At 64.4% G+C, this 229,398-nt stretch carries 200 protein-coding genes, 1 tRNA gene, 5 pseudogenes and 1 riboswitch (1 of these 207 running past the window's edge); of the genes and pseudogenes, 107 read left to right on the forward strand and 99 right to left on the reverse strand.

Annotated features, from left to right (window positions below; all coding sequences use genetic code 11):
* Both K408_RS0118680 and K408_RS0118685 read left to right on the forward strand, forming a co-directional pair.
* On the forward strand, window positions 1–115 hold the 3' portion of the coding sequence (locus tag K408_RS0118680) for an RT0821/Lpp0805 family surface protein (RefSeq protein WP_024340287.1). 293 nt of this gene lie to the left of the window's left edge; only the last 115 of its 408 coding nucleotides appear in the window; its start codon lies off the left edge, out of view; its stop codon occupies window positions 113–115.
* Between the two features lie 108 nt (window positions 116–223).
* On the forward strand, window positions 224–1,186 hold the full coding sequence (locus K408_RS0118685; RefSeq protein ID WP_024340286.1) for a DnaJ C-terminal domain-containing protein: 963 nt from the start codon (window positions 224–226) through the stop codon (window positions 1,184–1,186).
* 365 nt (window positions 1,187–1,551) lie between these two features.
* On the opposite strand, the gene K408_RS0118690 is transcribed toward K408_RS0118685, so the two are convergent.
* Both K408_RS0118690 and K408_RS0118695 read right to left on the reverse strand, forming a co-directional pair.
* A complete protein-coding gene (locus K408_RS0118690; RefSeq protein ID WP_024340285.1) occupies window positions 1,552–2,322 on the reverse strand; it encodes an anti-sigma factor family protein in 771 nt (256 codons plus the stop codon).
* 105 nt (window positions 2,323–2,427) lie between these two features.
* Window positions 2,428–2,916, reverse strand: coding sequence for a sigma-70 family RNA polymerase sigma factor (locus tag K408_RS0118695; RefSeq protein WP_024340284.1), 489 nt, complete (start codon window positions 2,914–2,916; stop codon window positions 2,428–2,430).
* Between the two features lie 172 nt (window positions 2,917–3,088).
* On the opposite strand from K408_RS0118695, the gene fabI reads away from it, so the two are divergent.
* From fabI to K408_RS0118715, 4 genes are all read left to right on the forward strand, one after another.
* Window positions 3,089–3,904, forward strand: coding sequence for an enoyl-ACP reductase FabI (fabI, locus tag K408_RS0118700; protein ID WP_024340283.1), 816 nt, complete (start codon window positions 3,089–3,091; stop codon window positions 3,902–3,904).
* Window positions 3,905–3,917: 13 nt separating this feature from the next.
* Window positions 3,918–4,517, forward strand: a complete 600-nt coding sequence (locus tag K408_RS0118705; protein WP_024340282.1) for a histidine phosphatase family protein — start codon at window positions 3,918–3,920, stop codon at window positions 4,515–4,517.
* A 180-nt stretch (window positions 4,518–4,697) separates the two neighbouring features.
* Window positions 4,698–5,786 (forward strand): chorismate synthase, encoded by a 1,089-nt coding sequence (aroC, locus tag K408_RS0118710; protein WP_024340281.1) that lies wholly within the window; start codon window positions 4,698–4,700, stop codon window positions 5,784–5,786.
* Between the two features lie 115 nt (window positions 5,787–5,901).
* Window positions 5,902–7,116, forward strand: a complete 1,215-nt coding sequence (locus K408_RS0118715) for an adenylate/guanylate cyclase domain-containing protein (RefSeq protein WP_024340280.1) — start codon at window positions 5,902–5,904, stop codon at window positions 7,114–7,116.
* Here the strand turns inward: K408_RS0118715 and clpS are convergent.
* The 3 genes from clpS to K408_RS0118730 form a co-directional block, all read right to left on the reverse strand.
* Entirely contained in the window at window positions 7,094–7,399 is a 306-nt protein-coding gene (gene clpS, locus K408_RS0118720) for an ATP-dependent Clp protease adapter ClpS (protein WP_024340279.1), read from the reverse strand. The two genes, K408_RS0118715 and clpS, sit on opposite strands and share 23 nt — an antisense overlap.
* Window positions 7,400–7,589: 190 nt before the next feature.
* On the reverse strand, window positions 7,590–7,973 hold the full coding sequence (gene crcB / locus K408_RS0118725; protein WP_024340278.1) for a fluoride efflux transporter CrcB: 384 nt from the start codon (window positions 7,971–7,973) through the stop codon (window positions 7,590–7,592).
* A gap of 28 nt (window positions 7,974–8,001) precedes the next feature.
* The gene (locus K408_RS0118730; RefSeq protein WP_035698254.1) at window positions 8,002–9,204 is read right to left on the reverse strand and encodes an MFS transporter; all 1,203 of its coding nucleotides are present in this window, start codon (window positions 9,202–9,204) and stop codon (window positions 8,002–8,004) included.
* Window positions 9,205–9,325: 121 nt separating this feature from the next.
* A riboswitch (Fluoride riboswitch) is annotated at window positions 9,326–9,402 on the reverse strand.
* A 288-nt stretch (window positions 9,403–9,690) separates the two neighbouring features.
* Between K408_RS0118730 and K408_RS0118735 the strand changes: the two genes are divergently transcribed.
* The 3 genes from K408_RS0118735 to K408_RS0118745 all read left to right on the forward strand — a co-directional run bounded on the left by K408_RS0118735 (window position 9,691) and on the right by K408_RS0118745 (window position 12,259).
* Window positions 9,691–10,551 carry a DUF1194 domain-containing protein gene (locus tag K408_RS0118735; protein ID WP_024340276.1) on the forward strand — a complete coding sequence of 287 codons (861 nt, stop codon included), beginning with the start codon at window positions 9,691–9,693 and terminating at the stop codon, window positions 10,549–10,551.
* A 114-nt stretch (window positions 10,552–10,665) separates the two neighbouring features.
* Window positions 10,666–11,301: a hypothetical protein gene (locus K408_RS0118740; RefSeq protein ID WP_024340275.1), complete on the forward strand. Its 636-nt coding sequence runs from the start codon at window positions 10,666–10,668 to the stop codon at window positions 11,299–11,301.
* A 355-nt stretch (window positions 11,302–11,656) separates the two neighbouring features.
* Window positions 11,657–12,259, forward strand: a complete 603-nt coding sequence (locus tag K408_RS0118745) for a hypothetical protein (protein ID WP_024340274.1) — start codon at window positions 11,657–11,659, stop codon at window positions 12,257–12,259.
* Here the strand turns inward: K408_RS0118745 and K408_RS0118750 are convergent.
* Window positions 12,256–13,344 carry an Acg family FMN-binding oxidoreductase gene (locus K408_RS0118750; protein WP_155248511.1) on the reverse strand — a complete coding sequence of 363 codons (1,089 nt, stop codon included), beginning with the start codon at window positions 13,342–13,344 and terminating at the stop codon, window positions 12,256–12,258. The genes K408_RS0118745 and K408_RS0118750 overlap by 4 nt on opposite strands.
* 298 nt (window positions 13,345–13,642) lie before the next feature.
* Here K408_RS0118750 and K408_RS0118755 point away from each other — a divergent pair, with 298 nt between their 5' ends.
* The gene (locus K408_RS0118755) at window positions 13,643–16,117 is read left to right on the forward strand and encodes an autotransporter outer membrane beta-barrel domain-containing protein (protein WP_196232380.1); all 2,475 of its coding nucleotides are present in this window, start codon (window positions 13,643–13,645) and stop codon (window positions 16,115–16,117) included.
* A 23-nt stretch (window positions 16,118–16,140) separates the two neighbouring features.
* Here the strand turns inward: K408_RS0118755 and K408_RS0118760 are convergent, their stop codons facing one another.
* From K408_RS0118760 to K408_RS0118795, 8 genes are all read right to left on the reverse strand, one after another.
* A complete protein-coding gene (locus K408_RS0118760) occupies window positions 16,141–17,388 on the reverse strand; it encodes a class I SAM-dependent RNA methyltransferase (RefSeq protein WP_024340271.1) in 1,248 nt (415 codons plus the stop codon).
* On the reverse strand, window positions 17,381–18,115 hold the full coding sequence (locus tag K408_RS0118765; RefSeq protein WP_024340270.1) for a TlyA family RNA methyltransferase: 735 nt from the start codon (window positions 18,113–18,115) through the stop codon (window positions 17,381–17,383). Before K408_RS0118765 ends, K408_RS0118760 begins: the two co-directional genes overlap by 8 nt.
* Before the next feature lie 25 nt (window positions 18,116–18,140).
* On the reverse strand, window positions 18,141–18,695 hold the full coding sequence (locus K408_RS0118770) for a nucleoside 2-deoxyribosyltransferase (RefSeq protein ID WP_024340269.1): 555 nt from the start codon (window positions 18,693–18,695) through the stop codon (window positions 18,141–18,143).
* 95 nt (window positions 18,696–18,790) lie between these two features.
* Window positions 18,791–20,719, reverse strand: a complete 1,929-nt coding sequence (gene dxs, locus K408_RS0118775; RefSeq protein WP_024340268.1) for a 1-deoxy-D-xylulose-5-phosphate synthase — start codon at window positions 20,717–20,719, stop codon at window positions 18,791–18,793.
* 599 nt (window positions 20,720–21,318) lie between these two features.
* Window positions 21,319–21,570 carry an exodeoxyribonuclease VII small subunit gene (locus K408_RS0118780; protein WP_008132970.1) on the reverse strand — a complete coding sequence of 84 codons (252 nt, stop codon included), beginning with the start codon at window positions 21,568–21,570 and terminating at the stop codon, window positions 21,319–21,321.
* A 72-nt stretch (window positions 21,571–21,642) separates the two neighbouring features.
* Complete coding sequence (locus tag K408_RS0118785) at window positions 21,643–22,572, reverse strand: histone deacetylase family protein (protein WP_024340267.1); 930 nt, start codon at window positions 22,570–22,572, stop codon at window positions 21,643–21,645.
* A 122-nt stretch (window positions 22,573–22,694) separates the two neighbouring features.
* Complete coding sequence (locus K408_RS0118790) at window positions 22,695–24,356, reverse strand: bifunctional metallophosphatase/5'-nucleotidase (RefSeq protein ID WP_024340266.1); 1,662 nt, start codon at window positions 24,354–24,356, stop codon at window positions 22,695–22,697.
* Between the two features lie 151 nt (window positions 24,357–24,507).
* Window positions 24,508–26,295, reverse strand: a complete 1,788-nt coding sequence (locus K408_RS0118795) for an acyl-CoA dehydrogenase family protein (RefSeq protein ID WP_024340265.1) — start codon at window positions 26,293–26,295, stop codon at window positions 24,508–24,510.
* 246 nt (window positions 26,296–26,541) lie between these two features.
* On the opposite strand from K408_RS0118795, the gene K408_RS0118800 reads away from it, so the two are divergent.
* The 6 genes from K408_RS0118800 (at window position 26,542) to K408_RS41120 (ending at window position 38,977) form a co-directional block, all read left to right on the forward strand.
* Window positions 26,542–26,616, forward strand: a tRNA-Gln gene (locus tag K408_RS0118800).
* 426 nt (window positions 26,617–27,042) lie between these two features.
* Entirely contained in the window at window positions 27,043–33,318 is a 6,276-nt protein-coding gene (pks2, locus tag K408_RS38185; RefSeq protein ID WP_210163710.1) for a sulfolipid-1 biosynthesis phthioceranic/hydroxyphthioceranic acid synthase, read from the forward strand.
* Complete coding sequence (locus K408_RS38190) at window positions 33,311–34,735, forward strand: condensation domain-containing protein (protein ID WP_196232381.1); 1,425 nt, start codon at window positions 33,311–33,313, stop codon at window positions 34,733–34,735. Before pks2 ends, K408_RS38190 begins: the two co-directional genes overlap by 8 nt.
* A gap of 35 nt (window positions 34,736–34,770) precedes the next feature.
* Window positions 34,771–36,114, forward strand: coding sequence for a condensation domain-containing protein (locus K408_RS0118815; protein WP_024340262.1), 1,344 nt, complete (start codon window positions 34,771–34,773; stop codon window positions 36,112–36,114).
* Window positions 36,107–37,495: a hypothetical protein gene (locus tag K408_RS0118820; protein WP_024340261.1), complete on the forward strand. Its 1,389-nt coding sequence runs from the start codon at window positions 36,107–36,109 to the stop codon at window positions 37,493–37,495. The genes K408_RS0118815 and K408_RS0118820 overlap by 8 nt, the downstream gene beginning before the upstream one ends.
* Before the next feature lie 759 nt (window positions 37,496–38,254).
* Window positions 38,255–38,977: a hypothetical protein gene (locus K408_RS41120; RefSeq protein ID WP_155248510.1), complete on the forward strand. Its 723-nt coding sequence runs from the start codon at window positions 38,255–38,257 to the stop codon at window positions 38,975–38,977.
* A 46-nt stretch (window positions 38,978–39,023) separates the two neighbouring features.
* On the opposite strand, the gene K408_RS0118830 is transcribed toward K408_RS41120, so the two are convergent.
* From K408_RS0118830 to K408_RS0118845, 4 genes are read right to left on the reverse strand one after another with little or no spacing between them, the layout of a single operon-like run.
* Entirely contained in the window at window positions 39,024–40,190 is a 1,167-nt protein-coding gene (locus K408_RS0118830) for an ABC transporter permease (RefSeq protein WP_024340260.1), read from the reverse strand.
* A 2-nt stretch (window positions 40,191–40,192) separates the two neighbouring features.
* A complete protein-coding gene (locus tag K408_RS0118835) occupies window positions 40,193–41,353 on the reverse strand; it encodes an ABC transporter permease (protein ID WP_024340259.1) in 1,161 nt (386 codons plus the stop codon).
* A gap of 9 nt (window positions 41,354–41,362) precedes the next feature.
* Window positions 41,363–42,070, reverse strand: coding sequence for an ABC transporter ATP-binding protein (locus tag K408_RS0118840; protein WP_028145931.1), 708 nt, complete (start codon window positions 42,068–42,070; stop codon window positions 41,363–41,365).
* 20 nt (window positions 42,071–42,090) lie between these two features.
* Window positions 42,091–43,338 carry an efflux RND transporter periplasmic adaptor subunit gene (locus K408_RS0118845; protein ID WP_024340257.1) on the reverse strand — a complete coding sequence of 416 codons (1,248 nt, stop codon included), beginning with the start codon at window positions 43,336–43,338 and terminating at the stop codon, window positions 42,091–42,093.
* Between the two features lie 775 nt (window positions 43,339–44,113).
* Here K408_RS0118845 and K408_RS41125 point away from each other — a divergent pair.
* Window positions 44,114–44,425 (forward strand): hypothetical protein, encoded by a 312-nt coding sequence (locus K408_RS41125; RefSeq protein WP_080654892.1) that lies wholly within the window; start codon window positions 44,114–44,116, stop codon window positions 44,423–44,425.
* A 291-nt stretch (window positions 44,426–44,716) separates the two neighbouring features.
* On the opposite strand, the gene K408_RS0118860 is transcribed toward K408_RS41125, so the two are convergent.
* Window positions 44,717–45,403, reverse strand: coding sequence for a CBS domain-containing protein (locus K408_RS0118860; RefSeq protein WP_024340256.1), 687 nt, complete (start codon window positions 45,401–45,403; stop codon window positions 44,717–44,719).
* 152 nt (window positions 45,404–45,555) lie between these two features.
* Here K408_RS0118860 and K408_RS0118865 point away from each other — a divergent pair, with 152 nt between their 5' ends.
* Entirely contained in the window at window positions 45,556–46,377 is an 822-nt protein-coding gene (locus tag K408_RS0118865) for a universal stress protein (RefSeq protein WP_024340255.1), read from the forward strand.
* A gap of 111 nt (window positions 46,378–46,488) precedes the next feature.
* Here K408_RS0118865 and ppsA read toward each other — a convergent pair whose 3' ends face one another.
* Entirely contained in the window at window positions 46,489–48,909 is a 2,421-nt protein-coding gene (gene ppsA / locus K408_RS0118870) for a phosphoenolpyruvate synthase (protein ID WP_024340254.1), read from the reverse strand.
* A 119-nt stretch (window positions 48,910–49,028) separates the two neighbouring features.
* Here ppsA and K408_RS38195 point away from each other — a divergent pair, with 119 nt between their 5' ends.
* Window positions 49,029–50,162 carry an SbmA/BacA-like family transporter gene (locus tag K408_RS38195; RefSeq protein WP_433994141.1) on the forward strand — a complete coding sequence of 378 codons (1,134 nt, stop codon included), beginning with the start codon at window positions 49,029–49,031 and terminating at the stop codon, window positions 50,160–50,162.
* Here K408_RS38195 and K408_RS0118880 read toward each other — a convergent pair.
* The 3 genes from K408_RS0118880 to K408_RS0118890 form a co-directional block, all read right to left on the reverse strand.
* Window positions 50,149–51,090, reverse strand: a complete 942-nt coding sequence (locus K408_RS0118880) for a 1-phosphofructokinase family hexose kinase (protein WP_024340252.1) — start codon at window positions 51,088–51,090, stop codon at window positions 50,149–50,151. The two genes, K408_RS38195 and K408_RS0118880, sit on opposite strands and share 14 nt — an antisense overlap.
* A 4-nt stretch (window positions 51,091–51,094) precedes the next feature.
* The gene (locus K408_RS38200; protein WP_024340251.1) at window positions 51,095–52,489 is read right to left on the reverse strand and encodes a GH1 family beta-glucosidase; all 1,395 of its coding nucleotides are present in this window, start codon (window positions 52,487–52,489) and stop codon (window positions 51,095–51,097) included.
* 161 nt (window positions 52,490–52,650) lie between these two features.
* Window positions 52,651–53,373, reverse strand: coding sequence for a c-type cytochrome (locus tag K408_RS0118890; protein WP_024340250.1), 723 nt, complete (start codon window positions 53,371–53,373; stop codon window positions 52,651–52,653).
* 117 nt (window positions 53,374–53,490) lie between these two features.
* Between K408_RS0118890 and K408_RS0118895 the strand changes: the two genes are divergently transcribed.
* Window positions 53,491–54,249, forward strand: a complete 759-nt coding sequence (locus K408_RS0118895; protein WP_024340249.1) for a CBS domain-containing protein — start codon at window positions 53,491–53,493, stop codon at window positions 54,247–54,249.
* Window positions 54,250–54,382: 133 nt separating this feature from the next.
* Here K408_RS0118895 and K408_RS0118900 read toward each other — a convergent pair whose 3' ends face one another.
* Genes K408_RS0118900 through K408_RS38205 form a run of 3 tightly spaced genes read right to left on the reverse strand, consistent with a single transcriptional unit; the run spans window position 54,383 to window position 58,427 of the window.
* The gene (locus tag K408_RS0118900) at window positions 54,383–55,939 is read right to left on the reverse strand and encodes an arylsulfatase (protein WP_024340248.1); all 1,557 of its coding nucleotides are present in this window, start codon (window positions 55,937–55,939) and stop codon (window positions 54,383–54,385) included.
* The gene (locus K408_RS0118905; protein WP_200948531.1) at window positions 55,936–56,979 is read right to left on the reverse strand and encodes a formylglycine-generating enzyme family protein; all 1,044 of its coding nucleotides are present in this window, start codon (window positions 56,977–56,979) and stop codon (window positions 55,936–55,938) included. Before K408_RS0118905 ends, K408_RS0118900 begins: the two co-directional genes overlap by 4 nt.
* 2 nt (window positions 56,980–56,981) lie before the next feature.
* A complete protein-coding gene (locus tag K408_RS38205; protein WP_162250036.1) occupies window positions 56,982–58,427 on the reverse strand; it encodes an alginate export family protein in 1,446 nt (481 codons plus the stop codon).
* A 254-nt stretch (window positions 58,428–58,681) separates the two neighbouring features.
* Here K408_RS38205 and K408_RS44315 point away from each other — a divergent pair.
* Window positions 58,682–58,786, forward strand: a pseudogene (locus K408_RS44315) (transposase); the annotation flags it as partial.
* A gap of 203 nt (window positions 58,787–58,989) precedes the next feature.
* Here K408_RS44315 and K408_RS42135 read toward each other — a convergent pair.
* The 7 genes from K408_RS42135 to groL (K408_RS0118945) all read right to left on the reverse strand — a co-directional run bounded on the left by K408_RS42135 (window position 58,990) and on the right by groL (K408_RS0118945) (window position 63,286).
* The gene (locus tag K408_RS42135; protein WP_155248507.1) at window positions 58,990–59,148 is read right to left on the reverse strand and encodes a hypothetical protein; all 159 of its coding nucleotides are present in this window, start codon (window positions 59,146–59,148) and stop codon (window positions 58,990–58,992) included.
* Window positions 59,149–59,176: 28 nt separating this feature from the next.
* Complete coding sequence (locus K408_RS0118920; RefSeq protein ID WP_024340245.1) at window positions 59,177–59,371, reverse strand: hypothetical protein; 195 nt, start codon at window positions 59,369–59,371, stop codon at window positions 59,177–59,179.
* Between the two features lie 255 nt (window positions 59,372–59,626).
* Window positions 59,627–59,806 (reverse strand): hypothetical protein, encoded by a 180-nt coding sequence (locus K408_RS0118925; RefSeq protein WP_024340244.1) that lies wholly within the window; start codon window positions 59,804–59,806, stop codon window positions 59,627–59,629.
* Window positions 59,807–59,828: 22 nt separating this feature from the next.
* Window positions 59,829–60,551: a CBS domain-containing protein gene (locus K408_RS0118930; protein ID WP_024340243.1), complete on the reverse strand. Its 723-nt coding sequence runs from the start codon at window positions 60,549–60,551 to the stop codon at window positions 59,829–59,831.
* A gap of 77 nt (window positions 60,552–60,628) precedes the next feature.
* Window positions 60,629–61,150, reverse strand: coding sequence for an Hsp20/alpha crystallin family protein (locus K408_RS0118935; RefSeq protein WP_024340242.1), 522 nt, complete (start codon window positions 61,148–61,150; stop codon window positions 60,629–60,631).
* Window positions 61,151–61,366: 216 nt separating this feature from the next.
* A complete protein-coding gene (locus K408_RS0118940) occupies window positions 61,367–61,585 on the reverse strand; it encodes a ChaB family protein (protein WP_024340241.1) in 219 nt (72 codons plus the stop codon).
* 78 nt (window positions 61,586–61,663) lie between these two features.
* The gene (groL, locus tag K408_RS0118945; RefSeq protein WP_024340240.1) at window positions 61,664–63,286 is read right to left on the reverse strand and encodes a chaperonin GroEL; all 1,623 of its coding nucleotides are present in this window, start codon (window positions 63,284–63,286) and stop codon (window positions 61,664–61,666) included.
* Window positions 63,287–63,567: 281 nt separating this feature from the next.
* On the opposite strand from groL (K408_RS0118945), the gene K408_RS0118950 reads away from it, so the two are divergent.
* The 4 genes from K408_RS0118950 (at window position 63,568) to ftsH (K408_RS38210) (ending at window position 68,743) form a co-directional block, all read left to right on the forward strand.
* Window positions 63,568–64,842, forward strand: a complete 1,275-nt coding sequence (locus K408_RS0118950; protein WP_024340239.1) for an efflux RND transporter periplasmic adaptor subunit — start codon at window positions 63,568–63,570, stop codon at window positions 64,840–64,842.
* Window positions 64,839–66,065 carry an ABC transporter permease gene (locus K408_RS0118955; RefSeq protein ID WP_024340238.1) on the forward strand — a complete coding sequence of 409 codons (1,227 nt, stop codon included), beginning with the start codon at window positions 64,839–64,841 and terminating at the stop codon, window positions 66,063–66,065. Before K408_RS0118950 ends, K408_RS0118955 begins: the two co-directional genes overlap by 4 nt.
* On the forward strand, window positions 66,058–66,744 hold the full coding sequence (locus tag K408_RS0118960) for an ABC transporter ATP-binding protein (protein ID WP_024340237.1): 687 nt from the start codon (window positions 66,058–66,060) through the stop codon (window positions 66,742–66,744). The genes K408_RS0118955 and K408_RS0118960 overlap by 8 nt, the downstream gene beginning before the upstream one ends.
* A 154-nt stretch (window positions 66,745–66,898) precedes the next feature.
* Window positions 66,899–68,743 (forward strand): ATP-dependent zinc metalloprotease FtsH, encoded by a 1,845-nt coding sequence (ftsH, locus tag K408_RS38210; RefSeq protein ID WP_024340236.1) that lies wholly within the window; start codon window positions 66,899–66,901, stop codon window positions 68,741–68,743.
* A 63-nt stretch (window positions 68,744–68,806) separates the two neighbouring features.
* Here ftsH (K408_RS38210) and K408_RS0118970 read toward each other — a convergent pair whose 3' ends face one another.
* Window positions 68,807–69,145 (reverse strand): hypothetical protein, encoded by a 339-nt coding sequence (locus K408_RS0118970; protein WP_024340235.1) that lies wholly within the window; start codon window positions 69,143–69,145, stop codon window positions 68,807–68,809.
* A gap of 344 nt (window positions 69,146–69,489) precedes the next feature.
* On the opposite strand from K408_RS0118970, the gene K408_RS0118975 reads away from it, so the two are divergent.
* Complete coding sequence (locus K408_RS0118975) at window positions 69,490–69,708, forward strand: DUF6894 family protein (RefSeq protein ID WP_024340234.1); 219 nt, start codon at window positions 69,490–69,492, stop codon at window positions 69,706–69,708.
* Between the two features lie 274 nt (window positions 69,709–69,982).
* On the opposite strand, the gene mgtA is transcribed toward K408_RS0118975, so the two are convergent.
* The 5 genes from mgtA to K408_RS0119005 form a co-directional block, all read right to left on the reverse strand.
* On the reverse strand, window positions 69,983–72,529 hold the full coding sequence (mgtA, locus tag K408_RS38215; protein WP_024340233.1) for a magnesium-translocating P-type ATPase: 2,547 nt from the start codon (window positions 72,527–72,529) through the stop codon (window positions 69,983–69,985).
* Window positions 72,530–72,730: 201 nt separating this feature from the next.
* Window positions 72,731–73,216 carry a hypothetical protein gene (locus K408_RS0118985; RefSeq protein WP_024340232.1) on the reverse strand — a complete coding sequence of 162 codons (486 nt, stop codon included), beginning with the start codon at window positions 73,214–73,216 and terminating at the stop codon, window positions 72,731–72,733.
* Between the two features lie 400 nt (window positions 73,217–73,616).
* Window positions 73,617–73,895 (reverse strand): hypothetical protein, encoded by a 279-nt coding sequence (locus K408_RS0118995; protein WP_024340230.1) that lies wholly within the window; start codon window positions 73,893–73,895, stop codon window positions 73,617–73,619.
* A gap of 365 nt (window positions 73,896–74,260) precedes the next feature.
* Window positions 74,261–74,941 (reverse strand): helix-turn-helix domain-containing protein, encoded by a 681-nt coding sequence (locus K408_RS0119000; RefSeq protein ID WP_024340229.1) that lies wholly within the window; start codon window positions 74,939–74,941, stop codon window positions 74,261–74,263.
* Between the two features lie 158 nt (window positions 74,942–75,099).
* Window positions 75,100–75,411 (reverse strand): c-type cytochrome, encoded by a 312-nt coding sequence (locus tag K408_RS0119005; protein ID WP_024340228.1) that lies wholly within the window; start codon window positions 75,409–75,411, stop codon window positions 75,100–75,102.
* A gap of 169 nt (window positions 75,412–75,580) precedes the next feature.
* Here K408_RS0119005 and K408_RS38220 point away from each other — a divergent pair, with 169 nt between their 5' ends.
* From K408_RS38220 to K408_RS38230, 8 genes are all read left to right on the forward strand, one after another.
* A complete protein-coding gene (locus K408_RS38220) occupies window positions 75,581–75,832 on the forward strand; it encodes a hypothetical protein (RefSeq protein WP_024340227.1) in 252 nt (83 codons plus the stop codon).
* A gap of 349 nt (window positions 75,833–76,181) precedes the next feature.
* The gene (locus K408_RS44115) at window positions 76,182–76,448 is read left to right on the forward strand and encodes an EF-hand domain-containing protein (RefSeq protein ID WP_349509765.1); all 267 of its coding nucleotides are present in this window, start codon (window positions 76,182–76,184) and stop codon (window positions 76,446–76,448) included.
* Between the two features lie 177 nt (window positions 76,449–76,625).
* A complete protein-coding gene (locus K408_RS0119020) occupies window positions 76,626–78,917 on the forward strand; it encodes a heavy metal translocating P-type ATPase (protein ID WP_024340225.1) in 2,292 nt (763 codons plus the stop codon).
* 136 nt (window positions 78,918–79,053) lie between these two features.
* On the forward strand, window positions 79,054–80,406 hold the full coding sequence (locus K408_RS0119025; RefSeq protein ID WP_024340224.1) for a ferredoxin reductase family protein: 1,353 nt from the start codon (window positions 79,054–79,056) through the stop codon (window positions 80,404–80,406).
* Window positions 80,407–80,667: 261 nt separating this feature from the next.
* Complete coding sequence (gene groES, locus K408_RS0119030) at window positions 80,668–80,982, forward strand: co-chaperone GroES (protein WP_024340223.1); 315 nt, start codon at window positions 80,668–80,670, stop codon at window positions 80,980–80,982.
* A 34-nt stretch (window positions 80,983–81,016) separates the two neighbouring features.
* Window positions 81,017–82,636 (forward strand): chaperonin GroEL, encoded by a 1,620-nt coding sequence (gene groL / locus K408_RS0119035; protein ID WP_024340222.1) that lies wholly within the window; start codon window positions 81,017–81,019, stop codon window positions 82,634–82,636.
* A gap of 91 nt (window positions 82,637–82,727) precedes the next feature.
* The gene (locus tag K408_RS38225) at window positions 82,728–83,063 is read left to right on the forward strand and encodes a hypothetical protein (RefSeq protein ID WP_024340221.1); all 336 of its coding nucleotides are present in this window, start codon (window positions 82,728–82,730) and stop codon (window positions 83,061–83,063) included.
* 388 nt (window positions 83,064–83,451) lie between these two features.
* A complete protein-coding gene (locus K408_RS38230) occupies window positions 83,452–83,685 on the forward strand; it encodes a hypothetical protein (protein WP_024340219.1) in 234 nt (77 codons plus the stop codon).
* A 44-nt stretch (window positions 83,686–83,729) separates the two neighbouring features.
* On the opposite strand, the gene ftsH (K408_RS0119055) is transcribed toward K408_RS38230, so the two are convergent.
* The 3 genes from ftsH (K408_RS0119055) to K408_RS0119070 form a co-directional block, all read right to left on the reverse strand.
* Window positions 83,730–85,568, reverse strand: a complete 1,839-nt coding sequence (gene ftsH, locus K408_RS0119055; protein ID WP_024340218.1) for an ATP-dependent zinc metalloprotease FtsH — start codon at window positions 85,566–85,568, stop codon at window positions 83,730–83,732.
* A gap of 234 nt (window positions 85,569–85,802) precedes the next feature.
* Window positions 85,803–86,087: a hypothetical protein gene (locus tag K408_RS0119060; RefSeq protein WP_024340217.1), complete on the reverse strand. Its 285-nt coding sequence runs from the start codon at window positions 86,085–86,087 to the stop codon at window positions 85,803–85,805.
* 273 nt (window positions 86,088–86,360) lie between these two features.
* Window positions 86,361–86,855: a MarR family winged helix-turn-helix transcriptional regulator gene (locus K408_RS0119070; protein ID WP_024340216.1), complete on the reverse strand. Its 495-nt coding sequence runs from the start codon at window positions 86,853–86,855 to the stop codon at window positions 86,361–86,363.
* Between the two features lie 120 nt (window positions 86,856–86,975).
* Here K408_RS0119070 and K408_RS0119075 point away from each other — a divergent pair, with 120 nt between their 5' ends.
* The 4 genes from K408_RS0119075 to K408_RS0119090 all read left to right on the forward strand — a co-directional run bounded on the left by K408_RS0119075 (window position 86,976) and on the right by K408_RS0119090 (window position 90,694).
* On the forward strand, window positions 86,976–87,518 hold the full coding sequence (locus K408_RS0119075) for a VOC family protein (protein WP_024340215.1): 543 nt from the start codon (window positions 86,976–86,978) through the stop codon (window positions 87,516–87,518).
* Window positions 87,519–87,545: 27 nt separating this feature from the next.
* Window positions 87,546–89,180, forward strand: a complete 1,635-nt coding sequence (locus K408_RS0119080; protein WP_029674153.1) for an FAD-dependent oxidoreductase — start codon at window positions 87,546–87,548, stop codon at window positions 89,178–89,180.
* Entirely contained in the window at window positions 89,177–89,371 is a 195-nt protein-coding gene (locus tag K408_RS0119085) for a DUF2783 domain-containing protein (protein ID WP_024340213.1), read from the forward strand. The genes K408_RS0119080 and K408_RS0119085 overlap by 4 nt, the downstream gene beginning before the upstream one ends.
* A 135-nt stretch (window positions 89,372–89,506) precedes the next feature.
* Window positions 89,507–90,694, forward strand: a complete 1,188-nt coding sequence (locus K408_RS0119090) for a CaiB/BaiF CoA transferase family protein (protein ID WP_024340212.1) — start codon at window positions 89,507–89,509, stop codon at window positions 90,692–90,694.
* A 2-nt stretch (window positions 90,695–90,696) separates the two neighbouring features.
* On the opposite strand, the gene K408_RS0119095 is transcribed toward K408_RS0119090, so the two are convergent.
* Entirely contained in the window at window positions 90,697–91,419 is a 723-nt protein-coding gene (locus K408_RS0119095) for a DUF72 domain-containing protein (RefSeq protein WP_024340211.1), read from the reverse strand.
* Window positions 91,420–91,482: 63 nt separating this feature from the next.
* Here K408_RS0119095 and K408_RS0119100 point away from each other — a divergent pair, with 63 nt between their 5' ends.
* Window positions 91,483–91,728 carry a hypothetical protein gene (locus K408_RS0119100; RefSeq protein ID WP_230646650.1) on the forward strand — a complete coding sequence of 82 codons (246 nt, stop codon included), beginning with the start codon at window positions 91,483–91,485 and terminating at the stop codon, window positions 91,726–91,728.
* A 5-nt stretch (window positions 91,729–91,733) separates the two neighbouring features.
* Here K408_RS0119100 and K408_RS0119105 read toward each other — a convergent pair whose 3' ends face one another.
* The 6 genes and pseudogenes from K408_RS0119105 to K408_RS42785 form a co-directional block, all read right to left on the reverse strand.
* Window positions 91,734–92,882, reverse strand: coding sequence for an amidohydrolase (locus K408_RS0119105; protein ID WP_024340209.1), 1,149 nt, complete (start codon window positions 92,880–92,882; stop codon window positions 91,734–91,736).
* A gap of 278 nt (window positions 92,883–93,160) precedes the next feature.
* Entirely contained in the window at window positions 93,161–94,249 is a 1,089-nt protein-coding gene (locus K408_RS0119110; RefSeq protein ID WP_024340208.1) for a mandelate racemase/muconate lactonizing enzyme family protein, read from the reverse strand.
* A 171-nt stretch (window positions 94,250–94,420) separates the two neighbouring features.
* On the reverse strand, window positions 94,421–95,626 hold the full coding sequence (locus K408_RS0119115; protein ID WP_024340207.1) for a M20/M25/M40 family metallo-hydrolase: 1,206 nt from the start codon (window positions 95,624–95,626) through the stop codon (window positions 94,421–94,423).
* Between the two features lie 34 nt (window positions 95,627–95,660).
* Window positions 95,661–96,905: pseudogene (locus K408_RS38235) on the reverse strand (MFS transporter).
* Window positions 96,906–97,296: 391 nt separating this feature from the next.
* Window positions 97,297–97,389 (reverse strand): annotated as a pseudogene (locus K408_RS43430) (IS5/IS1182 family transposase); the annotation flags it as partial.
* Between the two features lie 399 nt (window positions 97,390–97,788).
* Window positions 97,789–98,067: a hypothetical protein gene (locus K408_RS42785; protein WP_080654887.1), complete on the reverse strand. Its 279-nt coding sequence runs from the start codon at window positions 98,065–98,067 to the stop codon at window positions 97,789–97,791.
* 322 nt (window positions 98,068–98,389) lie between these two features.
* On the opposite strand from K408_RS42785, the gene K408_RS42140 reads away from it, so the two are divergent.
* Window positions 98,390–99,073: a hypothetical protein gene (locus K408_RS42140; protein WP_155248505.1), complete on the forward strand. Its 684-nt coding sequence runs from the start codon at window positions 98,390–98,392 to the stop codon at window positions 99,071–99,073.
* 722 nt (window positions 99,074–99,795) lie between these two features.
* On the opposite strand, the gene K408_RS0119130 is transcribed toward K408_RS42140, so the two are convergent.
* Window positions 99,796–100,071 carry an HGGxSTG domain-containing protein gene (locus tag K408_RS0119130; protein ID WP_024340206.1) on the reverse strand — a complete coding sequence of 92 codons (276 nt, stop codon included), beginning with the start codon at window positions 100,069–100,071 and terminating at the stop codon, window positions 99,796–99,798.
* Window positions 100,068–100,703 carry a hypothetical protein gene (locus K408_RS0119135; protein ID WP_024340205.1) on the reverse strand — a complete coding sequence of 212 codons (636 nt, stop codon included), beginning with the start codon at window positions 100,701–100,703 and terminating at the stop codon, window positions 100,068–100,070. Before K408_RS0119135 ends, K408_RS0119130 begins: the two co-directional genes overlap by 4 nt.
* Window positions 100,704–101,126: 423 nt before the next feature.
* On the opposite strand from K408_RS0119135, the gene K408_RS0119140 reads away from it, so the two are divergent.
* On the forward strand, window positions 101,127–102,110 hold the full coding sequence (locus K408_RS0119140) for a Bug family tripartite tricarboxylate transporter substrate binding protein (protein ID WP_024340204.1): 984 nt from the start codon (window positions 101,127–101,129) through the stop codon (window positions 102,108–102,110).
* Between the two features lie 11 nt (window positions 102,111–102,121).
* On the opposite strand, the gene K408_RS0119145 is transcribed toward K408_RS0119140, so the two are convergent.
* Together K408_RS0119145 and K408_RS0119150 are read right to left on the reverse strand one after the other, a co-directional pair.
* Window positions 102,122–102,580: an NUDIX hydrolase gene (locus tag K408_RS0119145; protein WP_024340203.1), complete on the reverse strand. Its 459-nt coding sequence runs from the start codon at window positions 102,578–102,580 to the stop codon at window positions 102,122–102,124.
* Window positions 102,581–102,650: 70 nt separating this feature from the next.
* Window positions 102,651–103,616 carry a lytic transglycosylase domain-containing protein gene (locus tag K408_RS0119150; RefSeq protein ID WP_024340202.1) on the reverse strand — a complete coding sequence of 322 codons (966 nt, stop codon included), beginning with the start codon at window positions 103,614–103,616 and terminating at the stop codon, window positions 102,651–102,653.
* A gap of 184 nt (window positions 103,617–103,800) precedes the next feature.
* Here K408_RS0119150 and K408_RS0119155 point away from each other — a divergent pair, with 184 nt between their 5' ends.
* A complete protein-coding gene (locus K408_RS0119155; RefSeq protein ID WP_024340201.1) occupies window positions 103,801–104,835 on the forward strand; it encodes a L,D-transpeptidase family protein in 1,035 nt (344 codons plus the stop codon).
* On the opposite strand, the gene K408_RS0119160 is transcribed toward K408_RS0119155, so the two are convergent.
* Window positions 104,832–105,107 carry a hypothetical protein gene (locus K408_RS0119160; RefSeq protein ID WP_024340200.1) on the reverse strand — a complete coding sequence of 92 codons (276 nt, stop codon included), beginning with the start codon at window positions 105,105–105,107 and terminating at the stop codon, window positions 104,832–104,834. The two genes, K408_RS0119155 and K408_RS0119160, sit on opposite strands and share 4 nt — an antisense overlap.
* Before the next feature lie 77 nt (window positions 105,108–105,184).
* Entirely contained in the window at window positions 105,185–106,042 is an 858-nt protein-coding gene (locus K408_RS0119165) for a VOC family protein (protein WP_024340199.1), read from the reverse strand.
* Between the two features lie 323 nt (window positions 106,043–106,365).
* Here K408_RS0119165 and K408_RS0119170 point away from each other — a divergent pair, with 323 nt between their 5' ends.
* The gene (locus tag K408_RS0119170; RefSeq protein ID WP_024340198.1) at window positions 106,366–107,694 is read left to right on the forward strand and encodes a PQQ-dependent sugar dehydrogenase; all 1,329 of its coding nucleotides are present in this window, start codon (window positions 106,366–106,368) and stop codon (window positions 107,692–107,694) included.
* A 63-nt stretch (window positions 107,695–107,757) separates the two neighbouring features.
* Here the strand turns inward: K408_RS0119170 and K408_RS0119175 are convergent, their stop codons facing one another.
* Window positions 107,758–108,558 (reverse strand): SDR family NAD(P)-dependent oxidoreductase, encoded by an 801-nt coding sequence (locus K408_RS0119175; protein ID WP_024340197.1) that lies wholly within the window; start codon window positions 108,556–108,558, stop codon window positions 107,758–107,760.
* Between the two features lie 235 nt (window positions 108,559–108,793).
* On the opposite strand from K408_RS0119175, the gene K408_RS0119180 reads away from it, so the two are divergent.
* From K408_RS0119180 to cyoD, 4 genes are read left to right on the forward strand one after another with little or no spacing between them, the layout of a single operon-like run.
* Window positions 108,794–109,627 (forward strand): cytochrome ubiquinol oxidase subunit II family protein, encoded by an 834-nt coding sequence (locus K408_RS0119180; protein ID WP_024340196.1) that lies wholly within the window; start codon window positions 108,794–108,796, stop codon window positions 109,625–109,627.
* Entirely contained in the window at window positions 109,617–111,617 is a 2,001-nt protein-coding gene (gene cyoB / locus K408_RS0119185) for a cytochrome o ubiquinol oxidase subunit I (protein ID WP_024340195.1), read from the forward strand. Before K408_RS0119180 ends, cyoB begins: the two co-directional genes overlap by 11 nt.
* Window positions 111,617–112,258 carry a cytochrome (ubi)quinol oxidase subunit III gene (locus K408_RS0119190; protein WP_024340194.1) on the forward strand — a complete coding sequence of 214 codons (642 nt, stop codon included), beginning with the start codon at window positions 111,617–111,619 and terminating at the stop codon, window positions 112,256–112,258. The genes cyoB and K408_RS0119190 overlap by 1 nt, the downstream gene beginning before the upstream one ends.
* A complete protein-coding gene (gene cyoD, locus K408_RS0119195) occupies window positions 112,255–112,641 on the forward strand; it encodes a cytochrome o ubiquinol oxidase subunit IV (RefSeq protein WP_024340193.1) in 387 nt (128 codons plus the stop codon). The genes K408_RS0119190 and cyoD overlap by 4 nt, the downstream gene beginning before the upstream one ends.
* A gap of 283 nt (window positions 112,642–112,924) precedes the next feature.
* On the opposite strand, the gene K408_RS0119200 is transcribed toward cyoD, so the two are convergent.
* Window positions 112,925–113,713 (reverse strand): thermonuclease family protein, encoded by a 789-nt coding sequence (locus K408_RS0119200; protein ID WP_024340192.1) that lies wholly within the window; start codon window positions 113,711–113,713, stop codon window positions 112,925–112,927.
* A gap of 201 nt (window positions 113,714–113,914) precedes the next feature.
* Between K408_RS0119200 and K408_RS0119205 the strand changes: the two genes are divergently transcribed.
* The 3 genes from K408_RS0119205 (at window position 113,915) to K408_RS0119215 (ending at window position 117,082) form a co-directional block, all read left to right on the forward strand.
* Complete coding sequence (locus K408_RS0119205) at window positions 113,915–115,513, forward strand: GMC family oxidoreductase (protein WP_024340191.1); 1,599 nt, start codon at window positions 113,915–113,917, stop codon at window positions 115,511–115,513.
* A 7-nt stretch (window positions 115,514–115,520) separates the two neighbouring features.
* Window positions 115,521–115,970 (forward strand): gluconate 2-dehydrogenase subunit 3 family protein, encoded by a 450-nt coding sequence (locus K408_RS0119210; protein WP_024340190.1) that lies wholly within the window; start codon window positions 115,521–115,523, stop codon window positions 115,968–115,970.
* 92 nt (window positions 115,971–116,062) lie between these two features.
* A complete protein-coding gene (locus K408_RS0119215; RefSeq protein WP_024340189.1) occupies window positions 116,063–117,082 on the forward strand; it encodes a S1C family serine protease in 1,020 nt (339 codons plus the stop codon).
* A gap of 135 nt (window positions 117,083–117,217) precedes the next feature.
* Here K408_RS0119215 and K408_RS0119220 read toward each other — a convergent pair whose 3' ends face one another.
* Window positions 117,218–120,694 carry an indolepyruvate ferredoxin oxidoreductase family protein gene (locus K408_RS0119220; protein WP_024340188.1) on the reverse strand — a complete coding sequence of 1,159 codons (3,477 nt, stop codon included), beginning with the start codon at window positions 120,692–120,694 and terminating at the stop codon, window positions 117,218–117,220.
* A gap of 162 nt (window positions 120,695–120,856) precedes the next feature.
* Here K408_RS0119220 and K408_RS0119225 point away from each other — a divergent pair, with 162 nt between their 5' ends.
* The 3 genes from K408_RS0119225 to K408_RS0119235 all read left to right on the forward strand — a co-directional run bounded on the left by K408_RS0119225 (window position 120,857) and on the right by K408_RS0119235 (window position 124,416).
* A complete protein-coding gene (locus tag K408_RS0119225; RefSeq protein WP_024340187.1) occupies window positions 120,857–121,810 on the forward strand; it encodes a hypothetical protein in 954 nt (317 codons plus the stop codon).
* A 228-nt stretch (window positions 121,811–122,038) separates the two neighbouring features.
* Window positions 122,039–122,752, forward strand: a complete 714-nt coding sequence (locus K408_RS0119230) for a cysteine hydrolase family protein (RefSeq protein WP_024340186.1) — start codon at window positions 122,039–122,041, stop codon at window positions 122,750–122,752.
* A complete protein-coding gene (locus tag K408_RS0119235; protein ID WP_024340185.1) occupies window positions 122,749–124,416 on the forward strand; it encodes a hypothetical protein in 1,668 nt (555 codons plus the stop codon). Before K408_RS0119230 ends, K408_RS0119235 begins: the two co-directional genes overlap by 4 nt.
* 53 nt (window positions 124,417–124,469) lie before the next feature.
* Here the strand turns inward: K408_RS0119235 and soxA are convergent.
* The 7 genes and pseudogenes from soxA to K408_RS0119270 all read right to left on the reverse strand — a co-directional run bounded on the left by soxA (window position 124,470) and on the right by K408_RS0119270 (window position 130,642).
* Window positions 124,470–125,248, reverse strand: a pseudogene (soxA, locus tag K408_RS38245) (sulfur oxidation c-type cytochrome SoxA).
* Complete coding sequence (gene soxZ / locus K408_RS0119245; protein WP_024340184.1) at window positions 125,245–125,562, reverse strand: thiosulfate oxidation carrier complex protein SoxZ; 318 nt, start codon at window positions 125,560–125,562, stop codon at window positions 125,245–125,247. The pseudogene soxA and the gene soxZ overlap by 4 nt, the downstream one beginning before the upstream one ends.
* On the reverse strand, window positions 125,562–126,029 hold the full coding sequence (locus tag K408_RS0119250) for a SoxY-related AACIE arm protein (RefSeq protein ID WP_024340183.1): 468 nt from the start codon (window positions 126,027–126,029) through the stop codon (window positions 125,562–125,564). The genes soxZ and K408_RS0119250 overlap by 1 nt, the downstream gene beginning before the upstream one ends.
* 8 nt (window positions 126,030–126,037) lie before the next feature.
* A complete protein-coding gene (gene soxX / locus K408_RS0119255; protein ID WP_024340182.1) occupies window positions 126,038–126,475 on the reverse strand; it encodes a sulfur oxidation c-type cytochrome SoxX in 438 nt (145 codons plus the stop codon).
* Window positions 126,476–126,670: 195 nt separating this feature from the next.
* Window positions 126,671–127,942 carry an NAD(P)/FAD-dependent oxidoreductase gene (locus K408_RS0119260; RefSeq protein ID WP_024340181.1) on the reverse strand — a complete coding sequence of 424 codons (1,272 nt, stop codon included), beginning with the start codon at window positions 127,940–127,942 and terminating at the stop codon, window positions 126,671–126,673.
* Between the two features lie 53 nt (window positions 127,943–127,995).
* Window positions 127,996–130,182: a xanthine dehydrogenase family protein molybdopterin-binding subunit gene (locus K408_RS0119265; protein ID WP_024340180.1), complete on the reverse strand. Its 2,187-nt coding sequence runs from the start codon at window positions 130,180–130,182 to the stop codon at window positions 127,996–127,998.
* Window positions 130,183–130,192: 10 nt separating this feature from the next.
* Window positions 130,193–130,642, reverse strand: coding sequence for a (2Fe-2S)-binding protein (locus tag K408_RS0119270; RefSeq protein ID WP_024340179.1), 450 nt, complete (start codon window positions 130,640–130,642; stop codon window positions 130,193–130,195).
* A 340-nt stretch (window positions 130,643–130,982) separates the two neighbouring features.
* On the opposite strand from K408_RS0119270, the gene K408_RS38250 reads away from it, so the two are divergent.
* Window positions 130,983–132,602, forward strand: coding sequence for a B12-binding domain-containing radical SAM protein (locus K408_RS38250; protein WP_024340178.1), 1,620 nt, complete (start codon window positions 130,983–130,985; stop codon window positions 132,600–132,602).
* Between the two features lie 253 nt (window positions 132,603–132,855).
* The gene (locus K408_RS0119280; RefSeq protein ID WP_024340177.1) at window positions 132,856–135,042 is read left to right on the forward strand and encodes a hypothetical protein; all 2,187 of its coding nucleotides are present in this window, start codon (window positions 132,856–132,858) and stop codon (window positions 135,040–135,042) included.
* 29 nt (window positions 135,043–135,071) lie between these two features.
* Here the strand turns inward: K408_RS0119280 and K408_RS0119285 are convergent, their stop codons facing one another.
* The 6 genes from K408_RS0119285 to K408_RS0119310 all read right to left on the reverse strand — a co-directional run bounded on the left by K408_RS0119285 (window position 135,072) and on the right by K408_RS0119310 (window position 142,039).
* Window positions 135,072–136,460 (reverse strand): MFS transporter, encoded by a 1,389-nt coding sequence (locus K408_RS0119285; RefSeq protein WP_024340176.1) that lies wholly within the window; start codon window positions 136,458–136,460, stop codon window positions 135,072–135,074.
* Between the two features lie 437 nt (window positions 136,461–136,897).
* On the reverse strand, window positions 136,898–137,644 hold the full coding sequence (locus K408_RS0119290) for an SDR family NAD(P)-dependent oxidoreductase (protein ID WP_024340175.1): 747 nt from the start codon (window positions 137,642–137,644) through the stop codon (window positions 136,898–136,900).
* Window positions 137,645–137,809: 165 nt separating this feature from the next.
* On the reverse strand, window positions 137,810–138,721 hold the full coding sequence (locus K408_RS0119295; RefSeq protein WP_024340174.1) for an MBL fold metallo-hydrolase: 912 nt from the start codon (window positions 138,719–138,721) through the stop codon (window positions 137,810–137,812).
* 37 nt (window positions 138,722–138,758) lie between these two features.
* On the reverse strand, window positions 138,759–139,964 hold the full coding sequence (locus K408_RS0119300) for an NAD(P)/FAD-dependent oxidoreductase (protein ID WP_024340173.1): 1,206 nt from the start codon (window positions 139,962–139,964) through the stop codon (window positions 138,759–138,761).
* A 38-nt stretch (window positions 139,965–140,002) separates the two neighbouring features.
* Window positions 140,003–140,992 (reverse strand): alpha/beta fold hydrolase, encoded by a 990-nt coding sequence (locus K408_RS0119305; protein ID WP_024340172.1) that lies wholly within the window; start codon window positions 140,990–140,992, stop codon window positions 140,003–140,005.
* 96 nt (window positions 140,993–141,088) lie between these two features.
* Window positions 141,089–142,039 carry a helix-turn-helix transcriptional regulator gene (locus K408_RS0119310; protein ID WP_028145937.1) on the reverse strand — a complete coding sequence of 317 codons (951 nt, stop codon included), beginning with the start codon at window positions 142,037–142,039 and terminating at the stop codon, window positions 141,089–141,091.
* 494 nt (window positions 142,040–142,533) lie between these two features.
* Here K408_RS0119310 and K408_RS0119320 point away from each other — a divergent pair, with 494 nt between their 5' ends.
* Window positions 142,534–143,463: a helix-turn-helix transcriptional regulator gene (locus K408_RS0119320; RefSeq protein WP_024340170.1), complete on the forward strand. Its 930-nt coding sequence runs from the start codon at window positions 142,534–142,536 to the stop codon at window positions 143,461–143,463.
* 52 nt (window positions 143,464–143,515) lie between these two features.
* On the opposite strand, the gene K408_RS0119325 is transcribed toward K408_RS0119320, so the two are convergent.
* From K408_RS0119325 to K408_RS0119335, 3 genes are all read right to left on the reverse strand, one after another.
* Entirely contained in the window at window positions 143,516–143,791 is a 276-nt protein-coding gene (locus K408_RS0119325) for a hypothetical protein (protein ID WP_024340169.1), read from the reverse strand.
* A gap of 12 nt (window positions 143,792–143,803) precedes the next feature.
* Window positions 143,804–144,235, reverse strand: a complete 432-nt coding sequence (locus K408_RS0119330) for a pyridoxamine 5'-phosphate oxidase family protein (protein WP_024340168.1) — start codon at window positions 144,233–144,235, stop codon at window positions 143,804–143,806.
* Between the two features lie 124 nt (window positions 144,236–144,359).
* Window positions 144,360–146,096, reverse strand: a complete 1,737-nt coding sequence (locus tag K408_RS0119335) for a SulP family inorganic anion transporter (protein ID WP_024340167.1) — start codon at window positions 146,094–146,096, stop codon at window positions 144,360–144,362.
* A gap of 420 nt (window positions 146,097–146,516) precedes the next feature.
* On the opposite strand from K408_RS0119335, the gene K408_RS0119340 reads away from it, so the two are divergent.
* The 7 genes and pseudogenes from K408_RS0119340 to K408_RS0119360 all read left to right on the forward strand — a co-directional run bounded on the left by K408_RS0119340 (window position 146,517) and on the right by K408_RS0119360 (window position 153,989).
* A complete protein-coding gene (locus K408_RS0119340; RefSeq protein ID WP_024340166.1) occupies window positions 146,517–147,287 on the forward strand; it encodes a methyltransferase domain-containing protein in 771 nt (256 codons plus the stop codon).
* Window positions 147,288–147,485: 198 nt separating this feature from the next.
* On the forward strand, window positions 147,486–148,487 hold the full coding sequence (locus K408_RS0119345) for a DctP family TRAP transporter solute-binding subunit (RefSeq protein WP_024340165.1): 1,002 nt from the start codon (window positions 147,486–147,488) through the stop codon (window positions 148,485–148,487).
* A 154-nt stretch (window positions 148,488–148,641) separates the two neighbouring features.
* Window positions 148,642–149,121, forward strand: a pseudogene (locus K408_RS44120) (TRAP transporter small permease); the annotation flags it as partial.
* A 216-nt stretch (window positions 149,122–149,337) separates the two neighbouring features.
* Window positions 149,338–150,618, forward strand: a complete 1,281-nt coding sequence (locus K408_RS44125; RefSeq protein WP_230646497.1) for a TRAP transporter large permease — start codon at window positions 149,338–149,340, stop codon at window positions 150,616–150,618.
* A gap of 161 nt (window positions 150,619–150,779) precedes the next feature.
* Complete coding sequence (locus tag K408_RS38255; protein ID WP_230646476.1) at window positions 150,780–151,616, forward strand: hypothetical protein; 837 nt, start codon at window positions 150,780–150,782, stop codon at window positions 151,614–151,616.
* A complete protein-coding gene (locus tag K408_RS43445; RefSeq protein WP_230646498.1) occupies window positions 151,510–151,938 on the forward strand; it encodes a GGDEF domain-containing protein in 429 nt (142 codons plus the stop codon). Before K408_RS38255 ends, K408_RS43445 begins: the two co-directional genes overlap by 107 nt.
* Before the next feature lie 122 nt (window positions 151,939–152,060).
* Window positions 152,061–153,989 carry an alkyl/aryl-sulfatase gene (locus K408_RS0119360; RefSeq protein ID WP_024340163.1) on the forward strand — a complete coding sequence of 643 codons (1,929 nt, stop codon included), beginning with the start codon at window positions 152,061–152,063 and terminating at the stop codon, window positions 153,987–153,989.
* Between the two features lie 190 nt (window positions 153,990–154,179).
* Here K408_RS0119360 and K408_RS0119365 read toward each other — a convergent pair whose 3' ends face one another.
* Window positions 154,180–155,250, reverse strand: coding sequence for a glycosyltransferase family 4 protein (locus K408_RS0119365; protein ID WP_024340162.1), 1,071 nt, complete (start codon window positions 155,248–155,250; stop codon window positions 154,180–154,182).
* Between the two features lie 278 nt (window positions 155,251–155,528).
* Here K408_RS0119365 and K408_RS0119370 point away from each other — a divergent pair, with 278 nt between their 5' ends.
* Genes K408_RS0119370 through K408_RS0119385 form a run of 4 tightly spaced genes read left to right on the forward strand, consistent with a single transcriptional unit; the run spans window position 155,529 to window position 161,408 of the window.
* Window positions 155,529–157,292, forward strand: a complete 1,764-nt coding sequence (locus K408_RS0119370; RefSeq protein WP_024340161.1) for an ABC transporter ATP-binding protein — start codon at window positions 155,529–155,531, stop codon at window positions 157,290–157,292.
* 57 nt (window positions 157,293–157,349) lie between these two features.
* Entirely contained in the window at window positions 157,350–159,554 is a 2,205-nt protein-coding gene (locus K408_RS0119375) for an amylo-alpha-1,6-glucosidase (RefSeq protein WP_024340160.1), read from the forward strand.
* Window positions 159,555–159,577: 23 nt separating this feature from the next.
* Window positions 159,578–160,099 (forward strand): PRC-barrel domain-containing protein, encoded by a 522-nt coding sequence (locus K408_RS0119380; RefSeq protein WP_024340159.1) that lies wholly within the window; start codon window positions 159,578–159,580, stop codon window positions 160,097–160,099.
* Between the two features lie 22 nt (window positions 160,100–160,121).
* A complete protein-coding gene (locus tag K408_RS0119385; RefSeq protein WP_024340158.1) occupies window positions 160,122–161,408 on the forward strand; it encodes an MFS transporter in 1,287 nt (428 codons plus the stop codon).
* Between the two features lie 63 nt (window positions 161,409–161,471).
* Here the strand turns inward: K408_RS0119385 and K408_RS0119390 are convergent, their stop codons facing one another.
* The 4 genes from K408_RS0119390 to fixL form a co-directional block, all read right to left on the reverse strand.
* A complete protein-coding gene (locus K408_RS0119390; protein ID WP_024340157.1) occupies window positions 161,472–162,170 on the reverse strand; it encodes a helix-turn-helix domain-containing protein in 699 nt (232 codons plus the stop codon).
* A 103-nt stretch (window positions 162,171–162,273) separates the two neighbouring features.
* Entirely contained in the window at window positions 162,274–162,690 is a 417-nt protein-coding gene (locus tag K408_RS0119395; RefSeq protein WP_024340156.1) for a response regulator transcription factor, read from the reverse strand.
* A gap of 43 nt (window positions 162,691–162,733) precedes the next feature.
* Window positions 162,734–163,351 carry a response regulator FixJ gene (gene fixJ, locus K408_RS0119400; RefSeq protein WP_024340155.1) on the reverse strand — a complete coding sequence of 206 codons (618 nt, stop codon included), beginning with the start codon at window positions 163,349–163,351 and terminating at the stop codon, window positions 162,734–162,736.
* Window positions 163,352–163,354: 3 nt separating this feature from the next.
* Window positions 163,355–164,872 carry a sensor protein FixL gene (gene fixL / locus K408_RS0119405; RefSeq protein ID WP_024340154.1) on the reverse strand — a complete coding sequence of 506 codons (1,518 nt, stop codon included), beginning with the start codon at window positions 164,870–164,872 and terminating at the stop codon, window positions 163,355–163,357.
* A 215-nt stretch (window positions 164,873–165,087) separates the two neighbouring features.
* On the opposite strand from fixL, the gene K408_RS0119410 reads away from it, so the two are divergent.
* The 10 genes from K408_RS0119410 (at window position 165,088) to ccoS (ending at window position 174,502) form a co-directional block, all read left to right on the forward strand.
* Window positions 165,088–165,921: a universal stress protein gene (locus K408_RS0119410; protein WP_024340153.1), complete on the forward strand. Its 834-nt coding sequence runs from the start codon at window positions 165,088–165,090 to the stop codon at window positions 165,919–165,921.
* Window positions 165,922–165,959: 38 nt separating this feature from the next.
* Window positions 165,960–166,385, forward strand: a complete 426-nt coding sequence (locus tag K408_RS0119415) for a CBS domain-containing protein (protein ID WP_024340152.1) — start codon at window positions 165,960–165,962, stop codon at window positions 166,383–166,385.
* A 204-nt stretch (window positions 166,386–166,589) separates the two neighbouring features.
* Window positions 166,590–168,239 carry a cytochrome-c oxidase, cbb3-type subunit I gene (gene ccoN, locus K408_RS0119420; protein WP_024340151.1) on the forward strand — a complete coding sequence of 550 codons (1,650 nt, stop codon included), beginning with the start codon at window positions 166,590–166,592 and terminating at the stop codon, window positions 168,237–168,239.
* A gap of 10 nt (window positions 168,240–168,249) precedes the next feature.
* Window positions 168,250–168,984, forward strand: a complete 735-nt coding sequence (gene ccoO / locus K408_RS0119425) for a cytochrome-c oxidase, cbb3-type subunit II (protein ID WP_024340150.1) — start codon at window positions 168,250–168,252, stop codon at window positions 168,982–168,984.
* Between the two features lie 13 nt (window positions 168,985–168,997).
* A complete protein-coding gene (locus K408_RS0119430) occupies window positions 168,998–169,162 on the forward strand; it encodes a cbb3-type cytochrome oxidase subunit 3 (protein ID WP_024340149.1) in 165 nt (54 codons plus the stop codon).
* Between the two features lie 6 nt (window positions 169,163–169,168).
* Window positions 169,169–170,044: a cytochrome-c oxidase, cbb3-type subunit III gene (ccoP, locus tag K408_RS0119435; RefSeq protein ID WP_024340148.1), complete on the forward strand. Its 876-nt coding sequence runs from the start codon at window positions 169,169–169,171 to the stop codon at window positions 170,042–170,044.
* Window positions 170,045–170,165: 121 nt separating this feature from the next.
* Window positions 170,166–171,632, forward strand: coding sequence for a cytochrome c oxidase accessory protein CcoG (ccoG, locus tag K408_RS0119440; protein WP_024340147.1), 1,467 nt, complete (start codon window positions 170,166–170,168; stop codon window positions 171,630–171,632).
* Window positions 171,633–171,648: 16 nt separating this feature from the next.
* On the forward strand, window positions 171,649–172,134 hold the full coding sequence (locus K408_RS0119445; RefSeq protein ID WP_024340146.1) for a FixH family protein: 486 nt from the start codon (window positions 171,649–171,651) through the stop codon (window positions 172,132–172,134).
* Window positions 172,135–172,145: 11 nt separating this feature from the next.
* The gene (locus K408_RS0119450) at window positions 172,146–174,335 is read left to right on the forward strand and encodes a cation-translocating P-type ATPase (RefSeq protein WP_024340145.1); all 2,190 of its coding nucleotides are present in this window, start codon (window positions 172,146–172,148) and stop codon (window positions 174,333–174,335) included.
* Window positions 174,335–174,502 (forward strand): cbb3-type cytochrome oxidase assembly protein CcoS, encoded by a 168-nt coding sequence (gene ccoS, locus K408_RS0119455; RefSeq protein WP_008550618.1) that lies wholly within the window; start codon window positions 174,335–174,337, stop codon window positions 174,500–174,502. Before K408_RS0119450 ends, ccoS begins: the two co-directional genes overlap by 1 nt.
* On the opposite strand, the gene K408_RS0119460 is transcribed toward ccoS, so the two are convergent.
* Both K408_RS0119460 and K408_RS0119465 read right to left on the reverse strand, forming a co-directional pair.
* Entirely contained in the window at window positions 174,499–175,701 is a 1,203-nt protein-coding gene (locus tag K408_RS0119460) for an MFS transporter (protein WP_024340144.1), read from the reverse strand. The two genes, ccoS and K408_RS0119460, sit on opposite strands and share 4 nt — an antisense overlap.
* Before the next feature lie 101 nt (window positions 175,702–175,802).
* Window positions 175,803–176,282 (reverse strand): cupin domain-containing protein, encoded by a 480-nt coding sequence (locus tag K408_RS0119465; RefSeq protein WP_024340143.1) that lies wholly within the window; start codon window positions 176,280–176,282, stop codon window positions 175,803–175,805.
* A 235-nt stretch (window positions 176,283–176,517) separates the two neighbouring features.
* On the opposite strand from K408_RS0119465, the gene K408_RS0119470 reads away from it, so the two are divergent.
* Window positions 176,518–176,802 carry a hypothetical protein gene (locus tag K408_RS0119470; protein WP_024340142.1) on the forward strand — a complete coding sequence of 95 codons (285 nt, stop codon included), beginning with the start codon at window positions 176,518–176,520 and terminating at the stop codon, window positions 176,800–176,802.
* Window positions 176,803–176,885: 83 nt separating this feature from the next.
* Window positions 176,886–177,602, forward strand: coding sequence for a peroxiredoxin-like family protein (locus tag K408_RS0119475; protein ID WP_024340141.1), 717 nt, complete (start codon window positions 176,886–176,888; stop codon window positions 177,600–177,602).
* A gap of 9 nt (window positions 177,603–177,611) precedes the next feature.
* Here K408_RS0119475 and K408_RS0119480 read toward each other — a convergent pair whose 3' ends face one another.
* A complete protein-coding gene (locus K408_RS0119480; protein WP_024340140.1) occupies window positions 177,612–178,499 on the reverse strand; it encodes a LysR family transcriptional regulator in 888 nt (295 codons plus the stop codon).
* A gap of 188 nt (window positions 178,500–178,687) precedes the next feature.
* Between K408_RS0119480 and K408_RS0119485 the strand changes: the two genes are divergently transcribed.
* The 3 genes from K408_RS0119485 (at window position 178,688) to K408_RS0119495 (ending at window position 181,755) form a co-directional block, all read left to right on the forward strand.
* Window positions 178,688–179,512 (forward strand): 3-hydroxybutyrate dehydrogenase, encoded by an 825-nt coding sequence (locus K408_RS0119485; RefSeq protein ID WP_024340139.1) that lies wholly within the window; start codon window positions 178,688–178,690, stop codon window positions 179,510–179,512.
* A gap of 70 nt (window positions 179,513–179,582) precedes the next feature.
* On the forward strand, window positions 179,583–180,731 hold the full coding sequence (locus K408_RS0119490) for a DUF3734 domain-containing protein (RefSeq protein WP_024340138.1): 1,149 nt from the start codon (window positions 179,583–179,585) through the stop codon (window positions 180,729–180,731).
* A gap of 73 nt (window positions 180,732–180,804) precedes the next feature.
* Window positions 180,805–181,755, forward strand: a complete 951-nt coding sequence (locus tag K408_RS0119495; protein WP_024340137.1) for an oxygenase MpaB family protein — start codon at window positions 180,805–180,807, stop codon at window positions 181,753–181,755.
* Between the two features lie 81 nt (window positions 181,756–181,836).
* On the opposite strand, the gene glgA is transcribed toward K408_RS0119495, so the two are convergent.
* The gene (gene glgA / locus K408_RS0119500; protein WP_024340136.1) at window positions 181,837–183,252 is read right to left on the reverse strand and encodes a glycogen synthase GlgA; all 1,416 of its coding nucleotides are present in this window, start codon (window positions 183,250–183,252) and stop codon (window positions 181,837–181,839) included.
* A gap of 182 nt (window positions 183,253–183,434) precedes the next feature.
* Here glgA and K408_RS0119505 point away from each other — a divergent pair, with 182 nt between their 5' ends.
* The 8 genes from K408_RS0119505 to K408_RS0119540 all read left to right on the forward strand — a co-directional run bounded on the left by K408_RS0119505 (window position 183,435) and on the right by K408_RS0119540 (window position 192,431).
* Window positions 183,435–184,631 (forward strand): CaiB/BaiF CoA transferase family protein, encoded by a 1,197-nt coding sequence (locus K408_RS0119505; protein WP_024340135.1) that lies wholly within the window; start codon window positions 183,435–183,437, stop codon window positions 184,629–184,631.
* Window positions 184,632–184,761: 130 nt separating this feature from the next.
* On the forward strand, window positions 184,762–186,297 hold the full coding sequence (locus K408_RS0119510; protein WP_024340134.1) for an ABC transporter substrate-binding protein: 1,536 nt from the start codon (window positions 184,762–184,764) through the stop codon (window positions 186,295–186,297).
* A gap of 7 nt (window positions 186,298–186,304) precedes the next feature.
* Window positions 186,305–187,255, forward strand: coding sequence for an ABC transporter permease (locus K408_RS0119515; protein WP_024340133.1), 951 nt, complete (start codon window positions 186,305–186,307; stop codon window positions 187,253–187,255).
* Window positions 187,242–188,111 carry an ABC transporter permease gene (locus K408_RS0119520; RefSeq protein ID WP_024340132.1) on the forward strand — a complete coding sequence of 290 codons (870 nt, stop codon included), beginning with the start codon at window positions 187,242–187,244 and terminating at the stop codon, window positions 188,109–188,111. Before K408_RS0119515 ends, K408_RS0119520 begins: the two co-directional genes overlap by 14 nt.
* A complete protein-coding gene (locus K408_RS0119525) occupies window positions 188,108–189,100 on the forward strand; it encodes an ABC transporter ATP-binding protein (RefSeq protein ID WP_024340131.1) in 993 nt (330 codons plus the stop codon). The genes K408_RS0119520 and K408_RS0119525 overlap by 4 nt, the downstream gene beginning before the upstream one ends.
* Window positions 189,097–190,068: an ABC transporter ATP-binding protein gene (locus tag K408_RS0119530; protein ID WP_024340130.1), complete on the forward strand. Its 972-nt coding sequence runs from the start codon at window positions 189,097–189,099 to the stop codon at window positions 190,066–190,068. Before K408_RS0119525 ends, K408_RS0119530 begins: the two co-directional genes overlap by 4 nt.
* An 82-nt stretch (window positions 190,069–190,150) precedes the next feature.
* Entirely contained in the window at window positions 190,151–191,218 is a 1,068-nt protein-coding gene (locus K408_RS0119535; RefSeq protein ID WP_024340129.1) for an alcohol dehydrogenase, read from the forward strand.
* A 133-nt stretch (window positions 191,219–191,351) separates the two neighbouring features.
* Window positions 191,352–192,431 carry an isocitrate/isopropylmalate dehydrogenase family protein gene (locus K408_RS0119540; RefSeq protein ID WP_024340128.1) on the forward strand — a complete coding sequence of 360 codons (1,080 nt, stop codon included), beginning with the start codon at window positions 191,352–191,354 and terminating at the stop codon, window positions 192,429–192,431.
* Window positions 192,432–192,465: 34 nt separating this feature from the next.
* Here the strand turns inward: K408_RS0119540 and K408_RS0119545 are convergent, their stop codons facing one another.
* The 4 genes from K408_RS0119545 to K408_RS0119565 form a co-directional block, all read right to left on the reverse strand.
* Window positions 192,466–192,747, reverse strand: coding sequence for a hypothetical protein (locus tag K408_RS0119545; protein WP_024340127.1), 282 nt, complete (start codon window positions 192,745–192,747; stop codon window positions 192,466–192,468).
* A gap of 104 nt (window positions 192,748–192,851) precedes the next feature.
* Window positions 192,852–193,673: an enoyl-CoA hydratase gene (locus tag K408_RS0119550; RefSeq protein ID WP_024340126.1), complete on the reverse strand. Its 822-nt coding sequence runs from the start codon at window positions 193,671–193,673 to the stop codon at window positions 192,852–192,854.
* Between the two features lie 291 nt (window positions 193,674–193,964).
* Window positions 193,965–194,336: a helix-turn-helix domain-containing protein gene (locus tag K408_RS0119560; RefSeq protein ID WP_020608151.1), complete on the reverse strand. Its 372-nt coding sequence runs from the start codon at window positions 194,334–194,336 to the stop codon at window positions 193,965–193,967.
* A 29-nt stretch (window positions 194,337–194,365) separates the two neighbouring features.
* Complete coding sequence (locus K408_RS0119565) at window positions 194,366–195,415, reverse strand: LysR family transcriptional regulator (protein ID WP_024340125.1); 1,050 nt, start codon at window positions 195,413–195,415, stop codon at window positions 194,366–194,368.
* A gap of 481 nt (window positions 195,416–195,896) precedes the next feature.
* Between K408_RS0119565 and K408_RS0119570 the strand changes: the two genes are divergently transcribed.
* Together K408_RS0119570 and K408_RS0119575 are read left to right on the forward strand one after the other, a co-directional pair.
* Window positions 195,897–196,163 (forward strand): hypothetical protein, encoded by a 267-nt coding sequence (locus tag K408_RS0119570; RefSeq protein WP_024340124.1) that lies wholly within the window; start codon window positions 195,897–195,899, stop codon window positions 196,161–196,163.
* A 205-nt stretch (window positions 196,164–196,368) separates the two neighbouring features.
* Window positions 196,369–197,100, forward strand: a complete 732-nt coding sequence (locus K408_RS0119575; RefSeq protein ID WP_029674142.1) for a cytochrome c biogenesis CcdA family protein — start codon at window positions 196,369–196,371, stop codon at window positions 197,098–197,100.
* Between the two features lie 60 nt (window positions 197,101–197,160).
* Here K408_RS0119575 and K408_RS0119580 read toward each other — a convergent pair whose 3' ends face one another.
* The 7 genes from K408_RS0119580 to K408_RS0119610 all read right to left on the reverse strand — a co-directional run bounded on the left by K408_RS0119580 (window position 197,161) and on the right by K408_RS0119610 (window position 203,518).
* Window positions 197,161–198,216, reverse strand: coding sequence for an ABC transporter substrate-binding protein (locus tag K408_RS0119580; protein ID WP_024340122.1), 1,056 nt, complete (start codon window positions 198,214–198,216; stop codon window positions 197,161–197,163).
* Between the two features lie 4 nt (window positions 198,217–198,220).
* The gene (locus tag K408_RS0119585) at window positions 198,221–198,553 is read right to left on the reverse strand and encodes a hypothetical protein (protein WP_024340121.1); all 333 of its coding nucleotides are present in this window, start codon (window positions 198,551–198,553) and stop codon (window positions 198,221–198,223) included.
* Window positions 198,550–199,308: an ABC transporter ATP-binding protein gene (locus K408_RS0119590; RefSeq protein ID WP_024340120.1), complete on the reverse strand. Its 759-nt coding sequence runs from the start codon at window positions 199,306–199,308 to the stop codon at window positions 198,550–198,552. The genes K408_RS0119585 and K408_RS0119590 overlap by 4 nt, the downstream gene beginning before the upstream one ends.
* Complete coding sequence (locus K408_RS0119595) at window positions 199,305–200,111, reverse strand: ABC transporter permease (RefSeq protein ID WP_024340119.1); 807 nt, start codon at window positions 200,109–200,111, stop codon at window positions 199,305–199,307. The genes K408_RS0119590 and K408_RS0119595 overlap by 4 nt, the downstream gene beginning before the upstream one ends.
* On the reverse strand, window positions 200,108–200,929 hold the full coding sequence (locus K408_RS0119600) for an ABC transporter permease (protein ID WP_029674140.1): 822 nt from the start codon (window positions 200,927–200,929) through the stop codon (window positions 200,108–200,110). The genes K408_RS0119595 and K408_RS0119600 overlap by 4 nt, the downstream gene beginning before the upstream one ends.
* A 139-nt stretch (window positions 200,930–201,068) precedes the next feature.
* Window positions 201,069–201,890 (reverse strand): FadR/GntR family transcriptional regulator, encoded by an 822-nt coding sequence (locus K408_RS0119605; RefSeq protein WP_024340117.1) that lies wholly within the window; start codon window positions 201,888–201,890, stop codon window positions 201,069–201,071.
* A 170-nt stretch (window positions 201,891–202,060) separates the two neighbouring features.
* Window positions 202,061–203,518: a sensor histidine kinase gene (locus K408_RS0119610; protein WP_051160682.1), complete on the reverse strand. Its 1,458-nt coding sequence runs from the start codon at window positions 203,516–203,518 to the stop codon at window positions 202,061–202,063.
* 365 nt (window positions 203,519–203,883) lie between these two features.
* Here K408_RS0119610 and K408_RS0119615 point away from each other — a divergent pair, with 365 nt between their 5' ends.
* From K408_RS0119615 to K408_RS0119625, 3 genes are all read left to right on the forward strand, one after another.
* Complete coding sequence (locus tag K408_RS0119615) at window positions 203,884–204,882, forward strand: TRAP transporter substrate-binding protein (protein WP_024340115.1); 999 nt, start codon at window positions 203,884–203,886, stop codon at window positions 204,880–204,882.
* Between the two features lie 82 nt (window positions 204,883–204,964).
* On the forward strand, window positions 204,965–205,480 hold the full coding sequence (locus tag K408_RS0119620; RefSeq protein WP_024340114.1) for a TRAP transporter small permease: 516 nt from the start codon (window positions 204,965–204,967) through the stop codon (window positions 205,478–205,480).
* On the forward strand, window positions 205,477–206,796 hold the full coding sequence (locus K408_RS0119625; RefSeq protein ID WP_024340113.1) for a TRAP transporter large permease: 1,320 nt from the start codon (window positions 205,477–205,479) through the stop codon (window positions 206,794–206,796). Before K408_RS0119620 ends, K408_RS0119625 begins: the two co-directional genes overlap by 4 nt.
* Before the next feature lie 50 nt (window positions 206,797–206,846).
* Here the strand turns inward: K408_RS0119625 and K408_RS0119630 are convergent, their stop codons facing one another.
* A complete protein-coding gene (locus K408_RS0119630) occupies window positions 206,847–208,118 on the reverse strand; it encodes a serine hydrolase domain-containing protein (protein ID WP_024340112.1) in 1,272 nt (423 codons plus the stop codon).
* Between the two features lie 160 nt (window positions 208,119–208,278).
* Here K408_RS0119630 and K408_RS0119635 point away from each other — a divergent pair, with 160 nt between their 5' ends.
* A complete protein-coding gene (locus tag K408_RS0119635; RefSeq protein ID WP_024340111.1) occupies window positions 208,279–209,196 on the forward strand; it encodes an intradiol ring-cleavage dioxygenase in 918 nt (305 codons plus the stop codon).
* A 12-nt stretch (window positions 209,197–209,208) separates the two neighbouring features.
* Here K408_RS0119635 and K408_RS0119640 read toward each other — a convergent pair whose 3' ends face one another.
* Window positions 209,209–210,945, reverse strand: coding sequence for a bifunctional protein-serine/threonine kinase/phosphatase (locus K408_RS0119640; protein ID WP_035698272.1), 1,737 nt, complete (start codon window positions 210,943–210,945; stop codon window positions 209,209–209,211).
* A gap of 60 nt (window positions 210,946–211,005) precedes the next feature.
* Window positions 211,006–211,845 (reverse strand): formate/nitrite transporter family protein, encoded by an 840-nt coding sequence (locus tag K408_RS0119645; protein ID WP_024340109.1) that lies wholly within the window; start codon window positions 211,843–211,845, stop codon window positions 211,006–211,008.
* Between the two features lie 674 nt (window positions 211,846–212,519).
* Between K408_RS0119645 and K408_RS0119655 the strand changes: the two genes are divergently transcribed.
* From K408_RS0119655 to K408_RS0119700, 9 genes are all read left to right on the forward strand, one after another.
* Window positions 212,520–213,839: a CmpA/NrtA family ABC transporter substrate-binding protein gene (locus tag K408_RS0119655; protein WP_024340108.1), complete on the forward strand. Its 1,320-nt coding sequence runs from the start codon at window positions 212,520–212,522 to the stop codon at window positions 213,837–213,839.
* A 61-nt stretch (window positions 213,840–213,900) separates the two neighbouring features.
* Entirely contained in the window at window positions 213,901–214,797 is an 897-nt protein-coding gene (ntrB, locus tag K408_RS0119660) for a nitrate ABC transporter permease (RefSeq protein ID WP_024340107.1), read from the forward strand.
* Between the two features lie 13 nt (window positions 214,798–214,810).
* Window positions 214,811–215,605, forward strand: a complete 795-nt coding sequence (locus tag K408_RS0119665; RefSeq protein WP_024340106.1) for an ABC transporter ATP-binding protein — start codon at window positions 214,811–214,813, stop codon at window positions 215,603–215,605.
* 241 nt (window positions 215,606–215,846) lie between these two features.
* Window positions 215,847–216,275: a globin family protein gene (locus K408_RS0119670; RefSeq protein WP_024340105.1), complete on the forward strand. Its 429-nt coding sequence runs from the start codon at window positions 215,847–215,849 to the stop codon at window positions 216,273–216,275.
* A 10-nt stretch (window positions 216,276–216,285) separates the two neighbouring features.
* Window positions 216,286–217,503 (forward strand): NAD(P)/FAD-dependent oxidoreductase, encoded by a 1,218-nt coding sequence (locus tag K408_RS38260; RefSeq protein WP_024340104.1) that lies wholly within the window; start codon window positions 216,286–216,288, stop codon window positions 217,501–217,503.
* 1 nt (window position 217,504) lies between these two features.
* A complete protein-coding gene (locus K408_RS0119680) occupies window positions 217,505–220,210 on the forward strand; it encodes a nitrate reductase (RefSeq protein ID WP_024340103.1) in 2,706 nt (901 codons plus the stop codon).
* 336 nt (window positions 220,211–220,546) lie between these two features.
* Window positions 220,547–221,386, forward strand: a complete 840-nt coding sequence (locus K408_RS0119690) for an aldo/keto reductase (RefSeq protein WP_024340102.1) — start codon at window positions 220,547–220,549, stop codon at window positions 221,384–221,386.
* 188 nt (window positions 221,387–221,574) lie between these two features.
* Window positions 221,575–222,516: a DMT family transporter gene (locus tag K408_RS0119695; RefSeq protein ID WP_024340101.1), complete on the forward strand. Its 942-nt coding sequence runs from the start codon at window positions 221,575–221,577 to the stop codon at window positions 222,514–222,516.
* Between the two features lie 60 nt (window positions 222,517–222,576).
* Window positions 222,577–223,656, forward strand: coding sequence for a zinc-binding dehydrogenase (locus K408_RS0119700; RefSeq protein WP_024340100.1), 1,080 nt, complete (start codon window positions 222,577–222,579; stop codon window positions 223,654–223,656).
* Between the two features lie 56 nt (window positions 223,657–223,712).
* Here K408_RS0119700 and ppk2 read toward each other — a convergent pair whose 3' ends face one another.
* Together ppk2 and K408_RS0119710 are read right to left on the reverse strand one after the other, a co-directional pair.
* On the reverse strand, window positions 223,713–224,633 hold the full coding sequence (gene ppk2 / locus K408_RS0119705; RefSeq protein ID WP_024340099.1) for a polyphosphate kinase 2: 921 nt from the start codon (window positions 224,631–224,633) through the stop codon (window positions 223,713–223,715).
* Between the two features lie 87 nt (window positions 224,634–224,720).
* The gene (locus K408_RS0119710) at window positions 224,721–225,182 is read right to left on the reverse strand and encodes an Lrp/AsnC family transcriptional regulator (protein WP_024340098.1); all 462 of its coding nucleotides are present in this window, start codon (window positions 225,180–225,182) and stop codon (window positions 224,721–224,723) included.
* A gap of 133 nt (window positions 225,183–225,315) precedes the next feature.
* Here K408_RS0119710 and K408_RS0119715 point away from each other — a divergent pair, with 133 nt between their 5' ends.
* Both K408_RS0119715 and K408_RS0119720 read left to right on the forward strand, forming a co-directional pair.
* Window positions 225,316–227,679, forward strand: coding sequence for a thiamine pyrophosphate-binding protein (locus K408_RS0119715; protein WP_024340097.1), 2,364 nt, complete (start codon window positions 225,316–225,318; stop codon window positions 227,677–227,679).
* Window positions 227,680–227,928: 249 nt separating this feature from the next.
* On the forward strand, window positions 227,929–229,359 hold the full coding sequence (locus K408_RS0119720) for an aldehyde dehydrogenase family protein (RefSeq protein ID WP_024340096.1): 1,431 nt from the start codon (window positions 227,929–227,931) through the stop codon (window positions 229,357–229,359).
* The last annotated feature ends 39 nt before the right edge of the window (window positions 229,360–229,398 follow it).

Genomic DNA, 229,398 nt, shown 5'->3' on the forward strand with positions numbered 1-229,398 from the left:
CGACTTTCTGGCAAGCTACGTCAACGGCAGTACCGAAAGTTGGCTGCAGGGAGCCGGCTGCCAAAGCGGCCGTGGCCGTTGGGAGATTCATACGCTAAAGCCGTGGCGCAGCTAGGTTCAGGACGCGCTCCTAGTTGCAAAAATGCCACTCTCTTCCCACATGATCGGCAGGTGGGGCGGGGAGCCCTTTGGACAATTCGATTTCTTGAAGGAGATGTGACGAATGCGCGACCCCTATGAGGTCTTGGGGGTGCCGCGGAGCGCCAGCGCTGCCGCGATCAAGAGCGCCTATCGCAAGCTGGCCAAGAAGCACCATCCGGACAGCAACAAGGGCGATCCCAAGGCGGCCGAGCGCTTCGCCGAGATCAACTCGGCCAACGAGATCCTCGGCGACGAGGATAAGCGCAAACAGTTTGACCGCGGCGAGATCGATGCCGACGGCAAGCCGCGCTTCCAAGGCTTTCCGGGCGGCGGAGGCCCGCGAGGCCGTGCGGGTCCGGGCGGGTTCGAAAGCTATACGTTCCGGAGCGGCGGCGCGGGCGGCCCGGGCGGTGGTGCGTTCGAGGATATCCTCAACAGCATGTTCGGCGGCGGCATGCGCGGTGCCCGGCCGGGGGCCGGCGGCGGCGCCCAGTTCGACTTCGATACCGGCGGCATTGGGCTCGATCTCGACGTGAATGTTGCCATGTCCGTCTCGCTGGAGGAGTCGGTCAAGGGTGGCGAGAAGCGCGTCCGGCTGCCGACGGGCAAGGAGCTCAACGTCAAGATTCCGGCTGGTGTCTCCGAGGGCCAGCAGATTCGGCTCCGGGGGCAGGGTGAGAGCGCACAGGGCCATCCGCCCGGCGATCTCCTGATCACCATCAACATCGCGCCGCACCCGTTCTTCAAGGTCGAAGGCGCCGACCTCCGGATCGACCTGCCGGTCACGCTCTACGAGGCGGTGCTCGGCGGCAAGGTCCGCGTGCCGACCCTCGGCAACGCCGTGGAGCTCTCGGTCCCGAAAAACACCTCTAGCGGCCGGACCTTCCGGCTGAAGGGCAAGGGCCTGCCAAAAGCTGGCGGGACCGGGGATCTCTTCGTCACTGTCAGGATTATGCTACCGGACGGGAACGACGCCGAGCTTGAAGCATTGATGGAAAAGTGGCGGGACCAACACCCCTACAATCCGCGGAGTGGGCTCGGTTAGGGCGCTATCCGAGCCGCCTCGACGCGGGGAGCATTCTCTTCCCGAAAGGATAATGCTCAGCTTGCGCCTGAAGCGCGCATCGCGCTTCGACGTGGACGCATACGACGTGTCGGCTGTCCGGCGGGACAGTCGATAAAAGGTGCGGCCTCGAGAGGGGGACCAGCGCGGTACCAAAGCCCCAATCGAGGCCGCCCGCGTCGATCGGCGGATCGAACGCCGCTCATTTTCGCGTGATCATCCGGTGCGATAATGAGACGCGTCGATGTCTTCATTCCAAATTTTCAATGACGGAATCGAGGCGCGACGTTTCCGGCCTCTTCTTGGCGATCCGATGCATTGCTTCGGCGGTGGCCCGGCCGTCCGATTTAGCTGCCGTTCTTTTCGGCCTGGTCGTAGACCGCCTGCGCGACCTTGGTCAGCCGGTCGCGATCATTGCCGCCGCTGACGACATAGCCGACGCCGCGCTCGGCCCAGAACAGCGCCCCGTCCTTGTCCGCCTTGGCGTAGCGCATCTGCGTCGCGCCGTTGTCGGTCTTGGCCGTGTAGATCGTGTACCGCTCGCCCGAGGTGCCCTCATACATCAGGAACGACGCCGGACCGTTCGGTCCCGGCAGAAGCCGGCCGCCGACGAGCTTCAGCCCGCTGGCTTCCAGGTTCGGCGCGAGTACGGTCCAGCCGCAGCGTCGGGTCAGCCAGGCCTGCAGATGGTCACGCTCGTTGCCGCCGACTTCGACGGGGTGGCGGACCTCGACGACATAGAGGCGGTGGGCGTCGAGCGCATCCGCCGTAAGACTCTGGAACGTGGAGGGTGCGTTGGCGGCACCATGCGCGACCCAACCAGCCGTGCCGCCGGCCACGAAAGCAACCAACGCCGCCGCGGCCGCGCCGTAAAGCCATTGCCGCGGGCGGCGCTCCAGCCGCTCCAGCTCCAGCCGTGCTGGTACCGGCTCGTGGGCGATGCCGTCGTAGCGAGCGTGCAGCATCTCGGCCATGGTGCGCCAGGACTGCACGCGCTCGGCCTCGTCGGGATGGGCAGCAAGCCAAGCCTCGACGTCGGGGCGGCGCTCGACCGGCAACTCGCCGTCGACATAGGCGTGCAGTTCGTCCTCGGTCACTGCGATCTTGCGGTCGTTCATATCGCTCGTCTCTGGCTCTGCGGCCCAAAAAATCGTCCGTGGTTCAACTTCGCTCGCGCCCTCGGCAGGCTGCGAGCGCACCTTGCGCAATGCATCACCCTGTCCTCATTTCACTCGCCTGAGCACCGGGCGCTCGCCCTCCAGCGAGGCTTTGACGTGGGCGCGGGCGCGGGCGAGGCGCGACATCACGGTGCCGATCGGCACCCCCTGGATATCGGCGACCTCGCGATAGCTCATGCCTTCCAGCATCACCAGGAGCAGCACAGAGCGTTGCTCCTCGACCAGCGTCGCCAGTGCCTTCTCGATGTCGCGTCCTTCTGCCTCCGTCCCGCTGGCGTCCGGGTTGTTCTCCGTCAGCGGCATGAATTGAGGCCGCCTCGCCAGTGAGCGCCGCCGGTTCTTGTTGAGGTTGGTCAGGATCGTATAGAGCCAGCTCCTGACGTCGCCTCCGAGAAACAGCCGCTCCGAACGCAACGCGCGGACCAATGTATCCTGGACCAGATCGTCGGCCGTATCCGCGTCGCGCGTCAGCGCGCGGGCATAGCGGCGCAGCGCCGGGATCATGGCTTCCACATTCTGGCGAAACGCATTCATTGCGGTCTTGACGTCCCGGTATCAGGCGCGAGCGCCTCAGTGATCATAACACCCGAATGGAACAGCTATTCCGGCGCTCGAAACAGCGTTAACGCCGCGTATTAGGACTGTACCGCAGGGGAGGGCTGGTGTACCTCCAGACCTCAACGAGAGCTCGACGGGACGTTCAAAAATGGCGCAGAATTCAGGTCTGATGCAAGGCAAGCGCGGGGTCATCCTCGGCGTCGCCAACAACCGCTCGATCGCCTGGGGCATTGCCAAGGCCTGCCACGCCGCCGGCGCCGAACTCGCTTTCACCTATCAGGGCGATGCGCTGAAGAAGCGCGTCGAGCCGCTCGCCGCCGAGATCGGCGGGCTCGTGCTCGGCCATTGCGACGTGACGGATGCCGCGACCATCGATGCCGCCTTTGCCGTGCTGAAGGAGAAGTGGGGCAAGATCGACTTCCTGGTGCACGCGATCGCCTATGGCGAGCAACTCGACGGCCGCTACGTCGACACCACGCAGGAGAATTTCTCGAAGTCGATGCTGATCTCCTGCTATTCGTTCACGGCGGTGGCGCAGCGCGCCGAGAAGCTGATGACGGACGGGGGCTCGCTCATCACGCTGAGCTATTACGGCGCTGAAAAGTGGATGCCGCATTACAACGTGATGGGTGTGGCGAAAGCGGCGCTGGAAGCCAGCGTGCGCTATCTCGCCGCCGATCTCGGCGAGAAGAACATCCGCGTCAACGCCATCTCGGCAGGGCCGATCAAGACGCTCGCCGCGTCCGGCATCGGCGATTTCCGCTATATCCTGAAGTGGAACGAATACAACGCGCCGATGCGGCGCAACGTCTCGACCGAAGACGTCGGCGGCAGCGCGCTGTATCTCCTCTCCGACCTCTCACGCGGCGTTACCGGCGAGGTGCATCACGTCGATTCCGGCTATCACGTGCTGGGCATGAAGCGCCCGGACGCGCCGGACATCTCGCTGGGCGGGAAGGACTAGCCTCGAATCTGGAATGGCCGTGCCCACGATCTACTTCCTGCGCCATGGCGAGACCGAGTGGAACGCGCTCGGGCGATTGCAGGGCACCAAGGACGTTCCGCTCAACGCGCGCGGCCGCAGTCAGGCCGTGCACGCTGCCGGTGTTCTGGCCGATTTGTTCAAGCGCGATGGCAAGGACAGTGCCGCGCTGCCCTATGTGTCGAGCCCGCTCGGACGTGCGCGTCAGACCATGGAGCTCGCGCGCGGCAAGCTTGAGCTGCCGCCTGCCGACTATTCCCTTGACGATCGCCTCCGCGAGATCGGCTACGGCAGTTGGGAAGGTTTGACGCTGGCCGAGAGCGAGGCCTCCGATCCGGACGTCTATGCGAAGCGTCTCGCCGACAAATGGACGGTCGCGCCCGCGGGTGGCGAGACCTACGCGGCGGTGCAGCTGCGCATGCTGGACTGGTACGAGTCGCTTCTGGTCGATACCGTCGCGGTGGCTCATGGCGGGACCTGCCGGGCCCTGATGGTGGCCTTGGGGCTCGAGACCCCCGCCGGCGCCGCCGAGCTCTTCATCGAGCAGGGCGCCGTGTACGTGTTCCGCGACGGGCGGCTGGAGAAGTTCAGCTAGGCCTGAGTTTTTCGCCATTCCGGGCGATGCGGAGCATCGAACCCGGAATCTCGAGATTCCGGGTTCGCCCTCCGGGCGCCCCGGAATGACGGGAACGGGGTTGAACGCCATGCCCCTCAGGGCTACGAACGTTGACAAACAACGTTTATGTAAAACGTCAACGCTAGGCGGCAGTTCGGCATGTCCTTCAACACCTTCGGCCACATGTTCCGCGTCACCACCTTCGGCGAAAGCCATGGGGTGGCGATTGGCTGCGTGGTCGACGGCTGTCCGCCCATGATCCCGCTGACCGAGGCCGACATCCAGAAGGACCTCGACCGGCGCCGGCCCGGACAGTCGCGCTTCACCACTCAGCGCCAGGAGCCGGACCAGGTGAAAATCCTGTCCGGCGTGATGGCGCATCCGGAGACCGGCGAGCAGGTGACGACAGGCACGCCGATCGGGCTTCTGATCGAGAACACCGATCAGCGCTCCAAGGACTATTCCGAAATCAAGGACAAGTTTCGTCCCGGTCATGCCGACTTCACCTATGAGGCGAAGTACGGCCTGCGCGACTATCGCGGCGGTGGCCGCTCATCCGCGCGCGAGACCGCAACGCGCGTCGCCGCTGGTGCGATCGCGCGAAAAGTGCTGCCCGACGTCAGGGTGCGCGGCGCTCTGGTGCAGATGGGCCCGTACAAGATCGACCGCGCCAAGTGGGACTGGGACGAGATCGCCAACAATCCGTTCTTCTGTCCCGACAAGGACAAGGCCGCGTTCTTCGAGACCTATCTCGACGGCATCCGCAAGAACGGCTCCTCGATCGGCGCGGTGATCGAGGTCGTCGCGGAAGGTGTACCGGCAGGTCTTGGCGCGCCGATCTACGCCAAGCTCGATTCGGATCTCGCAGCCGCGATGATGAGCATCAACGCGGTGAAGGGCGTCGAGATCGGCGCCGGCTTCGGCGCGGCCGAGCTCACCGGGGAGGAGAACGCCGACGAGATGCGCACCGGCAATGACGGCACGCGCTTCCTGTCCAACCATGCCGGCGGCGTGCTGGGCGGCATCTCCACCGGCCAGCCGGTCGTGGTGCGCTTCGCGGTGAAGCCGACCTCGTCGATCCTGCAGCCGCGTCTCACCGTCGATCGGCAGGGCGCTGATACCGAGATCTTCACCAAGGGGCGCCACGACCCCTGCGTCGGCATTCGTGCCGTTCCCGTCGGCGAGGCCATGATGGCCTGCGTGCTTGCCGATCACTTCCTGCGCGATCGCGGGCAGGTCGGACGTTGATGACCTTCCCTTCCCGTCGGGAAGAGGTGAGCGCATTTGCGGCCAAACCGTCTGTCACGGCACTAGGCGACGGCGCAGCTTGACGGCCCCGCAACTTTCGTCCCCAAATGCGGCCATGAACAGCTCCGAGCTTCGCCGCGTCTGCGATTGGCTGATCGACGGCGCGTGGTCGGCGGCGGAGCCGGCCGAGATGATCGCCGACTTCTGCGAACGTCTGGTCGCGGCCGGTCTGCCGCTGTGGCGGTTCGGCATATTCATCCGCACGCTGCATCCCGAAATCTTCGGCCGCAACTTCATCTGGCGGCGAGGTCAGGAAGTCGAGATCGGCGCTGTTGATTTCGAGATCCTGGACACGCCCGAATTCGCCCGCAGCCCGCTTCGCGTTGTGTTCGAGCAGGGCATCGAGGTGAGGGGACGCCCGAGCGATCCCGACAGCAAGCGCTTTCCGTTCCTCGATGACATGCGGGCTGAAGGTGCGACCGACTATGTCGCGGTGCCGATGCCCTTTCTCGACGGCTCCGTCCACGCAACGAGCTGGATCACGCAGCAGCCCGGCGGCTTCAGCGATGGCGACATCGCGGCGATCCGCTGGATCATAGCGCCGCTCGCGCGCGTCAGCGAGATCATCAGCCTGCGCCGCACTGCCGAGATGCTGCTCGACACCTATGTGGGCAACCGTGCCGGCGCGCGCATTCTCGGCGGCCAGATCCGCCGCGGTCACAACGACACCATGCAGGCGGCGATCTGGCTATCGGACCTGCGCGGCTTCACGGCGCTATCGGACCGGCTGCCACCAGAGACAGTGGTCACGATCCTCAACCACTATTTCGACTGCCAGGTCGCCGCAATCCGCGGCCATGGCGGCGAGGTGCTCAAATTCATGGGCGACGGCCTGCTCGCGGTGTTTCCGATCGACGAATATGTCGGCGATGCCGCTGATGTCTGCGCGGGCGTGCTTGAGGCGGCGCGCGAGTCCCGCGCCAGCGTCGAAGCGCTCGCCATCCCTGTCGGCGATGCCGTCGAGCGCTTCCGCTTTGGCGTCGCGCTCCACGTCGGCAACATCCTCTACGGCAATATCGGCGGCGGCAACCGCCTCGACTTCACCTGCATCGGCCCTGCCGTCAATCTTGCAGCAAGGCTCGAGAAGATCACGGGGCGCCTGGGGCGGACGGTCGTCGCCTCGGAAGGCTTTGCCAATGTTTGTCGGCACGATTGGCTCGAACTCGGCGAATTTCCGATCGCGGGATTTTCCAAAGCGCAGCGCGTGTACGGGCTGGCGGATGAAGCGTACGCGCAGGCGGCTGAGCCTATTCCTCCGGCTCGGTCGTGAACAGCAGCGGATAGCCCTTGGCGCGGCCGGCGTCGGTGGCTCGCGTCGCCTTGGTCTCGGCCACGTCCTTGGTGAATACCGCGACGACGCAGGCGCCAAGCTTGTGGGCGGTGATCATCACCTTGTAGGCCTGATCCTCGGTCATGCGGAATTCGGCCTTCAGCACCATGGTGACGAATTCGCGAGGCGTGTAGTCATCGTTGATCAGGATGACCTTGTGCAGCCGCGGCCGCTCGACCTTGGTCTTTGTCTTGGTTTTCGGCTTGCTGACGGTGTCGTTCATCGTATCCTGAAACCCCGGCCCTGATGAGCTCCAGCCGTTTCATCATAATGCAGGCACTCGTGCGGCTCCAAGCTGGTCGGCACGCCGCCATCATGCCGCTGCGAATGGGCAGGGATGCGGCGACCGCGCCTGCCTGCACCAGGTCAGCATTATCCTTTCGGAGAACCGCTGCACGCTGCTACATCCTACTCTAGGGAAGCGCGCGGACAAGCTGCATGGCGGCGATCAGGGCGCCTACGGACAACGCCACCGATGCAATCATGTAGGCAGCCGAGGCCAAGGTCTGACCACGCTCGATCAGATACCAAGTATCCAGCGAGAACGTCGAGAATGTCGTGTAGCCGCCGCAAATCCCCACTGTCAAAAATATCCGGACGGTCTGCGGCAGGTTCCATCTCGTCGCGAACAGCGCGGCGAAGATGCCGATCAGGAACGATCCGGTCACGTTGATGATCAGCGTGCCCCAGGGAAAGTCAGTGCCGAAAGCACGGCCTGAACCGATTGTAGCGAGATAGCGCATGACGGCTCCGAGTGCTCCGCCGGCGGCCACCGCCAAAATGAATTGGATGTTCAATGTCCCGTTCCCCGGTTTTCAGTCTGCATCATCTGTTTCTTGCCGCCAGACCGTTGCCGACCGCAAGCAGTCCCACAAGCGAAACCAGCGCAAAGCCGAGTCCTGCCAGGAACGTGCCTTGAGGACCAAAGGCATCCCAAAGAGCGCCCGCGATCACGCTGGCGGCCAGCAAGGCAAGCCCGGTGAAGAGGTTGAAATAGCCGAATGCGGTGCCGCGCAGGCTTGGTGGCGCCGCGTCGGCGACGAGGGCCGAAAGCAGTCCTTGCGTCAGCCCCATGTGCAGTCCCCACAGCACGACGCCGAGCGCGAGACCCGCAAGGCTCGGGAGCTGGGCCAGCGCAAGATCAGCGCCGGCGAGGAGGACCAGACCGAGCGCGAGCAGGCCGGTCCGGTTGATCCGATCCGAGAGGACCCCGGCCGGATAGGCTGACAGCGCATAGGCGACGTTCATCAGCACCAGCACCGCCGGCACCCACATCACGTCGAGGCCGATGCTCTGTGCGCGCAGGATCAGGAAGGCCTCACTGAAGCGCGCGAGCGTGAAGACAATCCCGACCGCGACGACGCGCCAGTACACCGCACCGAGCTGCCGCATGGCGGCGAGATTGAGCGGATTCTTCACAGGCACCCGGCTCGGATCCGGGTCAGGCTCATTCACGCCGAAGGTGATCAGTCCAAACGACAGAAAGGCCGGCAGCACCGCCACCCAGAACACGATCGTGAAATTGTCCGCCGTCCACCACATCAGCGCGATAGCAATCAGCGGCCCGAGGAAGGCCCCGATGGTGTCGAGCGATTGCCGCAGCCCGAAGCTCGCGCCGCGCAAGCCGATCGGCGCAATATCGGCGATCAGCGCATCGCGCGGCGCACCGCGAATGCCCTTGCCGACGCGGTCGATGAAGCGTGCCGCCACCAGCCATCCGACGCTGGGCGCGAGCGGAAACAGCGGCTTGGTGAAGGCGGCAAGTCCATAGCCGAATGCGGCCAGCAGCTTGCGGCGACCGAGCCAATCCGACAGCGCGCCGGAGAAGATTCTTGTGATCGAGGCGGTCGCCTCCGCAATGCCCTCGATGAAGCCGACGGTAAGCGTGGAGGTGCCGAGCACGGTGACGAGATAGAGCGGCAGCAGCGCGTGGATCATCTCGGAGGAGATGTCCATCAGCATCGAGACGAAGCCGAGCACCCAGATTCCCCTGGGCAGGGAGGTGCGCGGAGCATTCGGTGTCGTCATCGTCGCGCCTTCGCCGTGTCCTCGCCTTCGCCTGCTGGCCTTCGTCACCAGGCAACAAAAAACCCGCCATCGGCGGGTGTGTCCATGCTCCCGCCCAAGGCAGAGGCCGCAGATTGCCTCTCCTCAAGCAGGAGTCATCAGCCCACGAGGTCATCGACCGCCGGGCGGTTGTCGGGGGACTCCATCCCCATCTGTGTGAGCAACCCTAGCATGGAAATCGTGCCGGACAAGTGGGCCGGGCGCTCTGTCCCGCGACTCGTCGTGTCCGGTCGCTCGCATTCGAGCCCAAGGGCGCGAGGTGGCCTGCGGGGTTCCTGCGGCGCGACCGCGGCAAGACGACGGCAGCTTTGCGCCGAGCTCGCAAGTTTTCATCTTGAGACTTCTCGACCCGCGAACTCTTAACTCGAATGTGAAGCACAACCGATCTTCGGCCTTTGCGGCAAGGCGTTTGCATGTCACCATCGCGTCGTACGACGGGAGACTGCGATGCGTTTGCTGTTCTCGATCGGGGCTGTGCTGGTGGCCGGCATGTTTGCCGGAGGGGACGTCGCGGGCATCGCGGCACCGGGACCCAAGTTTGGAGCGCCCAGGAATCATCCGCAGCGACTCGCAGCCGACAAGGACGTGCAGGTCGACGTCGAACTGATCCTCGCGGTTGACGTGTCCTACTCCATGGACATGGACGAACTCGCGATGCAGCGCGAGGGCTATGCGCAGGCAATTCAGTCGAAGGAGTTCCTGCAGGCGCTGAAGTTGGGGCCGAACGGCCGGATCGCGGTGACCTATTTCGAGTGGGCCGCCTCCAGCGACCAGAAGATCATCATTCCCTGGCGGCTGGTCGACGGACCGGAGACGGCGGATGCAGTGGCCGCCGAGATCATGAAGACGCCGATCCGGCGCGCTTCGCGCACATCGATATCGGGCGCGATCAACTTCGCGATGCCGCTGTTTGATGAGGACCCCTATCGGGGCTTGCGCCGCGTCATCGACATTTCCGGTGACGGCCCCAACAACAATGGCGGTCCGGTCACGGTTGCGCGCGATGCCGCGCTGGAGAAGGGCATCGTCATCAACGGTCTGCCGATCATGGTCAAGGAGCCGTCCTATTCGACCATGGATATCGACAATCTCGATTTCTACTACGAGGACTGCGTCATCGGAGGGCCTGGCTCCTTCGTCATCACGATCAAGGAGCGCGACAAATTCAAGGAAGCGATCCGCACCAAGCTGCTGATGGAGGTCGCCGGCCGCACGCCGGAGCGGCCCGTCATGCGGGTTGCCGACAAGGAGCCGCGCGTCAACTGCCTGATCGGGGAGAAGATCTGGTCCGATCGGTGGGGGCGGTAAGACCACACTGACACCTTTTGCCTTACCGGCATGCAGTCGGATTTAACTGCTCGTTAACCGATGCATGCCCCTAATCGGATGATCCCCGTAACCAGCCTACCTCCGAGCGGACCAGTGTCCATCGTCACGTCGAGCACCAACCAGATCTCGCCCGCCAACGAGCGGATGTATCGCCAGAGTGCTCTGGTCGGCGACTGGAAGGGCAATTGGGTGGGCAACAACCAGCCCGTCAGCTTCAAGGTCGTGAACATCCGCGGAGCCCGGGCGCAGGTCGAGTACACCCACAACGGCCGCACCGAGCGCGGCTTCGGCGAAGTCAAGGGTACGCTTATCACCTTCGGCGGCGTCACCGTCGGCACCAAGGACGGTAAGAACATGGTGCTGCTGTTCTCGGTGGGCGGCGTTGGCAAGCAGACCGCGAATCTCGAGAAGCAGGCGCCGCCGGCGTCCGACAGCCGTCTCATGGGAAGCTGGGGCGGCTATTCCAGCGACAACGGCAAGAGCGCGAGCTTCAAGGTGCTCGCCGTCAACGGCAAGGAGGCGCAGGTCAGCGTCACCACGGACGGCGTCACCCGCCAGGGCACTGGCTACGTCTACAAGAACGTCATCATGTTCGGGCAGACACAGATCGCGACCGACGACGGACAGAACGGCAAGGTCATCTATCAGGTCGGCACCAAATCCTTCATGGTGCCAGTGACGAAATACCCGCCGGCAGATTCGTCCTCTTTAGTCGACAAGACGGCATAGCCGTTCACGGCGGTGTCCTGCGGGGCTGCGTCAGCGCCTTCAATTCTTGATCGACCTGCCGCAGGATGGTGCAGGCCTGCATGAAATCGCCGTCCCGACGAGTTGCCAGATTTGATTGGAACGCTCGATCAAACGTGGGATCGCGAGCGGACGGATGTGCGGTACCGCGCACGCTAGCACCGGAGTGCGATGGCCTGAACGCGCGGGACTTCGGCGAGAGCGGAAGTCAGCCGGCGGAGCAAGGGATCGGGGGATATCGGTGCAGGTGTCCGTAAGGCGCGATCGGCGAGGTCGCTCCGCTGGCGTTGGCGATCTTCCAGGGGTATAATCGCCAGGAGTTCCGACGGTAGCTTGAATGTTCAACTTCGCCAATCAATGTGGCCTTGCCGCTCTGCTGGCATTGCTTTGCCTGAACGGGTCATCGGCTGATGCACAGGTTGCGCCGCTGAGATATTGGATCCCAGGCGGGCCTTTCGGCCTCGGCGGAGGCGCCAGCCAGAGTTCCGATACCTACGGCAATTTTTCGAGCTTCAATACCGGCGAGGCGGGTTGGCGTACCAACTATGCCAACGGTTTCTTCGTCGGCAGCGAGCGCGGCAATCTTGGCTTGAGCGGCTTCAATCAGGCCGGTTCTGCGGGAAGCTTCAGTGCGCTGTCCTATGACAGCACGCAGTTCGGCTACAACACGAAGACGGCTGGCGGCATGCCCGTCACATTCTTCGCTGGATTCAACACGCTGAAATTCGGCAACGGCATTGGCAGCTCACTGGCGCCACTCATCTCCAGCGCCGCGCCCGGCTACGGTGGATTTGCGGGCGTCGAGTTCAACCCGACCTCCAATCTCAGCCTCTCGTTCGGCGTCGGCTATACCCAGCAGCAATCGGGACGCATGGACAGCGACATCAACTCCTCGATGTTGCCCGGCGAGTCTCCGGCGCTGGGCGGGTTGCGGCGCTAGGATTGCATCACGCGCTCCGGCGGACGCCGCAGCGATTTCGGCAGATCCGGGCCGGTTCCGAAGCGCATCACGATATCGGGACGCCGTTCGCCGAATCCGAGTGAAGCCGCAAATTGCGACCGCAACGACGCGACCTCGACCGGCTGGTTGATGAAGGCATACTTGAGTCCCAGCGCGGTCGCCTGCAGACCGAAGCGCTGACAGGCACGGCCGACCGCGATCCAATGCGATCTGTCGCTTCCGTCTGCAGCGAGCACGACGACGCCCGCAGAGCTCTCGAGCTGTTCGCGGTACTTCTTGTTTTCGCCGCTCTCGGTGAAGAAGAGATTCAGCAGCGGCCGCGCCAGCCATGAAGGCAGGGAGGGGTTGCCTGAGGCGGGCGCATACAGCCCGTCCATCGTCGCGAGCGCCTCCGCCTCGTTGAAGCGGATCCAGTGCACGAGCTCGCGCATGAAGGCCTTGTCGCGCATCTGCGCCGAATTGCCTTGGAGCACGTAATCGGTGACCCCGGCTATCGCGGCGCGTTCGGTCATCAGGATCGCCGTGACGTTCGATTCGCGACAAGCGCCCTCGAGCCGGCGCAATGTCTCCGGTGCGGCCGGCTTGCCGTCGAATGCAGCGCGCGTGCATTGTCTGATCGGAATCGCGGCGGCCAGCGTCGATGCTGCCGGCGGGGCCTCCTCGAGCGTGATCACGATGCGGTCGCCGTCGAGGGCGAGATCGGCGTGCCAGCCAAGCGTTGATGCAGCGAGGATGAGGTTTTCGGCGGCACAGCCGAGACTGACGAAGAGGTGATGATCGTCCGGATCGACGGCCGGACAGCGGCGCTTGAAGTCGGGGGCGATCGCGATGACGTTGCCGCGAATCGAGAAGGTCCACGGCTGGGTATTGTGGCTGTTGGCCGCGAGCGTGGCAAAGCGCACCAGTTCGCGATCCCTCGGCGTCGATTGCAGCGGAGCACGTAACGTTTTCGCCGCCTCGTCATAGGTGCTCGCTGCAGCGGCTGCAGAGGTGCCGGTGCCGGCCGCGGAGAGCCCAAGCGCGGCGGTGATGAATCGTCGTCGGTGCAAACTGCTGACGGTCATCCGAACATTATAGCTTGCAGATCACGTACCCGTGCGACGCTCGCAGTGCTCTGCCGGCTCTTGCTTGTGAATGATGCGCCTATTCGCCGCATGAGTGTGGCGGATCAGCCACAATCGGAACGCAGGCGCATAACCCGAGCATCCCCGCTGATTGCAGCGGTTCCCGCCGCGCCGTAGGAAGCATTGCAGCGCTCCTGATCTGAGAGCGCGTCCAATTGGCGGATGCTCAACGCTCATGGCGTCGACCACAGGTTCTGCGATCTCTCGACTTCTCTTGTCGGCTATCGCTGGCACCTGCATGGCGATCATTGCCTGCGGCCCGGCAAAGGCAGCCTGTACGCCCGCTGCGGGAAACGGCATCTCGGCGCTCTGTACCGGCGTAACGGCTGGCGGTTATGGCGGTTTCGGTTTCTCCAACCTCAACGTGACCGTTGACTATGGCGCATCGCTGTCAGGCGGAGTCGCATTCAATACCGGCAGCCTGATCAATCGCGGCACCGTGACCAGTGGGGGCCCAGCTGCGGGGCTCAACGCCGGAACGGTGGTCAACGAGGGCACGCTCGCGGGCAGCATTGGCATCGACGCCGGCACGGCGACCGTGACCAACCGCGGCAGCATTGCGGGCACTGGCATCGGAATCACGACCGCCGGCGGCAATCTGACTCTGGACAATTTCGGGACAGTCACCGGCTTCTTCGGAATCTTCGCCGACGGCGCCGCGATCTCGAATGCCGGAGTGATCAACGGGGTCGGAGATACGAGCATCGACGTGGCAGTTCGCTTATCGCTCGTCAATACGGCGACAGGGGCGATTAACGGGCACACGGCCGCCATCACTGCTCCGCTCGCGGAGATCAGCAATGCCGGATCCATCACCTCCGCGACGGCGACAGCGATCGACGTCGTGACGCTGTCCAGTCTCGTCAATTCAGGTCTCGTCAGCGGCGTTACGGCCGCTATACACGGCACGACGGCGACGATCGGCAATTCAGGCGCCATCGTGGCGAGCGCAGGTCCGGCGATCGATTTGGCTGGAAGCCTGACGCTGACCAGTTCCGGGCTTATCCGCGGCAGTTCGGACGGCATCAGGGCATCCACCGCAACCCTCGCCAATTCGGGGACGATCACCGGAAGTGCAGGCCGCGCGATCAGGCTGACCGGTGCAGGGGACATCACCAACAGCGGATCGATCTCTGGCGGCAGCTACGGCATCGAATCGTTCGGGACTGTCAGGCTATCGAACAGCGGCACGATCTTCGGCGGCTTCGCGGCACTTGCGATCAGCAATGCTGTGATCGAGAACAGTGGTTCGATCCTGTCGAATTCGGTCGCAATCGACTCCGGAAACACAAGGATCAACAATTCCGGCACGATCACGGGAGAGGTGATCGCCATCACGTCGAACCAGCTCGCGCTATACAACGGCGGCACGATCTCGGTGAAGGCCTCGGGCGCCTCAACGATCTACGCCAGCTCCGCCGACATCACCAATGCCGGCGTGATCGCGGCCGCCGACACCGCAAGTCTTGCGTTGTCGCTCGGCGCCTCGACCGACACGCTGACCTCGCTGCCGGGATCCCGCATTATCGGCCTGATCGACCTCGGGGGTGGCGCGGACAGGGTGAATTTCCGGGGCGGCAACTTCCACTACACCTTCAATTCGCTTGCAGGGGCAACCGTGAGCTCGGCGGCACCCTACGTGGTGAGCGGTTCGCAGGTCGTCACGTTCGACTCCACGCCGTTCGGGGCCACGGACCGGAATCTGCTGGCCTTCACCTCGGCGGTGTCCTCCGCGTTGCCGGATGCGGACGCTTCTCCCACCAGTGACTCACTCGTCTATGCCGCGTCGTCCGGGCCGAAGCGCGATGTTCGCGAGGCTTTCGCTGCGATCACGCCGCAAGGGCCGACGGCGGTCTATGCCGACGGCACAAGCGTTTGGGCACGCGGATTTGCTGGGGAACGTGATCAACCGGCGAGTGGGGCGCTGCTGCACAGTACCAGCCGCTTCCAGGGCGGGCTGATCGGTGGCGATTGGCAGGCCAATTCCAATCTGCGTGTGGGTGCGTTCATTGGAGGCGGCGCGATGCAGACCAGCGAGGACTTCAACCTCGCGACCACGAACGCCGACATCGTGTTCGGCGGAGCGTTCGCGCGCGGTACCTTCGGTGCGACCTTTCTCGACATGATGCTGCAGCTCGGCCACGTCGACCAGCGCGGCTCCCGCCTCATCTCCAACAACCTCGTTGCCGGCGGCATCGAGACCGCGACGGCGAGCAATTCCGGAACCTACGCCATCCCAGAACTCGCCCTTGGGCATCGCATCGGCCTGGGCCGGACCGGAGGGACGGTCTGGACGCTGACGCCTGTCGGCCGCGTGCGTTATCTCGCCGGCCGTCTTGGCGGGTTCAGCGAGAGCGGAGTAACGGCGAATGCCACCGTCGGAGGTTATACTCTGTCCGGACTGGAGGAGCGCGGCGAGTTGAAGCTCTCCGCCACCACGCGCATCGAACGGGCAGCCTGGCTGAACGGCAGTCTGCGAACTGGCGTGGTCGGCCTCCAGCGGCTGGGAGATCCGACCGTCAACTTGACCCTGCTCGGGCAGTCTCTGCCGTTCGTGCTTCCCGGCGCGAACGACGTCTGGGGTCTGTTCGGCGGCGCTGGCCTCGATGTCACGTTGGGACCGGCCAGCCTGTTCGTCGCCGGTGAATATCTCAAGCTGTCGGATTCGAGCGTCGCCTATTCCGGCCGTGGCGGATTGCGGATCGCGTTCTGACGCAGGGACGTCAGCCCGCGCGACTACCGTTCGAATTTCGCCACCAGCTCCACATGCGGTGTGTGCCGGAACTGATCGACCGGCACCACGGATTTCAGCCGATAGCCACCGTCGATCAGCAGCCGCGCATCGCGGGAGAAGGTCGCGACGTTGCAGGACACCGCGACCACGACGGGCACCTTGCTCGCGGCGAGCTTCAGCGCCTGCGCCTGGGCGCCCTGGCGCGGCGGGTCGAACACCACGGCGTCGAGGTCGCGCAGCTCCTGCGGCACCAAGGGGCGGCGGAATAGATCGCGCGGCTCCGCTTTGATCGGTTTCAACCCGGGTGTGCGCGCGGCTTTCACGAGGGCTGCGATGGCGCCAGCGTCGCTGTCATAAGCGGTTACGCGCGCCTTCTCCGCGAGCCGCAGAGCAAACGGGCCGACGCCGCAGAAGAGATCGAGAACCTCCTTGGCCTTGCCGATGCGCTCCGCCACGAGGGCTGCAAGCGTCTCTTCGCCCGCTACCGTCGCCTGCAGGAACGAGCCTGGCGGGAGCGTCACTTCCGCACGGCCCATCGTCACCGTCGGCGGCAGGCGTTGCAGCACCAGCTCGCCGTGCCGCGTCAGTCGCGCCAGCCGGTGTTGCTCGGCGACGCGCGAGAGGGTGGTGACCAGCGGCGTCGGCAGCGGGCCGGAGCCGCGCACGTCGACGTCGAGGCCGTTGGCGGTGGCGGTGACCTGAATGTCGAGCGGCTTCGTCACGGGCATCTTGGACGTCAGCGGCTCAGCCAACGCCCAGGCCGCGTCGAGCGCGCCGTCGAGGGCGGGATCGAGGATGGGGCAACGATGAATCGGGATGACGTCGTGCGAGCTCGTGGCGGAGAACCCGACCTTGAGGATGTCATGCGTGCCGAAGCGGGCGTGCAGCGTGATACGCCTGCGCCCGGCACCATGAGCATCGATCAGCGACGCGACCTCGCAATCAATGCCGGCCTGCGCCAGCGTCTCCACCACGATATTGCGTTTCCAGGCGCGATACGGCTCAGTCGCCCAATGCTGGATGGCGCAGCCGCCACAGACGCCGAAATGCGGACAGAACGGCTCGATCCGTTCAGGGCTTGCGACATCCACCGCGAGCAGCTTGCGGCGGTCGGGATGATGGCCCAAGACGTGATCGACCTCGACTGTCTCGCCGCCGAGCGTGTAGGGCACATAGATCGCTTCTCCGGCATCGAGGCAGACGCCGTCGCCGCGATGCCCGACGTGATCGATCCTGACGCGCTCAACCACGGCGGGCCCCGAGGAAGAATTCGATATTGCCGTCGCCGCCCGTGATCGGCGAGGGGAACACCTCGATGTCGGTGCAGCCGAGCGACGCGGCAAAGGCCGCGATGTCGTCGCAGATCTCCCGGTGAACGGCGGTGTCGCGGATGATGCCCTTCTTGTTGTGTTTCCGGTCGGCCTCGAATTGCGGCTTGATCAGCGCCAGCAGGTTCATGGGCGCAGCCGCCAACGACAAGGCCACCGGCAGCACCGTCTTGAGCGAGATGAAGCTGACGTCGATGACGACCACATCGGGCCGCGCCGGCAGGCGTTTGCCTTCGTAGGACCGGATGTCGGTCTCCTCCATCGACACGATCTTGGGATGATCGCGCAGCGAGGGATGCAGTTGGCTGGTGCCGACGTCGATCGCGAATACCAGGCTGGCGCCGTTCGCCAGCAGCACCTCGGTGAAGCCGCCGGTAGAGGCGCCGACGTCGAGGCAGACGTGGTCCTCGATCTCGATCGGATAGCGCTCCAGCGCACCGGCGAGCTTGACGCCACCGCGGGAGACGAAAGGGTGCGCCGGCTCGGCCTGGATCACCGCATCCTCGGCGATCGTCTCCGACGGTTTCGAAACCTGCTTGTCGTCCGCAATGACGAGGCCGGCCTCGATCGCCGCGCGCGCTCGTGCCCGGCTCTCGAACAGGCCGCGCTCGACCAGCAATATATCCGCGCGCTTGCGGGCAGGGGGCATCGGGTCACTCAAGAGGGGCTGGCGCTTATGTAGCGATCAATCGCGCGGCCGCCATCCGGACGCAAGCCTCGAAGGCGGCAAGATCGTGCCAGATGTCGACGGGCCGCGTGGACGGCGTCACCAGCGGGCAGCCATGCAGTTCCAGCGCATGGATCATCATGAGATTGTCCACGAGGCCGAAATCCTCGACGGTCAACCCCTGCGCGTCTACCAGCCGTCCATCCTCGGCGGTGACGTCCGTGAAGCGGCCGGCCCGGTCGGCATAGGCCGCGTCCTCGTTGGAATAGGCGAGGCAGAACTTACCCGTGCCCGCCATATAGCCGAGCTCGTAGACGGTGCCGGGATCGGCGCCCGGCCCACGAAACGGCGTGAGATTGGCGATGATCGCGTCGGCTGCGTCCATCATGGCGACGTTTCCGCGAAAGATCTGCCGCGATGCATCGCTCGCGGTGAGGTCGATCGCATTGTCGAGCGGATAAAGGCCGGTGAGACCATGCGCAGCGCAGATCGCGGCCTTCTGCCGGCCGATCTCGATCGCATCCGGCAGGAACACGTCGGGGCCTGCCAGATAGATGTTCATGGAAGCAATGATCGAGGCGGCATGGCGTTGTCACGATGCCAGCGGTGCCAAACCTCTCCCTATTGGAGAGGTGGAGCTCAGTGCCAGCACGACGATCAGGCCAGCTTGACCGTCTCGGTCTTCACGTCCTTGCCGAGCGCTTCGAACACCTTGGCGACGATGCCCTTGGCGTCGAGGCCGGCGCGGGCGTACATCGCGGCCGGGGTATCGTGGTCCTGGAACACGTCGGGCAGCACCATTGAGCGGAACTTGACCATGCCGGTGTCGAGCACGCCCTGATCGGTCAGGTACTGCGCGACATGCGAGCCGAAGCCGCCGATCGAGCCTTCCTCGATCGTGATCAGGATCTCGTGGTCCCGGGCGAGCTTGAGCACCAGCTCGGTGTCGAGCGGCTTCATGAAACGCGCGTCCGCAATCGAGGTGGACAGGCCGTGGGCGGCAAGCTCGTCGGCCGCCTTCTCGCATTCGGCGAGACGCGTGCCGAAGGAGAGCAGGGCGATCTTGCTGCCCTGACGGATCATGCGGCCTTTGCCGATCTCGAGCGGCACGCCGACGTCGGGCATCTCGACGCCGCGGCCCTCGCCGCGCGGATAGCGCAGCGAGCTCGGGCGATCGTCGATCGCAACCTGGGTCGCCACCATGTGCACGAGCTCGGCCTCGTCCGCCGCCGCCATGATCACCATGTTCGGCAGGCAGCCGAGATAGGCGTTGTCGAACGAGCCGGCATGGGTCGCGCCGTCGGCGCCGACGAGGCCGGCGCGGTCGATGGCGAAGCGGACGGGCAGACTCTGGATCGCGACGTCGTGCACGATTTGGTCGTAGCCGCGCTGCAGGAAGGTCGAGTAGATGGCGCAGAACGGCTTGTAGCCTTCGGTAGCAAGACCGGCGGCAAACGTCACTGCGTGCTGCTCGGCGATGCCGACGTCGAAGGTGCGGTCGGGGAAGGCCTTGTTGAAGATGTCGACGCCGGTGCCCGACGGCATCGCGGCCGTGATGGCGACGATCTTGTCGTCCTTCTGCGCTTCCTTGACGAGGCTTTGGCCGAACACGTTCTGGTACGCCGGCGCATTCGGCTTGGCCTTGGCTTGCGTGCCGGTGGCGACGTCGAACTTGACGACAGCGTGGTACTTGTCGGCGGAGGCTTCGGCCGGACCGTAGCCCTTGCCCTTCTGCGTCACGACGTGGACCAGGATCGGGCCGGTCTCCATGTCGCGGACGTTCTTCAGCACGGGCAGAAGATGGTCGAGATTGTGACCGTCGATCGGGCCCACATAATAGAAGCCGAGCTCCTCGAACAGCGTGCCGCCGTCCATCATGAAGCCGCGGGAATATTCCTCGACGCGGTTGGCGCGGTTGGCGATGATCTTGGGCAGGCGCTTGTTGATCTGCTTGGCCGCATCGCGCAGCGTGCGATAGGTCTTGCCGGAGTAGAGGCGCGACAGATAGGCGCTCATGGCGCCGACCGGCGGCGCGATCGACATGTCGTTGTCGTTGAGGATGACGATCAGGCGCGAGTTCATCGCACCGGCGTTGTTCATGGCCTCGTAAGCCATGCCCGCCGACATCGCGCCGTCACCGATCACGGCGATAACGTTGTTCTTGCCGCCGGAGAGGTCGCGCGCCACGGCCATGCCGAGGCCGGCGGAGATCGAGGTCGAGGAATGTGCCGCGCCGAACGGATCGTAGTCGCTCTCACTGCGCTTGGTGAAGCCGGACAGGCCACCGCCGGTGCGCAGCGTGCGGATGCGGTCGCGCCGGCCGGTGAGGATCTTGTGCGGATAGGCCTGGTGGCCGACGTCCCAGATCAGCCGGTCGCGCGGCGTGTCGAAGACGTAATGGATCGCGGTGGTGAGCTCGACCACGCCGAGACCGGCGCCGAAGTGACCGCCGGTCACCGAGACGGCGTCGATGGTCTCCTGCCGCAGCTCGTCGGCGACCTGGCGAATCTGCTCGACCTTGAGCTTGCGCAGGTCTTCCGGCGTCCGGATGGTGTCGAGAAGCGGCGTCTTGCTGTATGCGTTCACGGCGATTTCCAATTTGTCAGCCCCGGAAAGTCATTCCGGTGCGCGATGGGTTTGCACAATATCGGCGCAGCGCGAGTCCTCAAACCGTCGGAGCCACCTGCATGGGGCGAGGCCCCTCTTCAAGCTTAGGTAAGCTTAAGTGCGCTCCGGTTCAGTCTCTGTGATCCCTGTCACCTAGATCGGCTTCGTCCGTCCCAAGCCAATTTCATTAGCAGTTTGAAGCGCTTGCCGTCGGCAATCGGTGCCCACGCAAGGCTTGCAAAAAGCCACACTCCGCGCAGCTTTACACCAAACCTTGGGCCAAAGCCAACCCGCCGGACCGACTAGGGGTATGCAGGTGCAACCGGCGGGCCAGAGTGGTTAACCGTGGCCCCCGGTGAGACGTTCCGCTGCTGCTCGGTTCCTTGGCAGGCCCTTTCTGCCCAAAATGCGATCCTGCCAGCCTCGGCGGTCGATCGCGTACGGGAGGGCGTCCCTTCGCCGGCATGGAACCGGCACGCCAGGAATAGCGTGGATGTAGAAAGGGCTGCTGGGGCCCGGCCTGTGGGGCTCCCGCGGGGCTTACGACGCCAGAGGGGTGGGTTGGAGATCCGGCTGATCTATTGGACGTCGAGCGGCGCCGTGCCGGTGGCCTGGCCGCTGGCGTCCGTGGTGATCTTGTCGACACGCGCTTCGGCCTGCCGCAGCAATTCCTCGCAGCGCCGCTTCAGGGCCTCGCCGCGCTCGTAAATCGTAACGGATTCCTCCAGCGGCACCTTGCCGTCCTCGAGCCGCTTCACGATCGTCTCGAGTTCCTCGATCGCGCGCTCGAAGGTCAGCCTGGAGACGTCAACTTGGGTGTTTTCGGCCATATCCGTTTCCGATGCCCGATTGGTTTCCTCGGAGAGAAAACAGAGTTTTGCGGGCGTAATGTGGCGGGTGCGTCAAGCGCCCATCAGGGCGCCGACATGCGCCGTAACAGATTCTTTCAGTCCTTGCAGGTCATAGCCGCCCTCGAGGACCGAAACAACGCGGCCGCCGGCGGTCTTGTCGGCGAGATCCATCAGTTTGCGAGTCACCCACGCATAGTCTTCCGCGCGCAGGTTCAGCGAAGCCAGGGGATCGCGGTAATGCGCATCGAAGCCAGCGGAGATGATCAGAAGCTCCGGGCTGAATTTCTGGAGCTGCGGCAAGATCAGATTCTCGAACGCTGAGCGGAATTCCGGGCCGCCATCCTCGGAGGCCAGAGGCGCATTGACGATGGTGTCGTGATCGCCGCGCTCGCTCGTCGCGCCGGTGCCCGGAAACAGCGGCATCTGGTGCGTCGAGCAATACATCACGGTCGGGTCGGACCAGAAGATATCCTGCGTGCCGTTGCCGTGATGCACGTCGAAATCGACGATGGCGGCGCGCTTGATGCCGTATTTGCGCTGGGCGTGGCGCGCGGCGATGGCGACATTGTCGAAGAAGCAGAAGCCCATCGGCTTGCCGATCTCGGCGTGATGGCCGGGCGGGCGCACCGCAACGAAGGCATTGCGATGCTCGCCCGCCATCACCGCCTCGGTCGCCGCCACCGCGCCGCCGACGCCGCGCATCACCGCTTCCCACGTGCCCGGGGACATCGAGGTGTCGCCGTCGATATAGACCTGCCCGCTGGTCGGCGCGATATGGCGCAGCTCGGTGACGTAATGCTCGTTGTGACACAGCGTGACGAGATCGAGATCGCCCTCCGGAGCCTCCTCGCGCGCCAGGAACTGGAAGCGCTCATGCGACAGTGCTTCCTCCACCGCGCGCAGGCGATCCGGCCTCTCCGGATGTCCCGGCGGCGTGACATGGTCGAGGCAGGCCTTGTGGGAAAGGAGAAGCGTGCTCATCAGGTCTGCCTCACGGAAAACGGCTCTTGACGTCGCTTGGCGCATCCGGCGCCAAAACGCAATGCAAAACCCAATCTAGGCGCTTGGCCAGGAATGGCAAAGGGCTGCGTGTTTGATCGAGATCAATTCACGCGCAGGATGCGGTTGGGCGGCAGCGGACCGATCGGCCCGTTCGCCCGGAAAAACGCGAACAGCGCGTCCGCGTCGTAGCCGCCATATCGCGGTGCCGTACCCTGTTTGGCGACGGTAAACCCGTCTCCGCCGACTGCGAGGTAATCGTTGAGCGTGACGCGGTAGTCGCTTCCAGGTTCGATCGGCCTGCCGTTGAGCGTCATCTTCTCCGAGATGACGCGCTGCCCGAATGGCTTCGATGCATCCCAGGTATAGCTGAAGCCGTTCGACACCTGGAGGATCCGCGGCCGCTTGGGATCGAGCCATTGCTGCTCGAGCAGGTCCTTGAGCTGGCTGCCCGTCAGCGTCATGGTGACAAGGCGATTGCGGAACGGCTGGCTGGCGAAGACATCGCCGAACGTTATCGCGCCATTTTCCTTCGGAGCGATGTCGGTGCGGACGCCGCCGGGATTGGTGAGCGCGATGACAGCGCCGCCATCCTTCGTATCGCGCGTCGCCGCCAATTGCGCGTCGGCAATGATACCACCAAGCGCGCTTTCGCCGGCGTCGTTCGGCACGCGTGACAGCGTCTGCGTCACTGAGCCGGCCGGCCGGTTCGCGATCGGCGCGGAGAGCCTGTCGTAGGCGTCGATCAATGCGGTCTGCTCGGGATCCCGGGCCAGCGAGGCATTGGCGACGATGACATTCTCGGCCTTCGTCCCGACGATGTCGCGCGTGGCCGGATCGAGCTTCAGGTCGATCGCGGTGACCAGGGTACCGTATTTGTCGCCGCTGGTGACGAGCCGCCCGTCGATGTCGCAGACGTAGGCTTGGTGGGTGTGGCCGCTGACGACGACGTCGACGGCACGATCGAACCTCTTCACGATCTCGACGATCGGCCCGGTAATCGCAGGACATTCATTGTAGTCGCCTGCGGGCTCGCCGCCCTGGTGGATCAGCACCACGATCGCCTCGACGCCCCGCGCCTTCAGCTGCGGTACCAGCGCGTTCACCGTCTCGGCCTCGTCGCGGAATTCGAGCCCGGCAATGCCGGCTGGAGAGACGATGCCCGCCGTTTCCTTCAAGGTCAGCCCGATGAAGGCGATGGGTATGCCGTCGAATTCCCGGATCTCGTAGGGAGGCAGCACACTCTTGCCGGTAGAGGTCTCGATGGTGGAGGCAGCGAGGTACCGGAACTTGGCGCCTGTGAATGGATGCGGTCCCTGGCAGCCGTCGACCGGATGGCAACCGCCGTTCTGCATGCGCAGAAGCTCGGTCTTGCCCTCATCGAATTCGTGATTGCCGACCGAGCTGATCGCGAGGCCCATCATCGAGAGCGACTCGATCGAGGGCTCGTCGTGGAACATCGCCGACAGGAACGGGCTCGCGCCGATCAGATCGCCGGCGGCAACGAATATGGTGTTCCTGTGCCCTTCGCGCAGCTGCTTGACCAGCGTTGCCAGGTATTCGGCGCCACCAGCGGCCACCATCACCTTCCTGGTTCTGTCCTCGGGATCGTCGATGCGAATGCCGCCCGGTGGTGGGCGCAGATTGCCGTGGAAGTCGTTGATCGCGAGCACGCGCAGCTCGACCGGCGCGGCGGTCTGGGCCGACGCGGGAAGGGCGAAGGTGAGCGTCAGTGCGAGTGCGGAAAGGGGGACCGAGTATCGCATGGAATGAGACTAGACGTTCCGCACGAAGATTTCACGAAAGTTCTCGCCGTCTTTCGGGCTGGCGCCTTCGTCACGCCCGGGAACGACGAGCGAGCGTGCACTCACTGGTCCCTCCCGTTCGCGGGTTCGTGGAACGCCGCCACCGCGGCGTTCAGCCGCTCACCCCCAGCAGCACCGCATCCGCCGACGCGACCGACTCCGCGCTCTCCGTCACGGTGCGCTCGAGCGCTCCCGCTTGCACCGCGATGTTCTCGGCAAAGAAGCGCGCGAGCGCGACATGGCGCGCAGCGTCCGCGTTGCCGTCGGCCTTTGCGGCAAGCGCTTCGGAGGCCAGCAGGCAGCCGCCGAGCGTCGAGCCGAACTGCTGCAAATAGGGCGTCGCGCCGGCGAGCGCCTCGTTCGGTGCGGAGGCAACGCGCTCCAGCAGCCATTTGCTGCTCCGTGTGAGCGCATCGATCGCCTCGCGCAGCTTGGCGCCCGTCGTGCCGAAACCGGGATCGTTCGAGGCCTCGACCTGGCTGACGGTTGCCGAGAGCTCGTCGAGCAGCGCCCACACAGACGCGCCGCCATTGGCCGCCAGCTTGCGCGTGACGAGGTCGATCGCCTGGATGCCGTTGGTGCCCTCGTAGATCGCGGTGATGCGGGCGTCGCGATAGTGCTGGGCCGCGCCGGTCTCCTCGATGAAGCCCATGCCGCCATGCACCTGCACGCCGAGATAGGCGACCTCGTTGCCGATGTCGGTGGAATAGGCCTTGGCCATCGGCGTGAGCAGTGCCGCGCGTGCTGCCGCATCTGCGCGCACCTTCGCGTCCTTGGCGCGGGTCGAGACGTCGATCGCGACCGCGGTCGCATAGCAGATCGTGCGCGCCGCAGCGGTCTGCGCCCGCATCCGCATCAGCATGCGCTTGACGTCGGGATGGACGAAGATCGCGTCCGAGCCGTCGCCCTTCCTGCCGACCGCGCGGCCCTGCTTGCGCTCCTGCGCGTACGACAGCGCCTGCTGATAGGCGCGGTCGGCAACGCCGACGCCTTCGAGGCCGACGCCGAGGCGGGCCTGGTTCATCATCGTGAACATGCAGCGCATGCCCTGATTCTCTTCGCCGATGAGGAAACCGATGGCGCCGCCATGATCGCCCATGGTCATGGTGCAGGTCGGCGAGGCATGCATGCCGAGCTTGTGCTCGACGCCGCTCGCATAGATGTCGTTGCGCTGCCCGAGCGAGCCGTCCGCATTCACCATGAATTTCGGCACCAGGAACAGCGAGATCCCCTTGGTGCCTGCCGGCGCATCGGGCAGGCGCGCAAGCACGAAATGCACGATGTTGTCGGTCATGTCGTGCTCGCCATAGGTGATGAAGATCTTAGTTCCCTTGAGGCGATAGGTGCCGTCGGCCTGCTTTTCGGCGCGGGTGCGCAGCGCGCCCACGTCGGAGCCGGCCTGCGGCTCGGTCAGCTGCATCGTGCCGGTCCATTCGCCGGAGACGAGCTTTCCGAGATAGATTCTTTTCAGCTCGTCGCTACCATGCGCGTCCAGCGCCTCGATCGCCGAGGCCGTCAGCAGCGGGCAGAGACCGAAAGCGACGTTGGCGGCGCTCCAGATCTCGGTACAGGCGGCGTTGATCGCCAGCGGCAGGCCCTGGCCTCCGAAACCTTCCGGGCCGGACACCGCGTTCCAGCCGCCCTCGGTCCAGCGCTTGTAGGCGTCAGGCCAGCCCGGCGCGGTCGTGACCTTGCCGCCCTCGAGCTTGATACCGTGCTCGTCGCCGACCTTGTTGAGGGGCGCCAGCACGTCGGATGCGAATTTGCCGGCTTCTTCCAGCACGGCGGCCGCAAGGTCGGCGTCGAAATCGCCGTAATGGCCGGCCTCCACGGCGGCCTTCAGGCCGGCGCCATGGTTGAGCGACAGCAGCATGTCAGAAATAGGCGCGCGGTAGGTCATGGCTCACTCCCGAGGGCAGATGTTTGGCGCCGTATTCTCACGAAACGAAGGCGGTCTCAATGGTCGGGGCGGGGTGGCCGGGAACGACAGCTTGGGACGCGACGGAAGGGCGGGCGCAACCAATCCCGCGCCTGCGCTATTTCACGCCTCCAGGCGGTTGAAATGCCGCCCCGCTCCCTATAGACCGGCTGCGACTGGAGAGAATCCGCGGTAGCGCTATCTTCCGCCATTCACACAGTCGCCTGATGGGGCGTAGCCAAGCGGTAAGGCAGCGGATTTTGATTCCGCCATTCGGAGGTTCGATCCCTCCCGCCCCAGCCAGCTCTCGCTCGCCCTGCAATCACTCGCGACACCCATCCGGGCTGGGGAGCACTGCTGCAGGCCGCCCACATCTTTCGCCCGGATGCCGTGTGCTCCTGGCGGCACCGACCGCCGTTCGCTTGTCCCGAAACTTGCAGGCGCAATCATCCAGCAGAACGCCGGAGGGCGGTCACCGGAATGACAAGGCCCTGACGACAGGCGGCGAGCATAGCGACTCCATTCATGGAAATGACGCTGCCGGAGCGGCATGGTCGTGCAGAGTGCGGAAGCGAGATCGTAAGTCGCGTCGTGCGACCATCCACGTGCTGTGCCGATTGTCTTGCTTTCTGACCTCTAGCGACCGGTGTGCTAGACGTTTGATGGGAGGATCAATAGTTTAGTACTGCATTTGGATCGAAAACATTCTCCGGAAAAAAGGTCTCGATTGTGACTGCGATTGCTGTTGTCGGCATTGGCTGCAGACTACCGGGACATATCGGCTCGCCGGCCGCCTTCTGGAGCGCGCTCCTGGCAGGCAGCGATCTTGTTACTGATATCCCGCAGCAGCGCTGGAATGCCGACGACTATTACGTGCCCGTGGCGGGGCTGCCGGGCAGCTCGGTCTCACGCTGGGGCGCGTTCCTGGACGACCCATCGGGCTTCGACCATCGCTTCTTCGGCATCGGCGAACCTGAGGCTCTCGCCATGGACCCCCAGCACCGGCTGTTGCTTGAGGTCACCTGGGAGGCCGCCGAACATTCTGGTCGCGATCCGCGGTGCCTGTGCGGGACCGACGCGGGCGTGTTCTTCGGCCTTTCGCATCAGGACTACATGCAGGTCACGCGCGACGCGGGCGCGCTGGGCCAGGCCTACGCTTTCACGGGCACGCCCTTCAGCATGGCGTCGGGGCGGGTGGCCCATGCGATGGGCCTCACGGGCCCGGCGATCACCATGGACACGGCCTGCTCGTCCAGCCTCGTCGCCGTGCATGCGGCTCGGCGGAGCCTGCTTGCGCGCGAGTGCCACATTGCGTTTGCCGGCGGGGCAATGTTGATGTTCTCGCCCGCAACATACGCCTCGGCATCGGGGCTCGGCATGTTGTCGCCGACAGGCCGGTGTCACGCGTTCGACGAGCGCGCCGATGGTTTCGTGCGCGCCGAGGGCTGCGGCGTCGTGATGCTGAAGCTGCTGAGCGACGCGCTTCGCGACAACGACCGCGTGCTTGCTGTTATCCGCGGCAGCGCCGTCAACCAGGACGGACGCACGCACAACATACTGGCACCGTCCCGCGCGGCTCAGGTCGCGGTGATCGATCGTGCCCTTTCCGAAGCGCAGGTTGACCCCTCGTCCGTCGGAATGATCGAGGCGCATGGCACCGGTACGCCTGTGGGCGACACCGAGGAGTTCCACAGCCTCTCCACGCAGTATGGACGACAGGCGCCCTGCGCACTGGGATCGCTCAAGAGCAACCTCGGCCATGCGGAATCGGCGGCGGGCGTCCTGGGCCTGATCAAAACGACGCTCGCGCTCGCGCACGGCGTCGTACCGCGATCACTTCACTTTCATCGGCTGCCCACGCATCTCCAGACGATCGAGACGCGGCTCTTCGTCCCGACGGATACCGCGCCCTGGCCCTCGACCGGTGCGGACGGACTCCGCCGTGCAGCCGTATCGTCTTACGGCATGTCCGGCACGAATGTGCATGTGGTGCTCGAACAGGCTCCTCAGGCAGCGGATTCACCTCTTCCGCTGGAGAGCCGTAGAACAGGCGAACGGCCGTGGCTGTTTCCAATTTCTTCCACCTCGCCAGCGGCGCTTCGCGCGTCGGCCGGCCGTCTTGCGTCCTGGCTAGACGCGACCGCCGGCAGTCACGGCCCGAGTGACGTCGCGCGAACCCTGGCGTGCAGACGAGGGCACAGGCCGGTCCGGCACGCGCTCATTGCGAAAACGCTCGACGATCTGACTGGGCAATTGCATGGGCTCGCAGGCGATGCCTCTATCGATGCGGAGTGGGTCGATGACAACGGCCGCGGGCCCGTCTTTGTGTTCTCTGGACACGGCTCGCAATGGGACACGATGGGAGCGGCGCTGCTCGATGTCGACGCGGTCTTCGCCGATGTGATTGCCGCCATTGAGCCTCTGATTCAAGCCGTCAGCGGCTTCTCCGTGACCGATACTCTACGGCAGCCCGGACAACTCTCCGGGATCGAACGAGTCCAGCCCGCCATTTTCGCCGTGCAGGTCGCGATGGCCGCGTCCCTGAAGGCCCAGGGTGTGGCGCCGTCCGCAGTGATCGGCCATTCGATGGGCGAAGTGTCGGCCGCAGTCGTGGCTGGCGCACTCTCGCTCGAAGATGGCGTAAAGGTGATCTGTCATCGCGCAATGCTGTGCCAGACGCTCGCTGGCTCCGGTGCAATGGCAGTCGTCGGGCTGGCGCCTGCAGCGGTCCGCGAAGATCTGGCGCGCCGGCTGGTCAATGACGTGGAGGTCGCGGTACTGGCGGCTCCGGCATCCACCGTCGTCGGGGGCTCTGTCGAAGCCGTGCAACGTCTCGTCGCTGCTTGGCAGGCCGAAGGCCTGTTCGCCCGTGAGGTCGCGGTCGATGTGGCTTCTCATACCTTCCACGTCGAGCCGATCCTTGCGCAATTGTCGGAGCGCCTCGCGGGAGTGACTGCGAACAAGCCGCAGACGCCGATGTACTCCACGGTCCTGCTTGATCCGCGCGAATCCCCCGTCTGCGATGGCGCTTACTGGGTCGACAACCTTCGGCATTCAGTGCGCTTTCGTCCCGCCGTGCACGCGGTGCTCGAAGACGGACACCGCGTATTCGTCGAGCTATCGCCGCATCCGATCGTGACCCGCGCGGTGTTGGAGAATGCTGCCGCGATGGACTTCGCCGTCCGCGCGCTTCCGTCGATGACGCGCGGCGAGCCCATGCGCAACGGGCTTCTCGATCTGGTTGGCGCCATCTACGTCGCGGGCGCGGCGATCGATTTCGGTGCCATGTATCCGGATGGCCCACTGCTCGATCTCCCGCTGCCGGCCTGGACGCATTATCCCCTGTTCCTTGCGCCGGCTGTGCCAACCGCAGGGGCGCATCACCTTCTGTCAACGCATCCGCTTCTGAATGTCCACCGCACGCTGCACGAGGAACCGGAACGCCACATCTGGTCGTCCGAGGTTGGGCTCAATGCCCACCCCTGGCTTGCGGACCACCGGGTGAACGAAGTGCCGCTTCTCCCGGGCGCTGGCTTCTGCGAGATGGCGCTTGCCGCCGCACGCATGGCCTTTGGTACATCGCTCGTCGAAGTGCAGGCGATGACGTTTGACCACGCGCTCCGGTTGGAGCCGTCGATGCCGGTCGTCTGTACAGCAGTGCTGGATCGGCCCGGTGAGTTGAACTTCAGGCTCGAGAGCCGGGCAGACAGCGGAGCGCAGGTCCATGCAAGGGCTCGGCTCTTTGCAGGTGCCTCTGCAGACTCGGCTCCAGCTTACGACATCGCCGCGCTGCGCGCCGCTCACGCCAGGCCTGTTGCCGCCGATGAAGTGTGGCGATGGTTCGACTCGCAGCGCATCCAGTTCGGACCATCATTTCGCGCATTGGGCACCAGCCTGGCGCTATCTGCCGACGGCGCCTCGCTCTTTGCAGATCTTCGGCTCCCGGCGTCGCTCCGAACGGGCGCGCGCGGCTACACAGTACATCCCGTGCTGCTCGACGCGTGCTTCCAGTCCGTTGGCGCTTTCGCTCAGGTCGTTTCGGGGACAAACGGGCGTCCGCTACTGCCGCTCTCGGTGAGAAGTCTGCGGCTCCACCACCCAGACGCTGACGCCGCGCACTGCATCACTCGCTTTGTCGCGATGGACGCGCTGCACGTCGAGGTGGACATTGATCTGCTCGATGCCTCCGGGCGCGTGCTGCTCAGTGTCGATGGGTTGGCAATGGGTGGCGGTGCGGCCGGACAGCACGCTGACGCCGTGGCCTGCAACTCGCGCCTGCTCGACGTCGTCTGGGAGCCATGGGATATCCCCCGTGCCAAGGTCCAGCCGGGCGATGGCGCCTGGTTGCTGCTCGACGCCGATGATTCCGGACACCAGTTGACGATGAGGCTGGAGGGAAGCCTGCGCGAGCAAGGGTTCAAGACTCTCATCCTCAGCAGCGCCGGGGCCGGGAAGGGAGGCATGTGGCGCGAGCAGATCGAAGATGTTCTGCATCAGCATCGCCCTGCGGCCGTGGCTGTGGTATTGCCGCGCAGCCGCGAGCCAGCGTCTCCGGACGCGGGTCGAGCCAACATAAGCAGCCTGCTGCACGTGACCAAGGCGTTGATGGAGTGCGAGCGGCGGCCTCGCCTCTTCGTCATCACCTGCATGGCCCAACGCGTACTGCCGGACGACACCGTCCAACTCGCGCACGCCGGTGTGCGTGGGTGTCTGCGGGCCGTCGGCGCCGAGTTTCCCGCACTCCATCCCACCCAGATCGACGTGGACCTTCGAGCGGACCTGTCACTGATTCAGCGTCAATTGCTGAGCGGCTCGAAGGAAGACGAAACGGCGCTGCGCGGGACGAGCGCATACGTCGCACGGCTGCAGCGAAGTCCGCTTGGTCATGCTGATCGCCGCATGGTGGACCGCGACGCGGCGCGCGATGGTCTTCGCCTGGAGATCCGCGTGCCGGGTGACCTCCAGACCCTTGAGATGGCCGCGTTCGAGCGGCGCGCGCCGGACGCGGGCGAGGTGGAGGTGGCCGTCCATGCCACCAGTGTCAATTTCGCCGACGTGCTCGTTGCCCTTGGTCGCTATCCCACGGTGTGTGGTCGCGCGCAGGATCTCGGCCTGGACTTTGCCGGCATCGTCACCGCCGTCGGGCCGGGCCTTTCGCCGTTTCGCGTCGGCGACCGAGTGGCCGGGCTCTGCTGCGGGGGAGCTTGGGCCACGTATGTCACTTGCGATGCGCGGCTGCTCGCTGCGATACCCCGCACGCTCACCGATGCCGAAGCCGCCGCCATTCTCGCCACAACCGCGACAGCGTGGTACGGCCTCAAGGATCTGGCGCGGATCGGTCCCGGCGACAAGGTGCTCATTCACTCGGCGACCGGTGGAGTCGGGCAGGCGGCCGTGGCCATTGCGCGCGCGGCCGGTGCAGAGATATTCGCGACCGCGGGCTCCGAGGCGCGGCGAGAACTGCTGCGCGCCAACGGCATCGGCCACGTGTACGACTCCCGAACCGTGGCATTCGCCGAGCAGATCCGGCAAGACACGGCGGGTTACGGCGTGGACATCGTCCTCAACTCGCTCACTGGCGCGTCGCAGCGCGCCGGCCTGGAGCTTCTCGCCCCGGGCGGGCGCTTCATCGAGATCGGCAAGAAGGACATCTATGGGGGCACGTGGGTCGAGCTGTCTCCGTTCAAGCGCAACCTGTCGTTCTTCGCGGTCGACCTGGCGCAGATGTGTATGACTGCTCCGGCTCGCGTGCAGGCATTGCTGTCGCGCGTCATGCGTCTTGCCGGAGAGGAGCGGCGGATCCTGCCAGACATCGCTGCCTATCCTCTCGCCGACGCGGCTCGCGCCATTCGCGTTGTCAGCGGCGCCGGTCACATCGGCAAGCTCGTGCTCTCGGTTCCAAGGACCGGCCATTACCGCGTGCCAGAGGCGCCGAAGCGCTTCACGCCGTTCAAGAGCGATGGCGCTTACATCGTCACCGGCGGCCTGGGCGGGCTCGGCCTGCTGATCGCCGACGCGATGTCCGCTGCCGGGGCTGGCCGCGTGATCCTCAATGCGCGTTCCAGGCCGACGGACGCGGCTGCGAGCGTGTTGGCCGGGATGAGAGCGCGGGGCACCGAGGTCGAGGTGATAAGTGCGGATATCGCGGCTCCATCGACCGCGCGGCGCCTTGTCGAAGCTGCCACTGCGACAGGCCTCTCGCTGCGCGGTGTCCTGCACGGCGCAGCCGTCGTCGCAGACGGTATCCTTCCCTCCGTCACCGAGGAGAGGCTGTATCGGAATTGGGCGCCGAAGGTGGATGGCGCCTGGCATTTGCATCAGGCAACCTTGAAGCGACAGCTCGACTGGTTTTGCTGTTTCTCGTCGGTCGCAGCGCTCTTTGGTTCGCCGGGGCAGTCCGCCTACGCTGCCGCCAACAGTTGGCTTGACACCTTCACGCAGTGGCGGCGCGCGCAGGGCCTGCCGTCGTCGGCAATTGCCTGGGCCGCGTGGGCGGACGTCGGCGCGGGTGCGCATCTCTCGGCCCGCGGCGATGTGCGAATGATTGACCCACGCGATGGCGCTTATGCATTCGAGACGCTGCTGCGGCACGACCGCGGCTATGCCGCATATGTCGATGTTGGCGGCGCGCCGTGGCTGACGTCGCTATCGGCGCGAAGCCCGTTCGCTGTGGCCTTGTCGCAAGCTCCGGCGGTCGCGGACGATCCGACGCGCCGCCTGCGCGCGGAGCTGAGACGCGCACCGCTCGATGAGAGGCCGGCCCTGTTGCGGCGTCTGATCATCGAGCATCTCGGTGTCATCTTGCGCCGCACGGTGAATCCCGACCGCTCATTCTTTGACTACGGCCTCGATTCGCTGGGGACGCTCCAATTGCTGGTGGCACTCGAATCCGACACCGGCGTCCGGCTGCGCGCCGTGGAGGTGACGACCGTGCGTGCTCTGGCCGACACGTTGAGCAGGGCGATGCGAGAATTGCAGCCAGCCGGAGCAGATGCCGGTGACTGATCTGCGTCCGCTGCATGACTGGTCAGGGCCTCCTGCGACGCTGACTCTCTGGTGTCCCTCTGCGGCCTCGATAGAAAGCGCCAAACGCGCGCCGGTGTCGCCCGCCTTGCCGAGCTACGAACAGGAACAGCATCTGCGTGCTTTCCGTGCGTGCGAGCAGCGACAAGAGGCGATGGCGCGCCTGCTCGTGGTTGTGTGGGATGAACCCGGGCGATGTGACCTCAGGGCTATGACCCATGTGGTGACCGCGCATCTGCGCAGGCACGACACTTATCACAGCTGGTTCGAGGAGCGCGGCAAAGCGATCGTAAGACACGTACTGACCGATCCTGCGGCCATTCAGATGGAGTGTTCGACGCTCGGCGAGGTGAGCGCTGAGGATTGGCAAAAGCACATCATCGCAACCCCGACACCGTTCGCATGGGATTGCTTTCGCTTCGGCATTCTCCAACGCACCAATGGCTTCACTTGCTTCGCAAGCATTGACCATTTGCACGGCGACGCGACCCTCATCGCGTTCCTGATGACAGAGATCCGCTTGGCGTATCGCGCTGTGCTCGACGGGGAGACGCCGCTTCAATTCGGACGGCCGGGCAGCTATCTGGATTACTGCACCAGTCAGCGCCAGCGGGCCGCCGTGACAACGTTGTCGGATCCCGAGGTGGAGCAGTGGATCGCGTTCCTGCACCGGAACAGCGGGCGGATGCCCTCTTTCGCGTTGCCGCTCGGTGTGATGGAGGATCGCTATCAGGCCGAGTATGTGCACATCGACATCTTCGATGATGATGCCATGGCCGCGTTCGAGTCCGCGTGCCATGCTTCCGGCGCGCGGGCAATCGGCGGCCTCTTGGCCTGCGCGGCCCTGACCGAACGGGAAATGACAGGGCGGTCGCGCTACAGCGTCGTCACTCCAACGACGACGCGAATATCGCCACAGGCGTTCAGGACGACCGGCTGGTGCGTTGGCGTGGTGCCCATCGACTTCGAGGTGCAAGAGCTGACGTTTTCCGAACTTGCCCTCATTGCCCAACGCAACTTTGACGAACGGCTTTGCCTTGCCAACGTGCCGATCGAGCTCGTGCTCGAACTGGCCGCCGGGCTGCCGGCGGTACGGTCCGTCGCCACGGGTGGCGTCATGCTGTCGTATATGGATGCGAACGTTCCTCCGCTCAGTGCGCACATTGCGCGCGAATGGCATGAGGCGAATGGGCGCGTTTATATTAACCAAGGCATGGCCGCGCAGGTTGCGCTCTGGTTGTTTCGTACGCAACGCGGGCTCTCGCTTACGGTGGCTTATCCGGCCAACGCGACCGCCCGAGCCTCGATGCACCGCTATGTCAAAGCCTTTGCGGGTGCATGCCGCCGGGCGGCCGACGCAGTGATGGCGACGCAAGCTCATGTCGGCCTTTCGCTATGACGCATGCGATCGCTGACCCGGAGAACCCGCACCCTATGTCGCCGCCGTTCCTGTCCTTTACGGATCAGGCAATTTACCTCGCGCATGTCTCACTCGGGCAACATGCGGTCATTCAGGTACTGTGGCGCTATCTGCGGCCTGTGGACCTGGACGCGCTGACACGGTTCCGTGACAATCTCGCGCACGGACATCTGGCGCGGCTGATCCGGCCGGCGCTGCTTCCGTTCGCGCGGCACCAATGGGTCAGCGCGCCACCACCTTCGTCCGCTCTGGCTGTGGCGGAGGCGCCGCTTGCCCCTGAGCAGCTGCAGGCGTGGGCCGACGCGCAGGTGGCGCTTCCACTAGATCCGGTGCGCGGACCAGCATGGAGATTGACGATCCAAACCTTTACAGACAACTCCACGGTGGTCTCGCTTGTGGTGTCGCACTGCATCGCGGACGGACTGACCATCGCAGCAGCCGTGAACGAAGCCGTGCGGGGAGAGCGAAGGCCTGCGGCCTATCCCGCAGGGGCAGTCTTGTCAGCGCTCCGCGCTGCGACAACACTGGGTGCCGAACTGCAACGTATCGTGCGGGACGCGCCGGCAACGCTACAGGCGCTCGCCGAGCTGGCCCGTACAGCATACACCTCGCGCGCCACGTCCCGCACCGCCGCGTTGAATCAGGCTAGCGCAGATGGCCGGCCAGTCGTATTTCCGTCAGCCTTCATGCGCGTACCCACGTCCGTCTGGGACGCCAGGGCGAAGAGCCTCGGTGCAAACCGTATCACCCTCCTGGCCGCGATAACCGCGGCTTTTGCCCAGACACTCGGTCGTGTCCGCGACGAAGAGGTGACCTTGTTGATTCCCGTCAATCAGCGAGAGGGTTCGTCGCACACCGGCGGAAACGGCGTTGCGCTTGCCACATTGAAGCTGCGTGTCGACGAATTGCGCGGAGGTCTGCATTCGTTGCAGCGGCGTCTGCTAGCTACGCTGCTGCGGACGAGACGGGAACCCAATCGACTTGCCACGCTGCTGCCCCTGGTGCCGTTTGTGCCAAGACGCGCAGTTTCGGCTGCCAACCATGCGGCGCTTGGTGCGCTCGCCGACCTGCCGGTCACCTGTTCGAATTTGGGCGACCTGCCGAAGGACGTGCTCCAGATCGACGGCGGCGCGGCCGATCGAGTCTGCTTTCGCGGCATCGACCGCCCCGTCCCGCGCTGCGCGATCGAGGCGCGTCAAGGTGTTGCAACTGTCTTCGCCGGCGCCGTACCCGGTTTTCTGAACCTGAGCTTCGTAGCCTATCAGCCTGGCGTGGTGACGGAGGCTCAGCATCTTCGCGCGCTCGTCGAACGGCTCTTCGCTGACTGCGAACTCGTTGGCGAGTCCTTCGATGCTTGAGACGAGCACGCCCGGCGCCCCCGCCTACACGCGGCACCGCCTCGCCTGGTTGGACCAACTGGCTTACGAATTGTTCAGGGCCACGGGTCGAAGCCAATTGATGCAATGCTTGTGGCTCTACGACCGTGACGTGAACCTCGCCGCGCTACTGCGAACACGGGAGCGGTTCGCGGCGCTGTCGTTCAATCGCCTCATCGAGCCGTCGTCCCTGCCGTGGGGAAGGCCTCGTTGGGTGAAGCCGGCCGTGACAGCCATTCCGCTTGAGCAGAGTGCGGACCCGCTGCCACGATCGCGGCTGCTGCACTGGGCTAACCAGCACGCGCGCGCGCCCATCGACCCTGTGATCGGTCCGGCCGTGCGAATGGCCATCCAGCCGTTCGACGACGGCAGCACGGCCGTGAGCCTGGTCGGGTCGCATCTGCTGCTCGACGGGCTGGGGGCCGTGCGCGCCATCGCGGCGGCCGTAAACGGCATCGGCCTCCCGAGCCCATACGCAGTTGCAGGTGCCCGGGGGCGGCTGTCCGGGTGCGTGTCGGACGCGTGGCAGGTCCTCGCCGACGCTCCGCGCACGGTCGCCGCGCTCGCCCGGATCGCCCACGCGAACTGGTACAAGTCCGCGGTCCCTGTGTTGAGGTCGGTTGCTACAGTCGCCGAGGCAGGCCACGAGCCATCAACAATCGTGGAGCTTCCGTCGGTTGTGGTCACTGTTGAATCGGATGCCTGGCTCGCCTGCCAGCAGCGGCTTGGCGGTAGCTCGAATACGCTACTGCCAGGCTTCGTCGCGTCCCTCGCATCGCGCCTGGGCCGCCGCCGTCTCTCCGACGGCGCCATCAGCCTGCTTGTCCCAATAAACCGGAGGCGTGGGCTCGATGACGAACGGGCGCTGGCGATTGATTTCCACACGATGAATGTCGCGCCTGCAGGCTTGGACACGAGCCTGCGCCCCGTCAATGCTTCGCTGGAGGCACTGGTTCGCGGCGCGAGGAAAAGTCAGACCGGTCCACTGGCTTCGTTCCTGCCTGCGATCGCTTGGATGCCGCGCTCCGCCGCGAAGACGCTCGTGGACCGTTTGTTCAATTATGCCGGTGAGCTGCCGGCGAGTTGTTCCGACGTTGGTATGCTGCCGGACGGGCTCGCGCGCATCGACGGTGCGCCGTGCCGCCAGGTGCTGACACGAGCTGTGGATGTCAACGTTACGCGCCAAGACCTGGAGCGCTCCCAGGGCCATCTCGTGGTTGTTGCCTCCCGCTACGGCCAGACGATTTCCCTCTGCATCGAGGCCTGCCAGCTGGGACCCACACAAACCACGCCTGACGAACTTCGCCTGCTGGTCTCGCGGACACTCGCGGACTTCGGACTGGACGCAATCATCGATGCGTGATCTCAAGGGAACGCGCCGCGCTCAGCGTCGTGCCACATTCGTCTGCAAGTGCCGAAGGACAAGGGGCGACGGTCGCTTCGCGCAGCAAAGATCGTGGAGGCTTGAGCGGTGAGCCATTCGTCTGCCAACAAGCTCTACCGACGCTGCTCCGGGGCGACCGACCCCGGCGCAGACGACGTATTGTGCTATATGGACCAGGGTTCATTCGTCGGATTGCGCGCGCTCGGGCGCGGGCCTGCGCTGCACCTGACCTGGTTGTATCCGCACGCTCTCGATGAAGCGGCCGTGAGGGAGTTCAACGAGCGCCTCACGAGAGGATTGCTGGGACGTCTCCTGCAGCGTTCGCCATTACCATGGGGGCGGCACCGTTGGGTGGCCAATCCTGTGCCGGGGCCGGTGACGTGGTTTCGTGACCCGCTCCCGGATGAGCGTCTGCCCCATTTGCGACGTGAGCTGCTCGATCTGCCTCTCGATCCCGAGCACGGACCAGGCTGGCGACTGGCAGTCCAGCCGCTGGAGGGCGGCGGCTGCGCGCTGATGATGCTGGTCTCGCACACGATCGCTGACACCCAAGCCACAAGTCAGGCCATTGCTGACGCAGTGGCGGGTCGATGTCTTGACCATGGATTCCCAGCCCCATCCTGGCGATGGTCTCCAGTGATGTTGGCGTGCGACAGCGTCGAGAGCTTGCGGACTCTGCCCGACGTCTCGCGTGCTCTGGTAGCTCTCCTGCGAGGGGCGCACAAAAGGAGGGCGGGCGTGTCCCGTTCGAGCGCTCGAAGCAGTCGCAACCGGCTTGAGCCGGCAGTGGATGTGCCGCTTGTGTGGGTGGTCATGGACGCAGCAGCGTCGAAACGGCGAACGTCGGATCTGGGTGTGGCGAGCAACACGCTGATCATGGCCTTCACGGCACGGCTCGCTCTCCGGATGGGCCGCGTGGATGCTTCGGGGCGCGTGAAGCTGGTGTTGCCGGTCAGCGACCGCCGTTCGAGCGACCGCCGCGGCAACGCGCTGCGGTCGATCACCGTGATGGTGGATCCCGATGCCTGCCGCAACGATCCGCGCGCTTTACAGCGAGATATGAAGGCTGCCCTGGCCTCGCTGATCCGCCACGGTGATGACTTGTCGCCGGTGCTGCCGCTGATTCCGTATGTGCCACTGTGGCTGGCGCGTCATCTGGAGCGGGCGGCACTCGGGGCGGACCTGCCTGTTGGATGCAGCCTCGCCGGCGAATTGCCGCTCGACGTGCACCGCCCTTGCGGCGAGGCGTCACTTCTGCAGATTGCCCCTCTGGAGCGCTATACAGCCGCAGAACTCGAACGGCTGGGCGGCCTGCTATTCATCCTGTGCCACCGTGTCGGCGAACGGCTGTTCGCCACTGTGTCCGGCTACGCCAAAGATCGCGTGACGACCCGCGCCGAATTGGCACCGATCGTGCGCGACGCACTCGCGGATATGGGCCTGTGCGGGGCGCTCAGTTGACGAGAACCGACCGACACAGCGCACGGCCAAGACGGTTGTCGAACGTTCAAGCGACGCGCAGCGCATCGACGATGTTCATGCGGGCGGCTCGTACCGCCGGCAGAAAACCCCCGAGGAGGCCCATCACCAGCGCGAAGACGAGCGACCGCAGCACGATGCCGGGCGTCAGCACGAACTGGAATGCGAGCTCGGAGAGCGAGGTCCAGTTCAGCGTCGTGATCTTCACCTGCGTCATGAGCGATGCGAACAAAAGCCCGACGACCCAGCCGACGAGCGCGAGCAGCAGCGCCTCTACGAGGAAAGCACCGAGGATCCGCGAGCGCCGAAATCCGAGTGCGCGCAGAACCCCCACCTCCATCATGCGGCTAGCCACCGCAGCGTACATCGTTATCGTCGCGCCAATCACCGCGCCGAGCGAGAACATCGCCGAGAGCGTGATCCCGAGAAGCTGAATGAATCCGGAGAGCAGGCGCGACTGCTCCTCGTAGAAGACGCGCTCGCGCTTGGCCTCGATGGTGAGGCGAGGGTCCGCTTCGAGCCGCGCCTTGAGCGCGTCGAAGCCTGAGCTATCAGCCAGCCGTACCGTGACGGAAGAGAAGAAGTCTCGCCGAAACGACTGCATGAGCTGTTCGCTGTCCGCCCAGATCTCCGAATCGAACCCGCTGCCGCCCGCGTCGAACCGGCCTACGATCTTCCACTCCCGGTGCGCAAATTTCAGGCTGGATCCGATCTCGATGTCTTCGAAACGCCCCGCGAGCGCCCGGCCAATGATGATCTCGTCCGATCCCAGACGAAACATGCGTCCCTCGACCAGCCGCAACCGCGGGCGGACGGCCAGAGCGGCTGGACCAACGCCCCGGATCAAGAGGTTGCTTGCCTGCTTGGTCTTGCGCCGGGGCTGGGCGATCAGCACAGCCGCTTCCTTCGAGACAACAGGTGCGCCCTCGGCTCCCATGACGACCTCGGGCTGGCTTTCGATGATCCTGGCCTGCCGACGGTCGATCAGGCTCTGGATCTCGACTTCCGCAGAGCGGCGTACGAAGATGACGTTCGTTTCCTCGCCGGTTGCCACGAGTGTCTGCTTGAGTCCGGAGTCGAGCATGAGCACGGCGGCGTAGACGAACACCACGAGGGCCATGCCCGCCGCGGTGAGCAAATTGGTGAGTTTGCGGACGTAGAGGTTACGCAGGCTGTAGGCGAGCAGCAACGGCATGATCAGCCCAACGCCCGAAGACCGTTGACGATGCTGACACGGGCGGCCTGGCGCATCGGCAAGACCGCCGCGAGGACCCCGACCGCCAATGCCGAAAGTGCCTGAAGCAACACAGTGTTGACGCTCACGATCAGCGACGGGAAGAGCGTCGCGGAGAGTTCGGCAAGTCGCGAGGCAACCGGGGGCGTCAGCCCGATGGCGATGGCACCGCCGACCAATGCGATCGCGACGGATTCTCCCAGGATCAGGCGTGCGACGTAGCCGGGGCTGAAGCCAATGGCCTTCAGCGTGGCATACTCGCGGAGTCGCTCGCGCGCCGTCATCGCCATGGTGTTGGCCATGACCGCCAGGATGATGAAGATGACCACGAACGAGACCACGCGAATGGAGATGAGGATCGCCTCGGTCTGCTTCACGAAACCGATCTGGAACGCGCGCTCAGTCTCGGTGAGTGTCTCGGCGCGCGAGTTTCGGAACACTTCGTCGATCGCCTGACTGACTTCCGCGACCCGATTGATGCTGCCAACGTCCACGGCGAAGAAGCCGACCTGGTCGGCTTGTGCCTTGGAGCGCACCCGTAGCGTCTCGTTCAAATAGTCCCAACGGAAGAAAAGCTGCGAGGTGTCGGTTTTGGCGTCTCGGCCGTCGAAGACGCCGCAGATCACGAATTCCCAGTTGCCGGGGAAAAGCGTCCCGCGCAGTTGAACAACATCGCCCGGCCTGAAGCCGAAGCGCTTGGCGAGTCTGCGTCCAACAATTGCGCCGCGGCGGTCGCGGAGGAAGGCGCGCCGCACCTCGTCCGAAACGAGGATCTCGGGGAAGATATCGAAGTAGCTCGCGGCATCGATCGCAAACTGGGGAAAGAAATTCTTCGGATCCTTGTAGACGCCGCCGAACCAGGTCATGTAGGTGACGTGCCGCACGCCTTCGACAGCGCCGATGCGCTTGTAATATGCCTGCGGTAGCGGCAGCGTGAAAGAGACGGCGTTGCGGGTGAGCAGCCGCGAAGGCACGGCGCCATCCACGCCAGCGTACCACGTTTTGACCACCGTCTGGAGCACACCAAAGGCCAGGATTGAAACAACGAGGCCGACCAGCGTCAGAGACGTGCGGAGCCGTTGGCGCAAGACGTTGCGCGCCACGAGCGTCAGCCATTGGCTCATGACCGGCGCTCACTCAAGGCGCTGCTCCACCAGATACGAAAGATCGCCCTTCTCCAGATGCATGATGCGCTTCGCACGCGCCGCCGCGCGGCGATCATGGGTCACCATCACGATCGTCTTGCCCATGTCGCGGTTCAACCGCTGCATGATCTCGAGCACCTCCTCCGCGGACTGCCGGTCGAGGTCGCCCGTCGGCTCATCGGCCACCAGCATCGTCGGGTCGGTGACGATCGCCCGCGCGATCGCCACGCGCTGCTGCTGCCCGCCCGAGAGCTCCGAAGGCAGATGTTTGACGCGATCGCTCAAGCCTACGAGACTGAGCGCGAGTTGCGCGCGGTCTCGGCGTTCGCGGCGCTTGAGGCCCGTGAGCGTGAGAGGCAATTCCACGTTCTCCAGCGCCGTGAGCACAGGCATCAGGTTATAGAACTGGAAGATGAAGCCCACATTCGCCGCGCGCCAGTCAGCGAGGTCGGCTTCCGGGAGGAGCGTGATGTCCTCGCCAGCCACCGTGATCGAGCCATGATCCGGACTGTCGATGCCGGCAATCAGGTTGAGCAGGGTGGACTTGCCCGACCCGGACGGGCCCATCAGCGCGAGGAACTCCTTGCGACGGATGTCGAATGTGAGTTTGGAAAGGACCGGAACGATCTGCGCGCCGCGCCGATAGCTCTTGCTCACGTCGCTCAGCGCGATGAGCACGTCTTCGCCGGTCGGCACGTCGGAGACGCGAAGCACGGTCACTTCGTGGCCTGCTTGACTGCGTGCCCGTCAACAAGATCTTCCAGAGGTCGGACCACCACGCGCGTGCCGGCTTTGAGATCGCGTACCTGGATCTGGTCGCCCACCTTCGCGCCGAGATCCACGCGCCGCAGGCGAGCCTTGCCATTCTCGATGACATAAAGGTGCTGTTGTCCGCCCACCTCGAAGACGGCCGCCATCGGCACTGCAAGAACCGGCTTGCGCTCTGATTCGGCTACTTCACGCTCGAGGAAGGCCACCTTGGCGCTCATGTCCGGAAGCATCCGCGCGTCGCGGTGCACGAACCGGATTTTCACGAGGGTAGACGCCTTGGCGCGATCCACCGTCGGTACCATCCGGTTAACCACACCCTCGAAACGCTCGCCGGGGATCGCGTCCAGCTGGATCTCCACCGGTTGCCCCACGTGGATGCTCAGGTACGACGACTCCGCGACGTCGGCTTCCACTTCAAGCGAGTCCATGTCGGCGATGGTGACCACCGCGCCCTTGGTGTCGACCGCCTGCGAGAACGGTGTGATCGTATCACCGACGTTGGCGTGCCGCGTGAGCACGACGCCGTCGAAGGGCGCCCGGATCAGGGTCTGGCCGACGGCAACTTCGGACGCGCGGAGATTGGCCTGTGCAGCGGCGATGGCGGCCTCGTACCCGGCAAACGCTGCTCGCGCCTTGGCGAGGCGTGCCTCAGCGCTTTCGCGCATCGAATCGCTTATGATGTTCTTCTCGCCGAGGGCCGCGGAGCGCTTGAACGCGATCTCCGCTTGCGTGAGCTCCGCCTGCCCCTGGGCGAGGTTGGCATAGGCAACCTGCACGTTGGCGGCGGCCTGGTCGCGCATCGCCTGGGTATCGCTGCTCTCGAGCCGGGCGATCACTTCGCCCTCGTGCACCTTGCTGCCTTCGAGTACACCCAACCATTCCAGGCGGCCTGTCGCCTTCGAGGCGACGGACGCCTTGCGTTGCGCAACGACGTAGCCAGTCGCGTTCAACAGTGTCAGCGCCTGTGAGGGATAGACGGAGTAGACGGCCGCCGTCTCGACCGCGATCTGCGCGTGCCGGCGCCACATCCACGTTGCGACTCCGATGCCGACAAGCATGGCGACCACAAGGACCCGGACCAGGATGCGGCGCAGTTGTCTGCGACGGCGAGAGTCGGCGCTACGGTCGATCGCAAGCGCCGATAGATCGGACGCGGCGGGGAGGCCATCGCTTGGGGGTTTGTGCAGATTCATAGTCTCGTCATGAATTTCCGGGCAATGCAGCGCAAACTTGAAGAAAATATCTCGTTTCGGAAGCGGTAAGCCAGGCACTCGACGACTGTCAATTAGCATCAAAAGCGAGTGTTGACACCTATCATTTCGAATTCTCCAAACCGAGCGACGCCATAGAATTCATCGTCGCACGACGGGGAGGCGAGACGACATCAAACCTGCGGCTGCGCGTGGGTTGCAGCGGCGTGCTACCAGGGGATACGGCCCTGCGTCGCCATCGACATCAGGGATACGCATTGAGAGCTTGCCCTGCAGCATCCTTGGACACGTCGCTTTGAGCGGGCTTCTCAGGATCAGGGCAAAGTGCGGGGCAGCAGCTGCAGCGGCAGATTGGCCCTCATCATGATGAGGCGCATAAGTGCCGTCCCGAGATCTGGCCGCGTCGTCGACCGCTGCGGGCGGATATTCGGTGACGCCGGTGAGGTCGTCGTTCGCTCCTCGATCGAGTGCTGGTGCGCCAGCATTTGCGAAGCACCAGCCAGATCTACGCAATGACGGGAATGCCGGTCGAGTTCGCTCGGTCATTTGCTGACGAGCAGGAGGTGCAAGAGTGATTCCCAGCCCCTTTGGCGCACGTGTTACGTCTGCCTCAGCGATCGCCCAAGCCATCACCACACGGCGCGCCCATCGGCCCGAAACGACTACTCGATGGATCATCGCAAGATTGATCACGCGCAAACGAAGGCTGCTGCTCAGTTGCTATCGTCAGGCATTCACGATCGGAAGGAAGTCAATCATGCGAACTTTACGAAAATTGAGCGCGCTGGCGACCGTTGCCGTCATTGCCACGGCAGCTTTGATGCCGACCAGCGCAGAGGCCCGGAACGGTCGCATCGCAGCCGGAGTGGTCGGCGGGTTCGCCGCTGGCGTCCTGGCCGGTGCCGCGATGGGCGGGCCTTATTGGGGGCCCTATCCGTACTATCCGGCTCCGGTCTACTATCCACCGGGACCCTATTATGCACTGTACGGACCCGTCTATTACGGCCCGTGTGTTCGCCGCACCGTCTGGGATGGTTGGCGTTGGCGCCGCGTGCGCGTCTGTTACTAAGAAGATGCAGATCGCAGCTCGGGGGCGCGCCAAAGCCGGCCGCCTCCCGGCTGTCGTCCACGGCCAATCGTGGAGAGCCGAGGCTGCAGATCGAACCGTCGAGCCGACGATCGACCGGATCGTTGCCAACCTCGCGCCGGTCGGCATCCCAAAGCAGGAAGTCGGTCAGAAGATGAGCCGGCTTTTGGCAGGGGGCCCGAAGCCGCCGAACGCACGGGCGAGGCGACGTTCCAGTCGCCTCGTCCAACCGCCTGGATGGACCTCAGCCGATGAACGAGCGATACGGCTCGGTCAGTAGACGAAGGCCGGGGTCTCGATCAGGTGATCATTCACCAGCACGACGCCTGGGATGGCCTCTGCCGCGACCCGGATGGCCTTGCGTTCCGCGGCCGATGGCGCGCTGCCCCAGATGTCGATGATGCCGTTCTGGACGGTCGCGTTCAGGTTGAATGTGTGTGCCCAAGGTTGCTTCTTGATCTCCTCCAGGAATCTCTTTCTGATGGTGGCGTCGGGAAGCGAAATTTCCAGCTTCGGCTTGGCGCTCGCGACGGCCTGCAGCAGGTTGGTCCGGCTGACGATCCCGACGAGCTGGCCTTGCTTGTTGACGATCGGCACGCGTTTGATCTGACGTCTTTCGAGCAGCATGGCGATGTCGCTCAGCGGCGTTTCGGGAGCCGCAGTCACGACATCGCGTGTCATGATGTCCGTGACCTTGGCCGAATGCGATTTGACGTAGTCAGCCGCCATCTCGGCGTCGCCGGTCAAAATCTGAAGCCACCAGCCATAGGAGCGCTCGGTGCCGGATTCGGTTCGGTGCAGCAGATCGCCTTCGGAGACGATTCCGAGGATGTTGTTGTCGGAATCGACGACCGGCACCGCGCTGATGCGGCGCTCGAGCAGGATCCTGGCGACTTGGCGAACCGTTGCATTTGCGCCCACAGTCACTACCGGCGCGATCATCACGTCCTGTGCTTGCATGGCAGACCTCCGTGCTGGTTTCCGGCATTTTGCCGTCCATCGGGCCAACCGGATTGATCGGGATCAAGCCCACGCGTGATCGCTTGACCTGCGTCAACGGGACGACGTCGAAACGCGAGATAAGGGTACCATTCGAACAATGGAGCAACGACATGTCTCTAGCCAGCGTCATGGTCTACGTCGATCCCGAGCAGCAGGATGAAGGCCAGATCGCCGTCGCCGAGGCCGTCGCAAACGGCTTCGGGGCCGCCTTGCTTGGCGTCTCGGCCATCGCAACGGATCCCCCGTTCGTCGCCGAAGGCGTGATCATCGAACAGACGACGGCCGACGATCTCGAGCGCATGCGCGCAACGCTGTCGGCCAAGGAGGCGTGGTTCAGGCGTATCGTTCGGCTGCCGAGCGACAAGGTGGAATGGCGCTGGAGGATCGGGTTTCCGACCGAGTTCCTGGTCGAGCAGTCCAGGGCGGCGGACCTCGTCGTGGTACGGCGCAGCCGCCCGAAGACCAAATCCTCTCATTATCTCGATGCGCCCGGAGCCATGTTGCGGCTGGGCCGTCCCATCCTTTCGGTGCCGGACGGCGTCACCCGATTGTCAGGCGACCGGATCGTGGTCGGCTGGAAGGATTCCCGGGAGGCGCGCTTGGCCGTGCGGGACGCACTGCCGTTGCTGACCCGGGCTTCAGAGGTCACGATCACCGAAGTCTGCACCTCCAGCGAACAAGATGCGGCGCGAGACCGGTTGCGGGACGTGGCCGGATATCTCGGGCGTCACGGCGTGAGCTGCCGGCACGAGGTGCGCGTACATACGGCGGAGCCGGATGCGGGCTACCTCGTTCGGCTCGCCGCCGACGTCGGCGCCGACCTCATCGTGACCGGGGGATATGGACACAGCCGGTTGGGAGAGTGGGTTTTCGGCGGCATGACGCAAAGCCTCCTGCAGGACGCTCCGGTCTGCCTGTTGATGTCGCACTGACGTCCCGCTTCGGCTGACTGTTCGGCATGATCTCGGCAGCAAACGCGTTCCGGGCTTGCTGCGAGCGTTTGTTGGGACGGAAGACTGCTGCGCAGTCTTCCGGATCATGCTTCAGCCCGCAGCCCGCCGCCGTCCGCCGCTGTCGCTCTCCGCGGCGCCGACGGTCTCGATGGTCCGCAACACGCTCGACGGATTCACGCTGATCGAGTCGATCCCGAGCTCAGCCAGATACTTGGCGATCTCCGGGTAGTTCGCGGGGGCCTCACCACAGATGCCGACGTGGCGGCGGTTGCGCTTGGCGCCAAGCACGGCCATCGACAGCATTTGCAGCATGCCGGGATCGCGCTCGTCGAAATCGAAGGCGACGATCTCGGAATCCCTGTCGACGCCGAGCGTCAGCTGGGTGAGATCGTTGGAGCCGATGGAGAATCCGTCGAACAATTGCGCGAACTGGTCGATCAGGATGACGTTGTTCGGGATCTCGCACATCATGTAGATTTCAAGGCCGCCGTCGCCTCGTTTCAAGCCGTGATCCGCCATGGCCGCAATGACCTTGCGCGCTTCTTCGACACGCCGGCAGAACGGAATCATGATCTTGAGATTGGTCAGGCCCATCGCCTCGCGCACCCGCTTCATGGCGGCGCATTCCAGCGCGAAGCCTTGCGCATAGGCGGGGTGGGCGTAGCGGGCGGCGCCCCTGAAGCCGAGCATCGGGTTCTCCTCGCGAGGCTCGAAATCGGCCCCGCCGAGCAGGTTCGCATATTCATTGGTCTTGAAATCGGATAGGCGCACGATCACCGGCCGGGGATAGAACGCCGCGGCGATGGTGCCGACGCCTTCCGACAGCCGCTCGACGAAGAACTCGGACGGCTTCTTGTGGCGCGCGGTCAACAGCTTGATCTTCCGTCGGTCCCGCGCTGAGGTCACCTTGCCGGGGCAGGCGAGCGCCATCGGATGGATCCCGATATGCTGGTTGATGATGAATTCCATGCGGGCAAGGCCAACGCCATCGCTCGGCAGGGATGCGCTCTTGAACGCGATCTCGGGATTGCCGAGGTTCACCATGATTTCGGTGCGCGGCTTCCGCACACTTTCGGTCGCGGTCCGTTCGACCTCGTAGGGCAGTGTACCCTCGAAGACGTGGCCGATATCGCCTTCCGCGCAGGACACCGTCACCGCCGTGCCCGTCTTCGCTTTCTTGCTGAAATTGCCGGTTCCGACCACTGCGGGCACGCCGAGCTCGCGCGCGATGATCGCGGCATGGCAGGTCCGGCCGCCATGATCGGTGACGATCGCGGCGGCAAGCTTCATGACGGGCTCCCAGTCCGGGCTCGTCGCCGTCGCGACCAGCACCTCGCCGGGGCGGAATTTCCGGAGATCCCGCTCGTTGCTGATCAGCCGGATGCGTCCTGCCGCGATCTTCTCTCCGACGGCGCGGCCTTCCGCCAGCGCTGTCCCGCGCGCTTTCAGGACATAGCTCTCGAGCGCCTCCGGCGTTCGGCGGGAGGCGACCGTCTCGGGCCTGGCCTGGATGATGTACAGCGAACCGTCCTTGCCGTCCTTGGCCCATTCGACGTCCATTGGGGTCGGCTTGCCGGCCTTTTGCGAGTAGTGCTTCTCGACCAGCAGCGCGCACTCGGCCAGCGTCAGGACCTCGTTGTCATTGATGCAGAATTGCTGGCGCTCGCGCGCTGCCGTTGCCACGTTCCGGGTTGCGTTGCGCCCGCGACCGTAGACCATCCGCTTGGCCTTGGATCCCAGGCGGCGCGACAGAACCGAGCGGAAGCCGGCATTGAAGGTCGGCTTGTGAACGTAGAATTCGTCGGGGTCGACAGCGCCCTGCACGATGTTCTCGCCCAGTCCGTAGACGCCGGTCACGAACACGACGTCGCGAAACCCGGTCTCGGTGTCGAGTGTGAAGGTGACGCCGCTTGCCGCAAGGTCCGAACGAACCATCTTCATGACCGCGACAGACAGCGCGACCTTGAAGTGATCGAAACCCTTGTCGATCCGATAGGAGATCGCGCGATCCGTAAACAGCGAAGCGAAGCAGCGGCGGCAGGCCTCCATCAGCCCGTCCGCGCCGCGGATGTTGAGGAAGCTGTCGTGCTGTCCGGCAAAGCTCGCGGTCGGCAGGTCTTCGGCCGTGGCCGAGCTACGGACCGCCACCGCAACGTTGCGACCATATTCCTGCTCCAGCTGCCGGTACGCCTGTGCGACCTGCTGGCGGAGATCATCCCGGTCGGTAGCGGCATAGACGATCGCGCGCGCGGCCGCGGCGCGTCGGGCAAGATCGGCGATCCGCCGCTTGTCGATGCCGGCGAGCAGAGGGCCCAGCTTGTCCCACGCACCGGCTTCGGTCAGGGCGTCTCGGAATGCCGCGGCCGTCAGCGCAAAGCCGTTCGGGACCTTGACGCCCTGCGGCGTCAGTACCGAATATAATTCGCCCAGGGATGCGGTCTTGCCTCCGACCAGCGGCACGTCGGCAAGACGGATGTCCCTGAACCAGCGAATGTAGCTCGGTGCGTCCATCGCGCATTCTCCCGCGCTGCAAAATGGATCTGAATGTCGATATCTTTCCCGCATCTGCGCGCGACTGATTTGCGAAAGATCAAGTGCGCAACGCGCGCCCGCTTTAGCTGTGAACAATAATGACGATGGAACCCGACCAGAGCGCCTCTTCACTGGAGAGGTCACGATTTTGGCAGAGCGCCTCCGGCTTCTGGCGTGGAGTACCGGCATGGCGCGTCTGGGCGCTGTGCGCGCTCCTGGTGAGCGTCGTCGTCCTCCAGCTCTATGTGCAATTTCGTTTCAACTACTGGAATCGCGACTTCTTCGATGCGCTGGAGAGCCGCGATCCCGCACGGCTGAGAGGCCAGGCGCTCCTGCTCGTCCCATTGTGCCTCGGCAGCGTCGCGCTCGCCGTCACCTCGGTCTGGGGCCGCATGACCGTGCAAAGAAAGTGGCGGGAATGGCTGACCGGCAAGGTGATCGACTATTGGGTCGAGGATGACCGTTATGCCCGCCTCGCGGCCGTGCAGAGCGAGCAGCAGATTCCCGAATACCGGATTGCCGAGGACGTCAGGATCGCAACGGATGCGCCGATCGACTTGGCGCTCGGGCTGGTCTCCGCGCTGCTCAGCGCCGTCATCTTCATTCAGATTCTCTGGACCGTGGGTGGCGACATCGCGCTGCCTGTGGGAAGTCATTCCGTCCGGATTCCGGGCTACCTCGTCATCGGTGTGGCGCTCTATTCCGGCATCGTGACGACCGCGATGACGCTGGTCGGGGCGCCCCTGACCCGGCTGGTCCAGATCAAGAACCAGGCCGAGGCGGAGTTGATCACGGCGGCCCACGAGCTGCGCGACATCGGGGAGGGGGCCGCGCCGCGAGACCGACGGTCGGAAGTCTGCCGCGACGTTCGCAGTGCGCTCAGGGCGACCATCGATCAGTGGCGCCGTCTGTGCTGGCAACTGATGCGGACGACGATCGTGTCACATGGAAACACGCTTTTGGCGCCGATCATCGGCCTGGTGCTTTGCGCGCCGAAATTTCTTTCCGGAGCCATGACACTGGGGGAGCTCACGCAAGCCGCCGCGGCTTTCACGCTGGTGCAGGCCTCGTTCAACTGGGTTGTCGACAATTACGCGCGTATCGCCGATTGGAGGTCGTCGTTGGAACGGGTCGGCGGTCTTCTGCTTTCGCTCGACCGCCTCAACCGGGAAACGCCGCCGCAGCAGGCAGAGTCCCCGATGCTTCCGGCTGGATCGGTCAAATTGCCGTAGAAAGAATGACTTGTTCGGCGAGACGCTTGACGTCGTCGGGCCGGCAGAGTTCGGTGCCTGGATTGAGCAGGGCCGCGGCGCCGGCGGCGACGGCCTGCCGAAAGCAGCGCTCGAGGCCGGCTCCAGATGCCAGCCCATAGACCAGCGCGCCCAGAAAACTGTCACCTGCACCAACAGCGCCGACGGGCGTGATCGCAAGAGGTTTTGCGTGCAGCACCTGCCGGCTCGTCACCAGGGCGGCGCCGAGATGTCCCATTGTCAGGGCGACGATCGCCGCTTTGCCGCTGCGCACCAACGTCTTCGCAGCAGCTTCCCATTCGGCGGCGTCGGATGGCTCGTGACCGACCAGTTCGCGCATCTCTCGCAGGTTCGGCTTGACCAGCTCGATGCCCTCGGCCACCGCGGCAACAAGGGCCGGACCGGAGGTATCCAGGATCATCTTGGCCTCGCGCCGTTTCACGATCCTTGCGACACGCGCGTAGAAATCGTCGGGCACCCCCGCCGGCAGGCTTCCGCTGGCAACCACGAAGCTGGGAAACGGTTGAAGCGCCGACAGCATGGCGAGGCAGGTCTGCCATTCATTCTCGGCAAGAGGCGGTCCAGGCAGGATGAAGCGATAGGGCTGGGACGTGCTGATCTCGCGAACGAAGAAGTCTTGTCGGGTTTCGCCCGCGATCGGAAAGGTCAGGCTTTCGATGCCCTCCTTGTCGAGCAATTGTCGCAGCAGGTCTCCTGTGAGGCCACCCACCGGATAGAGCGCAGTGGCATTGCCGCCGAGGCGCTTGACCACGCGCGCAACGTTGATGCCGCCGCCGCCGGGGTCGCGGCGCTGCCCGATGCCGCGCAGCTTGGCGACGGGGATGATCCTGTCCACCGACGTCGACACGTCGACGGCCGGATTGGGCGTGATCGTGAGGATCTCGGTCATCGGCTCAATCGGAGACCGCGGTGGCGGCCGCCGCCCCGGCTCGTTCGGTCATGGTGTCGCGCTCCGCACGGTCTGCAGCAATCCGCGATGTTCGCGCCGTCCGGATGAGATCGGCATACCAGTGCGCCGACGCCTTCAGTGTCCGCTTCTGCGTGGCAAAATCGACATGAACCAGACCGAACCGCTGCGAATAGCCCGATGTCCACTCGAAGTTGTCGAGCAGGGACCAGACGAAATAGCCTTTGACGTCGGCTCCGGCCCGGATCGCCTCCTGCATTGCCCTTGTATAGGCATCAAGATAGGCAATTCGTGCAGGGTCCTGAACGCGGCCGGCCTCGTCAAGCTTGTCGTCCGCGGCCGTGCCGTTCTCCAGCACATAGATCGGCAAACGGAAGCGGTGGTGGATGTCCAGCAGCGTGTCGCGGAACGCGTCGGGTACGATGGGCCAGCCGATAGCGGTTCGTCGCACCTCGACGGGCGGTGCGCCGAAGCCAGCGCCGATCAAATTGACATCGGCCCTGATGTAGTGCGGCGAATAGTGGTTGAGCCCGAACCAGTCGACCGGCCTTGCTATCTGAGCCATGTCGCCCGGCTTGATATAAGGCTCGATCGCCTCGGCAAGCTCCAGGGGGTAATGGGCAAAGTGCTGCGGATACGGAAATGCGTCGTTCCAGTACGGCGCGAAGCGCCACGTCGCCGCAACATCCTCCTCCCGCGTGGTGGCGGGATAACAGGGCTGGCGGTTGTGAATGGCGCCGAGCGATGCGTTCGCCACCGACTGGCGGAGCACGTCGATGGCACGGCCGTGGCTCAGATTGACGTGGTGAATGGCTTGGTGCAAAGCGCCCCTGTCGGCGATGCCGGGTGCGTTCCAGCCGAGACCATATCCGAACAACGTGAATACGCATGGTTCATTGAAGGTGGCGAACCGCTTGACCCGGTCGCCAAGGCGTCGGGCCAACAACGCAGCATAATCGGCGAACCATCCCGCGATGTCCCGGTTCTGCCAGCCGCCGAGATCCTGCAACGCCTGCGGCAGATCCCAGTGATAGAGACAGGCCCAGGGTTCTATGCCGGCCGCCAGAAGAGCATCGACCAGGCCGTCGTAGAAATCGAGACCCGCCTGGTTCGCAGCCCCGCGGCCGCGGGGCAGAACGCGCGGCCATGAGATCGAGAAGCGGTAAGCGCCGACGCCGATATCGCGCATCAGCGCGATGTCTTCAGGGTAGCGGTGATAATGATCGCATGCGACGTCGCCGGTGTCGCCGTTCTTGATGCGACCCTGTTGCCGGCAATAGCTGTCCCAAATGCTGTCGCCGCGTCCATCCAGGTGAGAGGCGCCCTCGATCTGGAAGCTCGAGGTCGAGACGCCCCACAGAAACGAATCCGCTGCCGGCATCCGCGTTTGAGGTGAGGGAGCGGTTCCGTCTGTCGTTGTCATGTGCCTGCCTTGCGATGGCGCAGTTCGGATGGGATCGGTCCACAATGCTGCTCTTTACCGATCTGCGTTTGACGGAGATCAACCGCCCGGCAGGCAGGCCGTCAGCGCCATGACGCCTCCTAGCGCGGCGGCAGGCCGGCTCTCAAGGCTTCCAGGTACGCGACGATCTCGTCGATTTGGTAATCTGCGAGGCGGGGGTTTGGCATGGCCTGTTCAGGTCCGAGCCTGCGGTGACCGGAAATGAGGAACAGCCTCATGCCTTCGGCGGAGAACGAGGGGCGATTGACGATCGCCAGCAAGCTCGCGGCCGGCGGGCGGAACGCCGGCGATTCCTTCGCGGCATCCTCCACGACATGGCATGTTCCGCAGGACGCATGGGCCAGCGCCCGGCCTTCGGCGACCTGATCGACGAACAATTGGTTGGTGACAGGCGGACGAACCGGGACTTGGATTGTGATCGAGGCGTAGCCGCTGGCCCGATGGCAGCTGTTGCATTCGTTCGTCAGGTCCGAATAGGCTTTGGTGAATGCAGGCACGTCCTTTTGCTGGATCGCCAAGCTTACGGCTTGCAGATGATCCTTGGCGGGACCGAGGCGTGATGGATCGGGCAAGAGCTTGCCGGAGGCTGCGAGATTGCCTTCGATATGTTGGATTTCGTAGCTCGCCAGGCTCCAGTTGCTGAACTTGCCTGCAAACCAGAGCTTGGCATGTTGCAGTTGAAGGCGGGTCATGAGATCGGAGAGCGCAGCAGAGACGTCGGCTGACCTTGCAGCCGGCGCTCCTGCGCCCAGCGCCGCGACCGCCGCAAAGATCGCCATCATGAACATTGCTCGCAGGCGCATGTCCAATGCCCCAGATTTGACGGCAGCATGGCACTCTATCCCAGCCGGGCGTTGATCTCGATCAAGAGCCTGTCAGGAGCGGGCGACTACCTCTAACTTCTCTCTGGAGTTGAAGTCATGCGCGCGCATCAGATCATGTCCCGCCGGGTGATAGCCATTCGGCCCGAGGCCTCGATCGCCGACGCCATCAAGGTCATGCTCACTCACCACATCAGTGGATTGCCGGTCACGGATTCGGCAGGCAATCTCGTCGGCATCATTTGCGAGAGCGACTTCCTCAGACGGGCCGAGCTCGAAACGGAGCACACTCGCAACCGGCTGCTGACGGTTCTGCTCGGAGCAGACCGGGTTGCGCGCGAGTTCGTCAAGGAGCATGGGCGCAAAGTCGAGCAAGTGATGACGCGTGATCCGGCGACGGCAAAGGAGGACACTCCGCTCGAGGAGATTGCCGATCTGATGGAGCGCCGGAACCTGAATCATGTCCCGGTCATGCGTGATGAGCGCATTGTCGGCATCATCACCCGGTCCGACTTCCTGTCCGCAATCGCCGGCCCGCTGACCGGCGCACCCGGCTATTCGGAGGACGACAGCCAGATTCGGCGCTCGGTCCTTGCGGCCATGGCCGGGATGCCTTGGCAGCCCGTCGGCCTGAACGTGAGCGTGAGGGATGGCAAGGTGACGCTGCGCGGCGTCGTCAAGGGCGACAACCCCCGCCGGGCCGCAATCGTCGCATGTGAGAACGTTTCAGGCGTCCGCGGCGTCGATGATCGCCTGTGCCTTCAGTCGGACAGCCCGGCCCCGGAGGACGATTACGGCGGTGGGGACTTCGTCTCGCTGCAGGCAGAACCGTCCACGGTCGATGACGAACCATTGTGACGATCGCCCCTGCCGGAGCACTGCAGGGCGACCGCGCGGAAGGATCTAGGCCGCGTATTCATAAATCAGCGGCATAGTGCGATGGAGACAATATCTGCTGAGCGCCTACCGCGGCAACCGATGCTCAGTGTGCCTACCGTGGTCTGAGGGTGCCCCCTTCCTGGCGAGGCGGGAACTGCTCCATTGATTGGTAGTGCTCAGCTAGAATGTCGCGGATCATGTTGCCAAGGTACGCCTTTCGCATCGCCAACAAGTTCGAGCGATGCCCGTCGCGCTGCTCGAACGGGTCCATGCGCAGGTTGAAGACCAGCGCGCTTTCGACGAAGGGATCGAAGAAGCCGTTGCGCGTCTTGAAATGGGTTTTCCAGGGCCCGAAGCGCAGAGCGGTCATCTCCTTTTCGTTGTACATGATGTGGACCTGACGGTTCGAAGGCGCCTCACCGCGCCAATGGGCAAGATTGTCGATGCCGTCGATCTTTACCTTATGACTTTCGAGGAGGTCCTTGCGAACGTCTACGACGCCAGCTGCACGTGAAAGCGTGGTAAAAAGATCCATGTGATTCTGAATACCGTTCGAGACCGAAGCCGGTTTGATGGCGGCTGGCCAGCGGATCAGCATCGGCACGCGCACGCCGCCTTCCCAAGTGGTCGCTTTCTCGGAGCGGAATGGCGTCGTGCCGCCGTCCGGCCACCAGGCCGCCATTGCGCCATTGTCGCTGGTGAACATCACGATGGTATTTTCGCGAAGGCCGAGATCGTCCAGCTTCTTAAGGATCGCACCCACCTGCTGGTCGAGCTCGATCATGCCGGAGCCGTAGATGTCGTCACCTGACGAGAAGGGCTGCGCAAGCAGCCGACTTTCAGGCCGCAAATTTGTGTAGATGTGCATGCGCGAGGGTGCATGCCAGACGAAAAATGGCTCGCGCGCTTTTACTGCTTCATCCATGAATGCCAGGGTCCGCGAAAGGAACTCGTCGTCGACCGTCTCCATGCGTTTGCGGGTCAGCGGCCCCGTATCGGTGCAGCGTTGCCGGCCCCATGAGCCGAAGCGCGGGTCGGCTGGCGCCGGATTGTCTTGCGGCATCGCAACGCAGTCGAGGACACCGCGCGGCCGGTACTTGTCGTTGAATGCCTTGTCCTTTGGCCAATCCAGGTCCTCGGGCTCGTCCTCCGTGTTGAGGTGATAGAGATTGCCAAAGAACTGGTCGAAGCCGCGGACGGTCGGCAGGTGCTCGTTGCGATCGCCGAGATGGTTCTTTCCGAACTGGCCTGTGCGATAGCCCAGCGGTTTGAGCACTTCGGCGAGCGTCGGATCGCGCTCGTCGATCCCGATCATTGAGCCGGGCGAACTGACCGTCGTCAGGCCGGTGCGGATCGGCATCTGGCCCGTGATGAACGCGGCACGGCCAGGCGTGCAACTTGGCTCGGCATAGTGATCCGTGAAGAGCACGCCCTCCTTAGCGATCCGGTCGATGTTGGGTGTCGGAACCATCATGCCATGCGAATAGGCGCCGACATTCGTGATGCCGACGTCGTCGGCCATGATCATGATGATGTTGGGCCGCGCTAGGATCGGCGGTTGCGCGGGACGAGCTTGCTGCGCAGGAGCTTGAGCCGCCGGTTGTTGGGCGGCAGCAAGCGAGGTCGTTGCCAGTACCAACGCCGTGGAGATCGCAAGCAATCGAATCATGTGTGGTCTCCCCCTTTTCGCAGAACTGTTCTGAAGCCTATGTGCGAACTTCCGGAGTCGAGGGCGGCTGGCTGACGCGCGCTCGGGCGGTACCGGAAACAGTAGTTGTCGGCGCACAAGTGCGAGCCGCCTTTGACGACCTTCATGCCACGCTGGAAGCCCCGCGCGTCGCGATAGTCGTCAGCGGTTAGCTCCCACACATTTCCAGCCATGTCGAAGAGGCCGTAACCATTGACCTCGAAACAGCCGACCGGAGCTGTTCCCTCGAATCCGTCCAGCAGTTGATTGGATACCGGAAAACGTCCTTGCCAAACATTCGCCTGCCAGACACCTGAAGGGGTCTTCTCGTCACCCCAGACATATTCGGCGCCATCCAGCCCGCCGCGCGCGGCAAATTCCCACTCCGCCTCCGTCGGCAGGTCGCGCCCCGCCCAGCGCGCGTATGCTGCTGCGTCTTCGTGGGTGACCTGAACCACCGGGTGATTCATGCGGTCGTCGATCGACGAGCCAGGCCCTTGAGGGTGCTGCCAGTTCGCGCCAGGCGTGTAGCGCCACCACTGCCGGAAATCCTCGGCGCTGCCTAGCGCGGCTGGCGCATGGAAGACCATGCCGCCGGGCAACAGGAGATGTGGGGGCGCGCTCGGATAAAGCGCGGGATCGACCGGGCGCTCGGCGACCGTAATGTAGCCGGTCGCCGCAACAAATGCCGCGAATTGTGCGTTGGTCACTTCGTGGCGGTCGATCCAGAAGCCGTCAACGCTGACGACCCGCTGCGGTCTCTCTTCAGGGAAGTGTTTGTCCGACCCCATTCGATAGCTGCCGCCAGCCACGAAGATCATGCCGCGGGTGACCGTTGTGTTCTTCGGCAGCCCAAAATAGGCGCTGCACAACTGTTGGGCGCCCGCGGATGAATCGATGGAAGCGCCGCGACTGAGCGCTAAGCCACCAGAAACCCCGATGAATAGAAGCACCGCGGCCCCGACCGCCGCGCTCCATCGCCGGCCACCGGCCACGCTCTGTTTTTCCGTTCTCTGCGTCATGATCAGTACTTCAACGAGACAATGAAACCGGCGGAAAGCCAGGTCTCGGAGTTGATGCCGGGAAGAGACGTGATGCCGCGACCGGGAACGCCCACCGAGCCCCACATTGTCGTGGCGATCTGTGGCGTGCAAACATGTGTCCACTCGGCATAGATCTCGTCGGCGAGATCGTGGTGCGCCACGCCGGTGGTAAGCAGGAGGTTTCCGTTGACCACGTTGAGCCGCGCGCCTTGCCCGAACTGAAGCGGCGAATTCAATTCATTGGCGCGAGTGTGGATGAACTGAAATTTCAGGAAGTCCTGCTGGGTCGCAACGAGGTTCAGCGTAACGCGATGGTAGTTGACGTTCGAGTTCAGAAACGTGTAGGCGCTCGATGCGCCAAACCACCAATTCTCGAGACCGTTCCCATAGAACAGCGGGTCGAACCGCTCATACGTCCGCGTCGACGGGTTATCGCCGGAGAACGAGGCATAACCATAGGACAAGGCCGGTGTCATCGGCAGGCTTGCAAAACGATTGCCGATTTCGCCGTACCAGGCGTTGGCGCGCATATCGATCCGGTCGTTGCGCTGTAAGGCAAGTTCACCGCGGATCCAGGCCGCCGGCAGGCCGATGGCCGTCCCCTCAATCCGGCCATAGCCGTACCACGTCTCGGTGCCGTCTCGCCCGTTGGGGATGATCAATGGAAATGTCGGGATGGGGTAAGGGGCCGTCGAGTTCTGCACTTTGACATAGGCGCCGCCGACGCGGGAGCCAGCGCCCCAGGCATATTCGAGCACGCCGCCGACCAGACGTGTCTCCGTGTCGGCCGACTTCAGTTCGTTAGGATCGAGATGGAAGGCCTCTGCCTTCCAGCCGCCCAAGGTAACGCGCGCGATCGCTGTATTTTCCCACGAAAGGCGCGGCAGCAGGCTCACGGCGCCGCGCTCGAAGCCGTTTCCCGCGCCTTGCCAGACGATCATTCCCGTGCCGATTCCGTAGGGCTGCTGACCGGCAGAAATCTCGAAGTTCAGCTGATCGGCGGGATTGCGCGTTCGGACGCCGCCATAGGCTTTCTCGACCAGCACAGCGCCTTGGTTCTTCTGATCGAACGGATCGACGCCGAGTGTACCTGAGAAGCCGACGCTAAAGCCGCCAAACAGCTCCCATCCCTGAGAAGGGCGCAGCGCGATCTCGAAGCCAGGAGCGAACCAACCTTCAAACCAACCCTTTCTCCGCTGGTACGTCGATCCAGGTGTAAGCGAATCTAGCCCGTACCACGTCCCCGATGAGCCAAACGCGCCCATAAGCACGGCAAGCTTGCCCTCTAGCCGCACATTTTCGTTGTCCACCAGGAGCAAGGGATTTGCAGGGGGCGGCACACCTTCCGCGCCGGCAGTGGTACCTCCAGAAACAAATCCGGAGAGGCCAAGAAGCAGCGCGCGGAATGCAAGTGAGCGATCGACCATAGCTAAGCGGCAGCGCCTCGCTCTCGACGCGATCGATAAACTCTCTACCGTCGCCCACTTTGGCGATGGCTGGTATCGTAGCAACAATCCCATCACGATCGACCGCAGGGAATTTGCTTTCAATCGTCGTGACTCTACTTATCAGTCAGAAGTCGTGCAATCCGTCGGTCATTGAGTGCATGCGGCAAAGCTACTCACTACGGCATGGACTGCTCCTACCGTAATACCCGTTGATTCTGCACTAGCGTTCGAATTTGCAACTCGAGGATTACGAATGGACGGCAATCAAGCCGATGCTGCCGAACAAACCGCGTGGCGTTCCCCGGGTAAACGACCGACGTGTCCTCAGTGAAATTTTGGGGTCTTGCGCCAACATTCCGAAAAGTAATCGCAGCGGTCCGATCTGCTTCAGCCCCATCTCCTACCGCGCTTGCAACGAGCGGTTCTTTAATGGGCAGTATCGTCGTGTGACGACACGCTACGACAGGCTGGCCGCCAATTACCCTGCTTTCGCTCAACGCGCATCCATCAGATTGTGGCTGCGCCTTAATGAGTCCGCGTCCTAGTCTTCTGACCCGGTGAAATCGGGATTCGCAGCACGGCCGGCTGTCGCACGGGCGGCTTGCTTGGAAGGCTTGATCGTCGCCGAAAAGTACAGTGCGAGTTCGAGGATGCCGTACATTGCGAAGACCATCAGCGCCTTGATTGCTTCGTTGGTCATCTGAATGTCCTCCAACAATTGATCTCGACTAACGTTGGGCCATTTCGGTCGGTGTCTGCACGAGGTGAGCCTGATGAACATGTCTTGCGCTCAGCGGGCTCAATTCGGATTCGGCAAAGCGGACCGACAGCGTGGCCGCGACGATGGCGATTCCGGCCAGCAATCCGGCAGCGACCACTTTCAGATGCGTTGCCTTCTCCGCAGTGTAGATCGAGTGGTTCATCGCAGGCCTCTTGCCGGTGCGTGCTGGCAAGATTCTTACTAACGCATGAAGCGTCCGACTGAAATTTGGGGGCTTCACCTAAGGTAATATCCGTAGCCGCGGGAGGAGCGAAAACTTGCACTCCCGGAGTACCGGCTCACCACCTGCCTGAGCTGTGCCGGCCGACCGTCATCAGCGGCTTCGCGCGTCGGCTCGACAGAGCGGGTGAGCCCGCAGGCGGCACTCCAGAGGCCCGCGGCCGTGCCGCGTCGGCTGCTAGCGCGGTGCCTGTCGGTCCCGCCCGGTAAAGGCGGCAATCAGCCCGACCAGGGCAGTCACGAGCAACATGGTCACGATGGTCTGGATCAAGCCGAAGTTGAGCGCGTCGCGTGCCACGAACAGCGCCGTAATCGGCGCTGCTATGGCGAAGAGAATACGAACGAACCATCCGAGCATGGCGGCCACGATCGGCAGGAGTTCAGCCAGCGGCCTTCATGTCTTCGGGCGATTCCACATACAACCCGGTGTAGGTATCGACGAAGCAGAGATGGTCGTGAACCTCCTTGACGCCGGCGGTATTCTCGGCGGCGACGATGGCGGCCTGACGTGCCTCGTCGGTGGTGACGAGGCCGTGCAGATGCACGACGCCGTTGCGGACATTCACCTCAAAGCCGATCGGACGCCAGTCCGTGGCCTTGACTGCGCGCGTGATGCGCTCGCGAACGTGCTCATCATCGGCGGTCGGATCGGGAATTTCGTGCAGGAGGCTCGCCACGGCTTGCAGCAAATTCGTGCTGGTGACGATCCCGACGGGCGCCTTGCCCCGCAGGACCGGGACGCGCTTGATGTCGTTCTTCTCCATCAGGTCGACCAGCTCGGCGAGATCGGTGTCTTCCTGCACCGAGACGACCTGCTTCGTCATGACGTCCGCGACCTTGCGGCCGCGCTCGTGAACGAACTCGGCAGCCGAGCGTCCCGGTCCCATGAAGAACTTCAGCCAGGCGGCGTGCCTGCGGCCGGTGCTGATCTCGCTGCGGCGGAGGAAGTCGCTCTCCGAGACCACGCCGACGAGGTTTCCGGCGTCGTCGACGACGGGCAGGCCGCTGATGTGCATTCGGAGCATGATCTTGGCCGCCTCTTCGATCGTCGTATGCGGCGTTACGGCAACCAGGTCCTTGGTCATGATGTGATGCGCGCGCATGTTGTGTCCTCGAATTCGCTGGCGGGTTTCCGGAGTGAGGCGAGGCTGCGACTGTCGCAGCCTCGCGTCGCGGGCCTTCAGGCGGCCTTCACGTTGATGGTCTTGGCCGGCTTCTGAGCTTCTTCGGTCTTGGGAAGGACGACCTTGAGCACGCCGTTCTTGAACGTCGCCTCGATCTTGTCGGAATTGACGCCGTCCGGAAGCGCGAAATAGCGCTCGAAGGAGCCGTAACGGCGCTCGGAGACGTAATAGTCCTTCTTCTTCTCTTCGGTCTCTTCCTTCTTCTCGCCCTTGATGGTGAGACCGCCATTGGCGAGCTTGACTTCGATGTTCTTCTCGTCGAGGCCCGGAAGCTCAACCGTGATCTCGTAGGCCTTCTCGCTCTCCGCGACGTCGACGGCCGGCGCATTGAAATTCTTGGACAGATCGCGTTCCAGTCGGGCGAGCGAGCGGAACGGCCGCTTCCAGAAGCCGTTGCCGAAATCGTCGAAAATCTGGTCGATTTCATTTCTCAGCGCCTGGAACGGCTGCCATGCCTCTCCGGTTGCTGCCGGCGCGGTGGACGTCTTGGTGACAGGTAACTTGGTCTCGGTTGCCATGATCATTGTCTCCTTCGAGGTTGACCATTCCGGTCGTCGAGGAGAATAGCCGTGGCGATCGTGCGTTGGTTGATTTCGCTCAATCTCGGGACTGGTGCGTGCGAGCTTGGATGCGGTGATCGGACAACTGGATAGCCGTGCCCAAGGCTGAGATCCGTGAATTCGCGTCAGTCTCCCAGACATGTCTCGGTCGCGGAGCGATCGAGAGCACGTGGCCTACCAGCCTGGTCTCCTTGGTACCCATTCATCGCCGAGCTTCACGTAGGAGCGCTTCACCGCGGCCCAAGCCGTGCGGTGCGCAATCTCCTCTTGCCGGAGATCCCCGGCATGCGAGGCAAAGGCGTGGTTGAATGCTTCGCGATAGATATCGAGAGCATGAGGCGGCAAGTGGTGCCGCACACCCGCGGGGAGATCGTTGTTGGAGCGATAGGGCATCGTCTCGTCCCCTGCCAGATCATCGCCGGCCTCGGCATCGACGGCTGGTACCGGTCGATCGCGGCAGTTTCGCCGCCGTTACATCGCCATGTCGGGCTCGGGCAACCGATCGCGTTTCGGTTCCGGGATCTCCGTCATTGTGGCTTCCGTCAGAAGAAGCACGCTTGCGACGGACACGGCGTTTTCGAGCGCGGTCCGTACCACCTTCACCGGGTCGACGATGCCGGCTTCCACGAGATCGACATAGACCTTCCGGGCGGCGTCGAAGCCGAAACTTCCCTCGCTGCCGAGCATCCGTGCAACCACGACGCCACCATCGGTCGCGGAATTTTCGGCGATTTGGCGCGCGGGCGCCTCAAGTGCCCGTTTCAGGATCTGCACGCCAGTTCGTTCGTCACCTTCGCAGGCGGCCTCTTCCTTGGCTACCGCTGCGACCGTGCGGAGCAGGGCGAGACCGCCGCCCGGCACGATGCCCTCGGCCACCGCAGCCTTCGTCGAGCTGATCGCATCGTCGAGCGCTTCCTTCTTGGCCTTCATCTCGGCTTCGGTCGGTGCTCCCACCCGGATCACGGCAACGCCGCCCGACAGCTTGGCGAGGCGCTCTTCGAGCTTCTCGCGGTCGTAATCGCTCGTCGTCTTCTCGATCTCGACACGGATTTGCGCGAGCCGCGCCTCGATGCGGGCGCGATCGCCGCCGCTCCCGATCAGGGTGGTATTCTCCTTGTCGGCGACGACGCGCGCGGCGCGACCGAGTTGCTGCAAGGTGGCGCTTTCCAGTTTGAGGCCGATCTCCGCCGAGATCACCTGCGCCCCGGTGAGGATGGCGATGTCCTCCAGCATGGCCTTGCGCCTGTCGCCGAAGCCAGGCGCCTTGACCGCGCAAGCCTTGAGCACGCCGCGAAGCTGATTGACGATGAGAGTCGCCAGCGCTTCGCCCTCGATGTCCTCGGCGATGATCAGAAGCGAGCGGCCGCTCTTGGCGACCTGCTCGAGCAGGGGAACGAGATCGCGCAGGGCACCGATCTTGTGATCGCAAAGCAGCACGCAGGGATCCTGCAACACGGCTTCCATGCGGTCGGCATCCGTGACGAAATAGGGCGACAGGAAGCCGCGGTCGAATTTCATGCCTTCGACCACGTCCAGCAGGGTCTCGGTGGTCTTGGATTCCTCCACCGAGATCACGCCGTCGCCGCCGACTTTCTCGATCGCATCCGCCACCAGCTCACCGATTGCGATGTCGTTGTGTGCCGAGATCGTGGCGACCTGAACCTTCTCCGCCCTGGTCTGCACCGGCTTCGCCATCGCGTGCAAGGCGGCGATGGCAGCCTGTGTGCCACGATCGAGGCCGCGTTTGAGGTCGATCGCGCTTGCGCCTGCGACGACGTTGCGGACGCCGTCCGAAAGGATCGCCTGGGCCAGGATGGTCGACGTGCTGGTGCCGTCGCCGACGACGTCGCCGGTCTTCTCTGCGGCCTGCCGCAGCACCTGCGCGCCCAGGTTTTCTTCGGCGTCCTTGAGATCGAATTCCTTGGCGATGGTGACGCCGTCGTTGCAGACGATCGGTGCGCCCCACGACTTCTGGATCAGGACGGATTTCGACTTCGGCCCGAGCGTGACGCGCACGGCGTCGGCCAGAAGTGACGCGCCGCGCAAGACTTTCTCACGAGCTGCCGAGTGAAACAGGACCTGTTTGTGCGCCATTTCCAATCCCTCTGTCTAGCTGCGGCCGCAGATGCGATTTGCGCCAGTCTGGATGAGTGAGCTGGAGCCGAATTGATCTTGGTCAATCTGCAGAGCACGCTTCCTTGGAGACCTGCTGCCGGAACTGGATAGACCGATGCAAAGTCCGGAATTTGCGGCAGCGCGAATTTTCCAGCCGGTGCGTTGACTTGGCGCAATCCGGAGCTCGGGTGGTGCGGTAGCTTCTGCAAGAATTGAACCTTCCCCAGCGAATCTGGCGGAGTTCGCAACCGCGCACGGTCATGGTCGAGCAGACACTATCTCTTCCGAGGCAGGAGCATAAGGACAGGCCCTGGGTCGCATCCGTGTGGTCAGGAATCCTCGCGCGCAAATGGCTTGTGCTCGCGGTTCTCGTTCTGCTCGCTCTCGGCGCCTGGCAGGGCGTCCGCGTCCTGTTCGGGCCTTCCGTCGTGGTCGACCAGGTCGTGCGCGGTCGTTTGGTCGAAACCGTGGTGGCGAGCGGGCATGTCGAGACGCCGTACCGGGTCGAGATCGGCAGCCAGATTACCGGCACTGTCGCGGAGGTGCTGGTGCAGGAGGGCGAGAAGGTCACCAAGGGGCAGTCGCTGATCTCGCTGGAAGCACGCGAACTGAAAGCGGCCGTGATCCAGGCGCAGGGGGCGGTAGCCCAGGCCGAAGCCCGGATCAGGCAGCTCGAAGAGCTGACGCTGCCGTCCGCAAAGGAGGCGCTGACGCAGGCGCAAGCGACGCTCCTCAACGCCCAGCAGACCTATGACCGCACGGCGCAGCTCGAACGCAATGGCTACGCGACCAAGGCTGCGCTGGATGATGCGCAGAAGACTCTCGATGTCGCGCGCGCCGTGAAGCGCGCGGCGGAATTCCAGGTCTATACCGCCAGTCCCGGCGGCAGCGACTATGTCATGGCGCAGACCCAGCTCAACCAGGCGCGTGCCAACCTGGACACGGCGGAATCCCGCCTGGGCTATGCGACCATCGTGGCTCCTCGGGACGGCGTTCTCATCACCCGCAGCGTCGAGCGAGGCACCGTGGCGCAGCCGGGCAAGGCGCTCTTGGTTCTTGCGCCTTCGGGTGACCTGCAACTGGTGCTGCAGATCGACGAGCGCAATCTCGGAAAGCTCGCACTCGGGCAGAGCGCGCTGGCATCCGCGGATGCTTATCCGGACCGGCGGTTCGCCGCCAAGCTCTCCTACATCAATCCGGGCATCGACATTTCCCGCGCGACGGTCCAGGTGAAGCTGACGGTGGCGGATCCGCCGGAAGAACTGCGTCAGGACATGACCGTCTCGGTCGATATCGAGGTTGCCGCGAAGGACGATGCGAAGGTGCTTCCCGTCCGCTCGGTTCATGACATCCTCTCCGGACAGCCCTGGGTTCTGACCATCGAGGGTGGCCGGGCGGTCAAGCGCCCGGTGAAGCTTGGCTTGCGCGGCAACAGCAACATCGAGATCGCTGCGGGACTTGAAGCCGGTGACGTTGCCATTCCGCAAAGCTCCGGCATGGTGCCCGGACAGCGGGTGCGGGCCGTCCTGCCATGAATCGCTGGCTGCCATTCGAATGGATCGCCGCGGTGCGCTTCCTGCGCGAAGGGAGACTGCAGACCATCTTCATCATTGGCGGTATTTCGATCGGCGTCGGTGTCATCGTCTTCATGTCGGCGATGCTCGCGGGCATGGAGGCAAATTTCATCAGGCGCGTGCTGACGTCACAGCCGCAGATCCAGCTCCTCACGCCGGATCAGGTCGCGCGTCCCCTGCGCAACGCCGCCGGCGTGATCGAGGATGCGGTAGTGCAGCGGCCGAGCCAGCGGGTGATCTCGATCGACCAGTGGCCGAAGATCCGAGCCCAGATGCTCGCCATGCCGGAAATTACCGCGGTCTCACCCACCATCACGGGATCCGCGCTGGCCATCCGCGGCGACGCCAGCCGGGCGGTGACGTTGACCGGCATCGAGCCGGACACGTATTTCAACATCGTCAAGGTGCCGGACTACATAGTCGCCGGCAGCGCGCGGCTGACCAGCGAGGACATCATCATCGGCACCGAGCTCGCCAAGAATCTCGGCGCCACCGTGGGCGACAAGCTGAATCTTCAGGCGGCAAGCTCTGCCAACCGGGTGCTGACGATCTCCGGGCTGGTCGATTTCGGCAACAAGAGCGCGAATCAGCGGGTCGCCTTCATCGCATTGCGGACCGGACAATCTCTGCTCGGCATGATCGGGGGCGTCACCACCATCGACCTGACGATCAAGGACATCTATGCGGCCGAAACCATCGCTAGGCGGATTCAGGCCGCGACGGCAGTAGAGGCCGACAGCTGGATTGCCACCAACGCGCAGTTCTTCACCGCCGTCCAGGCGCAGATCTACACCAACACCTTGATCCGTGTGTTTGTCGGCCTGTCGGTAGCCTTCGGCATCGCAGCCGTGCTCATCGTGTCGGTGATCCAGCGCTCTAAGGAGATCGGCATCCTCAGGGCGATGGGTACCTCGCGCGGCCAGATCCTGCGGGTGTTCCTGCTCCAGGGCGGGCTGCTCGGCTTTGTCGGCTCCCTGTTCGGCGCGGCGATGGGCGCTCTTGCGCTGATCTATTGGCACGCCGTTGCCCGCCAGGCTGATGGAAGCGAGTTCTTTCCGCTCATCCTGGAGCGACGTCTCTTCATCTATACGGCGGTGCTCGCCACGGTCACCGGGCTGTTGGCTGCGACGGCGCCGGCGCTGCGCGCCGCGAAGCTCGATCCGGTGGTGGCGATCCGTGGCTGACGCGATTCTGAAGCTCGAGGGCGTCCGGAAGGCCTATAATGTGGGCCTGCCAACCGAGACCGAGGTGTTGCACGGCATCGACCTCGAGCTCGATCATGGCGAGTTCCTGGCTCTGATCGGCCCGTCCGGCTCTGGCAAGAGCACGCTGCTGAACATCGTCGGCCTGCTCGATCGGCCGACGTCCGGCCGGCTCCTCATCAAGGGGCGGGATACGGCGTTGCTGGGTGACGACGAACTCACGCACCTGCGGGGACATACCATCGGCTTCGTGTTTCAGCATCATTTGCTGATCTCGGCCTTCACCGCCCGAGAAAACATCATGATGCCGATGCTTGCCGATCGCGGATTTCCCAGCGCGGAGATCGCAGCCCGGGCCGATCATCTCCTTGCCGAGGTCGGGCTGGAGAAATTCGGAGACAATCTCGCCAACAACATGTCCGGTGGCCAGCAGCAGCGGGTGGCCGTGGCGAGGGCCCTAGCCATGAATCCGGATCTCGTGCTCGCGGACGAGCCGACCGGCAACCTCGATACGAAGTCGGCCGATGCCGTCTTCGAGCTGATGCGGCGGGTGAATCGGGAGAGCGGCACGAGCTTCCTGCTCGTCACCCACAATCTCGACCTGGCGCGCCGGTGCGACCGCATCATCCAGGTGGTCGACGGCCGGATTGCGCAGCATTGAGGGCCGGCGCAACCGTCGAGATGCGCCTCAGCTCCTCGCGCAATTGCGGATGCTTGCACGATAGCGTGATGGTCGTGGTGTTGACCTGAATCAAGCAGAAGGCGCCGTTGCCCATTACCATTCGTACCGCAGCCGAGTGCCATGGGAGAGCAGAGTGGAGTCCGATCAAGGTTCACGAAAGCAAGCCATGTTCATGGCCGCTATTCTGGCAGGCGGCATGCTGCTCGCCATGCTGCAGTTCGGCCTGTCGACGTACAGCTCGGTTGAAACCATTCCCTACAGCCAGTTCGAGCAGCTGCTCGCCCAGGACAGGATCGCCGAAGTCACGGTCGGCTCGGATACAATTCAGGGGAAGCTGAAGGAGCCGCTTCCGAGCGGAAAGTCCGCATTCGTGACCGCGCGGGTCGACATGGCTTTGGCCGACAAGCTCGCAATCAAAGGCGTGAGCGTGACCGGCATTCCCGGCGCCGGCGCGCTGCAGACCTTGCTGTCCTGGATCTTTCCCGTCATCGCCTTCTTTCTGATCTGGTTCTGGATCGGCCGCCGCATGGGCGGCGGCCAGGGCCTGGGCGGGCTGATGGCGATCGGCAAGTCCCGCGCAAAGGTTTATGTCGAGAAGGACATCAAGGTCACCTTCGCGGACGTCGCCGGAGTGGATGAGGCGAAGTTCGAGCTCCAGGAGGTTGTTTCGTTCCTCAAGGACCCCACGAGCTACGGTCGATTGGGAGCGCATGTGCCCAAGGGAATATTGCTGGTCGGACCGCCGGGCACGGGAAAGACCCTGCTGGCCCGCGCCGTGGCCGGAGAGGCGGGCGTTCCGTTCTTCTCGATCTCGGGCTCGGAGTTCGTCGAGATGTTCGTCGGCGTCGGCGCAGCGCGCGTGCGCGATCTGTTCGAGCAGGCCCGCAAGGCGGCACCGTGCATCATCTTCGTCGACGAGCTCGACGCGCTCGGCCGCAGTCGGGGGCCGCTGTCATTCGGAGGTTACGACGAGAAGGAGCAGACGCTCAATCAGCTGCTGTCCGAGCTTGACGGCTTCGACCCCAGCGCCGGCGTCATCCTGCTGGCGGCCACCAACCGCCCGGAGATCCTGGATCCCGCACTGCTGAGGGCGGGCAGGTTCGACCGGCAGGTTCTGGTTGACCGGCCGGACAAGAACGGTCGCGTTGCCATTCTCAAGGTTCACGTCCGCAAGATTCAGATGGGCAAGGACGTCGACCTCGACAAGGTGGCGGGACTCACGACCGGATTCACCGGCGCCGACCTCGCAAACCTCATCAACGAAGCCGCGATTGCGGCGACCAGACGGAGCGGAGAGGAGGTCACGTTCGACGATTTCGTCACTGCCATCGAGCGGATCGTGGCCGGCATCGAGAAGAAGAGCAGGGTGCTCAGCAAGGACGAACGGCGCAGGGTCGCCTATCACGAGATGGGCCATGCCCTCGTCGCGGCCAGTCTGCCCGGCGTCGACCCCGTGCAGAAGGTCTCGATCATTCCCCGCGGGATCGGTGCATTGGGTTACACCATCCAGCGTCCAACCGAGGACAGGTTCCTGCTGACGATCGAAGAGCTCAAGAACCGCATCGCGGTGCTGATGGGCGGACGCGCATCGGAGCGCCTGATTTTCGACGGTGCAATCTCCACCGGCGCCGCCGACGATCTTCAGCGCGCGACCGAGGTCGCGATCGAAATGGTGACCAAATACGGCATGGACGAGACGGTGGGGCAGCGCACCTATGCGCCCAAGCCGCAGGCGTTTCTCGGCGCGGCGCAGGACAAGATCGTTGGCGCCGCCGAGGCGACCGGCCGCGAGATCGATCTCGCCGTCCGCAACCTGATCGAGGAGGGCGACCGCCGCGCCCGCGACATCCTTCAGCGGCGGCGCGCTGACCTCGACGCCGGTGTGGAGCTGTTGATCACGAACGAGACGGTGACGTCCGAGCAGTTCGCGCCGCTGCTCGGCAAGCGTAGCGAGGAAAGCAAGCCGGTTGCCGCGTGACTGCAGCGCGCGTCGACGGCCGCGGCTTGCCTTGCAAGAGTTCACATCGAGCCTGCGAGGCGATCAAAGTCCGCGCGAATTGATCTTCCTGCGCAGGCGATGACACGTATCTTCCAGGAGCGTCTGAAGATTCTCGAGGTTCAGAAGCAGCTCCTCTGCTTGTCGCCGTTCTGGCGTTCCGAAAGCGAAACCATTGCGCAGGGTCGCGACGTGCTCCACGCGCTTGCGTCCGGCTGCGGCCCGATGTTCGAAGAACTCGAGCTGCTCCAGATCCTGTCCCAGCCCGTCCTCTTCGGCGATGAGCAGCTTGGTGATTGCGCTTCGGCGGTCAGGCACGAGGTCGGTGTCGTTCAACAGCGCGATGTAGTGGTCGATATTCGCTCGAACGATGTACCGATGCATGGCGCACTTCCCCCGGCATTTGCCGGCAAATATTACCATTATAGGGGCGGTTTGCGAAGATGGTCCTTATCGAGGTAGGGATGCACCTATCAAAATACCGTGGGCGAGGCTAGGTCATGCGCAATTGATCTCCGGCGAACGAGGCGTCCAGCTCCTGTCGCGGCAGATCTGGCTTGATCCGGATCAAGCCTCCCGGTTCCCGGCCCCTCTAAGGTGCGGTTCGCGTGACCCAAACGGGGTTGCGCCGTAAAGTCGCCGCCGAGGTCCATCCCCCATCTCGGCGGCCCTTTTTTCTCAGAATGATCGATTTCAACAGAGCCGCGCGAGATCGCGGGAAAGAGCCGATGCTGACCTACTATTTCGATATGAAGGACGGCGTGCCCGTCCGGGACAGGTCGGGGCTGGAGCTTGTGAGTGATGGCGCCGCCATTGCCCATAGCAAGAGCCTTGCCGAAAAGGTGCGGAGAGAAAAGCCGACGGGTCATCCCGAGCTCCAGATCGTCGTCATCGACGAGAGCGGCCGGGAAGTTCACCGCGAACAAATTTATCCAAGTGCGGTCTGAGCACCGGTAAGGGATGGCAGACCGTATCGTTTCAGAACCGCCTTTCAGCGTGGGCCGAACAGCTCCTTGAGCAGGCCGCCAAACTGACGTCTGGCCGCGAGCGGGACGACCTGCTTGCTAAGATTCGTCGGGCCGATGTCGCAGCTCTCCTCGACAAATGGGTCAACTCTCGGGGGCTTCAGCCACCGAAGTAGGTTGCTTTGCCTCCAGCTGAGTGCGGCTCCGGTCGGTGCGCTGTCGCCTTCACGCGCGGTATCAGCCGAGATCGACCATCTCAGGCGTCAGGCTCCGAGATTGCCAGCCGTTTGGCAACGTTCGCCGAGATCAGATAGGCAGCTGCGATGGCAACTATCGCCGCAACTATTCCTCCTGAAAGCGCTGTAAAGCCGAACAGCCCCCTCCACGGACCGAACGCAAGCGCGAGCCCGGCGAAAAGGGCGCCGACCGAGGTCGCAATCAGGATATTGTGCGGTCGGTTTGCGCGCCACGGCAGGCGCCGAGACCGGATGACGAAAATGACCAGGATCTGTGTGAATATCGATTCCACGAACCACCCGGTTCGAAACAGTGTCGCATCCGCCTCGAACACCCCAAGCAGGACCACGAAGGTGATCGCGTCGAACAGCGAGGAGGCGATACCCATGACGATGGAGAAACGGAGGATGCTCCTCATGTCCCACGTCTCCGGCCGGGCGACATCTTCGGGGTCGACCTCGTCGAAGGGAATGCCGATTTCGGAGAGGTCGTAGATCAGATTGTTCAGCAGGATTTGCAGGGGCAGCAGCGGCAGGAATGGAAGCACGATCGACGCCAGGGCCATAGAGAGCATGTTGCCGAAATTCGAGCTCGTTCCCATTCGGACGTATTTCAGGATGTTTGCAAAGGTCCTGCGGCCTTCGCGCACGCCTGTGGCAAGGACGGAGAGATCGGGAGCCAACAGGATCAAGTCGGCGGCTGCACGGGCGACCTCGGTCGCGCCCGTGACGGAGATGCCGACATGCGCAGCGTGTATCGCGGGGGCATCATTGACGCCGTCTCCCATGAAACCGACGACATGATTGCGGTGCCGGAGCGCGGCGATGATCCGTCGCTTCTGATCGGGGTCGATCCGGGCGAACAGATCGACATCATCGACCCGCGCGGCGAGCGCGGCATCGGTGAGCTCGGAGATCTCGGCTCCGGTCATCACGCGTCCGGACGGAAGGCCGACCGTTCGCGCGACATGCGAGACCACGGCGTCATGATCGCCCGAGAGGATCTTGATCGTCACGCCGAGCGAGGTGAGTGCCTCGATCGCCGAGGCCGCATCCTGCTTCGGCGGATCGGCGAAGACACAGAAGCCGATCATGGTCAAACCGGTCTCGTCTCCGACCGCAATCGTCTGCTGCCCGGCGGGAATCGACCTGACGGCGACGGCAAGGAGCCGAAAACCATCCCGGGCATACCGAGCCTGGATATCGGCCATTTTCTGTTGCCATGCGGCGTCGAGCGGATGGGTGAGGCCGTCGATCTCCACGGCAACGCAGCGGGCCAAGATGGATTCCGGAGCTCCCTTTGCGATCAGCATGTGTTCGTCGTGCCGCGTGACGAGAACGGACAGGCATCTCCGCTCGAAGTCGAACGGGACTTCCGAAAGCCGGACCCAGCCGTCCGGGCCGTCGCGGCTCGCCGACAAGATCGCGTCGTCGAGAGAGCTTCTGACGCCGGTCTGGAATGTGCTGTTGAGGCGGGCGAAGTCCAGGACGCGATCGCTGGACCGGTCTTGGGGATCGATATGCGCCTCCAGCGTGATTCTCGCTTCTGTCAGCGTGCCGGTCTTGTCGACGCAAAGCGTGTCCATTGCGCCCAGATCGTGAATTGCGGACAGCCGCTTGACGATGACTTTCCGCTCCGCCATGCGCAGCGCGCCGCGAGCAAGGGTCACCGTCATCACCATCGGCAGCAGCTCGGGTGTCAGGCCGACGGCGAGCGCGACCGCGAAGAGGAAGGACTCCATTGCGGGACGTTGCGCGACGAGATGAGCCATCAGCACGAACAGCGTGAGGAAGAGTGTCAGTCGAAGGATCAGCAGTCCGAGCCTTTGAACGCCCTCCTCGAGCGCGGTCGGTGGCGCGCTGGCGGCCATTGCCGAGGCGATCGCGCCAAAGCGTGTCCGGCCTCCGGTCCTCACGACCAGCATCTTGCCGCTTCCGCCGACGGTACTGGTGCCCGCGAACAACGCGTTGGTGGCGTCCGCCGGCAATGCCGCCGAGCAGGGCGCGGCCGTCTTGAAGGCGGGAAACGGCTCGCCTGTCATCAATGCTTCGTTGACCTGCAATTCCTGGGCATCGAGGACGACGCCATCGGCCGGTATCAGATCGCCGATGCGGAGTTTCACGACGTCGCCGGGGACGAGAGCCGTCACCGACATCGTCACTTCCCTGCCGTCCCTGATGACGTCGGCCTGAATCGCGACGGATTCCCGCAACGCTTCCGCCGTCCGCTCGGCGCGATGCTCCTGGAGGATATCAAGCGTGATGGAGAGGGACAGTACGGCTGCGATGATGGCAAAGCTGCCGATATCGCCGCTCAGCCCGGACACGATTGCCGCCGCCAGCAGCATCGCGATCAGGGGATTCCAGAGGCGGTGGCCGAGCTTGCGCAGGGCTGACCGGCTTTGCGAGGCATCCGCGCGGTTTGCTCCGAAGACGGCGAGCCGCCGGCTCGCTTCGGTCTGTGTCAGTCCGTCCGGACCCGAGCCCAGCGTGCGGCAGAGCTCGTCCTTCGGCGTTTGCCAGAATTCGGCGGCCAAAGCCTTGGCCGGAATGGATTGCTCGGTCATGGGGAGGGCGCCGATCTGACAGCTGGACCAGGCGAAGGTAAGACGGCGCTCAATCCTTGGGTTGATGCGGCTCAACTCCGCCTCGGGCGGATGCGCGCACGAACCGGATTCACCTCTCTTGAAGGGAGAATGGTGCGCATCGAAGATGCGATCCGGGTGAGGCACGCCCGCCGCGCGCGCAGCTATGCGGCGCTCGGCGCATCATTTCTTCCGGCTGGCCGCCGGCGGCGAGAATATCTGGTTGGCAGGCGGTTGCCCGCCCGCGGGAACGGTGATGGCAATGAAGCCGCGGCCCATCGAGGTGTGGCAGACGTTGCAGCCGTCGGTCAGCACGCGCATGGAAGCTGCGAACTTGCGCTCGTCTCCCGTCGCGATCGCGTCGGCGACCGCGAGCAGCGGCTCCTTCATCGTGGTCACGTTGCTGACGGGCACCGCCGGATAGAATATGGCTGCTTCCGCCAGGCTGTTGGTCAGCTGCCGCAACTCATATGCGGCCAAGTCCCAGTTCTTCGCCTTGCCCGCATACCAGAGCTTGAGATGCTCAATCTGCGCCATGCCCATAACCTCGACGAGACGCGGCGCTTCTTGTTTGGCGCTCGGGGAGGCTGGAAAGTCGGACTGGGCGATCGCGGAGGTGACCGCACCAGCCGACATCGCGAGAACCACGTACCATTTTGTCAGCGTCATCCGAGCATTCCCTGTCAATCTCGACCTTTACTAGCAGGGCTGCGTTCTCCGCCCTTGCGCTGAATCAAGCTTCGCCTTCCCGCTACGCGCGGTGCACCCACGAGTGCTCAATTCAGCTTTCCAAGAAGTCTTCGGATGATCTTCCTCAAATTGTCGGCGTACTCTTCGACGACCTGGCGCCTTTCGGCTGACGGCGAAAGCTGACGATCATCGTCTTCGTCAGCCGGCGGAGTGTCCGTCCGGGATTTCCCGCGGATGATGGAGGCGATCGGCTTTGTCACTTTCACGGGAATCTGGCCTCGGGATAGACTGCGCGCACTGTTCAAAAGCCCGATCTGCACGGCTCATTCATGGACGCCCGGCGCCGCGCTAGATTGCTGCAACGGACCACTCGCTGCGACTAGGGGCGCGAGGCCTTCGGATCGCACTTGGGACAGCGGCCGTCGGCGGCAGCTCCGAGCTGACGGCTGAGCTCGCCCCTGAGAGCCTCCTTGTCCCATTTCGTGCCGTCGCTCTTGACGATTCGCTTGGCGCGTTCGAAGGCGTGGCTCTCGGCCGCGTCGTCCCCGATGCGGACGATGACGTCGTCGTGGAAGGGGCAAACAGTCGTGGCGCGGGTCGTTTCCAGTGCGTAGCGCACGGCGGCGGCGAGATCGTCGGTGTGAATGTCGGCAAGCATGGCGGCTCTCCTGATCGCTTACTCCTTCGCCCAGGCCATCCCTACAGGTCGACGAAAATCGGCCCCGGGGCTCCCTGGGAGCGCCGAGGCCGATTGGTCGCCTGGTTCTTTCGCCCAGGGGCTGAGCTCATTCCAGCAAACCCGCGTTGCCGTTGCTCGTTCCATCGAACCCTCCGGCGGAGCCGCTCTCCGGCCTGCTCCATGCTCGCGGTTTCTGCATCCAGCTAGGGAAGCGGTGCCCGGCCTGTCTTACGAATCCGAGCTTCGCTCCTGTCGGTAACGGGACCTCAGAAAGCGTTCCCGATGCCGATACAACGCTATAATCAGGGTCAGAAACATGGCTTGATCCAGCTCAAAGAACGCAATCAGATATTCATGTCCCTGAGGTGCTGACGATTGCGCAGCACGATCTGCCTCGCACCGGAAAAGCCGAGAATGCCTTCGCTATGCAGCTGCGACAACGCGCGAGAAATCGTCTCCAGCGTCAGCCCGAGATAGTCGCCGATATCCCGGCGGCACATCGGGAGCGCCAGCATGCCGGCGCCGGCCAGCCGCCGATCCATTTCGAGAAGGAACGCCGCAACCTTCTCCATGGCGTTCTTGCGGCCCAGCAGCAGCATGTGGTTCTCGGCGTGATTGAGCTCCGCGGCGGTCATGCTCCACAATTTGCGCGCAACCTGGACGTCGGTGGTCGCGGCCTTTTCCAGCGCAGTTCGCTTGACGAGACGCACCGTCGTATCGACGATCGCTTCCGCCGCGAGGCGGTGGGTGGCTCCGGATTCCAGGCCGAATACGTCGCCGGGCAGATGGAACGACCCGATCTGACGCCGGCCGTCCGACAGCAGCTTGTATGTTCTGACTGAACCCGACACGACCTGGTAGACGTATTCGGCCGGCTCGTCCTCCCCGAAAATCTCTTCATCCTTCTGGTAGGAGAACTCACTCGCGATCAATCCTGCCAGGGCTGCGAATGAATCGGCCACGCGGGACGCCTGCGCGGTCTTGGGACGAAGCGGCTGGTTGACGTCGAGGGCGGTGGTCAGCATCGGATTCTCCTTCTGATGGAGCTCAATTAAGCCAGCCGGTCAGGTCTGGATATTTCGGGAGGATTCGTAGGGCGATGTCCTTACGTAGATGTCCGGAGCGGCCGCGGTTCGATTGCGCCGAACATGAGGCCGCACCGGCGCATGCCCTGCGGCGGGACTCATTTCAGCAACCCGATGTATTCGGCGAGATCCGCGACCTCCGCCCTGTTCAGGGACATGTTCGGCATGTTCGGATGCGGGACGAGAAGCAGAAACGCGAGCCTGTTCTGATCGAAATCGGGTGTCTTCGCGAGATAGGTAAACGGCGGTGCCTGATCGGAGGCGCTTGCTTGGCCGCTCTCGATGAGGTGGCAAGTTGCGCACCACCGCTTTGCGATGTCTTTGCCGCTGAGGGGATCCGCGCCGAGGCTCGGGGCGGTGGATCCGATGATGCAGCACACCGCCGACAGCAATCCGATGATCTTCGACATGCGATGTTCCCTGAGCTCCGCCGCGATGGCTAGGGCGCCACCTGGTGGAATGAACGCCGGCCGAGATCGTTCCTGCGGGCGCTCGGTGTCCGCGCGGGTCCGTTCAGGACATTTGCGTAGGTGTTGGCCCGCAATTTCAATGCTGCAACGACGGGCGCATATGGGGAGCATGGAGCGCAACATCATATTCAAGTGCCCCCGCACCGGCATGAACGTGCAGCACTGGCTACCCGGCACGATGGCGGACGCCGCGGCGACCCACGTCTCGGTCCGATGTCCCGCCTGCGCTTCGTTGCATTTTGTCAACATCGCCACCGGCGAGATGTTGAGCGAAGGCGTCGGTCAGCGGCGTCATCGACGTTCATCCGACGATCCCCAGTCGCGCGTGCCGCGACAAGCGCTCGTTTCCACCGACGGCTGAGCACGTCCGCGCCGTGCCTTGCGCTGGCGGGTTCATCCGGCACAACGCCAGAGATGCCCATCGCTGCCGAGCAGGGTCCTCTCCGCATGGCCCCCGCGTTGACCTGGGTCAAGGCGAACTCGGTGAGGTTCGACACGTTGTTACGTCACAACCAGCCGGAGGAAGCACCATGCGATGCCGAACCATTGCTGCAGCGTTCCTGTTCGCCGCCTTGGGCCATACGGCTCTGGCTCAATCGCCCGCGGAACATGAGTCCCATCATCCAGGGCAGGACCAGGCGCCCGCGTCACCGCAGGCAAGTTCTCCGGCAAACCAGTCCACGGAGCGACGCACGACGCCGGGTGGAGATATGATGGGAATGGTGGGGCACGGGATGATGGGGCAGGGAATGAAGGGACGCGGCAAGATGGGCGGTGACAGGATGGAGCCGCCGGTCGTGTTCCGCATCGTCTTCGCATTGATGGACGCCGACGGTGACGGCAGCGTCTCCTCGCCGGAGTTTCAGGCCGCTCATGAACGAATATTCAAGGCGATGGATAGCAGCAAGGATGGGAAGCTCACCCTCGAAGAGATGATGGTGTTCATGCACAGCAAGAGCAACGTTCCTCAACAATAGCGGAAATCGAAGGACGGCCGCGCCGAGTTGCCTGAAATGGCTTTTGCGCCGGCCCCGTTCCGGCCGCCGCGCAGCCGTTGCTCCGGCCTCAGTTCGCAGCGATTGAGATGAAGCGGCTCGATCGGCGAGGCTGCTTGCGGAGGAGTGCCATGCGTATCCAGCAGCGGAGACCAGGCCGTGTCGTTTGATCGGGTTCTGCGATGGTCTCTGGTCGCGATTGCAATCGCGGGATTGACCGCAGGTACCCTCGCGCGCGCCGCGGGCCGGCCTGATCTGGCCGACTTCGCCTGGGCGCTCGGCACGGTGCCGGTGATCGCAGGACTGGCGATCTCCATTGTCACGGATCTTCTGCGCGGCCGCGTCGGCGTGGACGCGATCGCGCTGCTGTCGATGAGCGCGGCGCTGGCGCTGGGGCAGCCGCTTGCCGGCGCCGTGGTCGCGCTGATGTATTCCGGCGGCAACGTGCTGGAGGAGATCGCGGTCGCCCGGGCGGAGCGGGACCTCCGGTCGCTGGTCGATCGCGCACCGCGGCTGGCACATCGCAAGTCCAGCGAACGGATCGAGGATGTTCCGATCGAGGACGTCGCGGTCGGCGAAGAGCTTCTGGTGCGGGCCGGCGAGATCGTTCCGGTCGACGGAATCGTCGGCTCGGCGTTCGCCACCATCGACGAATCCGCGGTGACGGGCGAACCGATCCCGGTTGAGAAGACACGCGGCAGTGCCGTTCTTTCCGGCTCGCTGAACGCGGGAGAGACCTTCCAATTGACCGTGACCGCGGTGGCCGGCGAGAGTACCTACGCCGGCATCGTGCGCATGGTGACGGCGGCGCAGACGGCGAAAGCCCCCTTCGTGCGGCTGGCCGACCGCTATGCGCTGATCTTCCTGCCGGTGACACTCGTCATCGCCTATGTGGCATGGCACATCTCCGGAGACTTGACCCGCAGCCTTGCCGTGCTGGTGGCGGCGACGCCTTGCCCCTTGATTCTGGCCGCCCCCGTGGCCTTCATCGCCGGTGTGGCCCAAGCCGCGCGGCGTGGCATCCTGGTCAAGGGCGGAGGCGCCCTGGAGGCACTGGCGCGCGCACACACGGTGCTGTTCGACAAGACCGGCACCCTGACGATCGGCGGAGCGCGGTTGCTGTCCGTGGAAGTCGCGCCAGGAGAGGATCCGGATGAGGTTCTCAGGCTCGGGGCCTCGCTCGAGCAGGCCTCGCATCACGTGGTTGCGAAGGCGGTCGTCGCTGCGGCCGTCCAGCATGGCCTCGAGCTGGCGCCGCCGGAACATGTCAGGGAGACCATGGGGTCTGGCCTGAGCGGTGTGATCGACGGACGCCAGGTCACGGCGGGCTCACGCGAGATGTTTCGCTCGCATATCGAGCCGTCGTCGTGGGAGCTGCGAGCGATTCGGCGTGCCTCATGGCGCTCGGCCCTGATCGTCTTCGTCGCGGTCGACGGTCGTATGACCGGTGCGCTGCTGCTGGCGGACGAACTGCGGGCGGATACGCCACGCGCGATCCGGCTGCTGCGAGATGCCGGGATCGCACGGATGGTGATGGTCACGGGCGATCGCGCCGCGACGGCGCAGGCCATCGGAGCAGCGCTCGATCTCGATGCCGTGCTGGCCGACCGTGTTCCTTCCGACAAGGTGGAGGCGGTGCGTAGCGAGCAGCGGCTGCATCCGACCATCATGGTCGGCGACGGCATCAATGACGCCCCGGCGCTGGCGGTGGCCGACGTCGGCGTCGCACTTGGCGCGCGCGGTGCAAGCGCCTCGTCCGAGGCGGCAGATGTGGTGATTCTCACCGACCGGCTCGATCGGGTCGGCGAAGCGATCATGATCTCGCAGCGGGCGCGACGCATTGCCATGCAGAGCATATTTGCCGGCATGGGATTGTCGTTGGTCGCGATGATCGCCGCAACCGTCGGCTGGCTTGACCCCGTGCCTGCTGCGATCGTGCAGGAGGTGATCGACGTTGCCGTCATCCTGAACGCGCTGCGCGCCCTGGCCCCGTCCCTCGCCAGGAGCGGCCCTCGCATCACCGCGGAGCAGGGGCGGACATTGCATCACGATCATCAGGCCCTCTTCAAGGACCTTGACCGCTTGCGGCAGATCGTCGACGCGCTGGACGATGTGATGCCTGAATCCGCCGCTGCGATGATCGGCGAAGCCCACCGGCTGGTTCAGAGCAGCGTCGTGGCTCACGAACGCGAGGATGAAGACAGCGTTTATCCGAAGCTCACGAAGGTGCTGCGCGATCGCCACGGGCTCTCTGCCATGAGCCGTGCACATCGCGAAATCCTGCATCTCGCGCGGTTACTCGCGCGGATCGCGGAGGATCTGCCGTCGGAGAAGATCGACCGCTATCTTGTACGAGACGCTCAGCGCGTGATCGAGGCGATCGAGACGCTGGTACGCATGCACACTGCTCAGGAGGAGGACATCTACGAAGCCGTGGTGTCTCCGGCTTAGCAACCACAAAAGCCGGGACCGGGCTGCTCCTGCTGCTGATTTCGATGAAGGGTTGAGTCAGCTCAATGCAACGCAGCTGGATCGGTCCATTGTGCCCGGCAGTTCGTCGCGTCGCTATCGGCATGAGAGAGGCCACATGCAGAATCTCAAGCGAGCCTTCTGGGGCAGTCTGGCGGTTCTGGTCCTGCTGTGGCTGGTTGCGGAACCCCAGCCGTTGGGGCCCGGCCCCTTCTTCCCGCTTCGCCAGAGAATGGTGCAGTTGAGCGGCATCCTGGCCATGGGATGCATGAGCATGGCGATGGTTCTCGCGCTGCGACCGCGCTGGCCGGAGGCCTGGCTGGGCGGTCTGGACAAGATGTACCGCCTGCACAAATGGTTCGGCATCGCCGCTCTGGCGACCGCCATCGTCCATTGGCTCTGGGCCAGCGGCCCGAAATGGGCAGTCGGCTTGGGGTTGCTGGCGCGGCCGGAGCGTGGGCCAAGGCCGGCGATCGGGAATTCGGTCGAGGCCTTCCTTGCCGGCCTGCGTGGTCCGGCGGAGGGGTTGGGCGAGTGGGCCTTCTACGGCACTGTGGTGCTGATCGCTCTGGCGCTCATCCAGGCGTTCCCATACCGGCTCTTCTACAAGACCCATCGGCTCCTCGCGATCGCGTATCTTGTGCTGGTCTTTCACGCGGTGGCGTTGATGAAGTTCAGTTACTGGATGTCGCCGCTTGGAGGCATCGTGGGGGCACTGCTGGTCGGCGGCACGTGGGCTGCGGCTGTTGCGCTCATGCGGCGCATTGGCGCCGGGCGCCAGGTCAAGGGCAGGATCACCTCGCTCAAGTATTATCCCGGCGTCAGAGCAATCGAGACCGAGATCGAAGTGCCTCATGGCTGGCCGGGCCATCGACCGGGCCAGTTCGCTTTCGCCACGTCGGACATTTCGGAGGGCGCCCACCCTTACACGATTGCCTCCTGCTGGAGCGCCGAGTATCCCAGGATCACCTTCATCACCAAGGAGCTCGGGGACCACACCAGCCGGCTGCGCGAGATGCTCCGTGTCGGACAGGAGGTGAAGGTAGAAGGCCCCTATGGTTGCTTCACTTTCGACGATGACTGCTCGCGTCAGATCTGGATTGGCGCGGGCATCGGCGTCACGCCCTTCGTCGCACGCATGAAGCAGATGACCCTTCGGAAGGATGCGCCGAACTGCTCTGTGACGCAGCCCGTCGATCTGTTTCACGCCACGGCCGATGTCGACGAGGAGGCTCTCGGCAAGCTCGCGGCGGATGCGCGGTCAGCCAATGTCCGGCTGCATGTTCTCGTCGACGCGCGCGACGGGCGATTGACCGGCGAACGCATTCGCGAGGCCGTGCCGGAGTGGCGTAAAGCCAGCGTCTGGTTCTGTGGTCCAACGGCGTTCGGTGAAGCGCTCAGGCGAGACTTCAGCGCGCACGGCTTTCCTGTCGAGCAGCGGTTTCATCAGGAGCTGTTCGCGATGCGATGACCGAGGTCGCGCGCGCATTCCGCTTCCCGAAGCCGGCATGGTGCGTCTGCACGCTCGCGGCACCGGGACCGGCCGGCGCATGCCCGGTCCATCCGGCTGACCTTCCCCGCCACCCGGCAGGGCGGTCCGCAGGGGTGCGACAAAAATTTCCGCCGGGCCCTCTTGAACAGAAATCGACCTGTTCCTAGGTCGTTTGCCGCCCGGGGGCCGGTTCCGGACCCGGATTTTGGACATCGCTGAACCTACGCAAGGAGGATGTGCATGCATTTCCGCCCGTTGCACGACCGTGTGCTCGTGCGCCGCATCGATGCCGAGGAGAAGACCACAGGGGGCATCATCATTCCCGACACCGCCAAGGAAAAGCCGCAGCAGGGCGAGGTCATCGCTGTGGGGCCGGGCGGGCGTAACGAGCAGGGCCAGCTCGTGCCGCTCGACATCAAGGTCGGCGACCGGGTGCTGTTCGGAAAGTGGTCGGGCACCGAGGTCAAGATCGACGGCGAGGAGCTCTTGATCATGAAGGAAAGCGATCTTCTCGGCGTGGCCGAACAGGCCGGCACGCTGAAGAAGGCGGCGTAACTGACAGTCATCGAAAGGAAAGGAGTTTAGCAACATGGCTGCCAAGGACGTGAAGTTCGCGACCGAGGCCCGCGAGCGTATGCTGCGGGGCGTCGACACACTGGCGAATGCGGTGAAGGTCACGCTCGGTCCAAAGGGACGCAACGTCGTCATCGAGAAATCGTTCGGCGCGCCGCGCATCACCAAGGATGGCGTCACGGTCGCCAAGGAAATCGAGCTCGAGGACAAGTTCGAGAACATGGGCGCCCAGATGGTGCGCGAGGTCGCCTCCAAGACCAACGACCTCGCCGGCGACGGCACCACCACCGCGACCGTGCTGGCCCAGGCCATCGTGAAGGAGGGCGCCAAGGCTGTCGCCGCCGGCATGAACCCGATGGATCTCAAGCGCGGTATCGATCTTGCCGTGCAGGCGATCGTGACCGATCTGAAATCGCACGCCAAGAAGATCACCTCCAACGACGAGATCGCGCAGGTCGGCACCATCTCCGCCAATGGCGACACCGAGATCGGCCGCTTCCTGGCGGATGCCATGCAGAAGGTCGGCAACGAGGGCGTAATCACGGTCGAGGAAGCCAAGAGCCTGCACACCGAGCTCGAAGTGGTCGAGGGCATGCAGTTCGACCGCGGCTACGTCTCGCCATACTTCGTCACCAACGCGGAGAAGATGAGGGTCGAGCTCGAAGATCCCTATGTGCTGATCCACGAGAAGAAGCTCTCCGGCCTGCAGACGATGCTGCCGCTGCTTGAGCAGGTCGTGCAGTCGGGCAAGCCGCTCCTGATCATTGCGGAAGAAGTCGAGGGCGAAGCGCTCGCGACGCTGGTGGTCAACCGTCTGCGCGGCGGCCTGAAGGTTGCCGCGGTCAAGGCGCCGGGCTTCGGCGACCGCCGCAAGGCCATGCTGGAGGATATCGCGATCCTCACCGGCGGCACCGTGATCTCCGAAGATCTCGGCATCAAGCTCGAGAACGTCACGGTGAAGATGCTGGGCCGCGCCAAGAAGGTCGTGGTCGACAAGGAGAACACCACGATCGTCGACGGCGCCGGGGCCAAGAAGGACATCGAGGCGCGCAGCCAGCAGATCAGGACGCAGATCGAGGAAACCACCTCGGATTACGACCGCGAGAAGCTGCAGGAGCGCCTCGCCAAGCTCGCCGGCGGCGTTGCGGTGATCCGCGTGGGCGGCGCGACCGAAGTCGAGGTCAAGGAACGCAAGGACCGCGTCGATGATGCTCTGCATGCGACGCGGGCTGCGGTCGAGGAGGGCATCCTGCCCGGCGGCGGCGTGGCACTGCTGCGCGCACTCAAGGCGCTCGACGGTGTCAAGACCGCCAATGCCGACCAGAAGGCCGGCGTCGACATCGTGCGACGCGCCATCCAGGTGCCGGCGCGGCAGATCGTGCAGAATGCGGGCGAGGACGGCTCGGTCGTCGTCGGCAAGCTGCTCGAACACGAGACCTACACCTGGGGCTTCAATGCAGCGACGGGCGAATACCAGGACATGGTCCAGGCCGGCGTGATCGATCCCGCCAAGGTGGTGCGCACCGCGTTGCAGGACGCAGCCTCGGTTGCTTCGCTGCTCATCACGACCGAAGCGCTGGTCGCCGACAAGCCGAAGAAGACCGAAGCGGCAAGCGCGCCTGCGATGGACTTCTAGAGAGGCGCGGGCCCGGCCTGACGGCCGGGCCCGCTGTCGATGAGCTATGCTTGATCGATTTGGATCTGTTTCGAAACGAAAGGAGGATGAGATGATCAAGGATCGTGCTTTCTCCGCTCGCGGGGAAACCACCCAGAAGACGTTGCGGCGCTTCGCCGCCTTGGCCGTCGGGGCCGGCCTCTCTCTCGTGCCCTTTGCGGCCCTTGGGGCCGAAAGCCCCGGCTCTGCCGCCAGGACCGCGGATGCTTTCGAACGGCTCGCCTTGCCGCCGATCCCGTACCTGGAGACGATGCCGTGGTCGAGCTGGGAACGGGGCGGCCCGACCATGAAGGTGGACACATTGCTCTCGCCGATCCTCGGGCCATCCGGAATCCGGCTCGATCTCACGCCGCCGGATCGGAGCGGTCCGGAGCCCGCGATGAGCTGAGACGGCGGAGCGGCCAGCGGCCGCTCCCGACATCGCTCCGGCGAAAGGAGGGATGAACAGATGAAAGGCATTGTCGTTGCCGCTCTCTTGTTGGGGATGGTCAATACGCTCCAGGCCAAGGAGGCGGACTACCCCCGCGGCGAGGTGCGAAGCTTGGCTAAGCCCGCCCGGCAGCTTGCGACCAGTTCCGACGCAACGTCGGCAGGCAATGCTGAGAACAGCCGTCCGAATCGGCGCCGAGGCGGGGAGCTCTCGCCCGGTCGTATCGTTCCCGACATCTGCACCGGATGCTGACCGGCCTTAGGCCGATCAGCATCTGTTCGGCGCTCGTCTCTTGTGGTGGCTCGACACAGGCGCAGCTTCGGCTGCACGCATGTTTGGTTCGTGGATGGACGATTATCGTGATCTCGTCAGCGCGGCTCTTGCGCTGTTTTGTGCCGGCGTGATGTTGGTGGCCGGCCATCTCTTGCTCGAATGGCACGCCGGACATGCCGCTCCGGGCACCGGCGTCGATGCGCCCAGGAGCGAAGGCGCGCCCGCGCCGCTCATCTCGAACGGCTCGTCACCAGACAGGAAGGTGATCGAACTCCCCGCAGAGATCAGGCGCAAGCGTGCTGCCTGAGGCAGCCTTGCGCTATGGCGCGTTTTGAAACGCCGGCGCGAAGCCTAGATGGCCCGCAGTCCTTCCTGGGGCATCTCCCGGATCAGCGCATCGATATCGCCCTGCTCGAGCGTCTCCTTCTCCAGCAGCTTCTTCGCGGCGCGGTCCAGGATCGGCCGCCGCGTGCTCAGGATACCCTGAGTGCGCTGGAAGACCTGGTCGACGATGGCCTTGACCTCCTGGTCGACCGCGGCTGCCGTCTCTTCCGCATAGTCGCGCTCGCGCGTCGGATAGGGCCGGTCGGCGCTGGCGAGGAAGTTGCCGGGATCGCGCTCATACGCGACGCTGCCCAGCCGCTCGGACATGCCGTAACGCGTCACCATGCTGCGAGCGATGTCGGTGACGCGGCGCAGATCGTCGGCCGCACCGGTGGACAGATGCCCGAACACGATCAGCTCCGCGGCGCGGCCGCCGAGCAGCACCGCCATCTTGTTCTCCAGCTCCTCCTTGGTCATCAGGAAGCGATCTTCGATCGGCCGCTGAATGGTGTAGCCGAGCGCGCCGACGCCGCGCGGGATGATCGAGACCTTGTGCACGGGATCGGTCCCGGGCAGCGAGAGCGCGACCAGGGCGTGGCCCATCTCGTGATAGGCCACGATCTCGCGCTCCTTGGCATTGAGCAGGCGGTTGCGCTTCTCGAGGCCCGCGATCATGCGCTCGACCGCATTGTTGAAGTCGCTCATGCTCACCGCATCGGCGGCGCGGCGCGTCGCCAGCAGCGCCGCTTCATTGACGAGATTGGCGAGATCCGCGCCGGTGAACCCTGGCGTGAGCGCAGCAACGGCGTCTGCGTCCACACCCTCGGCCACGCGCACCTTCTTCATGTGCACCTTGAGGATCTCGATGCGGCCTTTCTTGTCGGGCCTGTCGACCAGCACCTGCCGGTCGAAGCGTCCGGCGCGGAGCAGGGCAGGATCGAGGATTTCGGGCCGGTTGGTGGCGGCAAGGATGACGAGCCCCGAGCGCGAATCGAAGCCGTCGAGCTCGACGAGCAGCTGGTTGAGCGTCTGCTCCTTCTCATCGTGGCCGCCGGCGAAGGGGCCGATGCCGCGGGCGCGGCCGAGCGCGTCGAGCTCGTCAATGAAGATGATCGCCGGCGCCTTCTGGTGGGCCTGCTGGAACAGGTCCCGCACCCGCGCCGCACCGACGCCCACGAACATCTCCACGAACTCCGAACCCGAGATCGAGAAGAACGGCACTCTGGCCTCGCCGGCGACCGCTTTCGCCAGCAAGGTCTTGCCGGTGCCTGGCGGTCCCACCAGCAGCACGCCTTTCGGCATGCGGCCGCCGAGCCGGCCGTAATCGGTCGGGTTCTTCAGGAAATCGACGACCTCGCGAAGCTCGTCCTTGGCCTCATCCACACCGGCGACATCGGCGAAGGTGACCCCGGTGTTGGACTCAACATAGACCTTGGCCTTGCTCTTGCCGATCGCCATCAGCCCGCCACCGATCCCGCCTTGCGCCATGCGCTGGCCGATGTACCACCACAGGCCGAAGAACAGCAGCACGGGCATCACCCACGATAACAGGTCGCGCAGAAACGTGCTCTCGATCTGCCCGGTGAAACGGACGTTGTACTTCTCCAGCTCCTGCGCAACGTCCTGGTCGACGCGCGTGGTGACGAACTGTTTCTGGCCGCCAGGCAGCGGCTCCTTCAATGTGCCCTGCAAGGTGCGGTCGGAGATGCCGACGGCGTCGACTTTCCCCTGACGTAGCAATTGCTGGTATTCGCTATAGGGGATCACCGCGATCTGGTTCGCCGCCGAGATCAGATACTGAATCAGGAAGACCGCGAAGATCGCGGCGAGCGCGTATCCGAGATTGAAACGAACATTCTTGTTCATGCGAGATCCAGATCCGATGGTGTTGCGCGGGCGGGTCGCCGAGGCACGTCTTGGCGCGCTCGTTCGGGCCCGGTACGGGTCCGGACCTGCATCATATCCTCAGAACTTCTCCTTCTGCCTTCTGTTCCCTGGCGCGGCACGCGCCCGCAGCGGGAAGCGTCCGTGGGAGTAGTCAGGCAAACGGAGGCTTAGGCAGCGATAAGGCCCGGCTGCAGGCCGGGCCTTGGCTCAAGCCTACCAGGGATACCAGTAGGGGTACGCCGCCGGATAATAGCGGACGGTCCGGTAGTATCCGGGGCCATAATAATAGCGCGGCGGACCATAGACCGGCGCATAATAGACGGGAGGTGCAGCCGCGGCGGCTAGCGCTCCGGTGAACAGGCCGAGCGCGACGGCCGGACCGATGCCCGGGCCTCCCCAGTGATGATGATGGTGGCCCCGCCAATGGGCCGAAGCCGGCGCAACCGTTCCGATGAGGAGCGTTGCTGCCGCGGCGATTGCAAGAGCAAGCTTTCTCATTTGACTTCCCTCGATTCCGCGCCCGCGCAGCGCGCGGGCTTCTCGATCCTCTGCATGAGTTTCGTTTCGCCGGACGCCTGGCCCGGCAGCATTCGAACTTAGGATCGGGGCGAACGACTTCAAGTCTCCTGCATGCCTTCACGGGCCCGACGTTTGGTCGCAGTGCGCGGGGCCATCATCTTCCTTGCCGGCCTTTGCTGGGTGCGAGCCCCCGCGCCACGGTTGCGGCTACGCTCATCATGACAGTGGTCATTGCGACGACGCGCGAGCCAGCTATCCCAACGCTGCCGACAGCTTGTGCATCACCCGATCGAGCACCTTCGCTTCCTCGGTGGTCAGCACCGCCAGCAGCTCCGCCTCCCGGGCCAGTGCGAACGGCACGATCTTGCGATAGAGCGCGCGGCCGGCCGGCGTCAGCGAGACGATCAGCTCGCGCCGATCGTCCGCGTGGTGCTTGCGGCTGACGATGCCGCGCGCCTCCAGTCCCTGGACGGCGCGGCTGACCTGCATCTTGTCGAGCGTCGTCAGCGGACCGATCTCCTTGGTCGGAATATCCGGACGTGCGCCGAGAATGGCAAGCACGCGCCATTCCTGCCGTGTCAGCGCAAAGCGCTCGGAATAGACCTCGGCCACCGCCAACGATACCTGCTCGGCCAGGCGAGCCAGCCGGTACGGAAAATATTGCTGCAGGTCGAGCGCGCGACCGTCCTGCGCCGTCCTGCGCCCGGTCGCTTCCCTGCCTCGCGCTTCACCCGAATGTCCCGTCATGCTGTCCGCCCCGCCGGTCCAGCCGGCAGATTCTTCCGCGCCGGTTGATCCAGATCAAATTCAAGAGATCGTAACATCTGATACGAATTTCGCAACCGCAAGTCCAGGGAGCGAAACGTCATGAAAATCGAGAAGATCCATCACGTCGCCTATCGCTGTGTCGACGCCAAGGCCACGGTCGAGTTCTACAAGAAGGTCATGAACATGGATCTTCTCGGCGCCATCGCCGAGGACCGTGTGCCCTCGACCAAGGCGCCGGATCCCTACATGCACATCTTCCTCGATGCCGGGAACGGCAACATCCTCGCCTTCTTCGAGCTGCCGAACTCGCCGCCGATGGGCCGCGATCCCAACACGCCGGACTGGACCCAGCACATCGCCTTCCAGGTCAAGGACCTCGCCGCGCTCGAAGAGGCCAAGGCGCGCGCGGAGGCTGCCGGCCTCGACGTCGTCGGCGTCACCGATCACACCATCTTCAAGTCGATCTATTTCCGCGATCCCAGCGGCCATCGCCTGGAGATCGCGGCCTGGACCGCCACGCCCGAGCAGATCGACCGCATGAAGTCGGTCGCGCACGAGATGGTCGAGGAATGGTCGCGCACCAAGCGTCCACCGCGCCACACCGCCTGGATGCACGAGAAGGAGTTCGCGGACGCGCATTGATCCTTGGCCGTGCATCAGGAAGCGAACATGAGCTACATCTATCCGAAGTTCGGCTATCGGCGCTCCCAGGAGCAGGCCGATTGTGTCGTGAAGCGGCATCCGATCGTGGTGATCGGCGCAGGTCCCATCGGCCTGACCGCTGCGCTCGATTGCGCGGCGCGCGGCCAGCCCGTCGTGGTGCTCGATGACAACGACACCGTCTCGATCGGCTCGCGCGCGGTCTGCTATGCCAAGCGTCCGCTCGAGATATGGGACCGCCTCGGTTGCGCGGCGCCCATGGTCGAGCGCGGTGTGAGCTGGAACGTCGGCAAGGTGTTCTTCCGGGACCAGCTGTCCTACCAGTTCGATCTGTTGCCCGAGGCCGACCACCAATGGCCGGCCATGATCAACCTGCAGCAATATCATCTGGAAGAGATGTTGGTCGCCAGATGCAGGGCCAATCCGCTGATCGAGCTGCGCTGGAAGCACCGTCTCATCAGCCTCAGGCAGGCCGCCGACCATGCGACGCTGGCGGTGGAAACGCCCGACGGCATCTTCTCCATGGAGGCGCAATGGGTGATTGCCTGTGACGGAGCCAATTCCGACGTGCGCAAGATGGTGGGCGCCGAGTTCACGGGCCAGTTCTTCCAGGATCGCTTCCTGATCGCCGACGTCGCCATGAAAGCCGATTTTCCGACCGAGCGCTGGTTCTGGTTCGATCCGCCGTTCCATCCCGGCCAGTCCGTGCTGCTGCACCGGCAGGCGGACAACATCTGGCGCATCGATTTTCAACTCGGCTGGGAGGCCAATCCCGAGGAGGAAAAGCGGCCCGAGCGCGTGATTCCGCGCATCCGCGCCATGCTCGGGGCGGATACCGAGTTCACGCTCGAATGGATCTCGGTCTATCAATTCGCCTGCCGGCGCATCGACAATTTCCGCCAGGGCCGGGTGCTGTTCGCCGGCGACGCCGCGCATCAGGTCTCGCCCTTCGGCGCGCGCGGCGCCAATACCGGCGTCCAGGACATCGACAATCTGGCCTGGAAGCTCGCGATGGTGCTGCGCGGCGAAGCCTCGGAAGCGCTGCTCGACAGCTATCACGAGGAGCGTGCGTACGCCGCCGACGACAACATCCTGAACTCGACGCGGGCCACCGACTTCATCACGCCGAAGACGAAGCCGAGCCGCTATTTCCGTGACGCGGTGCTGGAGCTTGCCCGGCATCACGGCTTTGCGCGGCCGCTGGTCAACAGCGGCCGTCTCTCGACGCCGACCCCTTACGTGACGTCGAGTCTCAACACGGAGGACCACGACGCTGTGACGGGCGGCATGCGGCCCGGCACGAATGCCGCCGATGCGCCCATCTTGATGGATGGCAAGCCGGCCTGGTTCCTGCACTGTCTCGGTGATGGCTTCACGGTCGTGGCGTTCGGCGAGGTGAGCGACAGGATCGAGATCGCGGCAGGGCCGTTCGCGGCGAAGCTCGTCGTCGTCGGCCGCGACATCGAGGATCCCACAGGTCTGCTCGCCCAGCGCTACGGCGCTTCGCCGGGGACCACCTACCTGTTCCGCCCCGATCAGTATGTTGCGGCGCGCTGGAGCGGCTTCGACGAGGCGAAGATCGCCCGGGCGATGCTGCGCGCCTCGGGCCATGACACCGCCGACCGGACGGAGCTTGCGGCATGATGCTGAACCTCTCACCGAACATCGCCGATCCCGACGACTTCTACGCGGAGCTGATCAACAGCCAACGCGACCTCGACGAGGAGCAGGCGTTGCGCATGAACGCCCGGCTGATCCTGTTGCTCGCCAATCACATTGGGGACCGCCAGGTGCTCACGGAGGCGATCGGCTGCGCCCGCACCGGCGGCGTCTGATCCGCGGGACGCCGCCTCGCCGATAGGAGATCCCGAGAGCCACCGGCAGCGCCGGCGGCAATGGCCCATGCTGGCCGCGACCTTGCCGTGGCAGCCAGTCCCTGTAATCTGGCCGAAACAACAGGGAAGGAAACCATGGGAGGAGTTCTGGAGGGCGTGCGCGTGCTCGATTTCGGGCGCTATATCGCCGGGCCCTATTGCGCGACCTTGCTGGCCGAGTTCGGGGCCGAGGTCATTCGGGTCGAGAAACGCGACGGCAGCGAGGATCGCTTCGTGGCGCCGGTCGGCGAGAACGGCGAAGGCGCGCTGTTTCTCCAGATCAATCGCAACAAGAAGTGCATCACGCTCGATCCGATGAAGCCGGAAGGGCAGGAGGTGATGCGCCGGCTCATTGCGACCGCGGACGTCGTGGTGGCCAATCTGCCGCCGCAGACGTTGCGCGCGATGAAGCTCGATTACGACTCGCTGAAGGCGATCAAGCCCGACATCATCCTGACCACGGCCACCGCGTTCGGCGGGCCGGGACCCTGGTCCGACCGTGTCGGCTTCGATGGCATCGGTCAGGTGATGTCGGGTGCGGTCTACATGACCGGCGCGGGCGATCCGCCGTACCGGGCCGCGGTGAACTGGGTCGATTTCGGCACCGCGCTGCATTGCGCCTTCGGCACGCTCGCGGCGCTGATCGAGCGCGGCAAATCCGGACGCGGACAGATCGTCGAGGGCGCGCTGCTCGCAACCGCCTTGTCCTTCACCAATGCCACGCTGATCGAGCAGGCCGTCATCAACGTCAACCGCGTGCCGACAGGCAATCTCGGCCAGACCTCGGCGCCCGCCGACATCTACCGCACCAGGGACGGCTGGGTGCTGTGCCAGGTCACGGGCCATCCGCTGTTCAAGCGCTGGACGAGACTGATGGGCGAGGAGGAGCTGTGGCTGAACGATCCGCGCTTCGCCGACGACATCAGCCGCGGCAACAATGGCCGCATCATCAGCGAGCGGATGGCGCGCTGGTGCGCCGAACGCACGACGCAAGAGGCCGTCGACGCGCTGGGCGAGGCGATGATCCCGACCGGTCCCGTGCTCTCGCCGCAGCAGGCGCTGGATCATCCGCATGTCCGCGCTGCCGGCTTCATGCAGGAGGTCGACTATCCGGGCCTGCCGAAACAGGCACCGGTCGCCCGCGCCGCGGTTCGGCTGTCGGAAACGCCGGGCGAGATCGCGAGCCGCCCGCCGACCCTAGGCGAGCACACCGATCTCGTTCTCGCCGCGCTCGGCTACGACAAGGCGGAGGTCGCGGCGCTCCGGCAAGGCGGCATCATCTAGCGTCACAGCAACTGCTTCAACGCCTTTGCATCGGCCGGTGCGGCGCTCTTCTGGTCGTTGTCGAAATAGACGTAGACGTCGCAGCCCTGCCGCTTCCAGGATTTGATGCGCTTGGCCCATTGCGCCAGCGTGGCCTTGGTGTAGTGCCCGTGATAGCGTCCGCCCGGCCCGTGTCCGCGCACATAGACGAAATCCGCCGTGCGCTTCCACGGCGCCGGCGCATCGTGATGGTCGGACAGGCACAGCGAGATGTTCTCGTCGGCCAGCATCCGCAGGATGCGCGGCTGGTACCAGCTCGGATGCCGGAATTCGAAGCTGTAGCGGCGCTTCCGCGACAGCAGCTTGAAGAACGACGCGAGGCGGTCCGCGTTCGCTTCGAACTGCGGCGGCAGCTGGAACAGGATCGGGCCGGCCTTGCCGCCGAGGTGCGAGATGCGGTCCTCCAGCAGCTCGAGGCTGTTGACGGAGCGGTCGGACAGGCGTTTCCAGTGCGTGATGAACTTGGATGCCTTCCAGGCGAACACGAAATCCCGACCGGTCTGCTCCCGCCATCCCTTCACGGCCTCCGGCGTCGGCGTGCGGTAGAACACCCCGTTCAGCTCCGTCGTGTCGAACTGCCCGGCGTAATAGCGCAGCTGCTCCTTCAGCGTCACGCCCTCCGGAAAGAACGGGCCTCGCCAGGAGGCGTAATGCCAGCCGGAGGTTCCGATCAGAACGCGCGCCATGATTCACGTGCCATCCATTGTCGTCTTCCGGAAGGGAACGCCCCTGGGGCCGATACGTTGCTCGTGAGCTTGATCAACGCAGGACCGGAACCGATGTACGCGCTGTTCGAAGGCGACAAGCAGATCGGCGATCCCTTTCCCACCGAGAAGGAAGTGTGGGAAGCCGCCCTCATCGAGGGGATCGTGACCGATGTTCCCGTTGCGGACGAGGAGGGCGGCCGATTGTTGCCCGACGGCTACCATGTCGAGCGCCTCGAGGAGACGTTCGAGCCGCGGCCGGATTGGAAGCTGCCGCGCGAGATCTCCTGAATATTCTAGTTCGACGCCAGCGCCGCCTTGGCGACCTCGGCCATCCAGCCGGAGGCGACCGGGAGGATCGCATCGTTGAAATCGTAGCGCGGGCCGTGCAGCTCCGCGCCGTCGCGCAACGGCCCGTTGCCGATCCAGACGAACGCGCCCGGCCGCTGCTGCAGGTAATGGGCAAAATCCTCGCCGGCCATGCTGGGCGCGAGGTCGCGCCGCACGGGCGCCTGCACCTTCTCCGCGGCAATGCGCGCGAGCTCCGCTTCCGCTGGCGTGTTGATCACCACGCCCACGCCCCAGACGATCTCGGGCGTGACCTTGACGCCGAAGCTGGTCGCAATGCCGGCGCAGCTGCGCTCGATGCCGTCGAGGATGGCGTCCTTGACCTCTTCGCGATGGTAGCGCAGCGTGCCGCGGATGGTGACGCGTCCGGCGATCTGGTTCGGTGCGGTGCCGCCCTCGATCGTGCACAGCGACAGCACGGCGGTGTCGAGCGGATCGACGCCGCGCGAGACGATCGATTGCAGCGCGACGATCAGATGCCCAGCCGCCACCACTGGATCGCGCGTCAGATGCGGCATGCCGGCATGCCCGGCATGGCCCTCGATGGTGATGGTGATGCGCCCGCCGGAGGCCATGACGACGCCGTCGTGCACGGCGACGGTGCCGGCGGCAAGGCCCGGCCAGTTGTGAAAGCCGAATATCCGCTCCATCGGAAAGCGGTCGAACAGCCCGGCTGCGACCATCGCGCGCGAGCCGCCAAAGCCTTCCTCGGCCGGCTGGAAGATGAAATCAACCGCGCCGCTCCAGCTCGTGTCGGCGGCGAGCAGCGCCGCGGCGCCGAGCAGCGAGGCGGTGTGGCCGTCATGGCCGCAGGCATGCATCACGCCTGATGTCTTGGAGGCATAGGGCAGGCCGGTGTCCTCGGTGATCGGCAGCGCATCCATGTCGGCGCGCAGACCGACCCGCCTCTGCGCATGCCCGCGCGTCAATGTCGCGACGATGCCGTGCCCGCCGATGCCGGCCTCGAAGGGAATGCCGAGCTCCGCAAGCTTGTCCTGCACGAAAGCGGCGGTGGCTTTTTCCTGGAGCGATAGCTCAGGGTGGGCATGAAGATGCCGGCGCCACTGGGTCAGTTTCTGGTGCAGCTCGGGGGTCAAGGCAGTGGAACTTTCGCAAGCTCTCGGTTGCCGCTACCATAGCGGATTGTCGGGCCGACGCATCCGGCGAAGGGGAATGGCTCGCGTGCAGCAATGTCGTTTGGTGCCAGCTCCGGAGAAGGTGCGCTCCCTCCCCCGCTCGCGGGGAGGGTTGGGCAGAGGGTGTCTTCGCGTTGGGATTCCCCGAGAGGAAAGAACCCTCACCCGGCGCGCGGGACGATGCTTCGCATCGCCCGGACGCGTCGACCTCTCCCGCAAGCGGGAGAGGTGAGGGACCACTACCCCGCCAGCTTCGCCAGGCCGGCCCAGTCGAAGTTGATGCCGTGCCCGTGCCGGTCAGGCGCCAGCGCAAGCCCGTCCTGCAGCACCAGCGGATGCTCGATGTACCTGTCGAGCCCGAAGCCGTGCGCCTCCAGATAGGAGCGGTTCGGGCAGGCCGCGAGCAGGTGCACCGTGATGTCGTGCGCGCCGTGGCTCGTGACCGGCAGGTTGAACGCTTCCGCCAGCCGCGCAATCTTCATGAAGGCGCTGACGCCGCCGCAATTGGTCACGTCCGGCTCGGGATAGGACACTGCGCCATTGGCGATATAGTTCTTGAACTCCCATAGCGATCGCAGATTCTCTCCCGCCGCGATCGGCACGCCCCCGGCCTGCAGGACGCGCGCGTGGCCGGCGACGTCGTCGGGAATGATCGGCTCCTCGAGCCAGGTGAGGTCGTAAGGCACGAGCGCACGCGCGGCGCGGATCGCTTCCTCGACCGTCCATTTCATGTTGGCGTCCGCCATCAGCGGAAAGCCGTCGCCGAGATGCTGTCGCATCGCGGCGACCTTCGCGACATCCGTTTTCAGGTCGGGCCGGCCGACCTTCATCTTGATGGCGCGAAATCCCTTGGCGAGATTGCCGTCGGTCTGCTTCAAGAGCGCATCGACGGAGAGATCGAGGTCGATGCCGCCGGCATAGCACGGCACGCGCGCGTCGTAACCGCCGAGCAATTGGTACAGCGGCAGCTTGGCGCGCCGCGCCTTCAAATCCCACAGCGCGATGTCGAGCGCGGAGAGCGCCAGCACCGCCGGCCCGCCGCGGCCGCCATAATGCAGTGCCCACCAGACATGATGCCAGATCGCTTCCGTGTCCTCCGCTTCGCGCCCCTCGACCAGCGGCGGGATCTCGCGCCTGAGGATGTCCGCGGTCGCGCCGCCATTGCGGCCGACCGTGTAGGTGTAGCCGACGCCTTCGGCGCCGTCGGCATCGCGAATGCGGCAGGTGATCAGTTCGAACGCGGTGATCTCGCCGTGCGTGGAGTCGGAGAGCGTGACGGGAAGGGGGATCCGGTAGAATCCGGTCTCGATGTCTGCGATGCGCGGCATGGTGCCTCCCTGCTTTTCTTTTGGTTCGTAGGGTGGGTTAGCTAGCGGTTGCGCGAAGCGCAAACGCTTGCGTAACCCACCTCTTCTGTTGCCGTGGATGGATATGGTGGTGGGTTACGCCCCGGACTGCGCGCTGCGCAGCCCAAGGCTAACCCACCCTACAAACCCAACTCACCGCATGGTCGCGAGTTGCAGTGCCAGCGCGCAGGCGCGGTCATATTCGTCGAGATTGATCCATTCGTCGACGGTGTGCGCCTCGTTCTGGCCGGCACCGAAGGTCACGGTCGGAATGCCGTGGCGGACCATCCAGTTGGCGTCGAGGCCGCCATTGGCCGTGCGCACATTCGGCGTGCCGCCGACCGCGGACACGGCCTCCACCGCGCGCTTGATCACGGGCTGGCTGTCCTTCATGCGGAACGGATAATAGTCGGTCTCGGCCTTGAACTTGACCTTGCCGGACTTGCCTTGCGCGTTCGTCACCTTCTTGGCCGCCTTCTCGAACGCGGCCTTGTAGGCCTTGGTGATCTCCTTGAAGAACTTGCCGTCGTGACTGCGGCTTTCGCCGCGCACATGCACGTAGTCGGTGACGACGTTGGTGGCATCGCCCGCCGGGCGGCCTTCGCCGCCGGTGACGGGGCCGACATTGCTGGTGCCCATCTTCGCGCTCGCGCCCTTGCCTTTCACCACCTTGCCGAACCAGCCGCCGGCCTTCACGTCGGCCAGCGCCAGCGCCATGATCATGGTCGCGGAGATGCCGCGCTCCGGCGCGACGCCGGCATGCGAGGCGCGGCCGAATATCTCGACGCTCCAGCGATCGGCGCCGACCGCGCCGATGACGACGTTGGAAGCCGAGCCGCCGTCATAGTTGAACGCCATCACCGGCGAGCCGAGCTCGTCCAGCTTGACGTGGCGCGCGCCGTAGAGCCCGCTCTCCTCGCGCACGCAGAACAGCAGCGTGATCGGGGGATGATCGAGCTTCTGCTTGGCGAGCTCCGCTGCCAGCGTCACCAGCACGCCGCAGCCGCAGCGATTGTCACCGCCGAGCGCGGTCCTGGCTTCGTTGACGATCTTGCGGCCGGATTTCTTCGGCTTGGCGCCGGCGCAGAGCGGCACGGTGTCCATGTGCGTCATGAACATGATGCGCGGCTGGTTGTGCAGCGCGCCGCGGCCGGGCAGGTCGACGATGAGGTTGCCGGTCTCGGTCGGCACCGGGATGCGCGTGTTGGCATCGTCGAGCCGGATCGCCTTCGCCGGCACCCCTGCTTCCTTGAGCGCCGCCGTGAGCTCGCGCCCGATCGCCGCCTCCTGTCCGGTGACGCCTTCCACGGACAGGAAGCGCATGAGGCGGTCGGTGGCGGCTTTGGTGTCGACAGGCATCGGTGATTCCTTTGGCGAGCTGGGCCGCGTCATCCTATGGGGTTGGCGCGGTGTAAGCCAAGAAGATCACCACGCCGAGCGCCAGCATGGCAGCCATGAACAGCAGCACCGCCGGCAGCCCGGCGAGCGCGGCCACCGCGCCGGTGACCGATTGCATCAAGGCCGCGCCGAGGAAGAAGGCAAGGTTGACCGCCGCGAGCGCCTTGCCCGCGGTTTGCGCGTCGACCAGCTGCCTGGACATGCCGAACAGCAGCGGCTGGGCGGAGGTCGCAAGGCCGATCAGCACGAACAGCACGAGGTCGTATTACGGCGGCATCACGGGCACGCCGAACAGCACGGAGACCGCGTAGTGCGGCGCGCCCAGCGCCATCAGAGCCAGCAGCAAGGCGCCTGCCAGATGCGAACCGGCCACCAGAGCGCGGCGGCGGCCGAGCCTGCGATCGATCATGCCGATGAAAAGCGGGCCGACGATCATTGCCAGCGTGAACGCGCCGAGCTGGTTGCCAGCCTCGACCCGCGACAATCCCTTGACGTCCATCAGCCACGGACCGCCCCACAGGCCGCGCAGCACCAGCGAGGTCGCGAGCGACACCAGCGCCAGCGCGATCAGGCCGCGCAAGGGACGTGAGAGTCCGAGCCTGAGCACCTCCATCATCTGCGCGAGCGGCGAGGACTCGTCCTTGTGCTCGGCCGGCTGGTGTGGGACCAGCGCGAACACCGCGGCGGCCACTGCGACGCCGCCGATCGCCGCCATCCAGAATCCGGCGCGCCAGCCGTAGGCGTCCACAACGAAGGCGAGCGGGCTCGACGACAGCAGCATGCCGATATTGCCGATCGAGAGGATCGCGCCCGACCACAACCCGAAGCGGGCCGCCGACAATTGCTTGGCCGCCAGCGTCATCGGGCACATCAGCATGCCGGAGGTCGCAATGCCCAGCAGCAGCTGCCCGACGGCAAAGCTCGAAGGCCCGGTCGCAAACCCCGACGCCATCGCGCCGAACACGGTTCCCGCAAGCAGGCTGAGCGACACCGGTCGCACGCCGAAGCGGTCCATCGCAGCTCCGACCGGAATCTGCGCCGCGGCGAAGGCGAAAGGATAGATCGACGTGAGGCTGGCAAGGGCCTGCGGCTCGATGTCGAAATCCGCCGCCATCAGATCCAGGCTCACCGCGGGAATGGTGCGCAGCAAGGTGGAGAGCATATGCCCGCAGGCGAGGGCGACGAGCGCGAAGATCAGCGCGCGAGTGGCGTGCCCCGCGTCGTGGGCGGCTTTGGTCATGAGCGTCCCGTCCCGAGAAGGTTTCGAGTGGGGTTACAGGATTGAGGGCCAAGTGCCAACCTCGAGGAGCTGATTCCATCCTGCAAGTTGCCGGATTGAAACCATTGCTGATGCTCTCGGAGAGCCCAGGAGTATCCATTGATGGACCGCATGGGCTCACATGGATCGTTGGTGGCTTGTTGAGGGGGCCGTTTTGGCCCAGGGCGCGGCTCACAACGTCCAGCCAAGGGCGGATAGATGCGAGTTGGACGAAGCCACGGTAGTTCCTGCAAGCCTGTAGTAGCACGTCGCCACCGATGGCACTGCCTGAAGCACCGTTCGAAGAGGTTGCGAGCGCGACAGAGATAGGTGGCTAAAGCAGATCGGATCGCTGCGAGTGCTTTTCGGCCGGACGACGTTCATTCAATCGTGGCATGCCGCGCGGCTTATTCGGCAGCATCGGCACAATGGCAAACCATTCATTGTCTGTGAGTTCGTAGCGCATGTTTCGGCCCCTTCCGACTGGTGGCCATGAATCATGGCCCGGATGGCAGGCTCAACTGGTCGCAGTGCATCCGAAAGCGGACCTGTTGTGCTCACCTCGAGTTTTGCCGTTCGTGAGCCAAAGCGGACATGTCACTTGAGAACGCCGTCTCGCTTCATTGCCGACTTCATGTCGGCCATGGTGGCACTCGCGGGAAGGCGTCTCTCTCTGAGAACCCAAACGCCACAGAGCCAGCCCAATCCTCCTCCAATGACGGGAGCGACGATCAACTGCCAAAGTCCAAAATTAAGAACTAGATTTCCCAAGAAGAACCCAAGGGCACCGAGGGCTGCGATAAACCCCGCATAGGAAAAATTGTCCAGTGATCTCACGGGCCACCGATCGGTAGTTGCATCTAAGCTATGTGGGATAACGCCATCTCAATGCGCGGCGGAGAGCGAGCAAACACACCATGACTGCAATGGCGGCAAGCCAAAGGAAAGCTGGAACTGGCGAGTGATTATGAACGTGGGCGATGTACAGCACCAGCGCCAATAGCACGCCGACCAGCGCGTTCGACAACCAGTACAAGGGCGAGCGCAAAATCCCCGCTGCTGCCAATTCAGCACTACGTTCGCGAGCGCGGGTTACGCGCCACCAACAAAAGCCCAAGAACGCAATAGCGACAATCCAGAACATCCCAGCCAATTCGCACGGAACTTTGTAAGCACTCTCTTACTCGAATAGCTCGAATTAGCTCCATCTCGCACCCCCTTGCAGAGCGCGCTTACTTCTCCTTTTGGCCCAATATCGACACAATGCGGCGTTCCTCCATCTGTCGGCTCGCGATGGCAAACCGGACCCGACCAAGCAGCGGAAGATCAACGCGATTGACCCGAAGCGGACATCCACTCGTTCAGTGAAAATTGAGGATGCGGCAATGCCGGAGGTTGACCAGGAGTAATTCCGCAATCAAAAAGACGATGCCCTGGTACGCGTAAAAACACGATCCGAGAATGGAATGCGTAATACTACGTTCGCCTTCCTTCTTACGCTCTTTTTGGCGGCGACCTTCGCGATAAGCTACATTCTTGCATTCGGATCTGGCGAGGCGGCTTGCATAGTTGCTCATACAGTCAGATTGCAGCTGAACGGGATCGAGTATCATATTCCGGCTGCGCTCCAGCCGTACTACTCGCCTGAACAAGCTTTATCAACGCGGGACTATTTCCTGAATAATCTTCGAACCAAGCACTATTGCCAATCTCCGCAGAGCCCGCCGGCGATGGTTAACAGTATTTCCTTTCCAAAGAAAAGTCTGATTGCTTGGGCTGGCGGGGGTACCGACCGTGCTGACCTTGCCGGTATTTTTCCTTTGGCCATCTATAGATCGCATGTCGCGAGCCGCAGTGTTGCAGAAGGTGGCCAACCAACGCCAGGCGGCTTGTTTCGAAAAATCGTGCGAGAGCCATGGTTTGAGCTCACGTCGATCGAGCCCATTTTTTTTGGCTCCCTAGTCACAGCACAGTGCGGTCCCGCTGCTACCCAGCGACCAAGCAACAGCTGTACAATTCGCGGGCGGCTCCGCGACGGATCAGTCGTTTCGCTTGGCGTTCTCGACGTTGAGAAGCCGATCGATGTTTGGCCGCGGATGTTGCGGCAAGTCGAGGCGTTTATTTCGTCAATGGCAGTTGGCATTCGCTAGAACGAGGCGGCTGAGCAAAGACGGCGCTTGCTCGGACAAATTGCGACGTCTTCTTCTGGCCCATCGCCGCCGTATGCCAGGGTCGAGCACATGTCGTTTGTCAGGGTAAGAGCGGACCTCACTTAAACTCGGTCTAACCGTCGCGATTGACCCGAAGCGGATGTGGCCGCGGCTAATGGTAAGGTGGTTCGTGGTTCAACGTATAGAACTTTACCAATTTCCTGGACATATCGTTTGACGTGCTAGAGCCAAGTTAGTGGGGATTGCAGCTTGGTCCATGACGGAGTGGTGGGGATCATGCCGATAAGTAAGATGCCGGATTATCCCTCGTATATTGGCTATTGCCTTCTTTGGCTGGTTGCGGGTTTCGTCGTTTGGCTCTTTAGCATTGCGCTATTCGGGTCTGGACACTGGATCATTGGCGTTATTGCCATTCTCGCGACCATCGCTCTCTACTTCCGTCACGGAATGGCAATTGCAAAGCAGCGTAAACGATGGCTGCGCTTTTCATACGGCGCCCACTACCGGCGGTATTCTCTCCGAGAGCGTTTCGGCACAGCTTCTCTGTTTCGACGTCGTAACGAGAGCTGATCCGGTGCAAATCAGACTTCCGCTTCTGGCCCTTCTCGGGAGTCCGACAAAGACCGCTTTCGCGCCGCTTTGGAGGACGAGCGGACATCACTCACGCCTACTCTTGGCAGCAGATTTCATGAGTACGTACCCTAGTCGGACGCGATCTTCGCCAGCAGCGTCTCCGCGTCACTGATCAGCGCCCGGATCGCCCGCCGCTCAGCGATCCCCTCTTGTGTGAACGCGCCGTGCGTTTCGGCATTGCGGTTTCCCCGCGGCGCACCCGATCCCCGGGCGCCGCCGTGCATGCGGCAGCGGAACTTGCCGCGTATCGCGGGCGCGGAGCAGGCGAAGCCGCCGCGTGTGCGGGCGCCGCAGCGCGGGCTTGCCGACATCGCGTGCGTGTTGCGGATGTGACCGGTGCTCATGCGCTGGCGGCCTGCCCTGCGCCGGCCCATTCGGGGTCGCCGGCTGCGCGAGACGCGGCGTCCGGATTGGTGCCGATCAGATGCGCATGTTGCGTCAGATTGCCCACGATCGCTCGTCCGCCGTCCTGCACCGAGAGGTTTTGCACCGTGATCGCGCTTTCGTCGCTGTTGCGGTGGCGATTCAAGGCTTCGACCTGGGCGGCGAAGGTGCGGGCGAGCCGCGTCAAAGCGCGGGTCACGCCCTCCTGCTGCGGAAGATCGTCGGTGCAGGCCAGGCGGCATGCGCAGCGCATCGCCGCCATGTGCACCGACACCATCTGCGACACCAGCATCGCCTCGATGGAATCCTTCGGGGCGATGCTCCTGATCGTCGAGATCATGAAGGCAAGATTGGCCTCGTCGGGCTTCTGCCCGACAGCGCTGGCCTTGACCAATTGCCTCAGCATGCCGTGCAGCGCATCGCGGTCGGCCGCGCCCAGCGCCTCGGCCAGCAGCCGCTCGCCCGCTTGCGGGTCGGGATGGCTGATCGCGATGCGGCGCTTGTAGAGTTTGACGCGCGGGTTCGCGGCGGGGCTGCTGCCATCGCTTGCCGCGAGCGGCGAAGTGGTGTGGGGCTGGAGGGCTGTCGTCATGTGCTGTGTCCTGTGAAGGCAGGCGCGGACGGCCGTTCGCTGCCGCGCGCGAATGCGAATTCGAAACGTCGATGAAGGGTTTAGGCCGCAACGGCGCCGGGGAGGCTCTACTCGGCAAGGCGGGACGCTTGCGAGTGTTGCGATGATGCCATCCTGCCACTGTTTTGCCCGACGAGTCAAAATCGAATTCGTAAATCCGGAAATGGCCCAATCCTCGGCGCAAGCTCTTGGATCGACGAGGTCTCCTACTGTGCATGGGGTTGTTTTCGCATTTTTTGTTTGAAGACAGCGTTTGCCTGCCGTGCCGCGGAATGCCGGCGCTCAAACGCGATTGCGAAATCCGGCGCGGCCGCTAATCATGCGGTCGAAGGCGCCGCACCAACAAGCATGCACAAGCGGCGCCAAGAGGTCTGGGAGATACGAATGCAACGAACGGCTCGCGTGCTGGCAGTCATCGCCGGATTATGCGCTTTGGTGCTCGCGACAGAGGCTCCGGCGCAGAAATATCCGTCGCGGCCGGTCAAGATCATGGTCGGCTTCAGCGCCGGCGGGCCGGTCGACGTCGTCGCACGGATCGTCGGGGATCGCTTGAGCAACAAGCTCGGCCAGCCCTTCGTCGTCGAGAACCGGGCCGGCGCCAACGGCATGATCGCCGCCGAGGGCGTGGCGCGCGCCGATGCGGATGGCTACACCATCCTCGCCTGCAATTCGTCCACGATCACGCTCAACAAGACGCTGTTCAAGGATATCCGCTACGATCCGCAAGCCGACTTTGCACCGCTGACCACGGTGGTGTCGGCGCCGCTCGTTCTCGTCGTCAATCCCGAGAACCCCAAGACGGCCAACGTCAAGACGGTGGCCGATCTCGTTGCCGCGGCCAAGGCCGCGCCCGGCGCGCTCGCTTACGGTTCGGGTGGTAACGGCAATCTGGCCCATCTCGCCATGGAGCTGCTCAGCCAGAAGGCCGGCATCAAGATGATCCACGTGCCCTATCGCGGCGGCTCGGCCGCCGAGGTCGGCGTTCTCGCGCAAGAGGTGCTGGCGGTGTTCGATCCGCTCTCGGCCGTGCCGCTGGTGAAGGCCGGCAAGCTGCGCGCGCTGGCGGTATCGTCGGCCGAGCGGCTGCCGGCGCTGCCCGATGTGCCCACCGTCGCGGAAGCCGGCTATCCCGGCTTCGACATCTCGTTCTGGGTCGGCTTCTTCATGCCGAAGGCAACGCCCGCGCCGATCCTGGAGACGCTGCACCGGGAGATCTTGGCAGCCGCCAAGGATCCGACGGCCCAAGAAAAGCTCGGCTCGCAGGGTGTCGTCAGCGTGCTCAGCCAGACCGAATATGCCGCGAAGATCGCGAAGGAGACCAAGGAGCTTGCCGAGGTCGTGACGGCGGCGAACATCAAGGCGGAGTAGGGCGCGAAGCGCTATCCGCCGATCAGCTGCTCCAGGCGGTCGAGCAGCGGGCGCTGTCCGGCGTTGATCTTCTCCCGGGCCGCGTCGAGCGCAAACCATTCGGCGCGATCGACTTCCGGAAAGGCCTGCCGCCTGCCGCTGCGCGGCGGCCATTCCATCTCGAACGTGTTGCTGCGAACGCTGCGCACGTCGACATCCAGCTCGGCCGCGAACGCGGTGACGAGCTTGCCTCCGCGCTGCCTGATCTCACCGAGCGCGATCAGCGGCGCGGACGGCTCGAGCCCGAGCTCTTCGGCAAACTCCCGCCGCGCCGCGACTTCCGCGTCTTCGTCGTCGGCATATTCGCCCTTGGGGATCGACCAGGCGCCGAGATCCTTGCTGCGCCAGAACGGCCCGCCGGGATGGACGAGGAGCACCTCGAGCTTGCCGCGCTTCCGATAGGCGATGATCCCGGCACTCTTGGATGGCATTGCAGGTTCCGTGCAGCAGCGCTCCGGCTTTCTCCTCGGAAACGTGGAGCCGCGCAACGGGCGGCTCCGATCACGAACCGGACGGCCGTTCGCCCGATGCGAAGCGAACGGCGCGCGCCTTCGCGCTCTTGCCGGCCGCGCGTGCCGCGATCATGCTGCGTCCCTTGCGCTGGGCCGCCGCATTGTTCCGCAATTGGGTTGCAAACCGCTTGCGCGCACGGTTCGTCGTCGACCGGGCGGCGACCTGCTCGGCCTTGCGAATGATGCTCGCAACCGAAGTCGTCAGGTTCACCGGAACCCAGGCGACGTCCTTGGCCTTGGAGAGGCTGCCGATGCCCTCGCAGGGTGCTTCGCGCGGCAGGTCGATCCGGATCGCGAGCGCCTCGGCGCGCTCGGTCCAGTCTTCGGCCTGGGTGCCGGTGATGATGCGGACGTAATCGCGGGTCTCGCGCGGCAGCTGGCCCTCTCTCGCAAGCCACTTCTGGACGCGGCCCGGACCGGCATTGTAGGCGGCTGCGGCGAGACCGAGATTGCCGAAATCGTCGCGCAGCTTGCGCAGGAACTTCGCCGATGCGGGCAGCGCCTTCATCGGATCGAAGGGATCATCGAGTCCGACTTCGGCGGCCGTACCCGGCATGAATTGCGCGACGCCCTGCGCGCCGGCATGGCTGACCTCGTTGGGCTTGAAGCGGCTCTCCTGCCAGATCAGGCGCGCGAAGAACGGCACCGGAATGCCGCTGGACTCCGCGGCTTCGCGCAGAGCGTGGCAGAGCTTCTCAGTTGGTGAAACCGGTTCCTCGGCGCCGGGCTCGTTCGCGCGCGGCGGCGCGGGTGTTTCCTCATACGCCGCGCGCGCGTTGGCGACGTCGATGGCCTGCACGCTGGCAAGGAAGAGCTCGACCACAGGAACAAGTGGCGAGGCGTGATTGTTCTTGAGAACGGCGGTGTCGGTAGCTGGTGTTTGCCGCGACGTCGACGGATCGAGGTCGCACATCAGAAGCAGGAACGCGGCGCAAGCCGCGACGACAAATCGCATTTGCTGGGACAACCTCGAACTGTGGGGTGAACGGCCAGCGATGCGCCGGCGACAGGAAGTTGTTAACCCTCCGATTGCGGCAAAGCTGCGATCTCGCCGGTTCCTTCGGTGTTACTACGGTGTTCCCAGAGAGAAACTGTCCGCGGGTTTGCAGATCGTCATTTTGCCATTGGGACGAGCGATCATGATGCGATGGATGCTTGGCGTGGTGATGTCGCTGTGGCTGATCAGCCCGGTGCTCGCGGGCAATCTCGATGCGAAAGCGGTGAACGATGCGCCGCGTCCCGTGAAAGAGCCGTCCGCTGACAAGCTCAATCCTGCAGTCGTGAAGCTTCAGGTACTGCTCGACCGCGCGCAATTCTCGCCCGGCGAGATCGACGGCAAGCTGGGTGAGAACGCGCAGAAGGCGCTCAAGGCATTCGCGGAGCAGAACGGCATCGCATTCGACAAGGCCATATCGCAGGAGCTCTGGGACAAGCTGACATTGGCGAGCGAAGCTCCCGTCCTCCTCGACTACAAGATCGACGATGCAGACCTGAAGGGGCCGTTCATCAAGAAGCTGCCCGCCAAGCTCGACGACATGAAGTCGCTAGAGGCACTGGGCTACACCAGTCCGCTCGAAGGGCTCGCGGAAAAATTCCACATGAGCGCGGATCTGCTCAGGGCCCTCAACCCGGGCAAGGCCTTCGACAAGATAGGGGAGACGATCGTTGTTGCAAACGTTCCGGCCCGGCGAGAGCTGCCGCGCATGGTTCGGCTCGAGGTCGACAAGGAGAACGGGACCTTGAAAGCGTTCGACGCAAGCGGCGCTTTGCTGGCGTTCTACCCGGCGTCAATCGGCAGTCCGGACCGTCCGACGCCGAGCGGTACGCTCAAGGTGACCGGCGCGCACGAGAATCCGACCTACCGCTACAATCCCGACTACAGGTTCAAGAACGTCAAATCCAAACGGCCCTTCGACATCAAGCCGGGTCCGAACAACCCCGTGGGAGCTTATTGGATCGGCCTGTCGGCGCAGGGCTACGGCATCCATGGTACGGCCGAGCCCGACAGGGTCAGCAAGTCGGCGTCTCACGGCTGCGTCAGGCTGACCAATTGGGATGCGCGCGTGATCGGCGAGAACGTCAAGCGCGGCACGCCCGTGGTCTTCCTCGAGCCGCCGACGGGTACGTCCTCGACGAGACAGGGCAGCCCCGTACAGAAGCGCGCCTCGAACTAGTCCTTGGGAAAATCCTTGCGCATCGCGATCTCGGCGGCGTCGCCCGGCGACAGCACGGCCTGGTCGAAAGCCGGTTGCGGCCTCGTCATGATGTCGTAAAGCGAGATGCCCTTGACCGGCTTGCCCATGAGCTCGCGGACGCATTCGGCGAGCGTGCCGTTGTAGACGAGATAGGGCGGACCGCGGTCCTTCTGTCGCTCGCCATTCAGCGACGGCCACTTCTTCAGCTCGGCCGGCGCGTCATAGGCGATCGGCGATCCCTCTTTGAACATGCGTATGGTCCCAGCGACTTGGATTCCCGGAGTCCTACCGGCCGCTGGGTAAACATTCGTTAAAGAATTGGTTCAAGTCAGCCGGACACGAAGGCGAGCAGGGTGCCGTTGGCCCTGGCCGGCGGCACGCAGATCGCATCGCCGCTTCGCACGGCAGCCGAACCCAGCGCTCTTTCCGTTGCCGCGAGATCGCCGCTGATGAGCACCAGCGCAGCGCCGCCACGCTCGGAAAGCCCGGCGAGCGGCACGCCGGGATAACGCTTGCCGAGCTGTTGCAGCGTCAGATAGACGAAGTCGGCGCGATCTCCGCCGGAGGGCACGGTGACCGCGCCGTCCGCATCGGCCGTCGGCGTGCGGTCGATCAGCCGGCCGAGATGCGCGGCTTCCTTCGCGGGGTCCGGCGTTGCGATCAGCGTCTGCTTGATCCGCTTCGCCGCATTGGCGTGCTTTATCAGTTCCGGAATCCAGACGGTCTCGCGGGTTTTGTGCTGGCAGGCGAAAATGCGCACGCCGCCGGGCGCCTCCGCGGTCGGCCACAGGAAAGTGCGGAATTTTGCTGCCGAGACCGTGCCATCGGGCAGCGTCACCGGCCGTTCGAAATCGGTCGGGCCGATCGGCTCCAGGCCGCGTGCGCGGATCTCCTCGGCGCCGGCTGCGGAATCGACCGCGGTGAAGGCGATGCGCTCGATACCCTCGCCGTGCTTGTCGAGGAAGGCACGCGCGGGAGCGTTCAGCTCGGTCGCAGCGAGCACGCCGAGCAGCTCCATGTAGTCGGGGTCGAACATGATGGTGTAATTGCCCGTGCCCATATGGACGCTGTGGGTCCCGCGCGGGGACACGGTGAAGCCAAGCTGCCGATAATTCTCGGCGGCCTTGTCGAGGTCCTTCACCATGACCACCGCGTGGTCGATACCGATGACGTTCTTGAGGGCCACTGTTCTTTCCCCGCACGAGCAGACTGACTTTGGCCGCGGCAGCGGCGACGACTCCTCTCTACGATGGATGGGCAGTCAAGTCATTTTTCAATTCGGTGGGGGAAGCCGGTTTTCGCTCCGCGCGAGGCGTCCTCGCGACGACATGCCGCTCATCGAAGAAGTGGCGGATCGCCGGGTTCGGCGCCAGGATGATCGCCCCCGATCCGGTTGAAGGCACACGGCCCCCAGCGCCGCATGGGAATCTGCAAGGCGAAGGACTTGCTGCCGAACGCTTGCGGGTCGGTCGACGTTGACGTTTGCTGGGGGCAAGGCCGGAGGACGACGTGAAGAACAGAATTTGGTCAATTGCGATTTGCGCCGAGCTGCTGGTTGCGGCTGGCGCGCAGGCCGAGCCGGCATTGCAGGGCAAGGATGCTTACGGCGACTGGCGGGCCGACAAGCCCGGTACGGTCAGGCTGATCCGCCCGCAGGATCTGGTGAAGCCGGGCGCTACACGGTCGGTTGCCAGTTCCGCGCGCGTGGTGCCGCGTCCGCGAGACGCCTCTCCCCAGGTGCCGGCTGGTTTCAAGGTCGAACTGTTCGCCGAAGGCCTGCGCGCGCCGCGCATCATCCGCGTGGCGCCGAATGGTGATGTCTTCGTTGCGGAGACGCGGACCGGCAATATCCGCGTGCTGCGCCCAGGCGAAGGCGGCAAGGTTGCGACCAATGAGGTGTTCGCCAGCGGCCTGCGGCAACCATTCGGCATCGCCTTCTTTCCGAGCGGCGACAACCCGCAATGGGTCTACATTGCGAACACCGACAGCGTCGTCCGCTTTCCTTATCAGGCCGGTGATCTCAAGGCGCGCGGCAAGGCCGAGACTATCGTGTCGAGCCTGCCGCATGACGGCGGCCATTCCACCCGCGATATCGTCTTTACGCCCGACAACAAGCGCATGCTGGTTTCGGTCGGCTCGCTCAGCAACGTCGCTGAGGGCATGGGCACGCCGCCGGGCGGACTGGAGGCCTGGTCGAAAGCGCAACCGCTTGGCGCCACTTGGGCGAGCGAGACCGAGCGCGCCGCCGTGCTCGCTTTCAGCCCTGATGGCAAGGAACGGAAGATCTACGCCACCGGTATCCGCAACTGCGTCGGCCTCGCGATCCAGCCGCAGACAGGCCAGCCCTGGTGCTCGAACAACGAGCGCGACGGGCTCGGCGACGATCTCGTGCCCGACTACGTCACCAGCGTGAAGGAGGGCGCGTTCTACGGTTGGCCTTGGTTCTATATCGGCAACAATGAAGACCCGCGCCATGCCGGTGCGCGGCCGGACCTCAAGGACAACGTGACGGTGCCCGACGTGCTGATCCAGCCGCATTCGGCTTCGCTCGCCATGACGTTCTATCAAGGCACGCAGTTTCCGCCGGAGTACCAGGGCGACGCCTTCGCCGCCCAGCACGGTTCATGGAACAGGTCGAAGCGAACCGGCTACAAGGTGATCCGCATCAGGATGAAGGACGGCAAGCCGACCGGCGAGTATGAGGATTTCGTGACGGGCTTCGTGGTGAGCGACACGGAGGTGTGGGGGCGTCCGGTGGGCGTGGCGGTGGCAAAGGATGGATCGCTGCTGGTCTCGGAGGATGGCAACGGCACGATCTGGCGGGTGAGCCGGCAGTAATGGAATCTGCCGCGAGCAGCTGCCTTCGCCTCTCCACGCCAGCGGGAGAGGGAGAAGAACGATCTACCCCCGCCTTACACTGGCGCCGCCATCCACCGGCAGCGTCACGCCTGTAATGAAGTTCGCCTCATCCGATGCCAGGAACAGCGCCGCGTTGGCGACGTCCCATCCGGTGCCCATCTTCCTGCGCAGCGGCACCTTGCTGTCGCGCTCGGCTTCGACCTCGGCGCGCGTCTTGGACCATTCGCGGGCGCGGGTGTCGACCGCCATGGGCGTGTTCATCAGGCCGGGCAGGATGACATTGGCCCGGATGCCGTATTCGGCGTTCTGGTAGGCGAGCTGTTCGGTGAAGGCGATCATCGCCGACTTCGTCGCCTTGTAGGCGACATAAGGATAGGTCGTGATCGCGGCCATCGATGAGATGTTGATGATCGCGCCGCTGCGTTGCGCTCGCATGATCGGGATCACCTCCTTCGCGGCAAGGATGCAGCTCTTCAGGTTGATGGCGACGACGCGGTCGAACGCCTCTTCGGTCAGCTGCAGCAACTCGGCATCGCCGCCGGCGAGGCTGACGCCGACATTGTTGTGCAGTACGTCGATTCGTCCCCAGCGTGTTTGCGCATCTGCCACCATCGCGTTGATGTCGGCGGCCTTGGTCACGTCGGCCTTGAAGGCCGTGGCGGTGCCTTCCCGGGCGGTGATCATCGCGACCGTTTCCTGCGCCGAGTCCAGATGATGATCGACGCAAAAGACCTTCGCACCCTCGCGCGCGAAGGTGAGCGCGGTGGCACGGCCGTTGCCCATGCCTTCGCCGGGGCTTTGCCCGGCTCCGACCACGATCGCAACCTTGTCCTTCAGGCGCATCTCGGTTCACTCCCTCATATTTTCGTGCAGATTAGCAATCGCCCCGGTCGCAGAGAAGGGCGCGGCTCCTGCGTTCATGTCATTGACATCGCATGGAATTGCATGTCGCGGCAGGCCTGTCGCGCCTCGCTGCCCCCTTCAATCCAGGAACCGTTCTGAGGTCGCGGCGTTTGCTGCCGGAGCCTTTCCCGCGCTAGGCTCTGCGTCGGGGTTTCCCAACCGCCAGTGCTCACCGATGAATCTGCTCGATCCGCAAGGGCCCGTGGCTGCTGGCAACAGCACGATCCTGGTCGATTCCGTCTTCATCATGCTCGTGATCGTGGTGCCGACCATCTTCGCGATTCTCGGCTTTGCGTTCTGGTTTCGCGCGTCCAACCCGAGAGCACGATATCGGCCTGGTTTCGTCTACTCCGGTCGCATCGAGATGGTGGTGTGGGCGATCCCGGCGCTCACCGTCATCCTGCTCGGGGGCGTCGCCTGGATCGGCTCGCACCAGCTCGATCCTGCCGCGCCGGTGCCGGGGACCGGCAGCCCGGTGCGCATCCAGGCCGTCTCGCTCGACTGGAAATGGCTTTTCATCTATCCCGATCAGCGCATCGCCACCGTCAACACCCTCACGGTGCCGGCCGGTGCCGAGCTGAAATTCCAGCTGACGTCGTCGAGCGTGATGAACACGTTCTTCATCCCGCAGCTCGGCAGCATGATCTACACCATGAACGGCATGGTGACGAAGCTGAACCTGCGCGCCGACAATGAAGGCAAGCTTCAGGGCCTGTCGGCGCATTTCTCCGGCGACGGATTTCCCGACATGATGTTCGACGTCAACGTGGTCTCGCCGCTCGCTTTTCCGGAGTGGGTCGCGACCGCGGCGAAGACGGATGCCGTGCTCAATGAGAACAGCTACAGGAAATTGATGCAGCAGGGCATCGAGAAAGACCGGCCGGTGTACCGCCTCGAAGACCCGCGCCTGTTCGAGCTGATCGCGACCCAGCACATTCCGCCGGGACCCGGGCCGGAGCGAATCTCCGATGCCGGCCGTCCGCACAGTGGAGGCCACGATGCTCGGTAAGCTCGATTGGTCGGCCATTCCGTTGGATCAGCCGATACCACTCATTGCGGGCGCCGTGGTGCTGGTCGCGATCCTCGGCGTCCTGACGTGGGTCGTGGTGAAGGGTCATCTTAGCTATCTCTGGAACGAATGGATCACCAGCGTCGATCACAAGCGCATCGGGGTCATGTATGTGCTGCTGGCCTCGGTGATGCTGCTGCGCGGCGGCAGCGACGCCATCATGATGCGGATTCAACAGGCCGTCGCCTATCAGTCGCAGGGATATCTGCCGCCCGAGCACTACAACCAGATCTTCTCGGCGCACGGCACCATCATGATCTTCTTCGTGGCGATGCCGTTCGTGATCGGCCTGATGAACCTGATCGTGCCGCTTCAGCTCGGCGTACGCGACGTCGCTTTCCCGACACTGAATTCGGTCGGCTTCTGGCTGACCGCGAGCGGAGCACTGCTGGTCAACATCTCGCTCGTGGTCGGCGAGTTCGCGCGCACCGGCTGGCTCGCCTTTCCGCCCCTGTCGGAACTGTCCTACTCGCCCGGCGTCGGCGTCGACTATTACGCCTGGTCACTCCAGATCTCCGGCATCGGGACGTTGGTGGCCGGCATCAATCTCGTCACGACCGTGCTGAAGCTGCGCACCAAGGGCATGAATTATCTGCGTATGCCGATGTTCTGCTGGACCACGCTGGCCTCGAATCTTCTCATCGTGGCAGCCTTCCCGATTCTTACCGCCACCCTGGCGATGCTGCTGCTCGACCGTTACCTCGGCTTCCACTTTTTCACCAACGAGGCCGGCGGCAACGTCATGATGTTCATGAACCTGATCTGGGCCTGGGGCCATCCGGAGGTCTACATCCTGGTGCTGCCGGCCTTCGGTATCTTCTCCGAGGTAGTCTCGACCTTCTCCGGCAAGGCGTTGTTCGGCTATCGCTCCATGGTGCTTGCGACGATGGCGATCTGCGTCATCTCCTTCATGGTCTGGCTGCATCACTTCTTCACGATGGGCGCAGGCCCGAACGTCAACGCAATCTTCGGCATCGCCAGCATGATCATCGCGGTGCCGACCGGCGTGAAGATCTACAACTGGCTGTTCACGATGTATGGCGGCCGCATCCGCTTCGCGACGCCGATGCTGTGGGCGGTCGGCTTCATGGTGACGTTCATTATCGGCGGGTTGACGGGCGTGCTGCTTGCGGTGCCGCCGGCTGATTTCATCCTTCACAACAGCATGTTCCTGGTCGCCCACTTTCACAACGTCATCATCGGCGGCGTGCTGTTCGGCGCCTTCGCCGGCTTCGAATACTGGTTTCCGAAGGCATTCGGCTTTCGCCTCAACGAACGCTGGGGCAGGGCTGCGTTCTGGTTCACCTTTCTCGGCTTCTTCATCACCTTCATGCCGCTCTACATCGTCGGTATGCTCGGCATGACGCGGCGGATGCAGCACTACGACGTCGCAGCATGGCGGCCCTGGATGATCGTTGCGGCGGTCGGCGTGGCAGTGCTGACGATCGGCGTGATCTGTCAGATCGTGCAACTCGTGGTCAGCATCCGCAACCGGGAGGCCTTGCGCGACCGGACCGGCGATCCCTGGGATGGGCGTTCGCTGGAATGGGCGACTTCGTCACCACCGCCGGTCTTCAATTTCGCGTTCAATCCCGACGTGCGCGGCGAGGACGCCTATTGGCACATGAAGGCCCGTGCCAAACAACAATCGCCCGAGCGCGACGGGCCGGAATATCAGGACATCGAGATGCCCCGGAACTCGCCGACCGGGTTCGTCTGCGCGTTCTTTGCCACCATCATGGGTTTTGCGCTGATCTGGCACATCTGGTGGATGGTGATCGTGGGCGGCCTCGGCGCGTGGGCGACCTTCGTCGTGTTTGCCTGGCGCGACCATGACGAGTACGTCATTCCGGCCGAGGAGGTCGCAGTGATAGATCGCGTCAATCTCGAGCAGCGGCGCGGCCTCATCAGCATGGCGGAGGTTGGCTGATGTCGATCACGGCCACTGCCGGCCATGCGCACACCGATCCCCATCAGATCGGCGTCCTGATCGAGCATCCTGGACCCGCCCCGAAGCGGATCGTGACCGCCTACGGCTTCTGGATCTTCCTGCTCTCCGATATCGTGATGTTCTCCTGCTTCTTCGCGGCCCACGCCGTGCTGGCTGGCCAGACCGCCGGAGGCCCGAGGGGATCGGAGATATTCGAGCCGAGCTACGTCGCGATCGAGACGGTTTGCCTGCTGCTGTCGAGCTTCACCTGCGGCATGGCCAGCATCGCGGCCGATGTGCGCAATCGGCTGTGGTTCCATGTCTCGATGGCGATCACCTGTGCGCTCGGGCTCGTGTTCCTCGTGCTCGAGTTCCGCGAGTTTGCCGATCTGATCGCACGCGGCTACGGTCCCTCGCGTAGCGCTTTCCTGACCTCGTTCTTCTCGCTGGTCGGCTGCCACGGGCTGCATGTCTCCGCAGGCCTGCTTTGGCTCCTCACCATGATGGCCCAGGTCTTCGCAAAGGGCTTTCGTGCCGACATCCTGCGCCGGATGACGTGCTTTGCACTGTTCTGGCATGCGCTCGACATCGTCTGGGTCGCTGTGTTCTCCGTTGTCTACCTGCTCGGGAGCGCGCCATGAGTGATCAGACGCATGGGATGGGCAGGAATGACCTCGCACCGGGCGAGGAGGAGCAGCACAGTGTCGGCGCCCGCATCCTCGGCTACGTCGTCGGCCTCGTTCTGGCGCTGATGCTCACGGCAACATCGTTTTTCATCGCCGGAACGGATCTGGTCTGGCAGCCATCGATCCCGGTCGCGCTGATCGTGCTTGCGATCGCGCAGATGGGCGTTCATCTGGTGTTCTTCCTGCACATCACCACGGGTCCTGACAACACCAACAACGTGCTGGCGCTCGCCTTCGGTCTTCTGGTCGTCTTCCTCGTGATCGGAGGCACCATCTGGATTATGGCAAATCTGAATGCCAACATGCCGCCCATGGGTCACATCCTGCGGATGCAGTGATAGCGCCCTTTGGTGCGACGAGATTGGAGCCGGTCGGTGTTCGGCAAAGAGTCACCTTTGCTCCAGCGACGCACAAAAAAGAAGAGCCGCTTGTGGTGACAAGCGGCCCAAGTCGAGGGAGGAAACGCCCAAGCAAGGCAATCGGGCCGAAGCCGGATTGCTGCCAAGGAAACGCTCGCGCGAAGCGCTTGCGTACGCATACAAATGCAGCAATTGCCGGTACGGTTCAATTCCGGATCAATACGGTCTCGAACTACCACTCACGGATGCGTAAGGAAGTTGTTCACCTTGGCCGACGGCAATTGTAGGCCTTGCGGAAGCCGGCCGCCTGGGCGTCGTCCTCCGAGCAGAACCAGCGGTCCGGATTGGTGGTCGCGGGATAGCTTGGGCAGCCCCGCAGATGATAGATGCCGACATTGCCGGTGACGCGCGCGCGCACCGCGAGCTTGCCTTTGATGCTGCAGCCCGGCGGCATGATCAGCTCCTCCGGAAACAGCACGGCGCGGATCTCCTTGTCGCGATCCGGGCGGCAGGCCGTGCCCAGCAGCGCGCCGTCCTTCTTGCCGGCCCGAAAATCTTGCGGTGCAACAAAGCAGCCCTTCCAGATTCCGGCCGCAGCCGCCTTGGCCTCAGCGGCTGCCTGCTTGACGTTGGCCTTGATCGGCTCGCGCGCGAGGGCAAAGCCGAGCTTGATCAGCTGCTCGTTCAGGCTGGCCTTGTCGCCTTCGGCCGTGCAGATTGCGCGATGGCGCTTGCCAAAGCTCTTTTCCGGCCCGACGTCGTCGCAGCGCACCGTCCGTTTGTTAATCAACTTCGTCAGCTGGTCGCGGGCCTCGATGCCGCACGTCCAGGAATCGGCGTGATCGTCGATGCAGATCTGGTCCAGCTCGGGTGCGTCGATGCCGTCGAGCCGGTAAGTGACATCGCCGATCTGGACAGAGTTGCCGTCACGCACCGTTGCGGCACCGGTCAGCGCGGAGACGGGCCCGGAGGAGGCCAGAAATCCGGACGAGGTGAAAAACAAAGCGAGCGCAAAAGCGCGGGCGTCGGCAAAGAAGTTCTGGAAGGACATACAGTCTCGCTATCGATGGCTCGTGCATCCCGTTCCTAGCATCCGGATGTGGCGATACCAATGGTCTGCGTCTCGCGAAGTGCGAACATTCCGGGCTCGTGGCTTTACTCAACCCGTGCTCTGATCCTATCGTTCGCCGGCCTCGCTGACCGCGAAAGGCCGAATCGCCCGAAAAGCGGCGAGGGGGAGGAAAAGGTTGCGATGAAAGACCCCGTGGACGTCCTGATCATCGGCGCCGGCGCTTCAGGCGCGGCGGTGGCGTGGTCGCTGGCCGAGACCAAGATGCACATCCTCTGCATGGAGCAGGGCGGCTGGATGAACCCAGCGGAATACCCCAGCACCGGGCGGGATTGGGAGGCCAAGTTCTACGGCGAATGGTCGTCGAGCCCCAACGTCCGCGGCCGGCCCGAAGACTATCCGATCAACGACGACAACTCCCCGATCAAGGTCGTCAACTACAATGCGGTCGGCGGCTCGACGGTGATGTACACGGCGCACTGGCCGCGGCTGCATCCCTCCGACTTCAAGGTGAAGACGCTCGACGGCGTCGCCGACGACTGGCCGATCGATTACGACGCCTTGACCCCGTTCTTCGAGGAGAACGATCGCATGATGGGCACGTCCGGTCTGTCAGGCGATCCTCTCTCGCCGTTGACGCATCCGCCGATGCCGCAACAGCCGCTCGGGTTGTCCGGCGCCATCATCGCGAAAGCCATGAACAAGCTCGGCTGGCATTGGTGGCCCTCGGACACGACGGTTGCGACCATGGACTATGAGGGCCGGGCGCGCTGCATCAATCTCGGCCATTGCACGCCGGCCTGCGCGCAAGGCGCGAAATCCTCGACCGACATTACCTACTGGCCGCACGCCATCCGGGCCGGTGTCGAGCTGCGCACCCATTGCCGGGTGCGCGAGATCACAACCGACGAGAACGGCATGGCCTCGGGCGTGGTCTATTACGACAAGGACGGCGTCGAGCAGTTTCAACCCGCCCACGTCGTCATCATCGCCTGCAACGGCGTCGGCACGCCACGCCTGCTATTGAACTCGGCTTCGGGACGCTTTCCGAACGGTCTTGCCAATTCGTCCGGCCTCGTGGGCAAGAACCTCATGTTCCATCCCTATGCGCAGATCTACGGATTCGTGAAGGAGCCGACGGACAGCAATCGCGCGCCGCCGACCTGCCTGTGGAGCAAGGAGTTTTACGACACCGACCTATCGCGCGGCTTCGTGCGCGGCTACGCCATCCAGTTCGGCCGCGGCGCGGGGCCGGTGTTCGAGGCGGTCGCGAGCGAGCAGAAAGGCATTCTGCCATGGGGCGCCGACCATCATGGCGTATTCCGCAGGCTTAACGGTCATCGGCTCGCGGTGTCGGCAATCTGCGAGGATCTGCCCGAGGAGCACAACCGCGTCACGCTCGATCCCGTGCTGAAGGACAGTCACGGAATCCCTGCGCCCAAGATCGACTATACAATCAGCGAGAACAGCCGGAAAATGATGGAGCACGGGTTGGCGCGTGGCCGGGAGATTCTCGAGGCCGCCGGCGCGACCGACATCTGCATCAACAATCCGATCCCGTGGGGTGGCTGGCACCTGCTCGGCACCGCGCGCATGGGCACCGACCCCCAACGTTCCGTCGTCAACGAATGGGGCCGCTCGCACGATGTGAAGAACCTCTTCATCGTCGACGGCAGCATTTTCGTGACCTCGGGCGGCGTGAACCCGACCTCCACCATCCAGGCCCTCACGCTGTACATCGCCGACCAGATGAAGCAGCGTTTGGCCAATCTGTTCGATTGAGGCCGTCATGTCCGCAGACACTCTATTGACACGCAGGCAGCGCGACGATCTCCGAACCGTCGCCGCGATGATCATTCCCGCGAGCGACGAATACAAGGTGCCCGGCGCCGACGATCCCGCGATCCAGGCTGACATGCTGGCAACGCTTGGCCGCGATACCAAGTTGGTCGCGGCGGCGCTGGATCATCTGGCACGGCTCGCCGGCGCGCCGCTCGCCGAGCTCGATGCCGCCAGGCGCGATGCCGTGGCGCAGGAGTTTCGCAAGCAAGGCGGTGCCGCCGCCGCAACGCTCGTCCGCGTCGTGCTGCAATGCTATTACCGCGACGACCGCGTGCTGCGCTCGCTCGGGCTCGAGCTGCGTGCGCCATTCCCCAGGGGGCACGTGCTCCCGGATGGGGACTGGTCGCTGCTCGACCCGGTCAAGGCAAGGGGAGGATCGCTGAGGCGGGCGCCCTAGCCATCTGGGCAGTCCAGCCCCGCGCTCCAGGTGGACGCCTTGCGCGGCAGGGGGCAGACCACCATCTGTGTGAGCCTTCAAGGACGCCTGCCATGTTGGATTTCACCTCGGACATCATCGATGACGCTTCGTCATCGCGAACGACTCCATCTGCCCCGGTTGACGACGGGCCGCTGCTGGATGCCTATTCCAGTGCCGTGATCGACGTGACCGACCGCGTCGGTCCCGCCGTCGTGCGCGTCGAGACCGGGCCGAAAGTGCCGAACGGCCGCGAGCGCGGCGGGCTCGGTTCGGGCATCGTGATCTCGCCCGATGGACTCGTGCTCACCAACAGCCATGTGGTCGGCTCCTCCAAGGAGATCCGGCTGCGCGACGTCGAGGGCCATGCCGGCGATGCGCAGGTGCTCGGTGTCGATCCCGACACCGATCTTGCGCTCTTGCGCGCCAACGGCGTTCGCCACTTGCCCTATGCCGCGCTCGGCAATTCCAAGACGTTGCGGCGCGGTCAGCTCGTGGTCGCGATCGGCAACCCGCTCGGCTTCGAATCGACCGTGACCGCCGGCGTGGTCTCGGCGCTCGGACGCTCGATCCGCTCGGTGAGCGGGCGCACCATCGAGGACGTGATCCAGACCGATGCCGCGCTCAATCCCGGCAATTCCGGGGGGCCGCTGGTGTCGTCGAATGCCGAGGTGATCGGCATCAACACTGCCATCATCAACGGCGCGCAAGGAATCTGCTTCGCGGTCGCCAGCAACACGGCGCAATTCGTACTGTCGGAGATCATCCGCCATGGCTATGTCCGCCGCGCCTATATCGGGGTCGCCGGGCAGACCGCGCCGATCCCGCGACGACATGCGGTGCTGGCCGGGGTCGAGAACAAGATGGGCGCCCTTCTGATGCAGATCGAGCCAGACGGACCTGCGGCGAAGGCGAGCCTCTTGCCCGGCGACGTCGTGATCAGGCTCGACGGCGTCGAGATCAACGGCGTGGACGATCTGATCCGCGTGCTCGACCGCGACCGGATCGGCCGGCGACTGGCCATGGACGTGTTGCGGCTGGGTCGGCTGCGGGCGATCGACATCGATCCGATCGAACGCAAACCGGCGCGCTAGCGCGGAGCAGTGGCGAGCACGTCTCCGCAATCTCGTCATTGCGAGCGCAGCGAAGCAATCCAGAACTTTCTGCGCAAGCAGTCTGGATTGCTTCGTCGCAAGGGCCCCCCGCATCGCAAGCGCCTTCGCTCTCCGCTACTCCGCCGCCGCTGCGAAGCGGCTGTTCTCCAGCTCCGCTTCCAGCCGCGCCGTCTCGGCGGCCGCCAGCTTGATGTTCGATTCCTTGATATGGCCGAAGCCGCGGATGCTCTCTGGCACGCGCGCGAGGCGCGTCAGCAGCGGGAGCTGCTCCGCCTTCAAGCCCGCGATTCGCTGATCGATCATGCTGAGATAGTCCGCGACCAGCTTTCGCTCGGTCCGACGTTCCTCGGTGCGGCCGAACGGATCGAACGGACCGCCGCGCAGGAACTTCAGCTTTGCCAGCACGCGGAAGGCGTGGATCATCCAGCTGCCGAACTCCTGCTTCTGCAGCCGGCCCGTCGTCTTGTCGCGCCTTGCGAAGATCGGCGGTGCCAAGTGGTACTTCAGCGCGAAGTCGCCCTCGAACTTCTCCGACACCTTGTTGGCAAAGCTGCCGTCGGTATAGAGCCGTGCGACCTCGTACTCGTCCTTGTAGGACATCAGCTTGAACAGGTTCTTCGCGACCGCCTCGGTCAGCTCCGTAGCGGCAGGCGAAACGGCGCTCTCCGCCTTGCGCACCTTGGCGACAGCCGTGAGATAGCGGTTAGCATAGGCCTTGTCCTGGTAGGAGGTCAGGAACTCGGCGCGGGTGGTGATGATGTCGTCGAGCGATTTCGTCGGCGCGGATGCGCGGCTCTTGAACTGGAGCACGCTGCGCACCCGCGACATGTCGTGGGCGGCGAGCCGGCCCCAGGTGAAGGCGAGCTTGTTCATCTCGATCGCGGCGCCGTTGATCTCGATGGCGCGGAGCAGGGCCTCCAGCGACAGCGGGAACGCGCCCTTCTGGAACGCAAAGCCGAGCATGAAGGGATTGGTGGCGATGCTGTCGCCCATCAGCGCCGCGGCGATGCCCGTGGCATCGATGATGTCGAGGTTCTTGTCGCCGATGGCATCGCGCAGCACGGTTTGCATCGTGCCCATCTCGAAATCGAGATCGGGGTTCTGCACGAAGCTCGCGGTCGGCAGCAAATCGGCGTTGATGTAGGCCTTCGTCACGCCGCGTTCGGCGCGGCTGAGCGCCGAAGGACCTGCCGAGACGATCATGTCGCAGCCGAGGATGACGTCGGCCCCGCCGGTGGTGATACGGACCGCGGAGATGTCCTCCGGCCTGGGCGCGATGCGGACATGGCTCATCACCGCACCGTTCTTCTGCGACAGGCCGGTGAAATCCAATGCCGAGCACCCGCGGCCGTCGACATGGGCGGCCATGCCGAGCAGCGCGCCGATGGTAATGACACCGGTGCCGCCAATGCCGGTGACGAGGATGTTGTAGGGCCCGTCGAGCTCTCGCGCGGGCGGCAGCGGCAGATCGGCGAACAGCTGTCCGGAATCGACCGCCGAGGTCTTCATGCGCTTCAGCGTTCCGCCATGCACGGTGACGAAGCTCGGGCAAAAGCCCTCGACGCAGGAGAAGTCCTTGTTGCAGTTCGACTGGTCGATCTGGCGCTTGCGGCCGAACTCGGTTTCCAGCGGCTGCACCGAGACGCAATTGGAAGCCTGCGAGCAGTCGCCGCAACCTTCGCAGACGAGCTCGTTGATGAAGGCGCGCTTGGCCGGATCGGGATAAAGCCCGCGCTTGCGGCGTCGGCGTTTCTCAGCGGCGCAGGTCTGGTCGTAGATGATGACGGTGAGGCCCTTGATGTCGCGCAGCTCGCGCTGCACGGCGTCAAGCTCGCGGCGGTGGTGGATGGTCGCACCTTGCGGGAAGTAGTTGCCTTGCGGGTATTTGCTCGGATCGTCGGAGACGATCGCGAGCCGCTTGACGCCCTCGGCCCAGACCTGATGCGCGATCTGTGCGACGTTGAAGGCGCCTTCAGCCGGCTGGCCGCCGGTCATCGCCACGGCGTCGTTGTAGAGGATCTTGTAGGTGATGTTGATGCCGGCAGCGGAGGCGGCGCGAAGGGCGAGAAGGCCGGAATGGGTGTAGGTGCCGTCGCCGAGATTCTGGAAGATGTGCGTCTCGGTGGTGAAGGGCGACTGGCCGATCCAGTTCACGCCTTCGGCGCCCATATGAGAGATCAGATCGGTGCGGCGGGTGGGCATGCTCAGGGCCATGCCGTGGCAGCCGATGCCGGCCATGGCGCGGCTGCCCTCAGGCACGCGCGTCGAGGTGTTGTGCGGGCATCCCGAGCAGAAGAACGGCGTCCGCGCGAGCTTGATCGGCGCGCTCGTGGTGACAGGATGGTCGAACGCTTCGAGCCGGGCGAGACGCTGTTCCAGCACCGGGCTGTGATGCCCGAGCTTGCGCAAACGGGCCACCAGCGCGGACGCAACGATGGTCGGCGTCAGCTCGCCCTCGCTCGGCAGGAGCGGCGCACCGCGCTCGTCGCGCTTGCCTGTGACCGTCGGGCGCCTGGACGCATCGACGTTGTAGAGGATGCGCATCAGCTGGTCTTCGATGAAGCCGCGCTTCTCCTCGACCACCAGCACGTCCTGAAGACCTTCGGCGAAGCGCTTGGCGCCGCTTTCCTCCAGCGGCCAGGTCATCGCCACCTTGTAGATGCGAAGGCCGAGGTCCTGCGCGTCCTTGTCGGTGATGCCGAGGTCGGCGAGAGCCTGGCGCAGATCGAGATAGGCCTTGCCGGTCGCGACGATACCGAGCCGTGCCGGCTTGGAATCAAGCACGATGCGATCGAGCTGGTTGGCGCGGGCGAAGGCCTGCACCGCCGCCATCTTCGGGCCGAACAGGCGCTTCTCGGCCTCGAGCGGCGGATCCGGCCAGCGGATGCTGAGGCCGCCGGGCGGCATCTCGAAATCGTCGGGCAGCCTGATCTGAATGCGTTCCGGATCGCTGTAGATCGAGGCCGAACTCTCGACCGTCTCGCTGATGGCCTTGAACCCGACCCAGCAGCCGGAGAAGCGCGACAGCGCAAAACCATAGAGGCCGAGATCGAGATAGTCCTGGAGCGTCGCCGGATTGATCACCGGGATGAGCGCGGCCGCGAACACCTGCTCGCTCTGATGCGCCAGCGTCGAGGACTGGCAGCCGTGGTCGTCGCCCGCAAGCGCCAGCACGCCGCCATTGCGCGAGGTGCCGGCCGCATTGGCGTGCTTGAGCGCATCCACCGAGCGGTCGACGCCGGGCCCCTTGCCGTACCAGATCCCGAACACGCCGTCGACCTTGGCGCCGGGAAACAGCCCGACCTGCTGGCTCCCCCAGACCGCCGTCGCGGCCAGATCCTCGTTGAGGCCAGGGACGAAGGCGATGTCGTGCTGCTGGAGGTGCGCCTTCGCCCGCCACAAAGCGTGGTCGTACATGCCGAGCGGGGACCCGCGATAGCCCGAGATGAAGCCGCCGGTGTTGATGCCCTGAAGCCGGTCGCGTTCGCGCTGCAACATGGGTAGTCGAACGAGGGCCTGGGTGCCGGACAGGAAGATCCGCTTCGATTCGAGCCGGTATTTGTCATCCAGCTCGACTTGCAACAGCGTCATTTCAGAGATCCTCGTCTCGTTCGGCGTGGGGTGCTGCGCTGCGGAAGGGACTGCGGCTGCGCGACGCGAATTGTGACAGTCAAAAGCATGCAACGGCGAAGTCAATATCGCTGGCCGCATCCGTGGCGCTCCTGCTACTCATGGCTGACCGTGGAGAGCACCATGACCGTAAACGCATTCGACGCCGAGATCACTGACACCGCCGAGGCGCTGATCGGGCCGTGGCGCAAGCCGCGCCAGATGCTGCAAGCGCAAATCTACGACGCGCACGCCTCCATCCACGACGACGCCACCGCGCAGAAGCTCGGCTTCAAGGGCGGCACCATCGAAGGGCCGACCCACTTCAGCCAGTTCGCGCCGCTCGGGGAACGGCTATGGGGACGTGCCTGGTTCGAGACGGGTTGCCTTTCCGCGCATTACCGCAGCGTCTGTTACGAAGGTGAGGAGGTGCAGGCGATGCTGTCGAAGCCGCTGTCGGGCACCAGCCAGTGCCAGATCCAGATGGTCAAGCGCGACGGCACCGAGGTGCTGCGCGGTACTGCCTCGGTCGGCGATGCGCCGGTTGCGACGGCGCTCGAGACGCGTCTCGGCGAGCTCAAGCCGCTGACGGATCCCGTGATCTTGCGCGATGTGAAGGTGGCGAAGACGGGCAAACGCCAGTCGGTCCGCATGGCCTTCGAACAGAACATGGGCGACCTCTATCCGTTTTCCCTCCGGCAGAAGCTGGCCGTCATCACGGAGAACTCGCCGTACTACTCGGGCACGGAAAATCCGTGGGGCAAGCCCATCATTCCGATGGAGATGCTGAGCGTGCTGTTCCAGTATCGCTCCAAGGACGATCCGCTACCCGCCAAGGGGCCGGCGGTCGGCCTGTTCGCCGATCAGGAGATCCGTCTGGTCAAGGGACCGCTCTTTGTGGACGAGGAGTACGAAGTTGAGCGTGAGGTGGTCGCGCTCTCCGGCAGTCGCCGCACCGAAAGCGCCTGGGTCAAGACGCGCGTGTTCGACAAGGCGAATGCGGTGGTCGCCACCATGCTGCTCAACATGGCGACGCTGAAGGACTCGTATGCGCCGTATGAGGAGGAGTATCGGCAGTTGTATGGAGCAGGGCACTAGGCGCGAGGCTTCGCTCCGCGCGCCCCGGCATTGCGGCGGAGGCCGCCCATCCTGTAGGCAAATGCACGTCGCAGAGCCGTCGCACAGGGAGTAAGCAGACGTCGGCAGTCGATATAACCATCTGACTAAACAGTAAATTCGCGCGTCGCCCACGCTCCATCGTAATTGTACACAATGGCACGGCGCTTGCAGAACTCCGATCAAGAGAGTTCTCGCGGGGCCTGCGTCATGTTGAACTCACCCGAGCCGACAAGGGGCGTCATCAGCGCCGAGCCCGAGCCGATCGAGCTCGACTGGTCCAAGAGCGCGCTTCTCATCATCGACATGCAGCGTGATTTTCTCGAGCCCGGCGGCTTCGGCGAAACGCTCGGCAACGACGTCAGCCAGCTTTCGCGCGCGGTGAAGCCGATCGGCGCGGTGCTGACGGCGGCGCGCGACGCCGGCATGCTGGTCATCCACACGCGCGAGGGGCATCTGCCTGATCTGTCCGACGCGCCAAGGGCGAAGATCGAACGCGGTGCGCCGAGCCTCCGCATCGGCGATGCCGGCCCGATGGGGCGCATTCTCATCCGCGGTGAGGCGGGTCACGACATCATACCCGAGCTGTATCCGCTCGACAGCGAGATCGTGATCGACAAGCCGGGCAAGGGCGCCTTCTACGCCACCGAGCTGGGCGAGGTCCTCGAGAGGTACGGGATCGAGAATCTTCTGGTGTGCGGCGTCACGACGGAAGTGTGTGTGAACACCACGGTGCGTGAGGCCAATGACCGCGGCTATCGCTGCGTCGTCATCTCCGACGGCTGCGCATCCTACTTCCCCGAGTTTCATGCGATGGGCCTGAAGATGATCAAGGCCCAGGGCGGCATCTTCGGCTGGGTCGCGAGCTCAGCCGCAGTCTTGGAGGCGATGACGAGTTCGACCACTTTGGGGGCAACATCATGAGCACATTGACGGGGACGACCGGCAAGTCTGAAATCGATGCGTCCGGGTTCAAGCCGGCGCTCTGGACATCGGGCGACTGGAACGCGCTTTTCGGCTTCGGCACCAACATTCTCGTCAACATGCTGGTGCTCACGGGACTCTTGCGCTTCGTGCTGAAGATGCCCGACAGCCTCGTGTTCGGCCGCATCCTGCCGGCGCTCGGGCTGATGATGTGCCTGTCGACCTTCTACTACGCGTACCTTGCCTACCGGCTGGCACAGAAAACGGGCCGCAACGACGTCTGCGCGCTGCCGTCCGGCGTCAGCGTGCCGCACATGTTCATCGTTACCTTCGTGATCATGCTGCCAATCACGCTGAAAACCGGTGACCCGCTCAAGGGCTGGTCGGCTGGCCTCGTCTGGGTGTTCTTCCAGAGCTTCATTCTCATGATCGGCGGTTTCATCGCTCCGTTCATCCGCAGAATCACCCCGCGAGCGGCGCTGCTCGGTACGCTGGCCGGTGTCTCCGTCACCTTCATTTCGATGCGGCCTGCGCTCGAAATGTACATGACGCCGCAGATTGGCTTGATCTGCTTCGCCATCATCCTGGTGAGCTGGTTCGGCGGCGTGAAATACTGGCGCGGCATTCCAGCGGGCCTCGTGGCCATCGCCGTCGGCATGATCATCGCATGGGGCTCGAACCTGTTCGGCCTTGGCCTCGACGGCATGAGCATCGCAGGCGTAGGCGCGGCCTTTGCCAATTTCGGCTTCTCGGTGCCAATTCCAGCGCTGGGTTATGTCTTCTCCGGCTTCGAATTCCTCGGCATCATCCTGGTCACCGCCATTCCGTTCGGCATCTATGACCTCGTCGAAGCCATGGACAATGTCGAGAGCGCGGAGGCTGCGGGCGACGACTACCCGACCACGCGCGTACTGACGGCGGATGGCGTTGTCAGCCTGATCGGCTGCCTGATGGGCAATCCCTTCATCAACGCAGTTTATATCGGTCATCCCGGCTGGAAAGCGATGGGAGGTCGGATCGGCTACTCCGCGGCGACAGGCATCATGGTGGTCGTGCTGTCCTGGTTCGGCATCATTTCGGTGCTGCTGGCGCTCGTACCCGTTGTCGCGATCTCGCCGATCCTGCTCTACATCGGCATGCTGATCGGTGCGCAGGCGTTCCAGACCACACCGGTCAAGCACGCGCCCGCCATCGTGCTGGCGCTGACCCCGCATCTGGCCGCCTGGGCCAAGCTCCAGATCGACACGATGCTCGGCTCCACCATGACAGCAGCAGCCACGGTTGGAGGCTTGGCGGCCGACAAGGCCGACGCGGTCAAGGCGGCCGCGATTGCCGCCCTGCCGCAGCAGGGCGTGTTCTATCATGGCCTCGAGGTGATGGGCGGGGGATCCATCCTCGGCGGGCTGATCCTCGGTGCGATCGGCGTCTTCATCATCGAACGCGATTTCGAGAAAGCGTCCGCCTTTGCGCTGGTCGGGGCGATCCTGACCTACTTCGGCTTCATGCACGGCGAGGCCGTCGGCATCGGCGGCGGCTTCGGCGTGACGCCCGCGGTCGCACTGGCCTACGCCGTGATGGCCGCCGGCCTGTTCGCAGCCGGCAAGCTCGGCACCAGCGAGCATTACGTCGCGCATCCGGAGATGACGGCCGCGCCGGCGGAGTAGTGATGAATCGGAAGCCTTGCAAAACGGCCGGGCGATGTCCCGGCCGCTTTGGTTCAGGGACGTACCGCCGGCGTCTCCATTGGCAGGCCATGCGCCCGCGACATGAGGTAGAGCTCGAGCGCGACCAACTCGGGCGAGCCGTAGTCATAGGCTTGGGCGCGGACGCCGGTCATGCAGCTGCGCAGCCGCCGCTCGAGCGATCCCAGCGTCTGCCATTCCAGCCGGTAGAGCGGATAGCCCGTCGGCTGTCCTTGCGTGATCGGCGCACCGGCAAGACGTTTGTCGAAGTTGTCGTCGTGGCAGTTGGTGCAGGCGAGGTTGAGTTGGCCCTGCCGCTGTGTGAAAAGCGCGCGGCCCCGGTCGATGAAGGGTTTTACCTGGGGGTCTTCGCCGACGCTGATCGGAGTGCCACGTGATTGATGGGCGACGAAAGCGGACAGCGCCAGAAGGTCGCGACTCTCGTGAGGCAGCGGCGTTGCCTGCTGATGATTGGTGCGACAGAGATTGATGCGCTGGTCGAGCGCGACGGGGCGCGCAAGCGCCTTGTCGAAGGCGGGATAGCGAGCCGCAATGCCTTTCATGCTGCTGCGCGCATCGCCATGACAATCCGCGCAGGCCTTGTCAGCCACCCCTGTCTTCTTCGTCCAGAGCGCTTCGCCGTCGAGCACGAACAGCATGCCGGGGTTGCTGGTGTCGTCATCCTGCATGGTCGCGTCTCCAGGCCCATGAAGGCGTAGCCGGAGCGGCGTGCATCCGGTGGAATTTCACCAGCGAGCAGGGCAGGAGCTGCGGCGAACAATGTGGCCGCCGCTATCGCGCGCCGGAGGCTCATTCGACAATAATCGACGCCGATGCAGTCGACGAATAGCCGTTGTCGCCGACCCACTCGAAGTCCAGCTTGCCGCTCTCCTTGGCCACCGTGAAGAACGACAAATATGGGTTCGCCGCGATCGCCGGAAACAGATCAGCTCGAAAAACCTCCGTGCCGTTGTAACGGCAGGCAAAGGTCGTGATGATGTCGCGCGGCACCAGCTTTCCATCGACGGTGTGGCGGAAGCCTGTCTCCATGATGTGCGAGGTCAGCGTGCGAATCTCGATGATGTCGCCGCGCCTGGCTTTGGCCGGAACGTTGATGAGGGCGGCCATCAGTTCATCTCCTCGGTGCAGGCGGCCAACGTTACGACGACGTCGGCGGCGGTTTGCCAGAACGTGTCGTCGGAGAGACGCGCGATTGCAACGACCTTCTGGGTGTCGGCGAGCCGAATGCGCGTCGAGACCTGGGCTCGGCCGGAGGAGGGGCCAAGATAGAAATTGCCGATATTCGGCTGGGGGTTCTTCTCGTTGAAGATGTGGATGGACTTGACGTGATCGTCCGCGGTCATCGGGCTCGCAACGCTCACCGTCATCGGCACGGTGTTTCCGTTTTCGACCAGCGGCGGAATGTCGAGCTTGACCTTGCCGGTGCGCAACTGCGCCTCACCGACGACGTTGCGGATTGCGGCGGTGAGCATGGCCGGCGTCGCTTCGACCGGCCGCAGGGTGACGATCGGGATCGTGCCCGCGGCCGTCACGCTACCGGCAAGGCTGAGGAATCGTCGTCGCGTGGTCGGCATGGGCAATCCTAGTCCCGAAGCGTTGCAAGAAAGGCCACGATGTCCTCGATCTCCGCAGCCGACAAGATCGGCTTGCCGGCGAAGTTACGTCCGACCCTGACGAGGCCGTCCTTGCGATAATAGGACGGCATGATGGTGTCCGAATTCAATCTCGAGGCATCGACCAGTCGAAGCCGCAACTGGCTCTCAGTCCATCGGTTCCCGGATCCGGCGAGGTCGGGCGCGAGATCGCCCTGGAACCGCGTTTCCGGAAACGGACCGGAATGGCAGAGGATGCAGGTCGTGGCGCGCGCGAGCACCAGAGCGCGGCCGCGTGCGGCGTCGCCGGGGGAGCCTGTGAGTGAGGCTGGAATGCCGTCGTCGACGATTGTGTAGGGGACGAGTTCCGCCGCCTTGGTCGATGACAGTGTGAGGCAGGCTGCAATGAATACGGCAATCGCGGATATCGGACGGGATGCATGGGGGCGCCGCGAACTCCACTTACCGCTCCCGCTTGCGAGAGAGGTCGAGCGGAAGGCGAGGGTGAGGGTTGTTTCCTCTTGGGGGGTCTCGCGAACGGAGACACCCTCTCCCCAATTCTCCCCCGCAGGCGGGGGAGGGGGCGCACCGCGTTCATGCCGACGTGCTCGTCTCATCATGTACTAGCCAAACGTCTCCGCCGTGATGGTCTGAAACCAGCGCTCGGCTTCAGCCGACTCGCGGGCGCGCAGCTCGCGCGGCGCTTCGACCGGGCTGGTAGCGCCGCCTTCGACCTCGGCGAAGATGTCGCCCCTGGGCTGGTAGTTGCCCGCGAGCGAGAAGCCGTAGCCGGGCGCGACGGTGCTGTAGCAGACCCCTGTGAGTCGTGGCGCCTCCGGTTTACGACCGGCGAGCAGGCCGACGATCGCGTTAGCGCAGGCCTTGCCCTGCGAGCTCGCAGCGGAGGCCGACTTGGGAACGCCGCCGCCGAGGCAGGCGTCGCCAATGACGTGGACGTTCGGGACAAGTTTCGACTCGAACGTGACAGGATCGATCGGGCACCAGCCGGTCGCATCCGCAGCGCCCGCGATCCCGGCGATGCGTCCCGCGCGTTGCGGTGGGATGACGTTGGCGACATCGGGGGTGTAGTTGCCGAACTCCGTGACGATGGTTCTTGTCGCGGGATCGACCGAGGTGACGCGGCCGCCTTGCGACAGCGCGACGCGCTCGATCATGTCGCCGTAGAGCTCCTTCCACGCCTTCTCGAATAGCCGCTGCTGGGAGAAACTGTCCTTGGCATCGAGGATCAGAACCTTCGAGCGCGGCTTCTTCGTCTTCAGGTAATGCGCGATCAGACTGGCGCGCTCGTACGGCGCGGGCGGGCAACGGGAGGGATTGGCCGGGATTGCGATGGCGACGGTGCCGCCGTCCGCCATCGCCTCCAATTGCCTGCGCAGCAGAAGCGTTTGCGCGCCAGCCTTCCAGGCGTGCGGCATCGTCTTCGATGCGGCGTCGTCATAGCCGGGCAGGGCATCGAGATGGAAATCGATGCCGGGCGAGAGTATGAGGCGATCATATGTCAGCGCGGCGCCATCTGACGTGGTCACGATCCGCTTGTGCGGATCGATCATCTTGGCCGCCTGAACGACGACGGCGATGCCTTCGGCGGCGAGCCTGCCGTAGCCGAATTGTTGCGCCTCGATCTCGCGCAATCCCGCGATCACCTCGTTGCTGAACGGACACGAGATGAAAGTCTCGTTCGGCTCGATCAGGGTGACCACCAATTTTGGATCGGCGCGCTTGAGCGCGCGGGCGCAAGCCGCGCCGCCGAAGCCGCCGCCCACTACGACGATCCGGCCCGCCGGTTGCGCGCGCAGGATCGAAGGCGCGGCGAGCGATGTGGCCGCGACGGCTATGCCGAGGACGGCATTCCGTCGTGTCACCGGCGCATTCATGAGCCTTGTCCGGAAAATGCTGCGGCGGCCCGTCGTGGCCGCCGCAGCTCTTGTTATGCGAAGGTGATGTTCTGGTCGCGCAGCGGCACCGAGCGAATGCGCTTGCCTGTCGCCGCGAAGTACGCGTTGAGTACCGCCGGGGCCGCGACGCCGATGGTCGGCTCGCCGACACCGCCCCAGAACCCGCCGCTCGGCACCATCACCGATTCGACCTTCGGCATCTCGCTGATGCGCATCGAGTTGTAGGTGTCGAAGTTGGTTTGCTCGATCCTGCCGTCCTTGACGGTGCAGCCGCCGTAGAACAGCGCGGAGAGGCCATAGACGAAGGATCCCGCGATCTGCCGCTCCACCTGCGCCGGGTTGACGACGTAGCCGGGGTCGGTGGAGGCGACGATGCGATGCACCTTGATCTTGCTGCCATCTGTCACCGAGATCTCGGCGGCGCCCGCGACATAGCTCCCGTAGCCCATGACCTGCGCGATGCCGCGATAGACTCCCTGCGGCGCCGGCGTGTCCCAGCCGATCTTCTCGGCCACGGCATTGAGCACCGCAAGGTGCTTGGGGTGATTGCCCATCAGCTTGCGGCGGAACTCGAGCGGGTCCTGGCCTGCGGCATGGGCCAGCTCATCCATGAAGCATTCCATGTAGATCGCATTTTGATTGACGTTGACGCCGCGCCAGAAACCGGGCGGAACGTGCGGGTTGCGCATCGCATGCTCGATCAGCAGGTTCGGCACCGAATAGCCGAACGCGGCCTCTCCGGATTGGGCCACGCCCTGGAATGCGATGGGATCCATTCCGCTTTGCAGCGCCTCCGGGCGAAGCGAGAACAGGATCGATTGCCCGGACAGGCGGTAGTGCAGCGCAACGAGATTATTGTTGGCATCGAGCGCGCCCGTCATCTTGCACTGGCTGATCGGGTGATACCGGCCCTGCGCCATGTCCTCCTCGCGTGACCACAACAGCTTGATTGGCGTGCCCGGCATTTGCTTGGCGATCATGACCGCTTGGCGGACATAGTCGGTCTGGCCACGCCGGCCGAAGCCGCCGCCCGGCATCACCTTGTGCACGTCGCACTTCTCGGCCGGAAGGCCGGACGCCTCCAGCACAGCCGCGAAGGCCGCCTCGCCATTTTGCGTGCCGCACCAGACCTCGCATTTGTCTGCCGTATAGAGCGCGGTGGCGTTCATCGGCTCCATGGTGGCGTGGTTCTGGTAGGGATAGGAGTAGACGGCTTCCACTTTCTTGGCTGCGCTGGCGATCGCCGCCTTGGCATCGCCGTTCTTGTTGCCGACATAGGCCGGCTGCGAATCCTCGAGGCCCTCGGCCAGCCACTTCGCGATCGACGCGCTGGAGACCTTGGCGTTATCGCCCTCGTCCCAGGCGATCGGCAACGCGTCCAGCGCGGTCTTGGCGTGCCACCAGGTATCGGCAACGACCGCGACCGCGGTATCGCCGACCTTGACCACTTTCTTGACGCCTTTCATGCCGGCGATCCTCGCTTCGTCGAAGCTCTTCAGCTTGCCGCCGAACACCGGGCAATCCTTGATCGCAGCATTGAGCATGCCGGGCAGCTTGACGTCGGCGCCGTAGATCATGGCACCGGTGGTCTTGTCGACGGTGTCGAGCCGCTTCACACCCTTGCCGATCAGCTTCCAGTCCTTCGGATCCTTCAGCTTGACATCCGGCGGCGGAGCCAGCTTGGCGGCGGCCTCTGCGACCTTGCCGTAGGTCGTTGTCCGGCCCGACGGCGTATGGGTGATGACACTGCTGGACACCGTGCACTCGGACGCCGGCACTTTCCACGCATCGGCGGCGGCCTGGATCAGCATCACGCGCGCAGTTGCGCCGCCTTTGCGAACATAGTCCTGCGAGGAGCGGATGCCGCGGCTGCCTCCGGTCGAGAAATCGCCCCAGACGCGCTTGCGGGCGACACTCTGGCCGGGAGTCGGATATTCAGTCGTGACCTTGGTCCAGTCGCATTCGAGTTCCTCTGCGACGAGCTGAGCGAGGCCGGTGAGCGAACCCTGGCCCATCTCGGAGCGGGCGACGCGGATCACTACCGTGTCATCCGGCCTGACCACGACCCAGGCGCCGATCTCCGGCGAGCCGTCGGCGGCGCGCACCACGGCGGGGCCGCCGAAGGGAATGTCGAGGCCGATTGCGAGGCCGGCACCGAGGGTGGCGCTTCCAATCACGAAAGCGCGACGGTTCATCCTGGGAGAGACGTGCTTGTTCATGAGCGGCTCCCTACGCGCTTGCGATCATGTGGATCGCCTCGCGCACCTGCTGGAAGGTGCCGCAGCGGCAGATATTGGTGATGGCCTCGTCGATATCGGCGTCTGTCGGCTTCGGCTTCTCGTTCAGCAGCGCCGCTACCGCCATGATCATGCCGCTCTGGCAATAGCCGCATTGCGGCACGTCCTGGGCGATCCAGGCTTCCTGTACCTTGTGCAGCGAATCTCTGGATGCGAGCCCTTCGATCGTGGTGATCTTCTTGCCCTCGGCCTCGCTGACCGAGATTCCACAGGAGCGCATCGCCACGCCATCGAGGTGAACGGTGCAGGCGCCGCATTGTGCGATGCCGCAGCCGTATTTGGTGCCGGTCAGGCCTGCATTCTCGCGGATCGCCCAGAGCAGCGGCGTATCCGGCTCGACGTCGAGGGTGAAGGTTTTTCCGTTGATTGTTAGGTTTGCCATCGCAAGTCCCCTGATTGGCCCAATCCACCGATTGAACTCAGGGGCGCAATCTGTCCGGCAACCTGGAGCCGTTCAAATCAACACTCCGCGGGTAGCCGGGAATGCATTGCCCGGCCGCGCGGAAGGATGGACCGGGCCGCTGTCTTGCCTCATCCCTTTGCTATCGATTCGGGTTGGCGGCTCTTCCATGGACGCCAATCCGCGGCTTCAGGCGACGCCAGGTCGCGAAGGGGTGGGTTCCCGACCCGATCACCCAGGTGCAGCGGCGACAGTTTGTCCCTTTTGCCGGGATGCAAGACGCCAGCGCTTTGATACACTGCGCCGACGCAAAAGGAGTTCCATGAACGTGCCGAGTCCCTGCAACGTACTGATGCTCTACCCGCTGTTCTCGGCGGAGTCCTTCTGGACCTTCGGCGAATCCTGCAAAGTCATGGGCGTCAAGCGGCCCGCCGCCCCCTTGGGCCTGATCACCGTCGCCGCGATGTTGCCCAAGAGCTGGACGGTCCGGCTGATCGATTGCAACACGGCACCCTTCGGCGAGGAGGATCTCGCCTGGGCCGATGTCGTCTTCACCGGCGGAATGATGCCGCAGCAGGCCGATACGCTGCGCCTGATCGAGGTCTGCCGCGCGGCCGGCAAGCCTGTCGTCGTCGGCGGCCCCGATCCAACGTCGAGCCCGCATCTCTATGAACGGGCCGACTTCCGGGTGCTCGGCGAGGCCGAGAGCGTCATCGACGATTTCATCGCGGCCTGGGAAAGCGGCGCGCGCTCCGGCACCTTCACCGCGCCGAAGTTCCAGGCCGACGTCACCAAGACGCCGGTGCCGCGTTTCGATCTGCTCAAGTTCGAAGACTATCTCTATCTCGGCGTGCAGTATTCACGCGGCTGTCCCTTCACCTGCGAATTCTGCGACATCATCGAGCTCTACGGGCGCGTGCCGCGGACCAAGACGATCGAGCAGATGTTCGTGGAGCTCGAGACGCTTTACCAGATGGGCTACCGTGGCCATCTCGACTTCGTCGACGACAATTTCATCGGCAACAAGAAGTCGCTGCGGCAATTCCTGCCGCAACTCGCAGAATGGCAGCGGACGCACGGCTATCCCTTCGAATTCTCCACGGAAGCCTCGGTCAACCTGGCCGACGATCCGGAACTCTTGGATTTGATGGGCGCGGCCAATTTCTTCGGCATCTTCGTCGGCATCGAAAGTCCGGACCCTGCGACGCTCATCGCGATGCGCAAGAAGCAGAACACGCGGCGCAATATCGCCGAGAGCATCCACAAGATCTACGCCGCCGGCATGCTCGTCACCGCGGGCTTTATCGTCGGCTTCGACAACGAGAAGGTCTCGATGGCGGAGGCCATGATCGAATTCATCGAGGAGGCGGCGATTCCCGTCGCCATGGTCGGCCTGCTCTATGCGTTGCCGAACACGCAGCTCACGCGCCGGCTGGAGCGTGAGGGGCGGCTGCATGCCGGCCACGACGTGGCGCCGACCATCGGCGCCGATCAGTGCACGGCCGGCATCAACTTCGATCCGGTCCGCCCGTTGCGCGACATTCTGATGGATTACAAGCGGGTGCTCGAGCACGTCTACAGCCCGGCTGCCTATGCGGGACGCGTGGACCGCCTGATGACGCTGCTCGACCGCTCCAGGCAGCGTTCCGAGCTCGCCGAAGGAGATATCCGCTCCAAGCTCGGGGCGATGGAAACCGTGCACAAGGTGGTCACCGCCCTTCCCGAGGCGCGGGGGCCGCTCTGGCAGACTTTCATGAACTGCGCCAAGCGCGACACCTCATCTGCGCGCATTGCCGTGCAGATGATCGCGGCCTATGCGCATCTCGGGCCGTTCTCGCGCAAGGTCATCGCGGCCATCGATGAGCGCCTGGCGGCGCTGGACGGGCACGTGCCGAATCCCATCGTGGCTGCAGGCCCGGCTGAAGAGCGACATCTGGCCTGACATCCGCAAAGTCGATAGCGATCGCCGGCGGCGCCTTGAGGCGCCGGCGGCCAAACTGGTTGTCATGTGTGAGATCCCCGCTTGACAGCCGGACAAGCCTAAGCTGATCGTCATCGAGGCGACATTGGGCCTGCCGTGATTTCGGGGCCCGGAAAAGTTCCGAGCGGGGTATTTGAACTGACCCGCGCTGCTTTGTGTTCGTGCGCCGTTGCGACTGACGTCATTGCCAGGTTAGCTTTCGCGGGGTTGAGCCATGGTCACGAAGGTGGTCCGCTGGTCGATTGCACTGATTGTCCTGGCCGCGCTGGTCCTCACCTATCTGCCTTCCTACATCACCGATTCCATTTACAAGAACGTCGAGGACATCACGGACGGTGAGATGCCCGCCACCGTCACTGCCTTTCAATCGGGGCCGGACGTCGTCAGCACCATTGGTGGCAGCGGCGAAGGCTTGAATTGCAGCCTGCCACCCTGGGCCAACATATTGTTCGATAGCGAGGGGGATTCCCGCCAGAAGCGCCATCTCGTCCTGCAGCGCTTCAGGCAGGCCTGCGTCTTCCACGACCTGTGCTATCGGCATGGCCTTGCGACCTATGGCTATAACCAGAACGATTGCGATCGCATTCTGCAGAATGCGGCCTTTCGGCTCTGCGTCTACATTCGCAACGGCAGTCATGACAGCGGTGCGGCGCGCTGTCAGTCCGATTCCAAATTGGTGCTGGCCGGTGTGAGCCTCGGAGGCTACGAAGCCTATCGCGGCTGGGATCGATCGACCTATTTCGAATTCGACTCGGACCCGTCGCGGTCGAACGGGTTTCAGGTCAGCCGCGTGGTCGGTCATCCCTTCAAGGCGATCGTGCCGGCCAAATACGCCGGTGACCCTGATCAGGTCATTCTCATGTTCGAGAACCTTCGTTCCAATCTTGCGGTGACCTGCATCACCTGCGCGGAAGTTCCCATTCTCGATTGGACCACCGATCCCAATGCCGTCAGCGCTGAGCTGCGCTCGGTCGGCGTGACGCGGTTGCCGGACGTGCTGCTCAGGCGCGTGCCCATGCTTACGGAAACCATGCCGGTCTGGTTGCCACCTCGCCGGCGGCACGCGGCTCCGCATCTCCTGGTCGATGGAACGGGCAGGGACCATCTGATCTGGATGAGCCGGAACAACTCGGAGAACAGCGTATCCTGCATCGTCGGCGCCGATGCTGCGCGTCTCCTCACCAATACTTCACCGATCCGGGATCTCTGCTCGGTCGATGCGGGGCCATCGCTCACCCGCGTGGAGATCGACATGTTCGCGAGCTCTCCGCTTCCGATGGAAGTACCCGGCAGTCCTGACATCATTTATGCGACGTCGATCAGCCCGCAGAAGACGAGGGAGCACGATCTGAGCTTTTGTTCGCGTTCCGCGTCCAGGAAGGTCGAGGGGACCGGCGACGACCGGTCCAAATGCGTCACCTTCACCGAAGCGGAGGTCCGCGACGGCGCGGGGCTCGGTGCATTTCAGAACTTTCCGCTGGTTCGCCGGGGACAGCAGATCTATTTCGCGCGGGACCTCGCGCAGCGGACGGACTCGCCGCTGACTGCGGCCTGGCAGCGCGCCTTTGGCAATACCTTTTCGCCGGACGGCGCGCTGCTGGTGATCGACGTGGCACCGCCGCCCGTCGATCGAGGGCCCCTCTCGGCCAAGCTGAAGAAGATCGTCCGGTTCGACATCGACGATCGCTTCGATCCGATGATGCCGATCACGCGCAAGGTGGACGATTTGCGATTCCTGAGCCTTGAGGCGACGAAGTCGAGCGTGCACCTTCGCATGATCGATTTCGCCAAGGACAACCCCTCCGTCGGCAATGTGCAGCTGATGATGAGTAACGGCGAAGTGGACCTGGACCGCTCCTGGGCGCAGAGGCCGATGCTGGTGGTGGAGACCCGCGACGCGCGACCCAAGACCAGGCTCGTGTTCTCGCGTGGAGAGATCGCGGCCGAACCGGGCAAGCCCCTCTCCGCGACGACGGAGGCGTTGACGCTCCAGACTTTGGTATTCGAGCGTGATGCCGCTGCCCCCTCGAATACGCCTTTCGTGAAATCGGCGGGAGCGGCATGCCGGATCGTCTACGAGTTCGAACCGGACCGCACCGATTGGCCGTGCTACCGCGCGTTCGACCCCGAGCGCACCATGCGGGCCTCGCCGGCCACGCGGATGCGGGCATCCCAGATGCTGGTCGGGCGGTTCATTCAAGGCGAGGGCCATGGCATCGCGTTTCCAGATCTCTGTTTGAAGTCGGAGCCGATCGTGCTGAAGCCGCAAGGAAGTACGTTCGTGCCGCTGAGCGAGACCGCGGGCTGGAAGGGACCGCCAAGGTTTCAACGGACGATCACTTGCGAGCCGCTCGATGCCGCGTCCGTCGTGAGCCATCCCATCACGCAGAAAGCGCCGTGATGGCCGGCGCTGGAGCGCGCAGATCGGGCCTACTTCACCGCGAGCCGCAAGAAGCTCATCACGCTGCCCAGCGCGGCAAAGCCTGCGCCGAGCGCCAGCGCCAAGGTCGCGCCGCCGTGTCCGGCCAGCGCAAAGCAGGCGGCGGCGAGCGCGGCTCCAGTCGTCTGCCCGGTCAGGCGCGCAGTGGCGACGATGCCGGAGGCACTGCCGCTGCGGTGCGGCGGCGCGCTTGACATCACCGCCTTCATGTTCGGCGCCTGGAAGAAGCCGAACCCCATCCCGCAGATCACCATCCGCCAGATGATGTCAGGAATCGCAGGATTGGGGGGCAGCATCGCGAGAAGCGCCATGCCGACGCCGAGCAGCACGAGGCCGATCCCGCCGAGCAGGCCGACCGCATGGCGGTCGGACAGGCGCCCCGCGATCGGGGCCATGATGCCGACCACCAGCGGCCATGGTGTCATGAAGAAGCCGGTCTCGACCTGCGAGCGGCCGAGCACGTCCTCGAAATAGAACGGCAGCGAGACGAAGGCGAGACCTTGGACTGCGAAGGCGCAAACGGCCGTTGCTGCCGACAGCGCGAACATCGGCCGGCTGAACAGGTCGATCGGCAGCATCGGCGCCGGATGATCGGCATGGCGGCGCGTCAGGATGAAGCCGAGCACGAGGGCGGCGATCAACTCGGCGCCCACGACGGTCGGCGAGAGGTTGTGCGCGGCGCTGCCGATGCCCGTGATGAACAGGCCGAGGCAGGCGGCGGCGAGGACCGCGCCGAGCAGATCGAACCCGTGACCGGCGCGCGGCGTCTTCGGTAGCATCGCAAAGCCGATACAGATCGCAATCAGCCCGAACGGAATGTTGACGGCGAACAGCCACGGCCATGGCCCGAATGCGAGGATGGCGGAGGCGACCGAGGGGCCGACCGTGAACGCCGTCGCGACCACCAGCGCGTTGTGGCCGAAGCCACGGCCCTGCATCCGGCCCGGATAGACGTGGCGCACCAGGGCCGTGTTGACGCTCATGATGCCGCTCGCGCCCAGGCCTTGCAGCGTGCGCGCGACGAGCAGGCTGTCCAGCGACCATGCCACCGAGCAGAACAACGACGCGACGGTGAACAGGATCAGGCCGCCCAGATAGATGCGCTGATGCCCGACGATCTCGCCGAGCGCTCCGAGCGGCAGCAGCGTCGCCACCAGCGCGATCTGGTAGACGTTGACGACCCAGATCGACTGCTCCGGCGTGACACGCAGATCGGCGGCGATGGCGGGCAGGGCGATGTTGGCGATCGCGGTGTCGAGCGAGGCCATCGCGAGCGCCGTGAAGATCGCGGCGATAGCCCAGCGCCGCTGCCCGGTGGGAAGGCCGTCGGCGGTCGGCTGGTCGGGCTCGCGCGCCGCAGCAGGTAACGTGATTGTCATTGCGCTGGCGCGTTGCTCCGGCGGCGTTGGCTATGCGCCGTGTACTACGGCTTGGCGGCCGGCCACAGGCTCGTGCGTGCATGCTGTGTATGCGCCGATGCCGGACGCCGCGGAAAGGGAAGGGCGACCGAGCCGGGTCGGCTGCACAGGTTCTTGGTCACGACGATCGATCAAAACTCGAAAACAACCCCATGCACAGTAGAAGGACCTTTGATCGCAAAGGCTTTTTTGAGCCAGGTTGCAACGACACGCGCAGTTCCGGACAATTTGACCTGTTCGGCAAAACACTGGCACGATGTTGACTTGGCAGCGGTAGGGCAGAGGCCTGCATTCTCTTGCGGAGCCCATCATGTGTCACGTTGCAGCTGTCGATGGGTTTCGCTTCGCCCGACCCTGTCCATTCGATCGGCGCCGGCAGCGCCATTGGCCGCGCGGGATCATGCCAATCCCAGGCCGCCGTCGATCGCGATCACCTGACCGGTCACCCACGCCGACGCGGGCCCGGCGAGTTGGACGATCCATTCAGCGACATCGTCCGGCGCGCCGCGGCGACCGAGCGGTATGCTGACGCGCTCCTGTTCCTCGACCACCGCGGCCTGTTGAGCCGACAATCCCATCATGCCGGTCAGCGCGCCTGTCTGCGTCGGGCCTGGGGCGACGGCGTTCACTCTGATCCCGAACGGCGCCAGCTCCAGCGCCCAGCACCGCGTCAAATGCTCCACGGCGGCTTTGCTGGCTGCGTAGTGAGATAGCCTTGCCGCCGCTTTGTGCCCGAAAGTGCTAGAGACATTGACGATCGTGCCGCGCGTGGCCTTGAGATGAGGAAGTGCCGCGGACGCGAGCAGACTGGGACCGAGCACGTTGACGGCGGAGATATCTGTGATGCGATCGGCAGTGACATCGGCAAGCGACAAGATTGCGCCGGCGCCGGCATTGTTGACCAGCGCATCGAGGCGGCCCCATTTGTCGAGTGCCTTTGCAACGGTTCGCTGGGCATCGTCGGCGGACGCCGCATCCGCCGTCATTCCCGCGATATCCGGGTGTTGCAGCATCGTCTCCTCGATCAGGCCCGCCCGGCGGCCGGTGATGAGCACCCGGTAGCCCTGCTTCGCGAAGCGCAGCGCCGCTGCCCGTCCGATACCTGAAGTGCCGCCCGTGACGACAACGACCTTTTGATCTTGCATGTTCTGGTCTCTTGCGCGGCGGACCGCATCGATTGGTTGGATTGAAGACGAGTTTGCAGGCCACGGCGGTCGATTGTCGGTGTCCCGGCCGCCGTGAGGGCTGTGATCCGGAGCGCGAGCTCAGTCAGCCGAGAGGGCGCTCCGGTCCGGCCTGTCGGATAGCGGTCAGTAGTCCCAGAAGACCGGTACCCAGCGGAAGGCGTCGCCGGCGGCCGCAACATGACCGACCGATGGGAACGGCATGTGCGTGGCCACCAGCAGCTCGCCGCTCTCTGCGAGCTCCCGTAAGAGGTGGATGCGAACGCGCGCCGCCTCCTCAGGGTCGTGCTCGAAGCCGTTGTGCCAGTCGGGCTGGTCGAACCCGACGGCAAACACGGCATCGCCGGCAAATGTCAGCGCCTCGCCGGCGGAGGCCACGCGGACCACGCTGTGTCCGGGAGTGTGACCACCGGTGCGACGGGCGACGACACCAGGTGCAACCTCGTGCTGCTCGTCGAATTGTCGTATCTGGCTGCCGTACATTCCAACGAACTGCTTGGCCGCGGCTCGAAGCGCATCCGGGAATCCTCGCGGCATGTTCGTGTAAGTGAAATCCGGAGATTCCCAGAACTTGACCTCGGCGGCCGCCACGTGGATCCGCAGATCCTTGCGCAGCCGTTCTTTCACGCCCTCGACCAGCAAGCCGCCGACGTGATCCATGTGCATGTGGGTGAGCACAAGGTCGGTCACCGATGCCAGATCGATGCCGGCGGCTTCCAGGCGCTTGATCAATTGGCCTGCGCGCGGCAAATGCAAGTCCGGATCGGACCCCAGTCCGGCATCGATGAGGATGGTTTGGTCGCCGCTGCGCACCATCACCGCATTGAGGGCCCAGTCGAACGCGTCCGGCGGCAGGAACATGTCTTTCAACCAACTGGCCCGTGCAGCCGGCTCAGCATTGTGCGCCAGCATGGCGGTTGGCAGCGGTAGCACGCCGTCGCTGATCACCAGCACGTCGATGTCGCCGATGCGCACTGCATAGCGCGACGGGACGAGCTCTTCGGGTTTCGATGCAATGGAGATGTTGTGCAGGTTCATTCTAGTCTCCTGTTGAAGGCTGGGGTGGCTAGCTTGCTTAAAGAGCGGTGACGCGCTCCGGATCGGCCGAGGCGAGGGCTGCGGCACGTTCAGCCTTGGGCGGATATATCCAGACAGTGTTGATCTCCTGCTTGGTCTTCTTGGCGACATCGCCGACCATCGCGACCGTGCGCTCCCAGCCGCGCGTGAACAGCGCGCCCGCTTCGCCAAGGTCGAGGCAGGTGACGTAGGCTTTCTGGTGATAGGATCTGGTCGGAACGCCCAGCAGCTCGGCGGCGGCGTTGTTGCCAGCGAAGGCGCCCATCCGGGTCGCATGCTGGCACGACATCAGCGCGTAATTGCCGACATCGTCACATGCGGCCCGCGCGGCATCGCCAGTGGCGAAGACACCGCTTACCGATGGAACGCGAAGATCACGGTCGACGAGCAGTCGGCCAAACTGGTCGCGTTCAGCCGGAATCTGTGCCGTCAACGGAGCCGCGCGCATGCCGGCGGCCCAGATCGCCGTCTCACATTCGATCCGTTCACCGCTGGAGAGCGTGACTCCGGACTTGTCGAGGGAGGCCACTCCGACACCGAGCCTGGTCTCGATGCCGAGCTTCTGCAGCGCCTCCTCGATGATCGGCCGGGGCCCTGCGCCCATATCGGGGGCGATCGTCTCATTGCGGTCGACTATGACCACGCGCAGCCGGGCGTCCTTGCCGAGAATTTTGTGCAGGCGCGACGGCACTTCGGTTGCCGCCTCGATACCGGTGAATCCACCCCCTGCGACGACAACGGTATTGCGTGCCAGCGAAGCCGGACGGTTCGACAGCCCGTGCAGGTGACGATCGAGCGCGATCGCATCATCGAGTTGGTCGACGCTGAAGCCGTGCTCGGCGAGGCCGGGAACGTTCGGGCGAAACAGCCGGCTACCGGTGGCGACCACCAACCGGTCGTAGGACAGCTTCTTGCGCGCGCCCTGCGCGGCAGCGACCTCGACGATTTTGGACCTGGTATCGATCGCCTCGGCATGACCCCTGACATAGACGACGTCGATCGCCTCGAGAACGTCCTGCAGCGGTGCCGTCAGGGTCTCGGGGTTCGGTTCGTAGAGCCGCGGGCGAACCACCAGCGTCGGCTCGGGCGCGACGAGCGCGATCTCGAGTTCGTCGGGCGGAGCGCCCTGGATGTCGCGCAGGCGGGCGGCGGAAAGGGCGGCATACATGCCGGCGAAGCCGGCGCCAATGATGACGATGCGCATGTTGACTGGTCCTTGAGTTGATTGCGATGAAGACGAGGCTACGCTGTCACGAACCTGAGCAAGTCGCCGTTGACGATGTCGGGATGGGTCGTGCAACAACCGTGCGGCAGCAGGTCGTAGATTTTCAAGGTGCTGTGCTTCAGAAGCCGGGCCGACAGCGGTGCGGAGTCTGCGACGGGGACGATCTGGTCGTCGCTGCCATGCAGGACGAGCGTCGGCACAGCGATGCTCTTCAGGTCTTCGCTGAAGTCGGTCTCGGAGAAGGCCTTGATGCCGTCGTAATGGGCCTTGGCGCTACCCATCATGCCTTGACGCCACCAGTTCCAGATCGTCGCCTGCGAAGGCTCGGCACCCGGACGATTGTATCCGTAGAAGGGGCCGCTCGCGAATTCATGATAGAATTGCGGCCTGTTGGCTGCGAGTCGACCGCGTAAGCCGTCGAAGACCTTAAGGGGCAATCCGCCGGGATTGGACTCGGTCTTGAGCATCAGGGGTGGCACAGCGCCGATGAGCACCAGCTTGGCCACGCGATCGCGGCCATGACGTGCGACGTAGCGCGCTGCCTCGCCGCCGCCTGTCGAGTGGCCGACGTGGATGGCGTTGCGAAGATCGAGTTGCTGGACAAGGGCAGCGACGTCGGCCGCATAGTGGTCCATGTCGTGCCCGTCGCCGACATGGCTCGAGCGGCCGTGGCCGCGGCGGTCATGGGCGATCACGCGAAAGCCCTTGCCGAGGAAGAAGAGCATCTGGGCATCCCAGTCATCGGCGCTGAGCGGCCAACCGTGATGGAAGACGATCGGTTGTGCGGACTTCGGTCCCCAGTCCTTGTAGAAGATCTTTGCGCCGTCGCTGGTGGTGACAGAACCTGTGCCGTCGTTCCTGCCGGTCGAGAGGGCCGCGATCTCCACGTCGTTGCCTACTGCCGAGGTGGAGCGGATAGTCAATGCCGCCGCGTACAAGAGAGTTGTTGCGAGAATGCTTCGCCGCGAGGTGCTCACGAGCTGGCTGACAGAGCTGATCAAGGTCATTTGCCATTTCCGTTTCAGGTGCGGGCACCATGATTCCTAGCGAAACGCATGCGCCGATGCCCCAGCGCGATTGAGGCGATTGCAGCGCGATTGCTGCTAACGTGCGCGTCGCCGCCAATCGCTCGGCGATTCCCCGGTGAGCTTTCGAAACGCGGCGGCAAAAGCGGTCTGCGAGGAGTAGCCGAGCGTAGCCGCAATCGAGACCACTGACGCATCGGTGTCGCGCAGCATGTTCATGGCTTGCTCGAGCCGATGCTGACGCAGCCAGGCATGGGGAGACAGTCCCGTGGAGTCCTTGAATGCACGGCAGAAATGAAAGCGCGACAAGCCGGCGTCGGCAGCAAGAGCTGCGAGCGAGACGTCGGCATCACTGTCCGAGCGCAACCGCTCGATTGCGCGAAGCAGTGTCTTAGGCGACAATCCGCCCCTCGTCGGCGCGATCGCACTTGGCGAACCGGTGTGCGCAGCCAGAAGACGTGTCGCTAGCAAATCCATGAGTTGTTGCCTGAAGAGCGTATCCAGCGCTTCGTGCCCTTCCAGCACATCCGCGGCACTCAGCAACAGTCGGGAAGTCACGGGATCTGGATGCGCGGTGCGCTCCAGGAGTTCAGTCGGTGATCCGGTTGCCGCTTCGTCCGCCACGCGCTTCAGCGTTGTCTGCGGCAGGTAGAGCTGAACGACATCGACGGGTTTTGGGATGTCCCATCGGGAGGTCGATCCCTCCGGAATGACGATGACGACGCCGGGACGAAACGTCCCGATCGCGATCGACCGTCCGGACCGTCGCTCCATGCGCTGGACCGTGCCATTATAGGCCATGATGACGTGGTGGCTCATGGGCTCGACGACATCGTGCAATGGGTCGTGCTTCCAGTGAGCAATTCCGGCGCCGGAGGAGTCCAACGCCATGCGAAAGGGAGCCGTCCGGAGCACGCGAGCCATCTCCTCACCGGCAGCTGACCGGTCGCCTACGAGGGCAACGTCCCGCTGCCCACGAGGGGCGGCGAGGATGTCATTCGCGGATTCGCGCAAGACGACCTTGCTCATGGACTCTCGCTCGTGTGCGCGCCTCGCTGACGCGTGACCTCTTGATCGTGGTTTCAGCCGCAGCGAAGCGGGGCCGAACGGCCGGTGCCGTGATATTCGCTCGGCGGATGGATTCGGGGTCCGAAGGCAATCCGTCGAGGTTCGATGCCGCAGATTTGCGGGTTCTAGGCGGCGCGGAAATCTGCGTCTTTCCTATTGCTGCCGTGTTTTGCCTGATCCTGCTCTGCGGACACGAGGAGCGCGCGGTCCGCGTGCGTTTGTGAAAAATCGTGATGTCCGCGCCTCTATTCTCCAGGCATCCCAAGCCATCGGGTCCGGGCACATCGCTTTGGAATAACTGACAATTCTGACGTCGCTCGGTCGAGGCGAAGGACCGAGCCGCTCCGGGGCGACGTCGCCGGTCGTGGACAGCAACGAGCCAATACCCGATATAGTGCTCTGGTAATGGCAGCTTGCTGTGGCCTGCTCCCTCGACATGACGGAAGAGACACAGGATGACCAGGACAGGCGCTTACGGTGAACGGCTCGCAGAGTTCCTTCGCCTGGAGGAAGCCCCTCCCACTCTGACGACGGGGTCGCTGCGCAGCACCAAGATTGCGGTCACTGAAACGCGCCACGACAGTCCCGTGCCGGGCCTTTCCGGTTCGTTCGCCGCGGAAGATGCCTATCTGGTCAGTCTGAAGCTGCGCGACTATCCGGAGTGCGAGATCTGGGAGCAGGGGCGTCACATCAAAAAGGCGGATGTCCACGCCGGCACGACGTATCTCTATGATCTCAAGGTCGACCCGCGCTACCTGATCAACAAGCCATTCCACTCTCTGCACTTCTACGTGCCGCGTTCCGCGCTCGATGGTCTCGCTGATCAGTCGGGCGCACGGCGCATCGATACGCTCGACTGCAGCCCAATCGGGCACGATGATGCCATCGTTCGTCACATCGGCGCCTCCTTGCGCGAGGGACTGCGGCGGCCGGACGAGGCAAATCAGCTCTTCGTCGACCACATCATGCTGGCGCTTGCCGCCCACGTCGCTCAAGCCTATGGCGGCTTTCGAAACAAGGTCGAGAGCAGCCGCGGCGCGCTTGCGTCATGGCAGCTCGCGCGGGCCTGCGACAAACTCGAAGCGGATCTCAGCGGGAAGCTGCCATTGGAGGCGATCGCTGCGGAGCTAGGCCTCTCCGTCAGCCATTTCTCACGCGCGTTTCGCGCGGCGACCGGCCTGCCGCCTCATCGCTGGCTTCTGCATCATCGCGTGAGAACCGCAAAGCGTCTGATGAGCGAGCCCGGCCCATCATTGTCCGAGGTTGCGATCTCTGCCGGCTTTGCGAACCAGAGCCACTTCACGCGGGTCTTCTCGGCAATTGCCGGCATCAGCCCAGGTGCATGGCGGCACGATGTGCTGGGAACAGCAAGCCGCGAACGGTGATCTGCCTTTCTCTGAGACTGGTACTGCAGGTCATGCAGACATGTTCACGACCTTACGGCAGAAGCGTCATGAGCTCATAGAGCACAACGGCAGCGCCGAGACAGCGTCGCCAGGGGTTCACGCCGCGAATGATCTCGTCGGCGCCCCAGATGATGAGCCCGCCCTTCACGACGATCGTCAAGGCGAGGCTGGCCTTGCCTGCGGACGGCCATATCCAGAGCAGAATTCCCGCGACGATGACGATCCACAGAACGAGGTTGGGCCACTGGGCGATGGTGATGGCGCCGGTTTCGCGGTTCCGGAAGAACCAATCAAGAATTCGCCGCATGACCGGGGCCGATCAGAGCTCGACCTCCCCCTCTTCACGACCTTTCCAATAGGCCATGCGGTTGGCTCTGACCGTGATCAGGACGAGGCCGGGCGTATCGATGCCGTGGTCGAACCATTTGTCGAGATCGCTCGTCCAGTGCTGCTGGAAGGCCGTCTTGTCCCGGATCAATTCGGCACTGCCTTCAACGGCGAGGTAGATTCCCTTGGAGAAAAGCCCCGCCTCGGATGAGAATCCGAGCGCTGCCTTTGGATTTCGTTGAATGTCCGATCCCGTCCGCGCCTGTTCGTAGGTGAAGTAATACGAGGTGCCGGCGTAGGCGACGTCGCCGCTGTTGCTCATCGGACGGTTCGCAATCTCGCCGTTCTCGGCGTGGGTCGAGAGAATGGCGATGTCGATTCCGGCCATTTCCCTTGAGGTATCGGCGAGCGGTTTCTTGGCCATGAACTTTCCTCCAGTGGAGCGGGAGCAACGACCGGATTGGGCCCATGTTCCCCTGAAGCCTGGGAGTGCGCGCCCGCACGTTTCAGCAATGACTCGCTTGTTGCCTGTGGCCGGCTCGACGTCACTATCCGATGTTACGACCAACCTCGACCTCGTCTTCCCAGTCCCTCCACGCGACATTGTTCGTGTCCAGGTAACTCGAAACGGCTGAGCCGATGGTCGGAAAGAAGTGGGCCTCGCCGACCTGGGCGTACAAACCAAATCGTTTCAGCTTGTCCTTCACCGGGTCCTTGAGCTCGGCAAAGCAGAGTTCGATGCCCCTGGCTCGGAGCGCCTCGTTCAGTTCTGCAACGGTATCGCAAGCGGTGACGTCGACGCTCGTGACCGGTTCGGCGGCGACGACCAACCAGCGCACAGGTGTTGGCGATGTCGCGACGGCGGCCAGAATTCGCTCCTTGAAGAACTCGGCATTGGCGAAGAACAGCGGCGCATCCCAGCGGAACAGGACCAGTCCCGGGATCAGCCGGGCATCGGGATATCTCGTGATGTCGTGATAGCCCTTGACGCCGTGTGCCCGCCCCAGAATCGCGGAGTGCGGACGCCAGCCATCCCACAGAAACTCCGCAATGGCCACGGCGATGGCAAGGCCGATTCCCGGGATCGGGCCGAGCACGGTGACGCCGACGAAACACAGCACAGTCAACCAGAATTCCCAGCGCTGGATTCGGTAGATTCGCTTGAGATCGCTGATCTCGATCAAGCTGATTGCGGCTGAGATCACCACCGCTGCCAATGCGGCGTGCGGCAGGTGCTGCAGCAGATTCGGCGCAAACAGCAGAAGGAAGGCGATGACGAGCGCGCCGACGATGCTCGCCAGCTGGGTGCGCGCGCCGGCGGCCTCGGCAATTGGCGTGCGCGATGAACTGCTGCTGATGGGGAAGCCCTGAAACAGACCAGTCGCCAGATTGGCCGCGCCGAGACCCACCATCTCCTGGTTCGGATCGACTTTATCGCCGAATCGCGCAGCGTAGGTTCGCGACAACACGCTGGTATCGGCGAACGAAACGAGAGCGATGGCGCACCCGCCGGTCAGCACCGGGATCAGATCGCTGTAACCAATCCTGGGAATAGAGAACGCCGGCAGACCCTGCGGAAGTGGGCCCAAGACTTCCACACCATGACCGCTTCCGAGATCAAATAGTGCGACGACAAGGGTCGCTGCGACGACGGCAATCAGGATTCCCGGCAGTCGTTTGCTATCCTTGAGCAGCAGGATCACCATCAACGTGCCGAGTCCGATTGTGAATGCGGCCCAGTTCATCTTGCCGCCGCTGATCCCGATGGTGATCGCCCACAGGCCTCTCAGCGGCCCTTCGCTCTCGATCGAGAAACCGAGCAGCCTTGGCAGTTGGCTGATCAGGACGGTCAGCGCGATCCCGTTCATGTAGCCATACCGTATCGGCTTCGAGAGAAGCTCGGTTACGAAGCCCAATCGCGCGATGCCCGCCACGATGAGCACAGCTCCTGAAACGAGCGCCATCATGGCGGCAAGCATTGCGGCGCGGACCGGATCACCACCGGACAAGGGGGCAATGACACCGAGGATGACAGCTGCCAGCGCCGAGTCGGGTCCGAGCACGATGATGCGGCTCGGACCGAACACCGCGTAGGCCAGAAGAGCGACGATGGTTGCGTAGAGGCCGTGGATGCCCGGCAGGCCAGACGCCACGGCATAGGCAATTCCGACCGGGACAAGCATGGTCGCCAGCACGAGACCTGCGAATACGTCGTTCCGAAGCCAATCAGATTCGTAGTGGCGAAGCGTCTCGATCCCCGGCACCCAACGCGTCCAACCGCTCACCGCGCACTCCAAGGGCCGTTCGCCATGCGGATAGTGACGAGGTGTAGAATGCTGACCGCCTCTGCAATGTCACCGCACGGCTCCGACCGGCATGCGCCGGCAGCGCTATCGCCGACAGACCAGCACTCAAGCCGGATGCTGGCAGTCTCGAGTCGGCCCGCCGATGGCGAGCGAGGATCCTGCAAGTGCTCCACCGTTCTCTTGATGCAGATCAACGCTGTCGATGCCTCAACTCCTCGTGCGGCGCAATAGTGTTTGGAAACGTGAATCAAGGCCGGCCGGTCGCGCGCTTTCTTCCTTGCCTGGCTTTCGCCTGTTGCGCTGCTGCCCTGTCCCGGCCGGGGTGAATTGCCCGGCGGGGACGAGCAATGGTAATCAAGAGTCCCAGTGAGGGAAACACGAAAGAAAAAGGCGCGAGCGATGGTCTGGGATCCGCAGCAATATCTGAAGTTCGCCGGCCACCGGCTCCGGCCTGCCGTCGATCTGTTGATGCGGATTCCGGATTTTGCGCCGCGCGCGATCGCCGATCTCGGCGCCGGCGCCGGCAACGTGACGAAGCTGATCAAGGAGCGCTGGCCTGATGCACGCGTGGTCGGTGTCGAGGGCTCGGCCGAGATGGTCGACGCGGGCCGGAAGGCCGCGCCTGACGTGGAATGGTCACATCAGGATCTCGGCCATTGGCGTCCCGCCGGGCAGTATGACTTGATCTTTTCCAATGCCGCACTGCACTGGCTGCCCAATCATGCGGCGCTCTTCCCGTCGGTCATGGAGAAGGTGCGTCCCGGCGGCATGCTCGCGGTGCAGATGCCGCGCAACTTCACCGCGCCCTCGCATGTGCTGATCGGCGAGACGGCGTTGAATGGTCCGTGGCGGTCCAAGGTCGAGCATCTCGTCACCCCGCCGCCCGTCGAGGGGCCGTCCTTCTATCACGATCTGCTTGCGCCGATGTCGGCCAACATCGACATCTGGGAGACGGAATATCTTCAAGTGCTCGAAGGCGAGAACCCCGTGAAGGAATGGACCAAGGGGACCTGGCTGACACGCTATCTCGACGTCCTGCAGGGCGAGGAGAAGGCCGCGTTCGAGGCCGCTTATGGAGCGCGGGTCGCCGAGGCCTACCCGAAGAATGCGGCGGGACAGACGCTTTTCCCGTTCCGCCGTCTCTTCATGATTGCGCAGCGCAAAGGCTGACGGCCCTGCCGCAATGCGGCATAAGTGCTCGTTCCATTGGACGCGGGCGAACGCCGGGTTGCGCATATAGCGGTCGCCAAGCTAGCTTGGCTGCGGCAAGTTCGGCTTGGGTCTCGCTGTCCGGGTAGCGGATTGCTGCCATTGCGGACCTGAAAAACACAAAAGAAGCCGGTTTCGGAGGCTATTGGGAGGTACTTCATGCGCAAGCTGCTTGTTGCGGTCGCCGCCGCGGCTGTTCTCTTGACGCCCGGCATCGCCGCGGCTCAGAGCCCCATCGTCATAAAGTTCAGCCACGTTGTCGCCAACGACACCCCGAAGGGCAAGGGTGCGCTGAGATTCAAGGAGCTCGCGGAGAAGTATACCGACGGCAAGGTCAAGGTCGAAGTCTATCCGAATTCCACGCTCTACAAGGACAAGGAGGAGATCGAGGCGCTGCAGCTCGGCTCGGTGCAAATGCTCGCGCCGTCAACCGCGAAATTCGCCCCGCTCGGGATCAAGGAGTTTGAGGCGCTCGACCTGCCCTGGCTGTTCAAGGACGACCAGACCTATTCCAACGCAATGAAGGGCACGATCGGCAAGTGGTTGTTCCAGAAGCTCGAGGCCAAGGGCATCATCGGCCTCGCTTATTGGGACAACGGCTTCCACATGCTCTCCGCCAACCGTCCGCTGGCGAAGCCGACCGATTTCCAGGGCCTCAAGTTCCGTATCTCCGGATCGAAGGTGGCCGACCAATATCTTCGCATCATGGGCTCGATCCCTCAGATCATGGCGTTCTCGGAAGTTTACCAGGCCTTGCAGACCGGCGTGGTCGATGGCTGCGAGAACACCGCATCCAACTATCTGACGCAGAAGTTCTACGAGGTGCAGAAGGACATCACCGTGTCCTACCACGCGCATCTGCAATATGCGGTCATCGTCAACTCGAAATTCTGGTCCGGCCTGCCGCCCGATATCCGCGCCCAGCTCGAGAAGGCGATGGCGGAGGCGACCGACTACACCAACTCGATCGCGCGCCAGGAGAACGAGGACGCCCTGGCCGAGATCAAGAAGACGGGCAAGACCAATCTGCATTATCTCACCGATGCCGACCGCAAGGCCTGGCAAGAAGCGATGCAGCCGACCTATAAATGGGCAAAGGGGCGGGTCGGGCAGGAGGTGCTCGATCTCGTCGCCAAGGAACTCGACGTCAAGATGAACTGACGGGCCGCGTCCTAACAACAATGCCAACGGTCGGGGGTGATCGCACTCCCGGCCGTTGCGCTCTTGAATGGACGAGCCAAACGCTGGGGGGACGAAGTTGCTGCGTGCGCTGAACCGGGTGCTCAATCATCTCGAGGAATGGCTGATCGCGACGATGATCGCGGCGGCGACGTCGCTCATCTTCGTTGCGGTGCTGCACCGCTACGGCGCCGGGCTCTCCATCGACATCGCCAAATGGGCGGAGGCCCGCAACCTGGCCTTCCTTGCCGTTCCGGCGCGAGCGGTGTTCGTCTGGCTTGCCGCGCTCGACCTTTCCTGGGCGCAGGAGCTCTGCATCTACATGTTCATCTGGATGGCGAAGTTCGGCGCCGCTTACGGCGTGCGGACCGGTATCCATGTCGGCGTCGACGTGCTCGTCAACCTCCTTCCCGGCGGCTCGCGCCGGCGCGTCATCACCTTCGGCCTTCTGTGCGGCGCGCTCTTCACCGCCATCGTGGGCTATTTCGGGGCCGCCTTCGTCAGCCACATGTGGCAGAGCGGCCAACAGTCCAACGACCTCGAAGCGCCGATGTGGATGGTCTATCTCACCATCCCGCTCGGCTCCGCCTTGATGTGCTTCCGCTTCCTGCAGGTCGCCTGGTCGTTCTATCGCACCGGTGAGCTTCCGCATCACGACATGGCCGGCGTCGAGGGCGTCGAGGCGGATCCGGTGCATCCGGCGCCGGTCACGCACAGCCAGGTCGTCCGGGACGAGCGCAGCCCGCTCGGCTGGATTCTGATGCTGCTGCCTGTCCTGATCGTTGCGTTGTGCTTTGCGCATGCGGCCCACGTCATCACGCTGCCGCAGGGCCTGCGTGTCTTCATCGTGTTCGCGCTTCTGCTCTCGTTGATGCTGACAGGCATGCCGATCTCGATCGCGCTGGGCCTGACCGTGCTCAGCTTCATGTTCACGCTGACCGATGTCCGGACGGAATCGGTGGCGCTGAAGCTGTTCACCGGTATCGAGAATTTCGAGATCATGGCGATCCCGTTCTTCATCCTCGCCGGCAACTTCCTGACCCATGGCGGCGTCGCGCGGCGAATGATCACCTTCGCAACGTCGCTGGTCGGCCATTGGTACGGCGGTCTGGCGCTGTCGGGCGTGGTCGCCTGCGCGCTGTTCGCTGCGATTTCCGGCTCTTCTCCGGCGACCGTGGTGGCGATCGGTTCGGTGATCCTGCCCGCGATGGTTGCACAAGGCTTTCCGAAGCGGTTCGGGGCCGGCGTGATCACGACGTCAGGCTCGCTCGGAATCCTCATTCCGCCGTCGATCCCGATGGTTCTCTATGCCGTGTCCACCAACAGCTCGGTCGGCAAGCTCTTCATCGCGGGCATCGTACCGGGCCTTGCGCTCGCATCGCTGCTCGGCGCCACGACGTTCTATCGCGCCTGGCGCAACGACTATCCGCGGATGCGGAAGGCCACCTTCCTCGAGCGTCTCGATGCGTTCCGCAAATCGATCTGGGGCATCCTCTTGATCGTGATCGTGATCGGCGGCATCTACAGCGGCCTGTTCACACCGACGGAGGCGGCAGCGGTCAGCGCCGTCTATGCCTTCATCGTCGCGGTGTTCATCTACAAGGACCTCAAGCTGCGCGATGTGCCGCGCGTGCTGCTGTCATCGGCGAATCTTTCGGCGATGCTGCTCTACATCATCACCAATGCGGTGCTGTTCTCGTTCCTGATGACCTACGAGAACGTCCCGCAGGCGCTGGCGCAATGGATGATCGACCAGGGCCTGGGATGGATCGGCTTCCTGCTGCTCGTTAACGTCCTGCTGTTGATGGCAGGCAACGTGATGGAGCCGTCCTCGATCATCCTGATCATGGCGCCGATCCTGTTCCCGGTCGCTGTCAAGCTCGGCATCGACCCCATTCACTTCGGCATCCTGATGACGGTCAACATGGAGGTCGGGCTGTGCCATCCGCCCGTCGGCCTCAACCTCTACGTCGCCTCGGGCATCGCCAAGATGGGCATCACCGAGCTCACGGTGGCAGTGTGGCCGTGGCTGCTGACCATGCTGGGATTCCTCGTGGTGGTGACGTATTGGCCCGGCCTGTCTTTGTGGCTGCCTCGCTTGCTGGGCATGTAGCCGCCGCGTGGCGGGGCGGAGACGATGAGCATGCGTCTCCGCCCGTCCTGGGCGAGAGATGGCTAACGCGCGGCAAATCCGCACGCTCAAATGCGATCGTTGAGTAGCGAACGCATCTTTACGGGTCTTCGGTAGGTAAATGCCAGTGGATGGGAGCTGGCATGTTCTTCAACAGAATGGAATCCGGACCGGCGTCGATTTCGGACGCCGTTCATTTGGAAGTCATCACGGGCCTTCACGGCACGATGATGCCCACCATTCTCGCGGCCGCCTGCCAGGCGATGGTCGGCGCCATCACGACCTACGAGACCGGTGACATGATGACGGCCGGCCTGACGGTCGCTGGCGTGGTGGTGGCGGTTGTTCGTCTTGCCGAGATATTTGCATTTCGCCGCCGCCTCGCGGCTCCGCCACGGCTCGGCCGGGCCGAGGCCGTGCACTGGGAACGGCGCTACATTGCCGGCACCGTGGTAACGGCCTTCGTGCTCGGCGTGTTTGCCGCGCGCAGCATCGTGCTGGGCGATGCGCTCTGCTCCGTGATGGCGATCGGAATCGGTTTCGGCTTCGGCGCCGGGGTGGTGGCGCGGCTGGCGCTGCGTCCCGTCGCGGCGTTGCTCGATCTCGCCGCGATCGCCGCGCCTGCCGCGATCGTGAGCTTCATGCAACCCGATCTCCGCCATGTCGGGCTCGGTCTCCTCATCCTGATGTACGTGGTCGCGAGCTTCGAGATGGTTCGGCTCAGCTTCAACGCCTCGATCAGCCAGATCACGCTCAAGCGCCAGTTCGAGCAGCTTGCGCGCTCCGACCCGATGACCGGCGTGTCCAATCGTTCGGTGCTGGCGAGGGATCTGCCCGTGATGCTGTCGGCCGGTATAAATTGCCGTCCATACGCTGGATCTCGACCGTTTCAAGGAAGCCAACGATCGGTTCGGCCACCCTGCCGGCGATGCGCTGCTGAAGCAGGTTGCCGGACGGCTCAAGGCGCTGGCCGCTCCTGACGACCTCGTGATCCGCATGGGTGGCGACGAGTTCGTCCTGGTGCAGCGCGCCGCGTCCGACGCGGAGGCGATGGCACGGCGGATCGTGCAATCGATCGGCAGGCCGTACGAGGTTGATGGACAGGTGATCGATCTCGGTGCGAGCGTCGGCGTCGCCGTCGCGCCGGACGACGGCCGAACCGCAGAGGCGCTGTTGTCGCGCTCGGACAAGGCGCTGTACCAAGCCAAGCAGAATCGTGGCGGCTACGTGGTGGCCAGCGAGCTGCGGATGGCGGACAACCCCACGGCATCGCGCGAGCCCGTTGAAGGCGTAGCTGCGTAGACGGTGGACCCTCTCCTCGCGGGGAAGCGAGAAGGCATCTCGCTCCATTTCCTTCGTCTCCTCCAATGGCAATCGACCGCAAGATGCGGTTAGATGCCGTGCATCAGGCGGGGAGGAGCAACATGACGGAATCCAGCAGCGAGCCGAAGGACGCGTCGCCGTCTGTCATCGCGCAGCATGATGCGATGCTGAACGCACTGCCGTTTTCCGACACACGGGATTTCGACGATGCCGCGCGCGGCTTCCTCGGCACGATCGAGCATGCAACGATCACGACTCCGCAAGGGCGAACGGTCTGGAGCCTCAAGCCCTATGGCTTCCTGTCCGCCGAAGAGGCGCCGCCCACGGTCAATCCGAGCCTGTGGCGGCAGTCGCGGCTCAACATGCATCACGGCCTGTTCGAGGTCGTGCCCGGCGTCTACCAGGTGCGCGGGCTCGATATCGCCAACATGACGCTGATCGAGGGCGACAGCGGTGTCATCGTCGTCGACACCCTGACCTCGATCGAAGGCGCACGCGCCGCGCTCGATCTCTATTTCAAGCACCGCGGCGGCCGGCCGGTCGCGGCGATCATCTTCACCCATACCCACGTGGACCATTGGGGCGGCGCGCGCGGCGTGCTGCAGGAGGATGCGCTCGCCACCGGCAGCGTGCCGATCATCGCGCCGAATCTGTTCATGGAGCACGCCGTCTCCGAGAACATCATCGCAGGGCCTGCGATGCTGCGCCGGGCGCAGTACCAGTTCGGACCTCTCCTTGCCAAGGGCGTGCGCGGGCAGGTCGATTGCGGCCTCGGCAAGTCGATGGCGGCTGGATCGGCCGGGCTGCTGCGCCCCACGGATCTGATCATGGCGACCGGCGACACGCGCGTGATCGACGGCGTCGCTTTCGAATTCCAGATGGCACCGAACAGCGAAGCGCCGGCGGAGATGCACTTCTGCGTGCCGCGTTACAAGTTGCTGAACCTCGCCGAGAATTGCACGCATAATTTCCACAATCTGCTGCCGTTCCGCGGCGCCGACGTGCGCGATGCCCTGGCCTGGTCGAAGTATCTGGGCGAGGCCCTGCAGCTCTGGGACGGCAAGGCGGAAGCGATGTGCGGCCAGCACCATTGGCCCGTGTGGGGGCGCGAGCGCATCGGAACGATGATCCGGCAGCAGCGCGACCTCTACAAGTTCGCTCATGACCAGACCATCCGCCTGATGAACCACGGCTTGAACGCCGCGGAAATTGCCGAGACGATCCAGCTGCCGAAGAGCCTGGAGGGTGCCTGGCACGGCCGCGGCTATTACGGCCACATCCGGCACAATGTGAAGGCCATCTACCAGAAATACCTCGGCTGGTACGACGCCAATCCGGTCAATCTCGATCCGCTCCCGCCGGTCGAGTCGGGCAGGAAGTATGTCGAATACATGGGTGGTGCGGACGCCATCCTGGCGCGGGCCCGGACGGATTTCGACAAGGGCGAGTTTCGCTTTGTCGCGCAAGCCCTCGGCCATCTCGTCTTCGCCGAGCCCGGCAATGCGGCGGCGCGCGCGCTCTTGGCTGATACCCTCGAGCAGCTCGGTTATGCCGCGGAGAGCGGTACTTGGCGAAATGCCTACCTCTTCGGCGCGCAGGAATTGCGCGAGGGCATGCCGAAAGTGCCGGCGCGTCCGCCCATGCCGCGCGAGACGCTGGCGGCGCTGCGCACTTCCCAGCTCTGGGATGTGCTCGCCATCCGGCTCAACGGGCCGAAGGCGGAAGGCAAGCACATCGTCTTGAACTGGAGCTTTTCCGACACCGGCGAGACGTTCGTGCTCAATCTGGAGAATTGTGCGCTCACTTACACCGAAGGTGTGCAGGCGGAGAATGCGGATGCCAGCTTCACGCTCGCGCGCGCAACGCTTGATGAGGTGGTCGCAAAGCTGACGAGCTTCCCGGAGGCGGTGGCTGCAGGCAAGGTCAAGCTCGCCGGCAACCCAATGAAGCTCGCTGAGCTGATGGGCCTGATGGATGAATTTCCAAGGATGTTCGAGATCGTCGAGCCAAAGCGGGCCGTGGTGATGTAGACCACCGCTTTCTCCCGCCGTCATTGCGAGGAGCCCTTGCGAGGAAGCAATCCAGGATCGTGCCGTGGAGAGAGTCTGGATTGCTTCGCCGCGCTCGCAACGACGTGTTGATTGACTGGGACGACACCCGCGCAGCTGCCGTCCCGGATCTGCGCTTCGCTTGTCCGGGACGACACCGTCCGATGGTTTACTATTCCGCGCTGCTCACCAGCTTGATCCGCGGCGTCTGTGCCTCGGTCAGGCTGCGGTAGGCCGCGAGATAGTCGAGCGCCATGCGGCGCGCGGTGAAGCGCGTCTCGAACTGCCTGCGGATCGCGGTGCGGTCGAGCTGCGGAAGCCGATTCACCACCCCCGCAGCGCTGATGACATCCTCGACGATGAAGCCGGTGAGACCCTCGTCGATGATCTCCGGCACCGAGCCGCGGTTGAAGGCCACCACCGGCGTTCCGCAGGCCATGGATTCGATCATGACGAGGCCGAACGGCTCCGGCCAATCGATCGGCAGCAGCAGGCCGAGCGCGCCGCTGAGGAAGTCCGACTTCTCGTGGTCGCTGATCTCGCCGATGAACTCCACCAGCGGATTGTTCTCGATCATCGGCCGGATCAGCTCGTCGTAATAGTCCTGGTCGGCACGATCGACCTTGGCCGCGATCTTCAGCGGAATGCCGCAATGGGTCGCGATCTTGATGGCGCGGTCGACGCCCTTCTCGGGAGCGATGCGGCCGAGCACGGCGAGATATTCCTGGCGAGCCGGCTTCGGCGTCAGCAGATTCTCCGGCAGGCCGTGATGGATCGTGGTCACCCAGTTCGCCTGCGGGACAGGGCGGCGCTGCGCATTGGAGATCGAGATGACGGGCATCTTGGAGAAGGTGTTGAAGACCGGCTGATGCTCCGGCAGATCCAGCCGGCCGTGCAGCGTGGTCACGAACGGGGTCGGCTGCCGGTGGAACAGCGACCATGGATAATAGTCGAGGTGGAAGTGGAGGAAGTCGAACTCCTCGTCGTCACATTTCTGCCGCACCCGCTCCAGCAGCACCATGTGCAGCGCATTGGGATCGCGCACGGAACCGTCGAGACGGAGCGCCTTCGGCCACAGCGCGTCCAGCTTTGCCGACGTTTGCGAATCGCCGCTGGCGAACAATGTCACGTCGTGTCCGAGGGCCACCAGCTCTTCCGTCAACCAATGCACCACCCGCTCGGTGCCGCCATACAGCTTGGGTGGAACAGCCTCCGTCAACGGAGCTACCTGCGCGATGCGCATCTCACCATCTCCTCTGCGATCATGAATGTTGAAGCCCCCGCCTGTACGGCACCGGCAATGCCAGACGGAGGAACGTTCCCGCACCTGCGAAGTTCCTTCCTCCGATCGTTACATGTTCGCCACGTCTGCAGGCCGTCTCGATGCTGCCACTTCATCTTCTCATATCGTCCGCATCCGCATGTCGTGATCGCCAAGCCTGGGAACCCAGGCGAAGAGATCGATGTTCAGTCGATCGGTAACAAACAAAACGAAAAGCCAGCCAACGGGGCGACAGTTATATGGATCAGCTTTCTGGATACGCGCGCAGGCCATTTGCCTTTGTCTTGCGCTATCTTCGGATGCGAATGGCATCGCATCTGGTGATCCTCACCGCGGTCGTCGGAGCCGTTGCCTGCTCCGTAGGTACCCAGTACGGGGTCAAATCCCTTGTCGACGCCTTGTCTGCCGGACCCTCGCAAGGGGGCGGTGTATGGCTCGCATTCATTCTGCTCATGTCGCTGATTGCCGCCGACAACTTCCTGTGGCGGATCGCGAGCTGGACGGCGAGCTTCACCTTCGTCAGGGTAACGGGCGATTTACGGCGTGACATATTTCGTCATCTGACCGGACACGCACCGAGTTATTTTTCGGACCGGATGCCGGGGATGCTGACGAGCCGCATCACCGCGACCTCGAACGCGGTGTTCACGGTCGAAAACATGTTCGTCTGGAATGTGTTGCCGCCGTGCATTGCCACAATTGCGGCAATCGCCTTGATCGGAACCGTAAGCCCTTATATGGCGCTCGGCCTGACCGTGATCGCCGGCGGCATGGTCATCGCGATGTTCCGCCTGGCCGCTGCCGGAAAGCCGCTGCATGACGACTTCGCCGACAAAGCGGCTGCGGTTGACGGCGAGATGATCGACGTCATCAGCAACATGCCGCTGGTCCGTGCCTTCTGCGGCATCGGCCACGAGCATGAGCGGTTCGATGCCACGGTCAACAGGGAGCTGACCGCGCGAAGCCGCAGCCTGCGTTACCTGGAAAAGCTGCGGCTGTTGCATGCAGCCATAACGGTGCTCTTGACCATCGCGCTGATGGCCTGGGCCATCACGCTCTGGCAGAAAGGCCAAGCGACGACGGGCGACGTCGTGCTGGTCTGCACGCTCGGCATCTCGATCCTGAGCGCCACGCGCGACCTCGCGGTTGCGCTGGTCGACGTCACCCAGCACGTGGCGCGGCTGACCGAGGCGATCGCCACGCTGCTGGTTCCGCACGAATTGCGCGACCACCCCGAGGCCGAGCCGCTGGTGAAGAGCGGCGCGGCCATCGCATTCAATAACGTCACGTTCGGCTATCCCGGCGCCGACAAGATCTTCGAGCGGTTCAGCCTGCGGCTGCAGCCTGGTCAGCGCGTCGGACTGGTCGGCCAGTCCGGCGGCGGCAAGTCGACGCTGTTCACGCTGCTCCAGCGCTTCTATGACGTCGACGAGGGTAACATCACCATCGATGGCCAGGACATCTCGAAGGTCACGCAGCTCAGTCTGCGCGAGGCGATTTCCGTGGTGCCGCAGGACATCTCGCTGTTCCACCGCTCGATCCGCGAGAACATCCGCTACGGCCGGCCGAATGCGACCGACGACGAGGTGTTGCGCGCGGCGATCGCTGCGCGCTGCGACTTCGTCGAGAGCCTGCCTGGAGGCCTCGACACCATGGTCGGCGACCGCGGCGTGAAGATGTCCGGCGGCCAGCGCCAGCGCATCGCCATCGCGCGCGCCTTCCTGAAGGACGCTCCGATCCTGCTGCTGGACGAGGCGACCGCCGCGCTCGACAGCGAATCCGAGGAGGCCATCCGCGAGGCGCTGTCGCGGTTGATGCGCGGCCGCACCGTGATCGCGATCGCGCATCGCCTCGCGACGCTGCGCAATTTCGACCGTGTGGTGGTGTTGAGACATGGTAAGATCATCGAGGACGGCTCGCCCGAGCGCCTGATGCAGGGACACGGGCCGTATCGTGAGCTGGTCACGCAGGAAATGAGCCGGCTCGCGCAAGCCGCCGCCTAAAGCACAGTCGCGTTCTCGAGTCGGTTGCGTTGCGATACAAGCGCAGGGGAGCAGCTCATGTCGGCCGAAACCGTAGCCCAGTTCGCCTCCGTGACGCGGACCTCGGAGCAGGTCGCGGAACAACCCTTCTACATTCCGATGACCGGACCGTCGGCGCGGCCGCGGCGTTCACTCAAGCATGACGATACTTTCATCGTGCTGGACAGTCATGGCGACATCGGCGCGTCCGCCGGCGGGCCGGACGGCCTGTTCCATCACGATACGCGCTACCTCGCGCGGCTCGAACTCGTGCTCGACGATCTCCAGCCGCTCCTGCTCGGCTCGAACCTGCGCGATGACAATTCGGCGCTGACCGTCGATCTGACCAATCCGGATATCTATCGGGAAGGCAGCCTCGTTCTACAAAAGGACCTGCTGCACATCGTGCGCACGATCTTCCTGTGGCGCGGCAGGGCCTATCAGCGCATTGGCGTGCAGAACCATGCCGAGCGGCGTACCAGCTTCAACCTGACGCTGCTGTTCGGCAACGACTTCGCCGATCTGTTCGAGGTCCGCGGCGAGCGGCGGCCGCGCCGCGGCATCGGAACGAGCCGGCTGGTCGGGCCGACCGACGTCCTGTTCGAATATCGCGGTCTCGACGATGCCGAGCGCACCACCGGGCTGCATTTCGATCCGCGTCCGACGCGGCTCTCGGCGGACGCAGCGACGTGGGAGCTCGACCTGGAGCCGCATCAGGCCAAGTCGCTGTTCGTGGCCGTGTCCTGCAACCGCCCGGGCACGGAAAGGCCGGTTCGTTTCTTTCCGGGTCTTCTGGCGCATCGCCGCGAGATGAGGCGGTCGACCATGGGCGCGGCCAGCATCGAGACCTCCAACAACATCTTCAACGAGGTGCTGTGCCAAGCCATGGCCGACCTCAACATGCTGATGACCGAGACGCCGCAGGGACGCTACCCCTATGCCGGCATTCCCTGGTACTCGACGACCTTCGGGCGCGACGGCCTGATCACCGCGCTCCAGATGCTCTGGGTCGATCCGCGCATCGCCAAGGGCGTCCTGCGCCGGCTCGCGCATTTCCAGGCAAAGGCGATCGATCCGCGCGCGGACGCCGCGCCCGGAAAGATCCTCCATGAGATGCGCGGCGGCGAGATGGCATCGCTCGGGGAGGTGCCGTTCGCGCATTATTACGGCAGCGTCGATTCGACCGCGCTGTTCGTGCTGCTCGCGGGAAGCTATTTCGAGCGCACCGGCGACGAGGCCACGTTGATCGAGCTGTGGCCAGCGATCGAGGCGGGATTAGCCTGGATCGACGGCGCTGGTGATCCTGACCAGGACGGTTTCGTCGAATACCAGCGCGCCACCGAGAAGGGTTTGGCCAACCAGGGCTGGAAGGATTCCTACGATGCGATCTTTCATGCCGACGGCCGGCTGGCGGAAGGCAACATCGCGCTCGCGGAAGTCCAAGGCTACGTCTTTGCTGCCAAGCAGCTCGCCGCGCGGTGCGCGCTGCGGCTCGGCAAGCCGGATCGCATGCGCAAGCTCGACACCGAAGCCAGGGAACTCGCCGAGCGGTTCGAGAAGGCGTTCTGGTGCGACGAGCTCGGCACCTATGCGCTGGCGCTCGACGGCGAGAAGCGGCCCTGCAAGGTCAGGACATCGAACGCCGGCCAGGTCCTGTTCAGCGGCATGGTCCGCGAGGACCGCGCCCGCCTCGTCGCTGCCGATCTGATGGGCCCGCATTTCTTCTCGGGCTGGGGCATCCGCACTGTCGCTCAAGGCGAGGTGCGCTACAATCCGATGTCCTATCACGACGGGTCGATCTGGCCGCACGACAATGCGCTGATCGCGCTTGGGCTCGCCCGCTACGGCCTCAAGCATTCGGTGGCGCTGGTCTTCAAGGGCCTGTTCGACGCGGCTACCTACATGGATCTGCGCCGGCTGCCGGAGCTGTTCTGCGGCTTCCGGCGCGAGAAGCGGCGTGGCCCGACGCTCTATCCGGTCGCCTGCGCGCCGCAGGCTTGGGCCAGCGCGACGCCTTTCACGCTGCTGGAAGCGGCGCTGGGCCTGGAATTTGACGTGGCTCGCCGCGAGATTCGTCTGCGTAATCCCCATCTGCCGGCATTCCTGAATGAGGTGATCCTGCGCGATCTGCGCCTGGGCGAGTCCAGCGTGGACCTGCGTGTCGGTCGTCATGGCGACGACGTGGCGCTGGAGGTGATGCGCACACGCGGCCATATCCAGGTCTCGATCGTGCTGGCGCGCTAGCGGCGCGTCGTGAGGAGAGTGTCATGCGTGCGATTGGAGCTTCGATCCTGGGCGCGGCGATGGTGATGGCCCTGGCCGCGGCGCCCTCGCGCGCCGCGGAGGATCCGCCCGCCGGCCGGAATGAGGCGGCTGTGCCGCCAGCGGCACAGCCGCCCGTCTCGACCGTTCCGGTGACGCCCAAGGATGCGGCGCCGCCGCCCTCGGTGACCATCATCGGCGCGAGCGAAGCCCACGGCGTGCTCGGCCGCGACGTTCGTAGCGCCGCCGGCGAGGACATGGGGCGCATCGTCGACGTCATCGTCGATCGCACCGGCCATGTCCGTGCCGCCGCGATCGATTTTGGCGGCTTTCTCGGCGTCGGCAGCCGCAAGATCGTGGTGGACTGGAATGCGCTGCGCTTCGGCAAGATCGCCAACAAGAAGGACAGCATCACGCTGGAACTGACCAAGGCGCAGGTCGCGGCCGCGCCGGAATACAAGGAGGACACGCCGATCGTCGTGCTCGGCGCGTCCGGCAGCCTTCAGCCGCTGCAAGCAATCCAGTGAGGTGCCGGAGGGCTGACCGCCTGTGCTGTTGTTGAGGAAGCCGAACCATGCGGATCGCGACCGCGGCGTCGAACAGGATCACGTTGCCGCGCCGCCGGCCGCAAGCCTTCCGGCGCCCTCGCGGCAGAGCCTGCGCGGGCTCGATTGGTTCATCTTCTTCCTCGCCGACGTGCAGACCGGATTCGGCCCCTTCATCGCGGTCTATCTGACGACGCAGAAATGGACCCAGATCGAAATCGGCCTCGTGTTGTCGATCGGCGGCATCGTCGCGTTGATCGGGCAGATGCCGGGCGGCGCGATCATCGACGCCGCGAAATCGGAGCGTCTGGTCGCCGCCCTCGCGATCATGACAATCGGCGCTTGTGCGCTGGCCTATGCCGCGATGCCGATCTTCCCCGTCGTGGTGGCCGCGGCTACCTTGCACGCGGCGGCCAGCTGCGTGCTCGGACCGGCGATCGCGGCGATCAGCCTCGGCCTCGTCGGCCCTTTTGCGATCGGCGAGCGGCTCGGCCGCAACGCGCGCTTCGCCTCGCTGGGCAGCGGCATCGCGGCGGCCGTGATGGGCACGGTCGGCTATCTGCTGTCGAGCCGGGCGGTCTTCCTCGTGACCTTCCTGCTCGTGATCCCGACCCTCATCGCGTTGTCGCGCATCCGCGAGAACGAGGTCGATATCAGGCGCTGTCACGGCGAGATGCCGCCGGAGGCCGCCGACCGCGCCGATACCAATATCTGGCACCTGATCCGGCAGCGCCCGCTCATCGTCTTTGCGGTCAGCGTAATGTTGCTGCAGCTCGCGAACGCCGCGATGATGCCCCTGATGGCGAGCGCGCTGACGGCGCGGTCGAGCCAATGGGCCACCGTGCTCGTCGCCGCCTGCATCATCGTGCCGCAGGCCATCGTGGCGCTGCTCTCACCGACGGTCGGGCGCCAGGCGCAGGTGTGGGGCCGGCGGCCCTTGCTCTTGATCGGATTCGGCGCGCTGGTGATCCGTGGCCTGCTGTTCGCGACGGTGCGCGATCCCTATCTCCTGGTGCTGGTGCAGGTGTTCGACGGCCTCACCGCGGCGGTATTCGCGGTGATGATTCCGCTGATCGTCGCCGACGTCGCTTTTGGCAGCGGTCACTTCAACCTGGCGCAGGGCATCGTCGGCACCGCAACGGGCATCGGCGCATCGCTGAGCACCGTGCTTGGCGGTTATGTCAGCGACAAGTTCGGCAACGCCACCGCGTTCATCGGGCTGTCCGGCGTCGCAGCGACGGGGCTCCTTCTCATCCTGCTGGTGATGCCGGAAACCCGGCGCACGGCATGATCGCGGCAAGAGAAAAGCCGGCCGAAACGAATTCGGCCGGCCAAGTCACGGGGGAGAAACCGATCAGGCGTCGAGATTGTGCAGGCGCTGGCGGTTGCGCAGCACGATCTGGCGAGCGCCGGAGAAACCGAGAATGCCCTGGGCGTGAAGCTGCGACAGCGCGCGCGACACGGTTTCGAGCGTGAGGCCGAGATAGTCGCCGATGTCGCGACGGCACATCGGCAGCGCCATCATGCCGGCGACGGCGAGGCGGCGGTCCATTTCGAGCAGGAAGGTCGCAACGCGCTCCATCGCGGTCTTGCGGCCCAGCAGCAGCATGTGGTCCTCGGCATGGCGAAGCTCGGAGGCGGTCATCGCCCAGAGCTTGCGGGCGACCTGCACGTCGGTGCCGGCGGCCTTTTCGAGGCTCGCACGCTTCACCAGACGCACGGTGGTGTCGATGATGGCTTCGGCGGCCAGGCGATGCGTGGCGCCGGATTCGAGGCCGAACACGTCGCCGGGGAGGTGGAAGGCTCCGATCTGACGGCGACCGTCGGAAAGAAGCTTGTAGCTGCGCACCGCGCCGGTGACGACCTGGTAGACATACTCGGCCGCTTCGTCCTCGCCATAGATCTCCTCGTCCTTGCCGTAGGAGAACTCGGTGGCGACCAGGCCGACATGGCCCGTGATCGCGCCGAACTGGTCGGTAACGGGATTGGCAGGAGCAATCTTGCCACCGATTTGGGTGTTGCTTGCCTGGGTCTTGATTGTCTGGGTCAGCATCTGCGCCATCTCCGGTGTGATGGCGCTTTCCTACGTGGTATCGGGTGCTTCGAAAATTTCGCGAGATATCTTAAGGGGGTTGCCTTACGTAGAACCCCGTAGGTCAGGCGCTGGGGCGATCCTTGATGGCGTGGCGGATGCATTTGACCAGGTTTTCGTCGAGAAGCGGCTTCAAGACCACGTCTTTGATTCCCGCCGTGGCGGCCCGGGCCGAGATGTTCTCGTCGGGATAGCCCGTGATCAGGATTACAGGGGCGTCCCGGTCGGACTTGCGCAAGCGGCCGGTCAGCTCGATGCCATTGATATCGGGCATCTTGTAGTCGATGACATAGCAGTCCGGCCCGGGAGCACCGCTGACATTGAGCAGGGCCGTGCCGCTCCTGAAGGTCCGCACGGCAAAGCCGTCGGTCTCCAGCAGAAACCGCAGGGATCCCAGGACGGCGGCATCATCGTCGACCACAAAGACAGTGGGTTGTGGGGAGGACGACGGCCGCGCACAAAGCGAGCTGACCTCAATCATGCTGACTGGTTAGCACGCCGCCGGCAAGGCACCTTGACTTGCCTCAATCCTTGAGCATGCCGGCGCGCATCGCCAGCCGAACCAGCTCGGAGAGGCTGTTGGCCTGCATCTTGGTCATGACGTTGGCCCGGTAGACCTCGATGGTGCGCGGGCTGATGTCGTATTCGCGGGCGATCAGCTTGTTGGAGAGGCCCGCGATCAGACCTTCCATGACCTGGCGCTCCCTGGGGCTCAGGGACGCGACGCGGGCGGCGATGTCCTGCGCGACGGCCTCGTTCTTGGCGGCGGGCTCGGCCTGGCGGATAGCCGAATCGATCATGGCGGTGAGCCGGTCGTCATCGAACGGTTTCTCCAGGAAATCGACCGCGCCGAGCTTCATCGCCTCGACCGCGAGCGGCACGTCGCCATGACCGGTCATGATCACGATCGGGAACGGGCTTTGCTGCGCCTTCATCCGCTTCAGCAGCTCGATCCCGTCGAGACCGGGCATGCGCACGTCGGAGACGACGCAGCCGAAATCGAGGCCGGGCAGGGCTTCGAGAAAGGCGAGCGCATCATCGAACAGGGTGACGGCGAAGCCGGCGGAGTCCAGCAGGAAGTTCAGCGAATCCCGCATCGCTGCGTCGTCGTCGATGACGTAGACATTTCCCTTGGTTGTCATGAATCAGCTCTCGTCGGTTGCCGGCAAGGTGAAGCGGAATGTCGCTCCGCCAGCCGCATTGCTCTCGGCCCACATGCGACCGCCGTGAGCCTCGATGATCGAGCGGCTGATGGACAGCCCCACGCCCATGCCGGTGTCTTTGGTGGTGAAGAAGGTCTGGAACAGGTTTGGAATGACGTCTTCCCGGAAGCCGATGCCGGTGTCGGAGACCTCCACCTCGATCATGCCGTCGCCGACCCGGGTGTTGGCGACGATGAGCTCGCGCCGCGGAGACTGCGCCATTGCCTCGAGCGCGTTGCGGAACAGATTGACGAGCACCTGCTGAATCTGCACCCGGTCGGCAAGCACGAGATCGGCGTCGGGATCGAGGCTGAAGCGGAGCTGCACGTTCTGCTCGCGAGCGCCGGCGAGCCCGAGCGCGCCAGCTTCCTCGATCAGCTTGGACAGGCTCTCGACCCGCTTCTCCGATTCGCCGCGGGAGACAAAGTCGCGCAGGCGGCGGATGATCTGACCGGCGCGCTGTGCCTGCTCCGCCGCTCGGTCCAGCGCGCTTTCGATCTTCGGCGTGTTGGGATCGCTGCTGCCGGCGAGGAGGCGCCGCGATCCCTTCATGTAGTTGCTGATCGCAGCCAGCGGCTGGTTGAGCTCGTGGGCGAGCGCGGAGGCCATTTCGCCCATTGCGGTCAACCGCGACACGTGCACGAGCTCGGATTGCAGTTCCTGGAGCCGCGCCTGCGTCTGCTGGTGCTCGGTGAGGTCGCGCACGAAGCCGGTGAAATAGGGCTCGCCGGCGCGCTGCGTCTGCCCCACCGACAGGTGCATCGGGAAAGTCGTGCCGTCGCGGCGTTTGCCCGTGACAATCCGGCCGATGCCGATGATGTGCGGATCATTCGTCCTGAGATATCGGTCGAGATAGCTGTCATGACGCGACTGATCGGGCTCCGGCATCAGAATGCTCACGTTCCGACCAATGGCTTCCTGCCTGCTGTAGCCGAACAGCCGCTCCGCGGCGCTGCTGAAGAGCTGCATGATGCCGCGTGAATCGATGACGATCATGGCATCGGGCACCGTCTCGAGAATCGAGCGGAGATGGTTCTCCTGGGAGCGCAGGGCCTCCTCGAGCTCCTTTTCCTCGTTGATGTCGAGGAAGATTCCGGTGAGATGACGTGGCGTGCCCGAACTGTCCCGGATCACTCCGGCCCTGGCCCGAATCCATTGGCCGTTCCCGGATCCGCCGGCGACCTTGAAGGAGAGGTCAAGCTCACCGCCGCCTTCCGAGGTGCGCCCGATCGCCTTCAGGAGATGGTCCCGATCGCCCGGCTCCAGCAACGACAGGAAGAGATCATAGTTGACGGCCTGATCCCGCCCGAGGCCAAACAGCCGCTTGGCGACTTCCGACCATTCAAGTTCGCGCGTCTGGAGATTGAGATCCCAGGTGCCCACCCCGAATCCCTCGATGCGGCCCCGGAAATGCTCGCCCCGACCATCCTCTGCCGTATCGGTTAAGCGGGTCGGCGCCAAGTCATGCTCCTATCCTGGGCGGGCAGGCAGGATGCCTTTACCACTACCGCAATTTCGCGCAAGGCTCGCTCGGAGGCAAGCGGACGTTGAATTCACTGGCGGATTTCCCACTGGACGGCGTTTGACCTAGATGCGCGTGTTTTGATCTATCTCAGCCTGCTGCGCAGCAGCAGGTTTAGGATTAAAGAAAATTTGGTGATGCTGGAGATTCTCCGATGACATACGCGACCGTCATGGTCAGCTTGGCGCTGGATCAGTCCAACGAGGCGCGTCTTCAGGTCGCGGGGGAACTCGCCGAACGATTCGAGGCCGCCATTATCGGCGTCGCCGCGGCGCAGTTCGCGCCGCCGCTCTATTTCGCCGATGGCGCCGAGGCACAAGGGCTGATCGACGAAGGCGAGGCTTCGGTCAAGCGGCGGCTGGCCAGCCTGGAAGCACAGTTCCGTGCGGCCGTGAAGAACCGGGGAGGGCATGTGGAGTGGCGCAGCGCCCTGGATTTTCCGGCGCGATTCGTCCTGGCCCAGGCGCGTTGCGCCGACATCATCGTCAGCGGGGGGCAGAGCCCCGCCTTTTCCGATGCTTTCTCGCTCGTGAGCCCCAAGGATCTGGTGATGCAGGCCGGCCGCCCGCTTCTCGTCGTTCCCGACCGGACCAATTGGCTCGACCTCCGCAACGTGCTGGTGGCGTGGAAGGACACGCCGGAGGCGCGGCGGGCGGTGACCAGCGCGCTGCCGATGCTGCGCAAAGCGAGGGACGTCACCATCCTTGAGATTCCAGAGCAGGGCGACGACCGCTCGGCCGTGATGGCCGGCGTCACCGACGTTGCCGCCTGGCTCGGCCGTCACGGCGTTACCGCGACCGCGCGCGTCTCGGAGGCCGCAGGACGCGAAGCGCCCGCGGCGCAGCTGGAGAGAGTCGCCGGCGACGTCGGCGCCGGCCTGATCGTCGCGGGCGCGTATGGTCATTCGAGATTCCGTGAGCTGATCCTGGGAGGCGTCACCCAGCATCTGGTCACGCAAACCGCCCGCAACGTGCTGTTGTCGCACTGAGCACCGGCCGGTCAGTATCGAATCGAGGAGGACGCGCCGTGTATAAATTTCTTGAACAGACCGTCGACGGCTTCATGACGCGCAACGTCAAGACGGTGCAGCGCAGCCTCGACTTATTCCATCTCAGCGAGATGTTCGAGACCGACGATTTCAACTCCTATCCGGTCGAAGACGACGGGCAAGTGGTTGGCATCGTCACCAAATTCGACATCCTGAAATGCTTCGCCTTCACGCCGAGCCAGATGTTGCCGCGCTACGATGACCTGATGAGCCGCAAGATCGGTGACGTCATGACGCCCGAGTTCATCTATGTCAGCCCCGATACGCGGCTGACGCGTGTGCTCCAGATCATGGTCGAGCACCGTATCCGGAGCATCATCGTGCTCGACAGTGCACAGAAGCTGGTCGGCATCATTGCCCGCGAGGATGTCATCGCGGCGCTGAAGGCGAGCGCCGGCGACTGACAGCGCTCGACCCGGCAATTCGGGCTCCGTGATATTACGGAAGCGGCCGGTGTTGCGGCGTCCGATGCCGGCCGCAAGCGATTGATCTCGCGTCCAATCCGCGGCTGCTCCACACGAACAGAAATCCATCCATCTTGATTTCAATCAATTCCCCGCGAGGGTGAATGTGGTTTCTGGCCCTGTGTTCTTTCAGAGAGAATCCGCATGAGCCAGCCCTCCATTTCAAAATCAATGACCATCGGTGAAAGCGGCTTGGCTGTCGTATTCGCAGTCACCGCTTTCTTTTGCGTCATCGCCTCGGCCAAGGCGCTCGATGCGCCCTTCGCCTTCCACGCCGCGCTCAGCGCGGCGGCGAGCGTGGCTGCGGTGTTCGTCATCGTCAACCGCTACTTCGAGCGGCCGGCGGCGTTGCCGCCCCAGGAAATCAACGGCCGCCCGAACTACAACATGGGGCCGATCAAGTTCTCCGCCTTCATGGCCGTGTTCTGGGGCATTGCCGGCTTCCTCGTCGGCCTCATCATTGCTTCGCAGCTGGCTTGGCCCGCGTTGAACTTCGACCTGCCCTGGACCAGCTTCGGCCGCCTGCGGCCGCTGCACACCTCCGCCGTGATCTTCGCTTTCGGCGGCAACGTGCTGATCGCGACGTCCTTCTACGTGGTGCAGAAGTCCTGCCGCGCACGCTTGGCCGGCGACCTCGCGCCGTGGTTCGTGGTGGTGGGCTACAATTTCTTCATTCTGATCGCCGGCACGGGCTATCTGCTCGGCGTCACCCAGTCGAAGGAATATGCCGAGCCGGAATGGTACGCCGACCTGTGGCTCACCATCGTCTGGGTCGTCTATCTGCTCGTCTTCCTTGCCACCATCTTCAAGCGCAAGGAGCCGCACATCTTCGTCGCGAACTGGTTCTATCTCGCCTTCATCGTGACGATCGCGGTCCTGCATCTCGGCAACAATCCGGCGCTCCCCGTCTCGGTGTTCGGCTCGAAGTCCTACGTCGCCTGGGGCGGCATCCAGGACGCCATGTTCCAGTGGTGGTACGGCCATAACGCGGTCGGCTTCTTCCTGACAGCGGGCTTCCTCGCCATCATGTATTACTTCGTGCCGAAGCGCGCAGAGCGGCCGATCTATTCCTATCGGCTCTCGATCGTGCACTTCTGGGCGCTGATCTTCCTCTACATCTGGGCCGGCCCGCACCATCTGCACTACACGGCGCTGCCGGACTGGACGCAGACGCTGGGGATGACCTTCTCCATCATGCTGTGGATGCCCTCATGGGGCGGCATGATCAACGGCCTGATGACCCTGTCGGGTGCCTGGGACAAGCTGCGCACCGATCCCGTGCTGCGGATGCTCGTGGTCTCCGTCGCCTTCTACGGCATGTCGACCTTCGAAGGCCCGATGATGTCGATCAAGGTGGTCAACTCGCTCAGTCACTACACCGACTGGACCATCGGCCACGTGCATTCCGGCGCGCTCGGCTGGGTCGGCTTCGTCTCCTTCGGCGCGCTCTACTGCCTGGTGCCGTGGGCCTGGAACCGCAAGGGACTCTACAGCCTCAAGCTCGTCAACTGGCACTTCTGGGTCGCCACGCTCGGCATCGTCCTCTACATCTCGGCGATGTGGGTGTCCGGCATCCTGCAGGGCCTGATGTGGCGCGCCTACACCTCGCTCGGCTTCCTCGAATATTCCTTCATCGAAACCGTCGAGGCGATGCATCCCTTCTACATCATCCGCGCCGCCGGCGGCGGCCTGTTCCTGATCGGCTCGCTGATCATGGCCTATAATCTCTGGATGACCGTTCGCGTCGGCGAGGCGGAAGTCCAGATGCCCGTCGCTCTTCAGCCGGCGGAGTGAGGAGCAAACAATGTCATTCTGGACACGCCACCAAGTCTTCGAAAAGAACTCGATCATCCTCGTCGTCGGCATCCTGCTGGTGGTCGCGATCGGCGGTCTCGTCGAGATCACCCCGCTGTTCTACCTCAAGAGCACGATCGAGAAGGTCGACGGGGTCAGGCCCTACACGCCGCTCGAGCTCGCGGGCCGCAACATCTACGTCCGCGAGGGCTGCTATCTCTGCCATTCGCAGATGGTGCGGCCGCTGCGTGACGAGGTCGAACGCTACGGTCACTTCTCGCTCGCCGCCGAGAGCATGTATGATCATCCGTTCCAGTGGGGCTCCAAGCGTACCGGACCTGATCTTGCCCGCGTCGGCGCCAAGTATTCCGACGACTGGCACGTCACCCATCTGACCAACCCGCGTGCGATCGTGCCGCAGTCGGTCATGCCAGGCTATCCGTTCCTCAGCAAGACCGAGGTCGACCCGGATGCGATCGCCGGCGACATGCGCGCGCTGAAGACCGTCGGGGTCCCCTATAGCGACGAGCAGATCGCCAATGCCGCGGCCGACCTGAAAGCCCAGGCCGATCCGGACAATGCCGGCTCCGACGCCTTCACGAAGCGCTACGCCAAGGCCGTCGTGCGCAACTTCGACGGCAAGACCGGCACGCCGACCGAGATGGACGCGCTCGTTGCGTACTTGCAGATGCTCGGCACGCTGGTCGACTTCAAGATCTACAATGAGAAAGCCAATCTTCGCTGAGAAGGCATGAACGATGAAAGCCATCCTGACAGTCCACAATCTAGCGTCCGATCTCGTGGCGACGATCTGGACACCGGTGTTCGTCGCGATCTTTCTCGCGATCATCGCCTACGCATTTTGGCCCCGTAACAAGGCTGCGTTCGACAAAGCAGCGCACCTGCCCTTGCGGGAGGAGTGAGAAACCATGACCGATCATTCTAGCGACATCGATTCCCTCTCCGGGAAGTCCACGACCGGACACGAGTGGGACGGCATCAAGGAGCTCAACACGCCGCTCCCACGGTGGTGGGTGATCACCTTCTACCTCACCATCCTCTGGTCGATCGGCTACTGGATCGTCTATCCGGCCTGGCCGCTGATCTCCAGCAACACCATAGGCGTGTTCGGCTACTCCTCGCGCGCCGACGTTGCGGTCGAACTCGCCAACCTCGAGAAGATCCGCGGTGACAAGATGGCGGCGCTGGGCACGGCCTCGCTCGCCGACATCGAGAAGGACCCGGCTCTGCTGGCGCTTGCGCGCGCCAAGGGCAAGACCGTGTTCGGCGACAATTGCGCGCCTTGCCACGGCACGGGTGCGACGGGATCCAAGGGCTATCCCAACCTGAACGATGACGAATGGCTGTGGGGCGGCTCGCTCGACCAGATCATGCAGACGATCCAGTTCGGCGTGCGGTCGGGCCATGCCAAGAGCCATGAGGGCCAGATGCTCGCCTTCGGCAAGGACGGCGTGCTGAAGCCGGACGAGATCGTCACCGTCGCCAACTACGTCCGATCGCTGTCGGGCCTTTCCACCCGCAACGGCTACGACGCCGCCAAGGGCGAGAAGATCTTTGCCGAGAATTGCGCCGCCTGCCACGGCGATGCCGGCAAGGGCAACCCGGAGCTGGGTGCCCCGAACCTGACCGACAAGATCTGGCTCTACGGCTCCGACGAGGCGAGCCTGGTCGAGACCATCAGCCAAGGCCGCGCCGGCGTGATGCCGGCCTGGGAAGGCCGGCTCGATCCCGCCACCATCAAGGCGATGGCGGTCTACGTCCATTCGCTCGGCGGCGGCAAGTAGCCGATCGACGATCGACGTCCTGCGGCGGGGGCGAAGAAAAGCGCCCCCGTTTGCGTTGGATCAAGGGAGATTCCGGCGCCAGGTCTAGGTTCAATCGCACCTCTTCGAGAAACTCCAGGCGATGAACAAGACCGTAAATCCGAACGAACTGAAGCCTGCGGATGACACCGGGCCGCTCTATGCAGCCCGCAAGAAGGTCTATCCCCAGAGCGTCTCCGGCACGTTCCGCCGGATCAAATGGACGCTGATGGCGATCTGCCTCGGCGTCTATTATTTCCTGCCGTTCGTGCGATGGAACCGCGGTCTCGGCGCGCCCAGCCAGGCGGTGCTGATAGATCTTCCCAACAGCCGCTTTTACTTCTTCTTCATCGAGCTGTGGCCGCAGGAGGTCTACTACTTCACCGGCCTGCTGATCGTGGCCGCGGTGGCGCTGTTCCTTATGAACTCGGTCGGCGGTCGCATCTGGTGCGGCTATCTCTGTCCGCAGACGGTGTGGACCGACCTGTTCTATGCCGTCGAACGTCTGGTCGAAGGTGACCGGCGCGAGCGGATGAAGAAGGACAAATCGTCCGATCCGCTGAAGCTCGAGCGCATCTCCGAGATCGTGCTCAAGCATTCGATCTGGCTCATGATCGCGTGGTGGACCGGCGGCGCCTGGGTGCTCTATTTCACCGACGCGCCGACCCTGGTGAAGGAGCTCGTCACGTTCCAGGCGCCGATGATCGCCTATATCTGGATCGGCATCCTCACCGCGACGACCTATGTCCTCGCCGGCTTCATGCGTGAGCAGGTCTGCACCTATATGTGCCCATGGCCGCGCATTCAGGCCGCGCTCACGGACGAATGGGCGCTCAACGTCACCTATCGCTACGACCGCGGCGAGAAGCGGACGTCTGTCAAGAAGGCGGCCGAGCTGCGCGCGCTCGGCCAGCAGGTCGGTGACTGCGTCGACTGTTATCAATGCGTCGCGGTCTGTCCGACCGGCATCGACATCCGCAACGGACCGCAGCTCGAATGCATCCAATGCGGGCTGTGCATCGACGCCTGCGACAACGTGATGGCGAAGATCGGCCGGCCGAAGCGGCTGATCGGCTACGACAACGACATCAACATCCACCGCCGCCAGGAAGGCAAGGCGCCGATCTACCGCATCGTCCGCCCGCGCACCATCGTCTACAGCGCGATCATCGTGGCCATCGGCGGCTTCATGACTTATACGCTCGCGACCCGCAGCCTGCTCGACGTCAACGTGCTGCACGATCGCAACCCGATCGCGGTCAAGCTCAGCGACGGCTCGATCCGCAACGCCTACACGGTGCGGCTGCTCAACAAGAGCGGTTATGACCGCGTCATTGCGATCGACGCCAACGGGCCGGCCAATGCGACGATCCATGTCATCGGCGTCGATTCGGTAACGCCTGATCGGCCGATGATCGTGATCCCACGCGACTCCACCAGCGAGCTGCGGCTGCTCGTCACCGCGCCGGCAGAGAACAATCCGGAGAAGTCGATCCCCGTCCGTTTCCTGGTCACCGATATCGGGCTCGGCGAGGTCGCTTCCGCAACCGACAATTTCGTCTCACCTTGAGGATCAGGAGACTGCCATGGCATCCAAGCCGCTGACCGGAACCAAGGTCTTCCTGATGCTGGTCGCTTTCTTCGGCGTCGTGATCGGGGCCAACTTCACCATGATGAAGCTCGCGATCGCGACGCTGCCCGGCACCGACGTCGACAGTCCCTATGCCGCAGGCCTTGTCTACGATCGCGAGATCTCGGCGGCGCAGGACCAAGCTGCGCGCAAGTGGAAGGTCAACGCGCATATCGAGCGCCGCAGCGACGGCGGCGCCTCGGTCCAGATCGAAGCCCGCGATGCCGGCGGCCAGCCGATCTCGGGACTGAAGTTCGGCGGCCGGCTGGAGCGGCCGACCGACAAGCGCGCCGATCTCGCCGTCGAGCTCACGGAATCCGGCATTGGTCTCTATCGCGGCAGTGCCGCGGACGTCGCGCCGGGCCAATGGGACCTGGTGATCGAGGGCGAGGCGCGGGGAACGCGCGTGTTCCTGTCGCGCAATCGCGTGATCCTGAACTGAAGGACGCCGTCATGCACATCACGCGGGATTTTTCGCACTACGTTCGGAGCGCGGGCGAGGGCGTCCAGCACATCGATCTCGCGGTCGAGGGCGTTCACTGCGCCGGGTGCATGGCCAAGATCGAGCGCGGCCTGTCAGCCATTCCCGATGTCACGCTGGCACGCGTGAATCTCACCGACCGCCGCGTCGCCCTGGAATGGAAGGCGGGCACGCTCGATCCCGGCCGATTCATCGATCGGCTCGAGGAACTCGGTTACAAGGCCTATCCCTTCGAGACCGAAAGCGCGGAGGCGGCCGAGGTCGCCGAATCGCGTTTCCTGCTGCGCTGTCTCGGGGTCGCAGCCTTCGCCACCATGAACGTGATGATGCTGTCGATCCCGGTGTGGTCGGGCAACGTCTCGGACATGCTGCCCGAGCAACGCGACTTCTTCCACTGGCTCTCGGCGCTGATCGCATTGCCGGCGGCGGCCTATGCCGGCCAGCCGTTCTTCCGTTCGGCCTGGCGCGCACTGTCGGCGAAGACCACCAACATGGACGTGCCGATCTCGATCGGCGTGATCCTGGCTCTCGGCATGTCCGTGGTCGAGACCATCAACCACGCCGAGCACGCCTATTTCGACGCGGCGATCATGCTGCTGACCTTCCTGCTGGTCGGCCGCTTCCTCGACCAGAACATGCGGCGCCGGACGCGCGCGGTCGCCGGCAATCTCGCCGCGCTCAAGGCGGAGACGGCCGCGAAGTTCGTCGGTCCCGACGAGATCTCGCAGGTGCCGGTTGCCGCGATCAATGCCGGCGACATCGTGCTGCTGCGACCGGGTGAGCGCTGCGCGGTCGACGGCACCGTGATCGAGGGGCGTTCCGAGATCGATCAGAGCCTGATCACCGGCGAGACGCTCTATGTCACGGCAGAGCAGGGCACGCCGGTCTACGCGGGGTCGATGAACATTTCGGGCACGTTGCGGGTCCGGGTCTCGGCCGCCTCGGAGGCGACGCTGCTCGCGGAGATCACGCGGCTGCTCGACAACGCGCTCCAGGCGCGCTCGCGCTACATGCGCCTCGCCGACCGCGCCTCGCGGCTCTACGCGCCGGTCGTGCACGCGACCGCGCTTCTGACCATCCTCGGCTGGGTCATCGCCGGCGCGAGCTGGCATGATGCGATCGTCACCGGCGTGGCGGTGCTGATCATCACCTGCCCGTGTGCGCTCGGTCTTGCCATTCCGACCGTGCAGACGGTCGCCTCCGGGGCGATGTTCAAAGCGGGTGTGCTGCTCAATGCCGGTGACGCCATCGAGCGGCTGGCCGAAGCCGACCATGTCATCTTCGACAAGACCGGCACGCTGACGCTGCCCGATCTCGAAGTCATCAATGCCGCCGACATCCCCGCCGACGTCTTCGATCTCGCCGGCCGGCTCGCGCTGTCGAGCCATCATCCGGTGGCGGCGGCGGTTGCGCAGGCCGCCGGTGCGAAGTCTCCGATCGTCGGAGCTGTCGAGGAATCCGGTCAGGGCGTCCGCGCGAGCGTCGACGGCGTCGAGCTTCGCCTGGGGCGCCCGTCCTTCTGCGGCGCCGGGGCGTTGGTCGGCGGCGCCACGGTGGATCCCGAAGCGTCGATCGTGGCTTTCAGCAAGGGCAGCGAGAAGTTCATCCTTTCCGTCCGCCAGGGCTTGCGCCCCGATGCGCGAGCCGCGATTGCGGCGCTGAAGGCGCGCAACATGGGCATCGAGATCCTGTCCGGCGACCGCGAGCCGGCGGTGAAGGCGGCGGCCAATGCGCTTGGAATCCCGGAATGGCGCGCCGGCGTGACGCCTGCCGACAAGATTGCAAGGATCGAGGAGCTGAAGCAGCGCGGCGCCAAGGTGCTGATGGTGGGCGACGGCATGAACGATGCGCCTTCGCTCGCGGCAGCCCATATCTCGATGTCGCCGATCTCGGCCGCGCATCTCAGCCAGGCGACCGCCGATCTCGTCTTCCTCGGCCGGCCGCTGGCCCCGGTCGTCGCCGCCATCGACGCATCGCGCAAGGCCTTGCACCTGATGCGGCAGAACCTCTGGCTCGCCATCGGCTACAACGTTCTGGCCGTGCCGGTCGCGATCAGCGGTGTCGTGACGCCCCTGATCGCGGCAGCCGCCATGAGCGGTTCGTCGATCCTGGTCATGCTGAACTCGCTGCGCGCCCGCAGCGCCTCGCGGGAGATCGTGTGATGGAGATCCTGGTCATTCTGGTCCCGCTGGCGCTGATGCTGGGAGGTGCGGGTCTCGTCGCCTTCCTCTGGTCGCTCAGGAGCGGACAGTACGACGATCTCGACGGTGCCGCCTGGCGCGCCATCGCCGATGACGAGCCGCCGCAGGAAGCACCGGCGAAACGCTAGCGTTTCAGGGCGAAGGTGAGCACGGCCGCCAGCGCGAGCGCCACGCCCACGCCGGCGACGCAGGCCTGCCAGCCGAAAGCATCGAACAGCCGGCCGAGCACGGCCGTGCCGACGAGCCCGCCGCAGAAATAGCACGCAAGATAGGTGCCGCTGGCAAGGCCGCGGTTGTCGGCTGCCGCCTGTCCGATAAAGCCGGTCGCGGCGGCCTGGGCGAAGAACGTGCCGACGCCGACCAGGACCATTCCGGCGAGCACCGTGCCAAGATGCTGCGCCAGCATCAAGGGCAGCCCGAGCCCGGCGACTGCGAGCGCGCTCCAGATCGTGGGCCGCGTTCCCAGCCGCGCGGCCACCTTGCCCGCGAGAAGCGTCGTGACGATCGATGGCAGGAAGACGAAATAGACGAGGCCTAGATCCATCATGCCAAGCGACAGTGGCGGCCGCACCAGAACGAAATTGACGAAAGTGAAGGTGCCGATGAAAGCAAACAGAATGCAGAAGCCGATGCCGTAGGCGGCGCGCAGCCGCGGATTGCGCCAATGCGCGATCATGGCGGCCAGCGGAGATCCCGCAGGCCTCATCGCATGCATCGGCGGCACGCGCTTGATGGTGAAATAGACCAGCAGTGCGCCGGCAAGATTGAGCCCGGCGAAGACGTAGAAGTTCCAGGCGAGGCCGAGGCCATCGGCAAGCGCCGCCGAGATCAGCCGCCCGACGAGGTTGCTGGCGACATTGCCGGTGATGTACGCCGCAAACGCGCTGCCGGCGTCCATGGCGCTGCACTGCTCGCCGAGGTGAGCGAGGGTGAGTGCGAAGGCGGAGGCCATGCACAGGCCCTGCGCGACGCGCAGGGCGGTGAAGACGGCCAGATTGGGCGCGGAGGCCAGCAGGCTGGTGGGGATCGCAAGAAATGCCAGGCTGAGCAGGATGCCCGTTCGCCGGTCGATATGCGGGCTGAAGATACCGACGACGAGACCGGCAAGGGCCATGCCGAAGGTGCTGGCATTCACCGCAAAGCCCATCGCTGCGGGGGTGACGCCGTAATGCCGTGTCAACGAGGGAAGGATCGCCTGCGTCGCGAAGAGATCGACGACGGTCAGGAAGGCGGTGAGGCCGATCACGATCGAGCGAAGCGCGAAACCGGGGGGATGCGCCTCCATCGTCATCGCGCCCGGCTTGATGGGAGCCGAAAGATCGATCATGCCTGATTGTCCTGTGCGGATGTGGCGCCCGGCATGCGGGGCCGGCATGGGGAATCCGGGCGCCACACCCGGTAACGAGTGCGCTGGGGCTGGGGCGCTCGTTACATGTGATGGTCGTTGGGATCCTTGCGGACGTCGCCGACGTAGAGAATGACGGTCTCCTTGCCGAGGTTCTTCCACCAATGCGAGGTGCCGTAGACTTCGGGGCGGATGTCGCCGGCCTTGTGCACGATCGGATCGACGCAGTTGGAGGCGTATTCGACGATCTCGCCTTGTTGCACGAAGATCAAAGCCGGGCGGTCATCATGGCTGTGCCAGGGCACGATGCCGCCGGGCGCGATGGTCAGCTTGCGGAAGCGCAGCTCGCGGCCCTCGATACGGGCAGGCTGCTTGCCGAGATCGATCGCGCCGAGCGTAACGTCGGTGACGCCGACGGCCTTGTGGTCGACCATTTGCTGCGCGTTCGGCTTGATCTTGCCGGCCGGGCACTCGCCGGCGAAAACCGGCGTCGCAAACGTCAGCGCCCCGAGAACGGCAACGCCTGTCCACACCACGCGGGAGGCTGTGAGATGCCTAGACATGGAAAGTCTCCTGTGTTGGCCGCAACCGCGATGGTCGCGGGCGATGGCAGGAGCTTCGTCGAGACCGTCTCCATATTGAAATGCCGGCTTGCTTTCGATGCGATAGCCCGGCGCTATCCCGATAGGCGACGGCTATCGAACCGATTGGGCATCGGCATTTCCGCTTTCGCGATATCCGGCGTCCGATGGCAGCGCGCCCGATCGGCGGGCGTTCTCGTCAGTTCGGAGGAGCACCATGACGCAATTTTCCAAGACCCTGATCGCGACCGCCGCCTTTGCGGTCATCGCAACGGCGGCCTTTTCGCAAGCCGCATGGGACTTCAAGCCCGGCATGGCCTATGTCTATGGCGGACCCGGCAAGATGTCCGCGATGGCCATGGCCCCGGCCGAGAAGAACCACGAGGCCATGATGAAGCACGCGAAGAAGGTGCCCGACAACACCGTGTTCTTCATGGACAATGGTACGTTGTACTCTGCCTCCGGGCGGCTCGATCCCACCGGCAATTTCTACGTGAACTGAACCGGTCCTGGCATCGCGGCCGCCCCTTGCGGGCGGCCGAACCGGGAAACTAGTATTCACCACGGGGAATGCCGGAGCAGAAGATGACCTCTCTCTCGCCAGCCGACGCCGAACAGCTCAGGCTCGCCTTCCAGCGCTGCCGCGACATGGACGGCACGCTGAACGAACAGCTCCGCGCCTATGCCGACGCCAGCCGCAAGGTCTTTCCCGCCTATGGCGAGGCGGTCGATCGCCTGGTGATGCGATTGAGCGGAAATGGCGGCGGCGAGACGGCGCCGCGCCGGGGCGACCCCATGCCGTCGTTCATGCTGCCTGACGAGGGCGGGCATCTCGTTTCCTTGCCTTCGCTGCTGAGGAGCGGCCCTGTCGCGGTGATGTTCTTCCGCGGTCATTGGTGCCCCTATTGCCGGCTCAATGTTCGTGCCGTGGTCCAGGCGCTCGATCGCATCAAGGCATTTGGGGCACAGGTTGTCGCGATCATGCCGGAGACGCAGGAATACACGCGGCAGCTCAAGGCCGAATCCCGCGCGCCATTTCCGATGCTGACCGATCTCGATAATGGCTATGCGCTGTCGCTCAACCTCGCAATCTGGCTCGGCGTGGAGATCCAGCAGTTGCTGTCCTATCAGGACATGGCGAAATTCCACGGCAACGACGGTTGGCTGCTGCCGATCCCGGCCGTATTCGTGGTCGGGCGCGACGGCATCGTGAAAGCTCGCTTCGTCGATCCCGATTTTCGCAAGCGGATGGAGATCGACGATCTGATCGAAGCGCTGGAGAGCGCCAGCCGGGAGAACTGAGCGTCCGCGCTACCCTGCGATTTGCCGCCAGTCTGCGCCGCGCAGCATGCGCATCACGGCATTGCCCACGGCGGTGCGTTGACGGCCGGCGACGCCATACAGGTTGACGGTGCGGCGGGCGTCCAGCCCCGCGACCACGGCCCGTGTCAACCGATCCGGCACCGGCGAAGTGTGCGGCATCATGGCGACGCCCATGTCGGCCTCGACCAGCTCGATCAGATCGCGCTCATTCGAGACCTCGGGGCCATGCTCGATGTCGATGCCGTGTTCGCGCAGGCTCACGGAGATGCGGCGCGCGTGTTCGCAGAAGGTCCGGTTCAGCAGCTGCTCCGATCGCAAGTCGTCCAGGTCGATCGAACTGCGGCCGGCCAGCCGGTGTCCGTTGCCGACGACCAGCTCGAAGCTCTCGGTGAACAGCGGCCAAACGTCGAGGCGGTCCCAGGCCTCGTCGATCTCCGCGGCGATGCCGAGTTCGGCTTCGCCCTTCTTCAGGAAGTCGCCGACCTCCCGGCTGGTGCCGCGCAGGAAGCGGAATTCAAGGCGGTTGAACTGCCGTTTGATCTCGTTGAGATGCGGGATGAGCAAGCCGAGGTCGATCGCATGGGTCAGCGCAATGCGGAGCGCACCGATCTCTCCGCTCTTGAACGAGGAGGCGAGCGAGCGTGCGCCGGCGGCGGCGTCATAGCACTGCTTCAGGAGCGGATGCATGCGCTGGCCGAGCTCGGTCAATTGTGCCGCCGGCCGCTCGCGGCGGAATAGATCGCCGCCGAGCTCGGCCTCGAGCTGCTTGATCGCGCGCGTCAGCGACGGCTGCGTGACGTTGCACTCCTCGGCCGCGCGCGTGAAGTTCAAGAGCTGCGCCACCGCGAGGAAATAGCGGACCTGGTGCATTTCCATGGATCGGTTCCCCAGCAGGATGGATCGGAATCTAACCGATCGCAGCGGGGAATGTCATCCCGGCCGCGATAGCGCGCGCGTATGGTTTTGGAAGCCAGGCGGCATTTCCATGCGGAGCGGCCACGCGTCATGGTCCTGCAAATGTCGGAGCTCGGCCCGAGCCCGGCGATCGCCGATGGAGGTCAGTCATGAACATGCCGCTGGAGCCGCAGACCCAGCAGCCCGGACGCGCGCTGGCCGGAAAGGTCGCGCTGGTCACGGGGTCGACCAGCGGTATTGGCCTCGGTATAGCACGAGCGCTGGCGGCCGCCGGCGCTGACGTCGTGCTGAACGGCCTTGGTATCGCGAGCGAGATTGGCCGGGCGCGCGAGCAGATCGCCGCCGAGTTCGGCATCAAGGCGAGCTACTCGCCCGCCGACATGACGAAGCCGAAATCGATCGCGGAGATGGTCGCGGCCATCATCGCCCAATCAGGCCGGCTCGACATTCTCGTCAACAATGCGGGCATCCAGCATGTCGCCCCGCTCGATCAGTTTCCCGTCGAGAAATGGGATCAGATCCTCGCGATCAACCTGACCTCGGCCTTCCACACGACACGGCTCGCCCTGCCGGCGATGCGCCGGAGCGGCTTCGGCCGGATCATCAACGTCGCCTCCGCGCACGGCCTGGTCGGCTCGCCGTTCAAGTCGGCCTATGTCGCGGCCAAGCACGGAATCGTCGGTCTGACGAAGGTCACGGCGCTGGAGACCGCGGAGGAGGGCATCACCTGCAACGCGGTCTGCCCCGGCTACGTTTCCACGCCGCTGGTCGAATCGCAGATCGAGGCGCAAGCCAAGGCGCACGGCATCTCTCGCGATCAGGTAATCCGCGACGTTTTGCTGGCGCAACAGCCGAACAAGCGTTTTGCCACGGTCGAGGAGCTCGGCGCGCTGACAGTGTTCCTGTCAACGGATGCGGCGGCTTCGATCACCGGCATTGCGCTTCCGGTCGACGGCGGCTGGACCGCGCATTGACATGGGCCGGCGTAACAAGCTGTCTTCGACGACGAATGGTCGATCGGGGCAGGCTCATCAGGAGCAAGACATGGACGATATGCAGAACGACATGCAGAGCAAGGTTACGGACCTGCCGGGACAGGTCGTGCTCGTGCTTCAGGGCGGCGGCGCGCTCGGCTCCTATCAGGCCGGGGTCTACCAGGCACTGCACGAGGCCGGCATCGAGCCGGACTGGGTCATCGGCACGTCGATCGGTGCGATCAATGCAAGCCTCATTGCCGGCAACAGGCCCGAGCACCGGCTCGCGCGATTGAGGGAGTTCTGGAAACGAATGGAGCAGCAGCCGGTCTGGGACTGGCGAGCCGCGTTTCCCGGCTTCAACGAGAAGCTCGCCTATTGGTCGACCGTGACCCACGGCATTCACGGTTTCTTCCGGCCCAATCCACTGGCGCATGCCGGCGATTCCTATCCTCTCGGCGCCGATCACGCCGGCTATTATTCGACCGCTCCGCTGGAGAAGACGCTGAGCGAACTGGTCGACTTCGATCTTGCCAATCGCTGCGCGCCGCGCCTGACGGTTGGCGCGGCTCACGTCGGCACCAGCGAAATGCGCTATTTCGACAGCCGAGACGGCGAGCTCACGGTGAAGCATGTGATGGCTTCGGGCGCGCTGCCACCGGCTTTCCCGGCCGTACGTATCGATGGCGAGCTCTATTGGGACGGAGGCATCTTGTCGAATACGCCGACGGAGGCGGTGTTCGACGACAATCCGCGGAGGAATTCGCTGATCTTCTCCGTGCATCTGTGGAATCCTGTCGGGCCCGAACCGACGACGATGGCGGAGGTGCTGAATCGGCACAAGGACGTGCAATATTCCAGCCGCATCGCGAGCCAGATCGTGCGGCAGCAACAGGCGCATCGGCTGCGTCACGTCATCAACCAGCTCGCGGCGCGACTGCCCGAAAGCGAGCGTAGCGACCCCGCCGTGCGCGAACTGGCGAGCTACGGCTGCCCGACCCGCATGCATGTGGTGCGCCTGCTGGCACCACAGCTCGAGCGCGAGACCCATACCAAGGATATCGATTTCAGTCCGTCCGGGATCACGCGGCGGTGGCATGCCGGCTATGCTCACACGAAATCGGTGCTGGCGCGCAAGCCCTGGATCGGCGAATTTGATCCGCTCGCCGGCGTGGTGCTGCACGAGCATATGGACGAGATGCCGATGGCGGCCGAGTAGGGATCGCCCGCCTTCATCGAATTGCCACAGGCCTTGTGCATCGTGATCGGTCCGCAGTCGAAAGGCCCTGCAAGTGGTGTCCGCCAGCGATCTGGAATCCGCTCTCGATCGGGTCCGCGCCAATGCGGCGGGACCGGTTGCCGGCGTGTTCGGACCTGACACGGTCACCTGGCGGATCGACCGCGAGGCCGTGATCTTTCTCGGCGCCGGCCGAGCGCTGCTCATGCAGCTGGCCCATCCCTGGGTGGCAGCCGCAATCGCCGAGCATTCCAAGACCTTTGCCGATCCGATCGGCCGTTTTCATCGCACCTTCGACATCGTCTTCGCCATGGTGTTCGGCTCGCTTGACCGGGCACTGTTGGCGTCGCGGCAACTGCACCGGCGCCACGACATGATCCTCGGCGAGATGCCCGAGACGGTCGGCCCGTTCGCGGCAGGCTCGCGCTACCGTGCCAATGACATTCCATCGCTACGCTGGGTTCACGCCACGCTGGTCGAGACCGCGTTGATGGCCCACGATCTCGTTCTCCAGCCGCTCCCAGGGGAGGAGCGTGAGCGCTATTGGGCCGAGAGCCGCATGTTCGGCGCGCTGTTCGGCCTGACGGGAGACGACTTGCCCGCGGACTGGTCCGGGTTCGCCGCTTACACCGGGGCGATGGTGGAATCCGACACGCTGACAGTCAGCCCGGCGGCACGCGAGATCGCGACGCAGATCTTCATGGGCGCGCGTCCATGGCTGCGGCCATCGCGATGGTATCGTGCGATCACGGCAAGGATGCTGCCCGAGCGGTTGCGGGCCGGGTTTGGGTTTGAGCTCGATGCGCGCGAGATCCGGTCAGCCGACAATGCGCTGAGATGGATACGGCGCGTCTATCCGAAATTGCCCGACCGGCTGCGCTATGTCGGTCCCTACCAGGAAGCGCAGGCGCGGCTGCGGGGTGAGATGCAGCCGGACTGGATGACACGGTGTCTCAACCGGGCCTGGATCGGACGGCCACGGATGGATGTGCGCGGGAAGGGGTGAGGTCCCAGTCACGCTGCCCCACGTCCGGGGCATGAGTAAGGAGTGGGCGCACCCGCCTCTCCGCGGAGAAAAGCCCCGGCGTCACACCGATGCCAGCTTGCGGTAGAGCGCGCTGTAGCTGCCGGCCGAGATGCTCCAGGAGAACGATCGTCCCATGGCGCTGCGGCGCATGGCGTCGAGCTGGTCGTGCGCCATGAAGGCGGAGAAGGCCCGGCGCACGCCCCCGAGGAAGGATTCGCGCGAGGGTTTTGAGAACAGGAATCCGGTCTCGCCGTCGCTGATGGTCTCGGCAAGGCCGCCGGTCTGGTGGCCGATCGGCAGCGAGCCGAAGCGCTGGGCATACATCTGGCTGAGGCCGCACGGCTCGAAGCGCGACGGCATCAGCGTGAAGTCGCTGCCGGCGAAGATGCGGCGCGCCTGGGCGTCGTTGAACCCGATCGCCACCCCGATTGCGTCGGGACGGCGGCGATGCGCGTCGATCAGAGCCTGCTCGAGCGCCGGCTCGCCGGAGCCGGTGACCACGATCTGCCCGCCGGCATCGACGATCTCGTCGGCCGCCGACAGCACGAGGTCGATGCCCTTCTGGTGCACGAGGCGCGCGACGATGCCGAACATCGGCCCGCGCGAGACCGCTAAGCCAAACTGCTTACGCACGTAATCCGCGTTGGCTCTCTTCCCGGCCCAATCGCCGGCGCCGAACTGCTGCGCGAGCTGGGCGCAGGAACGCGGGTCCCAACTCTCGTCGATGCCGTTGAGGATGCCGGTGAGCTCGGCGGCGTCGGAGCGCAGACGGAGCAGACCCTCGAGGCCGCAGCCGAATTCCGCGGTGGTGATCTCCCGCGCGTAGGTGCCGCTGACTGTGGTGAGGTGCGAGGCGTAGACAAGGCCCGCCTTGAGGAAGGAGACCTGGTCGTAGAACTCGACGCCGTCGATGTGGAAGGAGCTCTCCGGCGCGCCGATCCGACGCAGCGAGTCCTTCGGGAAGAGGCCCTGATAGGCGAGGTTGTGGATGGTCAGGATCGACGGCAGCTTGGCGCCGCGCCAGGCAAGATACGCCGGCACGAGCGAGGCCGGCCAGTCATTGGCATGAATCAAGTCTGCTGCCCAATTCTTGTCCAGCGTGCCCATGGCCAGCTCAGCGGCGGCCGAGGCAAAGCGCGCGAAGCGGATGTCGTTGTCGGGCCAGTCGCGCCCGGACTCATCGCCATAGGGGTTGCCGGGCCGGTCGTAGAGCTGCGAGCACAACAGCACGTAGACCGGCATTCCGTCCTTGGTCGCGGCCCGGCCGAGCGAGCAGGCCGGCATCTCCGCGAATGCAGGGCAGCGGCCAACGATCTGGATATGCGTGAGTTGCTCGATGATGTCGCGATAGCCGGGCAACATGATCCGGATATCGGCGAAGGAGCGAAGTGCACGGGGAAGCGCGGCGGAAACGGCGCCCAATCCGCCGACGCGGACGAAGTCGTCCATCTCTGTGGTGACGAATAAGACCCTCAAGAACAGCCGCCCTCTTCCGATCCCGGTTTGCTACTATGCAAGAACGGGTCCAGTTGTCCTGGAATTCCCAAGCCCCCCATTCGGCGCGTCCGCTCGGTAAATACTTTCCTACTCAGCCGCCGCCCTCTAGGGTCAGCGCATCAACAAGAGAGAACATTGAAGGTTCCAAGAGGGCTCCGGGGATGCAGCTAGCAGATAAGCATGAGGGAACGACGACAAAGGCCTTCGCGGGCCTGCGCGTCCTGGATTTTTCGACGACGATCGCCGGCCCCCATTGCACACGCATGCTCGCCGACATGGGCGCCGAGGTCATCAAGATCGAGACCGAGGGCGGGGAGACGATGCGGACCCGGCCTCCCTTGCGCCAGGGATGCAGCACCGTGTTCGGTCAGCTCAATGTCGGCAAGAAGAGCGTCGTGCTCGACCTCAAGTCCGAGGACGGCAGGGAGACGGTCCGCCGGCTGGCCGCGACGGCCGACATTCTGGTGGAGAATTTCCGCCCGGGCGTGATGCACCGGCTGCGGCTCGACTACGACCGGCTGCGCACGGTCAACCCGAGGCTGATCTACTGCTCGATCTCCGGCTACGGCCAGACCGGCCCCTCGGCCGAGCTGCCGGCCTACGCCCCCGTGATCCATGCGGCGTCCGGCTACGACATGGCGCATCTGGCCTATCAGCCGGGCCGCAACCGTCCCGATTATTGCGGCATCTATCACGCCGACGTCGTCACCGGGACCTACGGCTTCGGCGCGATTGCTTCGGCGCTCTATCAGCGCAGCGTGACCGGCCTGGGCCAGCATATCGACGTCTCCATGCTGGAATCCATGCTGAGCTTGACGGTGATCGAGCTGCAGAGCTCGCAATTCGCGGTGAAGCCGCCGCCGCGCCCGATGTTCGGCCCGACCGAGACGGCGAGCGGCTATGTCATGATCACGGTCGCAAGCGAGAAGACGTTTCAGGGATTGATGGCCGTGATCGGACGCCCCGAATGGATCTCCGATCCACGCTTTGCCACCTACGCGGCGCGCCGCGAGAACTGGGCTGACCTGATGGACGGCGTCGAGATCTGGTCGCGTCAGCTCAAGACCGATGCGTGCCTCGCCGCGCTTGGCGCTGCCGGCGTGCCGGCCTCGGCCTACCGCACCGTGGCCGAGGCGCTGGCCGACCCGCAGCTTGCGCACCGGCAGGCGCTCTCCGAGGTGCGGGACGAGGGTGGCTCCTTCCGCGTGCTCAATCTGCCGTTCCGGATGTCCGGCGCGGACACCGCGCCCGGCAAGATGATCGCCGTGCTCGGCGAGCACACCGACGCGCTGCGCAACGAGATCGGCATCGCCAGCGACACGTCAATTCCGCCAGGCAAAACAGCCGCGACGAACTGAGCGACATCGCCGCCGCGTGCGGCGCTCGGACTTCTGTTCGTTCCTCTTGCGGTGGCGGGCATTTGTCGTCAATCTCGCCCTCAAGTCGTTCAACGATCCGAAACATCGGACGAGCGATCCGGGAGGAACCATGACGAACATCGCTGCCGCGGCACGCAAGCGCGCGCCGCTTCTCCTCGTTGCGGCCTTTGCGCTGGCCGCGCCGGCGCAGGCGCAGAAACCGGGCGGCAGCATCACGGTCGGCCAGGAGCTGGAGATCGCAGGCTTCGATCCGCTCAAGGTCGGCGTCTACGACACCTCGACCTTCACCGCAGCCGCCGCGATCTTCGACACGCTGACGACGCTCAATGAAAAGGGAGAAGCCGCGCCCAAGCTCGCGGTGTCCTGGACCCACTCCGCCGACTACAAGACCTGGACCTTCAAGCTGCGCCAGGGCGTGACATTCCACGACGGCACGCCGTTCAACGCGCGGGCTTTCAAGGAGAATTTCGACCGGCAAAAGGATCCCGCCAACAAGTGCCGCTGCGCCTTCTACATCAGCAACGTCAAGGAGGTGCTGGCGCCGGACGATGACACCATCGTCTATAATCTCACCGACCCTTCAGTGAACCTGCCGGCGGTGATCACCATCCAGAGCCAGAACAACGTCGTTCACTCGCCTACGGCCTGGAAGACCAAGGGCGACGACTACAACCGCAATCCGGTGGGCACCGGTCCCTACATCCTGAAATCCTGGACCGCCGGCGACCGCATGGTGCTGGAGAAGAACCCCAACTATTGGGACAAGGGTCGCCCCTATCTCGACCGCATCATCCTGAAACCATTGCCCGACGCGCAGTCGCGCTTCGCTTCGCTGCAATCGGGCGAAGCCGACATCATCTGGGACGACGAGAACGACGCCGACAACATCATGAGGGCGCAGAAGGACCCGAAGCTCACCGTGCACACCTACAAGGGCTCGGGCGCTGCGGTCTATGCCTTCAATACCAAGGTCGCGCCCTTCGACGATGTCCGCGTGCGCCAGGCGCTGGTGATGGCGATCGACCGTCCCAAGATGTCGCAGGCGATCAGCAACGGTCTGAGCCGGCCGGCGAGCAATCCCTACGGCGACGGCTCCTGGGTCAAGTGCAAGGACGACGGCGCGCTGCCGTTCGACGTCGAGAAGGCCAAGGCGCTGATCAAGGATTACGGCAAGCCGGTCGAGTTCAAGATGCTGGTGACGGCGACGCCGCGCGGCCGCATGATCGGCCAGGTGCTGCAGCAGTTCTGGAAGCGCGTCGGCGCCAATATGGAGATCGAGCAGGTCGATCAGGCCACCATTCCCTCGCGCGCCTTCACCCGCCAGTTCCAGCTGACGCCGTGGCGTATCGTCGATCTCGCCGATCCAGATCCGCAGATGTACGCGAACTTCCGCAGCGGCAGCCCGCTGGCGCTCGCCGGATACTCGAATCCCGAGCTCGACAAGCTTCTCGACCATGCACGCGTGACCGCCGAGCTCGGCCAGCGCACCGAGGACTATTGCGCGATCAGCCGCCTGATCAACAAGGAGGCGATCTGGTTCTGGACCTTCCAGAATACCTATTACGCATTGTCGAGCACCAGGCTGAAGGGCTTTCCGAAGATCTACAACGGCGTGATCGACGTCTCGACCACCTGGCTGGAATGACCGCGCGATGCTGAACTTCGTCGTTCGGCGGCTCCTTGCCATGCTGCCGGTTCTGCTTGCCGTGTCGCTCCTGACGTTCCTGATCGCCTCGCTGCTGCCGGGCGATCTGGCACTCGTCATCCTCGGCGACCAGGCGACCCCGGAGAACGTCGCGGCACTGCGTCGCGACATGGGGCTCGACCAGCCGCTGTGGTGGCGCTACCTGAGCTGGCTCGGTCAGGTGATGCAGGGGGATCTCGGCCGTTCCTTCCGCACCGGGCAGACGGTGCTGCAGGCGGTCGCCGAGCGCATCCCGGTCTCGCTGCAGCTGATGTTGATGGCCGAGTTCATCGGGCTCCTGATCGGCGTGCCGCTCGCGATCGTCTGCGCCGCGCGGGCCGGCGGCGCGTTCGACCGCTTCATGACCGGCGGCGCCTTCGCCATGCTGTCGATGCCGTCTTTCCTCACTGCAATCCTCCTGATCTATCTGTTTGCGGTCGAGCTGCGGTGGCTGCCGGCGACCGGATATGTGCCGTTCACCGAGGCGCCGCTCGCCAACTTGCGCTTCTTCGTGCTGCCGGCCCTGACGCTCGCGCTCGCGGAATGGCCGGGCATCATGCGCGTGCTGCGCTCCGACATGATCGCGACCTTGCAGGAGGACTATATCGCGCTCGCCAAGGCCAAGGGCCTCAAGCCCGCGCGCATCCTGTTCGTGCATGCGCTGAAACCCTCGTCACTGACGCTGGTGACGGTGACCGGCATCAACATCGGCCGCCTGCTCGGCGGCACACTGATCGTGGAATCGATCTTCGCGCTCCCGGGCATCGGCCGGCTGCTGGTCGGTGCGATCTACACCCGCGATCTCGTCATCCTCCAGGGCGTGGTGCTGCTGGTCGCCTGCGGCTTCGTCATCGTGAATTTCATCGTCGACATGCTATACGCCGTGCTCGACCCCAGGATCCGCCATGGCCACGCTTGAGCTGTCAGTTCAGGACGAGGTGGCATCCGCGCCCGTTCGCGGCAACAAGTTCGGCTTCCTGTTCTGGGTCGCGGGCGGCTGGCTTGCCATCATCCTTTCGCTCGCAATACTTGCACCGGTGCTGCCGCTGCAGAACCCGGTCGACATGGACATGCTGGAGCGCCGTGCCACCTTCTCGAGTGAGCATTGGCTCGGCACCGACGGACTCGGTCGCGACGAGCTCGCCCGGCTGATCTTCGGTGCGCGCGTGTCGCTGACGGTCGGGCTGATCGCGCCGATGATCGGCCTCGTTATCGGCGGCGCGCTCGGCCTCGTTGCCGGCTATTTTCGCGGCCGGTTCGAGACGGTGGTGGTCGGCAGCATGGACGTGCTGCTGGCCTTTCCGCCGCTGATCTTCGCGCTCGCCGTGACGGCCTATCTCGGGCAATCCGTTCCCAATCTCACCGTCATCCTGGGCGTGCTCGGCATTCCCGCCTTCATGCGGGTGGCGCGTGCGGCGACGCTGACGTTGGCGCGGCGCGAGTTCGTGATCGCGGCCGAGGCGTTGGGCGCCAGCCATGCCCGCATCCTCCTGCGCGAGCTGCTGCCGAACGTGATCCTGCCGCTGCTCGCCTTCTTCCTGCTCGGCGTCGCCGTCACCATCGTGGTCGAGGGCGCGCTTTCCTTTCTCGGCCTCGGCGTGCCGCCGCCAATGCCGAGCTGGGGCAGCATGATCGGGGAAGGACGCGAGAGCCTCGACGTTGCGCCGCGGCTTGCCTTCCTGCCGGCGGCGGCGCTGTTCCTGACCGTGCTGGCGTTCAACCTCGTCGGCGACACCTTGCGGGCGCTGACCGACCCGCGTCAGGGGGCGCTGTGAGCGCGCCTCTTCTGACCATCGAGAACGTCGCGGTCGACCTGCCGACCCCGCGCGGCAATCTGCGCGCCGTCGATCATGTCAATCTCTCGCTGGAAGGCGGCCGCACGCTCGGCATCGTCGGCGAATCCGGCTGCGGCAAGACCATGCTGTCGCGCGCAGTGCTTCAGTTGTTGCCGAAGAAGGCGAAGCTCGCGGGACGCGTCATTTTCGACGGCCAGGATCTGGTGCGGCTCGACGCAGAACGCTTGCGCCGGCTCCGGGGACGCGATCTCGCGGTCGTGTTCCAGGATCCCATGACCTCGCTCAATCCCGTGCTCACGATCGGGACGCAGCTGATGGAGACGATCCAGGAGCATCTCGAACTCGACGCGCCGGTCGCGAAGAAGCGCAGCATCGAGCTGCTGGCAGCGGTCGGCATCCCCGCGCCGGAGCAACGGCTCGCGCAATATCCGCACCAATGTTCCGGCGGCATGCGCCAGCGCATCGCGATCGCGATCGCATTGTCCTGCGAGCCGAAGCTTCTGATCGCGGACGAGCCGACGACCGCCCTCGACGTCACGATCCAGGCTCAAATCCTCGATCTGCTCGCGCGCGAGCAGCGCCGCCGGCACATGGCGATGATCATCATCACCCACGATCTCGGCGTGGTCGCCGGCCGTGCCGACGAGGTCGCCGTGATGTATGCGGGCAGGGTGGTGGAGCGCGCGCCGACGTCTGCGCTCTTCAAGCGCATGCACATGCCCTACACCGAGGCGCTGCTGGCGGCGATCCCGAAGCTCGACACTGCGCCGCATACGCCGCTGCCGGCCATCTCCGGCCGTCCGCCCGATCCGACGCGGCCGCTGAAGGGCTGCTCCTTTGCGCCGCGCTGCCGCTATGCCGCTGGCCGCTGTCACGAGGCCAAGCCGGAACTGATGGATGCGGAGACGCCCGGGCATCGGTACGCCTGTTTCCATCCAATCCGGATGGCGGAGGGGATCGGCGCATGATGCAGCTTGCCGTCCGCCCCGAGCCGCTTCTGGAGGTCAACAATCTCGTCGTCGAATATGGTCTCGGCAACAAGACGGTGCACGCCGTCTCCGGAGTCAGTCTCCAGGTCGCGCGCGGCGAGACGCTGGGACTGGTCGGCGAATCCGGCTGCGGCAAGTCGACGCTGGGACGCGCGGTCTTGCAGCTGCGCCGCGCCAAATCCGGCCGCGTGCTGTTCGACGGCGAGGACCTCACGGCCATGGAGGGCGAGGCGCTGCGGAAAATGCGCCGGCGCGTGCAGCTGATCTTTCAGGATCCGATCGCCTCGCTGAATCCGCGCCGGCGCATCGGCGACATCGTGGCGGAGCCGCTGATCATCGCCGGGATCAAGGATGCCGCCGAACGCAAGCGTAGGGTCCACGAGGTGCTCTCTGCGGTTGGGCTCGATCCCGATCTCGTGGCGGGACGTCTGCCGCATGAATTTTCCGGCGGGCAATGCCAGCGCATCTGCATCGCGCGCTCGCTGGTGCTCAATCCGGAGTTCATCGTCTGCGACGAGCCGGTGTCGGCGCTCGACGTCTCAATTCGCGCACAGATCCTCAATCTGCTGGAGGAGATGAAGGTGCGCTTCGGTCTGACGCTGCTGTTCATTGCGCATGACCTCGCAGTCGTCAAAGCCGTCAGCGACCGCGTCGCGGTGATGTATCTCGGTCGGCTCTGCGAGGTCGGGCCCTCGGAGCAATTGTTCGCAAGGCCCGCGCATCCCTACACCGGGCTGCTGCTGCAGGCGATTCCGGTGCCCGATCCGGACGTGCGTCCCGCAGAGAGTGTTGCGACCGGGGAGCCGCCATCGCCGATTGCGCCGCCGTCCGGTTGCCGCTTCCGTACCCGCTGCCCGCGGGCCGATCAGCGATGCAGCGCGGAGATACCGGAGTTGCGCGAGGTCGTTCCCGGCCAGTTCGCGGCTTGCCACCATCCGCTGGCCTGAACTAAGACGGCTCCGGGTTTGTCTCGTCTCGCCCGCCGTGGCATGGTGGCGCGACAAGCAAGAAGCATGCGGGAGGACGCCGATGAAGAGTTTCAAGGTCGCCGATTTCAAAGCGCCGTTGAAGGAGTTCGACGAGGCCACGCCGCAGCCGTCGGGCACGCAGGTGCTGATCAAGGTGAAAGCCGCGGGCGTCTGCCATAGCGATCTCCACATCTGGGAGGGCGGCTACGATCTCGGCCACGGCCGCAAGCCGCTGTCGCTGAAGGACCGCGGCATCAACCTGCCGCTGACCATGGGCCACGAGACGGTCGGTGAAATCCTTGCCTTCAGTCCCGACGTGAAGCCGACCGACCAGGGCGATCTCAAGCTCGGCGATGTCGGCCTCGTCTATCCCTGGATCGGTTGCGGCAAATGCGCCACGTGCCTTGCCGGCGACGAGAACATGTGCCTGACGCCGCGCTCGCTCGGCGTCTATTGCGACGGCGGCTATGCCGACCACATGCTGGTGCCGCATCCGCGTTATCTGCTCAATCTGAAAGGTCTCGACCCCGCGACGACCGCGCCCTATGCCTGCTCGGGCGTCACCACGTATAGCGCGCTGAAGAAGGTCGAGCAGCACTTCGACACGCCCATCGTGATGTTCGGCGCCGGCGGCCTCGGCCTGATGGCGCTGTCGCTGCTCAAGGCGATGGGCGGCAAGGGCGCCATCATGGTCGACATCGACGTGAAGAAGCGCGAAGCCGCCGAGAAGGCCGGCGCGCTGGCGACCGTCGATCCCAAGGCGCCGGATGCGCTCGAGCAGCTTGCCAAGAAGGCGGGAGGCCCCATCCGCGCCGTGATCGACCTCGTCGGCAACGCCGCGACGACGCAGCTCGGCTTCGATTGCCTGACCAAGGGCGGCAAGCTCGTCATCGTCGGCCTGTTCGGCGGCGGCGCGACCTGGGCGCTGCCGCTGATTCCGATCAAGGCGATCACGATCCAGGGCAGCTATGTCGGAAACTTGCGTGAGACGCAGGAATTGCTCGACCTCGTCCGGACGAAGAAGGTGCCGCCGATCCCGGTGACGACGGCCCCGCTCGCCAAGGCGAACGATGCGCTCTTGCAACTGCAGCAGGGTGCGGTGGTCGGGCGCACGGTGTTGACGCCGTAAAGATTGACACTCTCCCCGTCATTGCGAGGAGCGAAGCCACGAACAAACCAGAACGTCGCCGCAGATGCAGTTCTGGATTCTTTCGCTTCGCTCGCAATGACGACTTGGCTGACTCCTTCCCCGAGGCTCTCGAATGTCCGCAAACAACGCCTTCCATATCGCCGTGCTCGCCGGCGACGGCATCGGCCCCGAAGTCATGGCGCCGGCGCTCGAAGTGTTGCGCAAGGTCGAGCAGAAGTCCGGCCTGAGCTTCCGCTTCACCGAGGCGCCGGCCGGCGCCAACAACTATCTGGCCACTGGCAAGTCGATGCCCGACTCGACCATCAAGCTGTGCGAGGAGGCGGATGCGATCCTGCTCGGCGCCTGTGGCCTGCCCTCGGTGCGCTACCCCGACAACACCGAGATCGCACCGCAGATCGAGCTGCGCTTCATCTTCGATCTCTATGCCGGCGTGCGTCCGGCGCGGCTCATTCCGGGCGTGCCGAGCCCGATCGTCGGCGCCGACCAGCGCGGCATCGATCTCGTCGTCATTCGGGAATCGACCGAAGGCCTGTTCGCCTCGATGGGCAAGGGCGTCGTCACCCACGAGGACGCGCGCGAGACCATGGTGATCACGCGTCGCACCTCCGAGCGCCTGTTCGAATTCTCGTTTCGCCTCGCGGAGCGGCGCAAGGCGCGCGGCAGGCCGGGCGCGCTCACCTGCGTCGACAAGGCGAACGTGTTCAAGGCGTTTGCGTTCTTCCGCGGCATTTTCGACGAGATCGCGAAGAAGCATCCCGAGGTGAAGACCGACCGGCTCTATGTCGATGCCTGCTCGGCGATGCTGGTGAAGCGGCCCTGGGATTTCGACGTGATGGTGATGGAGAACATGTTCGGCGACATCGTCTCCGACATCACAGCGAGCCTGATCGGCGGCCTCGGCATGGCACCGTCGGCCGATATCGGCGATGAATATGCGGTGTTCCAGCCGTGCCACGGCACCGCGCCTGACATCATGGGGCAGGGCAAGGCCAATCCCACCGGCATGATCCTGTCGGCCGCGATGATGCTGGACTGGCTCGCCGACAAGCACGGCCTCGAGAGCGCTGCGGAAGCCGGCGAGACCATCGAGCGTGCGGTGGACCAGATCTATGCCGGCGGCATCAAGCCGATGGAGTTCGGCGGCAGCAACGGCACGGCGGATATTACAAAGGCCGTGCTCGCGGCGCTGTAATCAAGGAAAAGGGGCCCGCAGGCCCCTTGGTCGTTCACCAGCGGCGCCAGTGATGGTGATGACGCCAGCGCCATGGACGGGGGCCATAGAAGCGCGGGCCGCCATAGTAGCCGTAGGCGCGGTAATAGTTCGGGCGCCACCAGCAGCGGCCCCAGGGGTTACAGACCCAGCGCACTTGCTCGACCTCGGCGGGCGGACCGCTTGCAATCTTGTCCGCTTGCGGAATGCCGTTCGGCATTGCCGCAAGTGCCTGTCCGGAGGCGAGCGCCACACCGCCGACGGCAGCCAGACCAAGAACAGCAAATTTCAGTGTCATCGCAATCTCCCTCGTTGCTGGCGGGAGAACTTTCGCGGGATCAAGTGGTTGCAACGGCGCTGAACTGCACGCGGAATTTAATCTTCCTGAATGTCGGTTCAGCTTCAGCGGCCCCGGAATTGCGGCTTGCGCTTTTCCATGAAGGCCTGCCGGCCCTCGCGGAAATCCTCCGAGTCCATGCAGGCATTGCCGATCGCCTTGACCGCCTCCATGTCGCGCCGGCTTTCATCCTCAAGCACCTGCGTGATGGTGATCTTTGCGGCCTTGATCGCGAGCGGAGCGTTCTGCGAGACCGTCTCTGCGATCATCATGGTCTCGCCCCAGAGCTCGTCGACAGGGAACACGCGCTCGACCAAGCCAATGCGGAGCGCCTCTGCGGCATCGATGCGCATTCCCGTGTACATCAGAAGCCGCGCCCAGGACGGACCGACCAGCGACACCAGATGCCGCAGGCCGTCATAGCCGTAGGCGATGCCGAGTTTGGCTGCGGGTATGCCGAACTGGCTCCCATGCGAGGCGAGGCGGATGTCGGCGAGCATCGCAACCTGCATGCCGCCGCCGAGGCAGTAACCGTCGATGCAGGCGATCGTCGGCTTGGGATAGTCGGCGAGCAGCGCGCGCTGGGCGGCGCTGCGCCTGGCGTATTCCTCGGATGCCGCTGCATTGTGCCTGGCCTTCTCGAACTGGCTGATGTCGGCGCCAGAGACGAATGCCTTGCCGCCGGCGCCGCGCAGGATCACGACCCGCACGTCGTCGTCGTCGCGCAAGGCGGTCAGCGCCATGCCAAATCCCTCCCACATCTCCAGCGACATCGCGTTGCGCTTGTCCGGATTGTTGAAGGTGATCACGCCGACGCCGCCGGCCGCGTGCTGGAGGATCCTGCCGTCGGCGTAAGGCATTCCGGTCGTGCTGAACATGTCGGGCATCGTGCGCTCGCTGGTCGTAGGACGAGCCGCAATGTGCGGCGCAGGCGCCGCCATGGTCAACCCGGGCAAGGGCGGGCAGCTTGCATCCGCCCGTGCTTCGGTTGCATGCGCGAAGCTCGACGAAGGTGGCGGCTGACCGCCAACAAAAAGGAGCGGCCAGGCCGCCCCGAGACAGACCCCGCGCAGGGGCACGGGCGCAGACATATTTCGTCCGGTCTCGTTCAATCCAGCCGCGCCCCCTTGACGCGGTGGATTGAACGTCGGCCGTGAAGGCCAAACCGTCGTTCGACTTCAGCTCTCGTTGGCCGCGATCGATTCCATCAGCGAGACGAGCTGACGCTGCACCGTCTGGTCCTTGATCTTGCTGTAGGCGCGCAGCAGGCGGAGGCTGAAGGCCGAATCCAGGAAGAGCAGGCTCTCGACTTCGCGCGCCTTGTTGTCGCCGTCGTAGAAGAAGGTCACGGGCACGTCGAGGGCGGAGGCGATCTGCTGAAGGCGGGCCGCGCCGACGCGATTGACGCCCTTTTCGTATTTCTGGACCTGTTGGAAGCTGACTCCGAGCTTCTCGCCGAGCTCGGCCTGCGAGATCTTCATCTCGACGCGCCGCAGCCGAATCCGCTTGCCGAGCTCGATGTCCGGCTTCCCGGCGCTGCGCTGCTTCATTCTTTTTGCCGCTGCTTTCATCTCTGCTTTCACCTTTGTTCTTCGGTTGAAAATCCCCCGAAGAGCTGGGTCAGGGGTTCGCCCATGTACGAGTCCTTGAATTCATGCGGGTGCACGAATTCTTCCTTAAACCACGGGAAGCGAGCCGGATTGAAAGCGTCGATCAGCCAGTCAATCATGTGCCGCACGCGCGGAATACGGCCGCTACCGGGGTGGTAGGACAGCCAGATATCCAGCGGTCGGTTCAGCTCGACCTCCAGTGGAATTAACTTCCCGCCAAGCGCGATGGCGTAGCTCGGGAATACGCCGATGCCGGCGCCATTCGCGACCGCCCAATAATTGGCGCTTGAGACGTTGGTCTTCATGACCAGAAGGTCACGTTCCGGAACGCCCGGGAAGAAGCTCTCGAAGGTTTCCTTGGCGGCGAGTTCGTCGGCGAATTGCAGCACCAGGCGATGCTTGATCAATTCCGCCGCCGACCGCGGCGCGCCATGCTTTGCGATGTATTTCTCAGAGGCCCAGAACATCAGATGCATGCGGCCGAGCCGCACCAGCTTGATGTCGAGCGCCGAAGGGCGCGACAGGTGGATCGCGACGTCGGCCTCGTGGCGCGAGACGTCGGCCGAACGCATCGCGCAATGCAGATCCACCAGGATCTTCGGATAGGCCTGCTGGAATTCGACGAGGCGCGGCGCCAGCCAGAACGTGCCGAGCCCCTCGGTGACGGCAACCCGGACCTCGCCCGACAAGGCGTTGGCCATCGAATCGCTGGCGCGCAGCACGTCGAAGGTGGCCGCCTCCATGCGCTCGACGGCGGAGACCACCAGGGCGCCCTCGTCGGTAAGATGGGTGCCGTGAACGTCGCGGGTAAAGAGGGTCGTGCCGGTCTGGCGTTCGAAACCGTCGATTCGCCGGCGCACGGCATTGATCGACAGCGACAAGCGTTCGGCCGCCGACCGGAAACTTCCGCATCGGACGACTTCAAGAAATATGCGGGCCGCATCCCAATCCGAGAGGCCGCTGAGATTTGTCTTTGGGCGTTCCGCTGGAGGAACGCCCCTTTCCGCTAAGGAGTGCATACAATTCCCTTCGGGTGGCTAAACTGGCAGAATCTGGCGCAAACCACAACCACGACGGGTTGGGGAACGACGAGTTTTGAACGTCATCCTTTACTACTCGTGGGCGGTATTAGAGTGTTGCCCAGGATGGGGATTGGACGGATTGTCCTCCGACTGAGGGGTTTGGCGTGAGTTCCGTTGCAGGCCGTGAAGTGGCTGCGGGATTGCCGGCGCTGTCCGCGGCGAGAATTCTCGCGCGAGCGCCGCTGTCATCTCCCTCAATGGATCGATCTCGCCGCATCAGGCGTTTGCTCCCGAACCACCCTGGTGATCGCCGACTGCGCTGCGCGGATACGGCGGGCAGAACAGCGGTTCCACGGCAGAAACACACCGGAATCAGGTTCGGGGGCGCAGGGGCTTCGTGCTATCTTGGCTCTGCCAGGGGAGCCGAAGGGAACGTCACGAACACGTCTCGCAGGCCGAATTAACGGAAAGAACGCCGGTGTCGCATTCAGACGAACAGTTGCAGTCGGTGCTGGAAACCCTTGAGGAGTGCCGCAGGGTTCTCAATGAGTGCAGCAGCCGCGAATCGGCGGAGATGTTGTCCATCGTCATCCTCGACGTGCGGATGAAACTGAAAGGAATCGACGGTGCCGATCTCAAGGCGCTGTGCGACGAGATGCTGCGGAGCGCTGCGAGCGAGCCGCCGACCCCTTCCAAGCAGACGCAGGACCAGCCCCGGCGTCCGCTGCTCCGCGTGGTGAAATAGCCGCGCCGCCGAATCTCGCTTTTTGGCGAGGTTTCTGCGCGTCCCGATGCCGCATCTGTGATCACGGAGGGCATCGGGAGGAGCCCTGGTTTTGTGCGCTTCTGTTGCGCATTCTCCGGCATCGGTTACACCAGAGCCGGTTCGGCTCCGGGCCGCGCGCGTTCCTTGCGCGCCGTACCGGGCCTGAGATGGCTCCGACTGCATCATGCAAAATGTTTCGATCCCGGCGGCGCTGATTGCCGGCCTCGTCAGCTTCCTCTCACCCTGCGTCCTGCCTCTGGTGCCGCCCTATCTGGTGTATCTCACGGGCGCCACGATCGAGCACGTCGAGAGCGACGAGCCAGCAGAGGCCTCCAAGCGCGCAATCCTGCTGTCGGCGCTGCTGTTCGTGCTCGGCTTCTCCACGGTGTTCGTGGCGCTCGGCGCCAGCGCCTCGTTGGTCGGCGGGCTGATCCGTGCATGGTCGGCGGAGCTGTCGATCCTCGCCGGCATCGTCATCATCATCATGGGACTGCATTTTCTCGGCCTGACGCGCATCGGCCTTTTGATGCGCGAGGGACGGCTGCCGATCCCCAGGCCGGTCGGCCTCTGGGGCGCCTATATCATGGGCCTCGCCTTCGCCTTCGGCTGGACGCCTTGCATCGGCCCGATCCTCGCCGCGATCCTCTCGATCGCGGCGGCGGAAGCCACGGTGGCGAAGGGCGCTGGCCTGCTGGCGGTCTATTCCGCGGGCCTGGGCATTCCCTTCCTGATCGCCGCCCTGATGATCGAGCAGTTCTCCGCGCTGTTCGCGCGCATGAAAGGCCACCTCGTCAATATCGAGCGCGCCATGGGCGTCTTGATGGTGATCACCGGCATCGGCTTTCTCACCGGCGCGGTCTCGAATGTGAGCATCTGGCTGCTGGAGACGTTTCCGGCGCTGCAGACGATCGGGTAGGGCGCGGTCCCGAGAGGAGCCGGCGCGCTGGTCGCGCCGGCACCTCCGCGTGCGGCCGACTCAGGGCTTGAACACGTAGCCCGGCGTGATCGCCGCCGCCTCCGGGATCGGCGGCAGATCGGCGAACAGCTCCGGGCGGTCCTTCATGACCTTGAGAATGTGCTTCGGCTCGATATGCGCGTTGACGTCGAAGGTCGATTTGAGGATGCCCAGCCGAGAGAGGCGGTCCTCAGCGCTCCACAGTGCGCGGTAGTTGTTCGCCGACAGCCGACGGTCCGCCTGCTGGATGTTGAACTGCATCGCAGTCTCGGCGACCTCCTGCTTGAGTCCGGGAATCCAGCGTGTGGCGACCTGCGCCGCCAGTTTCGGGTTCTTGCGCATCCATTGGTCGGCCTCGGAGACGGCGGCGAGGAATTTCTCGATGGTCTCGCCATTGGCCTGCACCCAGGGGCGGAGCGCGACGTTGAAGCCGATGTAGGAAATCACGTCGCCGCCCCGGATGATCTCGACCGCGCCCGGCACGTCCTTGCCCGCGACGATCGGCCACGGATCCCAGCCCGAGAACGCATCGATGCCCTTGGCGAGCAGGGCCACGGTCATGTCCGGCGGCGGGGTGTTGACCAATGTCACGTCATCTGGCTTCAGACCGGCCTTCTCGAGCGTCGCCAGGATGTAGAGATGGTTGATCGTGCCGAAGGAGGCCGCGATCTTCTTTCCCTTCAAGGTCGACAGGTCGCCCTTGACGATGCCCGAACCTTCGCGCGCGACGATCGCCATGGTCGCGTCGGAGCCGGCCTTGGTGGCATTGCCGCTGTAATTGCCGAGCGCGACGAGGTCCATGCCGCGCAGCACGGCGCCGATCATGGGCACGCCGACCTGCACGATCTCGCTCTCACCCGCCTGCAACGCGTTCAGCGCGTCGACGCCGGTGGCGTAGGGGCGCGCGATCGTGACATCGAGCCCGTACTTCTCGAAGAAGCCGCGCTCGAGTGCGATCGGCAGGCCGATCTGATCGATGCCGGTCACCATGCCGGCCTTGAGCTTCGTCAGCGTCTGGGCGCTTGCCGGCACGAGGCCGGCGAGAAGCGCTAGTCCAAGCAACACGAGTCTTTTCATATTGTCAGCCTCCCTCTTTTATCGGCCCCACTGCCGTCACCCAATAGGGCCGGGCCACGGCGTTGAGGTCCGTTCTTTTGACACCACGCAGTTCGATCGAATGCTCGTCCGTACCCGAGACGCGTCCGTATTGCTGGAACGCGAGCACGTGGAAGCGCTCCGGCGTGAACGGCAGCTCGATCTGCACGTTCACCTTCTCCGATGTGCCCTTGAGCTCGGGCGAGATCTTTGCCGGCGCCGCGATGGTCAGCCAGAGCTGAAACAGCGCCCAAGCCGCGATCGCGCCGAGCGCGATGCGCAGCTTGGGTGATCGCAAGGCTTCGGAGGCGATGCTCATGCCGCGCGCACCATCTGCAGCACGCGCGCCGAGAGCTGCTTGAACTGGTCGTCCTTGACGAGCTCGTCCCACACCCGCGGGCGCGGCAGGTCGACCGCGATCTGGTCGAGCACGCGTCCCTTCGACAGCACGACCACGCGGTTAGCGAGAAACACCGCTTCCGGCACGTCATGGGTGATGAAGATCACCGTCGGCTTGCGCTCCTGCCAGATGCGGGTCAGTTCCTCCTGGAGGGTCATGCGCGTCTGCGCATCGACGCTGGCGAACGGCTCGTCCATCAGCAGGACGTCGGGATTGTTTGCGAGTGCGCGCACCACGCCGACGCGTTGCTGCATGCCGCCGGAGAGCTCATTGGGATAGCGGTGCGCCGCGTGCGAGAGTCCGGCAAGCGCGAGATATTCGCGCGCAATGCGGTCGCGCTCGGCCTTCGGCACGCCGCGCATCTTCGGGCCGAAGCCGACATTGTCGAGCACCGTCTTCCAGGGAAACAGCGCGAACGACTGGAATACCACGCCGCGCTCAGGGCCGGGCCCGTGCACCGGCTTGCCGTCGAGCAGGATGTCGCCCTTCGAGTAGGGGATGAAGCCGGCGATCATGTTCAGGATCGTCGTCTTGCCGCAGCCGGAGGGACCGACCACCGAAATGAATTCGCCCGGCTCGACGTCGAGCGAGACATCGTGGACGGCAGTGACATGCGCGCCCGCATAGGGGTCGAAATAGGTCTTGCCGAGATTGCGCAGCGAAAGCGTCTTCATGATGTCACCAATCCCCAACGCTGGCCGGTCGCACGCTCGAGCGGGGCGAGGATCCAGGCATCCACGATGTACCAGAGCAATCCGAGAATGATCATGCCGAGGATGATCTCGACGGTCGAGCCGGCGCGGCGGGCGTCGAACATCATGAATCCGATGCCGGAGGTGCCGACGATCATCTCGACTGCGATCAGCGCGCGCCAGCCGTAACCGAGCCCGTTGCGCAGGCCCGTGATGATATTGGGCAGCGCGGCCGGCAGCGTCACCTCCCATAGCACGCGTGCCCGCGAGGCCCCGAGGCTCAAGGCGGCGCGCGAGAGGTCACGCGGCACGGAGCCGACGCCGAGCACGGTGTTGAGCACGACCGGGAACAGCACCGTGTAGACGATGACGAAGGTCATCGTCGTCAGCCCGAAGCCGAACCAGATCAACAGGATCGGCAGCCAGGCGATGTCGCCGATCGCCTGGAAGAACAGCAGCACCGGCCAGCAGATCCGATGTGCCCAGCGGCTGGTGCCGATCAGAATCCCCAGGGGAATACCGAGCGCCATGCCGACTGCGGCGCCGGTCGCGAGACGGATCAGGCTGTCCTGGAGGTAGTCGGGCAGGATCCCCTTGTAGGTGAGCGTGACGAACGCGCGCAAGACATCGGCCGGTCCCGGGAAGAACGCGCGCGGAAACAAGCCGGCCTCGCTCACCGCGGTCCACAGCGCAAGCACCGGGATGAATGGAATGATCGCGGCGAATCCCGGCCAGCGCCGGGTCAGGCGGGCATAGCCGGCCCAGATTTGCAGCATCAGATTCATGCGCGCCTCACCATGCCCCAGCGCTCGATGGTCGCGCGTTCCAGCGGGACCAGCAGCAGACGGTCGATCAGAAGCCAGAGCACGCCGATCACGATCATGCCGAACACGATCACCTCGGTGCGGTAGAAGTCGCGGGCGACGAACAGCATGTAGCCGAGCCCGACATTGGTCGCGATCATCTCGGCGGCGATCAGGCCGCGCCAGGCGAAGCCCAGGCCCGTCCGAATGCCGGTGACGATGTTGGGGAGCGCGCCCGGCACCAGCACTTCGGTCAGGAGCGTCCAGCGACCGGCGCCGAGCGAGGCGGCAGCATTGCGCAGCGAGTGCGGGATGGTCCTGACGCCGAGCAGAGTGTTGTAGGCGACGACGAAGAAGACGGCATTGAAGATCACGAAGACGATCGCGCCAAAACCGTAGCCGAACCACAGCGTCGCGATGGGGATCCAGGCGATGCCGGCGAGCACCGAAAAGAAGCGGAACAGCGGCGTCAGAAAGGCCGCCACCGTCGGGCTGACGCCCATGGCGATGCCGAGCGGCACGGCGGTGGCGATGCCGATCAATGTGCCGAGGCCGACGCGCAAGAGGCTGGCGGCGACATGGGCGAACAACGTGCCGTCGCGGATGGAATCCAGCGCGGCGGTGCCGACCGCTCCCACCGAGGGAAATACGCGCGGATTGACGTTGAACAGCGGGACGACGATGGCCCAGATCGCCACGAGCGCGATCAGCGGCGCGACGAACATCGCGGCTCCTGCCAGCGAACTGACGCTGCGGATCAGCCGCGACGATCGACCTTTCACACTGCCCGTCACCTGCATCTGACCTCCCGACGCTCAGCTATGCCTGTGCCGGCATTTCGCGCTGATCATTCCCGACATCGTAACCGCGTTTCCCGCAATCGCATATCTGCATCGGTTGCGCCCCTCGCGATCGCGGGCGGCGCGTCCGAGCCTTCTGTCACGCTCCATGGGCTTTTCTCTTACGTTTGACGCCCGACGTCCTGGTGACGCGCTGGTTCGGTCCGCCCGCTCTGCGGCTCGCCGCGGCGATGACCGTCTTCCGGTTCGACAGCTTCAATCGGGTGTAGCCGAGCAGGCGCTCCATCGCGGCGCGCGCCTTCTCGGGGTTGCCGCTTTCGATGGCCCGCGCCGCCGCGACGTGGTTCGGCAGATTGTCCCTGAACCAGCCGCCGGGGCTCACGACGGCGACGGTGAAGACGGTGCTCAGGATGGTGTCGATCGCGCCGCGGAAGCCCTGGAGGACGGGATTGTGGGTCGCGTCCAGGATGGCAAGATGGAAAGCCTTGTCCGCTGCGAGGGCGCTGGCCTGGTCCTTTGCAGTCTGCATCGCGGCCAGGGCCGTGTCGATCCGCCAACGGTCGTTCTTGGTCGCGCGTTCGGCGGCAAGAGCTGCGGCGGCGGGCTCGATGATCGAGCGCACCTCCTGGATCGCCAGCAGAAGATCGCGATCCGGCTCGTCCTGGCCGACGAGCCAGCTCAGAACGTCGCGGTCGAGCAGGCTCCATTCGTGACGCGGCAGCACCTGCGTGCCGTGGCGCGGCCGAACGCTGACGAGGCCTTTTGCGGCAAGCGTCTTGATTGCCTCGCGCACCACGCCGCGTCCGACGCCGAAACGGGTCTCGAGTTCAGGTTCTGGCGGCAGGGTCGTCCCGACGGGAATGAGATCCTGGGCGATCTCGCGGCCGAGCGTCGTCAGCACGGCGCGAATGCGGCCGGGCTTGATCAGCTTGTCGACGGGGCTCGGGCGCGCTCTTGCCACTCGTACGTTTCTCCCGTCCGGCCTGTCGCGGCCGGTTCATTATCTTTGGCTGCCACGCCCGGCAGCTGCACAATCATCCGATGTTTAACATCGGATGAATGGGGCAGGGCAAGCGCAATTGTCGCAGGGATGATCGTGCTGCGTTGCGATATGCGCCAGGAGGCCGCGGATCAGGGCGCCTCGTCCAGCGTGCAGATCACCGTGCAGACCACGCCCCGCGGCAGGAAGTCGACGGTTGCCTCGCCGCCGAGCTGATCGCGCGCGCTGCGCTCGATCAGGCGCGAGCCGAAGCCGCGCTGCACCGGCGCCGTCACTGGCGGCCCGCCGCTCTCGGTCCAGATCAGCCGCAGCCGCGGCTTCGGCGCATCAGCGATGATCTCCCAGTTCAGCGTCACCCGGCCCGTCTCGTTGGACAGCGCGCCGTATTTCGCGGCATTGGTGGCGATCTCGTGCACGATCATCGACAGCACCACGGCGAGCCGCGGCGACAGCGGGACAGGCGGTCCAGCCATGCGGATGCGGTCGGGATTGCTTAGCAGGAACGGCTGGAGCGCACGGGCGATCACGTCCCGAAGCTCGGAGCCCGCCCATTTCTCCTGACTCAGCAGGTTATGCGCTTCGGCCAGCGCGCCGAGCCGGCCCTCGAACTTGATCCGCTCGTCACGGCTGGCGCTGCGAAAGGTCTGCACCGCGATTGCCTGCATCAGGGCCAGCGTGTTCTTGACGCGATGATTGAGCTCCTCGATCAGGAGATTGTGCAGCATCTCGCCGCGCGCGATCGTTGCTGCCATCCGGACTGCAAAGGTGAGGCCGACCAGCAGCAGGATGCCGCCGATCAGGCTCGTGATCGCGACGTTGCGCCAGAGCGGGGCGATCAACGAGCTCTCGGCGATGCCGGCCACCACCGTCCAGCCGGTCAGCTGTGATTTGGTGAAAGCGGACGACAGAGGGACGCCGTCGAGCGATATTGTCGAAAGCGCAGCCTCCGGCGTGCGGGACATCGCATCGTAGAGCGCGCCGGAGGCCTGCTTGCCGAACGTGTCGACTGGATTGGGCGTCCGCGCAAACACGCGAGCCTTGGTGTCCAGCAGCGATACCGTCCATTGATCGTTTGGACGCTGCTGCTCGACCAGTCTTTGGAACAGCGCGATCGGCGGACTGAAGGACAATGCATAGGCGACCTCGCCATTGCGCAGCACGGGAACCTCTACTGTCACGATCGGCTGTTTCTTGGTAGAGCCGACGAACAGATCGGAATATTGCGGCGCCTTGCGTGCAAACACCCGCTCGACGATCTCTCGGTTGTTGCGCGCTGGCAAGTTCGCAGCTCCCGGAGTCACGGACGAGAAGAGCTGGTCGCCGGATCTGTCGGCCACCAGCAGCACGCTGTCGTCGCCATATTGCCCCGTGAACTCGGCAGCCAGGCGCCGAAAGGCGGCAAAATCGCCGCTCTGCAAAGAATTGCTGAGCGCGAGCACCTGCAAGCCGCCCGTCATGCGCTGCACCTCGGAGTCGAGCACAAGGCGCATGCTTCGTACGGTCTCCAGCACCCGCCGGGTCGCCTCGCTGCGATCCTGGCGATAGTTGGAGTAGGCAAGGCCGACGGCAAACACGATCAGCGGCAACATCGTTCCCGCGACCAAGAGAGCTAGCCGGGCGGGCAGTGTGAGTTTTGGCAACGCGGCGGTCCCGGTTCCAGCGCAGCGGCGCCGGATGATTTTGGCAGACCATACGGTCGCGCGCCGCGCTACGCCACGATTTTCGCGATTGCCTCGCAGTGCGCGGGGCGGAGGCCGCCCTTCGGAATGCCGCGCCGACGCGCAGGTGCAGTGCAGCAGGTCGTGACGGAGTAGTCCCGAGACGAAGAGCACGGCCAGCGCTGCGAAATGACTTCCGTCCCCCTGCGGATTTTCATACGCTTGCCTCTCGCAAGCCGCAGAGCGGCTGCACTCACGGCCCGGTGACAGGGCCGGAGCATCAAGGGAGGGGAACGATGAAGCGAAGGTCATTTCTCGCTGGTATCGGTGCGACCAGTGCGGCGGCGACGATCGGCATGCCGTCGATCCTCAGGGCACAAGGCGCGATCACGCTGAACGGCGCAGTCCAGTTCAACGACGACCACGCCTTCAACCGGGCGCTGATCCGGTTCGAGGAGCTGGTGAAGAAATACTACGGCAAGCCCGTCAACTTCACGCTGCACAAGAACTCCTCGCTCGGCCTCGAAAAGCAGTATTTCGAGTACATGTCGCAGGGCAAGGCGGTCGATTACGGCATCGTCTCGCCGGCACACATGTCGACCTTCGCGAAGGCGGCCCCGTTCATCGATGCGCCGTTCGTGTTCAAGGGCATCGAGCACATGAACAAGGTCGTTGAAGCCAACATTCTGGCGCCGATCGCCGACGAGGTTGCCGCCAAGGCCGAGGTCGTTCTGATCGGTTATGCTGGGGGCGGCATCCGCAACATCTTCGCCAACAAGCCGCTCAAGAACCTCGCAGATCTCAAGGGGCTCAAGGTCCGCGTGCAGGGCGCGCCGATCTGGTCGAAGACGTTCGCGGCCGTCGGCATGAGCCCGACTGTGATCGCCTATAACGAGATCTACAACGCGATCCAGAACGGTGTGATATCGGCCGGCGAGAACGAGGCGGCCGGCGTCGAGGCCATGAAGTTCTACGAAGTGGCGCCGCACCTCAACCTGACCCAGCACGCGGTATCGATCCGGCCGATCTGCTTCTCGGTGAAGACACTGAAGGCCTTGCCGAAGGATCTGCAGGACGCGATCATGAAGGCCGGCAAGGAGGCCGGCGACTACGGTCGTCAGCTTGAGTCGAGCGAAGAGGTCGTCAAGCTCGACGCGCTCGAGAAGGCCGGCAAGCTCAAGCGCGTTCCCTTCGAGGAGCGGGACGCCATGAAGAAGCTCGCCGATCCCGTGATGGCAACCTACGCGAAGGAGATCGGCGCGGAAGGCATTTTCGAGAAGATCAACGTCGTCTGAGGTCGTTGCATCCCGCGATCCTGGTCCGGGCAGGCCCCGCTTCCTGCCCGGACGTGGTGGATGAGTGCCGCACGGAGCCAGAATGTCCGAAATGCACGTCCCGTCCACACCGTCGCTGTGGCGTCGCCTCACGGCGGCCTATGCGAAATTGTTGGAATTCCTGCTGGCCGTCTGCGTCGGTGTCCTTGTTGTCCCGGTCACGTTGCAAATCATCTCGCGCTACACGCCGTTCATTCCGTCCTACATCTGGACGGAGGAAATGGCGCGCTTCCTGTTCATCTGGACGATCATGATCGGCGCCATGGTGGGTATCCGGGAGGCGCAGCACTTCGAGGTCGACGTGTGGCCCGACCTGTCGCGGCGATCGGAGGCCGCGGTGCGGATCATTGCGCGCGTCGGCGTGCTGGCGCTGGCCCTGGTGTTTGTGTGGGCCGGGATCGAATTCACGCGCTTTGCCTGGAACAGGACGTCGGAGCTCGCCGATCTGCCGCTCTGGCTGATCCACCTTGCCTGGCCGGTGGCCGGCGTGACGTGGATCGTGTTTGCGGGCGAACAGATGGTCGATGAACTGCGCGTTCTGTTTGGGGCTGGGCGATGAACGGGACCGTGCTCTCTGCCGGCCAGGCTGCGATGGTGCTGTTCGGCGTCTTCGTCGGCTTGCTCATCGTGCGCGTGCCGGTCGCTTTTGCGCTTGGCCTTGCCTGCGTGCCGATCCTGCTGATCGAGCCGCGCCTGTCGCTGATGATGCTCGCGCAGGAGACCTTCAATGCGTACAATTCCTTCATCCTGCTCGCGGTGCCGTTCTTCCTGCTGACGGCGAACCTGATGAGCATCGGCGGCATCACCGACCGGCTGGTGGCGCTGTCGCGCTCGATGGTCGGGCATTGGCCCGGATCGCTGGCACAGATCAACGTCGTTTTGTCGGTGTTCTTTGCAGGTATTTCGGGTTCCTCCACAGCCGATGCCGCGAGCCAGTCCAAGATCTTCATCGATGCGCAGACCAAGGAGGGCTACGATCTCTCCTTCTCCATCGCCATCACGGCGGCGTCCGCGGTTCTGGCGGTCGTCATTCCGCCTTCCATCCTGATGATCGTGTGGGGCGGGCTGATCTCGACCTCGATTGCAGCGATGTACCTGGCGGGTATCGTGCCGGGCCTGCTGATCGCGGGCGCGCAGATGGCGACTGTGCACGTCTATGCTGTGCGTCGCGGCTACCCGACCTATCCGAAGTCAGGCTGGGTCGAGATGCGATGCGCCATCTGGCGGTCGATACCGGCGTTGATGACGCCGTTCATCATCGTTGGCGGCATTCTGCTCGGCTGGTTCACCGCGACCGAGTCCGCCTGTGTCGCAGTGCTCTATTCCGTCGTGCTCTCGGCGTTCTTCTACCGCGAGACAGGCATACGCGAACTGTACAGGGCCTTGCTCGACACCGGGCGCCTTGCCGGCGTGGCGCTATTCTGTGTCGGCACCGCGAGCGCGTTCGGCTGGCTGCTCGCCTACTACAGGATTCCGCAGGAGCTGCTGGCCAACGTCTCGACATGGGGAATGGGCGCCGTTGCGGCCGGCTTCTTCATCGCCTTTTGCTTTCTGGTGGTTGGCTGTTTCCTGGACGCAATCCCGGCCATCATCATCGTCGGGACCGTGCTGGAGCCTCTGGCCAAGTCCGTCGATCTCCATCCGGTCCAGTTCGCGATCATTTCCATCATATCGCTGGCGTTCGGGCTGGTGACGCCGCCCTACGGCTTGTGCCTGATGATCGCCTGTTCGATCGCCGGCGTGCGGCTGCGCTACGCCCTGAAGGACACGGTGATCATGCTGATCCCGATGCTGCTCGTGCTGGCGGCCGTCATCGTCTGGCCGAGCGTGTCGCTGTTCCTGCCGCGTCTGATCGTGCCGGAGATGCTCAAATGAGCGTGTGAGCGTGCTCCCGCAGCAGACGGCCGCCGGATCGGATCCACCGCCTACAGATTGCTTTCGGTGATGGCCGCGTAGACCATGCTGCGCAGCTCGCGACGGATCGGATAGGCGCTCGACGGCAGCACCTGCGTCATGAAGATCGTGATCAGCTCCTCGGCCGGGTCGATCCAGAACGAGGTCGTAGCCGCGCCGCCCCAATTGTACTCGCCGGGGCTGCCGGCAATCAGCGTCTCGGCCGGGCGCATGGTCACGGCAAAGCCGAGGCCGAAGCCGATACCGTTATACGCCGCTTCCGAGAACAGCGAGCGCGAGACCTCGGGTAGGGAGCGTCCGCCTGGGATGTGGTTGCTCGTCATCAGCGCCAGCGTCTTCGGCCCGATCAGCCTGACGCCGCCGAGTTCGCCGCCGTTGAGCAGCGAGCGGCAGAAAGTAAGGTAGTCGGCGACTGTCGAGCACAGGCCGCCGCCGCCCGAGATGAAGGAGGGCGGGGACAGGAACGAGCTCGTGGTCGGATCGTCCTGCAGCGTCAGGCCCTCTCGCTGGCCGGCATGGAAGGTCATGCCGCCGCCGGGGTCCGCCGAGTAGCAGGCGGCGAAGCGATGCGCCTTGGAGGCCGGAACGTGGAAATCGGTGTCGGTCATGCCGAGCGGATCGAGGATGCGTTGTTTGAGGAACTGCTCGAACGGCATCCCCGAGATCTTGCCGACGAGGTAGCCGAGCACGTCGGTCGAGACCGAGTAGTTCCAGGCCTCGCCCGGCGAGAACTCCAGCGGGATCTTGGCCAGGCTCTCGATCATGGTCTGCAGCGTGCCTGATTTCTCGACCTCGCCGATCTTTTCGGTGCGATAGGCGGCATCGACATTGGAGCGCTGCTGGAAGCCGTAGGTGAGGCCGGAGGTGTGGCGCAGCAGGTCGACGATCAGCATCGGCCGGGAGGGCGGCCGGGTCAGGAAGGCCGGGTAGGTGCCGGCGACGAACACGCCGAGATCCTTCCATTCCGGAATGTATTTGGCGACGGGCTCGTCGATCGCGACGAGACCTTCTTCCACCAGCATCATGAAGGCGACGCTGGTGAGCGGCTTGGTCATGGAATAGATGCGGTAGATCGTGTCGTCCTTCACCGGCACCTTGCGCTCGACGTCGGCAAAGCCCTGCACCGAGCTGTGAGCGACCTTTCCGCGGCGGTAGACCAGGAGCTGCGTGCCCGGGAAGCGGCCGGCATCGATGTACCGGCTCTTCAGATGCGCATCGACGCGGTCGAGGGCGGCCTTGGACATGCCGACGGATTCGGGCGAGGCAGGGGTGGGAGCGAGCATCAGTTCCTCCGGGGCGGTTTCTCGACGACGGTGATAGCCAAATGGCGCGCCCATTCCAAGCCGGTCGCGCTTAACGCGAGTAGGCCAGCTGGTATAGGCTGTACCTGGGAACGCAAGGAGCCCGCCCGGGCCGACGAGAAAAGCGCGAGGGAAATGCAGCATGACTCAGTTCAACGAGACCGAGCTCACGGAAGCCGTCGTCAGGAGCTTCGACCAGACGCCTGATAGGCGGGCAAAATTCCTGCTGCAGGAATTGGTGAAGTCGCTGCACGATTACGTGAGCAAGACCGGCCTCACCTTCGAAGAATGGGAATACGCGATCGATTTCCTGACCCGCACCGGGCAAAAATGCACGGACACCCGCCAGGAGTTCATCCTGCTGTCCGACGTGCTCGGCGTCTCCATGCTGGTCGACGCCGTCAATCACCGCGATCGCGACGGCGCCACCGAGACGACCGTGCTCGGCCCGTTCTATGTCGGCGAGCACAAGGTGACCGCCCATGGCACCGATATCTCGCCGAACAATCAGACCGGCGAGAAGATGTTCGTGCAGAGCCGCGTCACCGACCTCGAGGGCAAGCCGCTCGCGGGCGTTCCCGTCGACGTCTGGCACGCCGACGATGATGGCTTCTATGATTCCCAGAAGCCCAACTATGACGAGGTCGGCGCGTCCGCACGGGCGCGCTTCATTACGGACGATGACGGCCGCTTCTTCTTCCGCACGATACTGCCGTGCAGCTATCCGATCCCGACCGATGGTCCCGTCGGCGAGATGATCGTGCAGACCAAGCGCCACCCGATGCGTCCGGCGCATGTGCACTTCCTCGTCAACGCCAAGGGCCATGAACCGCTGATCACGCACGTCTTCATCGGTGGCGACAAATATCTGGATTCCGACGTCGTGTTCGGAGTCAAGAACGATCTCATCGCCAACGTCGAGCCGCGCAACGATCCCGAAATGCCCGATGGCACCAAGGCGAACGGGCAATGGCACCTGATGACCTACGAATTTCACCTCAAGCCGGGCGGCGGCATGGCGCCGAAGCCGCTGGGAACCAAGGCGATCGAGCCGGCGTGAGAGCTCGCGTTCCTAGCCTGAGTGCAGCAGCGCCAGCAGCACGATGACCGCGCAGGCGAGCGCCGCCGACGTCACCTTCCAGAACATCAACGGGTTGCGCTCCAACAGGGGCGTGATCCGCGTGTCGAGATAGGCTGGATTGGGCGTGCGAAGCTCGTGGACGAATTCGGACAGGTCCTCGTGCCGCTTGTAGGGATCGGGATGGAGCGCGCGTTTGAGCGCGCCATCGACCCAAGCCGGCACATTGCGGTCGTCGTCCGCCGGGCGATACTGGAGCCTGCGCACGTCCGCCTTGCGCCGGATCCTGGCAACCTGTGTGCCATAAGGCAGCTTTCCCGTCAGCATCTGGTAGCAGATCACGGCCAGCGAAAACATGTCGGAGCGCGGTGAGCCGCCCTGTCCCAGAAAATACTCCGGCGCGGTATACTGAACCGTTCCCAGGATTTCGTCGGCTTCCTCGCAAGGCGCGGCCTCCGCGACGCCGGCAACCCTGACCGAACCGAAGTCGATGATCTTGGCGGTGCCGGTCTTGTCGATCAGGATGTTGTCGGGCCTGAGGTCCTGGTGCAGCATCTCCATGCGGTGGAAGGCGCGCAGGCCCGCCGCGATCTGCTCGATGAGGCGGCGGACGGTTTCGAGATCGGGGCGCGGATTGTCGGTCATCCATTGCTTCAGGGTCTGCCCCTCGACGAATTCGGTCGCGACGTACAGGTAGCTGCGACGCTTCGATCGCGACAGCGGCTTCAATACGTTGGGACTGTCGATCCGGCGCGCGATCCATTCCTCCATCAAGAAGCGTTTGAGATAGAGGGCGTTGTCGCGCAGGTCGATCGACGGCAGCTTGAGCGCGACCGGCTCGTCGGTCTCCACATCGACGGCGAGATAGATGTGGCTGCGGCTGCTGCCGTGGATTTCCCTGACGATCCTGTAGCCATCGAAGATCGCCCGCGGCTCCGGCAGCGGAGGCAGCGGAAGCTGCGAGTTCTGGCTGAGAATATCCGCCGGCTCACGCTGGGGTACCGCATCGACGCGCAGGACCTGCACCGTGATGTTGTCGTCGCTGCCGCGCCGGTAGGCTTCCTCGACGATGGTCCTGGCCGCGGCGCCGAGATCGCCTGCATGTTCGTTGATCGCGCTCGTGACGAAGCGGGCATCGACGAACTCATACGCGCCGTCCGTTGCCAGCAGGAAGGTGTCGCCGGCCTGGACCTCGACGGTCTGATAGTCGATCTCGAGCTGCGGATTGATGCCGAGCGCGCGGCCGAGATAGGTCTGCTCCGACGACACGATGATGCGGTGATCGTCGGTCAGCTGCTCCAGCGCCTTGCCGGCGACGCGGTAGATGCGGCAGTCGCCGACATGGAAGATGTGTGCGGTGGTCGCCTTGATGACGATGGCGCTGAGGGTGCAGACATAGCCCTTGTCGCGGTCATAGGCGTATTGGCTCTTGCGCGTCTGCGCGTGCAGCCAGGAATTGGTCGCGTCGAGCACGCGGCGGGCGGAGGTCTTCACCGTCCATGACTCTGACGTGCAGTAATAGTCCATCAGGAAGCTCTTGACCGCCGACTCGCTGGCGATCTGGCTCACCGTGCTGGAGGAGATGCCGTCAGCGAGGACGGCCGCGATGCCCTTCAGGCTGAGCAGCGGCTCCTCCGGAATGAGGACGCCGTGAAAGTCCTGGTTGACGGGCTTGCGACCCTTGTCGGAGTGCTGGCCGACTGAAATCAGGAGTCCGCGGGTCATCGTCATCACCGGCAAGGAGGAGCCTCACCCTGCTCGGGCGAGGCTCCGCTGTCGAGACGGTTTTGATCAGGCCGCGACGCGCGGCCGAGTGGCCTTGCCGGCCTGGCGCTTCGGCAGGGTCATGACATGCGTCGCGTAGAGCGTCATGCCGGTGAAGGCGAGGCCGCCGACGAGGTTGCCGAGCACGGTCGGGATCTCGTTCCAGATCAGATAGTCCATGATCGAGAACTTCGCGCCGAGCAACAGGCCCGACGGGAACAAGAACATGTTCACGACGGAATGCTCGAACACCATGTAGAAGAACACCAGGATCGGCATCCACATCGCGATGACCTTGCCGGGCACGGAGGTCGAGATCATGGCGCCGACCACGCCCGTCGAGACCATCCAGTTGCAGAGCATGCCGCGCATGAACAGCGTTGCCATGCCTGCCACGCCGTGCGCGGCATAGCCGAGGGTCCGGCCCTCGCCGATATTGCCGATGGCCGCACCGACCTTGTCGGGTGCCTGCGTGAAGCCGAACGTCGTGACGAAGGCCATCATGAAGGCCACGGTGAAGGCGCCGGCGAAGTTGCCGACGAAGACGAGGCCCCAATTGCGCAGCACGCCGCCGAAGGTGACGCCCGGGCGCTTGTCGATCAGCGCGAGCGGCGAGAGCACGAACACGCCCGTGAGCAGATCGAAACCCAGCAGGTAGAGCATGACGAAGCCGACCGGAAAAAGCAGCGCGCCGATCAGCGGCTGGCCGGTATTGACGGTGATCGTGACGGCGAACCACGCCGCCAGCGCGAGGATGGCGCCGGCCATGTAGGCGCGGATGATGGTATCCCGGGTGGACATGAAGATCTTGGACTCGCCCGCATCCACCATCTTGGTGACGAATTCCGAAGGCGCGAGATACGACATCAATGGTTCCTTTTGCTTCGCAAGTAAGATCGGCACTCTCTTGGAGAGCGCAGCTGAACGTCGTCGGTCGTGCGGGCTCGCCTGCCGCGCACGAGGACCATGGAGAGTGAGGAAGCCTTCGGAATCGCGTCACGAGGACCAAAGCCGGGGAGCTGCGATGCAGCTCAGCTTCCGGATGCAGCCGCCAGAGGCTGCAACAATGCGGCAAGCCGCTGTCTTCGTTGACGTTCACGAGGTTGCAAATCGCGTGCCGGAGTTGCACGTCCCGATTACTTAGCAACTTCAATTGGATATCACCTTGTCGAGACTGTAGCTGCTGTCGCGACGGCCTCTCGATTAAGCGTTTGCATAAGGATTGTGCGCCGCACAAGTAATATGCAGATCGCAAATTTCGCGAGCGGACGCTTGGGTCGGCGGCTTCACTGCGTTTGGCCAGAGTGCTGATTTTCCGAGATTTTTCGCCGCGTCGCGCTTGGCATGAAGCTTGAATAGTTCCAACCCGACGCCATTGAAGCCGTCCCGCGAGATTTCTCATCCGATTGCTGACGCCACCAGACGGGGGTCCTCCCTGTCCGTGCGTTCGCATGCGCCGAACACGGCGCCAACGGAAGGACGGGCTGCTCGCGCGCACAGCCGCAAATCATTCCGCAAAGACGCAAAGGACGACATCGCCTATGACCAAGCGCACCCGCCGGCCCTCGGAAACCACTGGCCTCAGCCGCCGTCAATTGTTGAAGGCCACCGGCTCGACCGCCGCACTTCTCGCTGCTGCAAAGCTGAGCTTCCCTGCCGGCGCTTTCGCGCAGGACGCAGGCCCTGAGGTCAAGGGCGCCAAGCTCGGCTTCATCGCGCTCACGGACGCCACGCCGCTGTTCGTCGCCAAGGAAAAGGGCTTCTTCGCCAAGTATGGAATGCCCGATGTCGAGGTGCAGAAGCAGGCCTCCTGGGGCACCACGCGCGACAACCTCGTGCTGGGCTCGGAAGGCAATGGCATCGACGGCGCGCACATCCTCACCCCGATGCCGTATCTGATCTCGGCCGGCAAGGTGACGCAGAACAACCAGCCGACGCCGATGTACATTCTGGCGCGCCTCAACCTGAACGGTCAGTGCATTTCGGTCGCCAAGGAATACGCCGATCTCAAGATCGGTGTGGATACCGCGCCCTTCAGGCCGGCACTCGAGAAGAAGAAGTCGTCAGGCAAGGCGGTGAAGGCGGCGATGACCTTTCCTGGCGGCACACATGACCTTTGGATTCGCTATTGGCTCGCCGCTGGCGGCATTGATCCGGACAAGGATATCGAAACCATCGTGGTTCCGCCGGCACAGATGGTGGCCAATATGAAGGTTGGCACCATGGACTGCTTCTGCGTTTGCGAGCCCTGGAATCTGCAGCTGATCCATCAGAACATCGGCTACACCGCGATCACCACCGGTGAGCTCTGGGACAAGCATCCCGAAAAGTCGTTCGGCATGCGCGCGGCCTGGGTCGACAAATACCCGAAGGCAGCGAAGGCGCTGCTGATGGCGGTGATGGAGGCCCAGCAATGGGCCGAGAAGATGGAAAACCGCGAGGAAGCCGCGGTGATCTGCGCCAAGCGCCAGTGGATCAATTGCCCGGTCGATGACATCACCGACCGCATGAAGGGCAAGTTCGACTACGGCACAGGCCGCGTCGTCGACAATTCGCCGCAGCAGATGCGCTTCTGGAAGGACCATGCCTCCTATCCGTTCCAGAGCCATGATCTCTGGTTCATGACGGAGGACATCCGCTGGGGCAAGTACGACGCCGGCTTCGATAGCAAGGCGCTGATTGCCAAGGTCAACCGCGAGGACCTCTGGAAGGACGCGGCCAAGACCCTCGGCGTCGCGGCTGCCGACATTCCGACCTCCACCTCGCGCGGAAAGGAGACCTTCTTCGATGGCAAGGTGTTCGATCCGGAGAATCCCGCCGCCTATCTGAAGTCCCTCGCGATCAAGCGCGTCGAAGTCTGATGGAGCCAGCGGCCGCCCTCGCGCGGCCGCATCGTCCCTGCGCAGCCGGAGAGAGATAGCGATGAACATGACTGCCACGAAGATCGAGGTCGAGACCGCGACGCCCGCCGCAACCGCAGCGCCGGTCGTCGCGTTGATGCCCAAGCGTCCCCCGCGCACTGAAGCCTACGCGCGCATGGTACGGGAGACGGCCGTGCGGGTGATCCCCCCGCTTGTCGTCATCGCGCTTCTGACGCTGATATGGGAGCTGGTCTGCCGCCGCGCGGGCTCGGCGCTGCCGCCGCCGTCGAAGGTGTTCAAGGATACCAAGGAACTGATCCTCGACCCGTTCTTCGACAATGGAGGCATCGACAAGGGTCTGTTCTGGCATCTCTCCGCCAGCCTCCAGCGCGTCGCCTTCGGCTATTCGCTCTCGGCGATCGCCGGCATCGCGCTCGGCGTGCTGGTGGGACAGTCGGTCTGGGCGATGCGCGGGCTCGATCCGCTGTTCCAGGTGCTGCGCACGATTCCGCCGTTGGCCTGGCTGCCGCTCTCGCTCGCGGCGTTCCGCGACGGCCAACCCTCCGCGATCTTCGTCATCTTCATCACCTCGATCTGGCCGATCATCATCAACACCGCGGTCGGCATCCGCAACATCCCGCAGGACTATCGCAACGTCGCCGCGGTCGTGCAGCTCAATCCGCTCGAGTTCTTCGCAAAGATCATGATTCCGGCGGCGGCGCCCTACATCTTCACCGGCCTTCGCATCGGTATCGGCCTGTCCTGGCTCGCGATCGTCGCAGCGGAAATGCTGATCGGCGGCGTCGGCATCGGCTTCTTCATATGGGACGCCTGGAATTCCTCGCATATCAGCGAGATCATCCTGGCGCTGTTCTATGTCGGCATCATCGGCTTCGTGCTGGACCGCCTGATCGCGGGCCTCGGCAAGGTCGTCACCCGCGGCACCGCGCAGAACTGAGAGGAGAGGGCACATGACCGCCTATCTGAAGCTCGACCATATCGACAAGGTCTTCACCCGCGGTGCCGCCACCACGGAGGTGCTGAAGGACATCAACCTCACCATCGAGGAAGGCGAATACGTCTCGATCATCGGTCATTCCGGCTGCGGCAAGTCGACCCTGCTCAACATCATAGCAGGGCTGACCCGCGCCACCACCGGAGGCGTGCTGCTGGAGAATCGCGAGGTGAACTCACCGGGGCCCGATCGCGCCGTGGTGTTCCAGAACCACAGCCTGCTGCCCTGGCTGACCGTCTACGAGAATGTGAAGCTCGGCGTCGACAAGGTCTTCGCCAAGACCAAGTCCCGCGCCGAGCGCGACGCCTGGGTGATGCACAATCTCAGCCTCGTGCAGATGGCCCACGCCAGGGACAAGCGTCCTTCCGAGATCTCCGGCGGCATGAAGCAGCGCGTCGGTATCGCGCGGGCTCTGGCGATGGAGCCGAAGGTGCTGCTGCTGGACGAGCCGTTCGGCGCGCTCGACGCGCTGACCCGTGCCCACCTGCAGGACTCCGTGATGGCCCTGCATCAGAAGCTCGGCAACACCATCCTGATGATCACCCACGACGTGGACGAGGCGGTGCTGCTGTCCGACCGGATCGTGATGATGACGAACGGGCCCAGCGCGCGCATCGGCGAGGTGCTGGACGTGCCGCTGGCGCGGCCGCGCAAGCGGCTCGAGCTTGCGACCAACGCCGCCTATCTGAAATGCCGCCAGCGCGTACTCGAATTCCTCTACGAGCGGCATCGCTTCGTCGAGGCCGCGTAAAGCCGGCGCTATCGCGAGAGGCGTGCGCATCCCAACACGCCTCCCGGCTCGCGGGTGACCTGGTGCTTCCACCTGCGTCGCAGCCGGCAGGGTGCAGGCGCGCCAAGCCTCGCCCAGGACACTTGGCACGAAGGTCGCTTCTCCCCGTACGCGGGGAGGAATCTCTCTGATGACGTTTGACCCATGAACTTTTTCCGCAATGGCGCGGACGAAGGCAGACCGAAACAGACAGGAGAACATCATGACGCCCGAGCAAGTCACCCTCATCCAGCAGAGTTTCTCGAAGGTCGCGCCGATCTCGGAGCAGGCGGCGGTGCTGTTCTACGACCGGCTGTTCGAGGTGGCTCCGTCGGTGCGCGCGATGTTTCCTGAGGACATGACCGAGCAGCGCAAGAAGCTGATGGGCATGCTCGCAGCCGTGGTCGGCGGCCTGTCGAACCTGGAGTCGATTCTGCCAGCGGCTTCTGCGCTCGCCAAGCGCCACGTCGATTACGGCGCCAAGGCCGAGCACTACCCCGTTGTCGGTGCGACCCTGCTGTGGACCCTGGAGAAGGGCCTTGGCGAAGCCTGGACGCCCGAGCTCGCCAAAGCCTGGACCGACGCCTACGGCGTGCTGTCCGGCTACATGATTTCCGAGGCCTACGGCGCGCAAGCGCAGGCCGCCGAATAGGAGATGCTATGTGAGTGAGCCGCTGGTCATCGTCGGTAACGGTATGGCGGCCGCGCGTCTTGTCGACGAACTCGCCAAGACCGCCCTCGGCCGCTACGCGGTTGCCGTGATCGGCGAGGAGCCGCGGCTCGCTTACAACCGCGTGCTGCTCTCCTCCGTGCTGGCCGGCGAGACCGGCTCGCACGAGATCGAACTGCGTCCGGCGGAGTGGTGGCGAAATCGCGGTGTCACCGTGCGCTACGGCTATCGCGTTACCGAGGTCGATCTCGGTCGGCGCGAGCTTAAGATCGCGGGCGAGGAGAGCATGGAATATTCCAAGCTTGTGCTTGCCACCGGCTCGACGCCGCTGCGGCTCAACGTGCCGGGCGCCGATCTCGCCGGCGTGCACACTTTTCGCGATACGCGCGACGTCGACCTGCTGCTGACGCTGGCTGCGGCCAGGAAGCGCGTGGTCGTGGTTGGCGGCGGCCTGCTCGGGCTCGAAGCCGCCTATGGCCTTGCCAAGGCCGGCGCGCCCGTGACACTGCTGCATCTGATGGACCGGCTGATGGAGCGCCAGCTCGATGGACCCGCAGCCGACCTGCTCAAGACCCTGGTCGAGCGCAAGGGCATCCGCATCCTGCTCAATGCCTCCACCGCTGGCATCCACGGCGATGGTCGCGTCGAGGCGATCGAGCTCGCCGACGGCAGCCGCATCGAGGCCGACGCGGTGATCTTCGCTGCTGGGATCAAGCCAAATGTCGCGCTGGCGAAAGAGGCGGGGATCGCGGTCAATCGCGGCGTCGTCGTCAACGACGTGATGCGGACCTCCTCGTCCGATGTCTTCGCGCTCGGCGAATGCGCCGAGCATCGCGGCATCTGCTATGGCCTGGTCGAACCGGCCTATGAACAGGCGCGCGTGCTGGCGCGCCATCTGGCCGGCCGCCCCGCCGCCTATGAGGGCAGCGTGATCTCGACCAACCTCAAGGTCTCCGGCGTGAGCCTGTTCTCCGCCGGCGACTTCATGGGCGGGGAGGGCAGCGAAAGCCTCGTGCTGTCGGACCGCAGCCGCGGCACCTACAAGAAGCTGGTCATCGCGGACGGTCGGCTCACCGGCGCGGTGCTGATCGGCGATACCGCCGACGCGCTCTGGTATCTCGAACTGATACGTAATCGCGACAAGGTCGCGGCGATCCGCACCGGCATGATGTTCGGCCGCGCGCTGGCGTTGCCGTCGAAGGCGGCTTGAGATGACGGCGATCAATCCGAACCTCCGCACCATCAGGACGACCTGTCCTTATTGCGGAGTCGGCTGCGGCGTGCTGGCGACACCCGACGGCAAGGGTGGTGCGGCAATCGCTGGTGACCCTGAGCATCCCGCCAATTTCGGCCGGCTGTGCTCCAAGGGCTCCGCGCTCGGCGAGACTATCGATCTGCAAGGCCGCTTGCTCTACCCGATGATCCGCTGCAAGGGCGTGCTGGAGCGCGTCGCCTGGAGCGACGCGCTCGATCACGTTGCTCATCGCATGCAGCACATCGTGGCGCGCGACGGCGCGGACGCGGTCGGATTCTATCTCTCCGGTCAGCTCCTCACTGAGGACTATTACGTCGCCAACAAGCTGATGAAGGGGTTTGTCGGCACGGCGAATGTCGATACCAATTCCCGGCTCTGCATGTCCTCTTCAGTTGCGGGCCATCGCCGCGCCTTCGGCGCCGACACCGTGCCCGGCTGCTACGAGGATCTCGACCAGGCCGATCTGCTCGTCTTCGTCGGCTCGAATGCGGCCTGGTGCCATCCCGTCCTGTTCCAGCGCATGCTGAAGAACCGGCAGGAGCGTGGCGCGCGCATGATCGTGATCGACCCGCGCCGCACCGACACCGCCGGCGATGTCGACCTGTTCCTCGGCCTCAAGCCCGGCACCGACACGGCGCTGTTCTCGGGCCTGTTCGTCCATCTCGCCGATTGCGGCGCGCTCGATCGGGCTTACATCGCGCAGAACACCAGCGGATACGACGACGCGCTGGCGCGTGCGCGCAACATCGCCGGCAGCGTCACGGCGACGGCGCTCGCCACGGGCCTGTCGGAGCAGGACGTCGCCGCCTTCTTCAAGATGTTCCGTGACACCGAGAAGGTCGTCACGCTCTACTCGCAAGGGGTCAACCAGTCAGCGCAGGGCACCGACAAGGTCAATTCGATCCTGAACTGCCATCTTGCGACGGGACGCATCGGCAAGCCCGGTGCCTCGCCATTCTCGCTTACCGGACAGCCCAACGCGATGGGCGGCCGCGAGGTCGGCGGCCTCGCCAACATGCTCGCCGCCCATATGGGCTTCACGCCGCCCGACATCGATCGTGTCAGGCGGTTCTGGAAAGCGCCGCGTATCGCCACGCATGAGGGCTTGAAGGCGGTGCAGCTGTTCGAGGCCATCAACCGCGGCGAGGTCAAGGCACTGTGGGTGATGGGCACCAACCCCGCGGTGTCGTTGCCTGACGCCGACATGGCTCGCGATGCGCTGAAGAAGCTCGAGCTCTTCGTGGTCTCCGAGAACGTGCTCTGCAACGACACGGTCGCGGCCGGCCCGCATGTGCTGTTGCCGGCGCTGGCCTGGGGCGAGAAGTCGGGCACGGTGACCAACTCCGAGCGCCGCATCTCGCGCCAGCGCGCGTTCCTGCCGGCGCCGGGCGAGGCGCGCCCCGACTGGTGGATCCTGAGCGAGACCGCAAGGCGCCTCGGCTTCGGCGACAGTTTCAACTACAAGTCCGCCGCCGACATTTTCCGCGAGCATGCAGCGCTCTCGGCGTTCGAGAACAACGGAAATCGCGACTTCGACATCGGCGCGCTGACCTCGCTCTCGGACGAGGCCTTCGATGCCCTGCAGCCCGTGCAGTGGCCGGTGCGGGGCGGCGGCGACCCCGTCGAGCGCTTCTTCGCGCAAGGCGGCTTCTTCACCAACGACGGCAGGGGCCGGTTCGTCGCGCCCGAGGTGCCGGCGCTGCGCGGAGAGACCGGTCCGTCGCGGCCGCTCAGGCTCAACACCGGGCGGATTCGCGACCAATGGCACACCATGACGCGTACGGGTCTCAGCCCGCGGCTCGGCGCGCACCTGCCCGAGCCGTTCGTCGAGATCAATCCGGACGACGCTGGAAAATACGGCATCGCCCATGACGGCTATGCCCGCATCACCACCGATTACGGCCAGTGCATCCTGAAGGCCGTGGTCAGCGAACGGCAGCAGCGCGGCACGCTGTTCGTGCCGATCCACTGGAGCGCGATGAACGCCTCGCACGGCCGCGTCGGTGCGCTGGTGCACTCCTTCACCGATCCGTTCTCGGGCCAGCCGGAATCGAAGGCGACGCCGGCTGCAATCGCGCCTTATGAATTTGTCTTCCGCGGCTTCGCGTTGTCGCGCAAGCAGCTCGAACTTCCCTCGAACCTGTTGTGGACGCGCGTCACGGTCTCCGGCGGTTTCGGCTATCTCTTCGCGGACAACGGCGATCTGTCGCGGTGGCCCGCCTGGGTCGGGACCGTTGCGGGCGAGGATGTCGCCGAATACCGCGACATCGGCGGCGGCGTCTATCGTGCCGCCTCATTCGCTGGTGACCGCATCGAGACCTGCCTGTTCGTCGGACCTGCGCACGATGCCGGCGACTGGGAAGTGGTGAAGGGCGCGTTTGCGGCCGATCACGTCACCGACGAGCAACGCCGCATGCTGCTGTCAGGCAAGTCCAGCGAAGGCGCCGCCTCGACCGGCCCGATCGTCTGCGCCTGCTTCGGCGTCGGCCGCGGCACCATCTGCGACGCCATCGTTGCCGGCGCATGCACGGCCGCCGAGATTGGCGCGAAACTCAAGGCCGGCACCAATTGCGGCTCCTGCATCCCCGAGCTGAAGCGGCTGATCGCGGCCACGGACGCGGCTCCGGCGAAAGAGACCAAGCTCGCAAACGTGGCAGGTTAGAGGCTGGCTCTTTCCATCGTCATTGCGAGCGCAGCGAAGCAATCCGGAATCGTTCCGCAGCTATGGTCTGGATTGCTTCGCTGCGCTCGCAATGACGGCGTGGATGCGCTGTGCGAAGGCCACGATGTCGTGCTCCGGACGCAGCAGCATCCCTTTCGGCGATGCTCTGCAGAGCGGTTGCCCATATCGCACCGAGTTGCGCGGCGTCCGGGACTCGAGGAGATCGGCTGCAAGCCGGGCTCCGGGCCCAATCGACGCGTCCGTGATTGTGCCCTATGCTGCCGGCCGCTCTCTTCAAGTGGGCGAGGGGGCACTCTGACCCGCCGTGGAGCAGACATGAACACCAATCCCTTCGGCAAGACCGGCGTCAACGTGTCCGTCATCGGGCAGGGCACCTGGTACCTCGACCACGGTGACCGCAAGCGCGCGATCGCGGCGCTTCAGCGCGGGCTCGATCTCGGCATGACCCATATCGACACCGCCGAGATGTATGGCGATGCCGAACTGGTCATTGCCGATGCCATCGCCGGCCGGCGCGACGAGGTGTTCCTCGTTTCAAAGGTGCTGCCGAGCAATGCCTCGCGCCGCGGGACCATCGCCGCCTGCGAGCGCTCGCTGAAGCGGCTCAGGACCGACCGGCTCGACTGCTATCTCTTGCACTGGCGCGGCTCCTATCCACTGGAGGACACCGTTGCTGCATTCGAGGAACTGGTGAAATCAGGTAAGATCAAATCCTGGGGCGTCTCCAATTTCGACGCGGACGATCTCGACGAAATTCTTGACGTTGCGGGCGAAGGCCGGATCGCGTGCAACCAGGTGCTCTATCATCTCAAGGAGCGCGCGATTGAGCATGCCGTGATCCCGTGGTGCGAGCGGCACGGCGTTGCCGTCGTTTCCTACTCGCCGTTCGGTCATGATGATTTCCCCGCAAGCAGCAGCAAGGGCGGCGCCGTTTTGGCCCGTATCGCGGAGGCGCGTCGTGCGACACCGCGTCAGATCGCGCTGGGCTTCCTCACCCGTGCGACTACGGTATTCGCGATCCCGAAGGCCTCGTCTGCGGAGCACGCCGCCGAGAATGCGGCAGCCGGCGATCTCGTGCTGACGAAAGACGAGATTGATGCGCTGGATGCTGCCTTTCCGCGCGGGCCGAAGCCGCGCGGCCTGCCCATGCTGTAGTGCACAAACCCGCATTATTAACGGAGCATTGACGCGCGCGGCGGCGCGCGCATATCGGCATCCTGTTTTCGGAAGTTGTGAACGCGGCGCATTTGTCGTTTTTTACGACCGTTCTCGATTCGCATTTCGCCCGGGTTCCTGCCGTGACACCGCCGCCCGCCGCAGCCGCAAGGCTCGACACTATTCCCATGCCCGTTCCGGAGAAGAAGCAGGAGACTCGCCGCGCGCCTGCGCGCGTCGATCATCCGTTCAGAGGGATTGCACTGGTCCTGCTGTCGACGATATTCCTCGGCTGTTCCGACGTCACCGCGAAGTATCTGTCGACAAGCCTGCCGTCGATCGAGATCACCTGGATCCGCTTCCTCACCTTCACGCTGCTGTTCACGCCGGTGATGCTGCCGGCCACGCCGCTCTACGCGATGCGCACCAGGCGTCCCGGCCTACACGTCATGCGCGGGGCGGCGCTGCTCGGCTCCTCGCTGTTCTTCATCACGGGCCTCGGCTTCCTGCCGATCGCGGAAGCATCCGCCACCGGCTTCGTCGCGCCGCTGTTCGTCACCGCGCTCTCGATCGTCTTCCTCGGCGAGAAGGTCGGCATGCGCCGCTGGCTCGCGACCGCGCTCGGCCTCATCGGCGTGCTCATCATCCTGCGACCGGGCACCAGCGCGTTTCACCCAGCCGCATCCTTTCCATTGATCTCGGCGGCATGCTGGGCCGGCACCCTGATCCTCACGCGCATGATGAGCGGGCGGGAAGCCGTCGTCACCACCATGGCCTATTCGTCGCTGACGGGCCTCGTGATCCTGACGGCGCTGGTGCCCTTCGTCTGGGTGACGCCGTCGTGGACCGCGATCGCGCTCGGCATCTTCATCGGCGTGGCCTCCACGGCGGGCCAGTGGATCGTCGTGCTGGCCTATCGTTACGGCGATGCGTCGGTGCTGGCACCGTTTTCCTACACGCAGCTGCTCTGGGTCAGCATTCTCGGCTACTTCATCTTCGGCGAAGTGCCCGACGTCTTCACCATCACCGGCGCGGCCTTCATCGTCGCCAGCGGCCTCTACATCGCCCATCGCGAGCGTGTTCGCCGCGCCCAGCTCCTGGTGCTGGAAGAGCGTTCTCCGAACGCCTGACGCAAGTTGGCGGGTTGCGTCTCGTGCTATCAACCGCTCCAATGACAAGGGAGGAGCCGGATGCGGGCCGCGATTTTCAGGAACGGAGAGATCGTCGTCGACCGGATGGCCGAGCCGAAGCCCGGCAACGGCCAGGTGCTGGTCAAGACGCTCGCCTGCGGCATCTGCGGCTCCGACCTGCACGCCCGCCAGCACGCCCATCGCATGGTCGACATGGCGCGGAAGGTCGGCCGCAAGCCGATGGACCTCAGCCGCGACGTCGTGTTCGGCCACGAGTTCTGCTGCGAGATCGTCGGCTACGGTCCCGGCTCCGAACGCAGGCTCAAGCCCGGGACCCGCGTATGCTCGCTGCCGGCGCTGGTGACGCCGGAAGGCATCCAGGGCATCGGCTATTCCAACGACAACGCCGGCGGCTATGCCGAAGCGATGCTGCTGAGCGAAGCGCTGCTGCTTGAAGTGCCGAACGGCCTTGCGCCCGAACATGCCGCGCTCACCGAGCCGCTGGCGGTCGGCGTCCACGCGGTCGCGAAAGCCGATATCAGCGGAGGCGAGGTGCCGCTCGTGATCGGCTGCGGTCCGGTCGGCCTCGCGGTGATCGCCGCGCTGAAGCTGAGGGGTCTGCATCCGATCGTTGCCGCCGACTATTCGCCGGCCCGGCGCGCGCTCGCGGCGAAGCTGGGCGCGGACGTCGTGGTCGATCCCCGGGTCTCGCAGCCCTATGCGACCTGGGCCGAGCATGCGCAGATGTCGGAGGCGGAGAAGGCAGCACGATCGCCGTTCCGGGCCATGCTGCCGGCGCTGAAGCCGGCGATCATCTTCGAGTGCGTCGGCGTGCCCGGGCTGCTGCAGCAGGTGTTCGAAGGCGCGCCGCGGGACGCGCGCATCGTCGTGGTCGGCGTCTGCATGGAAACCGACAAGAGCGAGCCCATGCTCGGCATCATGAAGGAGCTCAATGTCCAGTACGTGCTGGGTTATACGCCGGAGGAGTTCGCCGCCTCGCTCCGCCTGATCGCGGAAGGGCAGGTGGACGCCGCGGCGATGGTGACGGCCGAGGTTGGCCTCGACGGCGTCGCCAAGGCGTTCGCGGACCTCGCCAATCCCGAGATGCACACCAAGATCATCGTGCAGCCGTGGCGGTGACGGCCGCGCAGGGTGGGCAAAGCGGTACGCGCCTTTGCCCACCCTGCGGGACACCGTCAGTATTTCGCCGGCACGTACATCTCCGGCGGGACCGGGCCTCGCTGGTAGTCGGGGTTGCGCACGCGCGCCGGCAGCGTCACCGGAGCCCGCGCGACCTCCTGGTACGGGATCTGCGTCAAGAGATGTGCGATGCAGTTGAGCCGGGCGCGCTTCTTGTCCACGGCATCGACGATCCACCATGGGCTATCCGGGAGATGCGTGTGCTCGAGCATCGTCTCCTTGGCCTTGGTGTACGCCTCCCAGCGCCTGCGGGACTCGACGTCCATCGGGCTCAGCTTCCACTGCTTCAAGGGATCCTTGATCCGCATGGTGAAGCGGAATTGCTGTTCGTCGTCGGTGATCGAGAACCAGTACTTGACCAGGATGATGCCGGAGCGGATCAGCATGCGCTCGAATTCCGGCACTGACTTGAAGAACTCCTGATATTCGTCCTCCGAGCAGAAGCCCATCACGCGCTCGACGCCGGCGCGGTTGTACCAGCTACGGTCGAACAGCACGATCTCGCCGCCGGCCGGCAGGTGCGCGACGTAGCGCTGGAAATACCATTGCGTGCGCTCGCGCTCGTTCGGCGCCGGAAGCGCCGCGACGCGGCAGATGCGCGGATTGAGGCGCTGGGTGATGCGCTTGATCACGCCGCCCTTGCCGGCGGCGTCGCGGCCCTCGAACAGCACCACGACCTTCTTCTTCTCGCTCTGTACCCAGTCCTGGAGCTTGATCAGCTCGCCCTGGAGGCGAAGCAGCTCCCGGAAATAAAGTCTGCGATCGATTGTCGGACCGGGCATGCCGGTCTCGTCCAGAAGCTCGTCGAACCTCGTATCATCCAGCTCCATCTCCAGTTCCTCGTCGAGATCATCGGCCATTTCCCGGATGATGCGCTCGCGCTTGGATATCTCGGATTTTCGATCGGATGCGGTCATGGTCCTTCTCTCGGTTCGGATACCAGTCACAACGACCATCGGCGGGGTTTGTTGCGACCATGTGACATGCGATCCCGCTGAAGCAGGTCACACTGGCAGCGCGATCGAATACTTCACCTGGCTTAGCGCAAAGCTCGACTCGATCGAGGCGATGCCGTCGAGCCGCGTCAGCTTGGTCTTGAGGAACGTCTCGTAGGAGGCGAGGTCGGCGGCGACGACGCGCAGCAGATAGTCGCGGTTGCCCGTCATCAGATAGCACTCGAGCACCTCGTCCCATTTCGAGATCGCGCGGGCGAAGCGGTTGAGGTCCTCCTCCTTCTGCCGCGCCAGCTTGATCGAGATGAAAACGCTGACATGCAGCCCCAGCGCCTTCTGGTCCACGGTCGCCACGTAACGCGAGATGACGCCGCGCTCCTCGAGCAGCTTGACCCGGCGATGGCAGGGCGAAACGGAAAGACCGACCTTCTCGGCCAGCTCCTGCATGGTCATGCGGCTGTCGTTCTGAAGATAGCTGAGGATCTTGCGGTCAATGGCGTCGAGCTCGTGCATTGGAATAGAACCTGCTTTTCATGATCCGGCATGGCAAATTATCCCAATATTCGGAGATTTGGCGCCGGAAATTGAGAAGTTTGCGGCGGCGCTCGGGCGTATGATCGGTTGCTTATCTTGCCGGAGCATCGCCATGCCCGTTGACCCCGCTCGCCTCGAAATCCTGACCGCCCTCAGCCGCAAGGCGCTGTGGCTGTCGTCCTGGACCATCCACCACGCCAACCACATCCGCGCCAATGCGGACGGCCTCAAGGTCGGCGGCCACCAGGCTTCCTCCGCCTCGCTCGCGACCATCATGTCCGCGCTATACTTCCACGTGCTGCGCCCCGAGGACCGCGTCGCGGTGAAGCCGCATGCGAGCCCGGTGTTCCACGCCATCCAGTATCTGTTCGGCCGGCAGAGCCGCGAGAAGCTGGAGAATTTCCGCGGCTTCAAGGGCGCGCAGTCCTATCCCTCGCGCACCAAGGACGTCGATGACGTCGATTTCTCCACCGGCTCGGTCGGCCTCGGCGTCGCGCAGACGCTGTTCTCCTCGCTGGTGCAGGATTACGTCAAGGCACACGGCTGGATGAAGGACCGCCGCGAGGGGCGGATGATCGCCCTGGTGGGCGATGCCGAGATGGATGAGGGCAACATCTTCGAGGCGTTGGCGGAGGGCTGGAAGCACGGCCTGCGCAACACCTGGTGGGTGGTCGACTACAACAGGCAGTCGCTCGATGCCGTCGTTCGCGAGGGACTCTGGGAAAAATTCGAGAACATGTTCCGCAATTTCGGCTGGGACGTGGTGATCGTGAAATACGGCCGCCTGATGCGCGAGGCCTTCGCCGAGCCCGGCGGCGAAGCCTTGAAGCGCTGGATCGACAACTGCCCGAACGCGCTCTATGCGGCGCTGTGCTTCCAGGGCGGCGCGGCCTTCCGCAAGCATCTGCACGACGAGATCGGCGACCAGGGTCCGATCACGAAGCTGATCGACAAGCGGAGCGACGAGGAGCTGCTCGCGCTGATGTCGAATCTCGGCGGCCACGACATGGCGAGCATGCTCGAGGCGTTCGATTCCATCGATCACGACCGCCCGGTCTGCTTCATCGCGTACACCATCAAGGGCGTCGGCCTGCCGTTCCAGGGCCACAAGGACAACCACGCCGGCCTGATGACGGTCGCGCAGATGGAGAAATATCGCGAGAGCCAGAACATCCGGCCCGGGCATGAATGGGACAAGTTCGAGGGGCTGGCGCAGGAGGCGGCCGAGCTGGAAGCGTTCCTCGCGCGGGTGCCGTTCAACCAGGACGGCCGCCGCCTGAGCGCGCCCGTCGTCGAGGTGCCCCAGCAATTGGCCTTCAAGCCTTCGGCGCAGATGTCGACGCAGCAGGGCTTTGGCCTCGTGCTGAACGAGATCGCGCGCAGCGACAGCGAACTGGCCAGGCGCATCGTCACGACCTCGCCCGACGTCACCGTCTCGACCAATCTCGGCCCCTGGGTCAACCGCCGCGGGCTGTTCGCGCGCGCCGAGAAGGCGGACTTATTCCGCAGCGAGAAAATTCCCTCGACCTACAACTGGGACGCCTCGCCCAAGGGCCAGCACCTCGAGCTGGGCATTGCCGAGATGAACCTGTTCATCATGCTCTCGGCGCTGGGTCTGTCGCACCAGATCAATGGCGAGCGGCTGCTGCCGGTCGGCACGCTCTACGATCCCTTCATCGAGCGCGGCCTCGATGCCCTGAACTATTCCTGCTACCAGGATGCCCGCTTCATGGTGGCGGCGACGCCCTCGGGCGTCACGCTTGCCCCGGAGGGCGGCGCGCACCAATCGATCGCCACGCCGTTGATCGGCATGGCACAGGACGGGCTCGCCTCGTTCGAGCCGGCTTTCGTCGACGAGCTTGCCGCGATCATGGCGTTCGGCTTCGAGCACATGCAGCGCGATCCGGGCGAGGGCGGTTCGGTCTATTTGCGGCTCTCGACGCGCAGCATCGAGCAGCCGCAACGCATCATGACGCCGGAGCTGAGGCAGGGCATCACCGACGGCGCTTACTGGCTGCGCAAGCCGGGACCGAATGCCGAGGTCGTGATCGCCTATACCGGCGCGGTCGCGCCGGAGGCGATCGAGGCCACAGGCTTCATCGGCGAGAGCCGCCGCGACGCGGGCCTGCTCGCGATCACCTCGGCCGATCGCCTGCATGCGGGTTGGACCGCCGCACGGAAATTGCGGCGGGATCGCCGCGGCGTGCAGCATCTCAGCCACATCGAAAGGCTGCTGGCGCCGTTGCCGCGTGACTGCGGCATCGTGAGCGTGATCGACGGCCACCCTGCGGCGCTCGGCTGGCTCGGCAGCGTCCGCGGCCACCGCGTCGAGGCCCTCGGCGTCGAGCAGTTCGGCCAGACCGGCAGCATTGCGGACCTGTATCGGCACTACGGCATCGACGCCAACGCCATCATTGATGCGGCCGAAAGCCTCACCACTGGTGCGCCGGTGCTGCACCGGAAGATGGCGGTGTAGTCGGGGTGACTCCGCTGTCATTCCGGGGCGGCTCGGAGAGCCGAACCCGGAATCTCGAGATTCCGGGTTCGATGCTTCGCATCGCGCCGTAATGACAGCGGGGCCACCTTGCCACGTTCCCGCCATCGGCTCATATAACCTCCGTCCGCCGCAACGCTGGCCCCGCATATGGCGGGTTCAACTGCCGGCGCTTTCGTGCAAGGATACCTGCCGAAACGCCCCCTCCAAGCCCCCAAGAAGAGGTTAACGATGGTCAATCGCATGCAATTCTACATCGACGGCGCCTGGGTTGATCCGGTCGTCAAGAAGTCCACCGCCGTGATCAATCCGGCGACGGAAGAGGCGATGTACGAGGTTGCGCTGGGCTCCAAGGCCGACGTGGACAAGGCCGTCGCCGCCGCCAAGCGCGCGTTCGCAACGTTCTCCCAGACCAGCCGCGAGGACCGCGTCGCGCTGCTGTCGAAGATCATCGAGATCTACAAGGGCCGCCTCAAGGAGATCGGCGCCGCCGTGTCGGACGAGATGGGTGCGCCGCTGCCGATGGCGGAGAAGCTCCAGGCCGGCGCCGGCCTCGGCCATCTCATGACCACGCTCGACGTGCTCAAGAACTATCATTTCGAGGAGCCCGTCGGCACCGCCATGGTGCTGCGCGAGCCGATCGGCGTGGTCGGCATGATCACCCCCTGGAACTGGCCGCTGAACCAGATCGCCTGCAAGGTGGCGCCCGCGCTCGCCGCCGGCTGCACCATGATCCTGAAGCCCAGCGAGTTCACGCCGACCTCGGCGCTGATCTTCGCCGAAATCCTGCATGAAGCCGGTGTGCCGAAGGGCGTGTTCAACCTCGTCAACGGCCTCGGCCCCGAGGTCGGCGCCGCCATGAGCGAGCACCCCGACATCGACATGATCTCGTTCACCGGCTCGACCCGCGCCGGCATCGACGTGGCCAAGCGCGCTGCTCCCACCGTGAAGCGCGTCAGCCAGGAGCTCGGCGGCAAGTCGCCGAACGTCATCCTCGAAGGCGCCGACCTGCAGAAGGCGGTGACCGGCGGCGTGATGCACATGTTCAACAACTCGGGCCAGTCCTGCAACGCGCCCTCGCGCATGATCGTGCCGGCCTCGAAGATGAAGGAAGTCGCCGCGATCGCGAAGGCCGTCGCCGACAAGACCAAGGCCGGCGATCCGCGCGCCGAAGGCACCACCATCGGACCGGTCGTCAACCGCGGCCAGTGGGACAAGATCCAGGGCCTGATCAAGAAGGGTATTGACGAGGGCGCGACGCTTGTCGCCGGCGGCCCGGGCCTGCCCGAAGGCGTCAACAAGGGCTTCTATGTCCGCCCGACCATCTTCGCCGACGTCACGCCCGACATGACCATCGCGCGCGAGGAAATCTTCGGGCCGGTGCTCACCATCATCGGCGCCAAGGACGAGGCCGACGCTGTCAAGATCGCCAACGACACGCCCTATGGTCTCGCGGGCTATGTCTATGGTCCGTCGGTCGAGGACGCCAAGCGTGTCGGTCGCCAGATCCGCGCCGGCAACGTCAACCTCCAGGGCCAGCCCAACGACCGTACCGCGCCGTTCGGCGGCTACAAGCAGTCCGGCAACGGCCGCGAATGGGGCAAGTTCGGCCTCGAGGACTTCCTCGAAGTGAAGGCCGTCGCCGGCTTCAACGCCGCGTAAGCGTCATCACGTGAACGAACATGACGCCGGAGCGGGCAA

It is taken from the genome of Bradyrhizobium sp. in8p8, from assembly GCF_000426845.1.
Classification (GTDB): Bacteria; Pseudomonadota; Alphaproteobacteria; order Rhizobiales; family Xanthobacteraceae; genus Bradyrhizobium; species Bradyrhizobium japonicum_C.

Excerpts from the sequence above, each read along its gene's own strand:
- K408_RS0118685 (WP_024340286.1), top strand. The coding sequence starts at position 224 with ATGCGCGACCCCTATGAGGTCTTGGGGGTGCCGCGGAGCGCCAGCGCT.
- K408_RS0118690 (WP_024340285.1), bottom strand. The coding sequence starts at position 2,322 with ATGAACGACCGCAAGATCGCAGTGACCGAGGACGAACTGCACGCCTAT.
- K408_RS0118695 (WP_024340284.1), bottom strand. The coding sequence starts at position 2,916 with ATGAATGCGTTTCGCCAGAATGTGGAAGCCATGATCCCGGCGCTGCGC.
- fabI (WP_024340283.1), top strand. The coding sequence starts at position 3,089 with ATGGCGCAGAATTCAGGTCTGATGCAAGGCAAGCGCGGGGTCATCCTC.
- K408_RS0118705 (WP_024340282.1), top strand. The coding sequence starts at position 3,918 with ATGGCCGTGCCCACGATCTACTTCCTGCGCCATGGCGAGACCGAGTGG.
- aroC (WP_024340281.1), top strand. The coding sequence starts at position 4,698 with ATGTCCTTCAACACCTTCGGCCACATGTTCCGCGTCACCACCTTCGGC.
- K408_RS0118715 (WP_024340280.1), top strand. The coding sequence starts at position 5,902 with ATGAACAGCTCCGAGCTTCGCCGCGTCTGCGATTGGCTGATCGACGGC.
- clpS (WP_024340279.1), bottom strand. The coding sequence starts at position 7,399 with ATGAACGACACCGTCAGCAAGCCGAAAACCAAGACAAAGACCAAGGTC.
- K408_RS0118730 (WP_035698254.1), bottom strand. The coding sequence starts at position 9,204 with ATGACGACACCGAATGCTCCGCGCACCTCCCTGCCCAGGGGAATCTGG.
- K408_RS0118735 (WP_024340276.1), top strand. The coding sequence starts at position 9,691 with ATGCGTTTGCTGTTCTCGATCGGGGCTGTGCTGGTGGCCGGCATGTTT.
- K408_RS0118745 (WP_024340274.1), top strand. The coding sequence starts at position 11,657 with ATGTTCAACTTCGCCAATCAATGTGGCCTTGCCGCTCTGCTGGCATTG.
- K408_RS0118750 (WP_155248511.1), bottom strand. The coding sequence starts at position 13,344 with ATGACCGTCAGCAGTTTGCACCGACGACGATTCATCACCGCCGCGCTT.
- K408_RS0118755 (WP_196232380.1), top strand. The coding sequence starts at position 13,643 with ATGGCGATCATTGCCTGCGGCCCGGCAAAGGCAGCCTGTACGCCCGCT.
- K408_RS0118765 (WP_024340270.1), bottom strand. The coding sequence starts at position 18,115 with ATGCCCCCTGCCCGCAAGCGCGCGGATATATTGCTGGTCGAGCGCGGC.
- K408_RS0118770 (WP_024340269.1), bottom strand. The coding sequence starts at position 18,695 with ATGAACATCTATCTGGCAGGCCCCGACGTGTTCCTGCCGGATGCGATC.
- K408_RS0118780 (WP_008132970.1), bottom strand. The coding sequence starts at position 21,570 with ATGGCCGAAAACACCCAAGTTGACGTCTCCAGGCTGACCTTCGAGCGC.
- K408_RS0118785 (WP_024340267.1), bottom strand. The coding sequence starts at position 22,572 with ATGAGCACGCTTCTCCTTTCCCACAAGGCCTGCCTCGACCATGTCACG.
- K408_RS0118790 (WP_024340266.1), bottom strand. The coding sequence starts at position 24,356 with ATGCGATACTCGGTCCCCCTTTCCGCACTCGCACTGACGCTCACCTTC.
- K408_RS0118795 (WP_024340265.1), bottom strand. The coding sequence starts at position 26,295 with ATGACCTACCGCGCGCCTATTTCTGACATGCTGCTGTCGCTCAACCAT.
- K408_RS0118815 (WP_024340262.1), top strand. The coding sequence starts at position 34,771 with ATGTCGCCGCCGTTCCTGTCCTTTACGGATCAGGCAATTTACCTCGCG.
- K408_RS0118820 (WP_024340261.1), top strand. The coding sequence starts at position 36,107 with ATGCTTGAGACGAGCACGCCCGGCGCCCCCGCCTACACGCGGCACCGC.
- K408_RS0118830 (WP_024340260.1), bottom strand. The coding sequence starts at position 40,190 with ATGCCGTTGCTGCTCGCCTACAGCCTGCGTAACCTCTACGTCCGCAAA.
- K408_RS0118835 (WP_024340259.1), bottom strand. The coding sequence starts at position 41,353 with ATGAGCCAATGGCTGACGCTCGTGGCGCGCAACGTCTTGCGCCAACGG.
- K408_RS0118845 (WP_024340257.1), bottom strand. The coding sequence starts at position 43,338 with ATGAATCTGCACAAACCCCCAAGCGATGGCCTCCCCGCCGCGTCCGAT.
- K408_RS41125 (WP_080654892.1), top strand. The coding sequence starts at position 44,114 with ATGCGAACTTTACGAAAATTGAGCGCGCTGGCGACCGTTGCCGTCATT.
- K408_RS0118860 (WP_024340256.1), bottom strand. The coding sequence starts at position 45,403 with ATGCAAGCACAGGACGTGATGATCGCGCCGGTAGTGACTGTGGGCGCA.
- K408_RS0118865 (WP_024340255.1), top strand. The coding sequence starts at position 45,556 with ATGTCTCTAGCCAGCGTCATGGTCTACGTCGATCCCGAGCAGCAGGAT.
- ppsA (WP_024340254.1), bottom strand. The coding sequence starts at position 48,909 with ATGGACGCACCGAGCTACATTCGCTGGTTCAGGGACATCCGTCTTGCC.
- K408_RS38195 (WP_433994141.1), top strand. The coding sequence starts at position 49,029 with ATGACGATGGAACCCGACCAGAGCGCCTCTTCACTGGAGAGGTCACGA.
- K408_RS0118880 (WP_024340252.1), bottom strand. The coding sequence starts at position 51,090 with ATGACCGAGATCCTCACGATCACGCCCAATCCGGCCGTCGACGTGTCG.
- K408_RS38200 (WP_024340251.1), bottom strand. The coding sequence starts at position 52,489 with ATGCCGGCAGCGGATTCGTTTCTGTGGGGCGTCTCGACCTCGAGCTTC.
- K408_RS0118890 (WP_024340250.1), bottom strand. The coding sequence starts at position 53,373 with ATGCGCCTGCGAGCAATGTTCATGATGGCGATCTTTGCGGCGGTCGCG.
- K408_RS0118895 (WP_024340249.1), top strand. The coding sequence starts at position 53,491 with ATGCGCGCGCATCAGATCATGTCCCGCCGGGTGATAGCCATTCGGCCC.
- K408_RS0118900 (WP_024340248.1), bottom strand. The coding sequence starts at position 55,939 with ATGATTCGATTGCTTGCGATCTCCACGGCGTTGGTACTGGCAACGACC.
- K408_RS0118905 (WP_200948531.1), bottom strand. The coding sequence starts at position 56,979 with ATGACGCAGAGAACGGAAAAACAGAGCGTGGCCGGTGGCCGGCGATGG.
- K408_RS38205 (WP_162250036.1), bottom strand. The coding sequence starts at position 58,427 with ATGGTCGATCGCTCACTTGCATTCCGCGCGCTGCTTCTTGGCCTCTCC.
- K408_RS42135 (WP_155248507.1), bottom strand. The coding sequence starts at position 59,148 with ATGACCAACGAAGCAATCAAGGCGCTGATGGTCTTCGCAATGTACGGC.
- K408_RS0118920 (WP_024340245.1), bottom strand. The coding sequence starts at position 59,371 with ATGAACCACTCGATCTACACTGCGGAGAAGGCAACGCATCTGAAAGTG.
- K408_RS0118925 (WP_024340244.1), bottom strand. The coding sequence starts at position 59,806 with ATGCTCGGATGGTTCGTTCGTATTCTCTTCGCCATAGCAGCGCCGATT.
- K408_RS0118930 (WP_024340243.1), bottom strand. The coding sequence starts at position 60,551 with ATGCGCGCGCATCACATCATGACCAAGGACCTGGTTGCCGTAACGCCG.
- K408_RS0118935 (WP_024340242.1), bottom strand. The coding sequence starts at position 61,150 with ATGGCAACCGAGACCAAGTTACCTGTCACCAAGACGTCCACCGCGCCG.
- K408_RS0118940 (WP_024340241.1), bottom strand. The coding sequence starts at position 61,585 with ATGCCCTATCGCTCCAACAACGATCTCCCCGCGGGTGTGCGGCACCAC.
- groL (WP_024340240.1), bottom strand. The coding sequence starts at position 63,286 with ATGGCGCACAAACAGGTCCTGTTTCACTCGGCAGCTCGTGAGAAAGTC.
- K408_RS0118950 (WP_024340239.1), top strand. The coding sequence starts at position 63,568 with ATGGTCGAGCAGACACTATCTCTTCCGAGGCAGGAGCATAAGGACAGG.
- K408_RS0118955 (WP_024340238.1), top strand. The coding sequence starts at position 64,839 with ATGAATCGCTGGCTGCCATTCGAATGGATCGCCGCGGTGCGCTTCCTG.
- K408_RS0118970 (WP_024340235.1), bottom strand. The coding sequence starts at position 69,145 with ATGCATCGGTACATCGTTCGAGCGAATATCGACCACTACATCGCGCTG.
- K408_RS0118975 (WP_024340234.1), top strand. The coding sequence starts at position 69,490 with ATGCTGACCTACTATTTCGATATGAAGGACGGCGTGCCCGTCCGGGAC.
- mgtA (WP_024340233.1), bottom strand. The coding sequence starts at position 72,529 with ATGACCGAGCAATCCATTCCGGCCAAGGCTTTGGCCGCCGAATTCTGG.
- K408_RS0118985 (WP_024340232.1), bottom strand. The coding sequence starts at position 73,216 with ATGACGCTGACAAAATGGTACGTGGTTCTCGCGATGTCGGCTGGTGCG.
- K408_RS0118995 (WP_024340230.1), bottom strand. The coding sequence starts at position 73,895 with ATGCTTGCCGACATTCACACCGACGATCTCGCCGCCGCCGTGCGCTAC.
- K408_RS0119000 (WP_024340229.1), bottom strand. The coding sequence starts at position 74,941 with ATGCTGACCACCGCCCTCGACGTCAACCAGCCGCTTCGTCCCAAGACC.
- K408_RS0119005 (WP_024340228.1), bottom strand. The coding sequence starts at position 75,411 with ATGTCGAAGATCATCGGATTGCTGTCGGCGGTGTGCTGCATCATCGGA.
- K408_RS38220 (WP_024340227.1), top strand. The coding sequence starts at position 75,581 with ATGGAGCGCAACATCATATTCAAGTGCCCCCGCACCGGCATGAACGTG.
- K408_RS44115 (WP_349509765.1), top strand. The coding sequence starts at position 76,182 with ATGATGGGAATGGTGGGGCACGGGATGATGGGGCAGGGAATGAAGGGA.
- K408_RS0119025 (WP_024340224.1), top strand. The coding sequence starts at position 79,054 with ATGCAGAATCTCAAGCGAGCCTTCTGGGGCAGTCTGGCGGTTCTGGTC.
- groES (WP_024340223.1), top strand. The coding sequence starts at position 80,668 with ATGCATTTCCGCCCGTTGCACGACCGTGTGCTCGTGCGCCGCATCGAT.
- groL (WP_024340222.1), top strand. The coding sequence starts at position 81,017 with ATGGCTGCCAAGGACGTGAAGTTCGCGACCGAGGCCCGCGAGCGTATG.
- K408_RS38225 (WP_024340221.1), top strand. The coding sequence starts at position 82,728 with ATGATCAAGGATCGTGCTTTCTCCGCTCGCGGGGAAACCACCCAGAAG.
- K408_RS38230 (WP_024340219.1), top strand. The coding sequence starts at position 83,452 with ATGGACGATTATCGTGATCTCGTCAGCGCGGCTCTTGCGCTGTTTTGT.
- ftsH (WP_024340218.1), bottom strand. The coding sequence starts at position 85,568 with ATGAACAAGAATGTTCGTTTCAATCTCGGATACGCGCTCGCCGCGATC.
- K408_RS0119060 (WP_024340217.1), bottom strand. The coding sequence starts at position 86,087 with ATGAGAAAGCTTGCTCTTGCAATCGCCGCGGCAGCAACGCTCCTCATC.
- K408_RS0119070 (WP_024340216.1), bottom strand. The coding sequence starts at position 86,855 with ATGACGGGACATTCGGGTGAAGCGCGAGGCAGGGAAGCGACCGGGCGC.
- K408_RS0119075 (WP_024340215.1), top strand. The coding sequence starts at position 86,976 with ATGAAAATCGAGAAGATCCATCACGTCGCCTATCGCTGTGTCGACGCC.
- K408_RS0119080 (WP_029674153.1), top strand. The coding sequence starts at position 87,546 with ATGAGCTACATCTATCCGAAGTTCGGCTATCGGCGCTCCCAGGAGCAG.
- K408_RS0119085 (WP_024340213.1), top strand. The coding sequence starts at position 89,177 with ATGATGCTGAACCTCTCACCGAACATCGCCGATCCCGACGACTTCTAC.
- K408_RS0119090 (WP_024340212.1), top strand. The coding sequence starts at position 89,507 with ATGGGAGGAGTTCTGGAGGGCGTGCGCGTGCTCGATTTCGGGCGCTAT.
- K408_RS0119095 (WP_024340211.1), bottom strand. The coding sequence starts at position 91,419 with ATGGCGCGCGTTCTGATCGGAACCTCCGGCTGGCATTACGCCTCCTGG.
- K408_RS0119110 (WP_024340208.1), bottom strand. The coding sequence starts at position 94,249 with ATGCCGCGCATCGCAGACATCGAGACCGGATTCTACCGGATCCCCCTT.
- K408_RS0119115 (WP_024340207.1), bottom strand. The coding sequence starts at position 95,626 with ATGCCTGTCGACACCAAAGCCGCCACCGACCGCCTCATGCGCTTCCTG.
- K408_RS42785 (WP_080654887.1), bottom strand. The coding sequence starts at position 98,067 with ATGTTCTGGATTGTCGCTATTGCGTTCTTGGGCTTTTGTTGGTGGCGC.
- K408_RS42140 (WP_155248505.1), top strand. The coding sequence starts at position 98,390 with ATGCGTAATACTACGTTCGCCTTCCTTCTTACGCTCTTTTTGGCGGCG.
- K408_RS0119130 (WP_024340206.1), bottom strand. The coding sequence starts at position 100,071 with ATGAGCACCGGTCACATCCGCAACACGCACGCGATGTCGGCAAGCCCG.
- K408_RS0119135 (WP_024340205.1), bottom strand. The coding sequence starts at position 100,703 with ATGACGACAGCCCTCCAGCCCCACACCACTTCGCCGCTCGCGGCAAGC.
- K408_RS0119140 (WP_024340204.1), top strand. The coding sequence starts at position 101,127 with ATGCAACGAACGGCTCGCGTGCTGGCAGTCATCGCCGGATTATGCGCT.
- K408_RS0119145 (WP_024340203.1), bottom strand. The coding sequence starts at position 102,580 with ATGCCATCCAAGAGTGCCGGGATCATCGCCTATCGGAAGCGCGGCAAG.
- K408_RS0119150 (WP_024340202.1), bottom strand. The coding sequence starts at position 103,616 with ATGCGATTTGTCGTCGCGGCTTGCGCCGCGTTCCTGCTTCTGATGTGC.
- K408_RS0119155 (WP_024340201.1), top strand. The coding sequence starts at position 103,801 with ATGATGCGATGGATGCTTGGCGTGGTGATGTCGCTGTGGCTGATCAGC.
- K408_RS0119160 (WP_024340200.1), bottom strand. The coding sequence starts at position 105,107 with ATGTTCAAAGAGGGATCGCCGATCGCCTATGACGCGCCGGCCGAGCTG.
- K408_RS0119175 (WP_024340197.1), bottom strand. The coding sequence starts at position 108,558 with ATGCGCCTGAAGGACAAGGTTGCGATCGTGGTCGGAGCCGGGCAAAGC.
- K408_RS0119180 (WP_024340196.1), top strand. The coding sequence starts at position 108,794 with ATGAATCTGCTCGATCCGCAAGGGCCCGTGGCTGCTGGCAACAGCACG.
- cyoB (WP_024340195.1), top strand. The coding sequence starts at position 109,617 with ATGCTCGGTAAGCTCGATTGGTCGGCCATTCCGTTGGATCAGCCGATA.
- K408_RS0119190 (WP_024340194.1), top strand. The coding sequence starts at position 111,617 with ATGTCGATCACGGCCACTGCCGGCCATGCGCACACCGATCCCCATCAG.
- cyoD (WP_024340193.1), top strand. The coding sequence starts at position 112,255 with ATGAGTGATCAGACGCATGGGATGGGCAGGAATGACCTCGCACCGGGC.
- K408_RS0119200 (WP_024340192.1), bottom strand. The coding sequence starts at position 113,713 with ATGTCCTTCCAGAACTTCTTTGCCGACGCCCGCGCTTTTGCGCTCGCT.
- K408_RS0119205 (WP_024340191.1), top strand. The coding sequence starts at position 113,915 with ATGAAAGACCCCGTGGACGTCCTGATCATCGGCGCCGGCGCTTCAGGC.
- K408_RS0119210 (WP_024340190.1), top strand. The coding sequence starts at position 115,521 with ATGTCCGCAGACACTCTATTGACACGCAGGCAGCGCGACGATCTCCGA.
- K408_RS0119215 (WP_024340189.1), top strand. The coding sequence starts at position 116,063 with ATGTTGGATTTCACCTCGGACATCATCGATGACGCTTCGTCATCGCGA.
- K408_RS0119220 (WP_024340188.1), bottom strand. The coding sequence starts at position 120,694 with ATGACGCTGTTGCAAGTCGAGCTGGATGACAAATACCGGCTCGAATCG.
- K408_RS0119225 (WP_024340187.1), top strand. The coding sequence starts at position 120,857 with ATGACCGTAAACGCATTCGACGCCGAGATCACTGACACCGCCGAGGCG.
- K408_RS0119230 (WP_024340186.1), top strand. The coding sequence starts at position 122,039 with ATGTTGAACTCACCCGAGCCGACAAGGGGCGTCATCAGCGCCGAGCCC.
- K408_RS0119235 (WP_024340185.1), top strand. The coding sequence starts at position 122,749 with ATGAGCACATTGACGGGGACGACCGGCAAGTCTGAAATCGATGCGTCC.
- soxZ (WP_024340184.1), bottom strand. The coding sequence starts at position 125,562 with ATGGCCGCCCTCATCAACGTTCCGGCCAAAGCCAGGCGCGGCGACATC.
- K408_RS0119250 (WP_024340183.1), bottom strand. The coding sequence starts at position 126,029 with ATGCCGACCACGCGACGACGATTCCTCAGCCTTGCCGGTAGCGTGACG.
- K408_RS0119260 (WP_024340181.1), bottom strand. The coding sequence starts at position 127,942 with ATGAATGCGCCGGTGACACGACGGAATGCCGTCCTCGGCATAGCCGTC.
- K408_RS0119265 (WP_024340180.1), bottom strand. The coding sequence starts at position 130,182 with ATGAACAAGCACGTCTCTCCCAGGATGAACCGTCGCGCTTTCGTGATT.
- K408_RS0119270 (WP_024340179.1), bottom strand. The coding sequence starts at position 130,642 with ATGGCAAACCTAACAATCAACGGAAAAACCTTCACCCTCGACGTCGAG.
- K408_RS38250 (WP_024340178.1), top strand. The coding sequence starts at position 130,983 with ATGAACGTGCCGAGTCCCTGCAACGTACTGATGCTCTACCCGCTGTTC.
- K408_RS0119280 (WP_024340177.1), top strand. The coding sequence starts at position 132,856 with ATGGTCACGAAGGTGGTCCGCTGGTCGATTGCACTGATTGTCCTGGCC.
- K408_RS0119285 (WP_024340176.1), bottom strand. The coding sequence starts at position 136,460 with ATGACAATCACGTTACCTGCTGCGGCGCGCGAGCCCGACCAGCCGACC.
- K408_RS0119290 (WP_024340175.1), bottom strand. The coding sequence starts at position 137,644 with ATGCAAGATCAAAAGGTCGTTGTCGTCACGGGCGGCACTTCAGGTATC.
- K408_RS0119295 (WP_024340174.1), bottom strand. The coding sequence starts at position 138,721 with ATGAACCTGCACAACATCTCCATTGCATCGAAACCCGAAGAGCTCGTC.
- K408_RS0119300 (WP_024340173.1), bottom strand. The coding sequence starts at position 139,964 with ATGCGCATCGTCATCATTGGCGCCGGCTTCGCCGGCATGTATGCCGCC.
- K408_RS0119305 (WP_024340172.1), bottom strand. The coding sequence starts at position 140,992 with ATGACCTTGATCAGCTCTGTCAGCCAGCTCGTGAGCACCTCGCGGCGA.
- K408_RS0119310 (WP_028145937.1), bottom strand. The coding sequence starts at position 142,039 with ATGAGCAAGGTCGTCTTGCGCGAATCCGCGAATGACATCCTCGCCGCC.
- K408_RS0119320 (WP_024340170.1), top strand. The coding sequence starts at position 142,534 with ATGACCAGGACAGGCGCTTACGGTGAACGGCTCGCAGAGTTCCTTCGC.
- K408_RS0119325 (WP_024340169.1), bottom strand. The coding sequence starts at position 143,791 with ATGCGGCGAATTCTTGATTGGTTCTTCCGGAACCGCGAAACCGGCGCC.
- K408_RS0119330 (WP_024340168.1), bottom strand. The coding sequence starts at position 144,235 with ATGGCCAAGAAACCGCTCGCCGATACCTCAAGGGAAATGGCCGGAATC.
- K408_RS0119340 (WP_024340166.1), top strand. The coding sequence starts at position 146,517 with ATGGTCTGGGATCCGCAGCAATATCTGAAGTTCGCCGGCCACCGGCTC.
- K408_RS0119345 (WP_024340165.1), top strand. The coding sequence starts at position 147,486 with ATGCGCAAGCTGCTTGTTGCGGTCGCCGCCGCGGCTGTTCTCTTGACG.
- K408_RS38255 (WP_230646476.1), top strand. The coding sequence starts at position 150,780 with ATGTTCTTCAACAGAATGGAATCCGGACCGGCGTCGATTTCGGACGCC.
- K408_RS0119360 (WP_024340163.1), top strand. The coding sequence starts at position 152,061 with ATGACGGAATCCAGCAGCGAGCCGAAGGACGCGTCGCCGTCTGTCATC.
- K408_RS0119365 (WP_024340162.1), bottom strand. The coding sequence starts at position 155,250 with ATGCGCATCGCGCAGGTAGCTCCGTTGACGGAGGCTGTTCCACCCAAG.
- K408_RS0119370 (WP_024340161.1), top strand. The coding sequence starts at position 155,529 with ATGGATCAGCTTTCTGGATACGCGCGCAGGCCATTTGCCTTTGTCTTG.
- K408_RS0119375 (WP_024340160.1), top strand. The coding sequence starts at position 157,350 with ATGTCGGCCGAAACCGTAGCCCAGTTCGCCTCCGTGACGCGGACCTCG.
- K408_RS0119380 (WP_024340159.1), top strand. The coding sequence starts at position 159,578 with ATGCGTGCGATTGGAGCTTCGATCCTGGGCGCGGCGATGGTGATGGCC.
- K408_RS0119390 (WP_024340157.1), bottom strand. The coding sequence starts at position 162,170 with ATGCTGACCCAGACAATCAAGACCCAGGCAAGCAACACCCAAATCGGT.
- K408_RS0119395 (WP_024340156.1), bottom strand. The coding sequence starts at position 162,690 with ATGATTGAGGTCAGCTCGCTTTGTGCGCGGCCGTCGTCCTCCCCACAA.
- fixJ (WP_024340155.1), bottom strand. The coding sequence starts at position 163,351 with ATGACAACCAAGGGAAATGTCTACGTCATCGACGACGACGCAGCGATG.
- K408_RS0119410 (WP_024340153.1), top strand. The coding sequence starts at position 165,088 with ATGACATACGCGACCGTCATGGTCAGCTTGGCGCTGGATCAGTCCAAC.
- ccoN (WP_024340151.1), top strand. The coding sequence starts at position 166,590 with ATGAGCCAGCCCTCCATTTCAAAATCAATGACCATCGGTGAAAGCGGC.
- ccoO (WP_024340150.1), top strand. The coding sequence starts at position 168,250 with ATGTCATTCTGGACACGCCACCAAGTCTTCGAAAAGAACTCGATCATC.
- K408_RS0119430 (WP_024340149.1), top strand. The coding sequence starts at position 168,998 with ATGAAAGCCATCCTGACAGTCCACAATCTAGCGTCCGATCTCGTGGCG.
- ccoP (WP_024340148.1), top strand. The coding sequence starts at position 169,169 with ATGACCGATCATTCTAGCGACATCGATTCCCTCTCCGGGAAGTCCACG.
- ccoG (WP_024340147.1), top strand. The coding sequence starts at position 170,166 with ATGAACAAGACCGTAAATCCGAACGAACTGAAGCCTGCGGATGACACC.
- K408_RS0119445 (WP_024340146.1), top strand. The coding sequence starts at position 171,649 with ATGGCATCCAAGCCGCTGACCGGAACCAAGGTCTTCCTGATGCTGGTC.
- K408_RS0119450 (WP_024340145.1), top strand. The coding sequence starts at position 172,146 with ATGCACATCACGCGGGATTTTTCGCACTACGTTCGGAGCGCGGGCGAG.
- ccoS (WP_008550618.1), top strand. The coding sequence starts at position 174,335 with ATGGAGATCCTGGTCATTCTGGTCCCGCTGGCGCTGATGCTGGGAGGT.
- K408_RS0119460 (WP_024340144.1), bottom strand. The coding sequence starts at position 175,701 with ATGATCGATCTTTCGGCTCCCATCAAGCCGGGCGCGATGACGATGGAG.
- K408_RS0119465 (WP_024340143.1), bottom strand. The coding sequence starts at position 176,282 with ATGTCTAGGCATCTCACAGCCTCCCGCGTGGTGTGGACAGGCGTTGCC.
- K408_RS0119470 (WP_024340142.1), top strand. The coding sequence starts at position 176,518 with ATGACGCAATTTTCCAAGACCCTGATCGCGACCGCCGCCTTTGCGGTC.
- K408_RS0119475 (WP_024340141.1), top strand. The coding sequence starts at position 176,886 with ATGACCTCTCTCTCGCCAGCCGACGCCGAACAGCTCAGGCTCGCCTTC.
- K408_RS0119480 (WP_024340140.1), bottom strand. The coding sequence starts at position 178,499 with ATGGAAATGCACCAGGTCCGCTATTTCCTCGCGGTGGCGCAGCTCTTG.
- K408_RS0119485 (WP_024340139.1), top strand. The coding sequence starts at position 178,688 with ATGAACATGCCGCTGGAGCCGCAGACCCAGCAGCCCGGACGCGCGCTG.
- K408_RS0119490 (WP_024340138.1), top strand. The coding sequence starts at position 179,583 with ATGGACGATATGCAGAACGACATGCAGAGCAAGGTTACGGACCTGCCG.
- K408_RS0119505 (WP_024340135.1), top strand. The coding sequence starts at position 183,435 with ATGCAGCTAGCAGATAAGCATGAGGGAACGACGACAAAGGCCTTCGCG.
- K408_RS0119510 (WP_024340134.1), top strand. The coding sequence starts at position 184,762 with ATGACGAACATCGCTGCCGCGGCACGCAAGCGCGCGCCGCTTCTCCTC.
- K408_RS0119515 (WP_024340133.1), top strand. The coding sequence starts at position 186,305 with ATGCTGAACTTCGTCGTTCGGCGGCTCCTTGCCATGCTGCCGGTTCTG.
- K408_RS0119520 (WP_024340132.1), top strand. The coding sequence starts at position 187,242 with ATGGCCACGCTTGAGCTGTCAGTTCAGGACGAGGTGGCATCCGCGCCC.
- K408_RS0119530 (WP_024340130.1), top strand. The coding sequence starts at position 189,097 with ATGATGCAGCTTGCCGTCCGCCCCGAGCCGCTTCTGGAGGTCAACAAT.
- K408_RS0119535 (WP_024340129.1), top strand. The coding sequence starts at position 190,151 with ATGAAGAGTTTCAAGGTCGCCGATTTCAAAGCGCCGTTGAAGGAGTTC.
- K408_RS0119540 (WP_024340128.1), top strand. The coding sequence starts at position 191,352 with ATGTCCGCAAACAACGCCTTCCATATCGCCGTGCTCGCCGGCGACGGC.
- K408_RS0119545 (WP_024340127.1), bottom strand. The coding sequence starts at position 192,747 with ATGACACTGAAATTTGCTGTTCTTGGTCTGGCTGCCGTCGGCGGTGTG.
- K408_RS0119550 (WP_024340126.1), bottom strand. The coding sequence starts at position 193,673 with ATGCCCGACATGTTCAGCACGACCGGAATGCCTTACGCCGACGGCAGG.
- K408_RS0119560 (WP_020608151.1), bottom strand. The coding sequence starts at position 194,336 with ATGAAGCAGCGCAGCGCCGGGAAGCCGGACATCGAGCTCGGCAAGCGG.
- K408_RS0119565 (WP_024340125.1), bottom strand. The coding sequence starts at position 195,415 with ATGCACTCCTTAGCGGAAAGGGGCGTTCCTCCAGCGGAACGCCCAAAG.
- K408_RS0119575 (WP_029674142.1), top strand. The coding sequence starts at position 196,369 with ATGCAAAATGTTTCGATCCCGGCGGCGCTGATTGCCGGCCTCGTCAGC.
- K408_RS0119580 (WP_024340122.1), bottom strand. The coding sequence starts at position 198,216 with ATGAAAAGACTCGTGTTGCTTGGACTAGCGCTTCTCGCCGGCCTCGTG.
- K408_RS0119585 (WP_024340121.1), bottom strand. The coding sequence starts at position 198,553 with ATGAGCATCGCCTCCGAAGCCTTGCGATCACCCAAGCTGCGCATCGCG.
- K408_RS0119590 (WP_024340120.1), bottom strand. The coding sequence starts at position 199,308 with ATGAAGACGCTTTCGCTGCGCAATCTCGGCAAGACCTATTTCGACCCC.
- K408_RS0119595 (WP_024340119.1), bottom strand. The coding sequence starts at position 200,111 with ATGAATCTGATGCTGCAAATCTGGGCCGGCTATGCCCGCCTGACCCGG.
- K408_RS0119600 (WP_029674140.1), bottom strand. The coding sequence starts at position 200,929 with ATGCAGGTGACGGGCAGTGTGAAAGGTCGATCGTCGCGGCTGATCCGC.
- K408_RS0119610 (WP_051160682.1), bottom strand. The coding sequence starts at position 203,518 with ATGTTGCCGCTGATCGTGTTTGCCGTCGGCCTTGCCTACTCCAACTAT.
- K408_RS0119615 (WP_024340115.1), top strand. The coding sequence starts at position 203,884 with ATGAAGCGAAGGTCATTTCTCGCTGGTATCGGTGCGACCAGTGCGGCG.
- K408_RS0119620 (WP_024340114.1), top strand. The coding sequence starts at position 204,965 with ATGTCCGAAATGCACGTCCCGTCCACACCGTCGCTGTGGCGTCGCCTC.
- K408_RS0119625 (WP_024340113.1), top strand. The coding sequence starts at position 205,477 with ATGAACGGGACCGTGCTCTCTGCCGGCCAGGCTGCGATGGTGCTGTTC.
- K408_RS0119630 (WP_024340112.1), bottom strand. The coding sequence starts at position 208,118 with ATGCTCGCTCCCACCCCTGCCTCGCCCGAATCCGTCGGCATGTCCAAG.
- K408_RS0119635 (WP_024340111.1), top strand. The coding sequence starts at position 208,279 with ATGACTCAGTTCAACGAGACCGAGCTCACGGAAGCCGTCGTCAGGAGC.
- K408_RS0119640 (WP_035698272.1), bottom strand. The coding sequence starts at position 210,945 with ATGACGATGACCCGCGGACTCCTGATTTCAGTCGGCCAGCACTCCGAC.
- K408_RS0119645 (WP_024340109.1), bottom strand. The coding sequence starts at position 211,845 with ATGTCGTATCTCGCGCCTTCGGAATTCGTCACCAAGATGGTGGATGCG.
- K408_RS0119655 (WP_024340108.1), top strand. The coding sequence starts at position 212,520 with ATGACCAAGCGCACCCGCCGGCCCTCGGAAACCACTGGCCTCAGCCGC.
- ntrB (WP_024340107.1), top strand. The coding sequence starts at position 213,901 with ATGAACATGACTGCCACGAAGATCGAGGTCGAGACCGCGACGCCCGCC.
- K408_RS0119665 (WP_024340106.1), top strand. The coding sequence starts at position 214,811 with ATGACCGCCTATCTGAAGCTCGACCATATCGACAAGGTCTTCACCCGC.
- K408_RS0119670 (WP_024340105.1), top strand. The coding sequence starts at position 215,847 with ATGACGCCCGAGCAAGTCACCCTCATCCAGCAGAGTTTCTCGAAGGTC.
- K408_RS0119680 (WP_024340103.1), top strand. The coding sequence starts at position 217,505 with ATGACGGCGATCAATCCGAACCTCCGCACCATCAGGACGACCTGTCCT.
- K408_RS0119690 (WP_024340102.1), top strand. The coding sequence starts at position 220,547 with ATGAACACCAATCCCTTCGGCAAGACCGGCGTCAACGTGTCCGTCATC.
- K408_RS0119695 (WP_024340101.1), top strand. The coding sequence starts at position 221,575 with ATGCCCGTTCCGGAGAAGAAGCAGGAGACTCGCCGCGCGCCTGCGCGC.
- K408_RS0119700 (WP_024340100.1), top strand. The coding sequence starts at position 222,577 with ATGCGGGCCGCGATTTTCAGGAACGGAGAGATCGTCGTCGACCGGATG.
- ppk2 (WP_024340099.1), bottom strand. The coding sequence starts at position 224,633 with ATGACCGCATCCGATCGAAAATCCGAGATATCCAAGCGCGAGCGCATC.
- K408_RS0119710 (WP_024340098.1), bottom strand. The coding sequence starts at position 225,182 with ATGCACGAGCTCGACGCCATTGACCGCAAGATCCTCAGCTATCTTCAG.
- K408_RS0119715 (WP_024340097.1), top strand. The coding sequence starts at position 225,316 with ATGCCCGTTGACCCCGCTCGCCTCGAAATCCTGACCGCCCTCAGCCGC.
- K408_RS0119720 (WP_024340096.1), top strand. The coding sequence starts at position 227,929 with ATGGTCAATCGCATGCAATTCTACATCGACGGCGCCTGGGTTGATCCG.